Below are 227,561 nucleotides of genomic sequence, written 5' to 3'. Positions count from 1 at the left end.
GCGTGCGACACGGGGCTCGAAGGGTTGATCGGCAAGCGCGCGGAGTCGCGTTATCGCGGCGGCCGCTCGCCCGCCTGGATCAAGCTGAAATGCCGGCGGCGGCAGGAGTTCGTGATCGGCGGCTACACCGAGCCGGCGGGCAGCCGGCACGGCTTCGGCGCGCTGCTGCTCGGCGTGCATGCGCCGGACGCGGGCGGCAAGCGGTCACGCGGCACGCCGCCGTTGCGCTATGTCGGCCGCGTCGGCACCGGGTTCGACACGCGCCTGCTCGACCGGCTCGCGGCCATGCTGCGCAAGCACGAGCGCGACACGACGCCGTTCGACCCGCCGCCGCACGAACGGTCGCGCACGCGCGTGCACTGGGTCGAGCCGACGCTCGTCGCCGAATGCGAATTCGCGGAATGGACGGGCGACGGGATCGTGCGGCAGGCGTCGTTCATCGCGCTGCGCGAAGACAAGCCGGCGCGGCGGATCGTCCGCGAGGTGCCGCGCCATACCGAATCGGAGACGACGATGGACGAACCCCAGGCAGCGCATGGCAATCCGCATGCACCGCATACCGATACCGGGCACGACCGCCGGCCGCGCGCGCGAACGCATGCGTCCGCCGGCCGCGCGCCCGGCGAACCCGGCGTCGATCACGTCGACCGCGTGCGCATCACGCATCCCGATCGCGTGCTCGACCCGCGCAGCGGCACGCGCAAGATCGACCTCGCGCATTACTGGTCATGGGTCGCACCGTGGCTGCTCCCCGACCTGAAAGGCCGGCCCGTATCGCTCGTGCGCGCGCCGGGCGACATCGCCGGCGAACTGTTCTTCCAGAAGCATGCGGAACGCCGGGAAATCCCGTTCGTCAGGCAGCACGAGGGGCTTGATCCCGGCCACGGCCCGCTGCTGTCGATCGACAGCGTCGACGCGCTGCTCGGCGCCGCGCAGATGGGCACGATCGAGCTGCACACGTGGAACGCACACGCGTCGAACATCGAGCGGCCCGACCGGATCGTGTTCGACCTCGATCCCGATCCGGCGCTGCCGTGGCGCGCGATGATCGACGCCGCGCAGATCGTGCGCGGGCTGCTCGACGAACTGGGGCTCGTGTCGTTCTGCAAGACGAGCGGCGGCAAGGGGCTGCATGTCGTCGTGCCGCTCACGCGGCATGCGGGCTGGGACGACGTGAAGGACTTCTCCCGCGCGGTCGCGCAGCACGTCGCCGCTACGGTGCCCGAGCGCTTCACCGCGACGATGGGGCCGCGCCACCGGCGCGGCAGGATCTTCGTCGACTACCTGCGCAACGGCCGCGGCGCGAGCACGATCGCCGCGTACTCGCTGCGGGCGCGGCCCGGCATGGGCGTGTCGGTGCCGCTCGAATGGGACGAGGTGCCCGCTACGACGGGCGGCGCGCAATGGACGATCGACACGCTGCGCGAACGGCTCGACGCGCTGAAACGCGACCCGTGGGAAGGTTATGCGCACACGCGCCAGCGCATCACGGCGTCGATGCGTGCGCGGCTCGGGGCGCAAACGTGAACCCGTCAGCGCCGATGCTGCAGCCGGTGATACCAGTTCATCAGCGGCGTCGCGGAGATCCCGTGCGCGATCACCGAGGCCGATACGACGACCAGCACCGGCGCCGCCAGCGAGCGCACCGCGCCGGACGGCGCGTGCTCGATCGCGAACAGCAGGTAGTAGAACGAGCCGATCCCGCGAATGCCGAACCAGGCCATCAGCCGACGCTGCGCCTGCGTCGCACGCGAACCGGCGAGCGTGACCAGCACCGCCAGCGGCCGTACGACGACGAACAGCACGGCGGCCAGCGCGGCCGCCCCCCACGTGAGCAGCGGGCCCGGCAGCGTCGCGAGCACGCTGCCGACCATCGTCATCACGACGGCTTCCGCGATCCGTTCGAGTTCGATCGTGAAGCCGAGCACCGATTCGGCCATGAACGCGTGCGCCTTCTCCGGATGCTTCTCGGTGGCGACGACGTCTTCCGAATCGATCTGGCCGATCACTTCACGCGGCCTGCGGTCGCCGCTCGCACGGTGCTCGACGCGGCGCATCGCGACACCGGCCGCGAACGTCGCGACGAAGCCGAACGTGTGCGCGAGCTGCGCGGCGCCGAACGACAGCACGATCAGCGCGAGCGCGAAGAAGCCTTCGAGGCCGAGCGCCTGCGCGTGCCGCGTGCGCAGCCAGCCGATCAGTTTCGTCGTCGCCCAGCCGAGGGCGCCGCCGATCGCGGCCGCGCCCGCGATGCCCCACAGCGCGACGAGCGCGAACGCGCCGGACAGCGGCGCGAGCCCGTAGGTCGCGTCGCGCGTGCCGCACAGTGCGAGCCCCGCGAGCGCGAACGGCAAGGCGATGCCGTCGTTCAACCCGCCTTCGCCGGACAGCGCGAAGCGCACGAGATCGCGATCGCCCGGGTCGTGCACCTGCACGTCGTGCGCGAGCACGGGGTCGGTCGGTGCGAGGATCGCCGCGAGCAGCAGCGCCGGGCCCCAGCCGAGCCCGAGCGCGAGCACCGCGCACGCGGCGAGCAGCGGCACGGTGACGATCATCGCGAGCAAGCCGAGGCGGCACGGCACGAGCCACAGCCGGTCGGTCAGCGGCACGCGCAGCCGCAGCCCGATCGCGAACAGCGACACGAGCAGCGCGATTTCGACGATTTCACGCAGCAACGGCGCGTCGCGTTCGAGGTCGAGCTGCAGCAGGCCGGCGCCGGCCGGGCCGAGCGCGACGCCGAGCACGAGATAGATCATCGCGGTGCTGCACGGCAGGTGGCGCAGCGCCGACGTCGCGACGCCCATGCCCAGCAGTACCGCGCCGATGATCAGGTACCAGAGCGTCTCGTGCATGCGCGGGTTCGCGGCAGGCGGGGAAGGCGGACGCGCAACCCGTCAGGGCTTGCGGCCGAATGCCTCGCGCAGTTTGCGTTTCGCGCGTTCGAGCGTCGTGCGGCGCGTTTTCGGCAGGTTGCGGCCCGCGCGGTTCACGTAGAAGTTCAGCATCGACATCGCCGACTGGAACGGCGACGCCTTGCGGCGGCGGCTGTGTTCGGCCGAACGCTTCAGCGACGCGGCGATCGCCTCCGGATCGTCGGACTTGAAGATGTCGGGTTCGATGTCGAGCGCATCGCTGCGTTGCGTGACTTCGCCCGACCAGCGCTTGCGGTGTGCCGGATCGGCGCTGCGGGCGCGGCCGGGACGGCGCGTGAGGCGCTTGCCGTGTGCGTGGGAAGCAGAAGCGGAAGGCATGTGACGGGGCTCCGTATGGGGTCGAGGGATGGTCCTGCGGAGACGGGCGACGCAATCCGCGTGCCGCGCCGCGGGCGGGCGCGGACGTCGGCATGGGCATTGCTGGAACGGCGTTGCCGGAAGGCACGAGCAGGCATTTCCGTTACCGCATCATCACCACGGAGCACACGCCATGAAGCCGGCAACCGATCCGAAGCCGGTCGCGCGGCGCGATGACGGCGCGGTTTCCCGGGACGGGCGCGCGGCCACCACGCAGGAGGACATCATGCAATCGAATTCCCGGATTTGGCTGGAGAACGACGAGATCGACGGCGAGGCGGTCGACGTGGACGATCTCGACACGACGGTTCATGTCGACGTCGCGACGGGCAGGGTCATGTTCCACGCGGCGTGGGCGAATGCGCTCGAGGCGCCGCCCGAGGTGGCGCGGTATTCGGTCGTGCTCGCGCTCGACTGCGACACGATGGAGCATTACGCGGATCTCGACGACGGCGCACGCACGCGCGTGCATGCGATGCTGCACGAGGCCGTGCAGCAGACGCTCGATCAGTTGCCCGACACCGACGAATACCTGACGCTGACGATCGAACTGACCGACGCGATGCTCGATGCGGCGCGGCACCTGCAGTAATCGTTGCGGGCCGACGTGCCGCATTGGATTACATCCCGTTGAAATCTTTGCAGCCGGGCACGCGGCGACGTCGAACCGGGCCGGCCGGGCGCATGCGCGTGCCGGCCTCGATGCGATCGCGGGTCGTTCCCCGGCTGGTGCCGCGATGCGAACGGGTGCGACCCTGGACGTGCGTGTACGGCGGCCTCCCCGGCCGGCACGCCGATTGCTGCACGACCGATGCGGCGCGACGTGTGCCGCCCATCCGAAGGAGACGTTCATGAGCGGCAGGCTGGAGCATTGCAAGGTGGCCATCCTCGCGGTCGACGGATTCGAGGAAGCTGAACTCGTCGAGCCGCAGCGCGCGCTCGCCGCCGAGGGCGCGCAGGTCGACGTGATTTCGCAGAAGCGCGGCGAGATCCAGGGTTTCCGGCACGTCGACAAGGGCGAGCGCGTGAAGGTCGACCGCACGTTCGACGACGCGCGCGAAGGCGATTACGACGCGGTCGTGCTGCCTGGCGGCGTCGTGAACGGCGACGCGATCCGGATGCTGCCGGCCGCGCGCGAATTCGTGACGGCGGCCGTCGGCGCCGGCAAGCCGATCGCGGCGATCTGCCACGGCGGCTGGCTGCTCGTGTCGGCCGGGCTCGTGGAGGGCCGCACGATGACGAGCTGGCCGAGCCTGCAGGACGATATCCGTCATGCGGGCGGCAAGTGGGTCGACGAGGAGGTCGTGCGCGACGGCAACCTGATCACGAGCCGCAAGCCCGCCGACCTGCCCGCGTTCAATGGCGCGCTGGTCGAGCGCCTTGCGTCGCGGGGGGCGTAAGCCGATGCCGGCCGAATCCGCCCGTCGCGTGACGCTGACCGACACGCCGCCCGTGTTCGACGGAGCGGCGCTGCAGTTGAGTTTCATCGTCGACGTCGATGGCGTGCCGCAGACCTGCGCGATCACGGTCGAGGCGCTGGAGGATCATTTCGGCGCGCAGTCCGCGCTGGAGGCCGACCTGCGCGATGCGTTCGAACGCGGCCGCGCGCGCATCGAGGCCGCGTGCGCGGAGGTGCTGGCCGACGGCGGCGGGGCGGACGTGGTGCTGCATAGCGGTTATTTCCGTGCGCCGGGCGGTCGGGCGCGGGCCGGGCTGTTTGGTCCGGGGAAGTCCTGACCTCCGTCGCGCTTCCCGAAGCGTCATTTCGCGACGCATCCAGCCACCCGGCCATCCAGCCACCCGCATTACACGCCGTTGAAAACTTTGCCGCGCGCCGCAGGCGTTGCCCGGTGCCACATCGCGCCGCGCGCCGAGCGCGCGGTGCGGTTCGCATGGCGTCGACTGGCATGTTCCCTGCATGAATGGCCTGTTGCCGGCGCACGATTCGCGCCGCATGCCGATGCGACCCGTTCGTCGCATCGCACGTAGCCGCAGACGGGGAACGAGCATGCTGACCGCCCATGAATTTGCCGTGCTGTTCCTGGTGCATCACGCGCCGGAACAGATCCAGATCGACCGCGACGACGTCGTCGCCCTCGTCGAGCAACGCCTGATCGAGATGCAGCGCGACGACACGTCCGGCGAGCGTCGGCCCGTGTTGACGGCCGGCGGTCTGTCGGTCCTGAAGTGCGTGCAGCGGCATGACGGGGTCGCGACCGACGTGTCCGATCTGAGCGACCTGAACGACGCGTGATGCGCGGCGCCGCGCGGCATTCACCGCGCGATCGCGACGCCCGCGTTGACGGGTACGACAGGTGTCCGGCCGTCGAACGGCGGCGCGGGCAGGAAGCGGTCGATCACGCCGGCTTCGAACAGCAGGCAGTACGTCGATCCGCCGAACTGGAAGTAGCCGATCTCGTCGCCTTTGTCGACGCGCTGCCCCGGCACGACGTCGATCACGCACGACGACACGTCGCCCATCCCGACGAACACGGCCGCCACGGTGCCGATGCCGGGGTCGTCGCAGGAGAGCGCGACCACCGCGCGCGTGGCGACGGCCGTCGTGTAACCCTGCGAGTCGTTCAGCCCGGCCGGATCGGTGCCCTCCGCCTCCGCGACCGAGTAGTAGGTCCCGTCGACACGGTACGCGTGCGTGACGACGCCGCGCACCGGTGCATGCCAGCGATGGTAGTTGTACGCGCTCAGGTAGGCCTGGTAGATGTCGCCGCCGACGAAGCGTTCGGCGAGCGGCAGCCACGCGGGCGTGAAGAGGTCGCGCAACGAATACGGCTGTGCCTTGATCCAGAACGTGTCGCGCAGCTTCACCTTCGATTCGGTGTGGTACGGCGCGGCCTCGCATGCGCTGACGATCACGTGCGGATCGTCGGGTGCCCGACCGGGCGCGCGCCGTCGCGAAAGCGTCGCGTGAAGAAGTCGTTCCACGAGGCGAAGCCCAGGTGCGGCTGGTCGTCGCGATACTCGAACTGGGACAGCCCGAGGCGCCTGCACGCTGCGTCGCAGAACCAGCCGTCGGGCGCCGACGTGTCGAGATGCGTGCGCGAATGCGGGCCGCCGAGGAAGTCGCACCACACGTTCAGCACGCGCTTCAGGTGCGCGTTGACGGTCGCGTCGCGAAACACCGCATGGCCCGACGGCATGCACATCGGCCAGTCGAGGAACGCGTTGATCGGGCACACGATCAGGCTCGTTTCGCTGAAAGGGGGCGTATAGGTCATCAGGTGATCGAGCACCGTCATCAGCTCGCCGATCGACGCGTAGCCGAGCCGCAGGCCCGTGTCGAGCGCCTCGTCGATTGCGCGGGTCAGGCCCATGCGCAGGACGGCATGGTCGTCGAACAGCCGCGCGAGCGCCTGCACGGCCGGCGTGCGCAACCGGTCGCCGGCATGCGCGCGGGCTTCCGCCGCGATCCCTTCGCGGAACGCGGCCATGTGGGTTTCTTCGCGCGCCATCCATTCGCCGAGCCGATGGCGCGTGGCGGGCGGCGGGTTGCGGTCGGTCGGCATGGCTTCCTCCGGACGTTGGTTCGGCATGAACGTGATCAGCAAGATGCTTGCCCGGCGGCGGCACCGAAATTGCGGCGATCGTTCGTCCGTTTTTCATGACACGGGAGACGAAGATGAACGCGGCTTCGAATGCACGACAGGCGAACAAGACGAGCGAGACGAGCGCGACCGACGCGCGCCGCAGCGGCGATCCGCACACGGTGACGCCGACGCGCCCACGCGTGCGAGCGGCCAAGCCGGCGTCGCGCGACGCGCGTCGGCCGGCCGGGCGCGGCTTAGGTGACTCAAGCGGGACGGGCGGGACGAGCGGCTCAAGCGGGCCCGTGGCCGCGCACGACGGCGACGGGAAGGGCAACCCGCTATGGGAGGACGACGGTGGCGCAATGCCGCCGGAAGAGTGGTCGTGACGGGGCAATCGCGTTTGGGCACTTGCGCAAGATCGCCGACGTTCGGCCGATTCGATTGACGATCGCCGGTGTGCGAGGTACGACCCGCACCGGCAGGGCCGGGCAGCTTTCAATCGCCGGCACGCGTCGCCACGAGCACCGCAACAGGCAATCCCGCCAGGCAGCGGCGTAGCGCCAGCACCCCGTCGGGCGCATCGATCGCGTCCCGACCATTCAGCCAGTCGATCCAAGGCCCCGCGATTCCGCGCGGCAGCACGACCGCCGTATCGCCCCACTGCGCGGGCGCCACGCGCGGTATCCCGGGCGCTTCCCCGAGCAACCGGCTCGCGAGCCGCGTCGCGACGATCACCACGGTGGCGGCCGCGTCGCACCGCGCGAACGCCACCGCGTGTCGCCCAAGCGGGCCGCGCACGCGTAGCGGCACATACGCGCCGTCCGCGAACGTCGCCGGCCACCGTGCGCGCAGCGCGAGCATCCGCTCGATCAGCGCGCGTTTCACGCGTGCATCGGGCCAGGCCTGCAGATACGACGCGACCGGATCGTCGACCCGTTCGGCCGCCAGTGCGTCGAACGGCACGTCGCGCCGGTTGTCCGGATCGACGAGCGAGTGATCCCAGCACTCGGTCCCTTGATAGAGGTCGGGCACGCCGGGCGACGCGATCCGCAGCGCTGTCTGCGTCAGGCTGTTGACGATGCCGGCCGGTGCGATCCGCGCGACGAACGCTTGCAGCCGGTGCGCGAAATCGCCGGCGCCGCGCGGCGTCAGGATCGCGCGGACGAATGTTTCGCAGGCATGCTCGTAGTCCGGTTCGGGCGCCAGCCAGTCGCTGTGCCGCTTCGCTTCGCGCAATGCTTTCGTCTGCCACTGCGCGACGCGCGCGGCGAGTCCGGCGAGCCCGGCCGCATCGTCGGGCGCGAGTGCCGGCGGCCAGCAGCCGACGAGCGTCTGGTACAGCATCGCCTCCGCGGCCGGCCCCGGCGCCCACGCGAGATCGCGAGGCGCGCGGCCCCGGTGCGGCAGGTTCAGCGCGCTCCAGTCGAGCGATATCACGCGCCATGCGTCCGGGATCTCGCTGAGCACCGCGAGCCGTGCACGCGCGTCCTCGCCGCGCTTGTGGTCGTGCGTGGCTGTCGCGACGAGCCCATGCGGCACGGTGCGCGCGCGGCGCCGGTTGCGTGCGTGGAATGCGCCGCGCGACAGGCTGAAGTCGCCGGCATCGGCGCCGACCTCGTTGCGCGACAGCAGCCGGCCGTAGCGATAGTGGGCCGTATCCTCGACGCCTTTCGCGGCGAGCGGCGCGGTGAGCTGCGCGAACGCGACGCGCGCCGCGGCCAGCGCGTCGGCGTTCGCGCGCGGCACGCGTGCGGCCGGCAAGCCCAGCCACGCGGCGACGCGATCGAGCGCGAACCGGTCGGCCGGATCGACGGCCGCGCACGCGCTTTCGTACGCGTGCGCGAGCACGCGGCGGTCGGCATCGGCCGGCTCCTCGCGCGGAGCCGGATACATTCGGTACACGGGCAGCCGCACCGCCAGTTCGCCCAGCACGCGCCGAATCGCGATCAGGCTGAGGTCCCGCGTGGCGGGCGACGCGCGCGCGATCCCGTGCAGCAGCCGTGCGGCGCGCGCATGTTCGACGGCGAGCTGGCGCAACAGCACGCGCCGCTTGCCGTCGAGCGCTTCCTGCGCGAACGTGCGCGACGAGCCCGACACGGCCGCCCAGTGCGCGGCGAGCGGTTCGGCGCCGGCCGGGTCGTGTAGCAGCGCGCCGACGTCGTTCATGAAGTCGTAGCCGGTCGTGCCGGCGACGGCCCAGTCGGCGCGCAGCGATTCGCCCGGCGCAAGGATCTTCTCGACGACGACATACGGCGGCGCGCTGCGCTGCGCGGCCAGTCGTGCATGCAGCCGCCGGCAGTAGGCGCGCGGATCGGCGAGGCCGTCGACGTGATCGACGCGGATGCCGTCGACGAGCCCGGCCGCGTGCAGGCGCAACGGCAGCGCGTGAACGGCGTCGAACACCGCGTCGTCGTCGACGCGGACGGCCGCGAGCGTCGCGATGTCGAAGAAGCGCCGCCAGTTCAGCTCGTCGGCGGCCGTGCGCCACCACGCGAGCCGGTAATGCTGGCGTTCGAGCAGCCGGTGCAGGCTGGTACGCGAGCGCGCTACGCGCGGGTCGGCGCCGCGCAGCACCGCGTCGAGCGCGTGCGGGCCGTGCGCGGCCGCGTAATCGCGCAGCGCGGCATGCGCGGCGGCCAGCCGTGCGCTGTCGCGCGCCGGCGCGGCGTCGAAGCGTTCGGCGAGCGCGTTCAGGTCCGCGCGGTTCGCGAGGCGCAGGATGTCGGCATGGGTGGCGGCCGCCACGGGCAGCCGCCGTCCGGGGCACGCGATGAAGAAGCGGCCGCTGGCCGGGTCGGCGCCCAGCGTGATGTCGCCGGCTGCGAGCGCGTCGCCATAGGGCATGCCGAGACACGGCAGCAGCACCTTGCCGTCGAGTGCCGGATCGGGCGAGTGCCAGTCGATGTCGAAATGGCGCGCGTACGGGCTGGCGGGGCCCCATTCGAGCACGTCGTTCCACCAGCCGTTCGACGAGCCGCCGACGCCCATATGGTTCGGCACGATGTCGACGATCACGCCGAGGCCGCGCACGCGCAACGCGTCGACGAGCCGATTGAGACCTGCTTCGCCGCCGAGTTCGGGATTGAGCGTGCCGTAATCCACGGTGTCGTAGCCGTGCCGCGAGCCCGGTTCGGCGGTCGCGACCGGCGACAGGTACAGGTGGCTCACGCCGAGCCGCGCGAAGTAGTCGGCGTGCGAGGCCGCGTCGTCGAACGTGAAACCCGCATGAAGCTGCAACCGCAGCGTCGCGCGCGGCATCATGCGCCGCGCTCCCTCGAACGGCGCGCCTGCACGACGGCGGCGATGCGTTCGCGCACGTCGGCGTCGAACAGCGTGTCGATTGTGCGCGGCAGCCGTTGCCGCCAGTTCGGGTGCCCGCACGGCGGCCCCGGCAGGTTCGGCTGCGCGTCCAGCGCGAGCAGGTCCTCGAGCGGCACGATCGCGAGCGGCGACGGGCTGCGCGCGACGTACGCGAGGATCGCGCCGACCGGCGGGGCATCGGCCGGCGGGGCGGCGGCGCCGGCCGGTGCGCAGCCGGCCTGCTGCAGCGCGTGCCATAACGCCGCGCGTTCGGCGGCGCGTTCCGCGTGCGCGGCGGGAAGGCCCGGGGGAGCGTCGGGCGGCGCCGCGTTGCCGGCTTCCGGGCGCGGCGCGGTGTCGTGCCCGCGCGCCTGCACGATTTCGTCGGAATCGTGCGCACTGGCGTCGTCCGGCGCGGGAGCGGCCACGTCGTGCCTGTCCGGCTCGTCGTGCTGCGCGGCGACCTGGGCCGCGGCTTGCCGCCAGGCCAGGTCGACGCCGCGCCACCAGCCGGCCACGGTCGGCAAATCATGTGTCGACGTCGTCGCGATCGCGTCGCGGTCCCACTCGGACGGCTGCCGGAACGCGCCGCCCGCGTCGCGCTCGAACCACAGCACGCGCATGCCCGCGACTCCCTGCGCGCCGAGCCGTTCACGAAACCCGGCGGGCACCGTGCCGAGATCCTCGCCGATCGCGAGCGCGCGGTGGCGGGCCGCCTCGAGCGCGACGAGCCGCATCAGATCGTCGACCGGATAACGCAGGTACGCGCCGTCGCGCGGCGAGCCGCCGTCCGGCACGATCCACATCCGCGCGAAGCCGAGCACGTGATCGATGCGGATGCCGCCCGCGTGCGCGAACGCCGCGCGCAGCAGCTCGATGAACGGCACGAAGCCTTCCGCGCGCAGCGCGTCCGGCGTCCAGGTCGTCACGCCCCACGCCTGGCCGGCCGCGTTGAACAGGTCGGGCGGCGCGCCGAGCGACACGCCGCGCAGCAGCGTCGCGCCGTGCGCCCACGCGTCGCTGCCCGCGCGATCGGAGCCGACCGCGAGATCGGCGATCAGCCCGGTGGCCATGCCGGCACGGCGTGCCGCATGCTGCGCGTCGCCGAGCGCGCGCGCGGCGCACCATTGCAGGAACGTATGGAACGCGACCGTATCGGCATGCGTGTGCGCGAATGCGTCGACTTCCGCCGATGCCGGGTCGCGCCACGGCGCCGGCCACTGCCGCCAGTCCGCCCCGAGCCCGTGTTCGAGGCAGAACGCCTGCAGCGCATCGAAGCGCGCATGCGCGTCGAGCGCCGCGCCGCCCGTCGCGCGAAACCGCTGGAACGCGTCGCGCGACGGGGCGTCGTCGGCGCGCCACGCGTCGAAGCACGCGCGCAGGCGGCGCAGCTTCAGCGGCAGCACGTGCGGCCAGTCGATCAGCGGCGCATCGGCTGCCGCACCGGCTACGTGACGCACGGCCTCGGCGCCCGGCACCGCGTCGCAGTCGAGATACGCGACGTTGTGCCAGCGCCGCGACGACGGCGAATACGGGCTGTCGTGCGCGGGCAGCGCCGGATAGCCGGCGTGCGTCGGGCTGATCGCCACCGCCTGCGCGCCATGCCGCGCCGCGCGCGCGGCCAGCCGCGCGAGCGCGGTGTAGTCGCCCGCGCCGCCGTCGCCCGCGCGGCGCAGGCTGTAGAGCTGCGCCGCGATACCCCAGCGGCTGCCCGCATCCGCCGCACGCGTGTCGAACGGGTGCGTGCGCGGCGGTGCGATCGTCAGCCCGATGCGCCGGTCGCCGACGTCGAGCGCGTGGTAACCGGGCATCGCGAACGGCGGCAGCGCGCCGTGCGCATCCACGCGCCCGTCGATGTGTCCGCCCGCTTCGAGCGTGATCCGGAAGCGCGCGCCCGGTTGCGCGAGCGCGGCGGGCAGGGGCAGCGGCAGGCCCGCGTCGCCGGTCACGACGCGCGGCACCGCCGCATGTCCGCCGGCGAGCGCCGCCGCGCTGTCGACGCGCTGAGCCGCCGTGCCGCACGGCCAGCCCAGCGCATCGACGAGCGCGGCGAGCGCGCGATCGTCCACCCGCCGCGCGATGCCGCCGGCATCGGTCCAGTCGGCGTCCAGGCCGGCCGCGTGCGCGAGGGTCGAGATCGAAACGTCGGTCGTCATGATCGGCTCTGCCCGTTCGCGCGATGATGCCGCGCATCGTGATTGACCGCACCGTCCCGCCACGCGATGCATGCGCGTGGCGGCAGCTTCAGGTCGGTCAGCCGGTCGCGGGCGCGCGGCGGCGTCTCGAACACGATCTTGCCGACCGGCAGTTCGGGCAGTGCCGCGTCGAGCGAGCCGAGATTCAGCGCGATCGACAGCGTGCTGCCGTCGCCGAGGCGCCAGCGCGCGACGAGCGCCGAAGGCTCGCCGTCGCCCGCGAGCAGGTCGACGCCGAGTGCCCGCGCACCCGGCAGATGCGGCGTCACGAGCACCGCGCGCACCGTCAGCGCACTGCGGTAGAAGCGCTGCCACGCGGCCGCATCGGGCCAGTTGTCGTCCGGCGGATGGTGCGACGACGAACGGACGAACGTCGCGATGTCGTTCGGGTCGGGAATCAGGTCGCGATGCGCGGGATCGGCGAACGCGGGAAACGCCGCGAATTCGCGGCGCCGGCCTTCGCGCACCGCGTCGGCGAGCGCGCCGCGATAGTCGGTGAAGAACTGGAACGGCTGCGTGCTGCCGTCTTCCTCGCCCATGAACAGCAGCGGGATCGGCGGCGCGAGCAGCATCAGCGCGGTGGCCGCGCGCACCGCGTCGTCGTTCGCGAGCGCGCGCAGCCGCTCGCCGAACGCGCGGTTGCCGATCTGGTCGTGGTTCTGCAGGAACGCGACGAACGCGGTGGGCGGCAGGTGCGCGCTCGGCTCGCCGCGCGCGGCGCCGTCGTGCAGCGGCGACGGTTCGCCCTGGTACGCGAAACCTTCGCCGAGCGTGCGCGCGAAATGGCGCAGCGGCGCGTCGGCGTACGCGCGGTAGTAGCCGTCGCGCTCGCCGGTCAGCAGCACGTGCGCGCTGTTGTGGAAGTCGTCGTTCCACTGCGCATCGAAACCGCCGGGGCCGAGCAGGCTCGCCGTGTTGCGTTCGTTCTCGAGCACGAGATGAAGGTGGCGTGTGTCGCCCGCAACCGCCCGCACGCGGCGCGCGAGTTCGCGCAGCCACGCGTCGTCGCCGATCGCGTGCGCGGCGTCGATGCGCAGCCCGTCGAAACGGAATTCTTCGAGCCAGTACAGCGCATTCTCGATGAAGAACGCGCTCGTCTGCGGATGCGAAAAATCGATCGCGGGCCCCCACGCGGTCCGCCGGTCGTCGCGGAAGAAGGCGGGCGCGTAGCGCGGCAGCAGGTTGCCTTCGGGGCCGAAGTGGTTGTACACGACGTCGAGGAACACCTGCAGCTCGAGCCCGTGCGCGGTGTCGACGAGCGCCTTCAGTTCCTCGGGCCGCCCGTACGACGCATCGGGCGCGAACGGCAGCACGCCGTCGTAGCCCCAGTTGCGCGAACCGGGGAACGCGTTGACGGGCATCAGCTCGACGGCGGTCACGCCGAGCGCGGCAATGGCCGGCAGCCGCCGCTCGACGCTCGCGTAGCCGCCGCATGCGCCGACATGCAACTCGTACAGCACCGTCTCGTGCCACGGCCGGCCGCGCCATGCGCCGTCGCGCCAGCGATACGACGCCGGATCGACGACCTGGCTCGGGCCGTCCACGCCGCCGGGCTGGAAGCGCGACGCCGGGTCGGGCACGGTGAAACCGTCTTCGAGGCGGTAGCGATACAGCGCGCCCGGGCCGCACGGCGCGACCGTCTCGAACCAGCCGTCGCCGACGGGTGTCATCGGGATCGTGTGTTCGCTGTCGTCGTGCAGTTCGACGGCGGCCGTGCGGCTGGCGGGCGCCCAAAACCGGAAGCGTGTGCGTTCGGTGTCGACGCAGGTCGCGCCGAACGACGATTCGAACGCGTGCGTGCCGGTTGGACGATCGGAACGGGATGTCATGGCGGTCCTCAGGAGGGCGGGTCGGGCGGCACGGCGGCCACCGCGATCGCGGCTGCATGCGCGGCGACGTCGAGCCCGTCGGCCGGCCAGTTGCGCGGGCCGGCGTCGGGCGTGGCCGTGTCGACCAGCACGCGGTATTCGAGCACCGGCGCGGGCGGCGCGAACACGATCGTCTCGGACGACGCGTTCAGCATCACCAGCAGCGCCTCGGTGCGCCCGGTGCGGCCCGTGCCGACACGCCGCATCGTCAGCGCGCGGCGTTCGCGGTCCTGCCACGCGGGCACGGTCATCGCGGCGCCGCGCTCGTCGAACCAGTCGATCTCGGCCATGCCCGGTGCGGCGTCGCGGTCGCCCGACGGATAACCCGGCGCGGACATCACCGGATACATGCGCCGCAGCGCGGCGAGCCGCGACACGAAGCGCATCAGCGTCACGGCTTCGTCGCCGTGAGCGAGGTCCCAGTCGAGCCACGACAGCTCGTTATCCTGGCAATACGCGTTGTTGTTGCCGTGCTGCGTGCGGCCGAACTCGTCGCCGGCCACCAGCATCGGCGTGCCGAGCGCGGTGAACAGCGTCGCGAGCATCGAGCGCGCGACGCGCGCGCGCACCGCGCGGATCGCGGCATCGTCGGTGGGCCCTTCGGCGCCCCAGTTCGCGCTGCAGTTGTCGTCGCGGCCGTCGCGGTTGTCCTCGCCGTTCGCTTCGTTGTGTTTCGCCGAATACGAGACGAGATCGGCGAGCGTGAAGCCGTCGTGCGCGGTGACGAAATTGACCGATGCCCACGTATGGCGCCGCTGGTGGTTGAACAGGTCGGCCGACCCGGCGAGCCGCGCGGCGAGCTCCGGCCGCTGGCCCGCGTCGCCGCGCCAGAAGCGCCGCACGGTGTCGCGAAAGCGGTCGTTCCACTCGGCGAAACCGGGCGGATGGCGGCCGAGCTGGTAGCCGCCGGGGCCGAGGTCCCACGGCTCGGTGATCAGCTTGCGCTGCGCGAGCACCGGGTCCTGCCGCAGCGCGTCGAAGAAGCCCGCGCCGGGATCGAAGCCGTGCGCCTCGCGCCCGAGCGTCACGCCGAGGTCGAAGCGGAAGCCGTCGACGTTGAACGCAGTGGCCCAGTAGCGCAGCGAATCCATCACCATCTGCACCACGCGCGGATGCGACAGGTTCAGCGTGTTGCCACAGCCCGTCTCGTCGACATGAAAGCGCGGGTCGCCCGGCACGAGCCGGTAGTAGCTCGCGTTGTCGAGGCCGCGCCACGACAGCGTCGGGCCGAGCTCGTTGCCCTCGCACGTATGGTTGTAGACGACGTCGAGCACGACCTCGATGCCGGCCGCATGCAGCTGCCGGATCGCGATGCGCATCTCGTCGAGCCGCCGCGTCGCGAGATACGCGGGCTCCGGCGCGAAGAACGCGGCCGTGTCGTAGCCCCAGTAGTTGCGCAGCCCGCGGTTCACGAGCGCGCGCTGCTGCAGGAACGCGTGGACGGGCAGCAGCTCGACCGTCGTCACGCCGATCGACAGCAGGTGATCGATGAACGCGGGATGCGCGAACGCCGAGAACGTGCCGCGTTCGGGCGGGCGCAACCCGGCGCGGCGCATCGACGTGCCGCGCACGTGGGTCTCGTAGATCACCGTGTTGCGCCACGACACGCGCGGGCGCCGGTCGGTGCTCCAGTCGAACGCCTCGTCGACCACCACGCATTTCGGCATCGCGGGCGCCGAATCGCGGCGGTCCATCGACAGGTCCGCGCGATTCGAATGGACGCGATAGCCGAACAGCGCGTCCGACCAGCGGAACTGGCCGACCAGCTTGCGCGCGTACGGGTCGAGCAGCAGCTTGGTGGAATTGAAGCGATGGCCGTGCTGCGGCTGGTACGGGCCGTCCGCGCGAAAGCCGTACACGGTGCCCGGATGCGCGTTGGGCAGGTAGCCGTGCCACACCTCGTCGGTGCATTCGGGCAGGTCGAGGCGCGCGAGTTCCTTGCGGCCGGTCGGATCGAACACGCACAGCTGGATGCGCTGCGCGTGCGCGGAAAACACCGCGAAATTGGTTCCGAGGCCGTCCCAGGTCGCGCCGAGCGGATAGCTGCGGCCGGATTCGAGACGGGCGGGCAGGGCGGTCGGCATGGGGCGGATCTCCGTGTCGAGGGCGCGGGCAATCAGGCGGGGGTCAGCCACAGTGTCGCGAGCGGCGGAAGGCGCAGCAGTGCCGACCACGCCTCGCCGTGCGCGGGCACGGCCTCGGCCCACACGGCGCCGTCGTTGCCGGCGTTGGTGCCGCCGTACGGGGCGGCATCGGTGTTCAGCAGTTCGCGCCACTGCCCGGGGGCGGGCAGGCCGATGCGGTAGGCCGCGCGCGGCACCGGCGTGAAGTTGCAGACGGCGACCACGAGGTGCCCGGCGTCGTCGCGGCGCGCGAACGCGAACACGCTGTTGTCGCGGTCGTCGCCGATCAGCCAGGAGAAGCCGGCCGCGTGACAGTCGAGCGCATGCAGCGCCGGTTCCGCCGCGTACGTGCGGTTCAGGTCGCGCACGAGCCGCTGCACGCCGCGATGCGCGGGCGCGTCGAGCAGGTCCCAGTGCGGCGTCGCGTCGTGCGCGAACTCGGCCCATTGCGCGAATTCGCTGCCCATGAACAGCAGTTTCTTGCCGGGGTGGGCCCACATGAAGCCGAAGTACGCGCGCAGCGTCGCGAGCCGCTGCCACGCGTCGCCCGGCATCTTCGCGACGAGCGAGCCCTTGCCGTGCACGACCTCGTCGTGCGACAGCGGCAGCACGAAGCGCTCGGAGAACGCGTAGACGAGCCCGAACGTCATCCGGTCGTGGTGATAGCGGCGGTGCACCGGGTCTTCGCGCAGGTACGCGAGCGTGTCGTGCATCCACCCCATGTTCCACTTGAAGTCGAAGCCGAGCCCGCCGTCGCCGGTCGGCGCGGTGACGCCCGGCCACGCGGTCGATTCCTCCGCGACGGTGACGACGCCGGCCGGCGCGGCCGCACCGTGCAGCGTGTCGTTCAGCATGCGCAGGAACGCGACCGATTCGAGGTTCTCGCGGCCGCCGTGCACGTTCGGCACCCATTCGCCTTCCTTGCGCGAATAGTCGCGGTACAGCATCGACGCGACGGCGTCGACGCGGATGCCGTCGACGTGATACCGGCGCGCCCACGCGAGCGCCGACGCGGCGAGGAACGCGCCGACCTCCGTACGCCCGACGTTGAACACGCAGGTGTGCCAGTCGGGGTGCAAGCCTTCGCGCGGGTCGGCGTGCTCGTACAGCGCCGTGCCGTCGAACTGCGCCAGGCCATGCGGATCGTCGGGGAAATGCGCGGGAACCCAGTCGACGAGCACGCCGATGCCGGCCGCATGCGCGCGGTCGACGAAGCGCGCGAAGCCGTCGACCGGCCCGAAGCGCGCGGACGGCGCGAACTGCGCGAGCGGCTGGTAGCCCCACGACCCGCCGAACGGGTATTCGGCGATCGGCATGAACTCGATATGCGTGAAGCCCATGCCCCGCGCGTATGGAATCAGCCGCTCGGCGAGTTCGTCCCACGTCGCGCTGCGGTTCATCTCGTCGGGCACGCGTTGCCACGATTCCGGGTGCACCTCGTAGATCGACCACGGCACGCGGTAGCGGTCGGCACGCGGCCGCGCGTGCATCCAGCCGTCGTCGTGCCACGCGAACGCGTCGAGCGCGGCGACGTCGGCGACCACCGACGCCGTGCGCGGCGGCGCCTCGGTCGCGCGCGCACAGGGGTCGGCCTTGTGCGGCAGCACGCGCCCGTCGGCCGCGCGCAGCTCGTACTTGTAGCACTCGCCCGCGCCGATGCCCGGCACGAACAGCTCCCACACGCCCGACGGCTGCCGCAGCCGCATCGGATGGCGGCGGCCGTCCCATGCGTTGAAATCGCCGACCACCGACACGCGCTGCGCGTTCGGCGCCCAGACCGCGAAGCGCACGCCGTCGGTGTCGTCGATGCGCAGCGGCGTCGCGCCGAGGCAGTCGAGCACCGCGGCCGGATCGCCGGCCGACAGGCGCGCGAGCGTCGCGTCGTCGAGCAGCGTGCCGAACGCGTACGCATCGTCGATCACCTGCCGCGCGTCCGGCCAGTCGACCGCGAGCAGGTAGTGCGGGGCGCCGCCGTTGCGCGCGATCGTTCCCGCGAAGCAGCCGGCGCGATCGACGCAGTCGAGCGTGCCGAGTTCGTCGCCGTCGGGCGACAGCACGTGCACGCCGGTCGCGCCGGGCAGCAGCGCGCGCACGACGGTGCGGCCGGTCTGCCCGTGCGGGCCGAGGCACGCGAACGGATCGGGATGACGTCCGGCGAGCAGCGCGTCGATGTCGGACCGTTCGAACAGCGTATCGGTCATCGGGTGCCTCCGTCGTCGGATGCGCCGCCGTCGTCGAGCAGCCGTTCGACCAGCGCCGCGAGCCCGCCGACCGGCACGCTCAGCCAGTCGGGGCGGTTCGCCGCTTCGTAGCACAGCTCGTACGACGCCTTGTCGATCAGGAACAGCGCGAGCAGGCGGTCGGCGTAGCGCGGATCGACGAAGCGTGCGGGCGCGAGGTCGGCGGCCGCGCGATAGCAGTCGACGAAACGGTCGGCGGCGGCCTGCCCGAAGCGGTCGAACAGCGCACGCTTGCGGCCGGCCGCCTGCGGCGGCGCCTTCTCGATCGCGAACTGCGCGGTCGCGCTCACATACGACAGCGAGCGTAGCAGGCCCGCCACGTCGCGCAGCGGATGCGACTTCGCGCGGCGGCGCTCGAGCGGGCGCGCCGGCTCGCCTTCGAAGTCGATCAGCAGCGCGTCGCCCTGCACGTCGAGCACCTGCCCCAGATGGAAGTCGCCGTGAATCCGCATGCATTGTGCGTCGAGCGTGCGCGGCACGAGTGCGCCGAGGGCCCGCACGGCCGCGTCGCGCGACGCGAGCAGCGTGTCGGCCGCCGCGCGCATCGCGGGATCGAGCGCCTCGAGCCGCGTGTGCAGCACGTCGAGCGCCTGCTCGAACGACGCGATCGCGTCCGCGCACCAGCCGTCGACATGGCCGGGCGTCGCCCGCTCCGGCGCGAACGCGGGGTCGTCGGACGGCTGCGCGAGCGCGACGTGCAGCTGGCCGAGCCGCGTGCCGATGATGCCGGCGAACGCCGCGTAGCCGAGCAGCGCTTCGGGTTCCTCGTCCGCTTCGTCGGTTTCGTCGTTGTCCGCGGCCGGCAGCGCGAGTTCGTCCACCGCGCGGCGCAGGAAGTCGAACGAGCGCGTCCACGCGTCGCCCTGGTTGTCCGCGTAGCGCTGCAGGATCGCGACCGTGTGCGGCGTGCCGTCCGGGTCGACGTGCACGACTTCGCCGGCGAGCGTCGCGGTGTTCGGGTAGCCGATCCGCGTCAGGTAGCGGCTCATTTCCGCTTCCGGATGCACGCCGTGCGCGACCTTGCGCACCAGCTTCAGCACGATCGCGTCGCCGATCACGAGCGAGCTGTTGCTCTGCTCGGCCGCGAGCCAGCGCACTTCGGCGTCGTCGCCGGGGTCGAGCGCGGCGAGCGCGTCTTCCGGCATGAACGCGAGGCGGCCGCCGTCGGAGGTCGGCACCACGGCGCCGTCGCGCAGCTTGCGCAGCATCCCGCGTGCGAACGCCGGCAGCGCGAACGCGTCGGTCAGGTAGCCGATCGTGTGGCCGCGCCGCACGCGCGCGAGCGCGAGCTGCGTGAACAGCGGCTGCGAGGTCTCGCCGCCCCATGCGGCCGCGAGCGGCACGACGTAGCGTTCGACGTCGCGCTGCGCGCCCGCTTCGACCCAGGCCTCCGCATACTCGAACGGCTCGCCCGGCACCGGCGTGACGACGTTCAGCCTGGCTTCGCCGATCGTGCGATCCTTCGACGCGAACCAGCGCCGCCGCGCGAGCCACGACGGCAGCGCATCGTGCGCGAGCGTGTGCAGCTGCTCGAGGTTCGGCCGCGCCTCGCCGCGCCGCATCACGAGCGTCACGTATTCGGGCAGCGCTTCCGCGTGCGGCTGCCGCCACGACGGCTCGCGGCCATGTTCGGCGAGCACGAACCACAGGAAGCCGTACGGCGGGAAGGTGAGGAGATACGGGAGCTGGCCGATCGGCGGAAACGGGGAATCCGACGTCATCTCGATCGGTACGCGGCCCGCGAACCCGGACAGGTCGAGTTCGACGGCCTGCGACGCGCGCGACAGGTTCGCGACGCACAGCACCGGATCGTGGCCGTCCAGCTCGCGCAGGTACGCGAGCACCTTGCGGTTCTCCGGGCGCAGGAAGCGGATCGTGCCACGCCCGAACGCCTGCGACGCGCGGCGGGTCGACAGGATGCGGCGCGTCCAGTTCAGCAGCGAATGCGGGTCGCGCGTCTGCGCCTCGACGTTGACCGCGTCATAGCCGTACAGCGAGCCCATCACCGGCGGCAAGACGAGCAGTTCAGGGTCGGCGCGCGAGAAGCCGCCGTTGCGGTCCGACGACCACTGCATCGGCGTGCGCACGCCGTCGCGGTCGCCGAGATGGATGTTGTCGCCCATCCCGAGCTCGTCGCCGTAATAGATCACCGGCGTGCCGGGCATCGACAGCAGCAGCGAGTTGATCAGCTCGATGCGGCGCCGGTCGCGTTCCATCAGCGGCGCGAGCCGGCGCCGGATGCCGAGGTTCAGCCGCGCGCGCCGGTCGCTCGCGTAGGTCTGCCACAGCAGGTCGCGCTCGGAGTCGGTGACCATCTCGAGCGTCAGCTCGTCGTGGTTGCGCAGGAACACGGCCCACTGGTTGCTCGGCGCGAGCGCCGGCGTCTGCCGCATGATGTCGACGATCGGGAAGCGGTCCTCGCTCGCGATCGACATGTAGATGCGCGGCATCAGCGGGAAGTGGAACGCCATGTGGCATTCGTTCTCGTCGCCGAAATACTCCTGCACGTCCTCCGGCCACTGGTTCGCTTCGGCGAGCAGCATCCGGTTCGGGTACTCGGCGTCGATCGTCGCGCGGATCTGCTTCAGGATCGCGTGCGTCTCGGGGAGGTTCTCGTTGTTCGTGCCTTCGCGCTCGACCAGATACGGCACCGCGTCGAGCCGCAGCCCGTCGATGCCGAGGTCGAGCCAGAAGCGCATCACCTGCAGCACCTCGCGCACGACGGCCGGGTTGTCGAAGTTCAGGTCGGGCTGGTGCGAATAGAAGCGGTGCCAGTAGTACTGGCCCGCGAGCGGGTCGTGGGTCCAGTTCGACGTTTCCGTATCGAGGAAGATGATCCGCGTGCCCGCGTATTTCGTGTCGGTGTCGGACCACACGTAGTAGTCGCGGTGGTTCGAGCCCGGTTTCGCGCGGCGTGCGCGCTGAAACCACGGATGCTGGTCCGACGTGTGGTTGATCACCAGCTCGGTGATCACGCGGATGCCGCGCGCATGGGCTTCGCGGATGAAGCGCCGCACGTCGGCGAGCGTGCCGTAGTCGGGATGCACGTCGCGGTAGTCGGCGATGTCGTAGCCGTCGTCGCGGCGCGGCGACGGGTAGAACGGCAGCAGCCAGATCGTGTCGACGCCGAGTTCGGCGATGTAGTCGAGCTTCGCGATCAGGCCGGGGAAATCGCCGATGCCGTCGTTGTTCGAGTCATAGAACGACTTCACGTGCACCTGGTAGATGATCGCGTCCTTGTACCACAGCGGATCGTCCGCGCAGAGTGCCGGTGCGCGGCGGCGCGCGCGGCGCCGGCGCGGCGTGCCGGCCGGCTCGAGCGACGGGAACTGTGCGCGACGTACGTCGTCGAGGGAATCTTCGCGTTTCATCATCCATGGGCTCCCGAAATGGGCCGGGCGTCGCCCGGTTCGCGCGCCGCCGCCCGCGCGGCGCCTGGAGACGGCGTGAGCCGCCAGATCGCATACGGCCGCACGTGCGGATCGAGCGAGACGTACTGGCGATGCCCGCGCCAGGTTTCCGCGTGCGTGGCGTCCTGTTCGAGCGCGTCGAGCGGTTCGCCGTCGACGAGCCCGAAACCGCGCCACAGCGATGCGTCGAGCGTGAAGTTCGCGACCTGCGGATGCCACGGGTCGGTGCTGATCGCGACGGCGACCACGCTGTCGAACGCCGGCGTCGCCTTGACGAACACGAGCACCGCGTCGTTGTCCGCGTCGGCGAACGTGATGCCGAGATGCGTCTGCAGTGCCGGGTGAGCGCGCCGCGCGCGGTTCAGCCGCGCGATCTCGGCGCCGATGTGCGCGGCGCGGCGCCAGTCGCGCGCGCGCAGCTCGTACTTCTCCGCGTTCGCGTATTCCTCGCTGTCCGGCAGCGGCGCCGATTCGCCGAGCTCGAAGCCCGAGTACATGCCCCACGACCCGGCCAGCGTCGCCGCGAGCGCCGCGCGGATCACGAACTGCGTGCGCGGCGCGTTCTGCAGGTGGCGCGGGTTGATGTCGGGCGTGTTGACGAAGAAGTTCGGGCGGAAGAACTCGCGCGCGGGGCCGGCCGTCAGCTCGGTCAGGTAGTCGATGAATTCGCGCTTCGACTCGCGCCACGTGAAGTACGTGTACGACTGCGAGAAGCCGACTTTCGCGAGGCGATACATCATTCCCGGCCGCGTGAACGCCTCGGACAGGAACACGACGTCCGGATGCCGGCCGCGCACGTCGTCGATCATCCACGCCCAGAACGGCAGCGGCTTCGTGTGCGGGTTGTCGACGCGGAAGATCCGCACGCCCGCGTCGACCCAGAACAGGATCGCGTCGCGCAGCGCGAGCCACAGGTCGGGCAACGCATCGGGCGCGTAGAAATCGGGGTTCACGATGTCCTGGTAGCGCTTCGGCGGATTCTCCGCGAAGCGCAGCGAGCCGTCGGGCCGCCACGCGAACCAGCCCGGATGCGCGGCGAGCCACGGATGGTCGGGCGAGCACTGGATCGCGAAATCGAGCGCGATCTCGAGCCCGTGACCGCGCGCGGCGTCGACCAGCGCGCGGAACGATTCGAGCGTGCCGAGCTGCGGATGCACGGCCGTGTGGCCGCCGTCCGGCGAGCCGATCGCATACGGGCTGCCGACGTCGTCGGGGCCGGCCGTCAGGCTGTTGTTGCGGCCCTTGCGCGCGGTCGTGCCGATCGGGTGGATCGGCGGGAAATACAGCACGTCGAAACCCATGTCGCGGATGCGCGGCAGGTGCGCGATCACGTCGTCGAACGTGCCGTGCCGGTCCGGATCGTCGCTCGCCGAGCGCGGAAACATCTCGTACCAGCTCGAGAAGCGCGCTGCGCGGCGCTCGACGTCGACCGGGAAGGGTGTCGTGTGCGTGACGAACGGGCGGTAGCGCAGCGCCGCGAACGCATCGGCGAGCGGCGCCGCGCCGAGTTGCGCGAGCCGCGCGCCGGCCGGCGCATCCTTGAACCCGGCGGCCAGCTGTTCCATCCGCGCGAGCGCGCGCGCGTCGAGCGGATCGGCGAGCCTGAGCGCGGTCGCGAGCAGCAGCTGCGCTTCGCGCAGTTCGAGCGTTACGTCCTGGCCGGCCGCGTCTTTCTTCGCGACATCGTCGACGAGCGACGCCCAGTCGTCTCGCCACGCGATCACGCGAAACTCATGGCGGCCGAGCCGGTCGAGCGTGACGCGTGCGTGCCAGCCGTCGTTCGGTTCGGCTTCGAACGGGATTTCGCGCCAGTCGTCGTCGCCGGCGGCGCGCCACTGCAGCGCGGCCGCGAGATGCGCGTGCCCGTCGGTGAAGATCGATGCATGGACGACGAGCGTCTCGCCGATCACGCGCTTGACCGCGAAGCGGCCGCCGTCGACCGACGGCTCGACGTGCTCGATCGCGATCCGGTCGGCCGCGAGCGCGGCGGACAGCGCGCCGCGCTCGCGCGCGGCGTCGGCGCGTGTCGTGGCGGGCGGGGCCGGCCACGCATGCAGCAGCGCGTATGCGCCGGGTTCGAGCGTGAACGGTTCGAGCGCGGCGGGCGGATTGGCTTGCGCACCGTCGTGCGTGACGACCCGCGTGAAGCCGCCCGGCACGCCGGGCAGGATCGTCGCGGGGTCGACCGTTGCCGTCGCGTCGAGATCGGGATTCAGGGCGATCAGCAGCGCGGCTTCGTCGTGTTCGAGCGACGGCCCGATGCCGCGCAGCAGCGCGGTCGCCGCCGCGCCGGGCGCGCTCAGCTGCACGATCTCGCCGCGCGCGGCCGCGACGGGCGTGGCGCGGCGCCACGCGTTCGCATCGGCGATCGCGCCGGACAGGTCGAAGCGCGCGCGCTCGAACGCGGCGCGGTAGCGCGCTGCATCGGCGTCGCGCGCCATCAGCGGCACCGTGACGCCGCGTTCGAAGCCCATCGGCACGAGCCAGCCGGTGCCGACGGCCGCGGCCGTCCACAGCGCGCGGCGATAGGCGCGGGCGACGGTATCGTCCGGCGCGTCGGGCCAGTCGTCGGCGAGGCGCGCGCCGTCGAACGCGTCGGGAAACGCGATCGGCGAGCCGATGCGCCGCAGCAGCCGGTGTTCGTCGACGAACCACGGCGCGCGCAGGTCCCACCAGCGTACCGATGAAAACACCGCGTCGAACCCGGTGCCTTCGAGCTGCGCGAGCGCGTCCCGCGCATGGCCGGGCACGCCCGCGAGCACCGCGACGTCCGGGCGCGCCCGGCGCAGCGCCGCGCGCCAGCCGGGCCACCAGTCGGCCGGCAGATGATGCGGCGCGTCGACCAGGAAGCCGGCGGCACCCGCATCGGCGAATGCGCGGAGGTGCGCGCACCACCACGCGGAAAGCCGGTCGCGTACCGCGTCGCTGTCGAGGTTCGCGTGGGCGACGTCCAGCGCGTGCGCGGTGCCGCGCGGGTCGATCAGCGCGTCGTCGTGCGTGCGCTCGACGTACCAGTCCGGATGCTCGGCGCGCAGCGGGTTGTCGCGCGCGATGCGATCCGGCACGGCTTCGAGCAGCAGGCGCAGCCCGTGGCCGTGCGCGAGCTGGGCGAGCCGCGAGAAGGTTTCGAGTGCGCTTGCACGCGTCGCGAACGATTGGGCCGGACGCAGGAAATCGGCCACGTGGCGCGGAAAGCCGGCGACGCTCGCGGCCCAGAAGCCGCCGACCAGCACGTGATCGAAGCCCATGCCCGCGATGTGCGCGAATGTCTGCGGCCATGCGTCGAGCGGCCCGACGAGGCGGGCGTCGCAGAAATAGATATGCGGGGCGAAGGTCGGCGTGGAGTCCATGGCGTGGCGCGGGGCGGGTGGCGGCAGTCGATAGCGCCGATGTGCCGCAACCCGCGTGCCCGCCGGGCGGTGTCCCGCCGGGCAAGGCGCGTGCGGGAAGCCGGCCGGTGCCGGGACTGTCGTTTTTACATGAACGCCGGGTACATGCATGCACTTACATGCGCGGTATCGAGCGGATGTCCGTGCTGTCGCCCGTGCCGCGATCGTCGTCCGCGTCGGGCAGCGGCACGCCGGGGTCGTAGCGCACCACGGCGCCGTGTTCGATCCGGTGCGCGAACGGCGGCGGCGGGTCGATCTCGTCGCCGAAGCGCGCGCGGACGAACGCGCGCAGCAGCGCCACGCGTGCATCGCGGGCGTGCGCGCCGCAGGTCGACGGGCCGTCGGCGAAGGTGGCGTCGCATTCGACGTCGTCGCCGTGGCGGGTGATCCGCAGATCGTCGACGCGGTCGAGTACCGTGCCGGCGTCGGCCCACGATGTCGACGGCGTGAACGGGGCACCGAGGTGCCGGAACGCGTCGCAGGCGGCCGTCACGACGACGGTCGGCGTGACGGCGGTGAAGCGCAGCGTGTCTTCGTCGTCCACGCACAGTGCGCGGGCGCACCAGTAGTCGAGTGCCTGTCCGTCGAGGGCGTCGGTTCGCATGGGTGGGCTCCGTCCGGTCGAAACCGGCTCACCGCGCAAGCGACGTGCCCGCCGCGGGCTTCACGCGCATTCGCGCGACCGGCGGATAGTGGTCGGACGCATGCCGCGCGCGCACGCTGCGACGCACGGCCACGTCGGCCGGCCGCTCGCCCGGACGGGCCCGGGTCGGGGCCAGCGAGAACACCGGGCACACGGTCGGGAACGTGCGGGGCGCTGTCGGCCGTCGCGTCGGCGCGTCGGCGCGTGGCGAGTGTCGCGTGATCCCGCACGATCATCGCGCGTCGACGTCCCGGTCGCCGTCGATATGCTGCAGCAGCGCGTCGCAGCGTGCGCGCAGCGCCTGCAGTTCGGGCGAATCCGCATCGAGCCGCACGCGTTCGCCGCCGGCCGGATCGCCGTGCGCGACCGCGATGGCGTAGATGCCTTGCGCGATCGTCGTCGAGGCGTCCGCGATCTTGATTCGCTCGAGCCATCCGCATTCGGCGCGATGGCAGGCGAGCCATGCGCGCAGCGCGTCCACGAGCTGGCGGGTCGAGAGCCATGCGCCGGACCGCATGCGCGCGGCCAGCTGGCACGACACGAGATGGGAGAGCAGGTCGGCGCGGGTCACGCGAAGCTCCTTGACGCGGTATCGGGTTGACAGGTCCGTACGCAGGCGATGCTTTGCAGCGTTTCGCAGATGGCGGCGAATTCCGGTCCGCTGGTGCGCGAGAACGAAACCGAAATGTCGTCGGTGTCGGGATCGTCGTCCGACTGCTGGACGATGAACCGCTTCACGCGCACCCGGCCGGGGCCGAGCGCTTCGTGCAGCGTGCCGAGCGTCAGGCCGCCGCGCTCGACCACGAGCTGCAGCGTGCGTTGCTGGCGCTGCGCGATGAAGCGGCGCTCGAGCGGCTTCACGCCCGCGAGGATCGCGAGCACGATCGCCGTCGCGCCGACCGACGCAACCACCATGCCGCCGCCCGCGGCAAGGCCGACACCGGCCACCGCCCACAGGCTCGCGGCGGTCGTCAGCCCGCGCACGACTTCGCCGCGCAGCAGGATCGAGCCCGCGCCGAGAAAGCCGATGCCCGACACCACCTGCGCGGCGACCCGCGACGGGTCGAGCACGACGCCGTTTTGCCCGCGCACGTCTTCGAAGCCGAACGTCGACACCAGCATCACGAGCGCGGAGCCCACGCACACGAGCATGTGCGTGCGCAGCCCGGCGGCCCAGTTCAGGCGTTCGCGTTCGAGCCCTATCACGCTGCCGAGCAGCGCGGCCAGCAGCAGGCGTCCGAGAAGTTCGAGGTGGCCGATCATGATGGGAAATCCTTGCGGCCCGCGCGAGGCGGCCCGGAGCGGTCAAGACTGTCGATACCGGTCGATACGTAACGGGACGGGACGCAAGCCGCGTGCCGGCCGGGCACGGCGCGTGCGCACAAGGTTCGCCGCGCGCGCGGTGGTCACGCGGCGCGCATTTTTTGCATCGGAATCGCAGATAAGGACAGGAGGCCACCATGCAACATCAACAGGACGCACAGGTTCGCGACCCGTATCGCGGTCACGAAATCCTCGTCTGGGCCCGGCGCGACGAACGCGGCGCGTGGCGCGACGAGGTGCAGGTGTATGTCGGCGGCGCGCGCATCGAACTGATCGTGCCGGAGCCGGCCGGCCCCGAATGGCTGACCGAGGTCGACGCGCTGCGCGCGGGCGTCGAGCGGGGTCGGTACCTGATCGACAAGCGCGTGGATGACGACTGACCGGCTTGGCGGTTGCGGTGACGGGTGTTCATCGTTGCATGCGCGGCCCGCGTGGAAGGAACCGGTGAGCGATCCGCGCGCGCCCTTTATGTTTACCGCTACGACCCCGATCGAGACGTGCGGTCGTCCTTGCAGCGCTGCTGGATCGACGCGAGTCCTGACGATCGCATGCTGCTCGTCATGAAAATGACGCGATCAGTCGTTGCAGCAAAGGTATTCGCGCCGTCCACCCGTCCATCCTGGAAGGCGGCATGGCGACGAAGCGCAACGGAGACGACTTCGATTGGTCGTAGTAGAAAATATTGTCGTCGCCGTACTCTAGTTCCCGAGGGGCCGCATCGTTAATCGTGCGCACCGCGAAATACCGCTCCGCCAGCACATCCCCTGCCGGCCCTATCACTTGGAGCCGAATTTCGTCGCCGTCGCCAAACGAGCGACGTGCCCCACATAGCTCGATTTTGTATTTCTCGCCACCGAACTCTTTCGTTCCTCCGTTAAGAGCCCGAGTATAGCTTTCGCAACCCTCGTATGATTTCCGCAATGTAAGAGACAGAATCGCCAGCGCCAAAACGAGCGCGATCACGATTAAATTTTTTCTGGTGACCTGCATATTTCACCCAGGCTTAATTTAATGGGATTTGTCAATTTAAGATATCGTAATTCGGAATATGTCACAAAATCCTCTCCGCGATTATGCTTGATTCGCCAGTCGTTGTAGGTTTTGTTGAAAACAGGATAGTACACATCACACGACCTGAATTTCTTGACTAGACCTTTTCGCGTGTCGATCGGTTTATCCAGGAAATCATCGATCAGATACTTCCATTTGATTTTCGACTCAACCTCGATGGAGTTGCCAAGATTCGAATTGACGCCGCCTCGATACAGAAGCTCCCTGATTCTTCCTCCGTTCGTAATAACCATGGCATTCTTATTCCAGTGTCCCAGGTACTGGCTACTTGATGGCGACTTCTCGTCATTGAAGGAATAGCTATCTTTTATGTACGCATAGATATGTGTTATGGATGCGGTCAAGTCGATGCAGTAGGATTTGGTTTTTTCATGATTATCGTATTTGTAATATCTGTCTCCGGAAAACTCCGCACGCCCAATGGCGGCATAGATGTTGAAGTTCGCCAGAGCAGCCGTCAAATCTGTCGGTGCATACGGGAGACCTCCTGTCGTGTCGAAGCTGGACACGTTAACGAGCTGAAATTGCCATTTTCTGCAAAATTCGACGAGATTATCTTTGTCACCGACCGTCTGAAAATCGAAAGCTACCGAAGATGCGAATTTTTCTTTCACCACATGCCGCAGCATATCTCTCAACCTTGCTCTGGCATTTTCATTGTAGATATTTTTCGAGATAAGCTCGTCATACCGCTTTTTGACTTTCCCAAACTTGAGGGCCCAGTCAAGGGTGACGGTGGCATTGTCAAACGGCTGGTCCGTTTTGAAGCTGTTGTCCCAAACGTGCTTGGGGCCACTGAACCATCGTCTGGCGAGCCTGGCCGCAACAGGCCACTTCATTCGTTTCATCGCCTCAGGAACATCCAGCAGGTCGAAGGGAGGGGGATGCTCGCAATCTTCGGCGTCGGCTGGCTCGGACGACTTGCGAGGCGATGCTTGCGTGGGTGGAGGCGTCGTTGCTGGATCAGGCGCTTTCAGCGCCTCGGGTTTTGCTGGTTTGGACTCGGGAGGCTTGAGGGGCTTGGGTTCACCCGGAGCAAGCTTGTCCATGCAAACCCCGTGCGGTGTATTCAAGGGAACACACCCGCTGACGCCAGCGTATTCCTTCCACTTCGGCAATGAGAATGGGATCGATGATGTCTTGATTTCATAATGCGGCACTTTCTTTGCGTCCGGCATAGGGCTTCTGATAGTGATCTTTGAAATAGACGGGGAAAGAATTAATCCATACCCCAAAAAATCGAGCGGAAAAAAATGAAAACAACTGTCACATCATCCTGCGTACTAGACCGGCGTAAAGAAACGGACAGCCCTCGCAGGAGACGAACGGCAGCGCATTCCTGCTGCCTCAGCGTTTCCGCTTTGACTTGCTGATAGATGCAGGCGGCTCCTGTCAGCGTGTCGGCAACGCCTATTCGTTCATCGAAACTCGTCTAGTCTACCGGGATGCGGAATCGCGGCCACTGATGTCAGGGGAAGTGATCTTGTAATAGATCGGCGAATTAAATAATCGCGTCTACTCGCGAATCGCTAATTATGTTTCTCGCATGCGTGAAATTCACGGTTTCACAGATATTCGCGTGTGGTCATTATTTGTTGGCAAAAACGCGCAGGCGTCGCTCGCAGTGAGCGTTGATCCTGACGTTGTACGCATCACGCTCTTTGTGCCTACCGCGAAGCCCGACGTGAATGCCGGACAATTGTGCGCAATTGCTGCACCGCCCGTCGTGTAGCCCCGTTGTCAGCGCCGACAGGCCGGCCGACGCCTACGGCCGCGCCGCGATCTCGTCGAGATGCCACAGCAGATCGGCCGGATCGTCGTACACGCGCAGCGCGCCCGCGCGTTCCAGCTCGTTGCTGCCGTAACCGCCCGACAGCAGCCCGACGCCGAGCGAGCGGCAGCGGCTCGCGGCGAGCATGTCCCAGATGCTGTCGCCGACCACGACCGTGTGTTCGATCGGCACGTTCAGTTGCGCGGCGGCCGTCAGGAACAGGTCGGGGTCGGGCTTCGCGTACTTGACCTGGTCGCGCGTGACCACGACGTGCTTCGCCGGATCGACGCCGAGCGCCTCGAGATTGATGGCGGCCGTTTCCATCCGTCCGCTGGTCGCGATCGCCCAGCGGATGCCCGCCGCCGACAGCGCGGCGAGCAATTCGCGCGCGCCGGGCAGCGGCCGGACCTGCGCGCGCAGCCGCTGGTACGCGGCCGCATGCAGGCGGGCAAGGCGCTCGACGCGCTCGGCGTCGAGGTTGCCCGACGTCTCCCGCAGCAGCTGATTCAGGAACAGGCCGCCGCTCATGCCGATCTTGCGGTGGATGCGCCACACCGACAGTTCGATGCCTTCGGCATCGAGCGCCTCCTTCCACGCGAGCACGTGCTGATAGACGCTGTCGACGAGCGTGCCGTCGAGATCGAACAGAAATGACGTTTCAATGCGCATGTGAATCTCCTGGCTCGCCGGGGGCGAGCGGACAAAGGTCGAGCGAACGGGTCGTGAAAGCGTGCCGCACATTATCGGCGCAAGGCCATGTCATGACCATGTCCCGCGGCCACCCCGCGCCGCGCCGCGTCAGGCGCCGCTGGTACAATCGCGGCGATCGCCGGGCCGGGTTCTCCGCGCCGCGCGCCCCCAACCCTCGTCTCGTCGAATCCACGTATGGCAACACCGGACGCAGTCAGTTCCAGGCACTCGTGGTGGGGCGTACTGGCCCTGGCCCTCACCGCCTTCATTTTCAATACCACCGAATTCGTGCCCGTCGCGCTGCTCAGCGCGATCGGCGACAGCCTGCACATGCAGGCGACCGACGTCGGCCTGATGCTGACGATCTATGCGTGGGCGGTGGCCGTCGTGTCCCTGCCGCTGACGCTGGCCACGCGCCATGTCGAGCGCCGCAAGCTGCTGTCGGTGGCGTTGCTGGTGTTCATCGGCAGCCATGTCGTGACCGGCGTCGCGTGGAATTTCGCGGTGCTGATGGTCGGCCGGCTGGGCATCGCGTGCGCGCACGCGGTGTTCTGGTCGATTTCCGTGCCGCTGGCCGTGCGCCTCGCGCCGAGTGACCGGAAAAGCCGTGCGCTCAGCCTGCTGGCGATGGGCACGGCGATCGCGATGGTGGCCGGCATTCCGCTCGGGCGCGTGGTGGGCGAGACCTTCGGCTGGCGGGTCACGTTCCTGATCATCGCCGGCGCGGCGGCCGTCGCGTTGCTGCTGCTGCGCGCCACGTTGCCGGTATCGCCGAGCCAGGGCGCGGGGTCGCTCGGCAGCGTCGGCGTGTTCCTGCGCAGGCCCGCGCTGGTGGCGCTGTACGCGATCACCGTGCTCGTCGTGTCCGCGCACTTCACGTCGTACACGTACATCGAGCCCTTCGTCCAGAGCGTCAACCACGCGAGCAGCAGCCGGATCACGTATGTGCTGATCCTGTTCGGCATCGCCGGCATACCGGCGGCGATCTGCTTCAACCGCATCTATCCGCACCGTCCCGACGACTTCCTGCTCGGGTCGATCGTCGCGCTCGCGGGATGCCTGCTGATCCTGTTCCCGTGCGCGCTGAACATCGTCACGCTGTCCGTGCATACGCTGGTGTGGGGCGGGGCGATCGTCTGTTTCGGCCTGGCCATGCAGGCGTGGGTGCTGAAGCTGGCGCCGGAGGGAACCGACCTCGCGGTGTCGATCTTCTCGGGGCTGTACAACGTCGGCATCGGCGCGGGCGCGCTGATCGGCAACCATATCGCCGGCGACTTCGGGCTGCCGTGGGTCGGCACCTTCGGCGGCGTGGTCGGCGCGGTCGCGGTCGGGATCGCGTGGCTCGCGTTGCGACTTCACGCGAAACGGGCGGACGCGGAGCCGACAGCGGCCACCGGCGGGTAACGACGGCGGCCCGGCCCGGGGCATTTGCTTCCCGCACGAACAGGGATGGGCGAACCGACGGCGCGCAGGCAAGGCGGCAAGTCGCGTGCGCGTGGCGCGGTTGCCCTGCCACGGGGGGCCGCGCCCTTCGTCGCAAGACACGCGGAACGCCGGCAAATTGCGGCATCATGGTGCCGCCGCACCCGCACGCGGTGCCCGATATTCGACTGGAGACCCTGCATGCCGATAGCCCGGATTGAAACCCGCGACGCGATGGGCGACCCCGACGAGGTCTATCTGAACCCCGGCCACGTGCTGTGGATGTCGCTGCCGACCGCCGCGCAGCGGCGGCCGGGCGGGATGGCCATCCGCGTGGACGACCGCGTGAAGGGAGGTGCATTGCTGATGGCCGACCAGCCGCCGGCCGCCCGGCTCCTTCAGGAGCTCGGCCCGTTCGTGACGGTGACGCTGGCAAACCCGTCGTCCGACTATCCGGACGGTCTCGTGCATGTCCGCGCGCATGCGATCGTCAAGATCGCGACGGACGACCACGACAAGCCGCTCGCCGAGCGCACGCTCGGCTGGGTTCACGTCCGCGACGGTTCGGCGTTCAAGGTCAGGGATTACGCCGGCGTGGCCGCGTTATGGCAGGCGTCGGTCGCGGCGGCGTCATGAACCTGTCCGTCTCCGACATCACGCCGGAGGAACTCCGGCTGTTCGGCGACATCGTCGCCCGCCTGGAAGAACTGGGGCCGGTCGTCGACGTGCGGACGGTCGTGCTGCCCGAGATCACGCAGCTGATCCGCGCGGATTTCGCCGCGTCGTTCGATTGCGACGAACACACCGGCCTGTGGCGCAACGGGTTCGCGTACAACGTCGATCCGCTGCAGATCGCACGGTACGAAGCGTGGTTCCAGCATATCGACCCGGTCACGTCGCAACTGCGCGCGCGCCGCGTCGCGACCTGCGTCGACGAGGTGGTGAGCCGGCGCGAGCTGGAACGAACCGAGTTCTACAACGATTTCCTGCGCCGCGAAGGCATGCATCACGGCATCAACGTCTATGCGCTCGACGGTGCGACACACGTCGGCGACCTGCGCATCTGGCGCGTGCAAGGGCGGCCGGATTTCACCGAGCGCGACAAGCTGCTGCTGGACGGCATCGAGCCGTTTTTCCGGCGTGCGCTGCTGAGGCGGCGTCATGCGTGTACCGGGCTGACCGAACGCGAGAGCGACGTCGCGCGGCTCGTCGCCGCCGGTTATACCGACAAGGACGTCGCACGCACGCTCGGCATCGGGCTGTCGACGGTCCGCACGCATCTGCGGCGCGTGATGGCGAAGAAGGGCGTCGCCAACCGCGCGAGCCTGGCCGCCGCGCTGGCGTGACCGGCGGCACGCCGTCGGCCGGGGTCATCCATTGTGATGATGGCCGTCAAAATCGGCACACCCTACCTTGTAGCGATCCCCCGTGACGAGGAACGACGACGATGGCCACCCTGGAAACCCTGACGCTCACCGAAGCCCGGAACGCGATCCTGCGCCGGGCGTTCTCCTGTGTCGAGTACGCGTACGCGCTGATCGAGCGGCACGCACGCTGGCGCTACCTGAACGGTTTCACGTGCGTCGACGAGGCGCGGCTGCTCGCCGAAGCGGCCCGCTGCGACCGCGACCTCGCGACGTCGGCCACCCCGCACGCGCTGCTGGGCCTGCCGATCGCGATCAAGGACAACATCGACACCGCCTGCCTGCCGACCGGCAACGGCACGCTGGCGCTGCACAACCGCGTGCCGCCGCAGCACGCGCCGGTCGTGGCGCGGCTGCTCGCGCACGGGGCGCTGATCGCGGGCAAGGCCAACCTGCACGAGCTGGCATTCGGCGTGTCGGGCAACAACCGCGTCACGGGCGCGGTACGCAACCCGTACGATTTCAACCGGATTCCGGGCGGTAGCAGCAGCGGCTCGGGCGCGCTGGTCGGCGCGGGCGTGGTGCCCGCCGCGCTCGGAACGGACACCGGCGGCTCGGTCCGGATTCCGGCCGCGTTGTGCGGCGCCGTCGGCCTGCGGCCGACCGTGGGGCGTTACCCGTCGGGCGGCGTGGCGCCGATTTCGCGCACGCGCGACACCGTCGGCCCGATCGCGCGGTCGGTCGAGGACATCGCGCTGCTCGACGCGATCCTGTCCGGTTCCGGTGCGCCGACGTCGATGCCGGCGCGCAGCGCGTCGCGCCCCGTGCGCCTGGCCGTCCCGCGCACGACGTTCTGGCGCGGCCTCGCGCCGGACGTCGACGCGGTCGCGAATGCCGCGGTGGCGAAGCTGGAGCAGGCGGGATTCGAATGTGTCGACCTCGACCTGAACGACTATCCGGGGTTCTTCGACGACGAGCCGGCCGTCATCGCGATGTACGAATTCCGTTCGTCGATGCACGCGTACCTGGTCGAGAACGGCTACGAGCTGTCGGTCGACGACATCGTCGCGAACGTCGGGAGCCCGGACGTCGCGAAGATCGCCCGCCATGTCACCGGCCCCGACGGGATCGGCGAAGCGGCCTACCGCACCGCGCTCGACCGGCGGACGCGTTCGCGTGCCGCGTATCGGCAGTGCCTCGCCGACAGCGGCGCCGACGCGCTGGTCTTTCCGACGACGATCGCCACCGCGTGCCCGATCCCGGCGGGCGACACGATGATGCTCAACGGCGAAACCGCTTCGGTGTTCTCGACCTACATCCGCAATACCGAGCCGGGCAGCAATGCCGGCGTGCCGGGCATGACCGTCCCGGCCGGCCTGACGGCGGACGGGCTGCCGGTCGGCCTCGCACTCGACGGCGCGGCCGGCACCGATCGCGAACTCATCGCGGTCGCGCTGGAGGTCGAGCGGGTGCTCGGGCGACTGCCGGCGCCGGACGACGGGTTCGGGGTCGAGGGCCGGTTGGGGGGGTATCCGGGCTGACGCCATGCCGCCGCGCTGCCATGTTGCCGCGCCGTGGACGTGGACGTGGACGTGGACGTGGCGGCGGCTGAATCGCCGAAGCCGGCGGCGCTCGCCGCGAAACCGGCCGGCATGCACGACCGGCGGATTCCGCTGACGCCGAACGGCCGTGGATCGGCACCTTGGGCGGTGGGGGCGGCACGGTCGGGATCGTGTGGTTCACGTTGCGGCCGCACGAGAGGCGGGCGGGGGCGCAGGCGCCATCGCCGCACGCAGTATCAATGCGCGCCGGCGTTCGTGATTCCCGCTGCATCGAGCTGCCTGAGCTTCGCGTACAGCGTGGTGCGCGAGATGCCCAGTTGCCGCGCGGCGGCCGACACGTTGCCATCGTGCTCGTCGACCGCACGGCGGATCGCGTCGAGCGACTGCTCGTGCAGGCTCGCCTGCGGGCTGGCGGCCGGTGCGGTGCCGCACACGTCGGCGGCGTCGTCCAGCGCATCGGATTGCCGCCGCATCGTCGCCCGGTCGAGCGGTGCGCGCACGGCCCGCACCCAGACGTGGCTGCCGTCGTCGCGCGCGATCCGCTGCGGCGTATGCGCCGGTGTCAGCAAACGACGCTGCTGCGCGGGCGTCGCGCCGGGAAAGAGTTGCCGGAGATCGTGTGGTTCGATCGGCCCGGCAGGCGCGAGCTCGAGCATCTGCCGCGCGAGCCGGCTCGCCGCGCGCACGCGGCCCGCCGCGTCGAGTGCGACGACGCCCGCGAGCGGCGTGCCGAGCCAGCGCGGATCGTACTGCACCTGCAGCAGATGGCAGTCGCGCAGCATCGCATACAGCCGCTGCTCGGCGGACAGCGCCGCATGCCGGAACTGCTCGCGCAACTGCACGACGTTGCGCCGGCCGACGCCGGTGATGTCCAGCGCGCCGATCACTTCCCCGTCGAAACCGACCAGCGGCACCGCGAGACAGAACACGCGCGAGAATTCGTCGAGATAGTGCTGGGCGCCCGCGACGACCGCCTCGGTGCCGTCGTGAATCACGCAGCTCGGCGCGGTCGTGCCGATGTTCGGCTCGACGATCCGGCGCCCGGCGACGATCGGCGTCAGCAGCGTGTCGTCGCAATGCGGGCTGCGCCGCGCGTGGACGATCGTGCCGCGCGGATTGACGCAGAAGATCGTCCACTCGCTGCCGCCGAAAGCGGCCCACAGCTGCTCGATTTCCTGCGCGACGCAGCGGGTCAGCCGGCGGTCCGCGCGCGATTCGTCGAGTTCGCGCTGCATTTCGTAGCGGGCGGTTTGCCACGGCCGGAGCCCGGCGTCGCGCGAACGCAGCCACGAGCGCGCGACGCCGGCCGGCAACGCCGTTTCCGGCAGCGGTTCGCCCGCGGCGAAGCGGGCGCGGAGCCGGTCGAGGTCGACCGGCCGTGCAGGGGATTCGGGGGCTGTATTCACGCTGCGCTCCAGTTGGGTCGAAGGTTCGGGCCGGACGTGCCGGTCCGCGTGTCGCGCGAATGCGTAATATAGCCCGGCGCCCGCGGCGCGGTATTTTCGCGGCGGCTACGCCGCCGTACGAGGCCCATGCGCGCCCCCGGTCGCGATTTACCCCGCGACCGGGGGCGTGTCGCCGCTCAATGCGGCAAACGCAGGATCGGCTTGAGCGTGATGCCGCTGCTGCTGTCCTCCGCGGCCTGGTTGATCTGTTCGAGCGGATAGAACTTCACCAGCCGGTCGAACGGAAACCGCCCCTGGAGATGCAGCTGGACGAGCTGAGGAATGAACGTCTGCGGCACGCTGTCGCCTTCGACGATGCCGCGGATCGAACGGCCGCCGAGCAGCAGGTTGTTGACGTCGAATTCCGCCTTCGTCCCGAGCTTCGGCGCGCCGACCACGCCTATCGTGCCGCGCGAGCCGAGCGCTTCGATTCCCTGCGACAGCACGGCGGGCAGCCCGGTCGATTCGAGCGCGTAGTCGACCCCGCCGCCGGTGATCTGGCGGATCGCGTCGACGACATCGACTTCCTTGCTGTTGATCGTATGCGTTGCGCCCAGCTCCAGCGCCAGCGCGAGCCGCGACGGCACGATGTCGACGGCGATGATGGTCGTCGCGCCGGCGACGCGCGCGGCCATCACGGCGCTCATGCCGACCGCGCCCGCGCCGAAGCTTGCGAAGCTGCTGCCGGCACGTACGGCGAGTGAATTGATCACCGCGCCTGCGCCGGTCTGGATCCCGCAGCCGAGCGGCCCGAGCAGTTCGAGCGGGGCTTCCGGCGGCACCTTGATCGCGTTGTTCTCGCGTGCGAGCGCATAGCTGGCGAACGACGACTGCGCGAAGAAATGATCGTGCAGCGGCTGCCCGTGTTCGTCGCGGATCGCGGTCTGTCCGTCGGCGTCGGCGCCGCCGAAATTCAGCCCGAAGAAGTGCCGGCAATACGCGCCGTGGCCGCCGACACAGGACGGGCAGTGGCCGCACGCGCCGTAGGTGAGCACTACGTGATCGCCCACGGCGAGCGTCTTCACGTTCGGGCCGACCGCCTCGACCACGCCGGCGCCCTCGTGACCGAGCACGGCCGGCAGCGGTACCGGATAGTACTGGTCGCGCACGATCAGGTCGGTGTGGCACAGGCCCGTCGCGACGACGCGCACCCGCACCTCGTCGCCGCGCGGCGCGCGCAGGCGGGCGGATTCGATCGAGAAGGGCGCGCCGGCCGCGCGCGCGACGGCCGCGGTGACGGCGCGTGAATCGTTTTCCGTGTACATGTTCGGTCTCCTTGTCAAATCGGATACAGCGGCGCTTCACCCTTGATCGTCAGCCACTGCCACTGCGTGAACTCCTCCCAGTTGGCCGCGCCGCCGATGCTCGAGCCGTTGCCCGATGCGCCGACGCCGCCGAACGGGTTGATCACTTCGTCGTTGACCGTCTGGTCGTTGATGTGGAGCAGCCCGGTGTTCAGGCGCTCGCCGATCCGGAGTGCCCGGCCGACGTCGGCGGACAGGATCGCCGTCGACAGCCCGTATTCGGTGCGGTTCGCGAGCGCGATGGCGTCCTCGTCCGTATCGAACGGCACGACGACCGCGACCGGCCCGAAGATCTCCTCGTCGAACGCCGGGTTGCCCGGCGCGACGCCGCTCAGCACGGTCGGCTCGAAGAACAGGTCGCGATGGCCGCCGCCCGTTTCGACGCGCGCGCCCGCGCGACGGGCCGCGTCCACCAGGCTCGCCGCATGGTCGAGCTGTGCGGCATTGATCAGCGGCCCGAGGCCGACGTCCGCACTCGCGGGATCGCCGACGCGCAGGCTTCGCGCCTTCTCGACGAGCTTCGCGACGAAGCGGTCGTGAATGCCGCGCTGCACGAGCACGCGGCCGGTCGCCATGCAGATCTGGCCTTGATGCAGGTACGCCCCCCACGCGGTATTGGCGACGGCGCGCTCGAGGTCGGCGTCGTCGAGCACGATCAGCGAGTTCTTGCCGCCGAGCTCGAGCGAGACCTTCTTAAGGTGGCGGCCGGCCGCTTCGCCGACCTTGCGCCCCGCCGCGGTCGAACCGGTGAACTGGATCATCGCGATGTGCGGATCGGCAACCAGTGCGGAGCCGGCTGCGCCGTCGCCGGGCAGCACGTGTAGCACGCCTTCCGGCAGGCCGGCGAGCTCGAATACGCGGGCGATCGCGACGCCGCCGCACACGGCGGTACGCGGATCGGGCTTCAGCACGACCGCGTTGCCGAGCGCGAGCGCGGGCGCGACCGCGCGCATCGCGAGGTACAGCGGGAAGTTGAACGGCGAGATCACCCCGACCACGCCGCGAGGGCGGCGGCGCGCGAGCGACAGCCGGCCGGCCGCCGACGGCAGCACTTCGCCGGCCGCGCGCGACGGCAGCCCGGCTGCTTCGTGCAGCGCCTTGATCGTGACCGACGTTTCGAACGACGCCTTCGCGCGCGTCGAGCCGCTTTCGCGCACGAGCCAGTCGACGATCGCATCGAAGTGAGTTTCCGCGACGGCGGCCGCGCGGCGCAGGACCGCCGCGCGCTCGTCGTATGGCAGCGCGAACCATGCGGGCTGTGCGCGGTGCGCGGCGGCTGACGCTTCGGCCACCGCTGCGCCGTCCGCGACGCCGATGCGGCCGAGCGTGTTGCCGGTCGCGGGTTCGATCACGTCGGCCGCGTGCGCGCTGGCGTGCCAGCGTCCGTTGAAGGTTTTGCCGCGCCAGATGTCGGCGTCGAACAGTGCGGTATTGCTGCTGCTATCCATGTACGCTCCTGAGGAATTCGGATCGGCCGGATCGGGCCTTGCATCGTCCCGACCGGCATGCGCGCGAGGGTAGGCGGGCGCGGCGAAGCGGGGCTATCCGGATTTCTTCCCACCCGCGGAGGGCGCGTGGAATGGGGGCGTCTGCGAATTTGTGTGCGGAAACTGAACAGTCGTTGTGCGGGTTGGTGCCGCACGCCGTCTGGGGACTCGGCAGGTTATGGCAGGTGTAGTGCGACGTGCGCTGCGTCTGAAGGCTCGGCGCGCAAACCTGTGGGAAGACACCTGAGCTCACGCTTCGTCGGAGCGGTAGTTGGCGACCCGCAAGGGGGTCGTGTTTGCGCAAAACGGACATTCGAAGCATTCGCCACGAACGTTGCACCGCATAGCGGTGCCTATCCCGGTGCTAGCGCGTTAAAGCTTCCATGGTTTGGACAATACGGCCAAACTTGTCATTGCCCTCAAAGGCCGCACAGGTCCGTGCGTATACCTGTTCCTTCCCGTCATTCTTGGAAAAAAATACTTCCGCGCAATCGCAGCGTAAGGTTGCCACCTTTGCATGAGTCCGGGTATCGCTTAACGTCGCGACCCAGCAACTATCGGCACATCCACAGCTACCGTAGGCAAGTACTTGATGGCGCCGGTGCCAAGGCAACGGCTCGGTCCTCACGCCTTGCGCTCCAACCTTTGACAAGAATAAGAGCGCGAGCAAACACACGGCCGTGCGCGTTCTATTGCGGTTCATATCTATAACCATCGAGATTTGATTTTACTAATAGTGACCTGCGGCGGGATTTTGTAGCCACGCCCGATGAGTATCTTGGCCTCGGCGCGACTGCGGAATCATTCCCGATTAAATCGCTTCTCCCGCAGCGTGCCGTTGGAACCTTCAACGGAGTCGTTCTGCCAAGGGCGGCAAGAACGGACACAGCGTGTACGATCTGGTCTTCAAGAAAACCATCCAAGGAGAGAGGAATGAGTCCGGAACAGGCCCGAGCCGAAGAAACCCAGGCGATGGAGCGCATGGTGGCCGCCACGCTGCGCGTGCAGAGTACGTTCGCCTCGATGCAGAAGCAATTTCCGCCGCAAGGCAGCGGCGAGCCTTCGCCGTTCGCGCTGCAAACCTTTGATGCCGCCCTGCAGGAACTTGAAGACGCACAGGCCGCGTTCGATGCGCTGCTGAACGATCTGATCGACGGTAACCGCTAAAGGCTACGCCCTTATCTGCACCGATTGTCGACGATCTAAAAAGCTGTGTCGAACGGCCGCTTGTGGCCGACAGCGCCCGTCAGCCTCTGATGAACAACGGACATCGACAACGAACGTCGATACCCGCCTGCCCGATTCCTTCCGGTTGTTCGCGGAAACCGACGCCGAAGCTGAAGGCCGGGTGGCCAGCCCCACCATTTTTCCCGTCAGGAAAACCCTGATCGACTCGGCAGGCCGTCGGTTTCAGGCCGTTTTCCCGCCGCCGCAAGCCGCCGCAGTGCGCCCCCGTCCAAACCGTACCCCGCACCCGCACGACCGCGCCCCATCAAGCCTCTCAGCCCGCATACCTAGCCAAAACAGGTATGGCGCACCGCAGTATTCAGCGTGATGAGGGCGAATTCAATACCTGTCAGGTATCAAAAATCCCGCCTAAAAGTATTGGACGCTCCATCTGGCCGGGACGTATAAATCGCCTCAAGAACTTCACCCCCCACGGCGTGCCCCATGTCCTCCGTCACCATCGAACGTATCGAAACCCGCCTCGTCGACCTGCCGACGATCCGCCCGCACAAGCTGTCGGTGGCCACGATGCACGGCCAGACGCTGATGCTCGTGAAGGTGTTCTGCAGCGACGGTGTGACGGGCCTCGGCGAAGGCACGACGATCGCCGGCATGGCCTACGGCCCGGAAAGCCCCGAAGCGATGAAGCTCGCGATCGACGCGTACCTCGCACCGGCGATCGTCGGCCGCGATGCGACGCGCATCCAGACGTTGATGGCGTTCCTCGGCAAGCTCGCGAAGATCAATCACTTCGCGAAAAGCGCGCTCGAAACCGCGCTGCTCGACGCGCACGGCAAGCGGCTCGGCGTGCCGGTGAGCGAGCTGCTCGGCGGGCGCCGGCGCGATCGCCTGCCGGTCGCATGGACGCTCGCGTCGGGCGACACGGCCACCGACATCGCCGAGGCCGAGCGCATGCTCGACCAGCGCCGCCACAACGTGTTCAAGCTGAAGATCGGCGCAAAGGCGCCCGAGACGGATATCCGGCACGTGGCCGAGATCAAGAAGGCTGTCGGCGATCGCGCATCGGTGCGCGTCGACGTGAACATGGCGTGGAGCGAAACGCAGGCCGCGCGCGCGATTCCGGCGCTGGCCGATGCCGGCTGCGAACTGGTCGAGCAGCCGGTGGCCTCGGCCGCGGCGCTGGCGCGCCTGATGCGCCGCTTCCCGGTCGCGCTGATGGCCGACGAAATCCTGCAGGGCCCCGACAGCGCCTTCGAGATCGCGAAGCATCACGGCGCGGACGTGTTCGCGATCAAGATCGAACAGAGCGGCGGCCTGTTTGCCGCGCAGCGCGTGGCCGCGATCGCGGACGCGGCCGGCATCGAGCTGTACGGCGGCACGATGCTCGAAGGCGCGTTCAGCACGGTGGCGTCCGCGCACCTGTTCGCGAGTTTCGCGAACCTGCAGTGGGGCACCGAACTGTTCGGGCCGCTGCTGATCACCGAAGAGATCCTGACGCAGCCGCTCGATTACAGCGACTTCGAACTGACCGTGCCGGACGGCCCCGGTCTCGGCATCGAACTCGACGAGGACAAGATCAGGCGTTTCACCCGCGACGGACTCACCCGCGTCGCGCGGTAGCCCGAGTCAGGCACAGCCGTCATTCCCCCCAAATACACGTGGAGACACCATCATGAGCGTCAAAGTTTTCGAAACCCGGGAAGTGCAGGATCTGCTGAAGGCCGCGTCGAACGCGGGCGCGGACAACACGAAGGGCGGCAACGCGCGCACGCAGCAGGTCGTGCTGCGGCTGCTCGGCGACCTGTTCAAGGCGATCGACGATCTCGATATCACGCCCGACGAAGTGTGGGCGGGCGTGAACTACCTGAACAAGCTCGGCCAGGACGGCGAAGCGGCGCTGCTCGCGGCCGGCCTCGGCCTCGAGAAGTTTCTCGACATCCGGATGGACGCCGAGGACGAAGCGCTCGGCCTCGACGGCGGCACGCCGCGCACGATCGAAGGGCCGCTGTACGTCGCCGGCGCGCCGGTGCGCGACGGCGTCGCGAAGATCGACCTCGATGCGGACGACGGCGCGGGCCCGCTCGTGATCCACGGCACGGTCACCGGTGTCGACGGCAAGCCGGTGGCCGGCGCGGTGGTCGAGTGCTGGCATGCGAACTCGCACGGCTTCTACTCGCACTTCGACCCGACCGGCAAGCAGAGCGACTTCAACCTGCGCGGCGCGGTGAAGACGGGCGCCGACGGCAAGTACGAATTCCGCACGCTGATGCCGGTCGGCTACGGCTGCCCGCCGCAGGGCGCGACGCAGCAGCTGCTGGACAGCCTCGGCCGCCACGGCAACCGCCCGGCGCACGTGCACTTCTTCGTGACCAGCGACGGCCACCGCAAGCTGACGACCCAGTTCAACATCGACGGCGACCCGCTGATCTGGGATGACTTCGCGTATGCGACCCGCGAGGAGCTGATCCCGCCCGTCACCGGCAAGACCGGCGGCGCCGCGCTCGGCCTGAAGGCCGATGCGTACCAGGACATCGAGTTCAACTTCGTCCTGACGCCGCGCGTCGAGGGCAAGGACAACCAGATCGTCGAACGCCTGCGCGCTTCCGCCACGGCCTAACCGCCCGACGGCAGGGCGGCGCGCAGGCGCCGCCGCCGGCCGGGTTCCCGCGAGATTCAACCGATTACCGATGCGAGCGTGCTTGCAGGACGCGGCACGCGCATGGGAGGAGCCATCATGTCCGCCACGATCGACCAAGCCACCGACCTGGATCACCTGCTCGCCACCGCCGTGCAGGACGACAAGGAGGCCGGCGTATTCCGCTGCCGCCGCGACATCTTCACGAACGCCGAGCTGTACGAGCTCGAGATGAAGCACATCTTCGAAAGCAACTGGGTGTACCTGGCGCACGAAAGCCAGATTCCCGACAACAACGATTACTACACGACGTGGATCGGCCGCCAGCCGATCGTGATCACGCGCGACAAGACCGGCGAGCTGCACGCGGTCATCAATGCCTGCGCGCACAAGGGCGCGATGCTGTGCCGCCGCAAGCACGGCAACAAGGGCAGCTTCACGTGCCCGTTCCACGGCTGGACGTTCTCGAACACCGGCAAGCTGCTGAAGGTGAAGGACGAGAAGACGACGGAATACCCGGTGCAGTTCAACACGCACGGTTCGCACGACCTGAAGAAGGTGGCGCGCTTCGCGAACTATCGCGGCTTCCTGTTCGGCAGCCTCAGCGCCGACGTGCTGCCGCTCGAGGACTACCTCGGCGAGGCGCGCGTGATCATCGACCAGATCGTCGACCAGGCGCCGAACGGGCTCGAGGTGCTGCGCGGCAACTCGTCCTACATCTACGAAGGCAACTGGAAGATGCAGATGGAGAACGGCTGCGACGGCTACCACGTCAGTACCGTGCACTGGAACTACGCGGCGACGATGGGCCGCCGCAAGGAAGACGGCACCAAGGCCGTCGACGCGAACAGCTGGAGCAAGTCGGTCGCCGGCGTGTACGGCTTCGACAACGGCCACATCCTGCTGTGGACGCAGACGATGAACCCGGAAGTGCGGCCCGTGTACCAGCATCGCGATGAAATCAAGGCGCGCGTCGGCGACGTGCAGGCCGACTTCATCGTCAACCAGACGCGCAACCTGTGCGTGTACCCGAACGTGTTCCTGATGGACCAGTTCAGCACGCAGATCCGCGTGGTGCGGCCGCTCGGCGTCGACAAGACCGAAGTCAGCATCTTCTGCTTCGCGCCGAAGGGCGAGAGCGAGGCCGACCGCACGACCCGCATCCGCCAGTACGAGGATTTCTTCAACGTGACGGGCATGGGCACCGCCGACGATCTCGAGGAGTTTCGCGCGTGCCAGGCCGGTTATGCGGGCATCACGGCGATGTGGAACGACCTGTCGCGCGGCGCGCCGCTGTGGGTCGACGGGCCCGACGAGAACGCGAGGAAGATGGGGCTGAACCCGCGCATTTCCGGCGAGCGCAGCGAGGACGAAGGGCTGTTCGTGTGCCAGCACGAACACTGGGTGAACGTGATGCGCGATGCGCTGAAGAAGGAACGCGGGGAGGTGGCAGCATGAGCTTCGATTACCGGACTGTCTGCGCCGCGCTGTATCGCGAAGCGCGCCTGCTCGACGATCGCCAGTGGGACGAGTGGCTGACCTGCTACACGGAGGACGTCACGTACTGGATGCCCGCGTGGGACGACGACGACCGGCCGACCGACGATCCGCAAAGCCAGATCTCGCTGATGTATTACGCGGACCGCGGCGGCCTCGAGGATCGCGTGTTCCGGATCAAGACCGAACGCAGCGGCGCATCGACGCCCGAGCCGCGCACCAGCCACAACGTGACGAACGTCGAGGTGCTGGCCGAACGCGAGAACGAAGTGGACGTGCGCTACAACTTTCACACGCTGAACCACCGCTACCGCGTGACCGATCACTTCTTCGGCACGATGTTCGTCACGTTGCGCAAGGCGGGCGATGAACTGCTGATCTCGTACAAGAAGATCGTGCTGAAGAACGACTACATCCGGCAGGTGCTCGACGTCTATCACGTCTGACGCTGTTGTTTTGTCATGAAAGGAAGTGGAGGTGACACCATGTCCAGCTACAAGATTGCATTGAACTTCGAGGACGGGGTAACCCGCTTCATCGACTGCAAGGCCGGAGAGAAGGTTCTCGACGCGGCCTTCCGCGCGAAGATCAACCTGCCGATGGATTGCTCCGACGGCGTGTGCGGCACCTGCAAGTGCCGCGCCGAAAGCGGCCGCTACGATCTCGGCGACGACTACATCGACGACGCGCTCACCGAAGACGAAAAGGACGGCGGCCTCGTGCTGACCTGCCAGATGGTGCCGCAAAGCGATTGCGTGATCGCGGTGCCGACGTCGTCGGTCGCGTGCAAGACGGGCCAGAGCGGGTTCGCGGCCACGGTGACGAAGGTCGAGCAGCACAACGATGCGGCCGTCGTGCTCGAACTCGACGTCGGCGCGGCCGCGCCGGTGTTCCTGCCGGGCCAGTACGTGAACATCGACGTGCCGGCGAGCGGCCAGCACCGTTCGTATTCGTTCTCGTCGGCGCCGGCCGACGCGAAGGTCAGTTTCCTGATCAAGAAGATCCCCGGCGGCGTGATGAGCACGTGGCTCGAATCGGCGCAGCCCGGCGACACGCTGGAACTGCACGGGCCGCTCGGCAGCTTCTACCTGCGCGACGTGCAGCGGCCGCTGCTGTTCCTCGCGGGCGGCACGGGGCTCGCGCCGTTCCTGTCGATGCTCGAGGTGCTCGCGCGCAGCGGCTCGCAGCAGAAGGTGCACCTGATCTACGGCGTGACGCGCGATCTCGACCTCGTGCTCGTCGATGCGATCGAGGCGTATGCGGCGAAGCTGCCGAACTTCAGCTTCGCGACGGTCGTGGCCGACGCGGCGTCGAGCCATCCGCGCAAGGGCTGGGTCACGCAGCACATCCCGGCCGATGCGCTGAACGACGGCGACGTCGACGTGTATCTGTGCGGGCCGCCGCCGATGGTCGACGCGGTGCGCAAGTATTTCGACGACGAAGGCGTGAAGCCGAACAGCTTCCACTACGAGAAGTTCACCCCCAACGTCACGGCAAAGGCGGCATGATCATGCAACGATTCTCAGGCAAGGTCATCGTCGTCACGGGTGCCGCACAGGGCATCGGCCGCGGCGTCGCGCTGCGCGCGGCGGCCGAAGGCGGCAGGGTGCTGTTCGTCGATCGCGCGGATTTCGTCGCCGAGGTCGCGGCCGAAGCGACGGGTGGCGAGACGGCCGGGTTCGTCGCCGATCTCGAAACGTACGAAGGGGCGCATGCGGCGATCGCGCACGCGGTGCGGACGTTCGGCGGCATCGACATCCTGATCAACGGCGTGGGCGGCGCGATCCGCATGCGCCCGTTCGCCGAATTCGAGCCCGCGCAGATCGACGCGGAAATCCGCCGTTCGCTGATGCCGACGCTCTATACGTGTCACGCGGTGCTGCCGCACCTGCTCGCGCGCGGCGGCGGCACGATCGTCAACATCTCGTCGAACGCGACGCGGGGGATTCGCCGGGTGCCGTACTCGGCGGCGAAAGGCGGCGTCAACGCACTGACGTCGGCGCTCGCGATGGAATATGCGGAACACAACATCCGGGTCGTGGCCACCGCGCCGGGCGGCACCAGCGCACCGCCGCGCCGCGTGCCGCGCAATGCGGCCGGCGACAGCGAACAGGAACAGGCATGGATGGGCGAAGCCGTGCGTCAGGTCACGGAATCGACGTACCTCAAACGCTACGGCAGCCTCGACGAGCAGATCGCGCCGATCCTGTTCCTCGCATCCGACGAGGCGAGCTATATCACCGGCACGGTGCTGCCGGTCGCGGGAGGCGATACGGGTTGAGCCGCGCGTCGTCGCGCCGCCTGGCCCGTGTTCAGGATGTTCGTCGACAACCCATCCACCTATTCACCCACCAACCAACCGGCCGGCGCGAAGACGCCGGCCACGGAGACTTCCATGCGTGATCGCAAAGCCATCGTTCCGGCGGGAATGGAAGCGGTGTACGAGAAGATCGGCTATGCGCCCGGCCTGAAGGTCGGCGATACGCTGTACGTATCCGGCCAGATCGGCCGCGATGCGGCGATGCAGCTCGTCGAGGATCGTGAAGCACAGATCGTGCAGGCGTTCGAGAATCTGAAGCGGGTACTGGACGCGGCGGGTGCATCGTTCAGCGACGTGGTCGACCTGACGACCTTCCATACCGACATGCGCGACCTGCCGTTGTTCATGCAGGTGCGCGACCGCTACCTCGATGCGCACCCGAAGCCGGCATGGACGGCGGTCGGCGCGCACATGCTGGGCGGCGCGCCGGGCTATATCGTCGAGATCAAGGCGGTGGCCGTGTTGCCGGCGTGACGCGTGCGGGCGGGAGGCCGGCACGAGGCGACGTAGCGCACGCATCGAATCGACCCGACTCGCCGCGTGCCGGCACGGAACGAGAGACTTCGCGATCCACCGGGCAATCCTGACGAAATGCTTTCTCGCGACGTCGGGCGTGCGTCGTTGCGCCGCGGTCGGCGACAAGTCGCGCGAGTTCGTTTATGGTGCGAGGGAACGCAGCGTCATCTCTTTCCTTCCGTCGAGAATCCGCGATGAAATGCCTGCCACGCGCCGCCTTCGCCGCCCTCGCTTTCACCGTCGCGCAAGCCGCGTTCGCCCAGGCGCCCGCCACGGTGCGGCTCGAAGACATGACCTGGACCGAGCTGCGCGACAGCATCCGGGCCGGCAAGACCACCATCCTGATTCCGGTCGGCGCAACCGAGCAAAGCGGGCCGTACATCGCGCTGGGCAAGCACAATGCGCGGGTCGCGGTACTGTCCGAGCGGATCGCGCAAGGCCTCGGCAACGCAATCGTCGCACCCGTCATCGCCTATGTGCCCGAGGGCGGTTATGCGCCGCCGACGTCGCACATGCGCTTTCCCGGCACGATCACCGTGCCCGACGACGTCTTCGAAAAGACCCTCGAGTCCGCAGCCAACAGCTTTCGGGTCCATGGCTTCACGAACATCGTGTTCCTCGGCGACCACGGCGGTTACCAGAACGACATCCGGCAGTCGGTCGCGCGGCTGAACAAGTCGTGGGCCGGCACGGGCGCGCGCGCGTTCGTGCCGGCCGAGTATTACGGCACCAGTTCCGACGGTTACGACCGGATCCTGCGCGAGCACGGCGTGCCGGCCGCGGACATCGGCACGCACGCTGGGCTGGCCGATACGTCGTTGCTGCTGGCGGTCGCGCCGGGCATGGTCAGGGTCGACAAGCTGCGCAACGCCTCGAAGCCCGGCGCCGCTGACGGCGTCTACGGCGGCGATCCGCGTCATGCGAGCGTCGAACTCGGCCGGCTCGGCACCGACGCGATCGTGTCGCGCACCGTCGACGCGATCAGAAAGAACACCGCCGGCCGCTGACGCCGCCGCGCCATTGCGCCACCTTTGCCGTCGTTCCATTCCATCGAACCGGGACATCGTCATGCAACCGCGCCTTCGCCGTCACATCCGCTTCCCCCGTCCCGCGATCGTCGTCGCGGCTGCGCTGGCCGGCTTTTGCGCCCAGGGTGCGATCGCGGCGTCCGCCGTCGCGGCCGTACCCGGCATGCCGCCCGTGATCAACCCCGACAACCTGTACGGCGAGGCACGGGCCGGCCGCATGAGCGCGGCGGTGGCGGGCGCGCTGCCGCGCATCTATGTGCCGAACCTGCGATCGAACGACGTCTACGTGATCGACCCGGCCACGTACAAGGTCGTCGACCGGTTTGCCGTCGGCCGCGGCCCGCAGCACGTCGTGCCGGCATGGGACCTGCGGACGCTGTGGGTCGCCAACAATGCGGAAGAGCGCACTGACGGCAGCCTGACGCCGATCGATCCGAAGACGGGCAAGCCCGGCCCGGCAGTGAGCGTCGACGACCCGTACAACATGTATTTCACGCCTGACGGCAAGGAGGCGATCGTCGTGGCCGAGGCGCATGCGCGGCTCGACTTCCACGACCCGGGCACGATGGCGCTGAAATCGAGCCTAGAGGTGCCGCAATGCAAGGGCATCAACCATGCGGACTTTTCGATCGACGGCCGGTATGCGCTTTTCACGTGCGAGTTCGGCGGCAAGCTCGCGAAGATCGACCTGGTGAATCGCAAGGTGCTCGGCTACCTCGAACTCGACCGGAAAGGGATGCCGCAGGACATCCGCGTGTCGCCGGACGGCAAGGTGTTCTATGTCGCCGACATGATGGCGGACGGCATATACGTCGTCGACGGCGAGCGCTTCGCGAAGACTGGTTTCATCCCGACCGGCGTCGGTACGCACGGGCTGTATCCGAGCCGCGACGGCACGAATCTCTATATCGCGAATCGCGGCTCCAATCTCGTCCACGGGCCGCGCCACGGCAAGGGCAGCGTATCGGTGCTCGACTTCGCGACGCGCAAGGTGGTCGCGAACTGGCCGATCCCCGGCGGCGGCAGCCCCGACATGGGCAACGTCAGCGCGGACGGCAAGACGCTGTGGCTGTCGGGCCGCTTCGATGACGTCGTCTACGCGATCGACACCACGAGCGGCGCGGTTCGAGCGATTCCCGTCGGCATGGAGCCGCACGGCCTGACGGTGTGGCCGCAGCCGGGGCGCTATTCGCTGGGCCATACCGGCAACATGCGGTAGGGCGGCGGACGGTCAGGGCGCCCGTTCGTGCGTTCGCGTGTCACGACCGGCGGTGCATCACTCCCACGCGTGCTTGCTGAACTGATAGCCCTTGCAGCGGATCGTCTTGATGCGCTTCGGTTCCGTCAGGTCGTCGCACAGCTTGCGGCGCAGCTTGGAGATGCGGCCGTCGATCGAGCGGTCGAAGCCGTCGAACTCGATTCCGCGTAACAGCTGCGTCAGGTCTTCCCGGCTGACCACCTCGCCGGCGCGGCAGACGAGGGCCCACAGCAGGTCGAATTCGGTCGAGGTCAGGCGCGGCGCGCTGCCGTCGGGAAGGCGAATCTTGCGATCCGCCCGGTCGATCGAAAACTTGCCGAACTCGAATCGCTGCGGCGATGCCGGTGCGCCGTCGACCGGGCGCAAGCGCATCCGTCGCAGGTGGGCCTTGATCCGCGCGAGCAGGATGCGCGGCTCGACCGGCTTGCGGAGAAAGTCGTCCGCGCCGAATTCCAGGCCGAGCAACTCGTCGAACTGCTCGTTGCGGGCCGTCATCATGATGACGATGCCGTCGTACTGCATGCGTGCGTCGCGGCAGATCTCGAAGCCGTCCTTGCCCGGCAGGTTGATGTCGAGCAGCACCAGGTCGGGGCGGCGCGCGACGATCGTGGACACGGCGTCGGTGCCGTCGAACAGCGTGTCCACCTCGTACTGATGCATGCGCAGATAGTCTGCGATCAGCGAGGACAATGGGACGTCGTCTTCGACGAGCAGGATTCGGATGGGCATCGCTAAACGAGGGGGCGAAACGGGAAAGTGGCGAGCGCTCAGGCCCGTCCGAACATGGGGAAGCCGAAGAGACGCGCATGATACTGAGAAACATTCCGGCAGAATGTGGCGAAATCTGCATCGTTCGGTGAGCCTCGCCGCGGGCGGCGCGTCGCCGCGTTGCAGGAAGGCGAACGCACGAAGATGCGGCGTCGTGTTTAGTCGAACGACGCGATGTACGCGTCAACACGTTCGGAGCGGTATCCGGCGTGCAACCGGCTGAAATACCGGGCGGGATGTCGTTCGTGCGGAAACGTTTGCGAAAGCGCCGCGCATGCGGGTATCGCGCACGCTCGCCAGAGCAAAACCGGTAAAGATTGCTCTACATATCATTACAAAATATTACCTGCCGGGTGGCGTGCGGCCCGCCGTATCGCCGCGGGAGATTGCCTTCGCGCTACCGTCGGGTCGCCTTGCGCAACCGCGACACCTCCTGCTCCGACACCGGCGCCGCACGATTGCCTCACGCGCTGCGTACACCTGACCACCGATGGCGACGCGCGGGCGCGACCGTCGGGCACGCACGTTGCTCGGCTTTGGGCGGCGCCCGCCTGCGGGCGCGGAACCGCGTGCCGTTGCGCACGGCGGGCCCGCGCGTGCGCCGATATCGACATTCGTATCAGGGAGGCGCCATGCGTGAATCGAACGATCCATCCCGCGCCAGGACGGGCCCGGGCGGCCGGGCCACGACCGATCCCCGGGCCGTCACGGTCAGGCATCCCGTCACGCGCGCGTTCGAACACTTCGCGTCGCACGTGACCGTGTGGGCCGGCTCGCCGGTCGCGTTCGGCAGCGCGGTCGCCATCACGGCGCTGTGGCTCGTCACCGGCCCGCTCTTCCACTATTCGGATGCATGGCAGCTCGTCATCAATACCGGGACGACGATCGTCACGTTCCTGATGGTGTTCCTGCTGCAGCGAAACCAGAACCGCGACAGTGTCGCGATGCACCTGAAGCTCGACGAACTCGTGGCCGTCACGCACGCGGCGAGCGACCGGCTGATCGGGATCGAGGACGCGTCGGAGGAGGAGTTGCGCGCGATGGCGCAGACCTACCTCGACATGGCGAAGCGGGTGGCCGCCGGGGACGGTAATCCGGATGGCGATCGTGACCGCGAGCCGGCGGAGCCTTCGCCGGAATCCTGACGGACGTGACGCTGCACGGCTGGACGCGATCGGCTCGCGGCCGGCGGACGATTTTTCAACCGCTTGTCATTTCTGTCCATGCGGCGCGGCATGCAGCGCATTCGCGCGATGAGCGCATCGTGGCGTGCCGTCCGCTGCCGGGCGGAACGCGTGAAGCGGGCGGCATCCAGCACGCGCGTGCGGCCGAAGCGCTTCGATGCGATGTCCGGCAGCGGCGCTGCCGACGGTGTGCAGTCGAGCATGCTTCCGGCAAAAACGCTTGCGCAATTCCACTGTCTCGAACGCCGCCTGTGTGAGTCGAACCCCCGCCAGACAAGGTTACTCGACATTTCATTACAAACTATTACCGATGTCGCCGCGTATCGTTCCCTACAATTTCGCTTCCTGAGGCGCGCGCATGATGCGCCGCGATTTCGTCCGTCATGCGGACGGTGACAGGCAACTGACGGGAAGGCGACATGATGCCGTGGCAAGTCGTGCAGAGTCTCGAAGCGCTCACGAACGCGATCGAAGCCGCGGTGGCGCGGGCCGACTGGGCCGGGGCCGTCCGGGCCGCCGAGACGCGTTCGCGGTTCGTGCTTGCGCTGGCGCCCGATCAGCCGGACGAGGTCGTGTCGGCGCTCAGGAGAATGCAGGAGACCGATGTCCGGATCTCCATCGTCGCTCGCGACACGTTGCAGGCGCTCGTTGCCGAGAGCTGGGCGGCGTTGCACGAAACGCGGGCGGCGACGCATGCGTTGAAGGCCCGGCAGCGCGCGCTCGACGCGGACGCTGCGGCATCGCGATGCGCGCCCCGCGCCGACACGCGATTCGCGCTTCGTCATTGAGCGCGACGCTGATATCCGCTTTCTTGGGTGGCAGGATGAGATTCAGAAAACGTACCGCCTACGTCGATGCCACACGATGGTTCGTCGATGGCGACCATGACCGGGTGGCGCGGCGCCACGACACGTGGGCAGTCGCGACGCCGGAAGGCTGGCGTCCGGTGAAGCCGGGCGACTGGATTCTGCTCGACGAAAGCGGGAACTGCTGGCCGATGGACAACGGCCTCTTCCTGCGCTTTTACGAACCGGCCTTGGACTGACGTGACCGACGAACCACGCTCGCCTATCGGCGCTTGCGCGAAAACAGCAACGAATCGGCGTCGTTGAAGCGGATACGCTGCGGCTCGCCATAACCCGCCTTCTCCGCGACGCGAATCGACGCCACGTTGGTCGGCGCGATCACGCATACGCTGCGCTCGAACCGTTGCTGCCCGTCGAGCCATGCAAGCGCCGCCGCGAGCGCCTCGGTCGCGTAGCCCTTGCCGTGCGCCCACGTCGCGAGAGCCCAGCCGGCTTCCGGCACACCGCGAATCGACGGCTCGATGAGCCGGTGGAAATCGGCGAAGCCGAGGTCGCCGACATAACGGCCCGACGCCTTCTCTCGAATCGCCCAGTAGCCATAGCCCAGCAGCGGCCACAGCCCGCGATACGCGAGCATGCGCATCCACGAGTCGCGCGGCGCGGACGGCTCGCCGTTGAAGATGTGCTCGACGACCTTGGGCTCGGCCCACATCGTGGCGAGCGCATCGAAGTCGCCGAGCGGATGGCCTTCGAGGATGAGGCGCGGCGTGTCGAGAACGGGCGGGGAAGAGACAGGCGGCATCGTGGTTTCCGAGAAAGAAGGGGGAGCATGGGACGGCCGGGCCGTCGGCACGTCGACGCCGCGCTGGTCGGGGCCCGTTCACGCGCTCGCCGGCAGGTCGGGCGGCGGTGTGGGTCGGTGAGCGGCGGCGTGCGATCGGCGGTACGCGAGCGCGGCACGCTGCGAGCGGGCATGTCCATTTCGGCAAGACAGGGCGCGGGAATGATAGCAAAACCCTTGTCGCGGCGGGCGTCGCGTCCGGCGGCCGCGAGTGACGCCGGTGCATCGACGGCGTCGAACCGGAAACGTGCGCGATTGCAGCGGCTGGCCGCGCGATAATCGGACTTTCATGCGGCGCACGCCGCACTTCCGATGTGCGTTCACCCCTCGACATGACACTCGAATCCGACTGGCTGAGCCGCTTCATGGCGCTCGTCACGGTTACCGGGAAATTCGAAATCCGCTGCGCGTTCGGCGCGCCGTGGGCGGTCACGTATGAACGATCGCCTGCGTGCGAGATCCCGTATCACGTGGTGCTGCGTGGCCGCGCGATCCTCGAGAATCCCGACGACGGCTCCGTGCGCGAACTCGGCGGCGGCGATCTCGTGCTGTTGCCGCACGGCTCCCCGCATGTGCTCCACGACGGCAGCGGGTTGCCGCCGGTGCCGGCGGTCAAGCGGCCCGGCGGTCACGTCTTCATCGGCGAGAACGCGGGCACCGGCGAGCGGCTGGACATGCTGTGCGGACGTTTCGTGGTCGCGCCGCCGCACGACCGGCTGATCCGGCGCCACCTGCCGGCCGATCTCGTCGTGCGCGCGGTAGCGGACAGCCGCACGGCGGACGCGCTGGCCGCCACCGCGCGGCTGACCGCCCTCGTGGAGCTGATGCGCGCGGAATCGCTCGAGCAGCAACTCGGCGGTCTCGCGATCCTCGACGCGCTGTCGGCGGCGCTGTTCGCGCTCGCGCTGCGCGCGATCAGCGAATCGGGGCAGGCGCCGACCGGCCTGCTGGCGCTGGCCGGCCAACCACGTCTCGCGCCCGCGATCGTCGCGATGCTCGACGATCCGGCAAGGCCGTGGACGCTGCCCGAACTGGCCGCGCTGTGCAGCATGTCGCGCGCGACCTTCATGCGTCATTTCCAGTCGAAACTCGGGCACTCGGCCGCCGATCTGCTGACGGATATCCGGATGAGCCTCGCCGCGAATGCGCTGCGCCGGCCGTCGGCCAGCGCGGAGGCCGTGTCGGCCGACGTCGGTTATCAGTCGGTGGCTGCGTTTCGACGCGTGTTCACGCGCTGGGCGGGGATGACGCCAGGTGAATGGCGGCGCCAGTCGTTCGGTGGTCCGCGCGATGCGGCGGCATCGGACGACGGCGTGGCCGGCGATGCGGAGTAAATGCGAAGGAGGCGGCGCTTGCTGCGGTTCGATGCAATCGCAGACGGATCGGTCAGATGTCGGCGCACGGTTCGATGCCGGGCCCGTCGCTACGGTTGTCCGGCTCGACGAACAACTCGACGACAGCGCGGCACCTCGGTTTTTTCGATCCCCCAAGCAGCGCCGTGACCGTCATCCAGACGGCACGCCCGCCGCAGCAATGGAGCCGGCGACGGGCGCGATCGAAACGGCAGCGGCACCGCATGCCGTCCCGATGCTCTTGCAGCTGCGCGACTTACTTCACAGGCGGGAAATCGACGACCGTGTCGTTGATGCGGTTGAACGTGTTGGTGAAGATCGTCAGTGCGATCGCGAGCGAGATTTCCGCGAGTTGCGTGTCCGTGTAGCCGGCTTCGCGGATCGCCGCGAATTCGTCGTCGGTGATCGTGCCGCTCGTCTGTTGCAGGTTCAGCACGAAACGGATCAGTGCGTCGCGCTTCGCGTCGCCGGTGTTCGGCTCGCGCGAACGGATCGCGCGCAGTGCGTCGGCCGACAGGCCGGTCATCTTGCCGAGCAGGTTGTGCGCGGCGACGCAGTAGTCACACCCGGTATCGGCGCTGACGAGCAGCTTGATCGTTTCGAGATCCTGCCTGGTCAGCGTGCCGCCGGCGAGCACGCCTTCGGCGTCGAGCACGGCCGCGAGCGCGTTCGGCGCGAGATGGCCGACGGCGGCGAACAGGTTGGGGACAGTGCCACCGGCGACCTTGCGGACTTGTGCGTACACGTCGGCGGTTGCGCCGGTGGCGGTTTCGATGGCGGGGATGGAGATGCGGCTCATGACTGGCTCCTTGATCGGAAAGTTGACGCCCGTTCGTTCGGGGTGACTCCACTTTAGAAGCGCAGGGCGATCCTCATAAGGCGCAAAATCGCCATTGTGATGCTCAAAAGGATCAAGTCGATTCGCCGCCGCTGGCGGTCTACTTCCGGCTTTTCAGGAAGGTCCGCCCTTCGGCCGTGATCGACGCGCCGGAGCGGCCGTGCGCGGAATGGCTGACGAAGCCCGCGCTGACGAGTTCCCGCGCGATCGACCAGCCGAGCGCGGGCGCATCGCGCCCGTAGCGGACGTCGGCGAGGCGCTCGAGCGCCCAGATGGCGGAGGCCGACAGGTTCGGGGTGTTGGACGTGAAGTTGTCGCTCATCGCTTCTCGTGAAAAGGGGATTCGGGGTGGGCGGGATGCCGTGACGCCGGGTGGTGCGCAAATCAGCGCGCTTGCAGCACGGGCAGCAGCGCCTGCAGCGCCGCCTCCTCGTCGGGGCCGGTGGCCAGCACTTGCGCGGCCGCGCCGCCGTGCACCTGCAGCGCTGCGATGGCGGCGCTGTCCTTCGCGTTGCTGCTGATCCCGTTCGCGATCAGCAGGATGTCGCTTTCGAAGCCGCGCGCCGCGTCGACGGCTGCTTTTCGTGCGGCGCCGCCGCGGTTGCGGTTCCAGGCGGGGCCGATTTCAACGTACACGACGGTTGCCACGATGTCGGAAAGCCTCTGAACGGAGAATCGGTGTGCGGTGCCAGGCCGGCGGTGCGCCTGGCGCGCGTGAAACACGCTTTCCCGCGAAACCCGGAGCAGCCGTCGGCGAGGCCGGGGTGTGTGCATCCTGCTTGGATGTGCCGGCATTCTCGTGGAAACGGGTTGCAAATCCGGCGAACGGCGCGAAAGCGGTGATTATAATACAGCGGTCAAGATATGTGAATTGCATTATAATGCCGTGTGCGCCGACGGCGGTCCGCCGATCCGTCGGCGCGTGCCGTCAGGCCGGCCGGGCGACGCTGCCAGCGCGCCCGGCATTTTTATCGACGACCCAACTCCTCCTGAATGGAAGCTGCAATGAACGCCGCCCCCGCCTGCCCGCAATGCGCGATGGAAAACACTTACCCGGACGGCACGCTGACCGTATGCGCGGACTGCGGCCATGAATGGTCGGCCGGTGCCGGCGCCGAAACCGGTGACGAGCCGGCCGGCGACGTCGTCAAGGACGCGAACGGCAACGTGCTGTCGGATGGCGATTCGGTCGTGCTGATCAAGGACTTGCGCGTGAAGGGCTCGTCGATCACGCTGAAGATGGGTACCAAGGTCAAGAGCATCCGGCTCGTCGGCGGCGATCACGAGGTCGACTGCAAGACCGACATGGGCGGCTTCATGCTGAAAGCCTGCTACCTGAAGAAGGTCTGAGTGCACCCGCGCCAATCGACTGCTTGATCGACTGCCCACCATGGCCGAGGAACGATTTTCCTACGATGCGTTCGTCAGGTTCCTGGCGACGCCGCTGAACGACGGCCGACCTTTCGTGCTGGAGACGCAGCACGCACTTTCGCTCCATTTCGATCATATCGGCACGCAGAGCTTCATGTCGCTCCGGGATCCGGGCCGGCTCGAACTCGGCTATACACGCGTGATGATGGGCTTTCTGCTGCTGCAGCCGGAGCCTGCGCACATCTGCATGCTCGGGCTCGGCGGCGGTTCGTTGGCGAAGTACTGCTACCGGCACCTGCCCGGTGCGGCGATCGACGCGGTCGAGATCAACCCGGACGTGATCGCGCTGCGGGACGTATTCAGGATTCCTGCCGACGAGGGCCGGTTCACGGTGGTGTGCGCCGACGCCGCGGATCACCTGGAAAGGGCGGATGTCCGGACGGACGTGATCCTGCACGACGCGTTCGTCGCGGACGGCATGCGTGGCCGGTGCACGGGTGCGGCATTCCTCGCGGCATGCCGGGCGCGCCTGAGTGATACCGGCGTACTGGCGATCAACTTCATGGACGACGATCCGGCATTGCCGCAACATCTCGAGCAACTGCGAGCGGTGTTCGGTGCGTCGTATACGCTGGTGCCGTGCGGCGACGACAACAACTACATCGCATTTGCGTGGAAGGGCGGCCAGCGGCTGCCGTCACTCCGCATCCTGCTCGAACGCGCACTTGCGTGCACACAGGCCGGCGAGCTCAAGCTGGCGGCCACGGCGAGACGCATGAAGGCCGGGGAGTGCATCGAGCCGCAGCGGCTGGTGCAGCGTACGCAGCCTCCGGGGCGGTGGGAGATTGGCGCGTAAGTGGCGTCAAGCGGCGTCAAGCGCCGCCGCGTGCGCGGCCGCGCTTACTTCACGCGCTTGCCGAGCGCGCTCTTGGTCTTGTACGTCACGCCGTGACGGTCGAGATACTCGCGGATCAGTTGCCGCACGACTTGCGAAGGCGTGAGGTCCTGCTCTGCGCAGAGCATCTCGAATGCTTCCTTCTTCGCGGGATCGATCAGGACGGTCAGGCGGGCGGTCTTTGTTTCCATTGCGGGGCGAGGATGGTCGGTATGTTAATCAAATTATAATCGATGAGCCTTCGGCGCTACTACCGGGCACGCGGGGAAACGCGGCCGGGTGCGCGCTCAACGCTTGCTGCGGACCAACGCGAGCAGGTCGTCGATCACCGGTACGATCGCCAGCGTGACGAGCACCGCGGCGAGCGGCACGGTCGATACGTAGCCGACATGCTTGAAGCCGATTGCGCCGGCCAGGCCGCCGATGAAGAACGACGAAAGCATCGTTGCATGAATCCGCAGCTTCGAGCGGTTGGCGACCACCGCATGCGCGTCGACGTCGATCGCCGACCGGTTCCAGTAGAACAGCTTCCCGAGTTCGATGCCGAGGTCGGTCACGATGCCGGTCATGTGGGTGGTGCGGATCTCCGCGCCCGACAGCTTCGTGATCGTCGCGTTCTGAAGCCCCATGATGAAACACAGCAGCGTCACGGTCACCGGTACGAAGAAGGTTTCCCACAGCGCGAGATGGCTGCCGAGCAGCCCGAACAGAAGCAGCAGCGCGGCCTCGACCAGCAGCGGCAGCATGAACTGGCTGTGCAGGCCGCGACGGCGCCCCCAGTTGACGAGGATCGCCGAGCAGCTGGCACCGATCAGGAACGACCCCAGCGAGCTGATGCCGGCCAGCGCGAGCCGCACGTCGCCGAGCGCCGTCTGGTCGGCGATCGCCGATACGATGCCGCTCATGTGCGACGTGTATTGCTTGACCGCGAGGAAGCCGCCGGCATTGGCCGCGCCGGCGACGAACGCCAACGAAAACCCGAGCTGACGGTTTGCGTTCGCGCTGCGGTGTTTTCCCGTCAGGTTTCGAAAGTACTGCGCTGGCATGGTGGCTTCGCTCAATCGCCGCGGATCGCGGGCACGGACATGAAAGCCGGCGCCGGGCGGCAGGGCGGGAACGCCGCATGCGTACGGGCGCCGGGTCTCTTGAATCATGTGATGAACATGATAATGTCATTATCATACTCTGTCAGCCGTATGGGGCTGACAGTACAATGTCGTGCTGCGCGGACCGGCCGCGGCTTCGCTGCCGCATTGCCGTGCCGCCCGCATTCGCGATCACTTCTGCCCACCGTTTCATGACCCCGATCAAGTTCATCCTTCGCTACACTGCGATCCCGTTCACGGCCATCGTGGCCGTGGTGATCTGGACAGTCATACCATCGTCGAAAGAGATCGATGCGAGACAATATGCGGCGCTGTCGCGCGCGTACGCGAGTTTCCCGCTGCCGTTCCGGCGCGAGATCTCGGAAACGATGGACCACGGCCGGATCAACGACCGGCGCTACCAGGCGCTCGTGCGCGATTCGCTGGGCAACGGCGTCGCGCTGGACTGGCCGGCGTCGGGCGTCGGCGCGCTCGCCGACGAGCGGCAAAAACTGGCCGAACTGATTCAGGCCGATTCAGATCTTCAAGGGCATCACCAATGAAAACTCTGCTGGTTTCCGTGGCATTCGCGATGATCATCGCGAGCCTGATCTTCGCGCTGTATTTCATGAATCACGATCGCGGCAAGTCCAAGCGGATGGCATGGTCGCTCGCGGCACGCGTCGGGCTGTCGGTCACGCTGTTCCTGTCGCTGCTGATCGCTTACAAGCTGGGCTGGATCGAGCCGACGGGGTTGCCGATCGGCCGCTGAACGACGGGTGCCCCGTTGCAGCCGGGGCGTTCGCGGAAATTCGCGTTTTTCGAGGCGAGTGACGATGGGATTGCGTACGCGACGTAACGGGCGGAGGGATGGCCGGGTCGTTCAATCCGGCTGAAGGCAAAGGGGCGGCGGCACAACTGCGGCTCGAGCTTCGGGCATCGTGGATGCGTTACTGCCTGGGGTGCTTCATTTCCTCGGCTTCCATCGCGGCGAGTCGTTCCTCACGTGCGGATACGGACTCCATGGCTTCGTCGATCGAGGCCAATGCATATTCGCAGGCCAGTTTCACTTCTTCGACGGTAGCCTCCGGCGTCTGGTCGTCGCTTGGCGGAGGGGAAAGCATGTCTCCGAGCATCATCGCCAACTCAGGGGTGTCCCACGCTTCGCCCTTTTGCGCCTTTTTCTTTATATAGTGCCGGATTTCCGCGTCCTGCTCGGGCGAGAGTGGAAGGTGTCGAAACGTGTTGCCTGGGTTGGCGTCGATCATGATGGTGCTCCTGGGATTGCTCCCTGCAATGCGCGTGCACCCGGAAAAAGAGGGGGGCGAAGAAGGAGTCGGCTCCTATCTTCGGGAGCGTGAATCCTGAATGCGTTCGAGGCGGGCCAGGAGTTCGTCCACCTGGAGTGAGAGAACCTTGTTGCGCTCGGATTGCGTGCGGAGCTTGTTGAGCTTGACTCTCCAGTACGCTGGATCGTTGACGGTCGATCTGTTGATGAACGCGTGTTGCGCTTGCTCAAGCAGCCCGATTGATCGTCTGATATGGGCCAACTCCCGTTCCGCGTCGCAGTACCAGCTCATGTTTTTCGCCTTCTGATTATGGTTTTCATTTTGACTTGCTGCACGGCGAGCGCACGTGCGCTCGCTCGAAAGGCGATGCTGGAGTCAATTTCGGGCAGCACCACGGCTGCACGGCGTGACGAGCGTACTGATCATCCTTCTTGCGGCTGCGAGGCGGCCGGCTTGCCGCCTGCGTCGTCCGGCCACGGTAATTCACGCCGGGGGACGAGATGGCGACGCAAGCGGGCCCCCGGCCGGCACGGCGTGCACGATGTTCCTAGAACATTTTGCGGGGCGGCATCAGGCGCTTCGTCCGCAAGCGCTGCCTGGCAACGGCACTGGCCTTTTTCCGCTTGCGCTCCGTCGTGGGCTTTTCGTAGCTGGTGCGACTGCGCAACTCGCGAATCAACCCGGTCTTCTCGATACTGCGCCGGAATCGTCGCAGCGCGACATCGATTGGTTCGTTGATCTTCAGTGTGATGGTTGTCATGTAACTCCTGGTTGAAAACGGTCGACGGGAAAACTAGCCGAGTCGTGTCATGACGGTGCTTGCGATCTCGTCAGATTCGAATTCCGAATACCCGGCTCCGATTGAAAATGCGCGCACAGCCGCGAACATCTGCAGCTCCTGTTGATGACATAGCGCGGAACGGGTCATTCCTGCGGGCAGGACAGCGTCGCTCCGAGTGACCTTGCACCCTCTGATCAGGTCAAGAAGTTCGTCGACGATCATTTCGTCCTCCAAATTGCTGGAAAGTTACTTTGCCATCGTGAGTCGCGTCAGACGGCGCTCGAAAAGAAGCCCTGCTTTTCGCGATTTTCGTCGATGACACTTTCGGCATAGCGCAATGACGCACGACGTGCGTCACCGGCGGTATCGAACGGACTGTCGTCGAGAAGCCTGAAAGTCTGGCTCTGCGTCAGCGTATCGGTGGTGCCGCGAAGACAAATCTTGACCGCTGCGTCGAAGCCGGCATCGTAGTTATGCGGGTTGCCATCCAACGCAGGCACGTGTGGGTAAATCAGTGGATAGATCTCGAATCCACGGTAAATATGCATGCTCATCATGAACTCCTGGCGATCGATTGCGGCGACTCGCAAGGACGAGCGTATGCTGCCAGCATCGCCTGATGCATGGCGCGGCGGGTCGGTGTGAAAGGGACAAACGTTGCGAGCGAGGCGGTACGCGACGCAACACGGTGGCGAGTGGAGGGCGAGCGGGCAAACAGCAAACGGGCGCTCGAATGAAACCATCATACGCGCATCGTCGATCGGGTGTCCATCTTATTTCGACCGCGACGAGGCAACTGTCTCGACAACCAGTCGACGCCGACCATTCATGCCTTATACGGAAAACGACACCTCTCCCGATTCCGCGACATGGGGCAGGGGGGCATGCACCTGACGTTGCTTGCCGAAATTGTGACAGCCGTCGAATCGACAGGGAGCCCGCGTCTGGACGTCAGTGCGAAGGCGGCGTCAGTCGCCAGCCGATGCACGCCATTCCGTGATGCGCGCGGTGAGCCGGCGCGATTATTCGATTGGTGTTCCACGAAACGGGATTCGGCACGAAGCGCGCATGCACTCGCAGCCGGGCGTAGACAGAAAGGACGTTGTCACCGGCGAGGCTGCGCAAAGGCTTCTGCCAACTTTCGACAGGGCCGTCACGACGGGGACGCTCGTGGTCGCATGTTGTCCGGATCGCAAGTTTGATCTGACTATAGTAGTGTTGTGATAAGAAAACTTATCCCGATGATGTTGATCGGAATGAATCCCATCGGAGGATGGCAGCATCGATGGCGTGACTGAAACGGGTTCTGGGGCGCCAACAGAGGCGGTAGCGTGCCGGGCGATGACGCTAGCCGCCCGCCCCGCCCGTGATGTCATGTCGATAGGCACGAGGAGAGCAACCCACGATGCGCTTGAACGCATGTCCGAACGCGCTATCCGAGTCGTAGCCGAGCATTTGCGCGATTGCCGATATCGATGCGTTCGAGCGTCGCAGTTCCCGCATCGCGAGTTGCACGCGCCAGCGCAGTACGTACTCGAGCGGCCCGAATCCCAGCCGCCGCTTGAAGTGCAGCGCGAACGTCGAACGCGATACGTGGCAGCAGGTCGCGAGTTCGTCGACTGTCCAGCGTCGTGCGGGCTCCGCATGAATGGCGACAAGCGCCGTGCTCACCCGGGAGTCCGCGAACCCGGCAAGCCATCCGACATCGCTGTTCGCGCCGTCGTCCACGTAGCGGCGCAGGATCTCGACCAGCATCATGTGGCCGAGATGCCGAACCATCAGCGACGCCCCCGGCGATGGCTTGCCGAATTCATGTGCGAGCCGCTGCAGCGCCCAGCGCAACACCGCCGCCTGCTCGGAGTCGCCGCTCACGATCACCACGGGCGGCAGGCTGCCAAGCAGCAGCGGCATGCCTTCCTCGTACGAGAAGCGGCCGCCGATCAGAAAGCAGTTCGCCGGTTCGCCATAGTGCGCGATGCCGTGTTCGACGTTCCGGTACACGTCGGCGGCAGGGACCGGCGTAACCGATGGATCGCTCGCCAGTGAAAATGCCCGCGGCGATGCGAGCAGGAAGCAGTCTCCCGTGCGCAGCCGGATCGGCGCCCCGGCGCCGTCGACGGTCAGCCAGCAACTTCCCTCGACAACCGCATTGAACTTGATTCCCTCGGGCGGGGGAATGGCAACCGCCCACTGGCCGCCTGCTCTCAGGCCGGTGAAATACGAGTCGCGCGTTTCCAGCAGCGACAGCACTTCCGACAGGGGATCCACGTTCAAGCTCCGGACGATCTCGACGAAAAATCGGATTCTATTGCATTCACAGTCCGGGGGCGCCGCCGGAAAATGGCCTCGTGCAGTGACGCGACCGACAGGCGGGCGCGTGCTTCACGCATCGTTCCAGGAGCTTTCGATGACGAGCAGGCAACACCCCCTTCATTCCGGATTCGGCGCAGCATCGACGGCAAGCGACGTACTGGCCGATCTCGACCTTCGTGGCAAGACCGCCATCGTCACGGGCGGCCATTCTGGTCTCGGCCTGGAAACGACGCGCGCACTGGCGCAAGCCGGTGCGACCGTCTTCGTCGGCGCACGGCACGTCGATGCCGCGCGCGAAGCAACGCGCGGCATCGACGGTGTGGAGATTGCGGCACTCGACCTCGCCGATCTCGCGAGCGTGGCCACGTTCGTGGCGCGGTTCGTCGATGGGCGGCGCGACGTGGACATCGTCATCAACAGCGCGGGCATCATGGCGTGCCCGGAGACACGCGTCGGCGATGGCCGGGAAGCGCAGATGGTCGTCAATCATCTTGGCCATTACGCGCTCGTCAACGGGCTGTGGCCCGTGCTCGCGCATGGCGGCGGCGCCCGCGTGGTCGCGGTGTCGTCGCTCGGGCACCGGCTGTCGCCGATTCGTTGGGATGACGTCCAGTTCGCACACGGCTACGACAAATGGCTCGCGTATGCGCAGTCGAAGACCGCCAACGCGCTGTTCGCGGTGCAGCTCGACGCGCTGGGCGCCCCGTTCGGCGTCCGCGCCTATTCGCTGCATCCGGGCAAGATCGCGACGCCGCTGCAGCGTCATCTGACACGTGAAGAGATGATGGCGCAGGGCTGGGTGGACGAGCACGGTGTGCCGGTCGATCCGACTTTCAAGACGCCGGCCCAGGGTGCCGCAACCCAGGTATGGGCGGCAACGTCGCCGCGTCTTGCGGCGATCGGCGGTGTCTATTGCGAGGATTGCGACGTCGCGGTCGTCACGCAGGGAAACGAGGAATCCGGCGTGCGGCCGCATGCGATCGATCCGGATGAGGCGGCGCGTCTGTGGGCGTGGTCCGCGAAGGTGACCGGAATCGATGCCTTTGCGGCGAGCCGCTGACGCCCGAGCGCGTACGAAGGAGGGCACAGGCACCGGCGAAGACAGGGCATGCGGCCGGCGCGAGATCCGCGCGCGGCCACTTGGTCACGCGTCGCGCGAAGCGCGCGGCTCATCTCCGCGATCGGTATCGCGGAAAGCGAGTCGGGGTTCGAGGCAAGTGCATCGAAGGTTGATGCGAGTTGGCTGATCGCGAAGCTTGAGAGGGCGATTGATTCCAATCGAGAGGGGGCAGTTCACGGCGGCCGATTGCCGCCGAGAACACAGTGCATATATCAGGGGGCGGTAAGCAAGATCGGGCCGGTGGTCGCATCCGCCGTGTCAACTGGGTCAGGTTCCGACGCCACCGCGGTGCGCCGGCGCCCGATCGGGCGATCGCCCGTCGCGTATCCGTTCAAGTCGCCCGATCGCCTCAGCGTGGCCTCGAACACGAATCAATCCGCTGCTGGCTGCCGATCCGAAGTGGATCGAGTCGTCGCCGTACGCGAATCACATGGGTTCGACGTACTGTCGCGATTGAAACCGGAGAAGCGGCCCGGCATTGCCGGGCCGCGACGACGATTACCTTACTTCACGGGGGTGAGGACCGGCGCGCCTTTGTTCTTGATCAGGAACACGACGAATTTTGCCGGCTTCGTGCTGCTGGCATTCCGCCCGACCGTGTGGACGTCCTCCGGGCCTTCGTGGAACGTGTCGCCGGCGTGGAGCGTGACCTCCTTGCCGCCGTTCAGGCCCATCACGATGCTGCCGTCGAGCACGTAGACGAACGCGTGCGCGTCGTGACGATGAACGGGGTCGACGCTGCCGGGCGGATAGTCCACGACGATCATCTGGACTTCCTTGCCCGGATACTCGGGCAACGGCTCCGTGGTCAGCGGCGTGACCTTCGCTTGCGGTGCGGCGACGGCCGGCTGAACGGCCATCAGCAGCGACGATACCAGCGGCGCGAGTACGAGCATGATGCGTTTCATGTCGTCACTCCAGGTTGGCCTTGTCGAGCCCGAACATCTTGTCGAACGATCCCGGCGCGATGCGGAATGCGACATTCAGCCGGTTCCAGCTATTGATGGCGCCCACGAGGACGGTGAGATCCGACAATTCCTGCTCGGAATAGTGTTCCCGTACGCGTGCGTAGAGATCGTCCGGCACGCCATGCGCAGGGAGGCGGGTCAGTACCTCGGTCCATTCCAGCGCGGCGCGCTCGCGGGGTGAAAACAGCGTCGATTCGAGCCAGATCGCGACGTGATGCAGGCGCAATTCACGCTCGCCATGAATCTTTGCCATCTTGATGTGCATGTCGACGCAGAATGCGCAGCCGTTGAGCTGCGATGCCCGGATCTCGACGAGCTCGCGGACCGGCGCCTCGATCGTCGTCTTCTGAAACAAGCCGTCCAGCTCGATGAGCTTCCTGACCAGTTCCGGCGATTGCTGAAAGTAGTTGATACGTTGCGTCATGATCTGTTCTCCTGATCGGTTGAAGCGGTGCCATGGGCGCGTCGGATGGCGATTCGCCGCAGCACCTGCCCGGCAACCATCGTAATCGTGCGTCCCGGGAGCTAGTAGTGCCGGCAAGGTGCGCACTCTGTTGCCGCTTCCGAACCAATCGCCCATCATGCCGACACGGCGATGAAGCCGCATATGCCTTGTCGTGCCATCTTCGTATAAGGGCAGAGACGTTCCGTGTCGCGTACGAGACCTTCCGCGACGGGCAACTCGACACCCGGCATGCGGACGGTGACGTTGGCAACCAGCGCATATCCGCCATCTACCGGATCGCGGCCGAACGAGACTTCGACGGTGACGGCCGTCTCCCGGATATCGACCCTTGCGCGTTGCGCCAGCAGGCTCAGCGCGCCGTGAAAGCACGCGGCGTAACCGGCGGCAAAAAGCTGCTCGGGATTGGTGCCGCCGCCCGGGCCGCCCAGTTCGGCGGGCACGCGCAGATCGAGGACGAGACTGCCGTCGTCGGATTTCGCGACGCCCGATGCACGGCCGTGCCTGGATGTGCCGCCAGAGACCGTGACCGTGGTCGTGTAGAGCGGGGCGAATTCCTTCCCGCGGTATTTGTCGAGCAGTGTCAGCGGCGGAGGTTGCAACCTCTCGTTCTCCATATGCCTCCCGGTTGCCGGTATGGCCAACGCGAGCGGCTCTCGAACCTTGGGTATCGAGGCGATGCGTTGTTCTTCGAAGCGAATCAGCGCAACGGCGCAGCGCTTGCCTGCCAGTCAATCCCCACGAGTGCCATCCCGTCGATGGACCACACGTACTTGCATGCTAGGCAAAGACGAGCCGACGCACCAGATCGACTCGGGATGCATGGTGTTGCCCGGTCCGCACCAATGCAGTCGATGGAAGGGTAGGGCGTGCAGGGCGGCCAGACCCTGGTCCAGACACCGGGTCGTCCGATCAGATGTCACGCGTGCGCGGGATGACAACCGCCTGGCCGTGCAGTGTGCCGTCGGCGTCGAGCAGTTGCCACAGCGTGGCTTCCTCGATCATGAAGCGCTGGCCTGACTTGGTGACCCGCACGCCCTTGTAGCCCGCCTCGTAGCCGAGCCGCTGTACGCGTGCGAGGAATTGCTGCCGCTCCTCGCGATTCGGGGCTTCTGCTGAAAGCCGGGACGGCAGTCGGGTGATTTCATCCCAGCTGTACCCGAACCGGCGCTGCGCGGCCTTGTTGCCGTAAATGAAGACCGGGTCGGGATCGGTGTTGTGCGCGAGTACCGCGAACGGCGCACGCTCATAGAGCCATTCGGTAGCTTCGTCCACGGGCATGGCTTGAGGCACCAGGGGGCGGCCAAGCAGCCGGGCGTAGCTGTCGGCAAGGAGCTGATAGAACGCTGGATCGCGGTGGAGTGGAATCATCTGGGACATCTCGGCGGAGATCGTGGGGCTTGTCTGCGCGACTGCGAGGGTGCTTACGATACTGCATCTGCAGACGACTATTCCTGGTTAAATGATTTCCGCGACACGGACAATGACCAACGCCGCCGGAACGAGCGCCGCCTGAGCGCACAGCGTGCCGAGAACCCGCGCACCGGCGAGCGTCGTGATGGCCCGCCGGAAGCTGTTTTCCGATATCCGGCCTTCGATGACATCGTCGGTCATGACAGAAACCTGCGGGTCGATGACGACGGCCAGCACCACGGTCGCGAAGCCGTTGATGACGGACGACAGGTTCGCGCATGTCACCCTCAGGTCGGGTTTCAGGTAACCCGCATACAGCGACGCGAACACACCGACCGTCCAGATCGCCATGGCTGCCACGTTCAGCACGATGACTTTCCAGGACACGCCGGTGCTCGCGGTCAGTTGCGTGACGTTGTGGCGGGAAGGCAGTCGTGCGCCCACGCGAAGATAGTTGACGCCGGCGCGACTGCAGGCGTCCACCAGCAGCCGCGGAATCGAACGGTTCACCTGAAAGTGTTCGACGGCGCGGCTGAAATAACGCTGGAAAGTCGGGATCAGGAATGCGCCGGCAATGCTCGCCACGGTGGCGCTCAGCAGGAAGAGCCGAAAATCGGTGAGCAGCCCGCTGCCCATCCGATGCGCAATATCCATTTCGACCCGTTTCGCGATGAACGGCCCCTGAAAGGAGTTGGCCGTCCGGGAAACCAGCGCGATGATCCCGAACAAGGAAAACGACAGGGCGATCCGGCGCGTTCGAACGCCGGCGATCCGCACCGCATAGGCCAGTGTCGCGATCACATGGATGACGAATGTAAGCCCGCAAATGATCCAAAGCTGACTGTCCATGCTGTGACGGCGCGTGTGGCGGAGGCATGAGTGTACCCGAGCAAAGTACCGGCCCGGTTGTCGCGAGGCGCGCAGTCGCGGGAGCGCGAGGCCCGGTTCGCCGAGGATCGGGGCGGGGGACGCGCGAAGCCGGGGCAGCAAGAGTCGTGATGCCGATTCGGTCATCCGCCGCACGAGCCGGGCGATACGCGCTGCTTCGGCGCATGAAGGCGCCATGGCAGTCATTGCGTGAAAAGCTGCTGCCCGGCGGCGCCGATTGCCGTGTCGTTCATCGCGATCATCGGTTCCACGTCGAAGCCCGCGACACGCCATGCATCGATGCCGCCGGTGAGCGGCAATGCGAGCTTGACGCCGGACAGCCGCAGCTGCCTGGCCACCGACGCAGCAGACGCTTCGTGCGGACACGCGCAATAGATGACCAGCGTCCGGTTCGTTCCATAACGCTCCATGATCTGGCGGGGCTGGCGTCCATCGGCGATCAGCGCGCCCGGAATGACAAACGGATCGCGCGTTCTCCATTCGGCGGAGCGGATATCGATCACGGCCGGCCGCGGCTTGTTCGCGAGCAGCGCATGCAATTCGCCCGCGCTGATCCGCGCCTTCCCGAGCGCATTTGCCATCATCTGCCTGCGGCAGTAGCCATACAGAAAGTACAGCACCGGGGCGATGCCGATCACGACGAGCGCTTGCCAGCCGAGCCGGGCGACAGTCGCGAAGATCGCATCGATCTGCGACGCGAACAGCGTGCCGATGGCGAGGCCGATCGACGCCCACAGTGCAATGCCGGCGCAATCGTGCAGGACGAAGGCGCGCACCCGGACGGCCATCGCACCGCAGAGCGGAACGGCAACGAGCGAAAGGCCGGGTACGAACCGCGCAACGACGAGCACGCGAACGCCCCAGCGTCCGAAAAAGCGCTCGGTCGTCGTGACGCACGCTTCGCGCGACGGCGACAGGCCGCAGACGGTGTGAAGCGTGCGCTTGCCGTACCGTTTGCCTCCCTGGAACCAGACCAGATCGCCGAGCAGGCCGCCGACCACGGCGGCACCCAGTATCGTCAGGAAATGCAGCAGCGTCGACGACCCGACATGCGTGACGAGCGCGGCGCCCGCGCCTACCGTGATCAACGTCGGTATGGCCGGCAACGGGAGGCCGAGCGAAGACCCGAGCACGTTCAGGAATACGACCCATGTGCCGTACCGCGCGATCAATTCATGCGACATCATGATGCTCTCCTTGAGGCTGCCGCGTAGCCTGTTCCGAAGGCCGGCCGCGGCGCCGCCTGATCCGGTCTTGCAGGGCGGATACGTCGAGTCGGGGGCAGTACCGGCCGGGCCGCTCGTCACGCGATGCGGGCGCTTGAACGACCGCCTTGCTGCCCCGTGGCAGGTGTCGACGCGCGTTACCTGGCGACGGACGATTCCTGCTCCGGCGAATGTTGCCGTGCCGGCAACGCATCCTTGCCCGACCAGCCGGGTTCGTCGACGTCCTGCCGATAGCGGTGCACGTCCCGCGTGACGAAGCCGATTTCCCGGCTCGGAATCTCGAACCACTCCGGGTGGCCGAAGGTACGGCGAATATCCTCGAGGCCGCTTGCCCAATGCTCGCGCATCGTGTCCTTGCTGAACTCGTAGTCCTTGTAGTGCCCCTCGAACGTCTTGTTCTTGTAGATCAGGTGCACGACGTTCACGGCGCTGCCGTCCGCCGTTTTCTGCGCGTCGCGCAGCAGCGGGTGGGCAAGCCGAACGTGTTCGGGAATATGTTCGAGCAACGCCTTGATCATCTGGGCGTGCTTTTGGTTCTGCGACATGAACGCGGTGATGGCGCGCGTGCGGCTCGAATACTGAATGTCCTTGGTGCGCTCGCTGACGTCGAGAAAGTCGCCCGGCAGCTTGCCTCGCGCGCTCCACAGGTCGAGCTGGAACACGAGCGTGTCCTTGTGCTGGCTTTCCCGGATGATCTCGGTGAGCGGCGTGTTGGACACCAGGCCGCCGTCCCAGTAAAACTCGCCGTCGATCTCGACGGCGGGAAAGCCCGGCGGCAATGCGCCCGACGCGATGAAATGCTCCGGCGCCAGACGCATTTTCGAATTGTCGAAATAGACGAGATTGCCTGTTCGCACGTTGACCGCGCCGACGGAGACGCGAATGTTCCCGTCGTTGATGCGATCGAAGTTCGCGTACCTCAGAAGCGTGTCGCGCAAAGCCGACGTGTCGTAATAGCTGACCTGGTCGGGACGCTTCCTGCCGAATCCGCCGAAAGGCGCATGCATGCGCGGAGCGAAGAATCCGCCCTGGCCTTCGATCAGTGTGCGCGTGGCGGCCCATGCGCTCGACCACCTGCGCCCCACGTCTTCAAGCCCCGGCCAAGCCGACAGGTACGCGCCGACGTGCGAGAGCGGGTCGGTCGGCTGGCTGACGGTGTTCCAGAAGCCGCGCAACGCTTCCGTGCGATCGGCAGGCGCGTTGCCCGCGATGATCGCGGTATTCAGCGCGCCGATCGAGACGCCGGCGATTTGCGTCGGTTCCACGCCGACCTCGGCCATGCCTTCATAGACGCCGGCCTGGTATGCACCCAGGGCGCCGCCGCCCTGCAGCACGAGCCCGATTTCGTCATAGGCGGGGAGCTCGATCCGATGGGACTGCTTCAGCTTGTTTCGCTGGCTCGGTTGCATGGTGTTCTCCTTACTGCATGAACCAGCCGTGGCTGACCACGATCGATTGTCCGGTGAGTGCGTTCGACTCGAAGCCGGCCAGGAACGCAACCGTGTTCGCGACGTCGGCCACCGACGTGAATTCGCCGTCGACCGTTTCCTTCAACATCACGTCCTTGACGACCTGCTGTTCCGAGATGCCCAGGACTTTCGCCTGCTCGGGAATCTGCTTGTCGACCAGCGGGGTCCTGACGAAGCCCGGGCACACGACGTTCGCGCGGATGCCGCGCGCCCCGCCTTCTTTCGCGACGACGCGCGCGAGGCCGAGCAACCCGTGCTTCGCGGTCACATAGGCGGACTTCAGCGGCGACGCTTCGTGCGAATGCACCGAGCCCATGTAGATCACCGAGCCGCCCTTGTTCGACGCGTACATGTGCCGCAGCGCGGCGCGGGTCGTCAGGAATGCCCCGTCGAGGTGAATGGCCAGCATTTTCTTCCAGTCGGAGAACGTGTAGTCCTCGATCCGGTTGACGATCTGGATGCCCGCATTCGACACGAGCACGTCGATGCCGCCCAGCCGGTTCACGGTGTCGGCCACGCCCGCATCGACGGCTTCCTCGCTGGTGACGTCCATTGCGACCGCCGATGCTTTCCCGCCGCCGGCGACGATGTCGTCGGCGACCTGTCGTGCTGCCGCGAGATTGAGGTCGGCGATCACGACCGTCGCGCCGTCCGCCGCGAGCTTGCGCGCGCACATTTCGCCGATACCGCTTGCTGCGCCCGTTACGAGCGCGACCTTGTCATTCAGTGCCATATGTCCTCCGGGAGCTTACTGGTTGACCGCGAGCTTCAACGGCTCGGCGGGGGCGAGGTAGTCATGGGCGACTTCGCCGATATCGAGTGTGAGATTCGCAATGACGTGACGCGCGCCGATCACCTTGCGAACCGGCAGTTCGGCAACCGATGCGAGCGCATGCGGACGCAGCTCGAGCGCGGCGGGCCCCTCCCATGCGCCGATCACGTCGACGTCGCGCAGGAAGAAACGCACCAGTTCGCAGATGCGCGCCGAGCCGTCGACGTGCGGAATGACCTTGAGCAGATAGTTGGGCGTGTCGGCGAGCTTGCGGCGCTCCGCTGCCGTGTCGAGCGCGCGGTACTTGTAGCCCATCGTGCCGGTGGCGATGCGCTGCGTGCCGTAGTCGAGCGTGCCGAGCAGCGTGTCCTTGCCGTCGATGCAGAGCCTGGGCGAGGCCAGTTTCTTCGGAAATCCCCAGATCTCCCGTCCGGCTGCGATCGGGCCTTCGTCGTCGAGGTACATCGAGTGCGTGAAGTTGGCCCGGTTGCCGTCCGCATCCAGAACGGAGATCACCTGACCGCTTTCCGTGTAGTCGCCGAATCCCGACGAATCGGGCATGCGGATGAACTCGTAGTGAACGACGGCATGGTCGACCGTCAGCGGTGCCGGCACGGCGGCACGGAGGGCATCCAGGTCCGTCTCATACGAGATGATGAAGTACTCCCGATTGACGAAGCGGAAGGGCGGACGCGGATACGCCGGGTTGGGGACGGGCATCGCGAACGCTTTGCTGCGGATATCTTCTTCTGTCACGGATCGTTCCTCGGTAGGTGAGGTGCCGGGGGCACCCGTCGCGACGGCGTTTGCCGGCGCGACCAATGACGCGTGAAGACGCGACGCGGCGCAGATTCGCCGCGTGGTTTCGCGCGTTGTGCTTGCGGTGTCGTCCCTGTGCTCCGGAACGCATCGGGCAGCATGTACGGCCACCGTCAGCGCCAAGCGTAGGCGATGTGGTCGCGCGGCAGTAGCGCCGCGAAGGACCTCACCATGTTGTCTCGGCGACAACAATCGACGAAAGGAGGATTGCCCGGCAGGGCACGCGGTGCGGCCCGAACGACGGCATCGACGGCGGCACGTGCAGCGTGAATTCGTGCCGAGCGGCGTCGGAAAGGCGCTGAACGCCCTATAGCGCGATGATCGTGCGGCTCGACGATTCGCTTTCGTGTTCTCCGAGCATCGCCTTCAGGTCGCGTTCGATCGTGCTGCACAGCGTTGAAATGGGCACATCGTTCGCGCCGCCTTCAAACGGATTCTCGGTGCTTTCGCCTACCTGTTCGAGCGACGTATACATCCACGAAACGGCGACGCTGCACGGTACAACCAGCCATACCATGTTGCCGTGCATGAAGCCGCTCACGCTGTCGTTCAATCGATTGAATTCGTTCAGAAGACCGAACGGAAGCGAAAGGCAGAAGAACCGCACGAACAGCGAGCTGACGGTCGCGTACTGGCGCGGATAGGGGAAGTTCTTGAATCGCTCCGACCTCGACTGGAGATCGACGAAGTCCCCGATCGTCTTTTGAAGCTCCATGTAAAAACCCGAATTCAGCTGGCCGGCCAGGTAAAGCGTCTTGAGCGACGTACCTTGAAGGCTCAGCACGCATGTCGTGATGGAGGAGGACGACAGCGCCTGCGCCGTTTCCGCGGGAGACAGGTATTGGGGCAGCAGTTCCCTGATGTCCTTTTCCCATTCGGGAACACGATAGAAGCGGCGGTACTCCGCGTTGTAGCGTTTGGTCGTGCTTTCCCAGACCCGCGGGCGACGCAGGTCGTATCGCAGCGCGGTCAGCCAGGCGAGGTGGCGGTATACCAGCTTTCGGGCAACCTCTTCATCCGCGACGAAGTCGCGCGCAATTTGTCCCCAGCGGCGGCTCTTGCTCAGGATGCCGGTCCAGATTTCGAGCGCGTCCGCTGCACGGTTGTACGTCTGGACGTTCTTGAAGCCGACGATGAACGACGTCGCGGTGCCGAGGAGCACCACGATCGTCAGGGGGATCGACAGCCACGTGATCGAAAAGAACTTGTACAGCACGACCGGAACGGAACCGAAAATGAGCAGCTCGTAGATCTTCCAGCGCGTCCAGATCAGGAATTCCGATAGCTTGTACGATCTTCCGAGATGCATTTCATTTGCCTCATCGACGATTCAGGTGGGTGACGAAGGGGGGGCAGCAACGCACGAACTTCGCCGCACATCATGCCTGCGATCGATTCCGGTGACATGCGATCGATTGGTGCCGCAGAGGCAACATCGTGAGCACGGTTGCGGATCTACTGCACGCGGCAGCATCCCCCTACGATGATTTCGCGCGGCGGATGGCCGCGGTCGACATCAACCGAGGGCAATGATCATGTCGCAGAAAATCCTGATAGTGGGTGCCGGTTTTGCCGGCGTGTGGGGCGCACTGGGCGCGGCTCGCGTGCTGAACAGTGCCGGCGTCACGGGCAGTGACGTTGAAATCACGCTGGTTTCCCCGAAGCCGGAATTGCAGATCCGGCCGCGGTTGTACGAAAGCGGGCCGCAGCAAATGGCCGCGCCGCTGCTGCCGCTGCTCGATGCCGTCGGCGTGAAATTTATCGAGGGCAGTGTCGAGGAGATCGACGTTCGCGAGAAGACGGTCGGTGTTGCTTGCGCCGACGGCGAGAAGCGCCTGATCGCGTATGACCGGCTGTTGCTGACCAGCGGCAGCAAGCTGAGCAGGCCGCCGGTGCCGGGGCTCGCGGAACACGCGTTCTCCGTCGACTGCATCGAGGACGCGGTCGCACTCGACGCGCACTTCGCGGCGCTCGCGAAACTGCCGGAATCGCCGGCACGCAATACGGTCGCGGTGGTCGGCTGCGGCTTCACGGGTATCGAGGTCGCGACCGAGTTGCCCAAGCGATTGCGCGAGTGGTTTGGCCCGGATGCGAAGAGCCGAGTCGTCGTGATCGGCGCGCAGGACGACATCGGTCCCGATCTCGGGCCCAATCCTCGCCCGTACGTCGCTGAAGCCTTCGATTCGCTGGGCGTCGAAGCCGTGCTCGGTTCGCGTGTCGTGTCGATCGCGGCCGACGGTGTTCGCACCGCGTCGGGCACGCATATCGAGGCGATGACCGTGATCTGGGCGGGCGGAATGCGTGCCAGCCCGCTCGCGGCGCAAGTCTCGTCGCATCTCGATGCGCTCGGACGTGTCGCGGTCACGGCCGATCTTCGGGTCGCCGACGCACCGCACGTGTTCGTGGCGGGAGACGTGGCGCGGGCACGGTGCGACGACGACGGGCACGATGCATTGATGTCGTGTCAGCACGCGATCGTGATGGGGCAATTCGGCGGACACAACGTTGCCGCGGATCTGATCGGTGTGCCGACGCTGACGTACCGCCAGCCGTTCTATGCGACATGCGTCGACCTTGGCGAGTGGGGCGCTGTCTACTCGGAAGGCTGGGATCGGCAGATCAAACTGACGCACGCGGAAGGAAAGGCGCGCAAGCAGATGATCAACACGCAGTGGATCTACCCGCCGGCGCCGAATCGCGCCGACGCGCTGGCAGCGGGCAATCCGCTGGCATCGTTCGGCTGATCGGTCGGCGCCCCGCGCGTGTCACGAGATGCGCGGCGGGGCGTGCAGTCACGCGGCGGCGGCTGAAGGGTGTCGGCGAACAAGACGCCGCCGCGGCACGCAAGGCGTCGATTCAGTCGACGACGGTCATGATGTTGACGGTGCCTTGCCGCGCCATCTTTGCATACGGGCACAGGCGCTCGGCGGTGCGGACCATTTCCTCCGCGAGGCTGCGATCGACGCCAGGCATCCGCACCCGAACGTCGACGAGCAATGCAAAGCCACCGTCCATCGGGTCGCGGCCGAACGACACCTGCACTTCCACGGCCGTATCGGGGGCCTCCATTTCGGCGCGTTTCCCGAGCAGATTGAGCGCGCCGTGGAAGCACGCGGCGAACCCTGCCGCGAACAACTGCTCCGGATTGGTCCCGTTGCCGGGCCCGCCGAACTCGGCGGGCAGGCGCAGGTCGACCGCGAGATTGCCGTCGTCGGAGCGGGCCACGCCGGATGCGCGGCCGTGTCCCGTCTCACCGCCGGAAACGGTGACGGTCGTCGTGTAAAGGGGTTGAAAGTCACGGCCCCGATACCTGTCGAGGAGAGACAGCGAGGGGGCCTGCAGCTTCTTGTCATCCATGATGCTTGCTCGAGTTCAGCGACGCGCTTCGACGGTCGAAACGTCTTGCGAAGGGGGCTGCACGCCCCACGCGAATTGCGTCTGCCGCGAATGGTGGGTGTCGAGCGATCGTATGACGAATACGGCAATCGCCCGGTGCAGCCTGATTCCTGGTTCGTCCACGAAAGAACGACGTTTCCATGCTAGAGGCGTGCACATGGCGGCGGTATAGCCGTTCAGGGCGATTGTCTGTTTCCCGTCGGACACCAATCCGGAACCCGGCGCGACGGGCGCAGCCGCGAATTCGTGCGTCAGCGGTCCAGGCACGCGCGCAGCGTGTGCGCGTGACGGTGCGCTTCGGCCGCATCGACGATGTTCGCGAACCCGATGACGAGCCCGCGCGGCGTCTGCCGCGTGTGGCTGTTCGTATACCAGATCGAGAGCGGCAGGATCGCAAGGCCCGCTTCGCGGGCGCGCGCGGCGACGGCGACGTCGTCGACCGGCCCGTCGGGCCCGTCCGGGAACTGCACCGCGAACTGGATTCCGCCGGGCGGCAGCTCGACGATCAGCCGCTCGCCGAATGCCTGCCGCAATGCGTTCACGATCAGCGTGCGCCGCTCGCCGTACAACGCACGCATGCGCTTCAGGTGCCGGGCAAAGTGCCCCTGTTCGATGAAATCCGCCAGGGCGGCCTGCAGCAGGGTCGGCGAGCCGGCATTCATGCTGCATGCGACGCGATCGACACGCTCTACCGCGCGCTCGGGCACGACCGCGTAGGCGAGCCGCAAACCGGGATACATCGCCTTGCTGAAGGTACTGCAATAGATCACGTGATCCCGGCGGTCGAGACTCTTCAGCGCCTGCAGCGGGCGGCCGAGATAGCGAAACTCGCTGTCGTAGTCGTCCTCGACGATCCAGCCCGACGTCTTTTCCGCCCAGTCCAGCAGCGCGATGCGCCGGGCAAGCGACAGGGTGTGCCCGAGCGGGCTCTGATGCGACGGCGTCACCAGCGCGAAGCGCGCGTGCGCGTCGAGCTGCTTGCCGCGCTCGACGTCGATGCCCTCGGCGTCCACCGGTACCGGAACGAGCTGCACACCGGTCTCGGACAGGAAGGTGCGGGCCAGCAGGTAGCCGGGATCCTCGAACCATACGCGATCGTTCGGCCGCGCGAGGCTGCGCAGCACGAGTTCCAGCGTGGCGCGATAACCGCCGGTGATGAACACCTGTTCCGGCACGCAGGTGACGCCGCGCGACAAGCCGAGATAGGTGGCGATGTGCTCGCGTAGCGGCCGGTAGCCGGCCGGATTCGGGTAGCCGAGCAACGCGCGTTCGGCGCTGCGTGCACGTTGAGACACGAGCCGGTGCCACACCTTGCGCGGAAACGCGTCCAGTGCGGGGAGCCCCGGTTGCAACGGGCGCGGCTCGCCGCTCAGCGCGACCGCGATCGGCTGTGGGCGGCGCGGAGGCGGAAGCTCGCGCGACTTGCCCGGCATCCGGAGATGGGCGTCGTCGGGGCGCCATGCCTGCTCGTCGCCGCGCGCGGGCGTCGGCCGCGTCAGCGATTTCGGCAGGGACGGCGAGACGAACGTGCCGGCCGCGCCGCGCATTTGCAGATAGCCCTCGTCGACCAGGATCGTGTACGCCTGCTCGACGGTGCCGCGCGCCGTGTTCAGCTGCGTCGCGAGGCCGCGCAGCGCGGGCACGCGATCGCCGGGGCGCAGATGGCCCGCCGCGATCGCGGTTCTGAATCGCTCGCAGATCTGCAGGTAGATCGGCAACTGATGGTGCCGGTCGATTTCGATGGTCAGGGCGGGCGTTTGGGCGGGCATCACGGTCTCGTGGGCGACGGGAGCGGACGGCATGGACCAGTCCGATCGACGATTCTTGGCACTGATGGATAGGACATGATTCTTCCACAATTGCGCCATGCGATGCGACGGTCATGACCGTTTTCATCGGAGGCGGCGAGCGTCACACGCCGCGCGCGTTCCAGGAAAACCCTTTCGTCAGGAGATTTTGCGATGAAGATCGTTGTCATCGGTGGTTCGGGCCTGATCGGCTCACGCGTCGTCACGTTGCTCGGCGAGGCAGGGCACCAGGCGCTTGCGGCGTCGCCGCGCACCGGCGTCAATTCCATCACGGGCGAAGGCCTGACCGACGCATTGACGGACGCCGACGTCGTCGTGGACGTCGCGAACGCGCCGTCATGGGAACCGCAGGCGGTGCTGGATTTCTTCCGCACGTCGGCCCGCAATCTCGGCAAGGCCGAAGTGGCCGCAGGCGTGCGCCATCACGTCGCGCTGTCGATCGTCGGCTGCGACCGGATGCCGGAGAACGGCTATTTCGCGGCCAAGGTCGCGCAGGAACAGGCGATCGAGGCGGCCGGCGTGCCGTACACGATCGTGCGTGCCACGCAATTCATGGAGTTCATCGGCGGCATTGCGGATTCCGGCACCGAAGACGGGACCGTGCGCATCGGCGACGGACTGTTTCAGCCGATTGCCGCGGAAGACGTCGCGGCGCTGCTCGCGCAGATCGCGCTGGCCGGGCCGCTGAACGGCACGGTCGAGATCGCGGGCCCGGATCGCGCGCCGTTCGCGGAGATCGTCGCGCGCTACCTGAAGTCGGTCGGCGACACGCGTGCGGTGGTGACCGATCGCGAGGCCCGCTATTACGGCGGCCGCGTCGAGGAACGATCGCTCGTGCCGCTCGGGGCAGCGCGACTCGGCACCATCGGCCTGGACCGGTGGCTCGCAGGAAGCTGATTCGCGTGTCGAAGGTGGGGGGCAGGCGTACGCCTGCGACGGGCAATCGGGATGGGCGGGATGTCTGGGGGCAGCGGAAATGAATCGATCGGATACGTCGGAGCACGGCGTTCGTCGCGACTTGCCAGGGCGCGCCGACGCATTGTCGGCCAGCTTCGGTGCAAGCTACGCGGGCATCCTTGCGTTCGTCGCGGTGGCGAGCGAGGGGAGCTTTACCAAGGCCGCCGAACGTCTCGGCGTCGGTCGGCCGGCCGTGAGCCGCAACGTCCAGAAGCTGGAGGCGCAGTTGAGTACGCGGCTGTTCCAGCGGACCACGCGCATGACGGAACTGACCTGCGAAGGCCAGCGATTCTTCGAGAACTGCCACCAGGGCGTGGCGCAGATCGTCGAAGCCATGAACGACATGCTGGAACTGCGGGAGGGGCCGCCGCGCGGCCTCATCCGGATCAGCTCGGCGGTGGGTTTCGGCCGGAAGATCGTTGCGCCGCTGCTGGAAACGTTTGCGAAAGCCTACCCCGACATCGTCATCGATCTGCTGCTCGACGATCGGCCGGTCGATCTGGTATCCGAACGAATCGACGTGTCGTTCCGCAATGGACGCATCGAGGATTCGAGCATCATCGCCCGGCAACTGATCCCGATGCAGATGGCGCTCTGCGCGTCGCCGTCGTATGTGGCCGCGCACGGGCTTCCGCAGAGTCTGGAGGATCTGGGCCGGCACGAGTGCATCAACTTTCGTTTTGCGAGCGGCCGCATATTCGAATGGGAGTTCAACGTCGACGGCCGCGTGCAGAAATACCTGCCGAAGTCGCGGCTGACGTTCAACGACGCGGACCTGGTGCTGCGTGCGGTCCTGAACGGTTCGGGCATCGCGCAGATGGCGGGTTACCAGATCCGCGACCATATCGCTTCGAGCGAACTCGTCGTCGCGCTGGCGCAGCATGTGCCGGAAGATCGCGGCCACTATATCTGCTATCTCAGCCGGCAGCATCTTCCGACGCGCATTCGTATCTTCGTCGACTTCATGACCGAGCAGATACGCGCACTCGACCTGAACTGCATGACCCGGTTCAATCCGGATGTCGCGGTTGCGTCGCCGACCGGACTCGCGGCGTGACGAGCCTGTGAAGGGCATTCACCACGGGCCGGGGCCGGTTCGTCAGGCATCGGCCGCGGTGAGCGGACGGCACGCGACCCGTGCGCGGCCGCTTACCCGCGCCCCTGCCGCAGCGCGCGGCCCATCTCCGCGATCGGCATCGAGACGATCGAGTTCAGCAGGCGCATTTCCCCGGCGTCGGGGCGCGCGACCTCGCGCACTTCGTCGAGCGTCTGCGCGACGCTGCGATCGAGCGGTTCGAGAAAGCGCCGCAGCTCGTTTTCGGCTGCCTTCTCCCTGAGCCCGAGCGCGTGGCCGAACGCGACCAGCGCGCCCAGGTCGATGTCGGCGAAGCGCGCCGCCGCGCCGAGCGGCATCGTCAGCTCGCAGTGCGGCCAATGATCGCCGCGATGATCGGGCCGGTGCGTGGGCGTGTGATAGACGACCGTGCTGACGATGTCGTAAAACGGCGCGAGCCGGTAGCCGCGCGCGTCGACGAAGAACGACAGGTTCTTCAGGTGCGCGTCGCCGTTGCCGACCACCACGTTGAAGATCGTCCAGCGGAACACCGACAGGCGCGCCAGCGCGCGCGTGCTGGTCTGCCCGATCGCGCGGCCGAGTTCTTCCGCGTTCGCGCGCTGGTACTTGAAGCCGCGATCGTAGTTCAGCAACTGCATCGCATCGATCGTATGCAGCCGTGCGGCCGGCTCCGACGCGGTATCGCGGTCGAAACGGTCGATCACGTAGCATGCGGACGGCGCGCGCAGAAAGTGCACGTCGGGCACGTCGAGGCCCATCCGCTTCGCGAGCTTCATGCAGAAGAACTCGTTGATCGCCGAATGCGGATAGCCGGCGGCGCGCATGTCCGGTTTCAGCAGATGCATCGACGGTTCGCTGCCGACCGGCTCGAACAGCGTGTAGTCCGGCGCGTCGCCGCGCAGGATCAGCAGCAGCTTCTGCTGCGCGCCGGCCGCCGACATGCGCTTGGGCGCGGTGGCCGTCAGCGCTCGCTCGGGCATCGCCTGGATGCGGCGTTCGAGTTCGTCGAGCGGGAGCGGCTGCATGCTGCCGGCCGCTTCCTGTTCGCCTTGCGCGAGCAGCGTGAGCGCGCCGGCCGATTCGCGCCCGAAGTACGCGAGCAGGCCCCACGCGTCGGCGGCGTCGACCCTGGCCTCGCGCGCAAGCGACGTGCGCATGCCTTCTTCCGGCAGCAGGTTGTCGAAGAACCACTGGACCGGGCGATCGGTCGAGGTGTCGGTGAAGGTGCCGGCGCGCAGCGGGAAAGCGGGGGACAGCGGGTACGCGCGTGGCGATGCCGGCCACTGCGCGTCGTACGTGAACGACCAGACGCCTTTGTCGTCGGTCAGCGCGCCCATGCGCAACCCGTTCGCGGAGGCGATCAGCGTTCTACTCGCCATGGCGGCTCCTGCGGCGTTGCGCGGCCTTCAGCACGTTTGCCGCCGAAATCTCGATGGACGATTGCGCGAGCAGAGTGATGCCCAGTTCGCCGAGCAGCAGCAGGATCTTGCCGACCTGCGCGGTGGGTTTCCCGGCCTCCACCTGGCTGATGAATTTCGGCGAAAGCCCCGTGGCGTTCGCGAGTTCGTCCCGCGTAAATCCCTGCTGGAGCCGTGCCGCGCGGATAAGGTTGGCGAGTGCGCCGATCGTGCCGACGGGCAGGATCTCGTGCATGACGTCCTCCGTGCTTCGTATCTGATCGGGAACAGTATTGCACAACTCGTTGGCGCAGGCATCAATTCGTATCCGAACGGAAACGAATTGACCGTGCCGGCAACGGAATGCTCGTTTCGTTCCCGATCGGGAACCGGATGCGGCGAAATGACGACCGTCGACGTGTTCGTATCCGGGCGGATACGCGATGGATCGACCGAATGTCCCGAAGGAGGCCGGGGCAGCGCACGTCGCCATGGTTAGAATGACCGCCGCACGTCCGTTCATTCCGTGGCCCGTCACCGGGTCGACACGCGCCCATGACCTTGCAAGAACTCGAAAAACTGATGCGAAGCCTGTTCGAGGATGAGAGCCTCGACATCGTCCGTGACACCGGCTACAGCCTTTCCTTCGTCGTGCCCGGCAAGGTCCGGGACGTCAAGGCCGCGCTGCTCGCGCGCACCGACCCGGCCGGATGGGACGGTGAGGCAATCCACTGGTTCTACCGGTGCGACGACGAGGACTGGGCGCTGTATCTGCGCTCGGTTCCGCATTCGGTGTACTGCATCGCGACCGTGCAGTCGCTGCATGCGCGCCACATGCAGCAGTACGAGGATGCGGCGCGGGTCACGCCGGAGCAGCAGGCCATCTACGACGCCGAGGAGGCACAGCGCCGTGAGGAGGCGGAAGCGCGGCGGCGGCGCGACACGCGCAACGAGCCGCTTGCCCCGCTCGGCGGGCCGTTCCACAGCGATGGCGAACGCGTCTGGGCCCGCACCGGCAGCGGGCATCAGTATCGCGCGCTCAACAACTTCGATCTGGGCAGCTTCCGGCACCTGGTCGACCACTTTGCCGTCGATGCGTCGGGGCTGCGCTACTACGCGGGCGGCGCCGCGTTCAGCTACGACGATGCCGGCGAAGGGCTCGTTGCCGACGGCGATGCCGCCACGCTGGAACCCCTGGGCGGCGGCTGGTATCGCGATGCACGGCAGGCTTACCACGTCGAGCGCGACATCCACGATCCCGATCGCGGCCCATGCCGCCTGACCGTCGTCAAGGCCGACGTGGCCAGCCTGACGCATATCGGCGGCGCGTACGCGCGGGATGCGAAGCACCTGTTCTGCGCCGGTGTGCGCAAGCGCGGCATCGACGATCCGGCCGGCGTGGTGAGCCTCGGCTACCGGTATGCGCGGCTCGGCGCGCAGATCCTTTACGACGGCAAGATCGTGACGAAGCCGGGGCGCGTCGACGTCGAGACCGCGCGCGGCGTCTTTCACGACATGCTGATCGACGCCGACGGTCACGTGCTGTGGGGGAAGAACTACCGCAAGCCGTTGCCGGGAATCGACGCACGAAGCCTGCGCTTTCTGAACTGGGCCTTTGCGGTCGACGACCAGCGCGTGTACTACCGCACCAATACGAACCTGGCCGTGTGCGAGGGCGTCGACCGTGCGAGCGTGGAGGTCGTGCCGCCGATCCGCATCCGCGACAAGCACGGGCTGATCGACATCCGGTATCCGGAGGGCATCGTGCGCGTACCCGACCCGTCGACGGAATCGTGACGGTCGCCACGCACGACCGCGCCGCGCCGGGGTATCGCGCGATGGCGCGACGCTGCGATGTCGCTCGACCATTCCCGGCACACGCATAACAAAAGCTGAAATCGGCTTTTCACGCACACCGGGGGCGTCCCTATACTTTGCGGTGCCGTATGTGCGCCGGTTCGCGGATGCCGCGATCGCACCGCGCAGCGGCATTCCCGAACTTCTCGTACAAGGAACCGCAGAATGACCGCCCGTGATGCCGTCGATCCGCGCGACGCGTTGCGCGACGCGCTCGCCGCACTGCCCGATCTCGCGACCGCGATCGGGCAGGATGCCGCGCAACGCGAGGCGCGTCGCGAGTTGCCGTTCGACGGCTTCGCACGCTTCCGGCGCTCGGCGCTGGGTGTGCTGCGGATTCCGGTCGCGCGTGGCGGCCTCGGCGGCACGCTGGTCGACCTGTTCGACACGATCGCGACGCTGGCCGCCGCCGATTCGAATCTCGCGCACGCGCTGCGAATCCACTACGACCAGACCGAGACGCTGCGGCTGTCGCCGCGCACGCCGTTCAACGACGTGCAGCTCGAGCGGGCACTGGCCGGCGCGATCTTCGGCGGTGCGTCGACCGAGCGCGGCACGTCGCGGCCGGGCGAGAACACCACCGTGCTGCGCCGGGACGGCGAGCACTATCGCGTGACGGGGCGCAAATACTATTCGACCGGCACCGCGTTCGCCGATTTCGCGCGCATCAACGTGGAGAACGAGCAGGGCGACGCGGTCGCCGTGATCATTCCCGTCGCGCGCGACGGCGTGCAGGTGCTCGACGACTGGGACGGCATGGGCCAGCGCATGACCGCGAGCGGCAGCCTGCTGCTCGACGACGTGCAGGTGTTCGCGGACGAAGTGGCCCCGCGCGACGGCTCGACGCTCGTCGGCCGCCATTGCGGCGCGCTGCGCCAGCTGCATCTCGTCGCGACGGGCGCGGGCATCGTGCGCAACGTGGTTGCCGATGCGCGCCGTTACGTGCTCGCGCACGGCCGCCCGGTGCTGCACAGCCCGGCGCCGACCGCGCGCGACGATCACTTCATCCAGCAGGTCGTCGGCGAACTGTCCGCGCACAGTCACGCGATCGACGCGCTCGTGCGCGAAAACGCGCGGGCGCTCGACCGTTCCGCCGACGCGATCGAGGCCGGCGACGCCGATGCGGATGCACGCGTGCTCGACAGCGCGCTCGCAACCGCGCGTACGCAGCTCATCGTCAGCAAGCTCGCGCTGCACGCGGCCGAGCGGCTGTTCGAAGTCGGCGGGGCATCGGCGACGGCGCGCGAACACAACTTCGACCGGCACTGGCGCAACCTGCGCACGATCTTCAGCCACAACCCGCTGCTGCACAAGGCGCGCGTGATCGGCGACTACGACCTGAACGGCGTGACGACGCACCTCACCGAAGGCCGCGTGTTCTGACCCGGCCGTGTCGAAACGGTGAACGCCGCGGCGGGCGACACGTCCGCCGCCCGCGTCAGCGCCGCAAGCCGGCGTCGCGCAGCAGCGGCAGCACGCGCTCGCCGAAGAAGTCGAGATCGGGCTTGAAATCGTAGAAGCTCAACTGGATGCCGTCGATGCCTGCGCGGTGCAGCCGCACGATGGTGTCCGCCACTTCCTCCGGCGAACCCGTGATCGAGATGTTGCCGCCGATCGCGCGCGCGTCGGCCTGCGCGCGTTGTTCGAAGCCGCCTCGCCACGCATGCGCGTCGCTGTCGAAACGGTGGAAGCTGCCTTCGTCCGCATGCGCGACGATCGCGTCGCGATACGCGCGCGCTTCGGCTGCCGTTTCGCGGCAGATCACGAGCGGGTTGAGCAGCGTGCGGATCGTCCGGCCGCGCGCGGCGGCGGCCGCCTTCACGCGCGCGGTATGCGCGGGCAGGGCGTCGATCGCGCGTTCGGCGTCGGGGCCGGCCGGGCTCGTGACGAACACGATGTCCGAATAGCGCGCCGCGAACTCGATGCCCGCGTCGGAGCCGGTCGCGTTGATCAGCAGCGGGCGGCCGTAGCGTGGCTTCGGCGTGACGAACGCGCCGCCCAGCCGCCAGCCCGACAGCGCGGGCGTGTAGCTGAAATTGTCCGGTTGCGCCCACAACTGCTGCACCGCGTCGACGAATTCGGCGGCCATCTCGTAGCGCCGGTCGTGCTCGATCCGGTTCCAGCCGAACATCTCGTGCTCGATGGCGCGATGACCGGTCACGACGTTGATGCCCCAGCGCCCGCGCGAGATGTGATCGAGCGTCGCGGTGAACTTCGCGAAATGCAGCGGATGCCACGGCCCGTACAGCACATGGCTCGTCGCGACCAGGATGATCCGCTCGGTGCGCGCGGTCAGCGCGGCCAGCGTCATGAACGAGTCGAGCGCGTGGCCGTCGAACACGCCGCCGTAACCGCCTTTCGGCAGCCATTGCGACAGCGCGAACACGAGATCGAAGCCGAGCGCTTCCGCGCGCGCGACCAGCTCGGCGTTGTAGTCGAACGTCCAGTCGGTCGTGCGCGGCAGCGTCGACGCGCTCCAGCCGCCGGCCTGGATCGGCAGGAACAGCCCGAGCATCAGCGGCTGTGCGAGCACGCGCGACACGGGGCTGTCGGGGAAGTCCGCCGGCGAGCGGACGTCGACGAACGGTGACGTCGCAACCGGAGCGGCGACGGAGGGGGCGCTCATGATGGCTTCCTTGCGGGTTGGGCACGCACCGCGCGACAACGGCGGGTACGTGCGGCGGCGAATCGCCCGGGTGCGATGCCCGATGCGCCGGCGTGCCGACGCAGTGCCGCACGCCGGCTGCTGCGCGGCACGCGGGGAGGGAGTCGGTCATCGTCGAACGCGTATCGCGCCTGCGGGCAGCGCACGGGAAACGCACATTCTCGGCAACCGGGCACGGCGCGGCAAACAACAATTCCCGCTTTGCTTATCGCACCACACCCGCTGCGCACGCCGTCAGAACTTCACGCGCAGCCCGCTGACGAGCGCGACCTGGCGGTTCGTCGACGACGCGCTGCCGATGTTCGAGATCGCCGCGATCCTGCGATAACCGCCCGCCGTCGCCGTGCTCGCATCGCCGGCCGCGAGCTGGTAGATGCCCGACACGTAGATATCGGTACGCTTCGACAGCGCATAGTCGAACCCGAGCGTGAACTGGTGCCAGCGCGGCTTCAGCGTCTGGCCGCCGGTGCCCGGCAGGCCGCTCGCGCGCCCGTCGGTGAACGTATAGACGCCGATCAGCGTAGCCGCCGGCGTGATCTGGTAACGCGCGTTCACGTCGTAGTTGTTGAACTTGCGCGACGAGCCGTCGAGATAGTTGAGCTGCGTGTGGCTCCACGCGAAGCCGAGCGTCGCGCGGCCGAGCGCGTAGTTCGCGCCCGCCACGCCGATCTGCTGCTTGAGCACACCGCCGTTCAGCCCGTAGAAGAACGCGCCGCTGTAGTCGTTGCCGGTGGTCGAGGTCGCGCCGCCCACCGCGCCGGTCGTATTCGACGTCGCATTCGGGTGATTGAGTCGCACGTAACCGCCGCCGACCGACAGCGGCCCGTTCACGTAGTTCGCCGACACGCCCCACGCATTGTTGTTCGAGAAGCCGGTGCCGGCGCCGCCGTTCGCCTGGTTGCTGAACGCATAGAGCAGGTCGGCCGTGAAGCCGGCGATCGTGTCGCTGCGGAACTTCACCGCGTTGTTCAGGCGGAAGCTCTGGTTCATGTTGTCGTTGTCGCCCACGTGCGTGGCCGGCGACCAGAAGCCGGACCCCGAGTACTGCGCGACGAGATCGGTGATCGGCTCGTACTGGCGGCCGAAGGTCAGCGTGCCGATGCCGGACTTGGCCAGGCCCACGTACGCGGAACGGCCGAACAGCCGGCCGCCCTGGCCGAGCCCGCCGTCGCTCGGCCGGAACCCGCTTTCGAGCGTGAAGACCGCCTGCAGGCCGCCACCGAGATCTTCCACGCCTTTCAGGCCCCAGCGGCTGCCGCTCAGCTTGCCGCTCGTCTGCTGGATGTTGCTCGCGCCGCCCTGGTTGTTCGTATAGGCGAAACCGGCATCGACGACGCCGTACAACGTGACCGAACTCTGCGCATGCGCGCTGACCGAACCGATCGAAACCAAACCCAGGACTATCGTTTTTTTGATCATGACTTTCCTCTGTTTTTATGAGTAAGACTGTAAGGAGCACGATGCTATTGACGCGGGTTGAACCGGCGAACGGTCGATCCGTGGTTTGTAAATCGCTGCGCGGCCGATTTGTAATGTGCATTGCTGCAAGTCCGGCATGTGCGTCGCGATCGCGTCCGGCACCCCTGCTGCGGCGAACGCATCGCTCGAACGGCGAACGTCGGGCGCCGGCTACCCGCGGCCGCCGTCATATCGATCGATGAAATGGTTCGATATCCGCAATGTCCGCGATGCAACGGGCGATGCATTTACGCAACGGCCGTCTGTGCGGCGCACGATCGATGCGCTATGCGCGCCGGCATATCGATTTCTCAAAACGTTGGTAGGGCGGTGCGACGCGCAACGGTAGAGTCGGGCATCCGGCCGCGGGCCGGCCTGCTCCGGGACCATGACGGCGCCGACGTGCGCATGCGTCCCGGCTGAACAACGAACACGGGAGCCGTTTGACATGAGTCGCGATGTACTGTTTTTGCTGGAACCGGGTTTTGCCGACCCGAAGCATCCGGGCCAGCGTTTCGTCTGTCCGCACGGTTTGTCGATCGAGGGGCTGCTGGCGAGCGCGCCCGAGCATGCCGGCCGCATCGACGTGAAGCGCGTCGGCTTCGAGCGGCCGCGCCACGCGGTGATCGAGGCGCTCGACGATGCGCACCAGGGCTTGCCGGTCCTCGTGCTCGGTCGCGACCAGCCGGCGCCGGACGACGCGCAGACGCTCGGCGACGTGCGGTTCGTCACCGACGCGCGCCGCATCCTCGAGCTGCTGGCCGAGCGCCACGGGTTCCCGGTGCTGCATTGATGCAGCCGCGCAGGCTTCCGCTCAATTCGCAACCGATCGACAGGAGGATTCGATGGCGTCAACGTCGGCGGCGCGCCGCCGCCTGATTCTTGCCGGCGCCGCGGCCGTGGCGGCGCCGTTCGCCGCAAAGGCCGCGTTCGCCACGCCGGCCGTCAACGCCGATCTCGCCGGCACGACGTTGCGCGTCGCGACCTACAAGGGCGGCTGGCGCGCACTGCTGCAGGCGGCCGGCCTCGGCGACACACCGTACCGGATCGACTGGCGCGAGCTGAACAACGGCGTGCTGCACATCGAGGCGCTCAATGCAGATGCGCTCGATATCGGTTCGGGCAGCGAAATTCCGGCCGTGTTCGCCGCGCGCCAGAAGGCCAGCGTCCGGCTCATCACCCGCGTGCGCGAAGACCTGAACAACCAGGTCACGCTCGCACGCAAGGACACGCCGATCCGCAGCATCGCGGACCTGAAGGGCAAGCGCGTCGGCTACGTGCGCGCGACGACGTCGCACTACTTCCTGTATCGCCAGCTTACGGAAGCTGGCCTGGGCTTCGACGACATCCAGCCGATCAACCACCTGTCGCCGACCGACGGGTTGTCGGCCTACGATCGCGGCGACATCGACGCGTGGGCGATCTACGGCTACAACGGCCAGCTCGCGCGCAATCGTTACGGGGCGCGCGTGCTGAAGACGGGGAAGGGTTATCTGTCGGGCAATTTCCCGGTGTACGCGAACCCGCGCACGCTCGACGATGCGCGCCGTCGTGCGGCGACGGGCGATCTGCTGCTGCGGTTCCGGCGCGCGTATGCGTGGGCGAACGGGCATTTCGGCGACTACGCGCGGGTGCAGAACCAGGAGACGCGCGTGCCGGTGGCCGATCTCGTCGCGATGTTCGACCAGCGCAGCGAAGACTATGCGTTGCTGCCGGTGACGCCCGACGTGGTGGCGCAGCATCAGCAGGTCGCGGATGTGTTCGCGCGGATCGGCGTGCTCGACGGGCCGGCGAATGTCGCGCCGTTGTGGGATACGTCGTTCAACACGCTGGTGGCATCGGCGTGACGCGATGCGCCGGGAAGACTTGCTCGTGAGCCGGCGGCTTCAGGCCCGACGCAGGTTTCGTCGGGCGCGCCGGCTCGGCGGGATCAGGCGAACGTCGTCGCGACCATGATGCCGAACACGAGCCCGAGCGCGATCCCGCAGAGCCGGCCGTAGATCGACGCACGCACGTTGTCGTCGAGCACGAACGGCGAGCGCTTGTGCTTCCATACCGTGCTGAATGCGACCGGGCGGGTCAGCAGCGCAATGCAGGCGAGCAGCACCGGCGTGGCGATCAGCATCGCGATGCGCTGCCCGTTCCAGTCGACGCCGTGCATGGCGAGCGACACCAGCGCGGCGAGCGGCACCTCGACGCACAGGCCCAGCAACGAGCCGTTGACGAATGAATCTCCCGGGGTTTGGAACATGATCGGTCGTAGCGTCCGGATGAAATCGGCGCCGCGTTCGGGCACCTGAAAAATGAAAGCCACGGCCGGAGTCCAGGGTCGGTCAACCGTGATCGGCGTCAGTCGAGATGACGGCCGGATGTTAAGGCAAATTGCCGGCCGGTTGTCGGTCATTCAAGCTATTTAACAAATGTTCCGGATCGCGACGCATTTTCAGGTCGCGCGGGAATATCGCGCCGTGGTAAAAATCGAGCATCCATTTTCCGGCGAACGGCCCCGGCGAACGGGCCGCCGCCGAATGGATATCGCTCGCAATCGTATGACGATAACGGGTATTCGACTGCCTTCCGATAATCGGCGTCGCGTGTAAAGGAACACCGGCAGCCAGACCGATCGGAACGACGGACTGACCAATCTCATCACACGCATGAACACGTCCGACAACAACGAGACCGACCGCCATCAACTCGTCGCGTTCGCGATCGACGACAACGCGCAGGCCTGGTACGAAATGGTCATCCCGTTCATCGTCTCGCTGCGCGCGACGGACTACCGGGGGCGCATCGGCGTCATCGGCTACGGGTTGTCCGACGAGAAGCAGCAGCGGCTGCGCGCGAACGGGATCGAGGTGTACGCGGCGGCGGGCGTCGGCGACCTTGCCTGGGACCGCTACATCTCCGCGGCCGCGATCTTCGACACCGATCCGGCGTTGCAGACGCTCGCGCTCTACGATGCCGACATCTGGTTCCCGGGGCCGCGGTTCGACATCTTCGACGTCGTGCCGCACGACGACGCCCTTCACGTCGCGCCGGATGCGCACTTCTGCGCGTTCGTGATGACGCCGCTCATCGGCGAACGGCGCGACGCGCTGATCCACCAGTGCGTGCAGGACGTGCTCGAGCGGCTGGGGCAGCCGCTACAGGCGGGGCTCGTGGTCGGCGGCCGCGAGCCCTGGGCGCGATTCGCGCGGTTTGTCCGCGAACAGGCCGGCAGGATCGGCCGGGACTTCGCGGCGATCTACGGGCTGGACACGACCTTCCTGCATCTGTGGGGCGGCCGCGGCCACGTGCGGCTCGTGGGCTGCGAGCAGAATTTCGTCACGAAATGGGGGCTGCACGAGCGGCACGATTTCGACGCGGTCCGCATCGTGCTCGAGCATCAGGGCAAACCGATCCGTGGCCTGCACATGACGGGCGACGTGCGCTTCCTGAATCACTGGCGCTACCTGGCGCGTCATGCCGAGCATGCGATCGCGCTCGGGCAGGCGTTCGCGCTGGCGCCCGAAGCCGGCAAGCGCGCGCAGCCGGCCGATCCCGGCCTGCTTCAGCCCGAACGCTTCGTCGCGAGCGGGTTGTCGGTGCTGGCCGCGCACGAGGACGTACTGGCGAACGTGCCGCGTCTGGCCGCGGGGCCGTCGTTCCGCAACCCGCAGGGCCATGCACTGAATGCGTGGGCGGCGCACACGGTCGAATTCGCGGTGACGCGCGACCGGATGGTGCTGGACATCTGGCTGTCGCATCTGAGCGGCCAGCCTGCGGCGCCGGGCTTGCAACTGGAGCACAACGGCGCGACGGTCGCGCTGCTGGCGCCGCATAAGTTCAGCGTCGCGACGCAGCAGGGCGATCGGGTGGTGCTGCGCGCGCTGACGCTGCCGGGGCAGGCGTGTCATACCGCGTGGGATATCGTCGTGCGCCACGCGTGACGGCCCGGCCCGCATGCGCGATCGACCGGAGCGGCGCGCACCGCCGGACGGTCACGCGCGCCCCATGATCCGCGTACCGAGCGAGATGCCGAGGTCGGACAGCGCTGCGTTGGTCGCGAGCTGACGGCTTTCCCAGCCCGCCAGCGCGGCGTCGAACGCGGGGCCGTGCACGACGCCGCGCAGCGCCTCGGCGAGCCCGACCGCATTCTCCGCCGCTTTCGCGACGCCCGCGGCCGTATGCGGCCGCACGAGGCAGGCCGCGTCGCCGAGCAGCACCGCGCGGCCGAACGCCATGCGCTCGACCGAGAGATCGAGGATCGCCTGCGCGAACGGCGCCTGCGTCGCGTCGACGAGCGCGGCGAGCGTGGGCGCCAGCATCCGGCGGCCCGCGTCCACGAGTTCGAGCCGGTTGTCGTCGCGCATCGCGCCGGGCGGCAGCGAACCGTCGCGCTGCGTGCCGTCCCGCTCGAGAAACAGCGACGGCAGGCTCGCCGGTGCGAGCCGCCGGTACCAGACCCAGTTCACGCGCCGCTTGCCCGGCTCGATCGCGCCGTCGCGGCCGGGGACCAGATAGGTGAGGAACAGGTGCGCGTCGCCTTGCTGGAACGTGAAGCGGTCGCGCAGCACGTCGAGCACCGGGGCCGGCAGCAAGTGCTCGTCGACGAGCCCGCGCCACGCGACATAACCCGCATACGCGGGCCGCGCATCGGGCAGCAGTTGCGCGCGCACGTTCGAGCGGCCGCCGTCGGCGCCGACCAGCAGGTCGGCCGGCTCGACCCGGCCGTCCGCGAAGTGCGCGATCACGCGGTCGCCCTCCTGCTCGAAGCGCTCGAACGACACGCCGCCGTGCACGACGCCGGCGGGCAGCGCGCGCTTCAGCGCCGTGTAGATCACGTTCCACGCGGTCTGCGTCTGCGGCATGGTCAGGCGCTGCACGATCCGGTCGTGCTCGTCGAGATAGATCCGGTCACCCGAATCGACACCCGCATCGTGCGGCACGGGCACGCCGCCGAACGCGAACGCGCGTTCGATCGGCGCTTGCAGCACGATGCCGCCGCCGCGGCTGTCGAGCTCGTTCGGCGATTGCTCGAAGACCTTGACGCGCCAGCCGGCCGCCCGCAGTGAGGTGGCGGTGAACAGCCCGCCCACCGATCCGCCGATCACGACCGCCAGCGGGCCCGAAACGTCGCTCATGCTGCCAGCCTCCCGATGGTTCGTTGCGCGCGCATCGAATCAGCCTTCCCAGTGCTGCAGGAAGTCGAGCAGCAGCGCGTTCACGCGCTCCGGCTGCTCCTCTTGCGGCAGGTGCCCGCACTGTGCGATCGGCTCGGCGCGCAGGTCCGTCGCCATGCTTTCCCACACGGATTTCATGTCGAACATCTTGCCGACCGCGTAGAAATCCTCGCCCCAGAGCGCCATCGTCGGGCACGCGATCTTGACGTCCGCGTCGACGAGATCCTGCTGCACGTCCTCGGCGTTCGCGCGATAGTCGGCCAGCGCGCCGCGCACGGCGCCCGGGCGCCGGTACGCGCGCACGTAGGTGTCGAACGCGTCGCCGGAGATCGCGTGCGGGTTGTAGCACCAGTCGGAGAAGAAGTGGCTGAGCCACTCGGCTTCCTTGCCGGCGATCAGCGCCTCGGGCAGATCCGGCACCTGGTGGAACAGGAAGAACCAGTACGCGCGCGCCGTTTGCGCGGTCATGTTCTGCGCGACGATGCGCGTCGGCACGTTGTCCATCACGACGAGCCGGTCGACGCGCTCGGGGAAGTCCTTCGCGAAACGCGTCGCGACGCGCGCGCCGCGGTCGTGCCCGACGAGCGCGATGCGGCCGATGCCGAGCGCGTCGAGCAGCCCGGCGACGTCGCGCGCCATGTTGCGCTTGTCGTAACCGGCGGCCGGCTTGTCGGTTTCGCCGTAACCGCGCAGGTCGGGCGCAATCACGCGGTAGCGCTGCGCGAGCGCGGGAATCTGGAAGCGCCACGCGAAGCTGGTCTCGGGGAAGCCGTGCAGCAGCACGACGGCAGGCCCGCTGCCGGCGTCGATGTAGTGCTGGCGGATGCCGTTCGCGGTGACGGTGTGATGGGTGATCGAGGGCATGGAGAGGGTCATGGGTCGGTCGCTGTTCGGTTCGGCCCGCGCGAAACCGGCGCGGCCGCAAATGCCTTTCGAGAATAGGCGAATCGTGCGGCGCGCCGGATAAATTGTTCTGAATTCGCGTGATTGCGCGCACGGCCGGAACCGGCTTGCCTGGTCACGGGCCGGCCGTGGCAGGCGGTTGCCGATCCCCGTGTGATTCGCTCGGCCGGTGGCGTCCCGTCGCGTGCGGGCCTGACGAAGAGGCACGAACGTGAACATGCCGGACGACGATGCGACCGTCGTCGTCCGGCATGCCTGCCATCCGTGTCAGCCGCGCCGGCGCCGCCGCGCGGGTGCGTCCGACGTGAGCTGCTTCAGCGCGGCGGGCGTGCCGTGCAGGAACGCGTCGATCAGCCGTTCGATCTCGGTGTCGAGATCGTCGGGCACCGGCAGGCCGTAGACCCACTTGCGCACGCCGAAATAGAAGATGCTCGCGTGCAGGCTCCAGACCAGCTCGACTTCCGCATTGCGCTGGGCCTCGGTGGTGGGCGTCGCGATGTCGTATTCGTGCCGCAGCTCGCGCAGCACCGGCAGGAACACGCGTTCGCGCAGCCGCGACAGGTAACGCGTGTTGAACCCCTCGCGGCTGAGCCCCGCGAAGATGAACGTGCGGATCCATTCGCGCCGCAGGATGGTTTGCGCATAGTCGCGATAAAACGCGACGAGCCGCTCCTGCAGCGACACCGTGCGGTCGCCGATCAGTTTTTCCCAGTCGGGGTTCCACGTGTAGATCTCGTCGTACACGCGGTCGATCAGCGCTTCCTTGCTCGGGAAGTAGCGGTACAGCAGCGGCTGGGTGACGCCGATCTGCCGCGCGAGCTCGCGGGTGCTGCCGGAAAAGCCGTGCGTCGCGAAGTGCTCGATCGCCTTCTCGACGATCTGCCGCTCGCGCGCTTCCGGCGCGAGCCGGCGGCCCGGCGTGACGGCGTTGCCGTCGGCGTCCGTCCCGCGCTCGCGGGCCGGCGTGCTGCGTTTTCTTTCGGTCATGCATCGGCTCCCGATGGTGCGCCTGCGTTAACTATCGATCGAAAAATAGCACGATTGACGCGCCGCATGCCGTGCGCGGCGGGGCTTTCGGCGCGCTGCAGGGCCGGTGCGGGGCGCAAACCGCGTCGTGCCGGCCCGGCTCCCCGGCCACGCGAGCCCGCCGCCGATTCAGAAAAATTCAGGCGGCCGCCATGACATTAAGGTCAGCCTTCACTAGTCTGGCTTCCGAACCGCCGCACGGGCCGGATGCCAGTCGGCAAGCCGGGCCGGTCGGCGCAACCGGAGCGGAACATGCGTTATCAGATCTCGCCGGGCGCCGGCGCCACCATCCAGGAAACCGGGTCATGCCGTCGCAGCCGGTAACCGCGGGCGCCGTGCCCGACCGCGTGCGCGGCGAGGACGTGTTTCTCGCGTCGATCGCGGGATATGTCGACACGCTCGGCTTCGTCGCGCTGTTCGGCCTGTTCACCGCGCACGTCACCGGCAACTTCATCCTGATCGGCTCGGGCCTGGCCGGCGTCGGGCAAGGGCTCGCGATCAAGTGGCTCGCGTTTCCGTCCTTCATCGCGGGCATCGTCGTCGCGCGCGTGCTCGACCACCGGATGCGCCAGCTGGGCCACGGCGTGCGTGCGCGTTCGCTGTATGCGCTGCAGGCCGTGCTGCTGGCCGGCTTCATGCTGGCCGGCGTGATGGCCTCGCCGATCGCCGATGCCGACGCGCCGAGGACGATCCTGTGCGGTCTCCTCGGCGCCGCGGCGATGGGCGTCCAGAACGCGCACGCGCGGTTGACGGCCCGCTCGGTCGTCGCCAACACGGTGATGACGGGCAACGTCACGCAGGCGGTGATCGATGCATTCGACTGGCTGGTGCCGCTCGCCGCGCCGGCCGAACGCGAAGCCGCGCGCGTGCGGCTGCGGCGCACGCTGCCGCCGGTCGCGGGCTTCGCGCTCGGCGCCGGCGCGGGTGCGATGGCCTATCTGTTCGCGGCGTTCTGGGCGCTCGCGCTGCCGCTCGCGGTGCTGTGCTTCCTCGCCTATCAATCCGGTCGGCCCGACGAGCGGCCGACGTCACGCTGAATGCGCGCGCGGCATGTGGCCGCGCGTGCCACTTTCAAGGAGAACCCGATGATCGCACTGAAATTGCAACAGGCATGGCGGCTGACGGCCGCGTCGGCGGCCGTGCTCGGCGCATTGCTGGCCACCGCGCCGGCCCATGCCGACGAGACGCGCCTGCTCGAGACGACGTCCGCGAAGGTGCCGGCTGTCGCGGTCGGCCCGCAGTACGACACGACGCACGTGTGCGTCGCGCCGGAGGATTTCGACCGCTTCACCGACAGCTTCGTCGCGACGTTCGGCGGCAGCAAGTCGAAGCAGGGCGTGTTCCAGGTCACGCCGACGCCGAGCCAGACGATGTCGCAGCTCGTGTTCACGCCGGCCGGCACGATCTCGGTGTTCGGCTTCAAGACGCCGATCCCCTATCCGTTCTGCGAGGAGCGTACCGGCTACCTCGTCACCGACATGGACGTCGCGATGAAATCGGCGCGCGCGCACGGCGCGGACGTCGTCGTCGACACGTTCCCTGACCCGATCGGCCGCGACGCGATCATCCGCTGGCCGGGCGGCGTGAACATGCAGCTCTACTGGCACACGCAAGCGCCGAAATACGACCCGCTGCAGACGGTGCCGGAAAACCGCGTGTACGTGTCGCCGGAAAGCGCGAGCAAGCTGGTGCACGACTTCGTCGCGTTCTCGCGCGGCAAGGTGGTGTCCGACGTGCGCAAGGCGCCGGGCATCGAGATCGGCCGGCCGAACGATACGTATCGCCGCATCCGCATCGAATCGGGTTTCGGCAAGATGACCGTGCTCGCCACCGACGGCCATCTGCCTTACCCGTTCGGCCGCGAGATGACCGGCTATGAAGTGCCGGACCTGGCCGCGACGCTGAAGCAGGCGCAGGCCGCGGGCGTGACCGTGCTGGTGCCGACGTTCACGTCGGACGGGCGCGATGCGGCGCTCGTGCAGTTCCCGGGCGGCTACGTCGCCGAGATCCACGCGCGGTCGAAGTGATGGAGCGCGGGTCGATGGGGCGCGCCTGGCGCCGCGTGCTGCCGGCCGCCGTGCTGGCGGGCGGCGTCGCGGGCTATGCGGGTACGGCGGCCGGGGCCGAGGATGCCGCTTCGGCGGCTTCGACAGCTTCGACAGCTTCGCCGGCCCCGGCCGCCGGCACGACGTGTACCGCGAAGCGGCCCACGGTGCTGTTCAACCGCTGGCAGGAGGACTGGTCGGTGCTCGCGAACCCGTGCGTGCCGCGCCAGCCGGGCGATGCGCTGAAGTACATCCCGCTCGGCGGCGACCCGTCGACCTACCTGTCGCTCGGCGCGAACCTGCGCGAGCGCTTCGAGCTGAACAACGCGCCGCTGTTCGGGCTCGGCGCCGCGCACGACGACAACTACGTGATCCAGCGTGCGACGGTGCATGCGGACCTGCGTTACGCCGGGCATTTCCAGGCATTCGTCCAGTTCGTCGATGCGCGGCCGTTCGGCAAGGACACGGTGTCGCCCGTCGACAAGGATCAGTTCGACATCGAGCAGGCGTTCGTCGCGTATGTCGACCAGATCGGCGGCGGCACGTTCAAGGCGCGGATCGGCCGGCAGGAGATGGCGTACGACCTGCAGCGGTTCGTGTCGGTGCGCGACGGCCCGAACGTGCGCCAGGCGTTCGACGCGCTGTGGGCGGATTACGAAATCGGCAAGTGGCGGCTGATCGGCTATGTGACGCGCCCGGTGCAGTATCGCAACGACGCGGCGTTCGACGACGTGTCGAACCGGCACCTGCGGTTCGACGGCGTGCGTGTCGAGCGCACCAACACGGGCCCCGGCGACCTGTCGGCGTACTGGTCGCGTTATACGCGCGACAACGCGCGCTATGTCGCGGGGGCCGGCACCGAGCGGCGCGACGTGTTCGACATGCGCTACGCGGGCAAGTCCAGCGGGTTCGACTGGGACGTCGAGGCGATGCTCCAGACCGGGCACATCGGCCAGGACACGATCGGCGCGTGGGCATTCGGCGCGCTGGGCGGCTACACGTTCGCGAAGACGCCGGGCACGCCGCGCGTCGGCATCCAGGTCGACGGCGCATCGGGCGACAAGCATCCCGGCGACGGACGCATGGGCACCTTCAACCCGCTGTTCCCGAACGGTTATTACTTCACGCTCGCGGGCTACACCGGCTACAGCAACCTGATTCACGTGAAGCCGTCGCTGACGTTCAAGCCGTCGAGCAGCGTGACGGTGCTGACCGCGGTCGGTTTCCAGTGGCGCGAGACGACGGCCGACGCGATCTACGGGCAGGGGATGTCGGCGGTGCCCGGCACGGCCGGCAAGGGCGGTTCGTACACGGGGATGTATGCGCAGGCCCGCGTGGACTGGCTCGTCAATCCGAACATGGCGCTGGCCGTCGAGGCCGTGCACTTCCAGATCGCCGACTCGATCCGCGCGCTCGGCGCGCGCAATGCCGACTACGTAGGCGTCGAAGCGAAGTTCGGCTGGTAGCGCGGCGCCGCGCGTCGCGCGGCACGCCGCCGGACGGCTCAGTGCGGCGCGCGCACCAGCGTTTCGACGAAATCGATGAACGCGGTCACGCGTTTCGAGCCGCGCTGCGTCGGCAGGTAGAGCGCGGTGACGACCGAGCGGGCCGTGCCGGGCGTCACGTCGTATTGCTCGAAGAGCCGGCGCAGGCGGCCCGACTGGACGTCGGCCTCGACCAGCCAGTCGGGCAGCAGCGCGATGCCGGCGCCGTCGAGCGCCGCATCGCGAAGCACTTCGCTGTGGTTCGATTTCAGGCGCCCGGTAACGCGCACCTGCGCCGTGCCGTGCGCGTCGACGAACGACCACGCCTGCTGGTCGCCGCCGAAGTGAAAGCGCAGGCACGCGTGATCGACGAGCTCGCCCGGCTCGGCCGGCGTGCCGTGCGCGGCGAGGTAGTCGTGGCTCGCGACGACGTAGCGGTGGAACGTGCCGAGCGTCCGCGCGACGACTTCGGCGGACGGCGCCGCTTCGCCGAGCCGGATCGCGACGTCGATGCGGCCCGCGACGAGATCGACGCGTTCGTCGGTGAGCTGCAGGTCGAGATCGAGCTTCGGGTGGCGCGCGAGGAACGCCGCGACGTGCGGCGCGATGCGGCGCACGCCGTACGCGACCGGCACCGACACGCGCAGCGGCCCGGACGGCTCGTCGCCGCGATCGGACACCAGCGCGTCGGCTTCCGCGAGTTCCTCGAGCAGCTGCTTCGCGCGTGCGTAGTACATGGCACCCGCGTCGGACAGCGTGACCTGGCGCGTCGTGCGGTTCAGCAGCACGGTGCCGAGCGACGCCTCGAGCGCATCCACCGCGCGTACCACCGACGATGCCGCGAGGTCGAGGCGGCGCCCCGCGCTCGAGAAACCGCCGGCTTCCGCTACTTCGACGAACGCGCGCAGCGCGGAGAATTTGTCCATGTCGTGCTCTTCGAGTCTTTGTGCCTTTGTGCAGGCCGCAACGATGCGTTGCGTGCCGTTCGCATTCTATCGCCGGCGCGCAAGCGTTATCTTCCGGACTGCAATGTACAGGAGATGACGATGAAACCCGTCGAAGTAACCGTGACCTACGACCTGATCTGCCCGTGGTGCTGGATCGCGGAGCACCGGCTCGCGGAGGCGATCGAAGCAGCCGGCCTGGCCGGCGCCGTGAACGTGCGGTTCGTGCCGTTCGAACTGAACCCGACGATGCCGGCCGGCGGCATCGACCGCAAGGCGTACCGGAGCGCGAAGTTCGGCAGCTGGGCGCGTTCGCAGGCGCTCGACGCGCATGTGGCCGACGCCGGCCGCGCGGCGGGCCTCGTGTTCGACCACGCACGGATCGCGCGCACGCCGAACACGCGGCTCGCGCACCGGCTCGTCTGGTTCGCGCAGCAGCACGGCAGCGCGGTCGCGCTCGTCGATGCGCTGTTTGCCGCGTATTTCCGCGACGGCCGCGATATCGGCGATGCGGACGTGCTGGTCGAGATCGCGGCCGGCGCCGGCCTGGCCGGCGATGCGGTGCGTGCATTCCTCGCATCCGGCGAAGGGCTCGACGCGGTGGTCGCGCTCGAGGAGGCGGCGGTGCGCGACGGCATCGCGTCGGTGCCGTCGACGCGCATCGGGTCGACGGTCGTCAGCGGCGCGCAGCCGGCCGACGTGTTTCGCGCCGCATTGCTCGACGCGCAGCGCGCGCGGGATCGGGCCGCGTAAGCCGGGCCGGCGCCGGCGGGTGCCGGCTTTCAGAACGATTCATGTCGCGCTCAGGATTATTGCGAAACCGGCCGGTAAGCTCGGTGTCGCGCGCCTGACCGGCCGGGCCGGCACCGCGCGCGATATCTCGATACGCAACCGGGGAGCGGACATGAAGAACCTGAACTGGCGTACCGGCGGCATGCTGGTCATCGCGTGGTGCTTCGGCATCCTCGCATCGGCCGCGTGTGCGGCCGGACCGGGCGGCGCGGATCAGGCGCCCGGCTTCTATCGGCAGCAGCTCGGCAGCCTGCGGATCGTCGCGCTGTCCGACGGCACGCATCCGTTTCCGGTCGATACGGTGTTCCGCGGCATCTCGAAGGACGACATCCGGCGCGATCTCGACCGCGCGTTTCTCGAGCCGCCCGTGCAGGGCTCGATCAACGCGTTCCTCGTCGATACCGGCACGAAGCGGATCCTCGTCGATTCGGGGGCCGGCGTGCTGTACGGCGATTGCTGCGGCAAGCTGCTCGCGAACCTGCGTGCGGCCGGTTATGCGCCGGAGCAGATCGACGAGGTGCTGCTCACGCACCTGCACAAGGATCATGTCGGCGGCATCGTGACGAACGGCAGGATGACCTTCCCGAACGCGGTGGTGCGCGTGAACGAGATCGAAGCGAACTACTGGCTCGATCCGGACAACAAGGCACAGGCGCCGGCGTTCCTCGCGTCGTTCTTCGATGCGGCTGCCGCGTCGGTCGCGCCGTACGTCGCGGCGGGCCGCTTCAAGACGTTTCGCGGCGAAGCGACGCTCGCGCCCGGCATTCGCGCGGTGCCGATGCCTGGCCATACGCCGGGCCATACCGCGTACCTGATCGAGAGCGGCGACGCCGGGCTGCTCGCGTGGGGCGACATCGTGCACGTCGCGGCGATCCAGCTGCAGGATCCGGACGCGACGGTCCAGTACGACAGCGATGCGGACGCGGCGCGCCGCACCCGGCGCGATACGCTGAAGCGCGTCGCGGACAAGCGTTACCTCGTCGGCGCCGCGCACATCGCGTTTCCCGGGTTCGGGCATTTGCGCAGGGACGGGGAGCAGTACGACTGGGTGCCGGTCAATTACGACGCGACGCCGCTCCGGTGAGCGACGGGCGATGCGCGCCGTGCCGTGCCGTGTCGTGCAGTGAGGTGCGGGGCACGCGCGTAGCGGTGGCGCGCGGCCGCGTCAGCGCGTCAGTTCGCGCCGCCAGGCGCCGGGCGGATGGCCGACGATGCGCGCGAACACGCGGTTCAGGTGGCTCTGGTCCGCGAAGCCGCAGGCGGCCGCGATTTCCGCGAGCGACATGTCGGTCGTCTCGATCAGTTGCCGCGCGCGGATCACGCGCTGTTCGAGCAGCCATTGATGCGGCGTGCGCCCCGTCGTGCGCGAGAACGCACGGATGAAATAGCCGCGCGACAGATCGCACTCGCGCGCGACTTCCTCGATCGACACGCCGAGATCGGCCTTCTCCATCAGCAGCTCTTTCGCGAGCGCCGTCTTCGCCGGCGACAGCAGGCCCTTGTGCTGCAGGTCGCGCGCGTCCGCGTTGCCGTACTGGCGCGCGAGATGCGCGCCGATCGCGAGCCCCATCTGCTCGACGAACAGCGCGTTCAGCACGCCGGGCTCGTCGAGGCTGTCGGCCACCGCGTGCGCGAGATGGCCCAGCACCTCGTCCTGTACGTCGGGCGCGCAGGTCAGGCCGCCGATTTCGGTGCCGTCGTGCTCGCGGCCGAGGCCGTCGAGATACGCGTGCGACAGCTCGACCAGCAGGAAGTCGAACTTGCCGTACAGGTCGGCACGAAAATTCCGGGAGAAGTCGCGAATGTAGATCGAGTTGTGCTGGAACCGCCGCTCGGAGCGGGATTGGCCGGTGCCGCCGTAGATCGTGCGCCGGTGTCCGCCGTTGAGCGACACGCCGATCAGGAAGCCGCGATCGCTGGCCGCCATCTCGATGCGCTCGAAGTGCTCGTCGCGCATGCATTTGCGATGGAGCGTGAGCCCGCCGACCGGGCGTTCGATGTCCTTGGACAGCAGGCTCGACAGGCAGCCGAGCGTGTCTTTCGGCCGTGCGGCCGGGGACGCGACGAGGGAATCTGGCATGGCGGAACAATCCTTCGATGGGGGGCGGCGCGCGAACATATTTACGCGAAGTTTAAACGGTGCACTCGACCGGCCCAAGTTAACTTGAATAAATGTCCACTTGCTGACGAAATGCTTGCCAGCGGCCCGACCCGCGCCGCGCCGGCCTCGACGGGCACGCGAGCGCGCCGCCATGGCCAACGCGGGGCCGATGCCACCCCATTTTCGTTCGGCGCGGCGCCCGCCCGCGGGCGCGCCGGTGTGCGGGAGGCCAGCGCATTTTCCTTCAAGATTTTTGTTAATTCCGTGTTTACACTCAGTCCACATTTTGAGACTTTGCGCCCGGCCGGCAGCGCTGGACGGGTGTGCATTCCCGCCCTGGTGAACGGCCGTGTTCACATGGCGGTCATCGTGGGGAACCTGGAGGCGGCCATGATCCAGATCGGGACGTTGTCGGTGGATTTCGAGCAGCGTGACATTCGCCACCACGGCGCGTCGCTGCGTATCGGCGCACGCGCGCTTGACATACTTGAAGTGCTGCATCGCGCCAACGGTTCCGTCGTGTCGAAGGACGACATCATGGATGCCGTGTGGCCGGGCCTGATCGTCGAGGAAAACCGGTTGCAGGTTCACGTCGCGACGCTGCGCAAGGCGCTGGGCGCGGACCGCGACCTGATCAAGACGGTGCCGGGCCGCGGCTACCTGCTGATCGCGCCTCCCGCCGTCGCGCACGAGGCCGCGCCGCGCACGGCCGCGTTGCCGGCCGATCCCGTCGCGGCGGCCCGCCCGGTTTCGCTCGTCGGGCGTCAGGCTGAGATCGGACAGATCGTCGACATGATCGAGCGCGCACCGGTCGTCACGCTCGTCGGGGCGGGCGGCATCGGCAAGACGAGCCTGGCCGGCCGCGTCGCCCACGAGCTGCGCGAGCGGTCCGGCGAACGCGTGCTGTTCGTCGCGCTCGCGAGCGCCGCGACGCGCGACGACGTGCTGCTCGCGATCGCCGCGGAACTCGGCCTCGAGACCGACGGCGTGCCGGGCATCGACCGGATCGCCGGAGCGTTCGCCGCGTCGCCGGCCCTGATCGTGCTCGACAACGCGGAACACGTCGTCGATCTGGTGGCCGATCTCGTCGATACGCTGACGTCGCGCGCGCCGTCGCTGCGCGTGCTCGCGACGAGCCGCGAACCCCTGCATATCTCGGCCGAAGCCGTGTTTCGCGTGAGCCCGCTGGCGGTGCCGGACAGCGACGCGCCGCTCGACGAAATCGTGCGTCATTCGGCCGTCGAGCTGTTCCTCGCGCGGATCCGCGCCGCCACGCCCGACTGCGCGGTCGATGCGGCCGGCATCAGGCTGATCGGCGACATCTGCCGGCGCCTGGACGGGCTGCCGCTCGCGATCGAGCTGGCTGCCGCGCGCGTCGCGACGCTCGGGCTCGAGGCCGTCGCCGCGCGTCTGGACGACCGGCTGAACCTGCTGACCGGCGGGCTGCGCTCGGCGCTGCCGCGCCACCAGACGTTGCGGGCGACGTTCGACTGGAGCTACGTGCTGCTGGATGCGGCCGCGCGCTCGCTGTTTCGCCGCATGGGGTGCTTCATCGGCCCGTTCACGTTCGATGCCGCGCGCGAGGTCGCGATGGATCCCGGGATGTCGGCCGCCGAGACGATCGCGGTGCTCGGCGAACTGGTCGCGAAGTCGCTGGTGACCGTCGAGTTCCACGGCGCGCACGCGCGTTACCGGTTGACGGAATCGACGCGCGCGTACGCGCTCGAGAAACTGCGCAACGAAGGCGAATTCGACCTCGTCGCCGAGCGTCATGCGTGCTACGAGCGCGAGCAGGGGGAGGCGCGGATGCAGGCGCCGGCGCCGGCCGCGGATCTCGCGAGCCCGCGTGTCGCCGCGGACGCACCGGCGCCGGCGCCGCGCGAGCCCGTCGCGGTCGAGCCGCGAGGGCACGAAGCGGACGCACTGGCGCTCGCGTTGCTGGAACCGGCGCGGATGCGCGAATGCGCGCATCCGGCGCGGCGGGCGCTCGACGCGATCGAGGCCGCTGGAACCGGCGATACCGGCGGCATCGACGCGGCACGCGAGCTGCGCCTGCGCGCCGCTTACGCGACGGCGCTGCTGCATACCGACGGCGATACGCACGCGGCGGCCGCGATGTGGGACCGGACGCTCGTGCTCGCGGGCCGGATCGGCGACGAGGCGTTCGACGCGTGCGCGCTGGTCGGGCTGTGGAACACGATGCTGACGCGCTCCGACATCCACGAATCGCTGCGCTACGCGACGCGCTTCGAGCGCGCGGCCGAACGGCGCGGCGACCGGCCGCAGCGGCTGCTGGCGAACGCGATGGTCGCGACGTCGCTGCATTACTTCGGCGAACACGCGCAGGCCCGCGAGCGGCTGGAGGCCGCGACCGCCGGGCTGGCCGTGGCCGGCGAGCCGTCCTGCGCGGAAGCCGCGCTCGGGGTCGACGTCGCGACGCTCGGCCGCACGATGCTGATGCGGCTCGTCTGGATGCAGGGCGATCCGGAATACGCGATGCGGCTGGCCGCGCAGGCGGTCGAATCCGCGCGCCGCACCGGGTCGGGGCTGGCGCTGTGCGTCGTGCTCGGCGCGGCGGCCGTGCCGATCGCGCTGCGCTACGGCGATCACGACGTGATTTCCGACTATCTCGGTACGCTGCGCTCGACCGCGGAGGCGAACGGGTTCGACATCTGGCTCAGCCACGCGGAAGGCCTCGCCGGGCAGTTCGACATGCAGGCCGGGCATCCCGGCGCCGGTCTCGCGCGGCTCGAACCCGCGCTGCGGCGCATCGAGGCGAGCGGGTTCCGGCGCCTGCTCGCGCCGCTGGTCGTCGCGTACGCGGAAGGGCTGACGCGCACCGGCCGCGCGGCCGAGGCATGCGCGAAACTCGACGCGACGCTCGCGCGCTGCCGCGCGCACGGCGAGCACCTGTTCGTGCCGGAACTGCTGCGCGTCCGGGGGCTCGCGATGCTCGAGCAGGCCCGCACCGCGGAGCCCGATGCCGCGCTCGCGTACGAAGTCGAAGGGCACCGGCATCTGCTGACCGGGATCCATACCGCGAACGGGCAAGGCGCCGCGATGTGGGCGCTGCGCGGCACGCTCGATCTCGCCGATCACCTGATCGAGCGCGGGCGGACGGGCCAGGCGTCGTCGCTGGTGGCGAACCTGTCGGGGCATTTCGATCCGCAATCGCGCGCGTTCGACGTGCGCCGGCTCGCGCGCCTGCAGAACTTCGTGCGCCCGGAGCCGGCGCTGCCGGCGGGCCGGTCGCGCATGCGGCACGAGGCGGCGGATGCGATGCAGCAGGTGGCGTAACGGCATGCCCGGTTCGCGCAGGACGACACCGCGCCATCGCGCCGCGGCCCGTCGGTCCGATCGTTCAATGTTCAAGGGGGAGTGGATGGTCCGTGTATCGTCGAACCGGAGGCAGGCGGCATGCGGCCGCGTGCCGGCTCACGGCGCAAGCGGAGGGCCTGACGGTGCTTAGGGCGACGGCATCCGCCGCGGCGGCGGACCTCATCGTATGCAACGGCAAGATCGCGACGCAGGACGACCGGCAGTCGTTCGTGACCGCGCTCGCCGTGAAGGACGGCCGGATCCTCGCGGCCGGCAGCGGGCACGACGTGATGCGGCATGCGCATGCCGGCACGCAGTGCATCGACCTGAACGGCCGCACCGTGATCCCGGGGCTGAACGATTCGCACCTGCACATGATCCGCGGCGGCCTGAACTTCAACCTGGAACTGCGCTGGGACGGCGTGCCGACGCTGGCCGACGCGCTCGCGATGCTGCGTCGCCAGGTGCTGCGCACGCCCGCGCCGCACTGGGTGCGCGTGGTCGGCGGCTGGACCGAATTCCAGTTCGCCGAAAAGCGCGGGCCGACGGCGGCCGAACTGAACGAGATCGCGCCCGACACGCCGGTCTTCATCATGCACCTGGGCGACAGCGCGCTGCTGAACGCGGCCGCGCTGCGCGCGATCGGCTACGGCCGCGACACGTCGAACCCGCCCGGCGGCGAGATCCAGCGCGATCGCCTCGGCCGGCCGACCGGCCTGCTGATCGCGCGCCCGGACATGGCCGTGCTGCACGAGGCGCTCGAACGGGCCCCGAAGCTCGGCCACGACGACCAGATGAATTCGATGCGGCATTTCATGCGCGAGCTGAACCGGCTCGGCGTGACGAGCGCGATCGACGCGGGCGGCGATTTCCAGGCCTTTCCGGACGACTACGGCGCGATCCTGGCACTCGCGCGGCGCGGCGAAATGACCGTGCGCGTCGCGTACAGCCTGTTCGTGCAGCATGCGGGGCGGGAGCTCGACGACTACGCGCGCTGGGTGACGCTCGCGAAACCCGGCGACGGCGACGCGTTCCTGCGGATGAACGGCGCCGGCGAGCTGCTGGTGTATTCGGCCGCCGATTTCGGCAATTTTCTCGAACCGCGCCCCGATCTGCCGGCGGCGCTGGAGGCCGAACTGGCCGCGGTGGTGCGGCTGCTGGTGCGGCACCGCTGGCCGTTCCGGCTGCATGCGACCTACGACGAATCGATCGGCCGCTTCCTGAACGTGCTCGAAGCCGTGAACCGCGAGACACCGTTCGACGGCCTGCGCTGGTTCTTCGATCACTGCGAGACGATCACCGATGCGAACATCGCGCGCATCGCCGCGCTCGGCGGCGGCGTGACGGTCCAGCACCGGATGGCGTTCCAGGGCGAGTACTTCATCGCGCGTTACGGCGCGCAAGCCGCGATGCGCACGCCGCCGATCCGCGCGATGCTGGCGGCCGGGCTGCCGGTCGGCGCGGGCACCGATGCAACGCGCATCGCGAGCTACAACCCGTTCGTGTCGCTGTACTGGATGGTGTCGGGGCGCACGGTCGGCGGCACGGCGCTGTATCCGGAGCGCAACCGGCTCGGCCGGATGGAAGCGCTGCGCTGCTATACGGTCGGCAGCGCGTGGTTTTCCGGCGAGGACGACTGCAAGGGCGCGCTGGTGCCCGGCCACTACGCCGATTTCGCGGTGCTGACGGACGACTACTTCACGATCGACGAAGCGCGGATCACGTCGCTGTCGTCGGTGCTGACGGTCGTCGGCGGCAGGATCGTGCATGCGGACGACGAGTTCGCGTCGCTCGCACCGCCGCCGCCGGCGGTCAGCCCCGCGTGGTCGCCGGTCGCCGAATTCGGCGGCGCCGGCCGGCGTCGTTCGGCCGAGTCGGCTTCGCTGCGCGCCGCGTCCGGCGCGGGCCTGCCGGCGGCCGGTGCCGCGCGCGGGCTCGGGCGCGCGTTCGTGCAGCGCCTGCATGCGGCCGCGATGGAAACCGCCGAGCAGTGCGAAGCATCGGGTTACCCCGGTTTCGCGTATTAGGCCGACGCCGTACCGGCAGCCAGCGTGCCCGCGCCGGCTGCGTCGGCGCGGGCCGCGCGAGGCATGGACAATTTTCCGCCCCCGGCGAGGGGCAGAAGGAGACGAGATGAGTTCTGCGCACACGTGCGCGTCGGCCGACGACGAAGTCGCCGGTGTCCGCATTCCGCGGACGCCGATGGCGATCGAAGCGGCCGAAGCAGCCCGCGCGTCGCTGCCGCGGGCGATCACCGGGCATGCGAGCCGGGTGTTCGTGCTTGCGTCGCTGGCCGCGCAGCGTGCCGGCGAGACCTGCGATGCCGATGCGCTTTACGTGGCCGCGATGTACGCGAACATGGGACTGAGCACCGCGTATGGCCGCTCGGCCGCGCGCTACGAGCTCGACAGCGCCGATGCCGCCGATACGTTCCTGCTGCGCCACCAGACGTCGCAGCGCCTGCGTGACGACGTGTGGCACGCGATCGCGCTGCATACGACGCCCGGCGTGGCCGCGCGCGTGTCGCCGCTCGCGCGCGTGCTGGCGGCCGCCGTCTCGACCGACCTGATGGCCACCGATTTCGACGCGTATTCGGCCGACGAGCGGCGCGCGCTGCTCACCGCCTACCCGCGCGGCGAAGGCTTCGGCGACGCGTTCCTCGATGCGGTCGCGCGCGGCGTCGCGCACCGGCCGGCGTCGACGTTCGGCACGTGGAGCGCCGACGTGCTCGAACGCGCCGATCCGGATTTCCACCGGCTGAATTTCTGCGGGCGCGTGCTCGGCGCGCGCTGGCAGGACGCCTGACGGCGTCCTGCGGGTTCCGGCTGGTTCGGGCGGCGTGAGCCGGGTGCACAGGCGCTCGCGCGCCTGCGCACCCGGGCACTTACGCACTCACGCCCGCCGCATCGTGACGCGCATAGTCGACGTAGCCCGCGCGGTCGCCGCCGTACCAGCCGACCGCCTTCGGCGCGGCGAGCGGTGCGTTCGCCGCGAGGCGTTCGACCAGATCGGGGTTCGCGATGTACGCACGCGCGAACGCGACGAGATCGGCGTCGCCCGCGTCGATCAGCGCATTCGCGGCATCCGGCGCGATGCCGCCGTTGACGATCAGCGTGCCGCCGAAATGCTTGCGCGTGTTCACGACGATGCGCGGCAGGTCGGGCTCGCCGCTCCAGCCGTTGGTGTCCGCCGCGTGCACATAGGCGACGCCGGCTTCGTCGAGCATGCGGCCGACGTACGCGTACGTCGTATCCGGATCCGCGTCACGCACGTTGTTGTATTTCGCGTACGGCGAGATGCGCACGCCCACGCGGCTGAGCGGCATCACGGCGCCGACGGCGTCGACGATCTCCTCGAGAAAGCGCGCGCGGTTCGCGACCGAGCCGCCGTATCGGTCGTCGCGGCGGTTCAGCGTCGACGACAGGAACTGGTGCGGCAGGTAGCCGTTGGCCGCGTGGATCTCGACGCCGTCGAAGCCGGCCGCCATCGCGCGTACGGCCGCGTCGCGGAATTCGTCGACCGTGTCGGCCACCTCGTCCGTCGTCATCGCGCGCGACGGCGTCGCGTGAATCTTCGTGTAATAGCCGTTCTGCAACTGCGCCCACACCTGCAACTGCTCGAGATCGTCGTTGACGCCGGACGGCGACAGCGGCGCGTCGCCGCCGAGCAGCGTCAGCGAGCTCACGCGGCCGCCGTGCCACAACTGCGCGAAGATCCGGCCGCCGTTCGCATGCACGGCGTCGGTGACCTGCTTCCAGCCGGCCGCCTGCTCGTCGGTGACGAGCCCCGGCGTCAGTTCGAACGAGGCGGACGCCGGGCTGACGTTGGTCGCCTCGGTGACGATCAGGCCGGCGGACGCGCGCTGCGCGTAGTACTCGGCCATCAGTTCGGTCGGCTGGCCGCGCGACGGCGCGCGCGAGCGCGTCATCGGCCCCATCACGACACGGTTGGGAAGCGGCAGGCCGCGCAGGTCGTAGTGGCTGAGCAGGGAAGACATGATGGATTCCTTTTTGCGTGAGGCAGGGCGGCGCCGCGTGTCGCGTGGTGGCGACCGGTCGGGCGGCGGGCCCTGTGGAAAGTTCGGAAAAGAAAGACGGGGGTAACGTGCCGGCAGCGTTCCGGCGCGCGAGCGGCCAGGAGGGCGCCGCGCGTGAACCGGTGCCGGCGCCGGTTCAGGACTGGGCGTGGCGTCGTGCGTGCGGACGCCCGATCGCGAGGTAGTGGGCGAGCGCGACGACCGGGAACGCGCCGGCCACCGCGGCCACGAGCGGCCAGCCGCCGTGTTCGTACAGCGGGCTCGCGAGCGCGGAGCCGATCGCGCCGCCGACGAAGATGCTCGTCATGTACAGCGCGTTCAGCCGGTTGCGGCTTGCCGCGTGCAGCGCATAGATCTCGCGCTGGCCGAGCACCATGTTCATCTGCACCGCGAAGTCGAGCACGATGCCGGTGACGACGAGGCCGTACAGGCCGGCGCCGTGGATCAGCGCGACCGCGTACGACAGCGCGCCGGCGACCAGCGCGATCAGCGTCGCCCGCACGCCGTGGCCGGCATCGGCGAGGCGGCCGGCGACCGGGGCCGACGTCGCGCCGATCGCCCCGACCAGCGCGAACAGGCCGATGGCCGATTGCGACAGCCCGTAGTGGCGCGTGAGCTCGACCGGCACGGCGGTCCAGAACAGGCTGAACGACGCGAACATCAGGCCCTGGTAGAACGCGCGATGGCGCAGCACCGGCATCGTGCGGACCAGGTGCAGCAGCGAGCCGATCAGCTCGAAATAGGTCGCGCGATGATCGGGCTGGCGCGACGGGATCGTCAGCGCGAGCACGGCGGTCACGAGCGTCATCAGCACCGCGGCGGCCGCGAACACGAAGCGCCAGCCGAACGCGTCGGCCACCACGCTCGACAGCGGGCGCGCGAGCAGGATGCCGAGCAGCAGCCCGCCCATGATCGTGCCGACCACGCGGCCGCGCGAATGATCGGGCGCGAGGTGCGCGGCGAGCGGCACCAGGATCTGCACCGCGACCGAGCTGAAGCCGATCAGCAGCGAGATCGCGAGGAACAGCCCGGGCGTCTGCACGACGGCGGCCGCCGCGAGGCTCGCGATCGACACGACGGCCGTGACGATCATCAGCTTGCGGTTCTCGAGCAGGTCGCCGAGCGGCACGATGAAGAACAGGCCGAACGCATAGCCGATCTGCGTCAGCGACACGATCAGGCTCGCGGTTGCGCCGGACATGTGCAGGCTGGGCGCGATGAGTTCGGTGATCGGCTGCGCGTAGTACAGGTTCGCGACGATCGCGCCGCAACTGAACGCGAACAGCAGGATGAGGCCCTGCGTGAGCTTGGCTGCGTGCCCGTGGGCCGCGAGCGGGGTGGATTCTGCTGACATGGTCGACTCCTTCGAAAGAGATGTCGGGTGCCCGGTCGTCGGGCGGGCGTGATGGGATACGGGTGTTCGGTTGTTCCGGTGTTCGCCGCGGTGAAACGCAAGCCGCCGCATTGCCGTCAAGGTTATTGATCGAGCGATAACAAGAGAATACGGCCGGCGCGCAATCGAGCTTTGCGTGCCACGCAAAGGGGTCGGAGCGTGTGCGGATTCATGTGAGGGGGGCGAGGCCGAGACCGGTCGCGAGCCGCATGCCGGCGAGGGCGAGGGCGGCCGCTGCGATGCGGCGCGTGCGCGAACGCGGGGTCGAGGACATCGAAAACGTCCTGGACGGACGGGCCGGCGGTCGCGATCGTCATGTCGAGCCTCTCGAAACGGGCCTCCGGCGCGGATATCGCGGATCGCAAGGCCCCTGAGAGCAGTCTGGATCGGGCGGACTGAATAGTCCTAAACCGCGTCTTAATTCACTTGATCGATGCGGGGTGCGCGCGGGCGCGGCCGCGCGGTTTCAGCGACGGGCATCGACGGCGGGCGTCAGCGGCGCTGCCCCTGCAGCGTCGGAATCTGCGCGAACAGCCCGGCGAGCCAGTCGACGAACACCTTGAGCTTGACGGGCGTATGCCGGTTGGGCGGATACAGGATCGAGATCGGCCGCGGCGGCGTGTTGAAATCGGTCAGCACCTCGCGCAGGCGCCCCGATTGCAGGTACGGCTCGACCAGGTACAGCGAGGTCTTGATCAGGCCGATGCCGGCGAGGCCGCATGCGATGTAGGTGTCGGCATCGTTGACCGCGACGGTGCCGCACATCTGCATGATGCGCGTTTCGCCGTCGACCACGTAGTCCCACGGCCGCGGCCGGCCCGTATCGGCCGACATGTGGCTGACCGCGATGTGCTGCGTGAGATCGTCGACGGTTTCGGGCGCGCCGCAGCGCTCGAGATACGCGGGCGCCGCGCACGTGCAGGTGGTCAGGCTGCCGATCCGTTTCGCGACCAGCCCCGAGTCGTCGAGCGCGCCGATGCGCACGACGCAATCGACGCCTTCGCCGACGAGGTCGATCTGCCGGTCGGTCACGCCGAGTTCGACCGAGATGCCCGGATGCGCGGCGAGAAACTCGGGCAGCGCGGGCACCATGATCTGCTTGGCCATCGCCGGCGGCAGGTTCACCTTCAGGCGGCCGCGCGGCACGTTGCGCGCCTGCGAGACGGCCGCCTCCATGTCGTCGATCTCGCGCAGCACGCCGACGCAGCGCTCGTAGTAGGCCTGTCCGTCCTCGGTCAGCGAGATCCGGCGGGTGGTGCGGTTCAGCAGCCGGCAGCCGAGATGCTGTTCGAGCGTGCTCAGCAGCGCGGAGACGCGCGGCGTCGTCAGCCCGGTCGTGTCGGACGCGCGCGTGAAGCTGCCCGTTTCGACGATGCGCGTGAACACGCGCATCGAAAGCAAGGTATCCATCGTTCGGAACTCTCCAGCCTGTTCGTTGCCTGCGCCGGTGCATGCCGGCGCGGCTTTTATGTCGAGGTACCGCCGCTACGCGTCGATGCGCTTCCTGAGCCCGTCGCCCGCGAACGGCATTTCGCGCATCCGCTGGCCCGTCGCATCGAAAATCGCGTTGGCCAGCGCGCCCGCGGTCGGCCCCATCGACGCCTCGGCCGCGCCGAGGAACGGCGCGCCCGGGCGGTTGATCAGGTGCACCTTGATGCTTTGCGGTGCCGTGCCGAAACGCAGGATCGGGTAGCTGCTCCAGTCGAAGCTGCGGATGCGCTGCGTATCGTATTTCAGCGCCTCGTACAGTGTCCAGCTCGCGGCCTGCACGATGCCGCCTTCGATCTGGTTGCGGATGCCGTCCGGCGACACGACCTGGCCCGCGTCGACGGCCACTTCCGCGCGCTCGAGCGTCACGTGGCCCGTTTCCGGCACGACCGTGATCTCGACCGCCATCGCGACGTAGGCCATCAGGTTCTTGTATTTGCCGAACGCGAAACCAACGCCGCGATTGCGTTCGCGCGGCGGCCGGGGCCAGCCGAATTTCGTCGCGGCGAGCTTGATCACCTGGCTCGCGCGGTGATCCTGCAAGTGCCGCAGCCGGAATTCGACCGGATCGACGCCGGCGGCGTGCGCGAGCTCGTCCATGAAGCTCTCGATCGCCCACACGTTGGTGTGCGCGCCGAGCGAGCGCATCGCCGAGGTCTGCAGCGGCATCGTCGGCGAGAAGTTGTTGACGATGTGCATGGTCGGCAGTGCGTACAGCGGGATCGCGTTGCGATCGCCGCCGCCCTCGGGCTGCAGCATCGGCGTCGACGGCGCGGGCACGAACGGCGGCTCGAGCATCCGCGCGGGCAGCAGCCGGCCCGCATTGACGATCCGTTCGTTGTGCGAGCTGCTCCACAGCGCGTAGTTCCAGTCGACGATATGGCCGCTCGCGTCGAGCGACGCGCTGAGCTCGGTGACCATCGCGGGCGTGAAGTGGTCCCACGTATGTTCCTGCTCGCGCATCCATTGCACGCGGATCGCCTTGCCGGGCAGCGCCGCCGCGATCAGTGCCGCGTGCGCGGCCACGTCGTCCGCACCGTTGTGCCCGTAGCAGCCGGAACCCTCGGTGTGGATGCAGCGCACGCTCGCCTTCGGCATCGACAGCATCTCGGCGAGCGCGTCGCGCAGCGGATACACGCCCTGCGAGTGGGTCCACACGGTCAGCATGCCGTTCTCGAGATGCGCGACCGAGCACGACGGCCCGATCGAGCCGTGCAGCAGGTAGTTCTTCAGGAACGTCGCGGACAGCGTCTTCGTGGCCGGCGCGGTGTTGCCCTTCGTGTTCGCGATCTCGATGCGCTGCGTCGCGATCCGCTTCAGGTCCTGATGCACGGTGCCGCGCTCGGGCAGCACGCGGCCGGGTGACCAGCGGCTGCCGGCGGCCAGCGCGCGCTGCGCGACGACCGCCTGCCATTCGCCCTGCGCGACGACCGCGAGCATGCTGCCGTTGCGCACGATCCGCACCACGCCCGGCATCTTCAGGATCGCGGCTTCGTCGAACGACAGCAGCTTCGCGTCGTACACGGGCGGCATCACGACACGCGCGTGCAGCATGCCGGGCAGCTCCATGTCCTGCACGTAGCTGACGCCGCCCGTGACCTTGTTCGGAATGTCCACGCGCGGCAGCGACGTGCCGATCACCGAGAACGTGGCCGGCGGCTTCAGCGGCGACGTCGGCGTCGCGTTGCGGTGCAGGTCGACCGTGCGCACCGCGTCGCCGTAGCGCATCGTGCGGCCGTCCGGCGCCTTGATCACCGCGTCGGCGACGGTGAGCGTGCGCGCCTCGACGCCGAACTGTTTCGCCGCGCCGTCGACCAGCAGCCCGCGCACCTGCGCGGCCGCGTTCAGCAATGCGGAGCCGCTGTCGGCCATCGTGTGGCTGCCGGCCGTCAGGCCCTCGTCCGGCGACGCGCCGGTGTCGGCGGTCAGGAACGTGATCAGCGAGGGCTTCATGTTCAGCTCCTCGGCCGCCACCTGCAGCAGCGCGGTTCGCACGCCGGTGCCGAGCTCGACCTTGCCGGTGAACACGGTGACCTTGCCGTCGGGCGTGATCTTGATCCACGCGTCCAGCAGCGGGTTGGTCTTCAGGCTACCGGCCAGCGTTTCGGTCGCCTTGGCGACGTGGACGGCGGCGCCTTCGTCCGCGATCACGAGCTGCGCGGCGGCACGCGTGACCGGCGCGAGGCTGAACGCGACGAAGAGCGCGCCGGAAACCATGAAGTGCCGGCGGCTTTCGTCGATGTCGTCGGGTGGGTTCATCAGAGTCCCTTGCTGATCATGACGGGCGCGGCGGCCGGCTCCGGGTCGGGCAGGCCGGCGACCTGGCGGATCGCCGCCAGGATCCGCATGTGCGTGCCGCAGCGGCACAGGTTCGGTTCCATCTGGGTGCGCAGTTCGTGTTCGGTGGGTTTCGGGTTGCGCTCGAGCAGCGCCTGCGCGCGCATGATCATGCCCGCGATGCAATACCCGCACTGCGCGGCCTGGTGATCGATGAACGCCTGCTGCAGCTTGCCCGGATGCCCGGCGGTGCCGAGGCTTTCGAGGGTCCGCACGCGGCGCTCGCCGAGCGCGGACACCGGAATCAGGCACGAGAACATCGGCTTGTCGTCGACGATCACGGTGCATGCGCCGCATTGCCCGAGGCCGCAGCCGAACTTCGCGCCGTGCAGGTGCAGGTCGTTGCGCAGCGCGTACAGCAGCGGCGTGGACGGATCGATGTCGAGCGTGTGCCGCACGCCGTTGACGGTGAGGGTGATCATCGCGCGCTGTCCTCCTTTCTGAGCTTCGCGGCCAGGGTGTCGACGCCGCTCCACGCGGGACGATCGGAATACGTTTCCCGCAGGTACGCGGCGAGGTCCGAGATCTGCGCGTCGTCGTACTGGTCGATGAACGACGGCATGTAGTTCAGCGTGTCTTCGCCGTGCCAGCCGATCCCGTTGAACATCATCTGGATCGCGTTGCGCGGCGTATCGGCGGCGACGGCCGTGCTGAACGCGAGCGTCGGCCGCTCGCCGATCGACTGCATCGGCGCTGCCGGCCCGTGGCACTGCGCGCACGACGCCTGGAACAGCACCGCGCCGCGCTGGCCGGCGGGCGTCGTCGGGCCGTGTCCGGCACCGGCGGTCGCGGGCCGGGCGGCCGCCGGCTTCTGGATCGACAGGATGTACGCGGCGATCGCCTCGACGTCCTCCTGCGGCACGGTCGCGAGATCGCGCGTGACGGGCAGCATCGGGCCGGCCGCCGCGCCGTGCTCGCTCGCGCGGCCGGTGCGCAGGTAGGTGACGAGCTGCGCCTGCGTCCACGGCTTGACCGCGCTGCCGAGCGCATTGAGCGGCGGCGCCTCCCAGCCGTCGACGATGCCGCCGTCGAACGCCTTGCCGGCCTGTTCGCCGCCGATCGCATTGAGCGGCGAATGGCACGACGCGCAGTGCCCGAGGCCGTCGACGAGCAGCTTGCCGCGATTCCATTGCGCGGATTGCGACGGGTCGGGCCGGTACGCGCCTTCGCGCAGGAACAGCACGTTCCAGAACGCGACCAGCGGCCGGAAGTTCAGCGGGAAGATCAGGTCGTTCGGCGGCGTTTTCGTCCGCACCGGTTCGCGGGTCATCAGGTACGCATAGGCGGCCGTGATGTCGTCGTCGGACATCCGCGTGAAGTGGATGTACGGAAATGCCGGGTAGAGCGGATGGCCGTCGCGGGCGATCCCGCTGCGCAGCGCGCGTGCGAACGCGTCGCGCGACCAGCGGCCGATGCCGGTGTCGGCATCCGGCGTGATGTTGGTCGCGTAGATCGTGCCGAACGGCGTTGCGAGCGGCAGCCCGCCGGCGAACGGCTTGCCGTCGTTCGCGGTGTGGCACACGACGCAATCGCCGAGCGCGACCACGCGCGCGCCGGCGCGAACGAGTTGCGGATCGAACGATGCGCGGGCGGGCGGATCGATCGGCGCGATCGACGGCTTGACCATGATGCCGATCGCGACCGCCAGGCCGACGACCGCGATGCCGGCCGCGCCGAACCAGAGTCGTTTGTGCTTCATGCGCGCTCCACGCGAACCGGTTCGCCGGCGATCATTCGAGCGGCGGGGCAATGGCGCGGATGCCGGCCGCGCGCGACGGCGCGGTTTCGGCTGCCGCGGCACGCGGGGCAGGATGGAAGGTCGGGCTCGCGCGTGCCGGCGGCGGTCGTTCCGGTCGGCGCGGCCGGATGACGGCGGCGCATCGCCGGGCGATCCGGCCATGGCGAGGCGGCCCGGTGGCAGCGGTTCGCGGCGGAGATCATGTCGTTGCTCCAGGTATGGGGAGGCCGCGCGGGCAATGGCGCAATCGCGTCATCGTGTGCGAGGCGGATGATGGAGGGCAGTCTACGTGGGCGTCGGCGGCATTTCCTGAAACGGCGCTGAAACGTTCTGAACCCCGCCGCGACGCGGCCCGGCGCGGGCGCCGCCGCGTCAGCGCGGCGTGCCGAGGCCGAACGCCGCGGCCAGCTGCGGGCCCTTCTCGAGCAGCGACGTCACTTCGTCGCGCCGTCGCGCCGACCATTGCGCGAGACGCGCGACGACGTCGGTCGCGTCCGCCGGCAGCGCTTCGGCGAGCGACACCGCATCGCTCGCGGCCTTCGACGTGCCCGATGCGGTATGCGGGCGCACGGTGCACGCCGCATCGCCGATCAGCGCGACGCGGCCATCGACGAACGCGGGGCTCAACGCGTCGAAGATCGCCTGGTTGAACGGCATGCGCGTCGCGTGCACCAGTTGCGCGAGCAGGGCCGGCAGGCGTTCGCCGGCGAGTTGCCGCAGCGTCGCGACGACGTCGTCGGCGAGCTGCCCCGGATGCACGGACGCGTGATGGACGTGGCCGGCCCGATCGGTCAGGTGGTGACGCAGCGCTTCGCGATCGGCTTCGTTGCGATACCACAGCCAGTTGAAGCGGCGCGTGCCCGGCGCGAGCGAGCCGTCGAGCGCGGGAATCAGGAACGCCATGAACAGCTCGCCCGGCGCCTTGTGCAGCGTCATGTTCTCGACCAGCGGCGCGATCGACGCGGCGTCGAAATCCGCTTCGTCGACGATCCCGCGCCACGCGAGGTAACCGGCGAACGACGGCGCGTAACCGGGAAAGAGCTGCGCGCGCAGGGTCGAGCCGGCCCCGTCGGCGGCGATCAGCACGTCCGCGTGGAGGCGCTCGTCGCCGAGGTGGACGTCGACGCCGTCCGCGTCCTGGTCGAAGCCGGTGACCGTGCGGCCGTACCGGATGCGCCCGTGCGGCAGCGTTTCGCACAGCGAGCGGTAGACGGCGTCCCACGACGAAAACGGCAGCATCTCGGGCTCGTCGCGCGTGACGATGCCGTCGCGATCGATCCAGCGCCGCCGGTGTGTCGGCACGCTGATCGCGTGGCGGCAATGCCGGCCATGCTGTTCGAGAAACGCCATCATCCGGCGCAACACGGCCACGCCGCCGCCCTGGCCGCGCAGCGGCGACGGCGAGCGTTCGCAGACCGTCACGTCGTGTCCGACGCAGTCGAGCGTCAGCGTGGCCGCGAGACCGGCGATCGATCCGCCTGCAATGACTATCTTCATCGTGGGTGACTCCGGTGTGCGGCCGATGGCGTGCGCCGTCGGCCAGGCGTCGTGATGCACGGCGCCGCGCGCCTGCGGCCACGGCTGCTGCGGATTTTGCCATGTCCGGCCGCGGGCTGCGCCGACGGTGCAAGCGCGGCGCGCCGGCCTGCTAGATCCGCAGCAGCTTGCCCGCATTGCCGCCGAGGATCATCGCGCGCTGCCGCGCGCTCAGGTCGACACGGTCGAGAAAGCGCACCGGCTGCTCGTAGCCCATGTCGAAACAGTAGTCGCTGCCGAGCACGAGCCGGTCCACGCCGACGTTCTCGATCAGGAAGTTCAGCACGGGACCCGAATGCGACACCGTGTCATAGCTGAAGCGCCGCAGGTAGCTGCTGGGCTTCTGCGCGAGCCGGCGCGTTTCGGGCCGCACGGTCCAGCCCGCGTCGAGGCGCCCGACGAGGATCGGCAGCGCGCCGCCCGCATGCGGCAACGTGATTTCCAGCGTCGGGTAGCGGTCGAGCACGCCGCCGAGGATCAGGTGCGAGCCCGCGATCGCGGTATCGAACGGGTTGCCGAGCAGGTTGCTGAGGTAGAAATCGCCGAGCCGCGCGCCGCCGACCGTCTGCTGCGGATGCAGGAACACCGGCAGGCCCAGCTGCTCGATGCGGGCGAACACGGGCGCGAACAGCGGATCGTCGAGATCGCGGTTGTCGATGTTGGTGCCCATGTACACGCCGCGCACGCCCGGCAATTGCACGGCGCGTTCGAGTTCGTCGATCGCGTCGGCCGCGTTCAGCATCGGCAGCGTCGCGAGCACGACGAAGCGCGTCGGGTGCCGCTGGTAGACGCGCGACGCCGATGCATTCCAGTCGCGCGCGAGCTTCGCGTTGAACGGCCGGTCGCCCCAGTAAGCCATCGGCACGCTGAGCGACAGCGCCTGCACGTCGACGCCGGACGCATCCATGTCCTTGAGCCGCGCGTCGATGTCGATGAACTTCATCGGCAGCGGGCCGAGGCCGCCGGCGGGCGTGCGGAACGTGAACGATGTGTCGTCGCACACGAACGAGCCGCCGAAGCGCTTGCCTTCGCCGCCGACCAGGTCGCAGAAGCTCTCCGGGTAGTAATGCGCGTGGATGTCGATCGAGCGCGGCCGGTGCGGCGGCAACGCGGCCGGGGTGTCGGCGCTGCCGGCGGCCGGCGCGGACTGTCCGGCGACGGCGGTGCCCGCGAACGCGGCAAGCGCGCCGAGCAGGCGGCGGCGTCCCGGCGACGGGCAGCAGGTGCAATTCAGCATGGTGTCTCTCATGGTGTATCGAGGGTGCGTGACGTGCGGCTCAGCCGCGTTGCGTGATGGTCGTGGTGGTGCCCGCCGTGAGGCCCATCTCGCACGCGACGAGTTGCGTGTCGAACTGCGCGCGCTCGCGTTGCGCACGCGCCGAGCGATCGGTGACGGAGAACAGGACGACGCCGGCGAAGGCCGCCGCCATCGAGAACAGCGCCGGGTATTCGTACGGATAGACCGCGTGCGCATGGCCCAGTACCTGGACCCACACGGTCGGGCTCAGCACGGTGAGCGTCACCGCGGTGGCGAGCCCGAGCAGGCCGCCCAACACCGCGCCGCGCGTCGTCAGCCCGCGCCAGTAGATCGAGAGCAGCAGCACCGGGAAATTCGAGCTGGCCGCGATCGAAAACGTGAGGCTGACGATGAACGCGATGTTCTGCTTCTCGAACGCGATGCCGAGCAGGATCGCGAGCACGCCGAGCACGACGGTCGTGGCGCGCGCCACGCGCATTTCGTCCCGGTCGGACGCCTGCCCGCGCCGCAGCACGTTCGCGTAGAGGTCGTGCGAGATCGCCGACGAACCCGCGAGCGTGAGCCCGGCGACCACGGCCAGGATGGTCGAGAACGCGACCGCGCAGATGAAGCCGAGGAACACGTTGCCGCCGACCGCGTGCGCGAGGTGGATCGCCACCATGTTCGCGCCGCCGGCGATCGCGCCGGACGCGTCGTGGTACTGCGGGTCCGACGCGACGAGCGCGATGGTGCCGAAGCCGATGACGACGATCAGCACGTAGCCGGCGCCGACGATCCCGGTTGCGTAGAGGATGCTCTTGCGGGCCGCCTTGACGTCGCCGACCGTGAAGAATCGCATCAGGATGTGCGGCAGGCCCGCGGTGCCGAAGATCAGCGCGAGGCCGAGTGACACGGCCGAGACCGGATCGGACACCAGCCCGCCGGGGCGCATGATCGCCGCGTGTTTCGGGTGAACGAGAATCGCCTGCGCGAACAGCGCGTCGAGACTGAAGCCGCAACGGCTCAGCACCATGATCGCCATGAACGCCGCGCCGGCGAGCAGCAGCACGGCCTTGATGATCTGGATCCAGGTGGTGGCCAGCATCCCGCCGAAGAACACGTAGACGACCATCAGCACGCCGACGATCAGCACCGCGACCGTGTAGTTCAGGCCGAACAGCAGCTCGACCAGCTTGCCCGCGCCGACCATCTGCGACACGAGATACAGCAGCACGATGACGATCGAGCTCGACGCCGCGAACGCGCGGATCGGCCGTTGCCGCAGGCGATACGACACGACGTCGGCGAGCGTGTACTTGCCGAGGTTGCGCAGCGGCTCGGCGATCAGGAACAGGATGATCGGCCAGCTCGCGAGAAACCCGACCGAATAGATCAGCCCGTCGTAGCCGCTCGCGAACACCAGCGCGGAGATGCCGAGCAGCGACGCGGCCGACATGTAGTCGCCGGCGATCGCCCAGCCGTTCTGGAACGCGGTGATCTTGCCGCCCGCCGCGTAGTGGTCGGCCACGCTGTGGTTCTTGCGCGCGGCCCAGCGCGTGATGAAGAGCGTCGACGCGACGAACACGACGAACATGCCGATCGCGACCGGATTGTGCCCGTGCGCGAGCGCGGCGGGGCCGGCCGCGAACGCCGGTGCACAGCTGCAAGCGGTGAGCAGTGCGGGGAGCAGGCGTTTCATGATGCGTCTCCGTGGCGAAGGGCCGCGACGACCGTGTCGTGCACCGCATTGGCGCGGAACACGTAAAACGCGACCAGCGCGAACGTTGCGACGAACATGCCGAACCCGACCGGGATGCCCCACGGGGTCGGCCGGCCCGGCACGATCGGCGCGCCCAGCAGCGTCGGCGAAAACGCCAGCGTCAGGATGAACGCGAAATAGAGGGCGAGCATGACGAACGTCAGCGACCAGGCGAACAGCCTTCTGCGCCGGACGTGCTCGCGAAAGCGGGCATCGCGCAGCAGCGGATGCGTGGCATGTGACGGTGCGGCCGGTTCGGGTGCGGTGCCGGCGGTAGCCGAAAGCGGGTGGTTCACGGTGTCTCCTTCTCGTCTGGAATGGCCTGGCCTGGCATGGCATGGCTTGGCTTGGCTTGGCGACGGGCGCCGCGCGTGTCGCGCACGGCGCCCGTGCGTGCTCAGAAATGCGGCGGAACGGCGGTTTCCCGCATCACGACTTCCGGCGTGCGATAGCGCTCGGCCATTTCGCGCTCGGTGTCGTTCTTCAGTTGCGCCTGCATGTAGGCGCCGAGGTGACGCGCGTGCTCCACGATCGCCGCGCCGAATGCCGTGCGCGTCTCGCTGTATTCGCACAGCGCGTCGAGCGTGTCGGCGCGCGTGGCGAGTGCCGTGACGAGCGCAAGGGCATCGCCGGCGGCCTTCGTGACACCCATCCCGCAATGCGGCCGCGCGACGAACGCGGCGTCGCCGAGCAGCGCGATCCGGCCGAACGCCATGTTCGGCACTTCGAGGTCGTAGATCGGCTGGAACAGCGGCTGCGTCGCGCGCGCGACGACCTCGGCGAACTGCGGCGCCAGCAGCGCGTGGGCGGCGTCTTCCATGTCGTCGAGCACCTCGCGCCGGATCAGCGTCGGCGGAATGCCGCCCGCCCACAGCTTGCCGGTCGCGTCGGTCAGCAGGTTCGGCAGGTCGGTGTCCTCGCGGGTCGCGCGATACCACACGAAGTTGTAGCGGCGCTCGCCCGGCTTCGTGCTGTTGCCCTGGCCGGCGACCGGATAACCGAGGATCTGTTCGTGCGGCGGCAGGCCGAACGCGAAATTCCCGAACAGCGTCGCGTGGGTGGACTCCGACAGCCCGGGTTCGTCGACCAGCCCGCGCCACGCGACGTAGCCCGCATATTGCAGCCGCGCGTCCGGCAGGAATTTCTCGCGGATCGCCGAGCGGAAGCCGTCGGCCGCGATGACGAGGTCGGCGTGCACGACCGAGCCGTCGGCGAGCGTGACCGACGCGTGCCCGGGGCCGTCCGCGACGTCGGTGACGACCGCGCCCGCGCGGTAATGCTGGTCGGGCAGCGCCGCGCGCAGCACGTGGTACATCTTGCTCCACGCGGTGAGCGTCTGCGGCATCCGGCGTTCCGATACGACGGTGCCGTCGCGGCCCAGCGTGATCCGCGACTCGACCTTCACGCCGATCGATGCGTCGATGCGCACGCCCGCGGCGCGCATCACGTCGAACAGTTCGGGGTGCGTGACGATCCCGGCGCCGCGGCCCGACAGCGCGTCGGGCACCCGTTCGAACACGTCCACGTCCCAGCCGTTGCGCAGCAGGAGATTCGCGGCGAACAGGCCGCCCAGCGAGCCGCCGACGATCGCGGCCTTGCGTTTGGTCGAAGTGCCGTGGTTCATGTCAGTCTCCGTGTGCTTGCGAGTCGCCGGCCGGTACCGCGGCGGGCAGTGTCAGCCCCGCGACTTCGGCGGCGGGGAAGTTGAGTTCGATCGTCACGCCGGACGGGTCCTCGATGAACACCTGGTGCAGCCCGAGGCTCGGCACGGTGCGATCGCGCCACGCGACGTGTTCGGCGCGCAGCGTGTCCCACATCGCCTCGACGCCGGTCGCGAGGAATGCGATGTGGTCGACCGTGCCGGTGCCCGACGCCGGCAGCGCCTTGTCGCCGAGATAGGCCGCGAGCCCGTCCGGGTTGGCCGGGTCGACGCCGATGATGTGGACCGTGCCGTAATCGCTTTCGTCGCCGCCCTTGTAGAGCCATGCGCCGGGAAAGTCGAACGGCGGCCGGTAGCCGCGCTTGAAGCCGAGCACACGTTCGTAGAACCGGCACGATCGCTCGAGATCGAGCGTGCGGATCGAGTAGTGCGCGAGTCTGGATACCGTCATGACGAACCTCTTGTTTATCGATAGATAAGTTATCGTTCGATAAATACTAGTCGAAAAAAGCGGCGAGAAGAAGCCGCGATCGAACCGTGTATACCCTCGGTCGAAAACGGTGCCGGACAGAGGTGCGCGGCGGGTTACGGCGTGATTTCGCCGGCCATCACGTCGTCCGCATAGCACCAGACCCAGCGCTCGCCGGGCTCGATCGAACGGGCGAGCGGGTGCGTCGTTTCATGAAAATGCCGGCTGGCGTGACGGTTCGGCGACGAGTCGCAACAGCCGACATGCCCGCAGCTCAGGCACAGGCGCAAATGCACCCATCGGCTGCCGGACTTCACGCATTCCTCGCAGTAGTCCTTGTCGGTGTTCAGGATGCGCGCTTCACCGAGATGGGTGCAGGTCGTGGCCATCTGTCGCTCCGATGCCGGCGCCGGGGGGCGCTCGCAGCGCGGCCGGCGCGAAGCTGCGAGCGGGGGGAACCCGATTCATTGTGGACGGCGCGCATCGCGCGCGAACCTTAATTCTTATGAAATGCGGCGGCCGCGGCGGCGATGACGACGTACAGTCACGCGTACGGCCGGCGCGGGAGCCGGCCGGGATCCGACACGCGGTCACCGGGAGACGCTCATGGCGCAGTCGCAGCATGTCAAGGTCATCGGCCTGCCTCACAGCAAGGAGGCCTACGCGATCCGCGACTTCCTGAAGCGCGGCGTGGTCGAGTACGAATGGTGCGAGCTGACGTCCGACACCGATTGCGTGCGCGAGCTGGGCATCGCGCCGCTGCGCGACGTCCGGCTGCCGGTGGTCGTGTTTCCGGACGGCACGTGCATCTACCAGCCGACGCTGCCGGAGATCGCCGCGAAGCTCGGCTGGGTCTCCCGGCCGCGCTTCATCGAGTACGACGTCTCGATTTACGGCGCCGGCCCGGCCGGCCTGTCGGCGGCCGTCTATGCGGCGTCCGAGGGGCTGCGGGCCGTCGTGATCGAACGCGACGCGATCGGCGGGCAGGCGGGCACGAGTTCGCTGATCGAGAACTACATGGGCTTTCCGGACGGCATCCCGGGCGCCGAGCTGGCGGAACGCGCGCGCCAGCAGGCGGTGAAGTTCGGCGTCGAGTTGCTGATGATGCGCGAGGGCGTGCATGCGACGTTCGTCGACGGCAAGATCCGCGTCGACATGGCCGACGGCTCGATCCTGACCGCACGCTCGAACATCTGCGCGACGGGGATCGAATACCGCAGTCTCGGCCTGCCCGACGAATCGAAGTTTCTCAACGCGGGCCTGTACTACGGCGCGGGATCGAGCGAAGCGCCGATGTGCGAGGGCAAGCACGTGTTCATCGTCGGCGGCGGCAATTCGGCCGGGCAGGCCGTGATGAACTTCGCGCGGCACGCGCGCGAAGTCACGATGATCGTCCGGGGTGCGTCGCTCGCGGCGACGCTGTCGCGCTACCTGATCGACCGGATCGAGCGCATGCCGAACGTGACGGTGCGCTACGGCACGACCGTCGACGCGCTGCAGGGCGACGGCCGGCTCGAGGCGATCGTGCTGCGCACGGAAGACGGCGCGCGCGACGTGCTGCCGGCCACGCACCTGTTCGTCTGCATCGGCGGCGCGCCGAACACCGAATGGGCGCGCGACACCGACATCATCCGCAATCCGGGCGGCTACCTGGTGACGGGCAGCGACCTGTACGACTGCCCGGACTTCGCGCGCGTGTGGCCGCTCGAGCGCCGGCCGTACTACCTGGAAACCAGCGTGCCCGGCTCGTTCGCGGCGGGCGACGTCCGTTCGGGGTCGGTCAAGCGGGTGGCGTCGGCGGTCGGCGAAGGCGCGATGGCCGTCACGTTCGTGCACCGGTTCCTCGGCGAGGACGCGCACCGGCCGAGCGGAACCTGAATCGCGCGGCGCGGGTGACGGCCCGCGCCGGTCGCTTGCGTCAGCCCGCCGTCGACACCGGCAGCCGGAACGTCAGCACGGACCCGCCGTCGCCGCGCGGCGCGGCTTCGAGCGTGCCGCCGTGCGCTTCGACGATCGAGCGGCAGATCGCGAGGCCCATCCCCATGCCGTTCGATTTCGTCGTGAAGAACGCGTCGAAGATCCGGTTCGCGATCCCGGCGTCGATGCCCGCGCCGCGGTCGGCAATGGAGACGGTCGCGTAGCCGTCGCCGGCCTGCGACGCGATGTCGAGTTCGCGTGATGCCGCCTGCCCGTCCATCGCGTCGAGCGCGTTGGTGACCAGGTTCAGGATCACCTGCTGGATCTGCGTGCGATCGGCCATCACGCGGATCGCGGCGCAATGCAGGTCGACGCGCAGCGCGACCTGCTTCGCGTCGATTTCGGTCGCGGTGAGGTGCAGCATGTCGCGGATCAGGTCGTCGATCGCGAGCGGCGCGAGCGCGGGCGGCGTCTGGCGGGCGAGCGAGCGCAGCGCGCGCACGATGTCGGCCGCGCGGACGCCGGACGCGCGGATGTCGTCGAGGCTCGCGAGCGCCTCGTCGAGATCGGGCGGGGTGCCGCGCAGCCAGCGCATGCCCGCGCCGGCGCTCGACACGATGCTCGTCAGCGGCTGGTTGATCTCGTGCGCGATCGACGCGGCCAGCTCGCCCATCACGGTCATGTGCGCGGTGCGCGCGAGCTCGGTGCGCGCATGCCGCAGCGCGGCCTCGGTTTCGAGCCGGCGCGCGTTTTCGTCGATCAGTTCCGCGTACAGCCGCGCGGACTCCAGCGCGTTGGCCGCCTGCGGCGCGAGCATTTCGAGCATCGCGATGCGGCGCGGCGAAAACACGCCGTTGCTCAGCGCATTCTCCAGGTACAGCACGCCGATCAGCACACCCTGCTTCAGCAGCGGCAGGCAGAACAGCGAACGCGTGGGGTGCGCGCGCAGGCTGTCGACGTGGTCGGGCAGGCCCTCGCGCTGCGCGTTCGCGAGCACGACCGGCTTGCGGGTGCGCGCGACGGTGTTCAGGATCGACAGCGGGACATCGTGCTCGGTGGGTTCGCTGCGTGCGATCTCGACGACCACGTCGCTGTCGACGATCCGCGCGGCGGCCTCGATCGTCAGCCGGTCGTTGCGGGCGAGCAGCAGCAGGCCGTAGCCGGCGCCTGCGTACACGATCATGTTGCGCATCAGCGTCTGGATCAGGCGCTCCAGCACGATTTCCTCGGATAACGAATGGGATGCGCGCATCGCGAGCGCGAAATCGAGGTCTTCGCGCGCGGGCACGGCCGCGCCGCCCGGCGGCGGCTCCATCACGAGGAACGTGTGCTGCGCTTCCAGCGCCTGCGCCTTGCCGGTCGCGCCCCAGCGCCGGTAGCACGCATGCGCGAGCCGCCACTGATGGCGCGCCGGGCCGGTGAGCCCGAGCGACATCGCGTGGCGCGCGGCCAGTTCGTGCGCAAGCGCCTGTTCGTGCACGAAACCCCGTTCCGCGGCGAGGCTGGCCGACGCGTCGTACTGCTGCATCGCCGCGACGTGGTCGCCGCGCACGCGCGCGAATTCGGCGTCGATCAGCGCGAGCTTGTTTCGGAACGTCGCCGGATTCCGCTCGCTCCAGCCGGCGAAGCGTGCGCGCTGCGGCGCGAAGCGTTCGAGCAGCGGCCCGGGCGGTGTCGCGCCGCCGTCGGCCGCGATGCCGGCGAGCACGCTGAACAGGTGGAAATCGGACGTCATGATGTGCGCGGGCGTCGACCACGCGCTTGCCGCGGCCGCGTCGAGCGACGCGCGTGCCGCGGGTGCATCGCCGAAGATGAACGCCGCCTGGCCCGCAAGGACGTCGGTCCAGAACTGCAGGACCGACATCGGCGTTTTCGTCGACACGCGCATGCGCCACGTGCCGACCGGCCGGTCGTAGCCGAACTGCAGCGCGTCGACGAATTCCGACTGGGTGGACACGAGGTCGACGATGTCGTCGTAGCGCGCGCCGCGCGCGATCGCGAGCAACGGATCGATCTCGTCGCGAATCGCCGGCAGCGCTTCGCCCATCGACAGCAGGTCGCTGACGATGTGGTTGCAGCTGTAGCACATCCAGCGCAGCTCGGCGCTCGCATTGCCGGCCGCTTTCGCTTCGCGTGCGCGCTCGAGCGCGTACGACAGCGGCTGGGTCCATACGCTCACCTGGTCGAGCGCGATCAGCGTCGCCGAGCGGTAACGCTCGAAGCCGTGGCGATCGACCAGCGCGAGCGCGACCTTCGCGAATTCGAAGCCGTCTTCATACGCGCCGTGATGCTCGGCGATGCTCACGCCGTACCACGCGAGCCCCTGCACCGATGCGGCGGTGACGCCGTGCTGCAGCGTCAGCCGGACCATCGTCGCGAAATGCAGCAGCGGCAGCCCGCCGCTCGGATAGAACATCGCGGCTTCGAGCGCGGTCAGCAGGGCCATCGTCGCTTCGACGCGCATGTCCGTCATCACGGGCAGCCCGACCAGATCGCCGATCGCACGGCCGGCGAGCGCGTCGCGCACGGCGTCGCCGGCCGCCGCGAGATCGGCGGCGGTCGGCGCGGCCGGCAGCGTCACACCAAGCAGCGCCAGCCCCTGGAGCGCGACGTCGACCGCCTGCCGGTAGCGCGACTCGACCGTGAGCTGCGCGGCCTTCAGCCGGTGGGCCTCGGCGCGGTCGGCCGGCGTGCGCGTGCGCGCCATCAGTTCGTCGATCGTGCTCGATGCCTGCGCGGTGGCGCCGGTCGCGAGCAGCAGGCCGCCGCGCAGCATGCCGATGCGGCTCGCGAGACCGTAATGCTGCACCCACGCGTGCGGGCCGAGCAGCGTCTGCGCGCACGCGAGAAACGACAGCGCGCGATCGCGCGCGGCGACCGTGGCCGCCGCTTCCGCGGCTGCGACCAGCGCGTTCGCGAAGGCGAGCGCGAGCGTGCGGTCGAGCGGCGCGGTGCGCGCCTGCTCGATCTGGGCGGCCAGTTCCAGCAGCGCTTCGGTCGCCCGGGCACCCGGGCGCGCCAGCATCGCAGCGGCGATCCGGGCGTGGCACTGCGCGCGCTCCGCCCGCCCGGCGAGCGCGTGAACGGACTCGATGACGCGGTCGTGCACGCAACGCCAGCGGTCATCGGCGTGCGACGCGAGGCCGGCCTGGCGCACGGGGTCCATCCAGAACGCGAGTTCGGCGCGCGTCTTGCCGGCGGCGGCACACAACAGCGCGACGTCGGCATCGGTGCCGATGCAGGCCAGCAGCGACAGCAGCGTTCTGGATTCATGCGGCAGCCGCTGGATGCGGACGGCAAGCAGGCTCACGACATTCTCGGCGAGGTGGTGCGCGTCGAGGTCGGCCGGCTGCCACTGCCATGTCCCCCGCACCGGGTCGTAGGCGAGCAGTTGCTCGTCGATCAGCGTGCGCACGAACTGCTGTACGTAGAACGGGTTGCCGCCGGTCCGCCGCGTCACGATGTCGCCGAGCGCGGACAGCCGGTCCGGCGCTTCTCCGAGCAGGCCGGCCAGCATGTGCGTGACGCCGGGCGCGTCGAGCGGCGCCAGTGTCAGCGCCGACACGCGCGCGGGGGCGAGCTGCTGCAGGAAGCGGCGGAACGCCGGCGGGTGATCGTGCTGCGACCCGCTGCGATAACCGGCGACGATGCAGACGTGGGGCGGCGGATCGAGCGCGACCGACGCGAGGAACGCGAGCGTCGCGTCGTCGGCCCACTGGACGTCATCGAGCGTCATCACCAGCGGCTCGGCCGGTGTCGCGAAGGCGCGGAACGCGTTCACGACGATCCGGCACAGATGAAACTCCGGGATCGCGTCGGTATGGCCGAACGCGACGGGCTCGACATCGAGCAGCCACGCGATCTCCGGAAAGATGCGGGACAGCAGGCTGGCCTGGGCGCCGATGCACGCGCGCAGCCGTGCGACGATCGCGGCGATTTCGTCGTCGCGCCGGGCGAGCACGCTGCCGAACAGCGCGCGCAGCGCCGCCAGCACCGGCGCGTAGGGCCGGGCCGGCTGGAATTGGTCGACCTTCGCCGACGTGCACCAGGCCGTACGCGATGTCGCGCGCGACGCGCGCATGAAGTCCTCGGTCAGCGCGGTCTTGCCAACGCCGGGCGGCCCGTCCACCATGACGATGGCCGCCTCGCCGGTCTGCAGGACCGCGGCCAGCGCGGCCGCGAGCCGGCGGGATTCGGCTTCCCGGCCGACCAGCCGGTCGGGCGTGCGCAAACCGGCGAGCGGATCGCTGCCGCCGAGCGCGAACGGCTCGACCCGGCCGGCTGCCAGCCAGTCGCGCCGGATGCGTTCGAGATCGTGCTGTACCGCGTCGCAGGACGGGTAGCGCTCGGCCGGCTCCTTCGCGATCAGCTTCAGCAGCAGGTCGCTCAGGATCGCGGGCAGGTCGTTGCGCAGCCCCGTGGCCGGCGACGGCTGCATCGCGACGTGCGCGTGCACCCATTCGGACGTCGACGCCGCCTTGTACGGGAGTGCGCCCGTCAGCAGGCGGAACAGCGTGATGCCGAGCGCATACAGGTCGGAGCGCTCGTCGATGTCCGCCCCCTCGGAGACTTCGGGGGCCGCATACGCGGCGAATTCCGCGCGCAGCGGCTCCGCCGCGGCGTGTTCCGTCCGACGATTTCGCGCATGCGCGAACGCACGCAGCATGACCGTGCCGTCGGGCAGGGCGACGAAACTGGCCGGTTGCAGGTCGCCGTGCAGCCAGCCGAGCCGATGCAGTGCGCCGAGCGTGCGCACCGCGTGGATCGCCGTGTCGAGAAACGCGTCGAGCGGCAGCTGCGCGTCGGCGAGCGTGTCGAACGTGCGCCCGTCGACACGCGGAAAGACGAGCACCGGGCCGTCCGCCGCGCGGATCAGCGCGGCCGGCAGCAGCGCCCATGCCGGATCCAGCACGCCGTTCAATGCGTACTCGCGCTCGAATTGCCGGCAGCGCCCGTCGGATTCCCAGCCGGTCCGGCACGCGGACCACACGCGTCCGGTGTCGGCATCGGTCAGGTCGAAGCACAGCACGTCGTCTGCGCGGACTGCGTTCGACAGGCGGGCGCGTGCCAGCCAGTCGGCATCCATTCGGTTCGTGTCGTCGGGCTTACGCAAGGGTTGGTTCACGATGAGGGCAGGCTGGATGGAACGGGACGCAACGGCATGTCGGCAGGCAGCGGCCGGGCACGATCGCACGCGCGGCATGCCCGGGCATTGTCCGACAGCCCGCGGAAATCTGCAGTACCCCCTCCCGGGGTTGCCGGCGCGCGGGTAGCGTCCCACTAAACCAATAGATAATGGCCGGCACGCGCGCGACCCCATACGATAGGGTCATGCCTGCCGGCCCGCATCGATGCGACCGGACGGGCGGAACAGGGGGTGTCGCCTCGCTGGGCGGCGCACGATGCGGAGCAGCATAAGGCGGGTGCGGATCATGTATACGTTCGGGCGGGTGACGGTTTCCCTTGAGTGCCGCGAAGTCTGCGTCGACGGGCAGCCCCGGTATATCGGTGCCCGGGCGTTCGAGATTCTCGAGCTGCTGGTGAAGGCGGCCGGCAAGCTCGTGTCGAAGGACGAGATCATGGAGGCCGTGTGGCCGGACACGATCGTCGTCGAGAACAACATCCAGGTGCACATCTCGACGCTGCGCAAGCTGTTCGGCGGCAAGCACGGCTGGATCCGGACCGAGTCGGGCCGCGGCTACCGGCTCGCGCCGCCGGTCGATGCCACCCATGCGGCCCATGCCGGCCGCCTGCCGGACGCGCTCGAGCCGGTGCGCGGCGTCCGCACGGGTGCCGCACCGCGCAAGTGTCCGCTGATCGGCCGCGAGCCGGAAGCGGCCGAGCTGCACGCGCTGCTCGAACGCGAGGCGTTCGTCACGCTGGTCGGCCCCGGTGGCGTCGGCAAGACGCATCTTGCGCTGGAGGTCGCCGCCGCGTGGTCGGCCGTGCGCGGCATCGAGATGGTCCGGATCGACCTGGCCGGCTGGCCGGGAGGCGCGACGCTGGAGTCCGCGGTGCTGGGCGCGCTCGGCCTGCCGGGCGGCCCGGCCGCCGGGCAGGCGGACGTCGTGCGCGCGATCGGCGGGCAGCGCGTGATGCTGGTGTTCGACAACGCGGAGCAGCATGTCGGCGAACTGGCGGACCTGTGCGAAGCGATCGCCGACGAGAATGCCGGCGCGATCCTCGTCGTGACCAGCCGCGAGCCGCTGCGGGTCGCCGGCGAGCGCGTGTATCGTGTCGGGCCGCTGCCCGTGCCGCCGGCCGGCGCGACCGAAGGCGAGATCGTCGCGTGCGGGGCCGTCCGCATGTTCCTGGCGCGGGCGCGCGCGATGGGCACCGACGTGCCCGCGGATGCGAGGACGCTGGACGCGATCGCGACCGTCTGCCGGCGCCTGAGCGGCCTGCCGCTCGCGCTCGAACTCGGCGCGGCACGCGTCGCGCTGCTCGGGATCCAGGGGCTGGCCGCCGATCTCGACAAGTCGGTGCTGTCGTTGTCCGGCGGCCTGCGGACCGCCCATCCGCGCCAGCAGACGCTGCGGGCCACGATCGAGTGGAGCTACCGGCTGCTCGACGACGCGGAACGCACCGTGCTGTGCCGCCTCGCGGTGTTTCCGGATGCGTTCCCGCTTGACGCGGCGTGCGCGCTCGCCGCGTGCGACGAACTGGGCGGCGCACGCGTGCTCGACTGTCTCGTCAGTCTCGCGTCGAAATCGTTGCTGGTCGTTCATTCGGTCGGGCTGTCGAAGCGTTATTCGCTGCTCGAGGTCGTGCGCGCGTACGCGCTCGAGAAGCTGGCGGAATCGGGGGAAGCGGGCCGCGTGCATGCGCGGTGCGCGTCGTTCACCGCCGCCGAACGCGCGGATTCGCGTCCGCCGGCGCCGGCCGCGCCCGCGCAGCCGCGGCTGGCCGCGGCGCCGTGGGCATGACGCACGGATCGCGGGGGCGGGGCGACGCCCGTCGACGCGGCCCCGCGTTGCATCACGCTGTACTGGATTGACACAATTTTCAGGTTCTCATTTCATGGCCATTGTTTGCATCATCGATGACGATGCGTCGGTCCGTAAGAGTCTCGCCAGCCTGCTGAAATCGGCTGGCCATACTGCATTGCCGTTTGCGTCGGGCGAGGAATTCCTGGCGGCCGATGCGCCGGCCGGCGCGATTTGCGTGCTGGTCGACCTGAAGATGAAAGGGATGAGCGGGCTCGACGTCCAGCGTCAGCTGATTCAGCGCAACGCGACGCTGCCGGTCATCTTCATGTCGGCGCACGGCGACGACGAATCGATCCGCCGCGCGCTGGCGCAAGGCGCGATCGCGTTCCTGCGCAAGCCGTTTCCGTCAGACGACATGCTCAACCTGATCGACCAGGTCGCATCCGGCACGCCGCCCGCGTGAACGGCGCTCCACCGGCCGGCCGCGCCGTCCGACGCGTGGCGGTTCCGCCCGGCATTTTGTTAGTTTATCATTTGATAATGAAGCGGATGCCTACACAGGGAATGCAATGGCGAGTACGCCGGACATGACGTCGAGCGGCAACGGCGGCGCGGGAGAACCCGCGCCGATCGTCTATGTGGTCGACGACGACGAAACGTTGCGGCGCGCGTTGAGCGCGCTGTTGCGTTCGGCAGGATTTCGCGTGGAGACCTTCGCGTCGTCGCGTGCGTTTCTCGCGTTCGAGCGGCCCGACGTGCCGAGCTGCCTGATCCTCGACGTGCGGCTCGCCGACGAGAGCGGGCTGGCCGTCCAGGAGGCGGCGGTGCGCGCGGGCCTGAACGTGCCGATCCTGTTCATGACGGGTTACGGCGACGTGGCCACGACGGTCAAGGCGATGAAGGGCGGCGCGCTCGATTTCCTGACCAAGCCGTTCGACGACGAGGCGATGCTCGATGCCGTCGGCCGCGCGCTGGAGCGCGACCGCACGCTTCACGCGGTGCGCGGCGCCTATGCGTCGTTGACGCCGCGCGAGCGCGAAGTGATGAGCCAGGTCGTCGCGGGCCTGATGAACAAGCAGATTGCCGCGAATCTCGGCCTTCAGGAAATCACGGTGAAGGTGCATCGGGCCCAGGTGATGAAGAAGATGCGGGTGCGCACGCTGCCGGATCTCGTGCGGCAGGCCGATGCGCTGGGCGTGCGCCCGGCCGGCGCGCGCGACTGAGCGCGCGGGGCCGGCCTGGCGGCGCAACGGTGCGGGTTTCGGCGTGGCGTGGCGTGCCGCGACGATGACGAAGGTGCTCATGCGGCCACCGTGTTGCCAGCGACCGTGGCTTGCGTGACCGCACGCACGTCGTGTTGCACGGCCGGCCGCGCGGCGGGCGCATCGTCGAACGCGGCAACGAGATGGTCGGCGAGTGCACGGATGCGCGCGGGCAGGTTGCGGCGCGAGTGATAGAGCAGCGATGCATCGAGATCGCCGACCTGCCAGTCGGGCAGCAGGCGAACGAGCGCGCCGTCGCGCTCGAGCGGCCGGGCAAGATGCTCGGGCAGCACCGCGAAACCGGTGCCGCGGGCCGTCGCGAGAATCAGCGTGTCGAGGCAGTTCGAGCTGATCGCGCCGGCAAGACGGATCTCGGCGATCGCGCCGCTGCGCCGATGCCGCAGCGGCCATGGCGACCCGGCGGCACCCGTCTTGCCACCGTGCGGGCCCATGCGCTCGAGCGCCTGCGGCGTGAGCCCCTCGCCGCAGGAGGCGCGATACCGCGGGCTTGCGTACAGGCCCATCGGGATGCGCCCGAGGCGCCGCTCGACGCACGTGAGGCTCGACGTGCGTGAGGTGACGATCGACAGGTCCGTCGCGCCGTTCAACGCCGCGCTCGGATGATCGGTCCAGTCGATCCGGACCCGTACGAGCGGATGTTGCCGGTTGAAATCGGCGAGCGCCGGCACCAGCCGGTCGGCGCCGAACAGGTTCGACACCTCGATCGATATCTCGCCCTGCATCTCGCTTGCGTTGGCGTGACAGCAGACGGAAAGGTGCTCGTATTGCTCCAGCAGCGCGAGCGCCTGTTCGAGCACGTCGTGGCCGACGCGGGTCAGCGTCACCTTGCGCGTCGTGCGGTGAAACAGCAGCACGCCGAGCGACGTTTCGAGGCACTGGATCGAGCGGCTGACGCAGGGAACGCCGAGCCCGTGAAGCTCGGCGGCTTTCGTGAAGCTGCCGTGCTCGGCAACCGTCTTGAATATCTCGAGCGTTTTCAGGCGATCCATGACGGGTCTCGCTCCGGTGAATTCGATACGCTCAATGTAGGCAGTGCGTCGGCACCGGGCAACACAAAAAACGTTAGGTAAGCTTAAGAGCAACTTGAAAATTCGTGAGGCCGCCAGAATGACCGGTCGGCCGCACGGCGGGTATCTTTCAAAGCCGGTCGTCGCGTTGCGCGACGTTTTGCGGTGCGACGGAGGGCGGCGTCCACCCGCCGCCCAGCGCGCGCACCAGATCGACCGTCGCAATCGCGAGCGCCTGGCGGCTGTGGATCAACTGGCGTTGCGCGTTCAATGCGTCGCGGTCCGCGTCGATGACCTCGAGATAGCTGACGTAGCCATGTGCGTAGCGGCTCAGCGACAGCCGCGCGGCCGCTTCGGTCGAGCGCGCCGCGCTGTCGTAACGCACGATCCGCTCGTTCTGCGCGGCGATGTCGTTGAGCGCGTCCTGCACCTCGCGCAGCGCGCCCAGCGCGGTCGCTCGATAGTTCGCGTCGGCGAGTGCCGTGCCGGCCGTCGCGGCGGCTACCGCGGCGTTGCGCTTGCCGCCGTCGAACAGCGTTTCGGCCACGCTCGCCCCGAGGCCCCACAGTGAACTGTTGCGCTCGAGAAACGAGCCGAGGTCGCGGCTCGCGAACCCGCCCTGGGCCGTCAGCGTCAGCGTCGGCAGCCATGCGGTGCGGGCAACGCCGGTTTCGAGCGATGCCGCGTCGACACGGCGTGCCGCCGCGTAGACGTCCGGCCGCTGCGCGAGCAGCACGGACGGCAGGCCGGGCGGTACCGCCGGCACGCGAATCGCGGCGGCGGTCGGCGCGACCGTGAAGCCGGTCGGCGACACGCCGGTCAGCACCGCGAGTGCATCGACGAGGTTTTCGCGCAGCCGCCGGCTGTCCGCGAGATCGGCGCGCGCGGTATCGAGATCGGCCGCCGCGCGCAGCGCGTCGAGATCGCTTGCCGCGCCGGCCCGCACGCGCGCGGCGATCACGTCGAGCGCGGTGCGGCGCAGCTCGATCGCGCGGGCGAGCGTCGCCAGATCCTCCTCGACGAAATGCAGCGTCAGGTAGTCGCTCGCGACCTCGGTCGCGACGCGCAGCCGCACGGCCGCGCGATCGGCGTCGGCCTGCAGCACGTTCTGCCTGCCGATTTCCGCGTCGCCGCGCAGGCGGCCCCACAGATCGACTTCATAGCTCGCGTTGAACGGCACCGACCAGTTGTGCATCAGGCGCTTCGGCAACGCATTGTCGACCGTGCCGGACACACGCGAACGGTTGAACGACGGATCGACGCCGACAGTGGGTGAAAGCGTGGCTTCGCGCACGCCGAGCAGCGCCTGCGCCTGGTCGACGCGTGCGGCGGCCGCGCGGATGTCGAAGTTGCCGGCGAGCGCCGCATCGACGAGCGCGACGAGCGGCGCATCGCCGAACGACGCGGTCCATCCCGCGAGCGACGGGGCCGGTTCGCCGGGCGCATCCGCATGGCGGAACCGGTCGGTGCCGACCGGGACGGGCGCGAGCGGCTGCGGCGCGATCGTGCAGGCGCCCAGCAGGCCGGCGGCGAGCAGCGCGACGAGGCGGCTCATGGCTGTTCCCGGCCGGCTTGCAGCGTGACGACGACCGACAGGCCGGGCCGGATGCGCGGCTCGGTCGACGCCTGCCCGTCGAGCAGGATCTTGACCGGCACCCGCTGCGTGACCTTCGTGAAGTTGCCGGTCGCGTTGTCGGGCGGCAACAGCGCGAACTGCCCGCCGGTCGCGGGCGACAGGCTGTCGACGTGCCCGTTGAAGGTCAGGTCCGGCAGCGCGTCGAAACGCAGCCGCACGGCATCGCCGGCGCGCACGTGCTTGAGCTGCGTTTCGCGGAAGTTCGCGACGACCCACGGGTGCGGTTCGACCAGCGTGAGCAGCGCCTGGCCCGGCGCGACGTGCTCGCCGGTCTCGACGGTCTTCTTCCCGACGCGGCCGTCCGTCGGCGCGACGACGGTCGTGTACTGCAGCTGCAACTCCGCATCGCGCAAGTCGGCGTCGCCCTGGTGCGACACGGCGTCGGCCGCCTGCCATGCGGCCTGCGCGCTGCGCTGCTGCGCTTGCGCCGCATCGATGCGGGCACGCGCGGACTTGCGCGCCGCGTTGGCCGCATCGAATTCCTGTTGCGACAACCCGCGCGGCGTCTCGCGGGTCAGCTCGCGCGCCCGTGCGTAGTCGAGTTCGGCCTTCTCGGCGTCGGCGTGCGCGGACACGAGCGTCGCGTCGGCCTGCTCGACCAGCGCCTTCGCGCGCATCGCATCGGCGCGCGCCTGCGCGACGCGCGCACGCTGCAGCGCGACGCGCACGTCGAAATCGCGCGGGTCGAGCCGCACGAGCGGGTCGCCCGCATGCACGAACTGGTTGTCGTCTACCAGCACGCGCTCGACGGTACCGGCCACGCGCGGCGAGATCACGTGCAGGTGGCCCGTCACGTACGCGTCGTCGGTGCCGCGTTCATGCGCATCGTATTCGTAGACCAGCAGCGCGACGAGCCCCAACGCGGCGCCGGCGATCAGGACGATCGGCCATTTGCGCGAGCGTGCGGGGGAGGCGGGCGGCGGGTTCGACGCGTTCGTCGGGTTCGTGCTCACAATCGGGTAACTCCATCGAACGGACAGGTTTCTTCACATCGCGCTATGCTTGCGCGAGCCTCAAATACGGGAGCCGCACGACGATGAATACCACGTTCGCCCCCGGTGGCGCGACACCGGGGCCGGCCGCACCGGCCACCGACATACCGACGTTTCGTTCCATCGCCGCGATCGCGGCCGTGCTGCTCGGCGCGATCATCTCGACGCTGACCTCGCGCATCACGTCGCTCGGGCTCGCCGACGTACGCGGCGCGCTCGGCGTCGGCTTCGACGAGGGCGCGTGGATCAACACCGCGTTCACCGCGTCGCAGATGTTCGTCGGGCCGCTCGCGATCGCGGCGGCCTTCGTGTTCGGCACGCGCCGCGTGCTGCTGGCGGGCGCCGCGGTATTCCTGGTCGTCGAAAGCATGCTGCCGCTGTGCACCGACTTCGGCACGTTCATCGCACTGCAGAGCGTAGCCGGTTTCGCGTCCGGCGTGTTCGTGCCGTTGACCGTCGGGTTCGTCGTCCGCACGCTGCCGCCGCGGCTCATTCCGTTCGGCATCGCCGCGTATGCGATGAACCTCGAGATGTCGCTGAACCTGTCGGCGACGCTCGAAGGGTGGTACAGCGAACACCTGAGCTGGCGCTGGCTGTTCTGGCAGAACGCGCTGCTGACCGTGCCGTTCATCGTGTGCCTGATGCTGTCGCTGTCCAACGAACCGGTCAAGCGCTTCGCGTCCGGTATCGACACGCGCGGCATGGTGCTCGGCGCCGGCGGGTTCGCGTGCCTGTGCGTCGCGCTCGACCAGGGCGAACGGCTGTTCTGGTTCCAGTCGCCGCTGATCGTCACGTTGCTGTGTGTCGGCATCGTGATGGTGGCCGCGTTCCTGATCCACGAGCTGGCGTCGCGCAGCGCCGGGCTCGATCTCGGCTACCTCGCGCGGCCCAACATCGCGTGGCTGATCGTGCTGGTCGGCCTCGTGCGCTTCACCGTGCTCAATACGAGCTTCATTCCGTCGGCGTTTCTCGCGAGCACCTACGGGCTGCGCCCGCTGCAGATCGGCGACACGCTGCGCTGGATCGCGATCCCGCAGCTGCTGTTCGCGCCATGCGTCGCATGGCTGCTGCAACGCGTCGATCCGCGCCGGCTGATCGTCACCGGCTTCGTGATGGTGGCGTTCGCGTTCGCACTCGGCGCGCGCCTCACGCCCGTGTGGGCCGAACCCGATTTCATCCCGTCGCAACTGCTGCAGGCATTGGGCCAGACGATGGCGCTCACGTCGGTGATCTTCTTTTTCGGCAAGCACGTGACGGCCGAGCACGCGCTGACGTTCGGCGCGGTCGTGCAGACGACGCGCCTGCTGAGCGGGCAGCTCGGCACGACGTCGATCGCGGTGATCCAGCGCATCATGGAGGCTACCCATTCGAATCTCGTCGGTCTGCATGTCACGCTGTCGGATCCGCAAACGCTGGAGCGGCTGCGGGCCGGCGCGGCGTCGCTGGTCGCGCACGGCGCGACCTTCGCGGCCGGCGACCAGGCGACTTACGCGCTGCTCGACCGGGCGGTTCGCGTCCAGGCGACCACGCTCGCGCTGGCCGACAACTTCCGGGTGGCGATGTCGTTCGCGATCGCGGGTGCGTTGATCGGCTTGCTGCTCAGGCCGGCGCGCACGCCGTGAGCGCCCGCCGCCGCGGCGGCGATCCTGGCGACGGCGCATGCGGCATGCGGAATCGCGTCGGCCTGAAAATTCCTGAAAAATGCTGAAGGGCGCGCCGGCGTGACGGTGTGACGGCCGGGCGCGCCGTGTCGCGCGGCTTACGCCTTCAGGAACGCGAGCAGTTCGGCGTTGATCCGTGCGGCATCGACGACGCACATGCCGTGCGAGCCGCCCGGGATCACCTTGAGTTCCGCGTGCTTCACGATCTTCGCGGACAGCCGGGCCGAATCGTCGATCGGCACGATCTGGTCGTCGTCGCCGTGCAGGATCAGCGTCGGCACGTCGATCTTCTTCAGGTCTTCCGTGTAGTCGACCTCGGAGAATTCCTTCACGCACAGGTACTGGCCGTGCACGCCACCCATCATGCCCTGCGCCCAGAACGCATCGATCGTGCCTTGCGACACCTTTGCCTGCGGCCGGTTGAAGCCGAAGAACGGCACCGCGAGATCCTTGTAGAACTGCGAGCGGTTTTCCGCGACGTTCTTGCGGATCCCGTCGAACACGTCCATCGGCAGGCCGCCGGGATTGGTCGCCGACTTCACCATCTGCGGCGGTACGGCGCCGATCAGCACGGCCTTCGCGACGCGCTTCGTGCCGTGCCGGCCGATGTAGTGTGCGACTTCACCGCCGCCGGTGGAGTGGCCGACGAGCGTGGCTTCGTGCAGGTCGAGCGCGTTCATCAGCGCGGCGAGATCGTCGGCATACGTGTCCATGTCGTTGCCCTGCGACGGCTGGCTCGAGCGGCCGTGACCGCGGCGGTCGTGCGCGATCACACGGAAGCCGTGCTGCACGAGGAACAGCATCTGCGAATCCCACGCGTCGGCGCACAGCGGCCAGCCGTGCGAGAACACGACCGGACGGCCGCTGCCCCAGTCCTTGTAGTAAATCTGGGTACCGTCTTTCGTGGTGATCGTATTCATCGTATGGGCTCCTGGATGGGTGGAAGCGGCATGCTTGGGGGCAGCCGCGGCGGCTGCCGGCAGCGCGGCGGCTGCAACGGCGGTCGCGCCGGCGAGCAGCATGTCTCGGCGGCGTGCCGAGGGAACGGCGTCGGTATCTGCGGGACGCATGAAGTCTCCTTGAACGTGCGGTACAACGATGCCGCGTTGGATGGTGGGTTCGGATCTGCCCGCAGGCGGCAATCCAGCGGGCAGCCGGCGTGCGTTCGAGCGGCCGCGCGCAGGCCGGCGCGCGAACGTCGTGAACGAAAGCCGACAGGAGCCTATCCCGCGGCCATGCGGGCTGTACTGAAATCGCGCTGAATTTTCGTGAAGCCGTATGTGGTGCACGCCGCGCGACGCGTGCGCGCACCGGCCAGAAAAATTAAGTCTCGCATCAAGACTCTTCAGCGGCGGCCCGCTATCGTCAGTGTCAGGTCATCCCGTCGCGGGCCGGTGCCGGCTCGCGCGGCGGATGACGATCGCGTAGCGGGCGGGTGCAAGGCATCCGGCCCGCCTCACCTGCCTGGATCTGCCATGGACGCATTCGATCGCTGGGAGCACGTGATGACGCTGCTCGACCCGTCGCCGGCCGCACGCCATTGCGCGCCGTCGCTTGTGCGCGACCCGGACACCGCGCGCCGCCGCCATTGCAACGACGCATCGGCCGCGTCGAGCGGCGGCGTGCGCCGTCGTTGCGCGATCATCGCCGCCGAGCGGCAGACCGATTCGTCGGTCCTGGTGTCGTGGAGCGACCCGACGCGCTGCCGCTACGACGAGCAGCGCTGGATCAGCGCGAAGTCGCGCGCACTCGCGCGCTGCGCGCTGACCGGCACGACGATTCGTCCCGGCGACGCGATCTACAAGCCGCAATGGCGCGGGGCCAAGCGTCCCGCGAACTACCGGGAAGTGATCCTCGCGTCCGAGATGGACCGGTTCATCGGCCGGCTGTCCCGGTCGTGACGGCGGACGCGGTACCCCGTCCGCCGGCCGACGCCGGCGCGCGCTGCTTTTTCACCACTGAGGAATCCGTATGAGCACGTTCACGACCCGCGACGGCGTGTCGATTCACTACAAGGACTGGGGCGCCGGGCGCCCGGTCGTGTTCATTCACGGCTGGCCGCTGAACGCGGATATGTGGGACGTCCAGATGCATCACCTCGCGTCGAACGGCCTGCGCGGCATCGCCTACGACCGGCGCGGCTTCGGCCGCTCCGGCCAGCCGTGGACGGGATACGACTACGACACGCTGGCGGACGATCTCGCGACGCTGATCGACACGCTCGGGCTGCACGACGTGACGCTCGTCGGCTTCTCGATGGGCGGCGGCGAGGTGGCCCGCTACATCGGCCGGCACGGCACGCGGCACATCGCGAAAGCCGTGCTGATCGGCTCGGTGACGCCGCTGGTCGCGCGGCGCGACGATCATCCGGACGGTGTCGACGTCGCCGTGTTCGACGGGATTCGCGCGGGCATCGTGGCCGATCGCGCGGCGTTCTACGAGCAATTCTGGCCGCTGTTCACCGGGTCGAACCGGGCCGCTTCGACGATCTCGCGCGCCGCGCTCGACTGGACGTCGTTCATGGCGCTGCAGGCCGGGTTGAAGGGGACGCTCGACTGCGTCGGCGCGTTTTCCGAAACCGATTTCCGTGCGGATCTCGACAAGTTCGACGTGCCGACGCTCGTGATTCACGGCGACGACGACCAGACGGCACCGCTCGCGCTCACGGGCGCCGTCACGGCGCGGCGCGTGCCGCACGCGACGCTGAGCATCTACGAGGGCGGCCCGCACGCGTTGTACCTGACGCACGCGCAACGCCTGAACGACGAACTGCTGGCGTTCGCGCGCGCATGATCCGGCGGTGGCGGCGGTGACGCGGCCGCACGGGCCCGGCCGGACGGCCGGCTCACTCCGCCCATTTCGACCCGAGCACCAGCCCGCAGAAATTCGTCCGACGATAGTCCGGGTCGCAACGCTCGAGCACGTCGGCGGACACGTTGCCGAACGCGGCGGCGGGGCGATGCGCGGTGCCCGCGGCGAGCGCTTCGAGAAACAGGTCCTTGAAGCAAGGGCCGCGCGGCCATGCGTGCACGATCGCGTCGCGTTCGGACAGGCTCACCTCGTCGAAGTGATGCGCGAAGAGGTCGGTCTCGACGCCGGCGCCGAGCAACGCCGTCAACGGCGTCATGTACGGGTGGATCCCGAACGTCGCATGCAGCGCGATCGCGCGCCAGACCTCCGCCGCGTCGTCGTCGGCGACGCCGTATCCTCGGAGGAATGCGTGCGCCGCATTCGCGCCGTCGATCTCGAAGCGCCGGCGCGAATGCCGGTAGCGCTCCGTCAAGCCGAAGTGATGGAACAGCGCGGCGACGTACAGCAGCTCGGCGTTGAACGCGATGCCGCGACGCAGCCCGATGATCGATGCAAACGCGAACACGCGCATCGCGTGCCGGAACAGCAGTTCCGGTTCGCACGCGCGTACGGTGTCGGCGGCGTCCCGTGCGAGCGGGGCGTCGGGAATCCTGATGCCGGCGATACGGTTGCCCATGGTCGTGTTCCTCGCGGCGTGGTGAAAGTCGCTCGACGCTGGCGCCATCGACCCATCGTTGCGCGCCGCGCCGCTGAATGTCCTGAGCGGCGCCTGAATCGTTATGAACGGAAAATCCGACCGACCGCCGCCCGCGAAATCGGTTACACCGCGTCCGGCATGTCTTTTTTACCCGGTCTTATCCGCAAATCAGGCGTGCGGTTATATTTAATTGATGAGTCGAAGAAGTTAATTCCGGCAAATCGCAGGTTTTATCCTACGAAACAGATTCATGGATGAATCACTGTTTCGCGTGCAGTGAGCGCGGGATGCCGCACCGCACTGGGGCAGCGGCGCCCGCACGCGGAGACGCCGGGGAAATCGTGGTTTTCATCGATTCAAAAAATTTGCTCAATAGCTTCTGATAATTTGAATCATCTCAAGAGGCAAATGCCGTAGCATGAGCGTCCAATCGATGTCATTTTTGACAGGGCATCGATGCACGCTATCGATTGAAAATTCTCATGATCCGAATTGGAACGCTACACGTATTTCTTGACAGGCGTGAAATTCGCTCGAACGGCAAACTGCTGCGTATCGGCAGTCGCGCATTCGAAATTCTCGAACTCCTGATTCGGGCGAACGGCGCCCTGGTCTCGAAAGACGAGATCATGCAGCGCGTGTGGCCGCACACGGTCGTGGAGGAAAACAACCTGCAGGTGCACGTCGCCGCGTTGCGCAAGGCGCTCGCCGACGATCGCAACCTGATCGTGACGGTGCCGGGGCGCGGCTATCGGCTGGTCGGCGGCCGGGCCGAGGTCGCGGCCCCCGTGCGCGCTGTGACATCGCGGCTGACGGCCGCGCCGACCGCGCTCGTCGGCCGCGAGCAGACCGTCGCCGAGGTGCTGGCGGCGCTCGACACCGCGCGCGTCGTGACGCTGGTCGGGGCGGGCGGCATCGGCAAGACGCGGGTTGCGCTCGAAGCGGCCATGCGCGCCGAAGCCAGTTTTCCGGACGGCGCCGCGTTCGTGTCGCTGGCCACGGTCGCCTGTCCGCAATTCGTGCCCGACGCACTGGCGGCGGCGTTCGGCATCGCGCAGTCCGCCGGATCGCTGACCCTCGAGGCGGTGCTGGCCAGCGTCGCGAACCGCCGGATGTTGCTGGTGCTGGACAATTGCGAGCATCTGCTCGACGCGGCCGCGCGGATCGCGAGCGCGCTGACCGAATCCGACGCCGGCTTGCGCGTCCTCGCGACCAGCCGCGAGGCGCTGCGTATCCAGGGCGAGCGGCTGTGTCCGATCCCGCCGCTCGAGGTGCCGCGCGAAGGTGCCGACGATGCCGAAACGCTGGGCGCGAGCGCGGTGCAGCTGTTCTCGGCGCGTGTGCAGGCCGCCGATCCGCGTTTCCCGCTCGACGAACGCAGCGTGTCGCTGATGGCATCGGTGTGCAGGCGCCTCGACGGCCTGCCGCTCGCGATCGAACTGGCCGCGGCCCGCGCGGCCGTGCTCGGCATCGACGTGCTGGCCGCGCATCTCGACGATCATTTCCGGTTGCTGACCGGCGGGTTTCGCACGGCGTTGCCGCGTCATCAGACGCTGCAGGCGATGTACGACTGGAGCTACCGCCTGCTCGGCGATGCGGAGCGTCTGCTGTTGCGATGGCTCGGCGTATTCCGCGACACCTTCTCGATCGACGCGGTGCGGGAGATCGTCGGGGCCACGCGGCTGGCCGATGCGGACCTGCTCGACACGATCGCCGGCCTCTTGTCGAAGTCGCTGCTGAGTCTCGAAAACGCGCACGGCGCACCGCGTTACCGTCTGCTGACGACGACGCGTGCATACGCGTTGCAGCAGCTCGAGAACAACGGCGAATGCGCGGCCGCCGCCCGCGCTCACGCGAACTACTTCCACGCGCTGTTCCGGCTCGCGCCGGTCGACGACGGCGGGCCGCTCGCCGAATCGCGGCTCGACGTGATCCGGCGCGAGCTCGGCAACCTGCGCGCGGCGCTCGACTGGGCGTTTTCGCCGAACGGCGATGCGGAGATCGGCATCGCGCTGGCGGCCGTGGCGGTGCCGTGCCTGTTCGACCTGTCGCTGGTCGACGAATGTCGCGAACGCGCGCGCGCGGCGCTCGATTCGATGCGCGACATGGACGAGACGCGCACGCGCGACGACGCGCGCGTGCGTCTGCTGGCCGCGTATGCCCATACCGCCGGGTCGACGCAGGTCGCGCACGACGCGTGGTCGGAAGTGCACGCGCTCGGGTTCGACACGGGCGAGAGCGAGCTGCCGCCGCGCGAATCGTAGCGGCGCGCGGCCGTCGCGGCTTCAGAACGTTTCAGGCTGAACACATGACCGGGCCGGCCGGTGCGTCTACATTGATCGGACGCACGGATCGTCGGCGATACGCGGGCAGGCGGGCACGCCACCGGCTCGCGCTGCGGCGACGCGCGGTCGCGACGCCGCTGAACGCCGGCGCGGGGCGGCGGTCGCCACACGTGCGGCCGCGGCGGCTTCGCGCGTCATCGAACGACTACCGCATGAAACCTGTCCAGTCCGACCTTTCGCGCCACGATTCACCGCCCGCGGCCACACGCCGGATCGGGCCGTGGGCGATGTGCGCGCGCGGGTTCCGCTCGCGACGTGTGTCACGCTTTTCGCCCGCTCCATCATGCTGAATCTTTCCGCCACGGTCGCTTACGGCGCACCGATCGTCATTGCCGATCTCGTCGCATGGCGGTTGCTCGGGCCCGGCCGTTCGACGGCGAAAGCGATAGGGCGCTGCGCGTCGTTCGCCGCGCTGACCTATGTACTGTTCGCGACCGGCGTGAGCCCGCTCGCGGTGCCGCCGTCGCCCGACCGGCTCGACCGGCTGGCGATCCAGGTGATCGGGGTCGCGTGGTGGCTGCAGTGCGCGCTCGTGTTCAGCCTGATGCTCGACCATCTGCTGCTGCCGCGCGCGTGGCGCACCCAACGGCTGTTTCACGACATCGCCGCCGGCGCCGTGTTCGGCGCGGCCGCGGTGGCCGCGCTCGGCTATGTGCTGGGCCTGCCGCTGAGCGGGCTGGTCGCGACGTCGGGCGCGGTGGCCGTGATCCTCGGGCTGGCCGTCCAGAACACGCTGAACGACGTGTTCTCCGGCCTCGTGCTGAATACCACCCAGCCGTTTCGGCTCGGCGATACGGTGGCCATCGGCGAGCTGGAAGGGCGGATCGTCGAAAGCAACTGGCGCGCGACCAAGCTGATCGACGGCCTCGGCAACCTGGTCGTCGTGCCGAACAGCACGGCGGCGAAGACGACGATCGTCAACCTGAGCGAGCCCGAGAACGTGCACGGCGTGACATTGACGATCGAGATCGATCCGGAAGTGCGGCCGGCCATCGTCGTCGATGCGCTCGACCGCGCCGCCGCCAGCTCGCTGGACGTGCTGCCCCGTCCCGCACCGGTTTCGGTCGTCAAGGCGTTCCGTACCAATTCCGTCGAATACGAACTCGTCTGCTACGTCGACGCGCTGCAGAAGAAGATCGCCGTGCGCAACCAGCTCTACGACCTGGCCCACCGGCATCTGGCCGCCGCGGACATCGCGTTGCGCCCGCTGGGCGGGACGGCCGCGACGCACCGGCCGGTGTCGCGCGGGCAACGGCTGCTGCGCGCGGTCGAACTCTTCCGGCAGCTCGGCGACGACGATCTGGCGGTGCTCGCCGATGCGCTCGCGTCACGCGTGTTCCACAAAGGGGACGTGATCTATGCATCGAATGCCGATACGCGCCTGCTGACGATCGTCGGGGCCGGTGTCGCGTCGGTGTTCGTGCCGGGCGCGGCGGGGGACATCGAGGTCAGGCGGATGGCGCCGGGCGACGCGATCGGCCAGTCCGTCGTGCTGGCCGGCACGCAACTGCATGCGAGCGTCCATGCGGTGACGACGGTGACGGCGTTTCAGCTGAGCAGCGGCGACCTGTCGCCGCTGATCGCGCGCAAGCCCGAGCTCGGGCGGCTGATGTGCGAATCGCTGTCCGAACACATCGCGACCGAGGAGAAGATGATGATCCCGCCGGCCGCGAGTGCGCATGCGTCGTTCAAACTGATCGAGTGGCTCGAGAAGGAGATGAAGCGCCTGCACGATTCGTTCGGCTGATGCGGGGCGGTTGCCTGCGACCGGGGCGCGAACGCGGGCCGCGGGCGGCGGCATCAGACGAGCGCGGTAAACCGGTCGACGAGATCGGGTTGATCGAGCTGGTCGACCCACCAGTGCAGCGCGCGTCCGGCTTCGTCGCCGCGCCACGCGAGATAGCACTGCGTCGTGTCGCGCATGCCGGTCACCTCGCGTGCGACGAGCTTGCCCTGCTCGATCGCGCGTGCCGCGATGCAATCCGGGAGCGTGCCCACCGCGAGCCCTTCGCACTGCGCGGCCAGTTTCGCGGCGAGGGTGGGGACCGCGAGATACGGCTGTCCGGCATCGATCGCGACCGAGCGCGGCTGCAGCTCGCGCGATGTATCGCTGATCACGGCGCCGCGATACTCGACGACGGACGCCATCGACAGCGGTTCGGGCAATGCCGCGAGCGGATGGGTGGGGGCGACGGCGAACACGTGCCGGAGCGAGCCGATCGGCCGCGCGACGATGTCCGGCAGTTCCGGCGGCTCGCCCGCCGCGCCGACGACGAGATCCGCGCGCCGCGAAATCAGCGCATCCCAGGTGCCGCCGAGGACTTCGGTGGACAGGCGCAGCCGCGTGTCCATCTCGAGCCCGTAGAACGCATGCACGTACGGCCACAATGCCTCGAAGGGCAGGATCTCGTCGATGCAGATGCGCACCTCGGTTTCCCAGCCTTGCTGCGCGCGCTGCGCTTTCAGTTCGAGCTGCTCGGCCGCATACAGGAGCCGGCGGCCTTCCTCGACGACCACGCGCCCCGCGTGCGTGAGCTTCGCGCGGCGTCCGCTGCGGTCGAACAGCGCGACGCCGAGATCGCTTTCGAGCTTTTGCACGAGATAGGTCAGCGCGGACGGTACGCGGTGCAGCAACTCGGCGGCCTCGGCGAACGTGCCGGTGCGGTCGATCGCGTCCAGTGCCTCGAGCGCTTCGAATGACAGCTTCATGATGAATTCCACGGGGGCATCGGGCTGTCATGTTATCGCCAAGCACGCCCGGCTCCAACACGATTCACGACAATTCAGCCGCGTACGCGATCGGAGCGCCCTCGATCGGCGCGCATCAGGCCGGCGTCGACGGCCCTTTCTTCGCGGCGGCCCGGGTGGCCTGCGCACCGGGCAGCGTGCCGAACATGTGCTGGCCGCACTTCGCGTCGCTCCACGCGGTTTTCAGCTGGATCCCGGACAGCACGCGGCGTGCGACCGGCAGGATCTGTTCGCCGGCGAGGATGCCCAGCAGGCCGGCCAATGCGACGGTGGGCGGCGCCGGCGATGCAACCCCGATCAGCGCGTAGACGACGCCCGCGAGGATGCCGGCCAATAACGATGCAATATAGGACGTCATGATTCGAATAAGGGAAATGACAACCGTGTGAAAAATACGGATAAATACCGATCGGTCGATGATCGGAAAATCAATTTGGAGCGTAGCAGGTCTGCTCCGGAGGCGCGTATTTAATTCGGCGGTTTTAAGATCTTTTAAGGCCTGAATTTAGGGTTTTTATTAATCAAATCGATTAATTGGCGCTACGATGAATTCGCGTGTTGAATGACACCGGCTGGTAGGCGAACCTCCCGTCACAGCGCAGTGGGCGCCTCCCGGTTGGCCGGTGAGGCTGGCTCTCTCTTTTCCCGCGTCAAAGGATATGACCGCCATGAGCAATCCGAAACTTGAAGTACTCACTCCCCACAACAGCCAGATCATCTTCATCGATCAGCAGCCGCAGATGGCGTTCGGCGTGCAGTCGATCGACCGCCAGGTACTGAAGAACAACGTCGTCGGGCTCGCGAAGGCCGCGAAGGTGTTCAACATCCCGACCACGATCACGACGGTCGAGAGCGACAGCTTCTCGGGTTACACCTACCCCGAACTGCTCGACGTGTTCCCGAACCAGAAGACGCTCGAACGCACGTCGATGAACTCGTGGGACGACCAGAAGGTGCGCGACGCGCTGGCCGCAAACGGCCGCAAGAAGGTGGTCGTGTCGGGCCTGTGGACGGAGGTCTGCAACACGACGTTCGCGCTCTGCGCGATGCTCGAAGGCGACTACGAGATCTACATGGTCGCCGATGCGTCGGGCGGCACGTCGAAGGACGCGCACGACTTCGCGATGCAGCGGATGGTGCAGGCCGGCGTCGTGCCGGTGACCTGGCAGCAGGTGCTGCTCGAATGGCAGCGCGACTGGGCGCACCGCGAGACCTATGACGCTGTGATGGCGATCGCGAAGGAACACTCGGGCGCGTACGGGATGGGTGTCGACTACGCGTACACGATGGTCCACAAGGCTGCACCGCGCACGGCGACGCCGCACGAGTCGATTCCGCCGGTTCCGGCGAAGTAATTGCGGGCAGTTGCGACTGCCCGTGCCGATGCCGCGTGTTCTGCACGAATACGCGCCATCGGCTCCATGAAAATCGCGGGCGGCTGCCGTGACTGCCTCACGGATGTCGCCCGCGCCTGTTTTCCAGGACGTAAAGCCTGCATTTCAACCTGACCGGGACATTGATCGTATGGAACCTTATCTGGTTTCCCTTGGCGCGGGTTTGCTGATCGGCGTGATCTACAGCGCGATCAAGGTCCGTTCTCCGGCACCGCCGCTGATTGCCCTTGTCGGGTTGCTCGGCATGGTGATCGGCGTGCAGGCCATTCCCGCCGTCAAACAGCTTTTTGGCTTCTGATCGATACGAGGTGACGCACATGACCGCAACCGAGTCCCAACCGGATCTGATCCTTCACAACGGAAGGTTCACGACCCTCGACCGCGCGAACCCCGTCGCGACCGCCGTCGCAATCAAGGACGGCCGCTTCGTCGCGGTCGGCCACGACGCGGACGTGATGCCGCTCGCGGGCCGCGCGACGAAGGTCGTCGATCTCGAGGGCCGCGGCGCGCTGCCGGGCCTGATCGACAACCACTGCCACGTGATTCGCGGCGGCCTGAACTACAACATGGAACTGCGTTGGGACGGCGTGCCGTCGCTCGCGGTTGCAATGGACATGCTCAAGCGGCAGGTGGCGATCACGCCCGCGCCGCAATGGGTGCGCGTGGTCGGCGGCTTCACCGAGCACCAGTTCGCCGAGAAGCGCCTGCCGACGATCGACGAACTCAACGCGGCCGCGCCCGATACGCCGGTGTTCATCCTGCACCTGTACGATCGCGCGCTGCTGAACGCGGCCGCGCTGCGCGTGGTCGGCTACACGAAGGACACGCCGGAGCCGCCGGGCGGCACGATCCTGCGCGATGCCGCGGGCAACCCGACCGGGCTGCTGCTCGCGAACCCGAACGCGACGATCCTGTACGCGACGCTCGCGAAGGGGCCCAAGCTGCCGTTCGAATACCAGTACAACTCGACGCGCCACTTCATGCGCGAACTGAACCGTCTCGGCGTGACCGGCGTGATCGACGCGGGCGGCGGTTCGCAAAACTATCCGGACGACTACGAGGTGATCCGCAAGCTGCACGACGCGGGCGAGATGACGATCCGGATCGCGTACAACCTGTTCACGCAGAAGCCGAACGCCGAGAAGGAAGACTTCGTGAACTGGACGAAGAGCACGAAGTATCACGATGGCACCGACTACTTCCGCAACAACGGCGCGGGCGAAATGCTGGTGTTCTCGGCGGCCGACTTCGAGGACTTCCGCGTCGCGCGTCCGGACCTGCCGGCGCAGATGGAAGACGATCTCGAGGGCGTCGTGCGCGTGCTCGCACAGAACCGCTGGCCGTGGCGCATGCATGCGACGTATGACGAAACGATCAGCCGCGCGCTCGACGTGTTCGAGAAGGTGAACAAGGACATCCCGCTCGAAGGGCTGAACTGGTTCTTCGATCACGCGGAAACCATCACCGAAAAGTCGATGGATCGTATCGCGGCGCTGGGCGGCGGCATCGCGGTGCAGCACCGGATGGCGTACCAGGGCGAATACTTCGTCGAGCGTTACGGCGCGCAGGCGGCCGAAGCGACGCCGCCGGTCGCGAAGATGCTGTCGAAGGGCCTCAAGGTGTCGGCCGGCACCGACGCGACGCGCGTGGCGTCGTACAACCCGTGGGTGTCGCTGTCCTGGCTCGTGACGGGCAAGACGATCGGCGGGCTGCGCATGTATCCGCAGCGCAACCTGCTCGATCGCGAGACCGCGCTGCGCATGTGGACCGAATACGTGACGTGGTTCTCGAACGAGGTCGGCAAGAAAGGGCGGATCGCGGTCGGGCAGTTGGCCGACGTGGTCGTGCCGGATCGCGACTTCTTCGCGTGCGCGGAGGACGACATCGCGGGCACGACCGCGTTGCTGACGGTGGTCGGCGGCCGGATCGTGTGGGGCGCGGGCCCGTTCGCGTCGCATGACGCGCCGATTCCGCCCGCGATGCCGGACTGGTCGCCGGTGCGCGAGTACGGCGGCTACGGCGGCTGGGGCGCGACGCAGCGCAGCGGCGCACCGCTGCAACGCGCGGCGGCCGCCGCGATGTGCGGCTGCGCGAATGCGTGCAACGTGCACCAGCATGCGCACGCGAGCGCGTGGGGCAGCGCATTGCCGACGTCGGACACGAAGGGCTTCTGGGGCGCGTTCGGCTGTTCCTGCTGGGCGGTCTGACATGGTGACGACAACCGGCCGGTACAGCCCCGCGTGGATCCGTGCGCTGCTCGCGCAGCCGTGGATCGGCGCGCTGGTTCGACTTGCACTCGTGTCCGCCTTTCTGATCGGCGGGATCAACAAGGCGATGCACTTCGACGCAGCAATCGCGGAGCAGGCGCATTTCGGTTTGCACCCGCCCGCGTTGTGGGCTGCACTGGCGGTCGTCGTCGAGATCGGCGGCTCGCTGTGCATCGTGTTTCGCCGCTTCACGTGGCTCGGCGCCGGCAGCCTCGGCATGCTGACGCTCGTCGCGATGGCGGTGGCGAACGACTTCTGGAACCAGACGGGCGCTGCGCATTTCATGGCGCTCAACAGCTTCTTCGAGCATCTCGGGCTGATCGCGGCACTCGTCCTCGTCACGATGCTCGGCGACGTGCGAAGCGGGGAAGGGGACGGACGAAGCTGATCGTCTGCTGTCCAGACGATTGCAGCAGGAAGGAGCGGCGATCACGAAGCACGTTCGCTCGACATGCCCGGCGCCGATGTGGGCGGGCGGTTTCCGCGCCGCACGCACGGCGTTCGCGGCGTGGCCGAAACCCTTCGTCGTACCGGCGCCGACGCTCGCGGTCGGGCCGCATGACGACACGGCGCACGTGCACGCGGCGCCCGCCCGAGGAATTCGACCGTTTCACCGACAGCATCGTCGCCACGTACGGCGGCAGCAAGTCGAAGCGGGGGCGTTTTCCAGGTGACGCCGACGTATGGTCAGACCATTTCCCGGCTCGCCTTCGCGCCGTGCCGCGCGATTTCGGCACTTGCCAATATGTGGGAAACGTCGTGCATCCGGCACTGACGTCAGCAACGGGGCACGCCCCCACCCGAACACCGGCCTATCGGCCGCACTGATCCCATTGCAGGCTGCGCAGCGGCCACGATCCAGGTCTGCCTTCCTGATGACCGACAGCGCAAGCGGCGCCACGGTTCATCGACCCCGGCTAAACCCGCGCCCGAAACAATCGATCGAGCATGAACCGGCGTTCCGGTCAGCGCTCCGATTTGCGCGAGGTCGAGTTGCCCGCCGCCGCATGTCGCGCGGCAAGCGTCGACTGATCGAATTCAAAATTTGTCTAGTCATCCTGGCGATTTGTCCATTCATCCTGCACCAAATCCGTGCCGGAATTCCCCGCAAAGAGGCGCGTCAGAGCCCCGTATTTAGGGGATTTCCCGCGTTTACGCGGTTTTTTTTGATCAACGCTTGTCCGGCCGTTTTTCTTCTTGCATGCTTGTATAGACAAATTCCTGAGGCGTCTTGCAGACCGAAGGGATGACGAACTTCAACGCAAGGAGAAATCTCGTGAACGGCAAGCGCATCAAGTGGGCAATCAGGACGATCGGCGCGATCGCGGCGGCTGCGGCAACCCTCGCCGCGCCGGTGCAGGCAAAGGAATGGAAGACTGTGACGGTCGCGCTCGAAGGCGGCTACGCGCCGTGGAACCTCACGCTGCCGGGCGGCAAGCTCGGCGGCTTCGAACCGGAACTGCTCGCCAACGTGTGCGAGCGGATCAAGGTCCAGTGCAACATGGTCGCGCAGGACTGGGACGGGATGATTCCTGGCCTGCAGGCCGGCAAGTTCGACATCCTGATGGATGCGATCTCGATCACGCCGGAGCGCGAGAAGATCCTGCTGTTCTCGCGTCCGTATGCAGCCACGCCCGCGACGTTCGCCGTCACCGATACGAAGATCCTGCCGAAGGCCGCGCCCGGCGCGCCGATCGTCAAGCTGACCGGCGACGCGAATGCGGACAAGGCAACCGTCGATGCGCTGCGCAAGCAGTTGAAGGGCAAGACGATCGGCATCCAGTCGGGCACCGTCTATACGAAGTTCATCAACGACGGCTTCAAGGACATCGCGTCGATCCGCGTATACAAGACGTCGCCCGAGCGCGATCTCGACCTCGTCGCCGGTCGCATCGACGCATCGTTCGACGACGTCACGTACTACGCGGCGAACACCGGGAAGAAGGAGAACGCGTCGATCGTGCTCGCGGGCCCGAAGCTCGGCGGCCCGATCTGGGGGCCGGGCGAGGGCCTCGCGTTCCGCAAGCAGGATGCCGACCTGAAGACGAAGTTCGATGCGGCGATCGGCGCGGCACTCGCGGACGGCACCGTGAAGAAACTCGCCGACAAGTGGTTCAAGACCGACGTCACGCCGTAAGTACACGCGTGGCCGCCGCTGCATGAGCGACCCGACGGTCGCGCAGCGGCGCGCATCCTGCCGATCCACTCAACGCTTGCCGGGAGGCACGCATGGCCATCCTTGAAATGCTGGGCTTCGGAACCGAAGGCTGGGGCGGCGTCCTGCTGCTCGCAGCGCTGATGACGATCGCGCTGACGCTCGCCGCGCTCGCGGTCGGTGCCGTGATCGGCGCCGGCATCGCAGCCGCGAAACTGTCGCGCCACCGCAGCGCGCGCGTGTTCGGCGACCTCTACACGACGGTGTTTCGCGGCGTGCCCGAACTGCTCGTGATCTACCTGTTCTATTTCGGCGGCTCGACGCTCGTCACGACCGTCGGCCAGTGGTTCGGCGCGGAAGGTTTCATCGGCGTGCCGCCGTTCGTGATCGGCGCGCTGGCGGTCGGAATGATCTCGGGCGCGTACCAGGCCGAGGTGTATCGCGCGGCCGTGCTGGCCGTGTCGAAGGGCGAGCTCGAAGCGGCGCGCTCGATCGGCATGCCGCGAAGCATGGTGCTGCGCCGCATCCTGATTCCGCAGGTGCTGCGTTTCGCGCTGCCCGGCATCGGCAACGTGTGGCAACTGAGCCTCAAGGATTCCGCGCTGATCTCGGTCACCGGGCTCGCCGAGCTGCTGCGCACCAGCCAGATCGCCGCGAACTCGACGCACCAGTATTTCGTGTTCTTCGTCGCGGGCGGGGCGCTCTATCTCGTGATGACGGGCCTGTCGAACCGCGTGTTCAACCGGGCGGAAGCGATTGTCGGCCGCTCGTTCCGCCGCAATTTCGCACGCAACTGACGGAGCGATCGCATGTCCATCGATTTCGACTTTCTCCTCGACACGCTGCGCCAGCTGCTCGCGGCCGTGCCGACCACGCTCGGCCTGTTCTTCGCATCGCTCGTGCTCGGCGGCCTGCTGTCGCTCGTCATCGTCACGATGCGCGTGTCGCCGCACTGGCTGCCGAACCGCTTCGCGCGTGCGTACATCCTCGTGTTTCGCGGCTCGCCGCTGCTGATCCAGATGTTCCTCGTGTACTACGGGCTCGGCCAGTTCGGCGTGATCCGCGAGAGCTTCATGTGGCCGCTGCTGCGCGAACCGTATGTGTGCGCGGTGCTGTCCCTCGCGCTGTGCACGGCCGGCTATACGGCCGAAATCCTGCGCGGCGGCTTGATGGCCGTGCCGGTCGGGCAGATCGAGGCCGGTTATTCGATCGGCCTCTCGGGCTTCGCGCTGCTGCGTCGCGTGATCGGCCCGATCGCGCTGCGCCAGTGCCTGCCCGCGTATTCGACCGAAGCCGTGCTGCTCGTCAAGTCGACCGCGCTGGCGAGCCTCGTCACCGTGTGGGAAGTGACGGGCGTCGCGCAGCAGATCATTCAACAGACCTACCGGACGACCGAGGTGTTCGTGTGCGCGGCCCTCATCTACCTGGGCCTGAACTTCATTGTCGTGCGCGTGCTCGGCGCGCTCGAATGGCGGCTGTCGGGCCACCTGCGCGCGCCGAAGCAGACCGGCGCGCCGGCCGCGGCCGCGCGCGACGCCCGGCGCGTCGCGTCCTGAGCGCATCCATCCTTCCAGGAGAATCCGATGAACACCGCTGCTCCCGTTGCCCTGTCGGTCAGGAACATCCACAAGTCGTTCGGCGATCATCACGTGCTGAAGGGCATTTCGCTCGACGCGCACGAAGGCGACGTGATCTCGATCCTCGGCGCGAGCGGCTCGGGCAAGAGCACGTTCCTGCGCTGCCTGAACCTGCTCGAAACGCCCGACGACGGCACTGTCGCGCTCGCCGGCGAGGAACTGAAGATGAAGCGCGCGCGCGACGGCAAGCTGCAGCCGGGCGACCGGCGCCAGGTCGACCGGATCCGCTCGCAGCTCGGGATGGTGTTCCAGAACTTCAACCTGTGGTCGCACATGACGGTGCTCGACAACCTCGTCGAAGGTCCGCTGCGCGTGCAGAAGCGCAGTCGCGCCGAAGCGGTCGAGGAAGCCGAGGCGCTCCTCGCGCGCGTCGGCCTCGCGGACAAGCGCGGCTACTATCCGGCGCACCTGTCCGGCGGCCAGCAGCAGCGCGTCGCGATCGCCCGTGCGCTCGCGATGCATCCGAAGGTGATGCTGTTCGACGAACCGACGTCGGCGCTCGATCCGGAACTGGTCGGCGAGGTGCTGCGCGTGATGCGTTCGCTCGCCGAGGAAGGGCGCACGATGCTGGTCGTCACGCATGAAATGGGTTTCGCACGGCACGTGTCGAATCGCGTGATGTTCCTGCATCAGGGCGAGGTCGACTCCGACGGCACGCCCGGCGACCTGTTCGGCGGCCAGTGCTCGGAGCGCTTCCGGCAGTTCGTGTCGAGCCATCACGACCGCGCCGCGAACTGAGGCCATCATGACCGTATTCCGTTCGGCAAGGCCGCTCGACTGGCGGCAGATCGCGGAGGTGGCCGCCGGCGAACCGCTGGCGCTCACGGACGAAGCGCGCGTGCGTGTCGCCGTGGCACGCGAGCTCGTCGATGAAATCGTCGCGCGCGGCATCCGCGCGTACGGCGTCAACACCGGCGTCGGCGCGCTGTGCAACGTGATCGTGTCGCCGGCGCAGCAGAGCACGCTGTCGCGCAACATCCTGATGAGCCACGCGGTCGGCGTCGGCGCGCCGCTCGGCGCGGCGGAAACGCGCGCGATCATCGCGGCGGCGATCAACAATTACGCGCACGGGCATTCCGGCGTGCGCGCCGATGTCGTCGACCAGCTCGTCGCGCTGCTTGAACACGATTGCCTGCCGGAGGTGCCGGCGCACGGGTCGGTCGGGTATCTGACACATATGGCGCACGTCGCGCTCGTCTGCATCGGTCACGGCCATGCGCGCCACCGCGGCGAGCGGATGCGCGGCGACGAAGCGTTGCGCCGCATCGGCCGCGAGCCGCTGGTGCTCGGTGCGAAGGAGGGGCTGAGCCTCGTCAACGGCACGCCGTGCGTGACGGGGCTGGCCGCGCTCGCGCTCGCCCGCGCGGAGCGGCTGCTCGACTGGGCCGACTGGGTCGCGGCGATGAGCTTCGAGAACCTCGGCGGGCAGCTGGCCTCCTTCGATCCGGCATCGCTCGCGCTACGCGTTTCGCCCGGCATCGGGCAGGTCGGCGCACGGCTGCGCGCGCTGCTCGCCGACAGCGGGATGCTCGGCGCGGCGAGCGGCCGGCATACGCAGGATCCGCTCAGCCTGCGCACGATTCCGCATGTGCACGGCGCGGCACGCGACGTATTCGCCGTGACGGCGGAAGTGGTCGATCGCGAACTGGCGTCCGTCACCGACAACCCGATCGTCGCCGGCACGCGCGACGAACCGGCCGTCCATTCGCAGGCGCATGCGGTCGGCGCCGGCATTGCGCTCGCGATGGACAGCCTCGCGGCCGCGATGGCACAGGTCGCGGCGATCGCCGAACGGCGTCTCGACCGTCTCGTCAATCCGCTCGTCAGCGGGCTGCCGGCGTTTCTCGCGACGCCGGGCGGCACGTGTTCCGGCTTCATGATCGCGCAGTACACGGCAGTCGCCCTCGTCGCGCAGAACCAGCGGCTCGCGGCGCCCGCGAGCCTCGACGGCGGCATCACGTCGGGGCTGCAGGAAGATCACCTGTGCCATGCGACGCCGGCGGCGCTGAAGGCGCTCGACATCATCGAGAACACGACGCGCGTGCTCGCGATCGAGATGCTGGCGGCCGCGCAGGCGTACGATCTGCAGGCGAACGGCGCGGCGCGGGCCGCGCCCACCGATACGTTGTGGCGGCACGTGCGCGAACGCGTGCCCGCGTACCAGGACGACCGGCCGCTCGCGGACGACATCGCGATCGCGACCGGCATCGTCGCAGGGATGCCGCCGCCGGTGCTGTGACGTCGGGCGACGGGGGGCGGTGGCGGGTTATCTGGATATCTAACAATCATTCGGGCGAGGGCGCATGAACCATACGGAACGACACCTTTCCGCCGGGCTGGCGGTCGCGTCGGGCGACGACGTGCCGGCGCGCGCGCTGCCGGCCTACCAGCAGATCAAGCGCTACGTCGTCGAGCGGATCGCGAAAGGCGACTGGAAACCCGGCGGGGCGATTCCGACCGAAGCCGAACTGGTCAAGGAGTTCGGCGTCGCGCGGATGACGGTGTCGCGTGCACTGCGCGAGCTGACCGCCGAGCGCGTGCTGACCCGCATCCAGGGCGCGGGCACGTTCGTCGAACGGCGGCATTACGAATCGACGGTGCTGGAGATCCGCAACATCGCGGACGAGATCGCGGAGCGCGGCCATCGGCATAGCGGGCGCGTGCTGCTGCTCGAAAGCAGCGACGATACGGAGGCGATCGAAGCGCTCGGGCTGCGCTCGGGGCCGGTGTTTCATTCGCGTATCGTGCATTACGAGGACGACGAGCCGATCCAGTTCGAGGATCGCTACGTGAACCCGGCGCTGTTTCCCGCGTATCTGGAACAGGACTTCACGGTCGAGACGCCGAATCACTATATGGTGCGGCTCGCGCCGATCCAGCGCGCGGAGTTCCGGATCTATGCGCAGAAGCCCGATGCGCAGGTGCGCCGGCACCTGGTGATGGAAATCGGCGAGCCGTGCTTGTTGCTCCGGCGGCGGACCTGGGTCGGTGAACAGGTCGCGACGTCGGTGCGGTTGTGGCATCCGGCGTCGCGGTTTCATTTGGCGGGGAGGGTGTAGGGGGCGGCCGGGGTTAGCCGGAAAGTGTGCCGGTTACCAAACCGTATCGTTGGCAGACTCACGCGGCAACCCGCTGAACCGCGGGCGATCCGGAACGACCGTCACCTTTCTGTTTGTCGATGTCGAGGCCGACGGTACGCCCGCGGTTTCGCGAACCTGCGTCAGCGCATGCCGCCACTGGCGACGATGTGCTCGCCCGTCAGCCACTTTGCGTCGTCGGAAGCGAGGAAAACCGCAATCGATGCGACGTCGTCCGGTCTGCCCACGCGCCCGAGTGGCGTCTGGCTGACCGCCGAATGCTCGAACTCCGATCCGATCACCCCGGCGCTTTGCGCGCCTTCGGTCACGATCACGCCCGGATTGATCGTGTTCACGCGAATTCCTCGTGGCCCGAGTTCACGTGCGAGTGCGCCAGTGATGGAATCCACCGCGCCTTTCGTGCCGCTGTAGACGGCGGTCGTCGCCGGTGTGAGCGTCGAGACGACCGAGCTGACATTGATGATGCTGGCGCCTTCGCCGAGGTGCTGGACGGCGGCCTGTGTCGTGAGCAGGACCCCGAGCACGTTGATGTCGAACTGCCTGCGGTATTGCGCTTCCGCGAATGCTTCGATCGGCGCGAACTCGTAGACGCCCGAGTTGTTGACGAGGATGTCGAGGCGGCCGTACGTTTCGATCGCCGCATCGACGATGCCTTTCGCGTCGGCCGCCTTCGACACGTCGCCGCCCACGGCAACGGCTTTCCCACCGGCCGTGGTGATGGCGGACACGACGTCGTCCGCGCCGGCCTTGCTGCTTGCGTAGTTCACGACGACCGACGCGCCCTCTGCCGCGAGCGCCTTGGCGATGGCGGCGCCGATACCCTTCGACGCACCGGTTACAACGGCCACTTTCCCTGCAAGCTTGCCCATGATGTTCACCTCAGTGTGAATGATTCCGTTGATGGACACCGGCCTGCCGTCTCGCACGATGCGATCGCCGGTGTTTTCTGCCTATGCGGACCTGCATGCGGTCGCGATCGGTTGGCGCGGCGCGACTGGCCGGGCATCGATGCGCGGGACACGGCATCGTCAACCCGGCCATGCCGAATTGCGGATGACGGAACAGAAGTCTCCCCGATGGAAATGAGGCTCCTTGTCGGCGATCACGTCGGCTTTCACGTTGCCGAACGTGGTCTCCGGTTTGTGCTTGATGCCGTTGTAGAACGCCTGAATGATCTCTTCCTTGAAGTGCGGCGGGCGCGGATGCGCATGCGTGACGGCTTCGCGTTCCTCGTGCGAGAACGCGTGGTACGAAAGTCCGAGCACATCCATCTCGACCCCGGCGGTCACCAGTGCGACAACCGGGTGCATATGGCGCGGAATGCCGGGCGTGGTATGCAGCGCAATGGCCGTCCAGACGAGATCGATGTCGGCCGCGGTGATGCCCCGGCCCGAGAGAAACTCGCGGGCCGCATTGGCTCCGTCGACTTCGAAGCGCTCGGTGGCGCTGCTGTACGCGCCGGTGAGGCCGATGTCATGGAACATGGCGCCCGCGTACAACAGTTCCGGATCGAATTTCAGGCCGCGGCGCGCGCCCTCCAGGGCGCCGAACAAATAGACGCGGCTCGAATGATGAAAGAGCAGCGGGGTGGACGTGTCGCGCACGAACTCGGTAATTTCCCGCGCAAGCTGACTGTCGGGCACGGCGACATCCTGAATGACCTGCGACATGACGGTTCTCCATCGAAATGTGAGCGGACGCTGGCGTCGTGGCGGACGCCGCACGCGAATGGCCGGCTACTTCGTCGCAGTCGTTGCCCCGATTCTTGCCAGCGCCTCGCGAACGCCCGCGCCGTACTCGGGGTCGGCCTTCGCGCAATTGAGGATGTGGCGCTCCTGGATATGCGCGTGGACGGAGGCCATCTGGCGAGCGGTGTTATCGAACAGCAAGTGTTGTTGCGCCTGGCTCATCAGGCGAAACAGATTCCCGGGCTGCGCGAAGTGATCGACGTCCACGCGGTGGTCCCAATGTGCGGCGTCGCCTTCGATCCGCAGCGGCGGCTCGTGAAGATCGGGCCGCACTTCCCACTCGCCGGAACTATTCGGGTAGTAGGACGGTGTGCCGCCGAGGTTGTCGTCGGTGCGCATGGCGCCATCGCGATGGTAGCTGTGGAAGGGGCACTTCGGCGCATTGACGGGAATGTGATTGAAGTTCACGCCCAGCCGATAACGTTGCGTGTCGCCATAAGAGAACAGCCGCGCCTGCAGCATCTTGTCCGGCGAAAAGCCGATGCCGGGCACGACGTTCGCGGGCGAAAACGCCGCCTGCTCGACCTCGGCGAAGTAGTTGCCCGGGTTGCGGTTCAATTCGAGCACGCCTGCCTCGATCAACGGGAAATCGCTTTTCGGCCAGACCTTGGTCAGGTCGAACGGGTTGAACGGCAGTGCCCTGGCCTCGTCGTCGTTCATCACCTGAATGAAGAGAGTCCAGCGCGGGAAGTCGCCGCGTTCGATGCTTTCGTAAAGGTCGCGGCCATGCGTTTCGCGATCCTTGCCCACGAGCTGTTCGGCTTCGCCGTCGGTCAGATTCGCGATGCCTTGCTGCGTACGGAAGTGGAATTTCACCCACGTCCGCCGATTGTCGGCATCGACGAGGCTGAACGTATGGCTACCGAATCCATGCATGTGGCGATAGCTGCGCGGTATGCCCCTGTCGCTCATGACGATCGTGACCTGGTGAAGCGCTTCCGGCAGGAGCGTCCAGAAGTCCCAGTTGCTGTTTGCGCTGCGCAGTCCCGTGCGCGGGTCGCGCTTGATCGCGTGGTTGAGATCGGGAAAACGCAGCGGGTCACGGAAAAAGAACACGGGCGTGTTGTTGCCCACGATGTCCCAGTTCCCTTCTTCCGTATAGAACTTCACCGCGAAGCCGCGGATGTCGCGCTCGGCATCCGCGGCGCCGCGCTCGCCGGCGACGGTCGAAAAGCGCATGAATACCGGCGTTGCCTTGCCGATTTCCGAAAAGAGTTTCGCCTTGGTGTAGCGCGTGATGTCGTGCGTCACCGTGAATACGCCGTGCGCGCCCGATCCTTTGGCGTGCATGCGTCGTTCGGGAATGACCTCGCGGTCGAAGTGCGCGAGTTTCTCGATCAGCCAGATATCCTGCAGCAGCGCGGGACCGCGCGGGCCGGCCGTTTCGATGTTCAGATTGTCGGCAACGGGTGCACCCGTTGCGTGATCAAGACGCGTAGACGTATCGCGATTCTTCATGCGTCGACTCCAGGAGGGTTGGGCGGACCGGCGCAGCGCCATGCCGTTCCGGGCTGGCGGCCGCGCGAGGCTTGACGGGCAAATCAACGTGCTATCTCGGCAGGTGCGCCGAAATGAAACGGCCGGACCGCGATGGCCACCCGTTCAACGAGTGACGAGCCGCGGAGGCATCGACGAGTCGATGTGAGAGAAGCGTACCTGCGGGGTGACCGCGCGATCTTGTATAAAACAACGATTCGTTGGACGATTCGCGGGCGACCGTCGAATACCGGGGGGGGGCAGTGGCTGAATTCGGATCAGGAGGCGGCGGATCGAGCTGACACACATGCGCCGCCCGTGACGTTTGCACCTGTCCGGTGCTATCGGTTCCGCTGCGCCCAGTCTTTCGGCCCGCATCCCTCGAGACGCGAGAACACGCGCGAAAAATGACTCTGGTCGAAAAATCCGCAGTCCGATGCGATGCTGGCCAGGCTCGCATCGGTTTCCCGCAACAGCGATTTCGCGCGCTCGATACGGCGCTTGAGCAGCCACTGATGGGGCGTGCTGCCGGTGGTCTGCTTGAAGGCTTCGCCGAAGTAGCTGGTGGAGAGATTGCACTCGCGTGCGAGATCGGCGATCGACGGATTGTCGTGCAGGTGGGACGCGAAATAATCCTCGATGCGCCGCATCTGCCAAGGAGCGATTCCGGAGCGGCGTGGCCGGAGCACCGGATCGGCTCGGCCATAGCGTGTGACGACGTGTTCGCAAAACGCCAGCGCGAGGTAATCGATGAACAACGCACTCGTCAGGTCGGGCTGCTGCAGGACCGTCTGCAGCGTATGCGACAGACTGAACAGCACCGGGTCGCTGGCGCCGAGATGCGGCTGCACGAGTCCTCCTATGCGCCGGCGCCGCTTTTGATCGGTGAACTCCTCGATCGCACCCTGGGCCAGATAGAGCCGCATGGTATCGAACGGCATGTCGAGACGGCGCGTCGGGCTCGCGCGCAGGTCGAGCAGATAACAGCTGCCAGGACTGCACGATGCGGAAGCATCGAGGTTGCCGCTTGAATAACGGAGGCCGGGATCGGGGCCGAGTATCAGCGGCATCTGGAAGACGAAGGCTTCCTCCGGTTGCGGCGTGAGCGAGCGCCCCGGTTGAGGCCGCGGGTTGATCAACCGGGTGAACGAGATCGGTTGCCCGTGGGAGAAAACGCCGGCCCTTACGGTGGGCGCGTCTCGCAGGAGAAACCGTCTGGCGAGCGTGTCGTCTGCAACGGGTTGCCCGAAATCGACAGGATCCTTGTCGTTCATTCATCGCGCCCTGGAGTGCGCCCGGTCGGGCGTGGTGTGCCTTTACCCGACGGCGTGTTCAAACGAAATCTGGCCCAATTTAGCGCAATTCGATGACGGCCGCGCGATGGGTGTTGTGACGCGCGAGACGCTGTCCGATTGCGGGCGCGACGCGCACCGCAAATGGCTCGTTTCGCACTCGCGCGAACCCGGAAAGTGCGCGGGTTTCGTTGCGCGCGCCAATGCTGGGCGGCTTCGTCAGCGTGAAGTCAGCGACGTCTGCCCGACGTGCGATGCCGGATCCCAGCCGCCGCCGAGTGCCTTGAACGTCGAGATCGCCGCACGCGCGGATTCCGTTTGTGCTTGCGCACGCGCGTCGGCGGCCTGGAGCAGCGTCTCGTTGGCGTGCAATACGTCGATGAAACTCGCCGCACCGCTGCGGTACGCGGTCATCGACGCATCCTTGGCGCGGGAAAACGACGACTCGGCATGCGACAGCGTGGCCGCCTGCGCCTGTCGGTTCACCAATGACGAGAGCGAGTTTTCGACGTCCTCGGACGCGCGGAGCACGGCCTGCCGATAGGCCGCGAGCGCTTGCGCGTCGGCGCCTTTCGCCGCTTCGACATCGGCGCCGATGCGCACGAAATCGAACAGGCGCCAGCGCAGCCCGACGAGGCCGGCCGCCTGGTTGGCGCCGCCCGAGAACAACGTGCCGGTGGCGGCGGAGGTCGCGCTGCCGAGGAAGGCGTTCAGCGAGACCGTCGGGTAGTACTCGCCGATCGCGGCGCCAATGCGCGCATTGGCCGCAGCGAGGTGACGTTCGGCGGCGATCAGGTCGGGACGTCTTTGCAGCAGATCGGCCGGCGTGCCCATTTCCGCGAGCGACGGCGCAACGGGGATCAGGGACGGCGGGCTCAGCTCCGCGCGGTGCGTGCCGGGAGGGGAGCCGAGCATCACATCGAGGGCGTTCGACGCTGCATCGAGCGCCGCAAGCAGGACGGGCACGCCGGCCTGAACCTGGTCGAGCGCACCCTGCGCCTGCTGAACCTGATAGTCGGCCGCCGCGCCTTTCGAATACAGGAGTTTCACGTCCGAGAGCAGCGCCTGCTGCGTCTGCACCTGCCGGGTCGCGATGTCCAGACGGGCCTGGAGCCCCCGGATCGTGACGTAGATGTCCGCGGTCTGGGCCGCGACGGCAAGGCGGGTGGCGACTGCCGCCGCCTGCGTCGCCGAGTAATCGGCGAGCGCGGCTTCACGCTGACGGCGCAGACCGCCGAAGATGTCGATCTCCCAACCGGCCTCCAGGTTGGTTTCGTACTCGGTGCCCCAGCGCGAGTAACCCGGCGTGGCATTGAGCAATTGTCCCAGCGGCGTGTCGACGGACTGATAGGCGCGTGCGGCCGACGCGGAAACCGAGGCCGACGGAAGAAGCGCCGCGTTGGCCGTGCCGAGGCGCGCACGCGCCTGAGTAATTTGCGCAACGGCCTGGGCCAGGTCCAGGTTCTGCGCCAGCGCCCGCGAAACGTAACGCGTGAGCAGCGGGTCGTTGAAGCTTTCCCACCACGCGGGCAGATCGGCAACCGGAGCCTTTGCCGTGCCGGCGGGCGGCTGGGTCATGTAGTGCTGCGCCAGCGGCGCATCCGGGCGGTGGTAGTCGGGACCCACGGCGCACGCCGAGAGGGCGGCGACGCTGGTCAGGAGAACAAGTGAACGGTGCAGGGGCATGATCATTTCGGGAGCGCAACGGTGAGCGGATGTTGTGACCAATATACAATATGGTCACGCGTTGTCAACTCGCGAGTGAGGGGCTAAGCTTGAGACATGAACAAACCGACTCCCTCCGCCTCCCCGTCCCGCGGCCCCTCGGACCACGAAGTTCGCGCCCAGATCGTCGACGCCGCAACGGAATACTTCAGCCGCTACGGCTACGAAAAGACCACCGTTTCCGACCTTGCGAAGGAAATCGGGTTTTCAAAAGCCTATATCTACAAATTCTTCGATTCCAAACAGGCGATCGGTCAAGTCATCTGCGCGAATCGCCTCGCCGCGATGATCACCGCCGTCAGGGAAAACATCGACGGCGTACACAGTGCGACGGAAAAATTTCGCCGTATGTTCAAGACCTTGCTTTCATCCGGAAGCGACCTCTTCTTCCAGGATCGCAAGCTGTACGACATCGCCGCCGTGTCGGCCGCATCACCCTGGCCATCGGTCCAGGGTTATGAGGACCAGATCCGGCAACTCGTCGCCGAGATCCTGCGGCTCGGGCGCGAAACCGGCGAATTCGAACGCAAGACCCCGCAGGACGAGGCGGTGAACGCGATCTTCCTGGTGATGAAACCCTATTTCAATCCGCTGCTGCTCCAGTACAACCTCGAGGGTGCGGAAGAGGCGACGACCCAACTTGCGAACCTGGTACTCAGAAGTCTCGCTCCATGAATCTCGTTGTGACTGTTGACTGAATTGGTCACCGGTATCAGAATGAGGGCTCCTGTTCTTTGCGAGAGGGGACCTCATGTTCCGGCGCCATCATTTTGTCTACACATTGGGCGTGGCTTCGCTTGCGCTCGCGGCATGCGGCGAGCATCCGGCCGCTGATCCGCGTACCGAGGCGCCACTTGTGCGTACGAGCGCCGTTCACGGCGCGGCGGGAGCGAGCCGATCGTTTTCGGGTGTCGTGGGCGCCCGCGTTCAGAGCGATCTCGGTTTCCGGGTTCAGGGCAAGGTCATCGAGCGGCTGGTCGACGCGGGCCAGACGGTCAAGCGCGGCCAGCCGCTGATGCGCATCGATCCGATCGATCTGGGGCTGCAGGCCCGTGCACAGCAGAAGCTCGTGGATGCCGCGCAGGCGCGCGCGACGCAGACGGCCGCTGACGAGGCGCGCTATCGGGATCTCGTCGCGGCAGGCGCGGTTTCGGCATCGACCTATGACCAGCTCAAGGCGGCCGCGGACTCCGCCAAGGCCCAGCTCGTCGCGGCGCAGGCGCAGGCCGTGCTCGCCAACAATGCGTCCGGATACGCCGTCGTCATGGCGGACGCCGACGGCGTGGTGGTCGAGACGCTGGCGGAGCCCGGCCAGGTCGTCGCGCCGGGACAAATCGTCGTGCGGCTCGCGCATGCCGGCCCCCGCGAAGCCGTCGTCCAGCTTCCCGAGACGCTGCGTCCCGCATCCGGCTCGATTGCCGAGGCGACGCTGTACGGCGCGGCCCAGAAGCCTGTTCCCGCCGTCCTGCGTCAGCTCTCCGACTCCGCCGATCGGCTGACACGGACCTACGAGGCGCGGTACGTCCTCCAGGGCGCGCTGTCGAATGCGCCGCTCGGCGCGACCGTGACGCTCGATCTCGCCGGCGATGCCGGCCACGCACCCGCCGGCATGGTGGTCCCGGTCGGCGCCGTGTTCGATCCGGGCACGGGCACCGGCGTCTGGACGGTCGACCGGGCCCAGTCGCGCGTGACCTGGCGCAAGGTGCGTGTCACCGCATTGAGCGACGACAGTGCGACGGTAACGGGCGACCTTCGCGACGGCGACCAGGTCGTCGCGCTCGGTGCCCAGTTGTTGCACGACGGAGAGCATGTGCGTCTCGCCAACGACAAGATGATCGCGGCATCCGTCTCCGCGCAAGGAGCGGCGCAATGAGCGGTTTCAACTTGTCGGCGCTCGCGGTGCGGGAGCGCTCGGTCACGCTGTTTCTGATCATCCTGATCTCGATCGCCGGCGTGGTTGCCTTCCTGAAACTGGGGCGGGCCGAAGATCCGCCCTTTACCGTCAAGTCGATGACGGTCATTACGGCATGGCCCGGCGCGACCGCACAGGAAATGCAGGACCAGGTGGCCGAGCCGCTCGAAAAGCGCATGCAGGAACTGCGCTGGTACGACCGGACGGAGACCTATACGCGTCCGGGGTTGGCCTTCACCACGGTGACCTTGCTCGACAGTACGCCGCCCGCGGACGTGCCCGAGGAGTTCTATCAGGCGCGCAAGAAGCTGCATGACGAAGCGGGCAACCTGCCGCCCGGCGTAATCGGCCCGCTCGTCAACGATGAGTACTCCGACGTAACGTTCGCGCTTTTCGCGCTCAAGGCAAAAGGCGAGCCGCAACGAGTGCTGGTGCGCGACGCCGAGGGATTGCGCCAGCGGCTTCTTCATGTGCCGGGCGTCAAGAAGGTGAACATCATCGGCGAGCAGGCGGAACGGATCTATGTCTCGTTTTCGCACGACCGGCTCGCGACACTCGGCGTGACGCCCCAGGAGATCTTTGCCGCGTTGAACAACCAGAACGTTCTGACGCCGGCCGGTTCGATCGATACGGCGGGCGCGCAGGTCTTCATTCGTGTCGAAGGCGCGTTCGACAAGCTGCAGACCATTCGTGACACGCCGATCGTCGTTCAGGGCCGCACGTTGAAGCTCTCCGACGTGGCGACCGTCGAACGCGGGTACGAAGACCCGGCCACGTTCCAGATTCGCAACAACGGCGAACCGGCGTTGCTGCTCGGCGTCGTGATGCGGGACGGCTGGAACGGGCTCAACCTCGGCAACGCGCTCGACGCGGAGGTCGCATCGATCAATGCCGGGATGCCGCTGGGCATGAGCCTCACGAAGGTGACCGACCAGGCCGTCAATATCCATTCGGCCGTCGACGAATTCATGGTCAAGTTCTTCGTCGCGCTGCTCGTGGTGATGGTCGTGAGCTTCGCGAGCATGGGATGGCGCGTCGGCATCGTCGTGTCGGCGGCAGTGCCGCTGACGCTCGCGGGGGTCTTCGTCGTGATGGCCGCCACGGGCAAGAGCTTCGACCGCATCACGCTCGGTTCGCTGATTCTCGCGCTGGGCCTGCTCGTCGACGACGCGATCATCGCCATCGAAATGATGGTCGTGAAAATGGAGGAGGGCTACAACCGCGTCCAGGCGTCGGCTTACGCGTGGAGCCATACGGCCGCGCCGATGCTGTCGGGCACGCTGGTCACGGCGGTCGGCTTCATGCCGAACGGCTTCGCGCGCTCGACGGCCGGCGAATACACGAGCAACATGTTCTGGATCGTCGGCATCGCGCTGATCACGTCGTGGGTCGTGGCCGTCGTCTTCACACCGTACCTCGGCGTCAAGCTGTTACCCGACATTGCCGTGATCGAAGGCGGCCACGAAGCGATCTACAACACGCGGAGCTACCAGCGCTTTCGCCGTTTCCTCGGACGCGTGATCGGACGCAAGTGGATGGTCGCCGGGATCGTGGTGGCATCGTTCGTGGTTGCCGTGATGGGCATGGGACTGGTGAAGAAGCAGTTCTTCCCGACGTCCGATCGCCCGGAAGTGCTCGTCGAAGTGCAGATGCCCTATGGGACGTCGATCGAGCAGACCGCGTCGGCAACGGAAAAGGTCGAGGCGTGGCTCGCGAAGCAGCCGGAAGCGCAGATCGTGACCTCATACATCGGGCAGGGCGCGCCGCGCTTTTATCTGGCCATGTCTCCGGAGTTGCCGGATTCGTCCTTCTCGAAGATCGTGATCCGCACGAGCGATGAGCACCAGCGGGAAGCGCTCAAATTCCGTCTGCGCAAGGTCGTCGCCGAAGGATTGGTGCCCGGGGCGCAGGTTCGCGTCACGCAGCTGGTGTTCGGCCCTTACTCGCCTTACCCCGTTGCGTTCAGGGTCATGGGCCCGGACGCGGGGACGTTGCGCACCATCGCCGCGCAGGTCGAGCGGACCATGAAGGCCAGCCCGATGATGCGAACGGTGAACGCCGACTGGGGGCCGCGTGTTCCCACCGTGCATTTCACGCTCGATCAAAATCGTCTCGGGTCGTTCGGGCTGACGTCCAGCTCGGTCGCGCAGCAACTGCAATTCCTGCTGACCGGAATTCCCGTCACGCACGTGCGCGAGGACATTCGTTCGGTGGAGCTGGTCGCGCGTTCGGCGGGAGACACCCGGCTCGACCCGCAACGGATCGAGGGATTCACGCTGATCGGTAACGCAGGGCAGCGGGTGCCGCTCTCGCAGGTCGGCAAGGTCGACATCCGCATGGAGGATCCGATCCTGCGCCGTCGCGATCGAACGCCGACGATTACCGTGCGTGGCGATATCGCCGAAGGATTGCAACCGCCCGACGTGTCGACCGCGATGCTCGCGCAATTGCAGCCCATCATCGCGAAGCTGCCGGGCGGCTACCGGATCGAGGAGGCCGGCTCCATCGAGGAGGCCAACAAGGCGACCAATGCGCTCGCGCCGCTGTTCCCGATCATGATTGCGCTGACGCTGCTCATCATCATTTTCCAGACGCGCTCGATTGCCGCGACCATGATGGTGTTCGCGACCAGTCCGCTGGGTTTGATCGGCGTGGTGCCGACACTCCTGCTGTTCAATCAGCCCTTCGGCATCAACGCATTGGTGGGGCTCATTGCGCTCTCCGGCATCCTGATGCGCAACACGCTGATCCTGATCGGCCAGATCGAAGAGAACACGCGTGCGGGCATGGCGCCGTTCGATGCGGTAGTGGAGGCCACCCTGCAGCGCTCGAGGCCCGTGATCCTGACTGCGGTTGCCGCGATGCTTGCGTTCATTCCGCTGACCCATTCCGTGTTCTGGGGCACGCTGGCTTATACGCTGATCGGAGGAACTTTCGCCGGAACGATACTGACGTTGGTGTTTCTGCCAGCTATGTACTCGATCTGGTTCAAGATCCAGCCCGGGGCAGAGGAAAGCCACTCTGCGCTCGAACCCAGCGCCAGCGTGACTTCGTAGACATGTGCGCTCCGGGCGATGATGGTCTCGCCCGGGGGCAACGGCGCAAATGACAATGCCCGCTGGGGCGCCGGGCTTCTTCGGCAAGAGCGAGGATCCCGGCAAGCTGACGCATGCGGTCCGCGTTGTGGCAGAGGGCTTTCCTTGCTTCAGCGCGGAACTGGCCGCGCAAATGGACTCAAGTGCCACGCCCAACCCGCGCGTGACCAATACGAAGGTGGCGAACAGGGATGCTGCGCTGATATCTCGCCGACGTGTCGGTGTCCGACATCGCGTCCAAGTTCTCCCGCAGCCCGAGCACGATTAGCGCGCAAATGCAATCGGCTTTTCGAAACTGGGCATTCGGAGCGATGCTGATCTGTTTGCGTCTCGAAAAAACATGTTTGGACGGGTGTTCTTCAAATTTTACATAATGCTGATGATCATTTTTTGATTGTGTAGTGGCTAGATTGAAATGTCCGCTTTTCGACCCATCGTAAGCTGATCGGCCGCTGGGAATCCAGCGCCGGAGGCTGCGATGGCTGGAACGGATCACGATGACGATGCGCGAGCTGGACAGGTTTAAGGTCATCCAGGACGTCGCGGACCGCAAAAAAGTCATGCTGATTCCATGATGGCCGTGCCGCGGCCATGGGCATCGAATTTGATTCGATAATCCGTGCGATTTTCGGGCATCGCGAAATATTCGCAAAACTCGGTGTTAGGGGTACTCTTGATCTCCGTGCAATTTTCCGGTTAGAGCGATCTGGACTGCATGCGGGGTTGCGCCCCGCCGCCTCTAAATATTTGTTTAAAATCAAATGGTTGCTGTCTGTTTTTCAAGCCAGCGGGCTACAGACATACCATCCAACCAACGAGTAACAAGAAATGAAGGCGCGGAAAAGGGCGTGTGGGTCGCCCGCAAGGTGATGCACCGTCATCGCAACGCTTGTCGGCTCGGTTGCCGACGCGAACGAGGCGAATTTCGTAGCAACAGTCGCCTGGCGCGTCAACGGCATCGTCTCGGTGACGAACCAGTTGCTATTCGACGATCAGCCTTTGTGAGGTGAACGCGGCCACTATCTTCTTGCAACGATATGTTCATGGCGGTCATCAATCGATGCTATGTGAGGATCCACGGCCGACCTCGAATGAGAGGGGGACTCACCCCTGCCGCGACCAACCCCGCGTTGTAATGTGATGAAGCAATTTCCGCCTCCTGCCCACGGTGGAGTATTCGCAACAGTCTCATCATCAAATCGTGTGGGGTTACCCCCCGCTCTAGCAATGTTCGGGCGATCTGCGCAAGGCGTCGCGGGGGAGTGAATACGAGCTAGCGATCACGCTGCTGTCTTGAGCGCAGGCGCCGGCGCGGCGCCCGCCGCGTCATACCCGGCAATCGCAAGCGCGAGCACGGGATTCAGGCTGTCAACCATCGCACTGGGGATCAGGATCGTCGCGCCGCGTTCCTTCGTCGTTTCGTAGATGATGTTCATCGCTCGCAACTGAAGCGCACCTGGATGATTTTCGTAGACCTGCGCCGCTTCGACGAACTTGGTCGCGATCTCGGCCTCCGCCGAGCCGAGGATCACCCGTGCCTGCTTTTCGCGCTCGGCTTGCGCCTGGCGCGACATCGAATCCTGCAGCGCGACTGGGATCGCAACATCGCGGGTCTCGACCGAGCGGACGGTCACGCCCCAATCCACGGTCTTTCTGCCGATCTCGTCGCGCAGGTGCATGTCGGCCGCCTTGCGATCCGACAACAAGGCAGCCAGCATCGATGCCCCGATCATTTCCCGCAGCGAGGTTTGCGCAACGCGGTCGATTGCTTGCCGGTAGTCGGTGATGGCGAGCGCGGCTTTCTGCGCGTCATGGACGTGCCAGAAAATCACGGCGTCGACGTTGACGGGCACGGTGTCCTTGGTCAGCGCTTGTTCGGCGTTGAAGGCGGTGGTTTGAATGCGTTCGTCGATGATCGCGACAACATTGTCCAGGATTGGAATGATCATGAAAAAACCGGCACCCTTGACGCTTTGCAGCTTGCCAATCCGCAGGATCACGAACTTCTCCCAGACGTTGGCGACCCGCACGGACAGTGCGATCAGGACCGCGACGATGAAAAGGGGGGCCGCAAGATACAGGTGGCCCCACGCGCCGATGGCGAATGCCGCGAGGACGAACGCGGCAGATAACACGAGTGTGATGGGATTCATGGTGACGCTCCGTTTCGGTGACGACAACCTGGCGCATGAGCGATGAGGCGCACTGCATCTCGGGTCGTCTTGGGCGTTCTGGCAACAGGGGCAGAAGCCCTGATGCGAGCGTGCGCCCTATCGCCATGCCGATCGGTACGGTGCCGTACCTCGATCGCGCGCGCTGCGCTTGCGTGACCGGATAGCGAAATATCGGGCGATCCGGTGTGTGAACGACGTGCAGCGCACCACGAAACGCTTCCCGGAGACTGTTCTTCAGCGTACCGACTCGACGAGCCTGCGCGATGCACGATGACGTTCGTCACGTTCTTCAGCCGGGAGCGGTTCATGAAATATCCGATCTACATCACGCAGCATGGGCAGCCCCGCTATCGCGGCGCGCTTCCGGATTTCCCCGAGGTCGGTGTGGAGGGCGACTCGTATGGCGAGCTGCAAGCGGCCGCCGAGCAACGGGTCATGGCCCGCTACGACCGCTCCGCGCGTCTCGTTCCGCCACCGACCACGGACATGTCGGTATTGCAGGCGTCGGAAGTTGATGCCGGGGACGGGATCTGGCGGTTCATCGATCTGGACCTGAGCCGGATGACGTCGAGTTCGGTGCGCATCGAGCTGTGCTTGCCAAAGCGCATCGTGCACGACATCGATCGGACGGCGAACGCGCTGCATACGACTCGCGATGCCTTCGTGTCGCTGGCGTGCGAGAACGCAGCCGTCCGATCCGCGCAGCACGGAGCGTTGCGGTGCGAACCCATCGCGAAATCGCTGTCGGAAGCGGCCTGACGGCCCGGGTGTGCCGGGCATGAAGCCGCTGCGGATGGTGCGGCGATGGGGGAGGAAGCGCCTTGAAGATTCACGTTGCGCGTGTGTCGCGACGCCGGACATCGCCATGGAGCAATGCCCGGCCGATTCGCGAGGAGTTCTTCGGCGAGGAGCGACTGGCGCAGCATGCGGGCAGCCTGGCTCGCGCGCAGAAGGTGCTGCCCGGTGTGGCAGCGGGCCCGTCGCTCGCCACGCGGCTGAAGGACAACGCGGATCATCTGCTGAAGGCCTACCGGAACACGGCGGCCGCAGACGCACGCGGCGAAGAAATCACGCCTGCGGCGGAGTGGTTGCTCGACAACTACTATCTTGTCGCGGAACAGGTGCGGCAGATCCGGGATGATCTCTCCCCGCGTTATTACCGGCAACTGCCCAAACTCGGCAACGGCCCGTTCGCCGGTTATCCGCGCGTGTTCGAGATCAACTGGGCCTTCGTCGCCCATACCGACAGCCGTTTCGATCCCGATGCGCTATGTCGTTTCATGCTTGCCTATCAGGCCGTGGAACCGTTGACGATCGGCGAACTGTGGGCGGTGGCGATCACGCTGCGGATCGTGCTGATCGAGAACCTGCGACGGCTCGCGGATCAGATCATCGACGACCGGCGCGCGAGACTCGACGCCGACGCGCTCGCGGATCGCCTGCTCGGCGAGGGCGGCCAGGCGCGGGTCGCGGCGGAGCCGCTCGTCGCCAATTACGAGCAGGCCGTATTGCACGATGCGTTCGCGGTGCAGCTGATTCAGCGGCTGCACGATCCCGATCCGGCCGTCGCGCCGGCACTGGCGTGGCTGCATCGGCACCTGGCGGCGCGCGGCGCGACGCCGGACCAGATTGTCGCGTCCGTCAACCATCAGCAGGGCGCCGCCAGCCTGACCGTGCGCAACGTGATCACCAGCATGCGGCTGATTTCGGAGGTGGACTGGACCGATCTGTTCGAGCGCATCAGCCTGGTCGATCAGGTACTGCGCAGCCACCCAGGCTTCGCGGAGATGGATTTCCCCACGCGCAACCTGTATCGCGACGCGGTTGAAGCGCTGGCCCGCGGCGCACCCGTCAGCGAGCTCGAGATTGCCCGCCGCGTCGTCGCCGATGCGGCGGCGCAGGGTGCAGGCTGCGGGCCGGCCGCCGAGACGGATCCCGGTTACTACCTGCTGGCGAACGGCCGCGCCGCGCTCGAAGCGGAGATCGGCTATCGGCCGCCCGTCGCGTTGTGGCTGCGGCGCCTGACACGCCACGCCGGTCTCGGCGGTTATCTCGGCCGGATCGGGCTGATCGTCGCGCTGCTGCTGGCGGGCATGCTGGCGTGGCTCACGCGTGTCGAACCGCCCGGTCACTGGCTGATCTGGCTCGGCGTCGCCGGCCTGCTACCCGCGCTGGATGCCGCGGTCGCGCTCGTCAATCGCGGCGTGATGCGCGATGTCGGCGCGAAGATCCTGCCCGGCCTCGCATTGCTCGACGGCATTCCGCCGGACCTGCGCACGATGGTCGCCGTGCCGGTGCTGCTGACAACGGAAGCTGTGCTCGGCGAGCAGATCGAGCAACTGGAAATTCATCATCTGGCGAGCCCCAACGGCGCGCTTTACTTCGCTTTGCTCTCCGACTGGATGGACGCGTCCACGCCACACGCCGACAGCGACGACAGGTTGCTGGCATCCGCGACGGAGGGCATCGACCGGTTGAATCGCCTTTATCCGGCTGCGCCGGGCGAAGGCGAGCGCTTCCTGCTGCTGCACCGCAAGCGCGTATGGAACGACGGCGAACGGTGCTGGATGGGCTGGGAGCGCAAGCGCGGCAAGCTGCACGAGCTGAATCGATTGCTGCGCGGCGCATCGGACACGACGTTCATCGCGGCGGCCGGCCGGACGCCGCACGTGCCGCCGGACGTGCGCTACGTGATCACGCTCGATGCCGATACGCGGTTGCTGCGCGATACCGTGCGCCGCCTGGTCGGCAAGATGGCGCATCCGCTCAACCGGCCGGTATTCGATTCGGCGAGCCGGCGCATCGTCGGCGGCTACGGCGTCCTTCAGCCGCGCGTCACGTCCTCGCTCGCGAGCGGCGACGAGGGTTCGCTGTTCCAGCGCGTGTCGTCGAGCGCGCACGGCATCGATCCTTACGTGTCAGCCGTATCGGATGTCTATCAGGATCTGTTCGACGAAGGATCCTATGCGGGCAAGGGCATCTACGACGTCGACGCGTTCGAGGCGGTGCTCGCCGGTCGCGTGCCGGAGAACGCGGTGCTCAGTCACGATCTGTTCGAAGGTATTTTCGCGCGGGCCGGACTGGCGTCGGATATCGAGGTTGTCGAAGCGTCGCCGTCCCGCTACGACGTCGCCGCGAGCCGCCTGCACCGATGGGCGCGCGGCGACTGGCAGCTCCTGCCCTGGTTGCTGTTCGGCCACGAACCGTTGACGGCGGTCGGCCGCTGGAAGATGCTGGACAACCTGCGCCGCACACTCACGGCGCCCGCCATGCTGGTCGCGCTACTGGCCGGATGGATGCTGCCGCTCCCCGTATCGCTCGCCTGGAGCGCCTTCGTGCTGGTGACGATCGCGCTGCCGTTCCTGTTGCCTGTATTGAGCGGGCTGGTGCCGCGCTGGCGGCGCACGCACGTGAAGATGACCACGCGCAGCGTGCTCCATGCATGGTCGATGGAGTTGCGGTTCGCGTTGACGCGGTTCGGCCTGTCGATCGTCATGTTGCCGCAGCAGGCGTGGTCGATGGGCGACGCGATCGCGCGTACGCTGTTTCGTGTGGCGATCAGCCGTCGCCATCTGCTCGAATGGACCACGGCGGCCGCAGCGGGTGCGCGCGACCGGCGGACCCTCGCGCCCACCTATCTGCAAATGCGCGGCGGCGTGACGCTCGCGCTGCTTGTCGCGGCTGCCAGTCTGATGGCGGGCTGGCGCTTCGATCGTCATACGGGCTGGCTGGCCGTGCCGTTCGTACTCGTCTGGCTTGCCGCGCCGGCGATCGCGTATTGGCTGAGCCGCGCACCACGGTCGGCGGGCGAGCTGCCGGTGGCCCCGCACGATGCGCGTCAACTGCGGCGCGACGCGCGCCGGACCTGGCGTTATTTCGAGACGTTCGTGACGGCGGACGATCAGATGCTGCCGCTGGACAATTTCCAGGAGGACCCGAAGCCCGTCGTCGCGCACCGGACTTCGCCCACCAATATAGGGCTGTATCTGTTGTCCGCCGTCAGCGCCCGCGAGTTCGGCTGGCTCGGCACGCTGGACGCGGTGGCGCGGCTGGAGGCGACCCTCGCGACGATGCGGCTGATGTCGCGCCATCGCGGCCATTTCTATAACTGGTACGACACGCGGGATCTGCGGCCCCTCGAGCCGAGGTATGTGTCGTCGGTCGACAGCGGCAATCTCGCCGGCCACCTGATCGCGCTCGGCAACGCTTGCCGCGCGTGGGCGAATCAGCCCGCCGGCGTGGGGCGGCAAGCCGCGTATGAAGGAATCGGCGATACGCTCGCGCTGCTGCGCGGCGCCGTGTGCCGGGAGGGCGACGCGCGGACGGCCCTGCATGGCGAATTCGAGCGGGCCGCGACCGAGCTGGAGGAAACGCTCGCCGCGCAGACCGGGGAGGGCGGCGCACCGGACGGTCGCGCCGCGCCGGAATGGTCCGCGATCACGATCCTCGCCGCGACAGTCGCCGATGTCGCGCGCGCGCTGATGGACGAGGTCGGCCGGGTGCGGGGCGGCGACGTCGACGATGTGCTGTTTTGGGCGCAGGCGCTGGAGCACGCGGTGCAGGGGCATGGTCGCGATGCGACGCGCACGCCGGACGAAGCGGACGTGTTGAACAAGCGTTTGCAGGTGCTGGCCGATACCGCGTTGCAGATGGCCTATGCGATGGAGTTCGGCTTTCTGCTCGACCCGGTGCGCAATCTGCTGTCGATCGGTTACGCGGTGGCCGACGGACGGCTCGATCCGGGCAACTACGATCTGCTGGCATCGGAGGCGCGCCTCGCGAGTTTCGTCGCGATCGCGAAGGGTGATGTCCCGGCGCGGCACTGGTTCCGGCTCGGCCGCCTGGCGACGCCGATCGGGCACGGCGCGGCGCTGATCTCGTGGTCGGGATCGATGTTCGAATACCTGATGCCGTCGCTCGTGATGCGTGCGCCGGACAGCAGCCTGCTCGCGCGCACCAATCACCTGGTGGTGCGTCGCCAGATCGCCTACGGCGACGGGCTGCACCTGCCGTGGGGCATGTCCGAATCGGCGTACAACACGCGCGACATCGAGCTGACCTATCAGTATTCGAGCTTCGGCGTGCCGGAGTTGGGGCTCAAGCGCGATCTCGACCAGAACCTGGTGGTCGCGCCCTATGCGACCGCGCTCGCGGCGATGGTCGCGCCGGACGCCGCCGCGCGCAACTTCGAGCGGCTGCGTGCAGCCGGCGCGTGCGGGCGCTTCGGCTTCTACGAAGCGCTCGACTACACGCCCGCGCGCGTGCCGGAAGGCATGCCAGTTGCGATCGTGCGGGCATTCATGGCGCATCACCAGGGCATGTCGATCGTGTCGATCGCCAATGCGCTGCTGGGCGGGCGCATTCGCGCCTTCTTCCATGGCGAGCCGGCCGTGCGCGCCACCGAGCTGCTGTTGCAAGAACGGGTGCCGGGCCGGGTCGCGGCAGGGCGGCCGCGGATCGACGCGAGCCCCGCCGGCAGGATGCATGGCGTCGACGCCGGCGTTGCACGGCGCCTGCTGTCGGCGGACGATCCCGCGCCCGTCACGCATCTGCTGTCCAACGGCCGCTACGCCGTGATGCTCACGGCCGCAGGCTCCGGCTACAGCCGCCGCGACGATCTGGCCGTCACGCGCTGGCGGGAAGACGCGACGCGCGACGATTGGGGTAGCTATCTGTATCTGCGCGACGCCGAGAGCGGCGAGGTCTGGTCGGCCACGTGGCAACCCACCGGCGTGGTGCCGGACAGCTACGAAGTGACGTTCACCGAAGATCGCGCCGAGTTCGTGCGCCGCGACGGCACCTTGACGACGTCGCTTGAGGTAGTGGTATCCGCCGAGGACGATGCGGAAGTGCGGCGGGTGTCGGTGGCCAATACCGGCTCCCGGCCACGCGTGATCGAATTCACGTCCTACGCGGAAATCGTGCTCGCTCCGCCCGCCGCCGATCATGCCCATCCCGCATTCTCGAAACTGTTCATCGAAACCGAGTACGTGCCTGTGTCCGGCGCGATTCTGGCGACGCGGCGCAAGCGCGCGCCGAACGAGGCGGAAGTTTGGGCCGCGCATCTGGCCGTGACCTCCGGCGAAACCGTCGGCGCGGAAGAATTCGACACCGATCGATTGCGCGTCATCGGACGCGGGCGCAGCGTTCGCCTGCCGCTTGCGCTGACCGAACAGCGTGCGCTGGGCGCTTGCGAAGGCGCGGTACTGGACGCGGCGTTCACGCTGCGGCAGCGGCTGCGCATCGAGCCGGGCGCGAAGGCGAGCATCGTCTATTGGACCATCGTAGCGGATTCGCGCGCGCAGCTGCTCGACCTGGTCGACAAGCATCGCGACGGCGAATCGTTCGCGCGGGCGGCGATGCTCGCGTGGACCCAGGCGCAGGTGCAGCTGCGGCATAGCGCGGTGAGCCTCGACGAGGCCGCGTTGTTCCAGCAACTGGCCGGATACATGCTCTACAGCGATGCGTCGATGCGGCCGGGGTCCGCCGCGCTGCTGCGCCATGCGGCGGCGGTGTCGGCGGCGGGCGGCGTGGGCGCGTCGCCGCTATGGACGCATGGCGTATCGGGCGATCTGCCGATCCTGCTGGTGCGGATCGACGACATCGAGCACATCGCGATGGTGCGGCAGCTGATCCGCGCGCACGAGTACTGGCGGATGAAGCGGCTCGAGGTCGATCTGGTCATCATCAACGAGCGCGCGGCGTCGTACGTGCAGGATTTGCAGGCGGCGCTCGAGGGGCTGGTGCGGACCCGGCAGCCGCCGGACGAAGCCGGGCGCGGCAGTATTTTCGTGCTGCGCGAGGATCTGATGGCGGCGGCGGCGCGCGCGCTGTTTCCGGCGGTCGCGCGCGCCGTGCTCGCCGCGCGCAACGGCCGGCTGGTGGACCAGTTGCGGCGCCTCGCGGGTTCACCGCTGCCCACGCGACCGGATCCCGCGCGCGCGCCGCTGCCGCCGCCCACGATTGCGCCGCCGAAGGGCGCGCAGGCCGGCGCCGGTCTCGAGTACTTCAACGGAATCGGCGGTTTCGCGCGTGGCGGCCGCGAATACGTCGTGATCCTGCAGCCCGGTCAATGCACGCCGATGCCGTGGGTCAACGTCGTCGCGAATCCCTTGTGCGGCTTCCTGACGTCGGCGGAGGGGGGCGGCTATACCTGGGTGACGAACAGCCGCGAGCATCCGCTGACGCCGTGGTCGAACGACCCGGTCACCGATCCGCCGAGCGAAGTGTTCTACATCCGCGACGACGAGACCGGCGTGCGCTGGGGGCCGCAAGCGGCCTCGATCGGCGACGACGCGCCGGGCGCGACCGCTTTCGTGGCGAGTCATGGCCAGGGCTACAGCCGGTTTGCGCATTCCGCCGCCGACGTCGCTGTCGAGTTGTTGCAGTTCGTGCCCCTGGCCGATCCTGTCAAGATTTCCCGCCTGACCTTGCGCAACCTGTCCGACCGGACTCGCCGGCTGTCCGTCGCAACCTATGCGGAGTGGGCGCTGGGTGCGTCGCGCAGCGTCGCGGCGCCGCACACCGCGAGCGAGATCGATCAGCCGACCGGAGCGCTGTTTGCCCGCAACGACTGGAGTCAGGTGTATCGCGGCAGGGTGGCGTTCGCCGATTTATGCGGCCTGCAAACCTCGTGGAGCGCGGACCGGCGCGAGTTCATTGGCCGCAATGGCGTCCTGAGCGATCCCGCCGGTTTTCCGGGCAGGGCCGGCGCGTCGCCGTTGTCGGGCCGCGTCGGCGCTGGGCTCGACCCGTGTGCCGCGTTGCAGACCACGGTCGATCTCGAACCCGGCGGCAGCGTCGAAATCGTCTTGCTGCTCGGCGAAGGTGCCGATGCGGCAACGGCACGACAGTTGATCGCGCATTACCGTCAGGCGGATCTCGACACGATATTCGCCGCCGTGACGGCGTTCTGGGACGAGATGCTCGGCGCCGTTCAGGTCGAAACGCCTGATCGCGCGATGGACCTGATGCTGAACCGCTGGCTGTTGTACCAGACGCTGTCTTGCCGGATCTGGGCGCGTGCGGGCTTCTATCAGGCGAGCGGCGCGTACGGCTTTCGCGACCAGCTGCAGGACGGTATGGCGCTCGCGGCCGTCCGTCCGGCCCTGACGCGCGAGCATTTGCTGCGGGCGGCGGCGCGCCAGTTTCCGGAGGGCGACATGCAGCACTGGTGGCTGCCGGAAAGCGGCAGCGGCGTACGCACGCGAATCTCTGACGATCGCGTCTGGCTCGCCCATGCGGTCGCGCACTACGTCGACGTCAGCGGCGACCGCGCGATTCTCGATGTATCGATTCCGTTCATCGACGGACGACCGCTGGCCGCCGACGAGCAGGACGCGTTCTTCATCCCGCGCATCTCAGAGACGAGCGCGTCGCTGTTCGAGCATTGCGTGCGCGGGCTGGAGTCCTGTCTGGCGCATTTCGGCGAGCATGATCTGCCTCTGATCGGCACGGGCGACTGGAACGACGGCATGAACCGGGTCGGCGAAGCCGGGCGGGGTGAAAGTGTCTGGCTCGGGTGGTTTCTGCATGCGACGCTCACGGCGTTCGCCCCGCTCGCCGCGGCGCGCGGCTCGGCCGACCTGGCGGCGCGCTGGTCGACGCGTGCCGCCGCGTTGCGCGATGCGCTTGCCGATGCGGGATGGGACGGCGCATGGTATCGGCGCGGCTACTTCGACGACGGTACGCCGCTCGGCTCGGCCGGCAACGCCGAATGCTCGATCGACGCGATCGCGCAGTCGTGGAGCGTGCTGTCGCGCGCGGCGGACCCGATGCGCGCCGCGCAGGCAATGGACGCGCTGGAAGCGCAGTTGATCCGCCGCGACGATGGCCTGGCCCTGCTGTTCGCACCGCCGTTCGATCGTTCGTCGGTCGATCCCGGTTATATCAAGGGCTATCCGCCGGGCATCCGGGAGAACGGCGGCCAGTACACGCATGCGGCCACGTGGTCGGTGCTCGCGTTCGCGCAAATGGGCGACGGCGATCGCGCCGCGAATCTGTTCGCGCTGCTCAATCCGGTCAATCGCAGCCGCACGCGCAGCGGGGCGAATCGCTATCGGGTCGAGCCGTACGTGGTCGCGGCCGACGTATATTCCGTCGCGCCGCATGTCGGCCGCGGCGGCTGGACGTGGTACACCGGCTCGGCCGGCTGGCTCTATCGCGCGGGCGTCGAAGGCGTGCTCGGTCTGCGCTGGCATGGCGACATTCTGTCCATTCAACCGTGCATCCCGCTGTCCTGGCCGGGCTTTAGGGCCACGCTGCGTCACGGCGCGTCGCACTACGACATCGTCGTCGAGAATCCGGGCGGCGCCAGCGGCGGCGTGTCCCGCCTCGTGGTCGATGGCGTGCGGCTCGCCGCCGGCGAAGCGGCGGTGCGGCTCGTGGACGACGGTCGCCGCCACAGCGTGGTCGTGACGCTGGGGGCGGCGCAAGCGGTGTTTCAGTGACGCGGCAGATCGGCATCCGCGCCGGTACGTTAGCGGACCGACTGCGCGCGATCGACCGGCCATCATGAACCGATGTCCCGAATTTCATCGAGACGTCAGCGCATGGGCTTCCGTGCGTCGTGCCGGATCGGACGGCGCCGCGGCAACCCAAGGAGATGATCATGAGAAAGCTACATTCCGTGGCAGTCGAGATGGCGATAGTCACCATGACGATTGCCGTGCTGGCAGGTTGCGGTGGGATGTCTCACCGTGGAACGGACACCGTGATCGGGGCGGGTGTCGGCGGCGTCGCCGGCGCGGTACTGACGGGCGGCAGTGCATTGGGCACGGTGGGCGGCGCGGCCGTCGGCGGGGTGGTCGGCAATCAGGTCGGGAAATAGATCGGGCGTTTTCGGAAGACCCGGTACATGGGCAATTGGGACAGCATGGACATCGACTGGCTGAGAAACGTGTTCGGCAGGCATCCGTGTTATGTCGATGGCGGGACGCAGCCCAGGCAGTACCTACTTTTGCGACAGCAGCCGGTCGCTTTCCTTCTTGACTACCATGTAGCATTCGCACACGCGCCGCTCGAGGGCGCTGCGATCGACGACTTCAATCAATCCGCGCGAATAACGGATGATGCCTTCTTCCTGAAGCCGTTTTGCGGTTTCCGTCACACTGGCTCTGCGCACGCCGAGCATGTCGGCAATCAGTTCCTGCGTCATCCGCACGTTGCGCGAATCCAGCCGGTCAAGGCTCAGCAGCAGCCAACGGCAGAATTGCTGCGCGATCGAGTGATGGCGATTGCACACGGCCGTCTGCGCCATCTGGGTGATGAGCGCCTGCGTGTAGCGCAGAAACACGCGCTGCAATGCACCGCCGCGCGCGAATTCCTCTTTCACGATCTGTCCGCTCAGGCGGAACGCTTCGCCCGCGCTCTGGACGATGGCCCGGTTCGGCATCGTCTCACCGCCCATGAACAGCGCGACGCCAAGCAGCCCGTCGCGTCCGACCACGGCAATTTCCGCGGACGAACCGTTTTCCATCACGTACAGCATCGAAATGATCGCAGTCGTCGGCAGGTAGACGTGGCTCAGGTGATCGCCCGGTTCATACACTACATGCCCGAGCGGCAGCGCGACCCACGACAGATGGGGCTCGATGCGCTTGCGCTCGTCCATGGGCAATTCGCCGAGAAGATTGTTCGCTACTACGGGCGAGTCGGCCGCGTCGTCCCGCTCTGCGGGCACGACGCCTACTCCCGATCGGATTCGGTCGATGCGCGCAAGAAGCTTTGCATGCTGTGCTGCCTGTGTTTCCCGGTTTTTCTCGGGCAGCAAGCTCGACAGCGACGTACGCAACGTGTCGTGACCCAGTGCATCGAGGATCTTGATCTTGGTCAGGATGCCGAGATCGCTTTTGCCGGTGCGCCATGCCGAGATTTGCGCGCGCGTAAGCCCAAGGCTGTCGGCCAGTTGCGCATCGCTGCCGAACTGCCCCTCGCGCTTCAGTTCGTCGAACAGCTTGCTCCAATCAAATCGCATCGATCGATAGTTAAGTTTGGTGTCAAATTGATTTGACACCACGCCTGGTCGATGAAAAAATACGATGAGCGTTGGTATGTCAAATCCTAGAGACACTTATAGCATAGGCGCCTTCCGTCGTGAAACAGCGTCCGTGCTTCGGGCATTCACGCCGCGCTCGTGCGTTTCACGAGATCCGCATGAGTGATCGCCCGTCTTACATCCGTCTTCCTCCTTCGTTGTCCGACAGTGTTCTCGTCGTTGTGCCACCTTCCGTGGGCGATGACGAATTTGCCGCTCACCAGATCGAATTCATCCAGCGCGTTTTCAGTTATAGCGCTTATCTGCGCGAGCATGCGCGTGAGACGCCCGTCTCCGATTCCTTCCTCATTGCATTCGTTAGCCTGCTCGAGGCGATCGATGCAAATGCCCCCGAGGATGCTCGCCGATGCGCGCGGCAACTGCAGCAAATTCTCCGGATGCTCGTCGATGAGCCCGACGGCAGCCCACCTGAACCGGCTGCACCGCCCGCAATCTGTTGACCGGCTATTCCACGCCGCGCGGCCGCGTGCTGCGCTCGGCGGCAAATCCCGGGCACGGTAGCGGACAGAAGAATTGTTCGCACGATACTAGACTGCTCAAGCACTCAGACGGATCGATCGGCATACCGATTGATGATGATTAAGCCATCCATCGAAGGGTGGCTAAGCGATTGCTGGGGGAGCGGCGACATGAATATCGAAGCACTGGCTGCCCGACTGGCGCAGACGTTCGGTCCGCAGAGTCTGGCCGGACTGGCGCTCGCCGAATTGAAGCGCTGTCGGGCGAATGGCGAGCGTGCGGCCCTCATTCTGGAAAAGGGCACATTTGCCGTTGTGCACGACAGACTCAATCCCGACGATTTGCCCACTACCGTCAGGAAGCCAGCATTCGATTGCAGGGATCGCGTGGATGGCGGTAGCGGCAGACGCCTGCGATACCTCGCGCATTCGAACGGTTACGTCATCGTGTGCTGGACCGAGGGCACGCCTTTCGTTGTAAACGAACGGCACTGGCTTGTGATGAGGGTCTGCTCGCATCGCCATCGGATGTCGCCGGCGTGATCCCCGACCAGGCCGTGCTGCCGCTAGTCGCCACGAAAAGCCGCATCCTCGCCGGCGCGAGCCTCGCGACGTTCGACGCGGAAATCGTGGCGGGGCTTTCGATCGAGACCGTCCGCCTGTGGGCGTCGCTTCCCCGCATGCAGATCGCCGTCCGGAATGACTCCGGGGTTCCCTATCGCATGATCGCCGTCGAATCGATGCGCCAGTGGCACTGCTTGATCCAGTGGTTCCAGGATAACCGGTTCGCGGATGAACTTTCCGGCCGTTGCTTTTCCAGAAACAAATTCGACGCCATCTTCCGCAAGTTAGTGTGACCGGCGCGTCTAGCGGGCAGGGCATCCGTACGATGCCGCCTTCAATCGAACTTGAAAAGGCAATCTTTCTCGATCACTTTACCGCCCTTCATCAAGATGCTTCGCGGAAAATCGTGGAGGGCTTGAGGGCGATTGCGTAATCTGACGCCTGACCTTAAAGGGAGCGGGAAAGATAATTACTCGACCCTAGGCACTTCAGGCGCCGGGTTGCTGGGCGAGTTATTGGTTAAAGCGTGGGGAATGGCCGATCCGATTGGCCGGTGAGTGCTGTGGGTTGGGGGGGATGGATGGCTCGCGCGACACGTTTCGAACCTGCATCGAACAGTTGCCTGAAGGCATCGCCGCGCGCATCGAAACGGTCACCATCGACATGACTACGGCCTATGAGTTGGGGATCAAGGCACAGTGCCCGCAAGCAGAAATCATCATTGATCTGTATCGCGTCGCGGCAAAGTTCTACCGCAAGCCGGCCTGGGCGAAAAAGGCTTGGGAGGCAATGATTCGAACAGGCTCGGGAAAGCGGGATGGCCGCCCTGCAAAAGTTCGCCGGACGTTTGCAGGGCTACTGGCATGGAATCGTGACCCGAACGGAACAGCGCGGATCAAGGCCATTGCCGAATTCTTGATCCGCCTGTGCCAGTAGGCCCAATGCCGGAACGTCGGCGACGTAGCCTGCGGGACGCGCGCACGACAACGCGGAGCGCGAATGTCATGCTCCGCCTGTGTCGGGAGCAACGCCGTATCATGATCACAGTGCGTGCTCAATTCGGCGGATAGGCCATGCCCCAGCGCTTTCTCGAATCGGCGATCCGTTGCTTCGCGGTCCGCAATCGTTCTTGCTCGGTCGGGCACGTATGCGTCGGCACTTCGGGCGCGGCGGGCATACCGTCGTCGGTTGCATTGTCCTGCTCCTATTTACGGCGTTGCTGCCCGACAGCGTCGTCTTTCTGCTTGCGGTCGTTCATCTGCCTGCTCCCGTGAATTCGCCTTGCGCGGGCGTATCGGCATCGACGACGCACGCGTGTCGAATACAGGATGACCGGGCCGGACGAAGAAGTCGGTACGATGCCGCGCAGTGTCGGCCAGCGCCGTTGCTGACGGATTCCTAGAGCCGCTTCAGGTCAGGAAGCAGGCGATCGAATTCGCGTTTGACCACGCTGTAGCATTCGCACACACGCTTTTCGAGCCCGGGTCGGTCCAGCACCTCGATATGGCCGTAGTTGTAGCGGATGAGGCCAGCGTCCTGCAGTTTCAATGCCGCTTCCGTCACGCCCGACCTGCGCACGCCCAGCATGTTGGCGATCAGCTCCTGCGTCATGCGCAACTGGTTCGATGGCAGACGGTCGAGGCTGAGCAGCAGCCAGCGACACAGCTGCTGATCGATCGAGTGATGACGGTTGCATACCGCGGTCTGCGCCATCTGCGTGATGAGCGCCTGCGTATAGCGCAACAACAGACGCTGCATCGAGTTGCCGCGCCGGAATTCTTCTTTCAGGACGCTCGCGTCGAGCCGGTAGGCCTGCCCAGCGCTTTGCACGACGGCGCGACTCGGCGTCGTTTCACCACCCATGAACAGCGACACGCCGATCATGCCCTCATGCCCGACGATCGCGATTTCCGCAGACGAGCCATCCTCCATCACGTACAGCAGCGACACGATCGTCGTGGTCGGAAAATAGACGTGATGAAGCTGGCCGCCCGATTCGTACAGCACTTTCCCGAGCGGCATGTCGACGATCGTCAGGTTCGGGATGATGCGTGCAAGCTCGTTCTCCGGCAGTGCGGCAAGCAGGTGATTTTCAGTGATGGGGGGGATGTCTGGCATGCGTGGTTCCTAGGCTCGCATCTGGCGCGATGGCGTTGTCTGGTCGCTTCGAGCGCAGCGGGGAGTGAGCGGGATTCACTATCGTATCTCGTCGTTCGCAGCTTGACGGTACGGTAGCTGAAAATAAGCCCGATTTCCGGACGAGCCAGGGACGGCCGTGATCGGCAAGGCTCAGGGAGCTGTTCGTCGCGCGATGTCGACTACAAGGAAGTCAGGTCAACGCCGGCTTTGGCGCCGGGCGCGGTGCAAGCGGCGCTTCCGTGAGACGGTCGGCCGGCATCCAGTCCGGTACGTTAGCGGACGGACTTCGCGCGATTTACCCCCCATCGTGATTCGACGTCTCGAATTTCATCGGGACGTCAGCCCAGGGGGTTCCGCGCGCCGTGCGGGATCGGACAGCGTAGCGGCGACCCGAGGAGATGATCATGAGAAAGCTACATTCCGTGCCGGTCGGGACGGCGATAGTCACCATAACGATGATCGTACTGGCGGGTTGCGGCGACATGTCCCACCGCGGAACGGATACCGTGATCGGGGCGGGTGTCGGCGGCGTCGCCGGTGCGGTCCTGACGGGCGGCAGTGCGTTGGGCACCGTTGGCGGTGCCGCCGTCGGAAGGGTTGTCGGCAATCAGGTCGGGAAATAGGAGGCTCGTCGAAGGGCAGGGAATCGGCACGCGCACGCGTCGTCACGGCGAAGCGTGCGCGGATACCAGTGTGGCGCGGAGTGCGAACGGAATGTCGGCATTTCTTCTGAACGGCGAACTGAGGCTGTCCTGGTTGCAGCTTGCGTGGGTCGTGTTCGTGCTCACGCATGTCACCATCATCAGCGTGACCGTGTACCTGCACCGCTGCCAGGCGCACCGGGCGCTGGATCTGCACCCGTGCATCAGTCACTTCTTCCGGTTCTGGCTGTGGTTGACGACCGGCATGCTGACCTCGCAATGGGTCGCGGTGCATCGCAAGCATCACGCGCGGAGCGAGACCCCGGACGATCCGCATAGCCCGCGAACCCGCGGCCTCGCGACCGTGCTGCTGCGCGGCGCGGAACTGTACCGTGCGGAAGTGCGGAACGAGGAAACGGCGCGCAGATACGGATCGGGGACGCCGGACGACTGGCTCGAACGCCACGTCTATGCCCGCTATCCGAATCTCGGCGTCGGGCTGCTGGTCGTGATCGACGTCGGGCTGTTCGGGTTGCCCGGCGTGGCGGCGTGGGCGATCCAGATGATATGGATTCCGTTCTGGGCCGGTGGCGTGATCAATGGCTTAGGCCATTTCAGCGGCTATCGGAATTTCGCGACACCCGATGCGAGTACCAACCTTTTCCCGCTGGGCATCCTGATCGGCGGCGAAGAGCTGCACAACAATCATCACGCGTACGTGACGTCCGCCAGGCTGTCGAATCGCTGGTTCGAGTTCGATATCGGCTGGGCGTACATCCGCCTGCTGGCGGCATTGCGGCTGGCGACCGTTCGGCGAGTCGCAACGCAGCCGCGCCTGCTCCCGGTCAAGGCAGTCGCCGACGACGCGACGCTGCAAGCGGTCATCCGCAACCGGCATGCGGTGATGGCCGCCTTTGCGCGCACGCTCGAGTCCGCCTGCCGGCGGGAACTGCGCCGCGTCGAGGACATGAGTCGAGACGACAAGCGCGCGTTCGCGCTCGGCATGAAACACTGGCTGCGCCAGGCCTGGGGCCATCGGAACAAGCCCGACCTGCGCGTGCTGACGAGCCCCAATGCCAACCGGCGAATACGCGTGTATGTGGATATGTACGACGCGTTGCTCGAGCTATGGACGTGGCCACACGCGTCGCACGAGCAATTGCTGGCTCAGTTACAGGATTGGTGCCGCTGCGCGGAGCAGAGCGGCATCGACGCGATCGCCGAATTCTCGATACACCTGCGCCGGTATGCGTGATCCCGGGCCGCCCGCGACCTGCGGTGCGGGACCGGTGTGCCACGGCGCGTGGCGCATCCGTCGCTCATCTCGCCCGATTGTCGGGGCGCAAATAACGCCACTTGCTCGCATTGGAGTTGATGCCGGCATCCTGACGGATGCGCTTTTCGGCGCGTTCGACATCGGCACGCGCGAGATCGTCCCGCTGTTTTTTCCGGGTCGCGTCATCGCGCCGGTCGATCGATGTGCTTGAGTAATATTTCATGGATCGCTCCTGAGTGAGATGTGCTCGCGTCGCGAGACGCCGCATCGAGTCCGATGCGGCGGATGGATCAGATCGCCGTAGGGGCGATTCTGCCGTCGACGATGTCCTTGCCGAATTGCATCGCCAGATCGAGGGCGAGCGCCGCCGTTTGCGGAGCGCCATGCTCGAAAATGGTCGAGTAACGCGGCGCCGTTGCCGAGGTCGACGGAATCGTGTCGATGCGTACGATTGAACCGAAACGTTTCGGACCGGGGGCGTGGGGATCGCCGAACGGCGGGAAAAGCATTTGTGAATAGACGCGGAGTTCACGGCCGCGATATTCGAGAGTGGGAATGGTCATGATGTGCTCCTGACAGAGCGACCGTTGGCGCCGAAGGATTCGAGGGCGCCGATGCCTTGACAACGAACCGGCAGGTCTCTGTAGTGTGCGCGTTCAAAACCGGTTGCGCAATAAAAATATCGGATACCGAATCATATTGTCGATTCAGGTTGATCATCTGGCGTCAGCGAGGTGCCGCAAAACCTGCGTCCAAATAGTCGATACCGTACAGACCCGCGCGTGTCGCTCGGTTCAACATGAAGTCAATACCGAGGAGGCCGCCATGTGCATCCCACTTTCACCCGAGGTTGTCGAGACCCTCAAATCGCTTGATCGGATTCCCGATTCACAAGCCGATATTCCACGCGTCATAGCCGATGAACTGTTGACTCACGGGCTTGCATACGAGTCGCGCACCGGCGGTTCGATCAACATGACCGCCGCAGGCCGGCTGTGGCTGAATCGGTGCGCCGATTAGCGCGCACGCGTCGACCGGGTTTTTCCTGTACAACGATCCATGGACCCATGAGGCAACGATGAAAATCCAATCTACACGATGGTTTACGCTGGACCAATATGCGCCTGTGCGCGACGGATGGTATGAGGTTCGACTGGTGAGCGGAGACACGGCGTTTGCGAAGTTCGGCGACGGCGAATGGACGGAAAAGCCGATGCTCACCTTTACGCGCTGGCGAGGCTTGTGTTCCGATCCGGCCAAGTCGAGCGACCAGGAGACGCTTGCAGCGGATGCGACCGCAGGTGCGACCGCGGCGAAAGGTGTCCGGGACGCGTGGGACACGTTCTTTCCCGGCGTGGGAGACGCGCAGCACAAGCCGCTTGCCGACGTGCACAGCGACCACCCTCGACGCATTGCGATATCTTGAAGGTCGGTCGGGAAGCGGGTAGCGCCGGATGTTGCCTGCACGCGCCGTCAACATCCGGTGAATTCGCGTCACGTTGCCCGATCGCGCGGTGCGATAGAACCGAACCGTTCGCGTGAGCATCCTACGGCCGCTTCCTGAGTTGCTCCTTCGCGTCACCGAATGACGCTTGCGTCTTTCCGATGACCTGTTCGACCTTGCCCTGCATCCTGGTCGATCGATTTCCCATGATTCTGCCGACCATTTCCTTCAGTTTGCCCTTCGCTTCCGCGATGCGGCCTCTCATCTGATCCCTGTTCATCATCTTGCTCCTTGACATGGATCGCATGTTTCACCGGTACGAAATCCTGAACCATCGAAGCGTCGTACTGGTGCTTCGGCGCGCGACAATCAGGATGCCGGAATACAGGTTGAGCGCGTTCGTGACGGAAGTCGGTACGATGCCGTACGTGAACCGGCACCGCCACGCGAGTAGGTGTATGCGGGCGGCTCCCGGGTCGATCGCTGCGAAGGGTGGTTGTCTGTTTTTACATGCTTGGTACGCTTTCGTACCGCATTCACGTTCGCCAGTGTGTAGCGTCGGGGATATCCACGAACTGCCTGAGGCGAATCATGCAGCGAAAAACACTTACATGAGGTACGCAGGGATCGCGTCTTGCTATCTGCGTCGTGGTGCAGGGATGCACGACGACCGGCACATCCGACGCGAGCGGCCGCCAGATCGACGAATGCCACATCACCGCCGCCGGCGTCGGCTCGCTCCTTGCGCGCTCTTGCGCGACCGCCAAGAGCCCGCGTGTCGCCTGGGTCAAGTCGCTGTAACGAGCATCGGAGGCAGCGCGGATTCGTATCCATCTGTCGTTTTCAATCTTGCGGAGGGCATATGCACATCCTCACGAGCGCAGGCCCACTGGTTTCGCTGATCGCCGGCATTCTGATTCTCGTCGTGCCGCGGCTGTTGAATTACATCGTTGCGATCTACCTGATCGTCATCGGGTTGCTCGGTTTGTTCGGAGGGCATCTCCACTGAACCGGGTCCCGTCACCCGAAAAAGCAGGTGACGAACTTCGCAGCTGGTACCCACGATCGTCGGCTCGTCGGTGTCGACAGGTCGATCCGTCGCGCGGTGCCGTGCGTCCGGTACGTCGCCGGACATACTCCACGCCCGCGTCCGCCTACCTTGATATCGAAAGAGTCGATGCACGTCCCGAACCGGGTGCATCGCGCACGAGCCCTGCATGAAGAAGCAGGACGACTTCCGTCCGGGTAACTCCGGCATTCGAGAGGCGACCCCGCGAATTTCGACGCGACCGGCGACGAACGGCGCGTGCGCGCGTCGACGTGGAATCGCTCGGGAGCGTTTCGACGGAAACATCGGTTCGATTGCATTCGGCGAGGCCAACGATGCGGACGCATCGCGGCATGACTGGCCGGATTGATTGAAGAGAGACGGCATGTCACTGGGACTACTTCTACTGATCGTTGCCGTGCTGCTGATGGTCGGGATGATCCCGACCTGGCGCTACAGCAACGGCTGGGGTTATGGTCCAAGCGGATTGCTGGGCTTGGTATTGGTCGTGTTACTCATACTGATGCGGCTGGGCAGGCTGTGACGCGGGACATCATCGACGCTGCAAGTTCATGGAAGGACTGTCGCCCGGCACCTTGAGTGTCGGGTGTGGCATCGCGCCAAACCGTTCAACCAGCCCACGCATCGCGTCACTACGCCCGTCCTGGGTCTCACGCATAACGACGCATCAGCGGCGCAGCTGAAATACCGTGCAGCACGATTGACACGGCGATGATGGCCAGTACCCACGGAACCATCGGCAACAGTTGCGCGCGCGGCTCTTGCTCGATGGCCAGCATCAGGTAATACAGGGAACCCACGCCGCGAATGCCGAACCAGCTGATCAGCCGGTGCTGGTGGTGCGACGCCCGGGAGCCGATCAGCGCAAGCTGGGTGGCGGCCGGCCGGATGACGAACAGCAGTGTCGCGACCACGGCCGCGCCCGCCCAGGTGAGCATGTCAGCCCAATACCGTGAGACGAGCGCGCCGATCAGCAGGATCAGGACGGCTTCGACGATGTGTTCAAGCTCGATTGTGAATCCCATGACCGATTCCGCGACGAAGGCATGGGCTTTGTCGGGATCGGTGGCGGTGGCTTCGACATCCTCGCTGTTCACGACGCCGACCGTCTCCTTCGACGTCTTCTGGCCGCTCGTTCGATGTTCGACGCGCCGCATCGCGACGCCCGCCGCGAACACGGCCAGGAACCCGTAGCCATGAATGGCGAGCGCCACACCGTACGACAGCATGATCAGGCCGAGCGCGAAGAACCCTTCGAGGCCGAGCGCCTGGCTGTGACGGCTGCGCAGGAATGCGACGAGCCGGGCCGTGACGAAGCCGAGCAGCCAGCCTGCGCCCGCACCGGACGCGATACCCCATGCAATGCCGCCGACCATGCTCCAGTGAAGCGCCGACGTCGTGCCGGAACCGCACAAAAGCATGCCGAGTACCGCGCACGGGTAGGCCGTGCCGTCGTTGATCCCACCTTCGGCGGACAACGAAAAACGTACCAGCTCGACGTCACCCGCGTCGCGCACGCCGACGTCATGAGCGAGCACGGGGTCGGTCGGCGCGATCATCGCGCCGAGAAGTACCGCGACACCGAGATTCAAATTCAGCACCAGCACGCCGAGCGCGGCGATCGACGCCACGGTGAAGATCATTGCGACGACGCCGAGCCGCAGCGGCAGCATCCAGCGGGGATCGGCGGGCGGGACACGCAGCCTCAGGCCGATCGCGAACAGCGAGATCAGCAAGCCGATTTCGGCAGCAATGCGCAAGTTCGTGACGTCGTCCGGCAATTTCAGCGACAGGAAGCCGGTGCCGGCCGGTCCGACCAGAAAGCCGATCCCGAGATACACCATGGCCGCACTCAGCGGCAGGCGCTTAAGCGACGATCCGATGAGTCCCATGAAAATCAGCAGGGCTCCGAAGATGAGGCATCCGATCGTTTCGGTCACTTTGCATACCTCGCATGGATCACGTTGTGCTCGCCGCGTGTCGGCCGCAGGTCGCCATGCGGCGTCGTGGAGGGTGGTGCGCGGCACGCACGGGACGGCTCGCGCCGGACGGGGCGCCGATGCCCCCCGCGCCCGTCGCACAGTATCGCGCCGGGCGCCTGCATTGCGGCCGTCGCTGCCGGGAAGTGCCCCGCGCGCATGCGATGTACGGTAGCGGGCAGAGCGGCGCAGTGCTTCGGCATAGACTGTCCGCCGTTCCTCACGACAACCGGAGCATTGCCATGGCCCACACAGCAATCGAGGAAGACCTCCGTTCACTCGAACGACTCATTGCACGCGTCGCCCCCGGTGAGCCTGCGCCATGGGCACTCTGGCGAATTAGGCTGGAATCGATTCTCGAACACGGCAGTCCGACGCCATCTGAACGCATGCATTTCGTCAGCATCATCGCCCTTATTCTCATGCTCGAGCGCCGAGCCGGCAAGCCCGCCACCGCTTGAGCATGGCGGGTGGCGGAATGGGCGGCGCTTCGCGCGTTCGGTTGGTTGTGGAAGGTCCCGGCGCCCGCCGTCCGCCACGCGCATGCCGGCAGTCACGGCCCGTGCGCGAACGAGAATGCGCCAGTGCCTCATACAGGAGAGCGGAGCGGATCACGTGGCGCATCGTGCCCGATGCCCAGTCGATGGTCGACGCGGTACTCGAAGCCGGTATGTGCCATGCCAGCTGCGGCCCGAACGGTTGATACGCGTACGGGCCGTCCACGGATCAGGCGAGCAGTTTCAGTGCGTGGTCGCAGACGTTCTCGACCGTGAAGCCGAAATCTCGCATCAGCTCGGCGCCCGGCGCCGACGCGCCGAAACCCGCGATGCCGAGTACGTCGCCACGATCGCCGACATAGCGGTGCCAGCCTTGTGACACACCCGCTTCGATCGCCAGCCGCGCGCCGACCGACTTCGGCAGCACGGCGTCCTGATATGGCTGGGGCTGAGCGTCGAATAATCTCCAACAGGGCAGCGACACCACCCGAACCGCTACGCCGCGCGCGAGCAATTCGACTTGTGCCGCCAGCGCGAGCGTGACTTCCGAGCCCGTCGCGATCAGGATCAGCGTGGGGTGGCCATCGGGGGCATCGGCCAAGACGTAGCCGCCACGCCGCAAGCCCTCGGCCGGCGCGAACCGGAGGCGATCGATGGTCGGCACGTCCTGGCGGGTCAGTACCAGCGCAGTCGGTCGCTCCCGCGCTTCGAGCGCCACACGCCACGCGACGGCGGTTTCATTGGCATCGGCCGGTCGAATCACCAGCAGGCCCGGGACCGCACGCAGTCCGGCAAGCTGCTCCATCGGCTGATGTGTCGCACCGTCCTCGCCGACGGCGAGACTGTCGTGCGTGAACACGTAGATCACCTGCAGACGCATCAATGCGGCGAGCCGGATCGGCGGACGCATGTAGTCGGAAAAGATCAGAAAGGTCGCGCCGAATGGCCGGATGCCGCCGTGGGCCGCCAAGCCGTTCAGGATCGCGCCCATCGCATGCTCGCGCACGCCGAAATGCAGATTGCGGCCGCTACGGCTCCAGCCGCCGCCGTCGGACCCTTGTCGGTCGAGCGCGTTCACGCCGGCGGCCTCGAAATCGCCGAGCCCGATTAGCGCGGTGAAGGTGGAGGGGTTTAGGTCGGCGGAGCCGCCGACCAGCGACGGGACGCGGGAGGCGAGGGCGTTCAACACCTTGCCGGATGCGACCCGCGTCGCCATGCCTTTCGGATCGGCCGGAAAGACCGGGATATCGCGGTCCCAACCGTCGGGCAGCTTGCCGTGCACAGTGTTCAGCAGCATCCGAGCCAGCTCGGGGAACGCGCGCGTATAGGCCTCGAACCGCGCGTTCCACTGCTCTTCCCGTACTCGCCCCTCCGCCAGCGCCCGGCGAAAATGCGCGAGCGCCGGTGGGGGAATATGAAACGCGGGATCGGGCGGCCAGCCGAGGTTGTGCTTGGTCAGGCGCACCTCGGCATCGCCGAGTGGCGATCCGTGAGCCTGGTACGTGTCTTGCCGGTTGGGCGAGCCATAGCCGAGATGCGTGCGCACGAGGATCAACGACGGACGTCGCTGCTCGGCGCGTGCGTTGACCAGCGCCGCATCGATGGCGGCCAGGTCGTTGCCGTCTTCGACCGTTTCGGTATGCCAGCCGTAGGCGTCGAACCGTTGTGCGCGATCTTCGGTGAAGGTGATCGCGGTGCCGGCGGACAGCGTGACGCGATTATCGTCGTACAGGCAGATCAGCTTGCCGAGCTGGAGATGGCCGGCAAGCGATGCCGCTTCCGCCGCGACGCCTTCCATCAGGTCGCCGTCGCTGACGAGTGCGTAGGTGCGGTGATCCACGATCTCGAAGCCGGGACGGTTGTAGCACGCGGCGAGCTGCGTTTCCGCCATCGCCATGCCGACGGCGTTGGCGAAACCCTGGCCGAGCGGGCCGGTCGTCGTCTCGACACCCGGAGTGAGGCCGCGCTCCGGATGGCCGGGCGTGAGGCTGCCCGATTGCCGGAAGCGGCCGATCTGATCGAGCGGCAGGTCGTAGCCGGTGAGGTGGAGCAGGCTGTACAACAGCATCGATCCATGTCCGGCCGACAGGATGAAGCGATCGCGATCGAACCATGCCGGATTGGCCGGGTGATGCTTGAGATGACGCATCCATAGCGCATAGGCCATCGGCGCGGCGCCGAGCGGCAGGCCTGGATGGCCGCTCGCCGCTTTCTGCACGGCATCGATCGACAGGAAGCGCAGCGTATTGATGCAGAGCGCATCGAGTGCCGCCCCTTGGATTGACGGGAAATCGGTTGAGGTCATGCAACTGCTCCTTGGCGTTCGGTCACGCAACATCCCAAACGGGATGGTGGTCGCGTTGACGGCCCGTCGTCCGCGTTATCGGTCTCGGGGCCAGTAGCCGTGCTTGCCGTAGAATTCGTGCAACTCGATTTCGTAGCTTCGATGCACGAGCTGCGAGTCGTCGTAGGGAGGGCTGCGGCGGATCGCGTCGCGCGTGAGCGTGGCCGACACCGTTTCCGTATGCCATTCCACCTGGTCAAGCCAGTGCGTCGCGATCAGGACTTCCTTGCCGGTCGACCACCAGCTCGACGTGTCGATCGCCAGATAGCGGATCACCCAGGCTTCATCGTCGTAAATGAAGTCGGACACGTGACCGATATGTCCGTCCGTGGCTTCGAGCCGATATCCGTCGACCTCGCCGGTGCTGCGCAAATGCGTATCCGCCGGCGCACTGGCCGGCGCGCCGTGCGAGAACAGCGGGTCGCCGGCATCGAGATCCTGCGACGGTCCGGCCGGATCGAAAGCCGGGTAAGCACCCATCCCCCAAAGGTTCGGGCCGCCCCAGTAAGTCGGGTAGTTGTAGTAACGCAGGTACTCGATCTCGTGCTGGCGCGATACCGGCTTGTGCGTGTCCAGATTCGGGCTGTCTCTCACCTGCTCTTGCGACAGACTGACATATAGCGTGCGGAATTCGGGATGTGTTACGGAATATGGCGAGATTAGAACCCGTCTGTCGTGCAGCCAGTCGCCCGTCTCGACGACGAGGTAGCGAATACACCAGTTGTCGTCGTCGAAGTAGGCCTGGTTAATGTGCCCGATATCGCCGTCCTTCGCTCGAACCGTGTCTCCGTGCAACCTTCGGATGCTTCGCAACATGATGTCCTCGTCAGAGCGATGCCCGGCACTTCGGTGATCCGGCTGACCTGCCTGCCGTGCAGTGGTATCCAGCCGTTCGCCCGCCGATGCGGAGCGATGCCTGCCAAGCGCGTCCCCTCGGGTGGCCGGCATGATTGAGACGCTACACGCGACGAATGCCCGATGCGGTACGAAACCGTACAATGCGCGCACGGGCGCGAACCGCCCCTCCCGGCATGTCGCGACACCTCCTCGCCAGCTTCGTCATCAGGATCACGAAGCAGTGAGGATCGCCACATCCACGTGCCGCCAGGTGTACCCGTCCGCCGGACTGGATTCGTACGTCAACGCAGCCGCAGCGGGATGAACAGCGAGACGCCGGGCGCCGGTGCCGGCTCGTAAACCATCGGAGGCGCGGCATAAGCGTCATCCTCGCCATCGTAATAGCCGTCGCCTCCATGCCGGTGATGGTCGTAGTAGCGACCGCCCTGATGCGTCATGCGCGCGTGATTGCCCTTGTCCCAGCCGTGATTCATTCTCTCCGCATGCAACTGCGGTGCAACGACAAGGCAGCCGAACGCAACGATCATGCCGACGAGCCGCGTGCCTGATCTCGGCGCCACCGTGTTTCGACGTGCGTGTCCGGCAGAAACGTCCATCATGTTCTCCCGTGTACGATCCGCAATCTGCCGGTCAGCGGCTGTCATCGACAGTCGGTATCGGCAGAAGGTCCGGAACTATTGCTCCTTGATCAGGTGGCGACCGTTGCCACGGAAAATCGCATTCGCGTTCTGCTTTTACGTATCGGACATCTTGTCGTAAAGCGGCTGAAACGCCGTGGTCAGCTTTTTGACGCCATCTGCGTGCACGTTGGTGACTTCGCCATAGGAATGAAGATCGCCCATCGCGCTCATGTCGTTCGCGTGATCGCTACGTGCCTTCCTGAGCGATTCCATCGCGTTCGCGTTGTCGCGCATCACCTGCGCCACCGGCTGCCACAGCGATTCCTGGCCAGGCGTGATGCCAAGCCGCTGGTGCAGGCTGTTGATGCGCCCGTCGATCGACCTTTGCGCCGCCACGGGCATGATGTGGGGCGGTGCTTGATCCGGTGCGGAGCCGCGGGCATTCGAGAGTGAGGGGAAGACGGCCGCGCCGAGGGCGACTGTCGCCGCCACGGAGAACTCGCCGGCAATCTGTCGGGGGAGAGCGAGAAGAGCGAGTGTCGTGGCGGATCCTGGTGAAAAATTGGGAAGAAGTCGACGTACCGCGACGCATCCGGTCGGCGGCGAATTTCGGCCCGGTAGCCCAGCTATACGCGGGATGCGCGGGCTCAGTCTGTCCGATGCCGGACGGTTTGCCGGTGTACGTGGCCGTTTCGCGATGTCCGGCGGATCACGCTCGCACCGGGCGGAATATTCCAATCGGGCCTATGCTGGCATCGTGACCGGAGGCGTTTCACGCTGGTGGGCCAGATGAATCCGGCCCGATCCGACCATCAACTCCACGGAGGCGGTTATGCGCAGCAGGTATCGAGAGCAGCATACGAACGGTGGCAAGAGCGAGCGCAATGTCGACGAGGCGGTGGAGGGGACGTTCCCCGCCAGCGATCCGCCGTCGATCGGTGGTGTCACGAGGATGATCTCCCGCCCGGCCCATCGAAAGCATCACCGGAAGTCGTTGCACATCAAGCACCGCTAGCGCAGGGGCAGCGCCCTGCGAGACTACGAAGGATCGAGTCGTCGCCGGTATTCGGCGATATCGATAAGCGTGGCGGAATCGGTCGGAGCGTCGGCGAGCCAATATTCCCGAGGTGCTCGGGTACGGAACCGTACCGACTTCCAATGCCGGTGCGCGCAGCGTTTCCTCGTGCGTCGAGTGCCGCTTTCGATGTCGAGGCCGTGTACGAGACGGATATTCCCGGAACTTGTCCAAGGAGGACATCATGAGGATGCTCCACACCCCCGACCGATCCGGGGATGACGGCAACGGGGGCAAGCTCGTCGAACGCGATGCTGGCGATGAACCCGGTCATATGGTGACGACCGCCGATGTCCTGAGGGGCAGCAAGATCATCGCGTCGGACGGTGAGGATATCGGCAACGTGTTCGACATCGTGCTCGATTTGCACCACGGCAAAATTGCCTACGCGGTAGCGTCCAGCGGCGGCATGGGCGAGATGCTTTGTGCCATTCCGTGGAGTGCGATGAAATACGATGTCGGTGACAAATGTTTCCACCTGGACGTGACCGCCGCGCATGTCAAAAGTACCCCTGGCTTCGACGACGAGCATTGGCCGGTGATGACGCAATCGCAGTGGGGATTGTCGCTTCACCAGTACTACAACCGGGCGCCGTACTGGGTCGTCGGATGAGGCGAGGTTGGCGGCAAGGTGTCGATCGGCCGCTTCCGGGCCTTCTCGGACATCGAGGGCAGTTGCGGGAAAGGCCGGCACGATGCGGCTCAGTAGCGGCTAGAGTCGCTTCAGATCGGGAAGCAGGCGGTCGAATTCGCGTTTGACCACCGCATAGCATTCGCACACGCGCTTTTCGAGCCCGGGTCGGTCCAGCACTTGGATATGGCCGTAGTTGTAGCGGATGAGGCCCGCGTCCTGCAGCTTCAAAGCAGCCTCCGTCACGCCCGACCGCCGCACGCCCAGCATGTTGGCGATCAGTTCCTGCGTCATGCGCAACTGGTTCGAAGGCAGGCGGTCGAGGCTGAGCAGCAGCCAGCGGCACAGCTGCTGATCGATCGAGTGATGACGGTTGCATACCGCGGTCTGCGCCATCTGCGTGATGAGCGCCTGCGTATAGCGCAACAACAGACGCTGCATCGAGTTGCCGCGCCGGAATTCTTCTTTCAGGACGCTCGCGTCGAGCCGGTAGGCCTGCCCAGCGCTTTGCACGACGGCGCGACTCGGCGTCGTTTCGCCGCCCATGAACAGCGACACGCCAATCATGCCCTCATGCCCGACGATCGCGATTTCCGCAGACGAGCCGTCCTCCATCACGTACAGCAGCGACACGATCGACGTGGTCGGAAAATAGACGTGATGAAGCTGGCCGCCCGACTCGTACAGCACCTTTCCCAACGGCATGTCGACGAGCGTCAGGTAAGCGGCGAGGTGAGCGCGTTCGTTTTCCGGCAGCGCGGCAAGCAGGTGATTTTCGGTGATGGGCGGGTTGTCCTGCATGCGTGGCTCCTGCGCTCGCGCTCGGGCGACGATGAAGAATCCAGCCATTAGGGGCGCAGTGGGAATCGGCGGGAGAGGCCAATCCTCACACTTTACCGATCCGACGACCGGACGGGATGGCGGCAGCAATATGCCCCTTTTCTCGATGAGTTCGGGAGACCGTTCGAGCGGGAATCCTGCATCAAAAATTATAGTGCCGGCACATGTCTCATCAAGGTGGGCGCAATCACGCGCACTCGATACGGAACCGATATTTCACGGAGCAGTTGACGGGAAATCGATCGCGGTCGGCAGGCCTGAGCGGTGTCGACCGCGGAAGGATGAGCCGCGATGAAGCGCGCGCGCGTCCGCTCCGTTTCCGGACAGGTGCCACACGAGCACGGTTACGCGCCGTTCAGGCGAGTCGAATTCAGATCCGCCGCCGCGTCCTCAGGGCGCCGCGTCTGCCGGCTCACGCTGAGCACTACAGTGTCTTCAGCTTCGAGATCTTCGTTCCTTCAAGCGTCACACCCGCCATCAACCCGCTGTTCGTCAGCACGAATGCTTCGATCGGCGCGGTCGCGGTGATGGTGTCGACATTGCCGTTCGCACCAACTTCAGGACTGCAACTGATGCGTCGCCGCCTGCCGACCAGCCTTCGCTGCTACGGAACCGATTAAGCGCGTCCTCGGTCATGAACAGGAAAATGATGGCTTTCGATTGTGCGCCGATCTGCAGCCCGATCGAGCCGGTCGTGGTGCTGTAGTACCCGACGGTGCTGCCGGCCACGCGCAGCGAGCCTTCACCGTACTGACCGCCGATCCAGAAGCCGGCCGCGATGACCGACGGGAACACCAGCACGCCACGCGCCTTGCCGACAAGTTCATGTAAGCCGTTGGCGCTGGAGTAAAGACGTGCGAGGGTCGAGTCGACACCCGCATCGATGGTGTGGCGTTTGTCGGTCTGGTGGCCGCTGGCGTCGGATGTTCCGGTCATCGTGCAACCTGAAACCGCGAGGGGAAACAGCCAGGATCGATCCCGGCGTACCCCATAGAAACGTTCGTCGTAGCATCATCGTCTCCTGATTGCTGCTCGAGCTTCCGAGGCTATGCCAGGACGGCCACGGATGCGGTACGACAGCGTACAAAAACGCGACATCCGCGTTGTCCCGCGTCGCGTTCGCGGCACGTGCATCGTGTGTGGGGTGAATGGCGGTCGATGCCGCGCAACCGGTACGTCTCTGCAAGCGTCCTTCACCGTACAGACACGCAATCTAGTTGACGGGACGATGTCCCCTGCAACCATCCGTTCGTTCGTGCGTGACTTGTTCACGCACATCGGCATGGTTCACGTCAGCGGTGAATGATTCCGTCATTCGTCTCCGGTCGATCAAACGAAGCAACGTGCCTGGATGCGACCGGCAAGGAGAGCAACATGCGTGCGTCTGTCTATGTCTGTCTTGCGGCTATTGCGACCGTGCTTGCCGGATGCTTTTGGGTACCTGGTGACGGCTATCGCGGCGATCGAAACGGGGGGTATGGCGGTGCGTATGGCGGAAATCACGAAAGCGGATGGAATCGAGGCGCCACTTCGCGCGACCACGTGAATCATTCCGGGCGTTCCGATGACCAGGGGCCGCATGGGGCAGGGCAACGGGAGGGATGGTAGGTCAGGGCAGCGAGCATCACATGAAAACAGCGTCCTTCCGGTGCGCTTCATCATGACCGATGCCGCGGCTTGGCAACGCACACGTCGCCGTGTCGAAGTTCGCCTTTCATATCCCGTTGTACGGCGATTCTCCCAAACAGATCGATCGGAAGAAACGACCGGCAGTCGCCATGGATGGCCGGGCCGCGTCGTTCGCCATTCGATCGCGTCGTTTCGCGAAGCTGGCGCCCCGGATACCCCATTGCTCACGTCCTGCCAGACTCGAGCAGGTTCTTCAGCGCCGCCATTTGTTCCTTCTGCATGTTCAGCAATTCAGTCCATTGCTCCTCGCGCAACCCGTCCAATTTTTCATGGAGCAACATGATCTCGAGTTCGGCCTTCAGATTGATTTCGTAATCGTGTTCGGCAGAGACCCGGTCCTTGTATGACTGCCGGTTCTGCGCCATCAGGATAATGGGTGCCTGGATAGCTGCCAGCATCGAGAGAAACAGGTTGAGCAGGATATACGGGTAAGGATCGAAGGCCTTGCTGTACGTTGCCAGAATCAGCGAATTCAGACTGACCCAGGCGACCATGACGACGACAAAGCACGTGATGAATATCCACGACCCGCCGAAGGCGGCAACGGCATCCGCTGCGCGCTGGCCGCGCGTTGCCGCTGCATCCAGTTCTTTCGTGGGGTCTCTCGCGATGTGCTTTCGCTCCGAGATGAGATGTGCAACATTCTTCGTGCGCTCGTCCAATGATTCATAGGGGACGCCAAAGAATTTTTCGGCAAGCTCCGCAGGTTTACGCATGTTGCTCTCCGCGCGCGGTCGCACAATCAGAACAGAATAGAACCGCAGTCAGGTCATTGCAAAAGGCTGGTTGCTCGGCAACCGCGAAGCAACGAAACCGAAACGGCCCGAACAGCGGCCTCTCCCGGTTTCGTTGCCATCCGACCAAGTGGACAAACTCCCGCGCGATCCCGCACCCTACCGGAACCGGAGCAGTATGAACGGGCTGACGCCTGGCGCCGACTGCGGCGCATAAACCACGGGTGAGAGCGAAGTCCGAGCGTGGCCGACAGCCAGGAACAAATTGCGATAGAAACGGGAACAGCTTTACGGAAAAGAGCGGCAGCGGCTCGCGGATTCCATTTGAATAATTTTAATTTAACATAAGCTAAACTAGCGATCTTTTGGGGTCGCAAGGAAATACCGCAACGTGAGCGCCGCGGCTCGTTTTCGTTCCGACACCATTCTTAGGCGACCGACACCTGCAGCCGCCATCCCGACTTTCCCCGTAGCACCTCATTTTTTGCCTCGCTACGCTTGGCCGCTCTCGTCATTGATGCGGAGTCGCTGATGGACCACTGGCGATTGGCTTATCTCGGGATCCGGCAGGTGCCGCGCGAGCTGAGCGAGTTCGAGCTCGCCACATTCTTCACGTTCTCCAAGCGGGAGCGTGTTGCCATTGATTCAAGACGCACCGATCTCTTTCGACTCGCGGTCGCATTGCACATCGGTTTTCTTCGCATGACCGGTCGGCCGCTCGGCTCGTACAAGCAGATTCCCACGGTTCTCTGGCGACATCTTGGACGACAGCTGAATGTGAAGCCGCCAGACCTTGGCACGTTACGTTCCCTTTACGATCGCAACCTCAAGACCTTATCCGACCACCAGCGCTTTGCTCGGGATGCCATCAATTTTCGAGCCGTCGCGGAACATCAACGTCGGTATGTCATCCGTTGGCTCAAAGAACAACTCACCGGCCGCCCCGAACGCGGCCAGTTGACGAACGATCTCAAACGTTGGTTCTACGACCATCGCATCGTGATACCACCGGAGCGCATGCTCAGGCAGTTTGTCGTCCAGGCCGTACGCGACATTGAGGGACAACTGCATGGCGCGCTCGAGCATGCCGTCGGTATGGAAAAACTCGAGAGTTGGGCGAGAGTACTGGCTCAGCCCCATGGAGAACATTCAAGTCTCCAGCGATGGCTGTGGGCCGTCCCGCTGCGCAACTCGACCCATCAGATGAGCGAGATCCTCGACAAAGTCAATTTGCTCACGATGCACGAGGTGGCAACGCGTTTTCCGGTTGAATGCAACGATGCCATGGTGCGCCACTACGCCCGCCGTTGTGCAAGTCGCCCGCCATCGATCAGCAAGCGAATCGAACCCCAAAGCCGACGAATCGAAGCCGCCTGCTTCATGCGGTATTCCCTCTGTGTTGCGACTGATCAGGTACTCGAGATGCTCCGGCGATGGGCACTGAAGGTTGTCAACGACACGTCACGTGAAGTGGATGCGATGCGGATGAAGGCCGCGGATCAACTCCGCGAGTTCGCGCTTGCCGTCAAAGCACTTGCCAATGATGAAACCCTCTCGCGCGAACAGCTCGGGGAGAAGCTTTGTCTGCTTGCAGACGATGTTTTGCAACCGCATCCCACCAGCCGTCGGAGCCAGATACGGCAGTGCTTGGTCCGAAAGCGGTACTACGCCCGTAACCTTTTGAATCGGATCGTGCAGCTGCCGTTCGAGGCCGAGGGCGCTCATCCTGTAGTCGATGCTCTCTCGTTACTACGTGCGCTATATCGACGTCGCGCTTATCTCCTGCCCGACGGGGTCAATATCAGGCTTGGGCGCGCGTGGCGCGAGGCGATCGATGGTTACGATCGGCTGCGGGCCATGGTTGCTTTCGAGTGGGCCACCCTCTTTGCGCTCCGTGTCGCCCTGCGCAACGGCTCGGTTTTCATCGACCACAGCTTCTCGTTCAGAAGTCAGTCGCATATGCTGATCTCGGCCGAGCAGTGGAAGGCGAAGCGGAACAATCACTATGGACACCTCGGCCTGCCCCAAGACCCGAACGAATTTCTCGGACCAATCCTTGAACAGCTCGAACAGCGCCTCGCACTACTCGATGATGCCGTGGTCAATGGTTCGATCCGAGTTGATACTGCTGTCCACCTCGACCCGATGGCTGCGCAGGATCCAGACCCACAAGCCGATCAACTTCGCCGTCAGATCTTCGAAGCTCATCCGCCAGGCCAATTTCCCGAGATCATCCTCGAGATCGATAGTGCGACACGCTTCAGTTGGACCCTGCTTGGACGCGAGCCGCGGTCGCGCACCGAGTTACTGATGGTGTATTCGGCGATCCTGGCTCACGGCACATCGCTGACGGCTGCTGATATTTCTCGGATGGTCCCGGAAGTGTCAACTGAGGCGATTCGTCAAATGATGAAGCGTCTCGCGGACGAACGAATGCTGCGTACAGCGGCCGACGCCGTCCTTGAATTCATGCACGAACACCCGATCGCCGCCCACTGGGGGCGAGCCGATCTAGCATCGTCCGACATGATGTCGCTGGAGACAACCCGGACGATTTGGCGAGCGCGTGCGGATCCACGTCGCCGGACTGCATCCATCGGGATGTACACGCATGTGCTGGATCGTTGGGGCATTTTCTACGACCAGCCAATCATCCTGAATGAGCGACAAGCAGGCGCAGCAATCGAGGGCGTCGTCCGGCAAAGCGCCACCAAGGACATAGCTCAACTCGCCGTCGATACCCACGGTTACACCGATTTCGCGATGAGCGTGTCCCGGGCACTTGGCTTTGATTTATGCCCTCGCCTGTCACACCTTCGTGACCGACGTCTTCACGTGCCTCGCAGTCAGGTTGTGCCGGCGCGGCTCGCAGGGGTCACGGATCGGGACGTCCGACTCGGCCTCATCGTTGACGTGTGGGACGAATTCGTGAGGATCGCCGCATCGATTCGCTCTGGCCAATGCACGGCTGTCGAAGCGATTGCGAGATTCGGATCTGCTGCTCGCGGGCAGGCTGTGTACGATGGCGGCGTTCACATCGGCCGCTTATTCAGAAGCATTTTTTTGATCGACTACTTCACCAATGCCTCTTTCCGGTCGGAGTTGCAACATGCCCTAAATCGGGGAGAAGCGGTGCATACCGTGCAACGCGCAATTCACATCGGTCGCATTCCGGTGGAGCTAGCTCGGCGCCAGGAATCGCTCGCGGCAGTGTCATCGGCGTTGACCCTGCTCTCGAACATCTTGATGGCCTGGAACACCACCCATATGCAACGAGCCCTGGAGAACATCGAAGCTAGCCGGGGGCAGCCGATCGCGACCGAGCAACTCCGGCGAATCGCCCCAACTCATATCGAGGGCATCAACTTGCGCGGAACCTTCAATTTTCCCGTGTCGCTGTATGCAAAGCGGATTTTGCCGAGCATCGCGGCCGACAACCCCATTTCGTCAACCAGTCGGAGCGCCTAACGACGGGGTGTACTGGTACCGCCGGTCAAGGGACCGCTCATCGTCAATGCGATCACGTCTGGAGATGCCCTCTGCTTCGTTAGCAAAGGGTAGACACTAACCCATTGTTTTGTCGGAATAAATATTTAGGGCCGCAAGGCAAGGCCTTGCCAGGCCTAAAGGCGCCTAACCGGAAAAACGCATGGAAATCAAAGGCGCCCCTGTTAATGCGTAGCCCGCGGTGTTTACCGCAAGCATGCATCTGCTATCCGGCTGACGTCATTTTTTCATGACAGGGAACGCGGGTTCCCGGAAAGATGTATCGGGTCGGTCGATTATTCTGGATTTCGTGTTCGATCAGCGCGATTGCTTCTAAAAATCGCTTGAAAATCGACGACGGCTCATCCGCTGATCGAGCAGTTGGCTGCGGCAAATTGTTGCATTGTTCGAATTCCCGCTTCACCCGATCGGCCGCAGCATCTGTTACTGCGCGGTTCCCGCCATTTGTCACGGCGATAGTTCGCGCGATCGCAATAACGAATGCAATCGTGAATGCACGGTTCGCATGCGGCAAAGTTTTAGCCCATGACCAGTTCCTGATCACGACGGCGATCGATTATCCTATTCAGGATCCGCCACGCGCACGATCCGCAATCGAGATGCGCGAAACCCTCGTGGACAAACCCGCCCGCGCTCGCTCGCCTGCCGCTGCATGCTACTCTCGCAACCGGCACCGGCCAGGACAGTACAGTGGTGCGCGACCAGTGAACATTGTGGATTCACGCATCATGTACTCGATCTTGCCCGCGTTCGTCTCTGCGCTGTTTCTCGGGTTCGGCCTCTACGTGCTGGCCACCAAGGGCCTCACGCGGGTATCCGTCCCGTTCGTCTTGATGTGCGCGGCGACCTTCGTCTGGCAGGGAACATGGGCCTTCCTGTTCCAGACGACCGACGCGGACGTCGCCAACTTGCTGGTCAAGGCAGGTTATCTGTTCATCCTTTTCCTGCCGACGACCTTCTATCATTTCGTGACGGAGATCGTGTCGCGTCGGGACGAGCGGCCGTTCATGTTCGCCTCCTACGGCCTCTGCGTGCTGCTGGCCATATTGCTGGTCACGGGCAATGGGGTCGTCGATGGATTCCGCCTGCATTTCTTCGGCCCGTATCCCAAGGCGGGCCCACTGCATCCGCTGCACGTCGTGCAGACCGTCCTCCTGGTCGGCCGCAGCGGCTGGCTCCTGATCGAGGCACGACGACAGACGCGCGCGCGGGATGTCCGGCAACTGCTCACGCAATGTCTCGTCAGCCTGGGCCTCTACTCGCTCGCGGCCACCGACTACGCGGTGAACTACGGCGTCGAGTTCTATCCGGTGGGGGTACTGTTCATTGCGATGAGTCTCGGGATTCTCGCGACGTCGATCGTCCGCTATGGCCTGATGGGCCCCTATCTCCTGGCCGCGACGGTCGCGCACGAAGTGGCCACGCCGCTGGCGGCGATCGGCCTGCATGCGGACGAGCTGCGCAACGTCCTGCCGGCGCTGCTGCGCGGGTATCGGCTGGCGGTGGAGCACCGGTTGTGCGCCGACAGCTTGTATCCGGGGCAGCTGGACCGGCTGCCGACGCTCGCATCGTCGATCCGGCGCCAGGTCGACACCACGAGTACCGTGGTCGAAATGTCCCTGGCGTCCTTTACGCTGGACCGCCTCGATCGCCACGGCTTCGCGGCCTATCCGATACGGGCCTGTGTCGACGCCGCGGTGGATCGCTTTCCCTTCCGTCCGGGGGAACGCGACCGCGTGTCGGTCGGCGCGATCGATCCGGACCTCCGGTTCTCCGGAACCGACTCGCTCGTGATCTTCGTCATCTTCAACCTGCTGAAAAACGCCCTGTATGCGATCGACGCAAGCGGCCGTGGGCAGATCGAGATCGACGCTCATCGCAGCAACGGTTACTGCGTGGTGCGTTTCAGCGACACGGGCCCGGGCATCGCTCCCGAGGTGCTCCCTCAAATCTTCGACGCCTTCTTCTCGACCAAGTCGCACGGGTGCGGCGCCGGCATGGGCTTGAGCTTCTGTCGTCGCGCATGCGAAGCGCTCGGCGGCGCCATCGCGTGTGAATCCATCCCCGGCGTGCGGACCACGTTCACGATTCGGCTGCCGGAGCCCGGTTCGCCGGCGGACCAGGCATTGCGCGATCCACCGGCGCCCACCCGGCACTATCGCATCGGGTAAGGCAGTCTCACCTTCAGTTCGCGGCGGACGGCAGGATCAGTTCATACGCCTTGACGCGCTCGATGATGCCCGCCGGAAACCGGCTGATCCGCTTGTCTGGACCGGCAAACACGATCTGCTGGTACCCCAGCGACACCTGTCGCCCGTCGACGTAGAAGCGAAACAGCAGATACGCCGAACACTGCCGAACCTCGAACGTATTGAGGAAGCAGTCGACCCGCTGGAACGGAAACGTCTCCTGGACGTATTCCTGATGCGCGCGCTTCGTCACGAACGACCCGCCGGCCGCCAGCAGGTTGTTGTGGATGCATTCGTGAAACCAGCGTTCACGGCACACGCCCTGCCATTCGAAGTAGCGTGCGAAATAGGTATTCATGAAGGCATTGGAATCCTTGAGGTAAATGTCGACCACGTGGTGGAAGGTTTTTTCGGACTGATGTGCCGTTTCGTTGGAAAGGACGTGAAGAATCGCGTCTTGCGTCAACATGGATAACTCCTTGAATCGCTACTGGCGGTAGCGGCGCATTCCTTCAACGAGAAGGAATGGCCAGATTCTCGCCGTGCAATTCTGTTGAGCGCTTCGGTCAATACATGCCAAATTAGTGGTTGACAAATGGTTGATGTAAATCCCACTTTCGCCGGATAATTGGCGCGGTCATGCAACGCGGCCGTCATTTGTGGAAACGCGTCTCCGTTATCGAATCTTTTTCTGCTGATTTATCGACACTCGTATGCAAACCTTCGTCAGGCAGCCGGTGCTCTATCCCGTGTCCGTGGTGTTTGTCGACGACAATCCGGATTTCCTGCAGGCGCTGCGGGGCGCATTTCCGGACGAACACCTGAACCGCTTTTTTACACAACCCCGGGTGGCGCTCGACTTCGTGTCGTCGCGTGACGTGGAGATGCCGCCAACGGCCGCGGACTATTTCGGTGCGGAGAAAAAAGGCGGCAATGCGATCGGCGAGGATGCGCTCACCGATCCCGCCCGATTCGAGGCGGTGGGCGCGGTGGTCGTGGACTTTTCAATGCCGGAGGTCGACGGCATCCAGCTTCTTTCCTCCATCCGCAACGCAAACTGCATGAAAATCCTGCTCACCGGCGTTGCCGACGAGCGCGAGGCGGTGGACGCGTTCAACGCGGGACTGATCGATTGCTTTCTGAAGAAAACCGACGTCGAGATGCCACGCAAGCTGGCAACCGTGCTGGACAACGCGAAGCGCAAGCACTGCGCGGCTCGCGGGCACATCAGCCTGCATGAAGCAGGGTCGACCTACCGCGATCCGAGGATCGTCAAACTGATCGACGAGGTGGCCGCGCGGGAAGGCATCGTCGAATACTACTGGCGCCCCAATCAGGACGCGGTGCTGATGTTCGACGCCGCGGGCGCGCCGAGTGTATTTCTCGCCTGGAACGAAGAGGATTGGTCGTTTCACTGCGATATCGTGGCCGACGCGAACGGTCCGGCGGAATTGCGCCAAGGCATGGAGGCGCGCAGCATCATGCCGCTGTTCTGGCCATCGCAGGCCTATCGGCCCGGCCTCGCCGACGTCAAATGCGCGGCGCCCCTGCCCGTTCCGGGATGGAACGGCACGTTTTACAGCTGGACCCGTCTGGACGATACGGCCACCGAACACGAGCTGCCCACGTTGGCGAAATGGCGTCACGCTTGAGGGATCATCTGCCTGTCTTCAATCAGGTGGTGCTGTCGTCGAGCCGGCAAGAACTCGATTTGAAGCAATCCCTGTCAATGTTGACAGTTATCGGCGGCACGGACTTTTGTTTCAATAGCGCCCTATTCCGAGGGCCACCCACTATTCCAATCAGGCGGCACATTCATTCAGGGCAGGTATCAGAATTGCGGAAGGGCCATTCAGCAAGCGACTGATACCGCTGAGTATTGTTTCAGGTGCCGCGTGGTAAGCCTTGGCGGATCTGGTTCGATCTACGCCGATAAAACGCAGCAAAATCAAGGCTCCCTGATATCCCCGCGCGACCTCGATGGGGCGGCGGCACGTTTCCGGCCGGCGCCCATCGCGGTCGATCGTGATCCCGTGACGCGCGTATCGCCGCGCGGCGCTTGCCCGGCGAGACCGGGTGAATTCTGCCCCAGACATTTCGATGTGCTCGATCTGCGCGTGCGTATTGCACGTGTCGTCGCCCGCGAGAACGTGATCCGCTCAGGACCTGCTGTATGAGGGCGATTTCTGATCCAGAATGTCGTCGAACGCCCCTTCCGATACCGAGACGAAGGACTCGAAATGCAGATCGTCTGCGCGTCCAAACGCTCAATAACGGGTTCGTTCCTTATAAATTCTTCTGAAACCAGTTCATATTTGATTACGGCCGAAAACCCGGCGACGGCGGAGCCGTATCCGGTGCGGGTGTATGACGCAGCCCGAGCACGTCGAGATATGTGTCAAGCGAGCGTTGTGCAGATTCGGCAACCAGTCGCGTAATGTCGCCGTAATCGCCACTAACACACGCTTTGTCGAGCGCGTCGTAGTAGGCAAGCCGATCCTCTTTGCGGATGATCGCGGGCGGATAGCCTGCCTTCATCAACTCGAAGTTGAGCAGCAGCCGCCCCGTCCGCCCGTTGCCATCAATGAACGGATGGATCTTCACGAATCGCGTGTGCAGTTCCGCCGCCCGCTCGACCGGATGCCTGTCTCCGGCCGCCTCATACCAGTCGATCAGCGCGGCCATTTCAGCAGGCAGATGCATGAAATCCGGCGGGGTTGTACTCGCACCCGCGATCACCACGTTTTCGCGGCGATACCGGCCCGCTTCTTCAGCATCGATGCCCTTCAACACGAGACTGTGGATGTTGCGAATCTGCCATTCCGACAGTGCCTCCGCTTTCGCCACGATGTCCTCGACATAGACGATCGCGTCACGATGGTTTGTCGCCTCGAAGTGCTCGCGAAGGGATTTTCCGCCGACCGTGATGCCTTCGAGCACCACCTTGGTTTCTCGCAGCGTCAGCGTGTTGCCCTCGATCGCGTTCGAGTGATACGTCCACTCGAGAAACAACTTTTCGCGCAGCGAGGCAACGGTGTGCTGTGGCAGCGGACGCGCGGCGTCGAGTGTCGCCTTGTCGGCGTCGATCGTGTTCAGCAGCGCGGAAGTTTGATTCGGCATTTGCTTCTCAAGGCGAGGTTCACTATTCGTCAGTATATATCCCCAATGGGGACAATCAAGCGGGTTTCCGCATTTGCTGCCACTGCAGGATTTCCAGCACGTATGATCGGCCCATATCGGGCATGGTGCGCGAGTCTGGCGAGTCTGCCGGCAGAAGCCACTTGTCCAGCGTCCGCACGGCAATGCTCAAGCGCGCGGCAAACTCCGCTCGCGTCATACCCAGTCGATCCATCGCTACGCGCAGCAGTTCCTGCTGGGGAAGTGCTGCGAGATCTTCCTTCGTAGTCATGCGTCAATTCAACGGTCAAAGTCACTTCCGGACTTATATCCCCAACGGGGATGACAATCAAGCATCAGCGAAATATCCGTCGAGATCGGCCATCGCCTTGCGCCTCGCCTTCTTCGAAATCTTGAGATATGGAGCGAAATGATCAAGATGGATGTGGCCGAGAAGTGACTGCACCGTTTCGATTGAGTGACGCTGTGCAATAAGGCGATTCGCGAAGGTCCGGCATCTTGGGTGGCTTGAAATCCCTCGACCGAAACCAGCGGCGCGGTACAGTCCGGTTACATCGTGCTGAAGGCTGTCCACCGCGAGATGTTTGAACGTTTCGCCGTCGTCGTTGACGGGACGCTTCACGTTCAACTCGTGGCGTGTACGCTTGTACGTCAAGATGAGCGGCACGGCAGGCATAGTCCCCGCCACTTGCTCCGGTCGGGCGTCGTTACTTTGCTGCGCTTCCGGCGCCATTCGATGTATCGGTTCATGGTCGCGACGGTTTTCGGGTGACTCAGGGAGACGCATTGGTGATCACACCTCGAAGGCCCACTTCCTCGCAGCGCCCACCGCCATCGCACGACATGGCCGATTTTCGGTGGATCCTCGGGCAGCGTTAGAATAGCGCCCCTTCTCATGGGAGACGAAAATGTCCTGGTTCGTTTACGAAGTACCCGAATACCACGAAGACGCTGCGCGCATCGAGCCCTTCAGCGACCTGCGCAACCGTGTGTTGAAAGTCGGTGACCCGGCCATGGCTGAAGAACTGGAAAGCGTTCGCGAGAACGCCGCGGCGACCGCCGACACGCCCGAGCGCCCCCTGCGGACTCCGGAAAATCCGCACGTCTTTCCGATTCCTTACGCCGAATCCATGATCCTGGTCGGGTTCATCTTCGATCTGAAACGCGAATTCCGGCAACTGGTCGTGTCGCCCGTGGAGATGCCCTGGCTGAAAGACGCGTAAGAGGCGGTCGGAACGGAAGCGCGACCTCGCGCTCGCGTGCGCGCTACCCGTTGACGTTTGGTCAGGCCCGGCACTCACTCGCGGAAGAAACCGGTGCCGGCGTCGGGCATCGACGCAGGAGCGAACGTCGGCGGCAACGCGAAGGCGCGACAGACGCAAGGTGCCTGCGATCGGCGGTTCTCTACAACAACGACAACTGAGCCGGCATGCTTGTGCGACCTGCCTGATCGCTTTCGTTTACCGCCAAGTCCTGCCGGTCCGTTGACTGCGCATCGCCGTCGTCCTGTCGATATTTCCGCGCCCAATCGACGCCAAGCACATCAGATGAGAACACAACGCCGGGCGCAATCTGAACAAGCTGGCTCATGTGCGGATTTTCCTAAGCAGTCTGAACGTCGAAGTGTGCGGCTGCATAGCGTGCACTGCAGTTCCACACTTCGACGCCGTCACGGGTAAAGGTAGCCCATCCGTCCTTGACGATCACCTCTGCACCGGGAAAGACGTCACCATATCCATTTGCCGTGGCCGCGAAAACCGTTCGCTCGCGACACGTCGCCCAGTATTTCCCGTTTTCCAGGGTTAGCGGCTTTGTGCTCAATCGTCGACTCGACTCATTGTTTGATCAAAAAAACGATCGCGGCTCTTTGCTCCCGCAATCCATTGAGGCGCCCTGTCAGGGGCATGAGCAAGGTAAGCGCAATTCCCTATCATAAGCCGTGACGTCATGACATCTCTTGTTATCGGCCCGGTATTGACCCTACCCTTTCCCGTCGCTTGTATTCACGGTCGCTAACCGGCCGTAGCCATCGGAACCGGGAGCGAATCGCCCATCAATTCCGCAGGCGCCTGCTTCGCGCCCGGCCCTCGGCTTTCGACCGGCACGCTAGATCCGTCGGACATACCGCTCCGAAACGACCGAGCGTTGCTGGATCCATGCGACGGCAAGCTCCAGCGCTTCGTCGCGTGCCTCCTGGGCGTTGGCGAAATCGCCATCGACGCCGAGCGTGCGTGTCTCGCCAGCCCGGTCGGTGACAATGGCCGCCGCCGCGTAGCGGCTGTTTCCGGTGGCGGTTACCACCGGCCGGACCTCGCAGCCGTGATACTCCATGACGTTGTCCGTTTGCATATGACACCTCCTGCAGCGTGTTGCACCCGAAGCGAGCCCGGCGATGCGGGATCTTTACGTGCTTGCCCTAGCCGATATCGATCGAGCGACTGGCGGACTGCACCGGTTCCGATTTCGGCACGGTCAACGTGAGTACACCGTTATCAAACTTTGCCAGGGTGTGGTCGGGATCGGCGTTTTCCGGCATCGGGATCGTGCGCACGAAGCTTCCATGGGCGCGCTCCAGCCGGTAGCAGCCGTTTTCCTCGCTGCGCACATCCTGCTTATTCTCTCCACGCAGCACGATTGCTCCATCCTCGACGCTCAACTTCAGATCTTCGCGCTCCATTCCGGGCAGTTCGGCGGTCACGCGCAGCACCTGCCCCTCATCGACGACGTCGATGCGCGGCTGGAAGCGCGACGAGCTGAAGTCGCCAAACCAGCGTTCGAGCGCGCCACCGCCTGCAAACGGGTCGTGAAAGAACGCCTCCATTGCACGCCACGGGTCACGTGAGAACAATCGCGGGATGTCGGGCCACGAAGCCCGCCACTGTTCGCCTGTCGGCGTGCTTTCCGCGCCTTCCGCATTGGACTTGCGGGCAGTTCCGCGAAGGAACTTGAAGGGGTTCCACTTTTTCAAATCGGTATTCATGGCGTCCTCCGATTCAGCTTCAATCTGATTTCACCGCGTACTCGACCGCATCGCGCCGCGCTTCGCCCGCGCTTGTCCAGCGTTTGCTGAAACGCGGCAGATGCCGGTCGGCCAACACCTCATCGTTCCGTTCGATTCGGACCATCCGGACGATAGCGATGTAGCCGTCCAGTGCGGACAGGCGGGTCACGATCGGTCGCACGGGAATAGCGCGGAGATCGATCACGTGTCCTTTCCAGGACTCCTGCATAACATCAGACACCCGCCCCCCGCTGCTCCTGGTCCGCGCAGGCGGCAGCGCGATCGCTGCCGCCCTGGTTGCCGACCTGCCGTTGCCGAAGGATCAGCTGGTCCTGACTTCAACGCGCCGTGGGCGCGCCTCGTCGCGGCGCGGGATTGTCAGCTTCAGCACCCCGTCGTGAAGGCTCGCCTCGATCCTTGACGTATCGAAGTCCGGTGACAGCGTGAACGTCCGGGCGAAATGCGGTTCGCGGACCTCGGCATGCTGCAGCCGCAGATTTGCCGGTGTCGGCACCGCCGCCTCGGCCTCGATCGAGAGGCTGTTGTCGTGAACCTTGACGTCCAGCTTGTCCCTCGTCACGCCGGGCAGATCCGCCCATAGCGTGACGACCTGGCTGTCCTCGTATATGTCGACGGCCGGGACGAGCGTGATCCGGCGCTTGGGCTGTTCCGTGTCGCGACGTGCCACGGTGGACGGGCCGCGTTCGGCCAGTTGGGTCGTGTCATTCATGATCGGCTCCTCGGATTACCGGATAGTGATGGCGCGCGGCTTGGACGATTCGCGCCTGCCGACACTGATCGACAGACAGCCATTTTCGTAGCGCGCCTGGACCTTGTCGGGATCGGCGGTGTCGGGCAGCTCGATGACGCGCCTGAAGGCGCCGGCAAAGCGCTCCTGCGCATACGTACGCGTCTCGCTGCCAGTGCCGGGCTGTGTCGATTTGCGTTCGCCGCTGATGGTCAGCAAGCCCTTGTCGATCGATACGTCGAGTTCGGCGGCGTTGATGCCCGGGGCGAAGGCGACGATCTCGATCGACTCGTCGGTCGCACCGATATTGATCTGAGGAAACGCGCCAAGCCGGCCAGCGCGGATGCTGGACGGAAAGCCGCCGAGGAGTTGCGCCATCTGCTGCTGCAGGCGGTCGAACTCGCTGAAGAGGTCGGTTCCGAAGTAAAGATCGCTCATGATCGTATCCTCCTTGAATGCAGCCGGGAGGCGAACGGGCCTACGCGCTCCAGTTCGCCTGCCAGACTGTCGGCAAACAAATCGAAACACGCAGCGCGCGGGATCCAGAGGCCCGCGCATCTGCCTGAGCGAAACCTAAGATAGGCACTCCGCGAAAAATTTCAAGGTGCGTCGGCAGATTTTTGCACTTGAAATTCCGGTGCTGGAACCTATCATCGCAGCGGCTTGGAACTGCATGCGGAGGACGCCATGGAATTCGACACGGACTGGCTTACGCTGGGCAGGCATCGTATCCGGCTGCGCTCGACGAAGGGCTTTCCGACCGAGACGATGCGCACTGTGACCGAGGTCGTCAGGCTCGCGATCGACAACAACATGAGCGCGCGGGCGCGACTCGTCGAGGTCGTCTGCCGGCACGAACAGACCTACGACGTGCTGGTCGGCACGACGATGGCGGAGGACAAGGTTTGTGCACCGCAACTTGAAGCCGCGGTTGCGGTTGTGCTGGGCCTGTTGCCCGACCAGATCAACATCACGGTCACCCCGGTCACGCAAAAGGAGGTCGATCTGCACTTTGGCGTGTACGAGCGGATGCTGTCGGAGAAGCTGAGTACGGCCCCGCCGACCCGCTGACCGATCGGTCCAGCGCTCGGCCATGCGTCGACGGGGTCGTGACCGACATTCAGCTCGGCCAGGCCGGCAGCACCGTGCACTTGCTGTTGTTGCCGTAGCTTAACCAGCGGGTCGCGGTGAAAGGACGTATTACCTGGCCGGATTCCGGAACCCGGTTTGCACCGACGCCGGACTTCGCATTTCCGGTCGGCTGCCCCGGCGGGAACGCTTCCAGGGCGCATGCACTACCGTGCGCGGCGTCCATTTCATCCGCATCATCGCCTCCGATCCGGATCATGCGACCGATGACATGCGAGTCGTCCGATGCACGGATGAATGGCGCTGCTGATCGGCCGGCGTCGCGTGTACGCCATGGCCCCTGAAATACGCCGGCGTGCCGACCACCGCCATCTCCAGTGACGGCGTGATGGAGACGGCAATCATGTGCGGCGCGAGGCTCTCGCCGATCCGGATGCCGACATCGCATCCGTCCGCCCCGATGTTGGCCAGGCTGTCGTCCATGACCGGTTCGAGGCCGAGCGCGGAAAAACGCGTGCCGCACTCCTTCAGATGCGGCTCGATCAGGGTCTTGGCCGCGACGCGGGCGGCCAAGACCAGACGCGCCAGACCTGTGCCGTCGGCTACGACTACCTACGTGGACGGAGCCCGAACACGTCGCCTCCGGCACGCGCCCGACCGCGCCCGTGCCGATCGCCCGGCCGTTCCCCTTCCCGGTCTACTCGACGTTGTCCGACACGTCCGTCATCCGGATCATGTGCGGCTTCACACCGTCGTCGTCATCGGCAGGCACGGCCTCCTTCGGATGAATCAGCGCTTCGAGCCGCGCCTTCGTCGCGACGAACGCCGGCGAATTGACCTGAGAATAATCGCGCGGCCGTGGCACCGGCACCTCGATCAACTCCTGCACCGCCCCCGGATTCGCCTTGAGAACGAGAATGCGATCCGCCAGGAAAATCGCCTCGTCGAGATCGTGCGTGATGAACAGGATCGTCACGTCGATATTGCGCCAGATGTCGAGCAGATGCGTCTGCATCCGCGCGCGCGTCTGCGCGTCGAGCGCACCGAACGGCTCGTCCATCAGCAGGATGCGCGGGCGGTTCGCCAGCGCACGGGCGATCGCCACGCGCTGCTTCATCCCGCCGGACAACTGGTGCGGATACACGTCGGCGAAGCGCGTCAGCCCGACGAGATCGAGCCACTGCAGCGCTTCGCGTTCGGCCTCGCCGCTGCTGCTCCCGTTCATCCGGAGACCGAACATCACGTTCTTCTTCACGGTGAGCCACGGAAACAGCGTATAGCCCTGGAACACCATCCCGCGATCGGCGCCCGGCCCCTGCACGGGCTTGCCGTCCAGCAGCACTTCGCCGCTTGTCTGCGCTTCGAGCCCCGCCAGGATGCGGATCAGCGTCGACTTGCCGCAACCGGACGGGCCGATCACGCACACGAATTCGCGGCGGTGCGTACGGAAGCTGATGTCGTCGAGCGCGACGCACTCGCCCTGCGGCGTCGCGAAGCGCTTGCCGACGTGGCGCACGTCGAGTATCACGTCGCGGGTTTTCAGTCGTGCGAAGCGCTCGCGCACCGCGTCGGACTGCATCAGGTACTCGGGAACGGCTTGCGGATTCTGCATGATGCCCTCTGCGGAAATCGGTTGACGGTTGCGAATCGAAGGGCATCACGCTTTCAGCGTGCGGTCCCACGGAAACAGCTTGCGGCCGAGCACCCCGAGCACGATGTCGGTCCCGAGGCCGATGACCCCGATCATCAGGATCGCCGCATACACGTTGTCGAAATGCTGGTAGCGCGCCTGCTGGCTGATGTACCACGTGATGCCCGAACTCGTGCCGACGAGTTCGGCAACGATCAGGTAAGTCCACGCCCAGCCGAGCAGGATCCGCTGGTCGCGATACAGGTCCGGCAGCACACCGGGAATCACGACGTGGGTGAGCAGCTTGAGCTTCTTCGTGCCGAGCGTCATCGCGGCCTCGAACAGCCCGTATTCGAGCTTGCGTGTCGTGTTCGCGATGATCAGCACCTGCTGGAACAGCGTCCCGATCACGATGATCGCGATCTTCGGTGCGTCGTAGATGCCCAGGATCGCGACCATCAGCGCGCCGAAGGCCGGCGCGGGCAGGTAGCGGAAGAACTCCAGGAACGGCTCCTGAAGTCTCGCGAGCGCGCTGAAGGTGCCGCAGACGATGCCGAGCGGCACACCGATCGCGGACGAGATCACGAAGCCCCAGAAAATGATCCGGATGCTGTGCCACAGGCTCTCGTGCAGCCATACGCCGTCGCGGGATGCGGGCGGGGTCGTGAATGCGGTGTAGAACGCGCGCAACACCTGATGCGGCGCGGGCAGGTAGACCGGATTCGCGCGCACGCCCTCCGGCACGGCCGCATGCATCTCCCGTGCATGCGCGAGCTCGTCGTCGAAGACGTCGCGATCGATCTGCATGCCGGTCTGGAAATAGTCGACGCTTCCCGGATTCGTGATGCGCATCTGCGGATGCCAGACGAACGGCACATAGCTGATCAGGCACCAGACGGCGAACGGCAGCAGGAAGGACGCCAGGCCGAGCGTCCATTTGCCGCGCGTCGTCAGTTCGCGGCGCACGGCCAGCCATCCGGTCGTGTTGCGGGTCATTGACATGGGGATCTCCGTATCGTTTCGGGTGCCGGTCGCGCGGTGCCCATGGCATCGCGCGACCGGACGTTCATTGCGAGGCGCTGCTCGCGGCATGTGCGCGGTAAGCCCGCCAGCCGCCGAAGCGCGTGATGTCCGTCGCCTCGTCGAGCGCCGCGCTTTCGCACAGGAAGCCCTGCACGCGCGACCCGTCGGCGAGCGTCAGCGTGCCGATGCCGAGCGGCGCCGCAATGCCCGCGACGAAGCTGCCGTACGCGTCGACCGGCATCTCCCAGATCTCGACCGCGATCGGCGCACCGCCGTCCGGCACGCGCACGAGCCCCGGCTTGGCGACGCTGCCGCCGGATGCCGCGCCGGACAGCGCGTAGAGACGGTACGTGGCCGCCGTCGTCGTCGCCGCGACGAAACGCGCGCGTCGTTGCGTGAGCTGCCCGTTCAACGGCTCGCCTCGCAGATGCGCACCGACGACGGCCACGCGCACGACGCCGGTGGATTCCGTCGGCGCCGCGTCCGCCGTTGCAGCGTCCCCGGCCTCACGGACAGCCTGATCGCCGTCGACCCACGCCTGCGCGAGATCGAGCAGCCGCGCATCGTCGTGCGCGCGGCCGACGAACGTGATCCCGAACGGCAACCCCGCGTGCGACCCGGTCTTGCAGACGCCGGCAGGCACCGCGATCGCCGACAGGTCGAGCAGGTTGACGAAGTTCGTGTAGTAGCCGAAGCGCGAATTGATGCCGATCGGATCGGCTTCGAGCGCGTCCACGGTCGCGGTCGTGGCCGAGGTCGGCATCACGATCGCGTCGAGCCCGGCCCATGCGCGGCCCGCCTCGACGCGCAGCGTCGCGAGCCGGTCGAACGCGGCGAACGCGTCGGCCGCGCTGAAGCGCGACGCGCCGCCGACGATCGTGCGAATCACCGGATGGAGCGCATCGGGCTCCCGCGCGGCGAATGCGCCGAGTGCGGCAAGCCGCTCGGCAACCCACGGGCCCTCGTAGAGCAGCCGCGCGGCGGCCAGGAACGGGCTGAAATCGATCTCGACGATCCGCGCGCCCGTCGCCCGCAGGCGTTCGAGCGCCGCCTCCCAGGCCGCACGATACGATTCGTCGCCGAAGAATTCGAGCTGATCGGCACGCGGTACGCCGAAACCCCACTGGCCGAGCGAACGCCCCCGGTCGACATCCGGCAGCGGCTGCCATGCGCGCCCGTAGGGATCGCCTTCGGTCACGCCCTGCGCGACGGCGAACACCGACCGTGCGTCGGCCGGCGAGTGCGCGAACACCGACACGCAATCGAGCGACCGGCAAGCCGGCACGACGCCGAGCGTACTCAGCACGCCGCGGGTCGGCTTGAGTCCGACGAGCCCGTGAAACGCTGCCGGCACGCGCCCGGAACCGGCCGTGTCGGTACCCAGCGAGAACGCCGCGACGCTGAGCGCGACCGCCACCGCCGACCCCGAACTCGATCCGCCCGACGCATAGCGCGGATCGAGCGCATTGCGGCACGCGCCGTACGGCGAGCGCTGCCCCGACAGCCCGGTCGCGAACTGATCGAGATTGGTCTTGCCGACCGGAATCGCGCCGGCCGCGATCAATCGCTCGACGACGGGCGCGCTGCGATCCGGCGTGTACGCATAGGCCGGACAGGCCGCCGTCGTCGGAATGCCGGCGAGGTCGATGTTGTCCTTGATCGCGAACGGCACGCCGTAGAGCGGCAGCGACGCGATGTCGCGCCCGGCCAGCGCGTCTGCGTAGGTCGTCATCTCGGCGTGCGTCAGCGGCCGGATCCACGCATGATGCGGATCGCCCGCGTCGAAATGCGCGGCGATCGCGTCGACGAGCGCGTGCGGCGTCAGGGTGCCCGCCTCGTAGCGCGCGCGCAGCGCGGCGATCGAGCCCGGCCCGGGCAGCGGCGAACGTTGTGTCGTGCTCATGCCACCTCCTCGGCGGCGCCGGTCTTCTGCACCATCAGCCGCTGGCCGGCCACGACCGCCGCGCCCGGCGCGCAATCGATTGTCTCGATCGTGCCGTCTTCCATTGCCGTCACCGCCACCTCCATCTTCATCGATTCGACGATCGCGACGACCTGCCCTTCGGTCACGCGCTCGCCGGGTTCGACCAGCACCTTCCACACGCTGCCCGACACGTCCGCGGCAATCGCGCGCTGCGTATCGTCGAGCGCGGTCGTTTCCCGCGCCGCCTGCGCGTCGCCCTGCTCCGCTTCGCCGACGTACTCCGCGTGCCCGGCCGCCCGCCACCGCTCGCGCTCGGCTTCGAACGCGGTTTGCTGCGCGGCCTTGAACGTCGCGATCGACTCCGCCTCGTCGCGCAGGAAGCGGTTGTACGCGCCCAGGTCGAACACGGATTCCTCGATCTTCAGCGACGCGCGGCCCGCGATGAAATCCGCGCGCAGCGCAGCCAGCTCGGCCTCGCTGACTTCGTAGAAGCGGATCTCGTCGAAGAAGCGCAGCAGCCACGGTTTGCCGGCTTCGAACTCCCGCGTGGTGCGGTGACGGTTCCACATCTGGACGGTACGGCCGACGAACTGGTAGCCGCCGGGCCCTTCCATGCCGTACACGCACAGATACGCGCCGCCGATGCCGACCGCGTTCTCGGGTGTCCAGGTGCGCGCGGGGTTGTATTTGGTCGTCACGAGCCGGTGCCGCGGATCGATCGGCGTCGCGACCGGCGCACCGAGGTAAACATCGCCGAGCCCCATCACCAGATAACGCGCGTCGAACACGATGCGCTTCACGTCGTCGATGCTCGCCAGCCCGTTGATCCGCCGGATGAACTCGATATTGCTCGGACACCATGGCGCATCGGGCCGCACCGACTGCATGTAGCGCTCGATCGCGACGCGCGTCGACGGGTCGTCCCACGACAGCGGCAAGTGCACGATGCGGTTCGGCACGCGCATGTCGGCCACGTCGGAGAGTTCCCGCTCCGCAGTCTGCAGATGCGCGAGCAGTGCATCGAGCGGCAGCACGCGTGCATCGAACTGCACCTGAAGCGAGCGGATGCCCGGTGTCAGGTCGAGCATGCCGGGCAACCGGTGCGCGTCGAGCCAGCACATGAGGGCGTGCACGCGAAAACGCAGGTTCAGGTCGAGCACGAGCGGCCCGTATTCGACCAGCACGTTGCGGTCGCCCGAGCGCCGGTAGACGACACCGATGCCGCCGCCCGCCGACGGATCGCGATGCAGCACGCATTCGCCGGGCGTAGCGGAGGCAGCAGTGGCGACGTCGCGCGTCGGTTGCGCGACCGCAGCAGCCGGCTTCCCGGCCGACGCGGCCGCGCGCACGAACTGCACGGTATCGCCCGGCCGTAACTGCCCGAGCTTCCACAGCTCGTCGCGCACGACCGTCACCGGGCACACGAAGCCGCCGAGGCTCGGGCCGTCCGGGCCGAGGATCACCGGCATGTCGCCGGTGAAATCGACCGCGCCGATCGCATACGCGTTGTCGTGGATGTTCGACGGATGCAGGCCGGCCTCGCCGCCGTCCGCGCGTGCCCATTGCGGTTTCGGTCCGAGCAGCCGGACGCCGGTGCGGCTCGAGTTGTAGTGGACCGTCCACTGCGTGCCGTAGAGCATCGCGATGTCGTCCGGCGTGAAGAAGTCCGGCGCGCCGTGCGGCCCGTCCAGCACACCGAGCGTCCACGCATGCGTCAAGGCGGGAATGTCGTCGTCGGCCAGCGTCGCGCCGGCATCGCCGCGCCCCGCGTCCGCGTGCAGATGCAGCACGTCGCCCTTGCGCAGCGCGCGCCCCGCGTGACCGCCGAACTGGCCGAGCGTGAAGGTCGCCTTGCTGCCGAGATAGTCGGGCACCTGCAGCCCGCCTTTCACGGCCAGGCACGCGCGCACGCCCGCGCCCGTCACGCCGCCGAGCTTCAGTACCGCGCCCGGTCGAGCGCGCAGCACCTGCCAGAACGGCGCGGGCTCGCCGTCGAGCGTTGCCGCGAGCGGCGCACCGCCGAGCACGAACAGCGTCGCGGTGTTGAAGCGCAGCGTCGCGCCGACCATCGTGAATTCCAGCCCGGCCGCGTCGCGTGCGTTGCCGAGCAGCGCGTTGGCGAGATCGAACGCGCGATCGTCCATCGGACCGGACGGCGGCACGCCGACGCTCCAGTAACCGATGCGCCCGGGCGTCTGCTGCACGGTGGTCTGCACGCCGCTGTCGAGCACGTCGATCGTGTGCGGCGCGAATGCGAAGCGCGACAGGAACGCCGTCGTCGGCGCGCCGCGCGCGAACGTGTCCGAGCCGGCAATCGCGCGCAGGTAGTCGAGGTTGGTTTCGATCCCGTACAGCTCGGTCCGCGCCAGCGCGGCCTGCAGTGCCGCCAGCGCGTCGAGGCGCGTATCGCCGCGCACGATCAGCTTCGCGAGCAACGGATCGTAATGTGCGCTGACCTCGGTGCCCGCGTCGATCCAGCCGTCGACGCGCACGTCGTCCGGAAAGGCGACATGCGTGAGCACGCCGGCACTCGGCTGGAACTGCTTGTGCGGATCTTCCGCATAGAGCCGCACCTGGATGCTCGCGCCGCGCGGCGCGACGGTGAGCGTGTCGAGCGGCGGCAGGTCGCCTTCGGCCTGCAGGATCATCCATTCCACGAGATCGATGCCGGTGACTGCTTCGGTCACGCAATGTTCGACCTGCAACCGCGTGTTCACTTCCAGGAAATAGAAGCGGCGCGCGTTCGCGTCGAACACGAACTCGACCGTGCCGGCCGACGCGTAGCCGACCGCGCGGGCGAGCCGCACCGCGCTCGCGTGCAGCGTGTCGCGCTCGGCATCGGTCAGGTCCGGCGCGGGTGTCTCCTCGATCACCTTCTGGTTACGGCGCTGCACGGAGCAATCGCGTTCGCCGAGCGCGATCGCGCCGCCGCGGCCATCACCGAAGATCTGCACTTCGATATGCCGCGCGTGCTCGACGAATTTCTCGAGATACACGCCCGCATGCGCGAAGTTCGCGTTGCCGAGCCGCACGACGGATTCGAAGGCCGCCTCGAGCTGCGCGGCGTCACGGCACAACGACATGCCGATCCCGCCACCGCCGGCCGTACTCTTCAGCATCACCGGATAGCCGATCGCATCGGCTTCGGCGAGCGCCGTCGCCACGTCGTCGAGCAGGCCCGTGCCCGGCAGCAGCGCGACACCCTGAGCGGCCGCGAGCGCGCGCGCGGTGTGCTTGAGGCCGAACGCGCGCATCTGGTCGCCGCGCGGCCCGATGAAGCGCACGCCGGCCGCTTCGCATGCATCGGCGAAACCGGCATGCTCGGACAGGAAGCCGTAGCCGGGATGCACGGCCTGCGCGCCCGTCTCGCGCGCGGCTGCGAGGATCGCCGCGACGTTCAGGTAGCTCTCCGCCGCCGGCGCGGGGCCGACCCGCACGGCTTCGTCGGCGAGCGTCACGTGCCGCGCGTCGCGGTCGGCGTCCGAGTAGATCGCGACCGACGCGATGCCGAGCCGCTTCAGCGTCCGGATCACGCGGCACGCGATTTCGCCGCGGTTCGCAACGAGGACTTTGGCGAATCTCATTCGGCCTCCCACACGGTGAGACGCACGGGCGTCGGGTTGTAGCCGTTGCACGGGTTGTTCAGCTGCGGGCAGTTCGAGATCAGCACGGTGACGTCCATCTCCGCGCGCATCTCGACGTACTTGCCGGGCGCGGAAATGCCGTCCTCGAACGTCAGCCCGCCGAGCGGTGTGACGGGTACGTTCATGAAGAAGTTGACGTTGCCGACGAGGTCACGCTTGGTGAGCCGCGCGCCCGTGCCGCACGTGCAGTGCGCGATTGCATTGAGGAAGCTGTCGCGGCAGTTGTGCATGTGCCGCTTGTCGAGCGCATAGCGCACCGTGTTGCTCTCGGCCGCGCATGCGCCGCCGAGCGTGTCGTGACGTCCGCACGTATCGGCGACGATCGTCGCCATCGCGTTGCCCCGGCTCGACAGCAGCACACTGCCGGCGCTCAGGTACAGGTTGCGCTGCGCGCGGATCGTGTCCTGCGCGCTGTAACGCTCCTCGGGGTCGTCGGACCGGTAGAACAGCGTGTCGACGGCCTGGTTGCCTTCGAGGTCGAGGATACGGAAGACCTGCCCGCGCTTCAGGTCGTGCAGCCACGGTTCGCCCGCGTTCAGCGTGATGTCGTGGATCGCGTCGCGCGGGTCGAGGCGGCTTTCGATGATCGGCATGGTGCGGCTCCTTACGCGAACAGGCGGTCGGTGTTGGTGAAGCCGCGCATGTTCTCGGCGCACGCGCGCCGGCACGGATCGTCTTCGGGTGCGGCGGCGTCCGCCGGATACGCGCGGTACGCGATCAGCTTCACCGGCTTCGGCGCATAGTCCGCACGCGGATCGAGCGGATGCGGCGCGGTCGAGAATGCCGCGAGCGTGTTCATCTCGAAGCGCAGGTCGACGGCACTGCCGGCCGTCGAATGGCCGGGGACGAAATCGAGCGTGCCGTCGTCCCCCGTCTCGAGCTTGCTGAAGAAATTGACGTTCGCGGCGAGGTCGCGCGCCGACAGCCCGTATTTCGCGAGTTCGAGCACGAGGCTGTCGCGGCCGTTGCGGATCATCGCGTTGCGATCGGCCTGGTACGTCGTCGTGCCGTACTTGTGTGCGAACAGGCGCGCATCGCCGACGCCGCCGAGCGGGTCGTGCCAGCCGAGCGTGTCGGCCGTGATCGACGCGATCACGCGCCCCATGTCCGTGTACAGCGCATGGCCGCGCGTGAGATGCGCGGTGTGCTGCGCCTTCAGCGTATCGGCCATGTTGTAGCGTTCGAGCGGGTCTTCCTGGCGATGAAATACGGCGGACAGGTTCGCGCCGCCTTCGACATCGACGATGCGCAAGGCGAGGCCGCGGCGCAGGATGCCGGACCAGTGGGTCCCGGCGGGAATCAGCGTTTCCCACGCGACGTGCGGGGGTGGGGCGAGGACGGCTTGGGGGCTCGGCGACATGGCGGCTCCGTGGTCGGTTGGATAAAAGGCGTGAGAGGGCGACCGAACGACATCGCGACCTCCCGGGCTTTTATCCCTCCGTGGAGCCTCGCCGCTGCCTCGTATCGAGGCGAAGGCAAGACCGGATTGCTCTCGGACCAGGCATCGTGCGGCGCGAACGCCGCATGACCGGAACCCTAGCGATCCTGAAGATGATGCAAATTGCTTCGCACCTCTCGGGCAACGATCAAGCGAGTTGCGTGCCAGCCTCGACGAAACGGCTGCACAACGCGGTGCGGCGGCCCGCGCGTGCGCCGCGTGCACGACATGCCGGCGGCCCCGTGCCCTCGCGGCGGGCGTGCCGCGCACCAGGCGAACGCGATCCCGCACCGGCGCAGTGCGTGTCGCATGCGCATGCACGGCACGATCCGCAGTGGCATGGGCATTGCATCGATGGCGGCACCTACACTCGACATCCGACCGCTCATGAACAAGCTCGACCTGCTCCGGCGCGCGCTGACAGCCCTCTTCTCCGCCCGCTTCATCGAACTGCAACGCGCCGCTCGCCGCCGCTGAGCCGCCCTCGTCGCACGTCGTTGGCACGGTTCTCGCTCGGCATGACGCCGAGAGGTGCGGCGGCGTCGCATCTTAGGGATGCTAGGGTTCCGGTTCATCGAACGTCTGGTCCGAGAGCAGCCCGGCACGGGTTCGTCCGATCGCGAGAGCGGACGCGCACGCGCTACACGGCGGGACAAAAGCCCGGGAGACTGGCGATGGCAACGGCCATCGCGCCTCTCCGTGGCCGCTTCGTTCGTTCCGCATCCGCAGGAACCGGCTACGCAGCCGGACCGTGCTCCTGCACGGTCCGTATCGACGATCCCGATCCCGGTCTCCTGGAGAAACACGATGAACCGTCCCGCCTCGGCACTCCGCCGCCTGCTGTCCTTCCGTTCCGCCCGTCGTGCATTGGGTGCCGCCGCCACGGCCGCGGCGCTGCTCGCGGCGCCCGCCGTTCACGCGGCGGCGCCGCTGAAGATCGGCTACAGCGACTGGCCCGGCTGGGTCGCGTTCCAGGTCGCGCTCGACAAGGGCTGGTTCAAGGAGGCCGGCGTCGACGTCGATTTCGAATGGTTCGATTACTCGGCGTCGCTCGACGCGTTTTCCGCGGGCAAGCTCGACGCGGTCGCGGCAACCAACGGCGATGCCCTCGTGACGGGCGCATCCGGCGCGAAGAACGTGATGATCCTGCTGACCGACTATTCCGCCGGTAACGACATGATCATCGCGAAGCCGCCGCTGCGCAGCGTCGAGGGGCTGAAGGGCAAGAAGGTCGGCGTCGAGCTCGGCCTCGTCGATCACCTGTTGCTCGAAACCGCGCTGCAGAAGCACGGATTGAAGGATGGCGACGTGACGCTGGTCAATGCGAAGACCAACGAACTGCCGCAGGTGCTCGGCTCGTCGACCGATGTCGCCGCCGTCGCCGCATGGCAGCCGAACGCGAACGAGGCGTTGAAGCGCGCACCGGGCGCACGCGCGATCTTCACGTCGGCCGACGCGCCGGGGCTGATCTACGATGCGATCACGGTCGCGCCCGCGAGCCTCGCCGCGCGCCGGGCAGACTGGGCCAAGGTGATCAAGGTCTGGTACCGCTGCGTCGCGTACATCAATGACCCGAAGACGCAGGCTGATGCGGTCAGGATCATGTCCGCGCGCGTCGGGCTCACGCCGGAGCAATACCTCCCGCTGCTGAAAGGCACGCACCTGCTCGACGAAGCCGCCGCGAAGCATGCGTTCCGCAAGGGCGACGGTCTCGATTCGATCTACGGCTCGACGCGCAACGCGAATGCGTTCAACGTGCGCAACGGCGTGTACAAGCAGTCGCAGAACGTCGATGCGTATATCGATCCGCGATTCGGGATGTCGAACTGACCGTTGCGTGCGGTCGGACCTTTGACGGCGCTGTCAGGCTGGCGAGGCGCCTCCCCGGTTCATCGAGCACGGGGAGGCGCATTTTCGAGGATGTCGAGGCATGCGTCACCAGTCAGCGGTGCTTGCGCAGCTGATCGCGCGCTTCACCGGTCGCGTGTTCGGCAATCCGAAGATGATCGACGATTCGATCGGGATCCCGTGACTTTTACCGCCACGAAATCCCCCTTTCCCAAGCCCGCCTCTTTTCCATCATTGCGCTCATTCTCCTCGATCGTTTCTCAAACAAAAATTGATTGATTTGGCGAAACCGCATTCGCATACTGCGCAAGCTTCGTTCGCAATGCGTTGTCGTTGTCCTGAATCGGTCCCGACGCGCTGTGCCAGCGGCAAGCGGGATCGATATCGCGCGGTTTCCACTCTCTCGATGGAGAAACGTCATGGGCGTTACCGTCATTCCCCGGCTGCTCGGCCTGAAGGACGAGAAGAAGATTGCCACCACCGTTGGTGAAGCCCGGTTGAGCGGGATCAACTACCGGCATCCCGATTCCGCGCTGGTGTCCTATCCGGTCGCCGCCGCCGCGCCGTTGGGTACGCTGCCCGCCGGCAACTACAGGATCGCCATCGTCGGCGGCGGAGCAGGCGGCATCGCCGCACTCTACGAACTGGGCCGGCTCGCGGCGACGCTGCCGGCAGGAAGCGGCATCGACGTGCAGATCTACGAAGCCGATCCCGATTCGTTTCTTCATGACCGGCCGGGAATCAAGGCGATCAAGGTACGCGGGCTCAAGGCCGGAAGAGTGTCGGCGGCGCTCGTTCACAACGGCGATCCCGCCAGCGGCGACACCATTTACGAAGTAGGCGCGATGCGCTTTCCGGAAATCGCCGGATTGACCTGGCATTATGCGTCCGCCGCATTCGGGGACGCGGCACCGATCAAGGTATTTCCGAATCCGGGCAAGGTGCCGACCGAATTCGTGTTCGGCAATCGGGTCGATCGTTATGTCGGGAGCGATCCGAAAGACTGGGAAGATCCGGATTCGCCGACGTTGAAGGTACTGGGCGTCGTTGCCGGCGGGCTGGTGGGCAACCCGCAAGGCGAGAATGTCGCGATGTATCCGATCGCCAATGTGGATCCGGCCAAGATCGCGGCGATCCTGAATGCGGCTACGCCGCCGGCCGATGCCCTCGAGCGGATTCAGACGAAGTACTGGCCCGAGTTCATCGCGCAATACGATGGCCTGACGCTCGGCGCGGCCGTCCGCGAGATCGTGACGGTTGCGTTCGAGAAGGGAACGCTGCCGCCGGTCGACGGTGTGCTCGACGTCGATGAATCGATCAGCTACTACGTCGAACTGTTCGGCCGCTTCGGCTTCGGCACCGGCGGCTTCAAGCCGCTGTACAACATCTCGCTGGTCGAGATGATGCGGCTGATCCTCTGGGACTATTCGAACGAATACACGCTGCCGGTCACGGAAAACGTCGAGTTCATCCGGAATCTGTTCCTCAAGGCCCAGGACGTCGGCGCCGGCAAGCTGGCCGTCCAGGTTCGTCAGGAACGCGTCGCGAACGCCTGTCATTCCGGCACCGCGTCGGCGCGCGCACAACTGCTGTCATACGACAGCCATAACGCCGTCCATTCCGAAGCCTACGATTTCGTGATCCTCGCCGTCCCGCACGATCAGTTGACGCCGATCGTCAGCCGCAGCGGCTTCGAACATGCCGCCAGCCAGAATCTGGGGGACGCGGGCCTGGGCCTCGAAACGCATACGTACAACCAGGTCTATCCGCCGCTGCTGCTGAGCGATAGCAGCGCCGCCGCAAACGCCCGGATCGTCACGGCGATCGGCCAGCTTCACATGGCGCGCTCGTCGAAGGTGTTCGCCACCGTCAAGACCGCC

Annotated in this window: 205 protein-coding genes, 4 pseudogenes and 2 riboswitches (2 of these 211 only partly in view); of the genes and pseudogenes, 93 read left to right on the top strand and 116 right to left on the bottom strand. The window is 67.0% G+C overall.

What is annotated here, in order from left to right:
• On the top strand, positions 1-1,527 hold the 3' portion of the coding sequence (gene ligD / locus APZ15_RS36520) for a DNA ligase D (protein WP_027792530.1). 1,254 nt of this gene lie to the left of the window's left edge; only the last 1,527 of its 2,781 coding nucleotides appear in the window; its start codon lies off the left edge, out of view; its stop codon occupies positions 1,525-1,527.
• A gap of 5 nt (positions 1,528-1,532) precedes the next feature.
• Here ligD and APZ15_RS36515 read toward each other — a convergent pair whose 3' ends face one another.
• The gene (locus tag APZ15_RS36515) at positions 1,533-2,852 is read right to left on the bottom strand and encodes a cation:proton antiporter domain-containing protein (protein WP_027792531.1); all 1,320 of its coding nucleotides are present in this window, start codon (positions 2,850-2,852) and stop codon (positions 1,533-1,535) included.
• 42 nt (positions 2,853-2,894) lie between these two features.
• On the bottom strand, positions 2,895-3,251 hold the full coding sequence (locus APZ15_RS36510; protein WP_027792532.1) for a DUF3175 domain-containing protein: 357 nt from the start codon (positions 3,249-3,251) through the stop codon (positions 2,895-2,897).
• Positions 3,252-3,516: 265 nt separating this feature from the next.
• On the opposite strand from APZ15_RS36510, the gene APZ15_RS36505 reads away from it, so the two are divergent.
• The 4 genes from APZ15_RS36505 (at position 3,517) to APZ15_RS36490 (ending at position 5,544) form a co-directional block, all read left to right on the top strand.
• Positions 3,517-3,882: a hypothetical protein gene (locus APZ15_RS36505; RefSeq protein ID WP_027792533.1), complete on the top strand. Its 366-nt coding sequence runs from the start codon at positions 3,517-3,519 to the stop codon at positions 3,880-3,882.
• Between the two features lie 259 nt (positions 3,883-4,141).
• Positions 4,142-4,690, top strand: a complete 549-nt coding sequence (locus APZ15_RS36500) for a type 1 glutamine amidotransferase domain-containing protein (protein WP_027792535.1) — start codon at positions 4,142-4,144, stop codon at positions 4,688-4,690.
• A gap of 4 nt (positions 4,691-4,694) precedes the next feature.
• On the top strand, positions 4,695-5,027 hold the full coding sequence (locus tag APZ15_RS36495; RefSeq protein ID WP_027792536.1) for a DUF1488 family protein: 333 nt from the start codon (positions 4,695-4,697) through the stop codon (positions 5,025-5,027).
• A 271-nt stretch (positions 5,028-5,298) separates the two neighbouring features.
• On the top strand, positions 5,299-5,544 hold the full coding sequence (locus tag APZ15_RS36490; protein WP_027792537.1) for a hypothetical protein: 246 nt from the start codon (positions 5,299-5,301) through the stop codon (positions 5,542-5,544).
• 20 nt (positions 5,545-5,564) lie between these two features.
• On the opposite strand, the pseudogene APZ15_RS36485 reads toward APZ15_RS36490, so the two are convergent.
• Positions 5,565-6,814, bottom strand: a pseudogene (locus tag APZ15_RS36485) (phosphatidylserine decarboxylase family protein).
• 113 nt (positions 6,815-6,927) lie between these two features.
• Here APZ15_RS36485 and APZ15_RS36480 point away from each other — a divergent pair.
• Complete coding sequence (locus APZ15_RS36480) at positions 6,928-7,221, top strand: hypothetical protein (protein WP_088611313.1); 294 nt, start codon at positions 6,928-6,930, stop codon at positions 7,219-7,221.
• 109 nt (positions 7,222-7,330) lie between these two features.
• On the opposite strand, the gene treY is transcribed toward APZ15_RS36480, so the two are convergent.
• The 11 genes and pseudogenes from treY to APZ15_RS36430 form a co-directional block, all read right to left on the bottom strand.
• Positions 7,331-10,096: a malto-oligosyltrehalose synthase gene (treY, locus tag APZ15_RS36475; protein ID WP_027792539.1), complete on the bottom strand. Its 2,766-nt coding sequence runs from the start codon at positions 10,094-10,096 to the stop codon at positions 7,331-7,333.
• Positions 10,093-12,291, bottom strand: a complete 2,199-nt coding sequence (gene malQ / locus APZ15_RS36470; protein ID WP_049096623.1) for a 4-alpha-glucanotransferase — start codon at positions 12,289-12,291, stop codon at positions 10,093-10,095. The genes treY and malQ overlap by 4 nt, the downstream gene beginning before the upstream one ends.
• Complete coding sequence (gene treZ / locus APZ15_RS36465; protein ID WP_027792541.1) at positions 12,288-14,159, bottom strand: malto-oligosyltrehalose trehalohydrolase; 1,872 nt, start codon at positions 14,157-14,159, stop codon at positions 12,288-12,290. The genes malQ and treZ overlap by 4 nt, the downstream gene beginning before the upstream one ends.
• 8 nt (positions 14,160-14,167) lie before the next feature.
• Entirely contained in the window at positions 14,168-16,282 is a 2,115-nt protein-coding gene (glgX, locus tag APZ15_RS36460) for a glycogen debranching protein GlgX (protein ID WP_027792542.1), read from the bottom strand.
• 32 nt (positions 16,283-16,314) lie between these two features.
• The gene (gene glgB / locus APZ15_RS36455) at positions 16,315-18,522 is read right to left on the bottom strand and encodes a 1,4-alpha-glucan branching protein GlgB (protein WP_027792543.1); all 2,208 of its coding nucleotides are present in this window, start codon (positions 18,520-18,522) and stop codon (positions 16,315-16,317) included.
• Positions 18,519-21,932, bottom strand: coding sequence for a maltose alpha-D-glucosyltransferase (gene treS, locus APZ15_RS36450; RefSeq protein ID WP_027792544.1), 3,414 nt, complete (start codon positions 21,930-21,932; stop codon positions 18,519-18,521). Before treS ends, glgB begins: the two co-directional genes overlap by 4 nt.
• Entirely contained in the window at positions 21,932-25,321 is a 3,390-nt protein-coding gene (locus tag APZ15_RS36445; protein ID WP_049096625.1) for a maltotransferase domain-containing protein, read from the bottom strand. The genes treS and APZ15_RS36445 overlap by 1 nt, the downstream gene beginning before the upstream one ends.
• A 154-nt stretch (positions 25,322-25,475) precedes the next feature.
• A complete protein-coding gene (locus APZ15_RS36440) occupies positions 25,476-25,964 on the bottom strand; it encodes a phage protein NinX family protein (protein ID WP_027792545.1) in 489 nt (162 codons plus the stop codon).
• Positions 25,965-25,992: 28 nt separating this feature from the next.
• Positions 25,993-26,190, bottom strand: a pseudogene (locus tag APZ15_RS40425) (endonuclease/exonuclease/phosphatase family protein); the annotation flags it as partial.
• Positions 26,191-26,235: 45 nt separating this feature from the next.
• Positions 26,236-26,574 carry a hypothetical protein gene (locus APZ15_RS36435; RefSeq protein WP_027792546.1) on the bottom strand — a complete coding sequence of 113 codons (339 nt, stop codon included), beginning with the start codon at positions 26,572-26,574 and terminating at the stop codon, positions 26,236-26,238.
• Positions 26,571-27,266 carry an MgtC/SapB family protein gene (locus APZ15_RS36430; RefSeq protein WP_027792547.1) on the bottom strand — a complete coding sequence of 232 codons (696 nt, stop codon included), beginning with the start codon at positions 27,264-27,266 and terminating at the stop codon, positions 26,571-26,573. The genes APZ15_RS36435 and APZ15_RS36430 overlap by 4 nt, the downstream gene beginning before the upstream one ends.
• A gap of 197 nt (positions 27,267-27,463) precedes the next feature.
• Between APZ15_RS36430 and APZ15_RS36425 the strand changes: the two genes are divergently transcribed.
• Positions 27,464-27,706: a DUF6566 family protein gene (locus tag APZ15_RS36425; RefSeq protein ID WP_027792548.1), complete on the top strand. Its 243-nt coding sequence runs from the start codon at positions 27,464-27,466 to the stop codon at positions 27,704-27,706.
• Positions 27,707-27,884: 178 nt separating this feature from the next.
• Here the strand turns inward: APZ15_RS36425 and APZ15_RS36420 are convergent, their stop codons facing one another.
• The 3 genes from APZ15_RS36420 to APZ15_RS36415 form a co-directional block, all read right to left on the bottom strand.
• Positions 27,885-28,289 carry a hypothetical protein gene (locus APZ15_RS36420; protein WP_080981938.1) on the bottom strand — a complete coding sequence of 135 codons (405 nt, stop codon included), beginning with the start codon at positions 28,287-28,289 and terminating at the stop codon, positions 27,885-27,887.
• Positions 28,290-28,291: 2 nt separating this feature from the next.
• Positions 28,292-29,575, bottom strand: a complete 1,284-nt coding sequence (locus APZ15_RS40420; protein ID WP_080981939.1) for a DUF6402 family protein — start codon at positions 29,573-29,575, stop codon at positions 28,292-28,294.
• A 587-nt stretch (positions 29,576-30,162) separates the two neighbouring features.
• A complete protein-coding gene (locus tag APZ15_RS36415; protein WP_027792549.1) occupies positions 30,163-30,837 on the bottom strand; it encodes an HAD family hydrolase in 675 nt (224 codons plus the stop codon).
• 216 nt (positions 30,838-31,053) lie between these two features.
• Here APZ15_RS36415 and APZ15_RS36410 point away from each other — a divergent pair, with 216 nt between their 5' ends.
• The 4 genes from APZ15_RS36410 to iaaH all read left to right on the top strand — a co-directional run bounded on the left by APZ15_RS36410 (position 31,054) and on the right by iaaH (position 35,185).
• Positions 31,054-32,262, top strand: a complete 1,209-nt coding sequence (locus APZ15_RS36410) for a sugar transporter (protein WP_027792550.1) — start codon at positions 31,054-31,056, stop codon at positions 32,260-32,262.
• 219 nt (positions 32,263-32,481) lie between these two features.
• Positions 32,482-32,916, top strand: coding sequence for a hypothetical protein (locus tag APZ15_RS36405; protein WP_136470644.1), 435 nt, complete (start codon positions 32,482-32,484; stop codon positions 32,914-32,916).
• The gene (locus APZ15_RS36400) at positions 32,913-33,626 is read left to right on the top strand and encodes a helix-turn-helix transcriptional regulator (protein ID WP_027792552.1); all 714 of its coding nucleotides are present in this window, start codon (positions 32,913-32,915) and stop codon (positions 33,624-33,626) included. Before APZ15_RS36405 ends, APZ15_RS36400 begins: the two co-directional genes overlap by 4 nt.
• Before the next feature lie 101 nt (positions 33,627-33,727).
• Positions 33,728-35,185: an indoleacetamide hydrolase gene (gene iaaH / locus APZ15_RS36395; protein WP_049096627.1), complete on the top strand. Its 1,458-nt coding sequence runs from the start codon at positions 33,728-33,730 to the stop codon at positions 35,183-35,185.
• 257 nt (positions 35,186-35,442) lie between these two features.
• On the opposite strand, the gene APZ15_RS36390 is transcribed toward iaaH, so the two are convergent.
• The 3 genes from APZ15_RS36390 to APZ15_RS36380 all read right to left on the bottom strand — a co-directional run bounded on the left by APZ15_RS36390 (position 35,443) and on the right by APZ15_RS36380 (position 39,403).
• On the bottom strand, positions 35,443-36,612 hold the full coding sequence (locus APZ15_RS36390; RefSeq protein ID WP_226153341.1) for a helix-turn-helix domain-containing protein: 1,170 nt from the start codon (positions 36,610-36,612) through the stop codon (positions 35,443-35,445).
• Between the two features lie 176 nt (positions 36,613-36,788).
• Positions 36,789-37,916, bottom strand: a complete 1,128-nt coding sequence (locus APZ15_RS36385) for an NAD(P)-dependent alcohol dehydrogenase (RefSeq protein ID WP_027792554.1) — start codon at positions 37,914-37,916, stop codon at positions 36,789-36,791.
• A 14-nt stretch (positions 37,917-37,930) separates the two neighbouring features.
• Entirely contained in the window at positions 37,931-39,403 is a 1,473-nt protein-coding gene (locus APZ15_RS36380; protein WP_027792555.1) for a benzaldehyde dehydrogenase, read from the bottom strand.
• 972 nt (positions 39,404-40,375) lie between these two features.
• Between APZ15_RS36380 and APZ15_RS36375 the strand changes: the two genes are divergently transcribed.
• From APZ15_RS36375 to APZ15_RS36330, 10 genes are all read left to right on the top strand, one after another.
• Positions 40,376-40,609: a hypothetical protein gene (locus APZ15_RS36375; RefSeq protein ID WP_009691834.1), complete on the top strand. Its 234-nt coding sequence runs from the start codon at positions 40,376-40,378 to the stop codon at positions 40,607-40,609.
• A gap of 504 nt (positions 40,610-41,113) precedes the next feature.
• Positions 41,114-42,250, top strand: coding sequence for a muconate/chloromuconate family cycloisomerase (locus APZ15_RS36370; RefSeq protein ID WP_027792556.1), 1,137 nt, complete (start codon positions 41,114-41,116; stop codon positions 42,248-42,250).
• A 52-nt stretch (positions 42,251-42,302) separates the two neighbouring features.
• Positions 42,303-43,247: a catechol 1,2-dioxygenase gene (catA, locus tag APZ15_RS36365; RefSeq protein ID WP_027792557.1), complete on the top strand. Its 945-nt coding sequence runs from the start codon at positions 42,303-42,305 to the stop codon at positions 43,245-43,247.
• A 117-nt stretch (positions 43,248-43,364) separates the two neighbouring features.
• Positions 43,365-44,723, top strand: coding sequence for a Rieske 2Fe-2S domain-containing protein (locus tag APZ15_RS36360; RefSeq protein ID WP_027792558.1), 1,359 nt, complete (start codon positions 43,365-43,367; stop codon positions 44,721-44,723).
• Entirely contained in the window at positions 44,720-45,208 is a 489-nt protein-coding gene (gene benB, locus APZ15_RS36355; protein WP_027792559.1) for a benzoate 1,2-dioxygenase small subunit, read from the top strand. The genes APZ15_RS36360 and benB overlap by 4 nt, the downstream gene beginning before the upstream one ends.
• A 39-nt stretch (positions 45,209-45,247) precedes the next feature.
• Positions 45,248-46,270 carry a benzoate 1,2-dioxygenase electron transfer component BenC gene (benC, locus tag APZ15_RS36350; RefSeq protein ID WP_027792560.1) on the top strand — a complete coding sequence of 341 codons (1,023 nt, stop codon included), beginning with the start codon at positions 45,248-45,250 and terminating at the stop codon, positions 46,268-46,270.
• The gene (benD, locus tag APZ15_RS36345) at positions 46,267-47,043 is read left to right on the top strand and encodes a benzoate diol dehydrogenase BenD (protein WP_027792561.1); all 777 of its coding nucleotides are present in this window, start codon (positions 46,267-46,269) and stop codon (positions 47,041-47,043) included. The genes benC and benD overlap by 4 nt, the downstream gene beginning before the upstream one ends.
• Before the next feature lie 114 nt (positions 47,044-47,157).
• Positions 47,158-47,556, top strand: a complete 399-nt coding sequence (locus APZ15_RS36340) for a RidA family protein (RefSeq protein ID WP_027792562.1) — start codon at positions 47,158-47,160, stop codon at positions 47,554-47,556.
• A 236-nt stretch (positions 47,557-47,792) separates the two neighbouring features.
• On the top strand, positions 47,793-48,605 hold the full coding sequence (locus APZ15_RS36335) for a creatininase family protein (RefSeq protein WP_027792563.1): 813 nt from the start codon (positions 47,793-47,795) through the stop codon (positions 48,603-48,605).
• Positions 48,606-48,666: 61 nt separating this feature from the next.
• A complete protein-coding gene (locus APZ15_RS36330; RefSeq protein ID WP_027792564.1) occupies positions 48,667-49,845 on the top strand; it encodes a YncE family protein in 1,179 nt (392 codons plus the stop codon).
• A gap of 57 nt (positions 49,846-49,902) precedes the next feature.
• Here the strand turns inward: APZ15_RS36330 and APZ15_RS36325 are convergent, their stop codons facing one another.
• Positions 49,903-50,613: a response regulator gene (locus APZ15_RS36325; RefSeq protein WP_027792565.1), complete on the bottom strand. Its 711-nt coding sequence runs from the start codon at positions 50,611-50,613 to the stop codon at positions 49,903-49,905.
• A gap of 671 nt (positions 50,614-51,284) precedes the next feature.
• Here APZ15_RS36325 and APZ15_RS36320 point away from each other — a divergent pair.
• From APZ15_RS36320 to APZ15_RS36310, 4 genes are all read left to right on the top strand, one after another.
• Positions 51,285-51,797, top strand: coding sequence for a low affinity iron permease family protein (locus APZ15_RS36320; protein WP_027792566.1), 513 nt, complete (start codon positions 51,285-51,287; stop codon positions 51,795-51,797).
• 63 nt (positions 51,798-51,860) lie between these two features.
• Entirely contained in the window at positions 51,861-52,232 is a 372-nt protein-coding gene (locus APZ15_RS41550; protein ID WP_138143359.1) for a hypothetical protein, read from the top strand.
• A gap of 23 nt (positions 52,233-52,255) precedes the next feature.
• Positions 52,256-52,624: a hypothetical protein gene (locus APZ15_RS36315; RefSeq protein ID WP_049097754.1), complete on the top strand. Its 369-nt coding sequence runs from the start codon at positions 52,256-52,258 to the stop codon at positions 52,622-52,624.
• Positions 52,621-52,881 carry a hypothetical protein gene (locus APZ15_RS36310; RefSeq protein WP_226113495.1) on the top strand — a complete coding sequence of 87 codons (261 nt, stop codon included), beginning with the start codon at positions 52,621-52,623 and terminating at the stop codon, positions 52,879-52,881. The genes APZ15_RS36315 and APZ15_RS36310 overlap by 4 nt, the downstream gene beginning before the upstream one ends.
• A gap of 23 nt (positions 52,882-52,904) precedes the next feature.
• Here the strand turns inward: APZ15_RS36310 and APZ15_RS36305 are convergent, their stop codons facing one another.
• Positions 52,905-53,444, bottom strand: coding sequence for a GNAT family N-acetyltransferase (locus APZ15_RS36305; RefSeq protein WP_027792568.1), 540 nt, complete (start codon positions 53,442-53,444; stop codon positions 52,905-52,907).
• A 371-nt stretch (positions 53,445-53,815) separates the two neighbouring features.
• On the opposite strand from APZ15_RS36305, the gene APZ15_RS36300 reads away from it, so the two are divergent.
• Positions 53,816-54,817 carry a cupin domain-containing protein gene (locus APZ15_RS36300; RefSeq protein ID WP_027792569.1) on the top strand — a complete coding sequence of 334 codons (1,002 nt, stop codon included), beginning with the start codon at positions 53,816-53,818 and terminating at the stop codon, positions 54,815-54,817.
• A gap of 274 nt (positions 54,818-55,091) precedes the next feature.
• Here APZ15_RS36300 and APZ15_RS36295 read toward each other — a convergent pair whose 3' ends face one another.
• The 3 genes from APZ15_RS36295 to APZ15_RS36285 all read right to left on the bottom strand — a co-directional run bounded on the left by APZ15_RS36295 (position 55,092) and on the right by APZ15_RS36285 (position 56,309).
• Positions 55,092-55,634 (bottom strand): carboxymuconolactone decarboxylase family protein, encoded by a 543-nt coding sequence (locus APZ15_RS36295; protein ID WP_027792570.1) that lies wholly within the window; start codon positions 55,632-55,634, stop codon positions 55,092-55,094.
• A gap of 139 nt (positions 55,635-55,773) precedes the next feature.
• The gene (locus APZ15_RS36290) at positions 55,774-55,995 is read right to left on the bottom strand and encodes a hypothetical protein (RefSeq protein WP_021158205.1); all 222 of its coding nucleotides are present in this window, start codon (positions 55,993-55,995) and stop codon (positions 55,774-55,776) included.
• 62 nt (positions 55,996-56,057) lie between these two features.
• The gene (locus tag APZ15_RS36285) at positions 56,058-56,309 is read right to left on the bottom strand and encodes an HPr family phosphocarrier protein (RefSeq protein ID WP_080982047.1); all 252 of its coding nucleotides are present in this window, start codon (positions 56,307-56,309) and stop codon (positions 56,058-56,060) included.
• Positions 56,310-56,678: 369 nt separating this feature from the next.
• On the opposite strand from APZ15_RS36285, the gene APZ15_RS36280 reads away from it, so the two are divergent.
• The gene (locus APZ15_RS36280; RefSeq protein ID WP_021158207.1) at positions 56,679-57,023 is read left to right on the top strand and encodes a zinc ribbon domain-containing protein YjdM; all 345 of its coding nucleotides are present in this window, start codon (positions 56,679-56,681) and stop codon (positions 57,021-57,023) included.
• A 40-nt stretch (positions 57,024-57,063) separates the two neighbouring features.
• Complete coding sequence (locus APZ15_RS36275) at positions 57,064-57,900, top strand: class I SAM-dependent methyltransferase (RefSeq protein ID WP_027792572.1); 837 nt, start codon at positions 57,064-57,066, stop codon at positions 57,898-57,900.
• Positions 57,901-57,944: 44 nt separating this feature from the next.
• Here APZ15_RS36275 and APZ15_RS36270 read toward each other — a convergent pair whose 3' ends face one another.
• On the bottom strand, positions 57,945-58,130 hold the full coding sequence (locus APZ15_RS36270) for a ribbon-helix-helix protein, CopG family (protein ID WP_021158209.1): 186 nt from the start codon (positions 58,128-58,130) through the stop codon (positions 57,945-57,947).
• A gap of 96 nt (positions 58,131-58,226) precedes the next feature.
• A complete protein-coding gene (locus APZ15_RS36265; protein ID WP_027792573.1) occupies positions 58,227-58,985 on the bottom strand; it encodes a YoaK family protein in 759 nt (252 codons plus the stop codon).
• A gap of 251 nt (positions 58,986-59,236) precedes the next feature.
• Here APZ15_RS36265 and APZ15_RS36260 point away from each other — a divergent pair, with 251 nt between their 5' ends.
• Positions 59,237-59,587: a hypothetical protein gene (locus tag APZ15_RS36260; protein WP_027792574.1), complete on the top strand. Its 351-nt coding sequence runs from the start codon at positions 59,237-59,239 to the stop codon at positions 59,585-59,587.
• Positions 59,584-59,796 carry a twin transmembrane helix small protein gene (locus APZ15_RS36255; protein WP_006489184.1) on the top strand — a complete coding sequence of 71 codons (213 nt, stop codon included), beginning with the start codon at positions 59,584-59,586 and terminating at the stop codon, positions 59,794-59,796. Before APZ15_RS36260 ends, APZ15_RS36255 begins: the two co-directional genes overlap by 4 nt.
• 178 nt (positions 59,797-59,974) lie before the next feature.
• On the opposite strand, the gene APZ15_RS36250 is transcribed toward APZ15_RS36255, so the two are convergent.
• From APZ15_RS36250 to APZ15_RS36225, 6 genes are all read right to left on the bottom strand, one after another.
• Positions 59,975-60,292 (bottom strand): hypothetical protein, encoded by a 318-nt coding sequence (locus APZ15_RS36250; RefSeq protein WP_027792575.1) that lies wholly within the window; start codon positions 60,290-60,292, stop codon positions 59,975-59,977.
• A 75-nt stretch (positions 60,293-60,367) separates the two neighbouring features.
• Positions 60,368-60,604 carry a hypothetical protein gene (locus APZ15_RS36245; protein ID WP_027792576.1) on the bottom strand — a complete coding sequence of 79 codons (237 nt, stop codon included), beginning with the start codon at positions 60,602-60,604 and terminating at the stop codon, positions 60,368-60,370.
• 256 nt (positions 60,605-60,860) lie between these two features.
• Positions 60,861-61,073, bottom strand: coding sequence for a 30S ribosomal protein S21 (rpsU, locus tag APZ15_RS36240; RefSeq protein ID WP_021158214.1), 213 nt, complete (start codon positions 61,071-61,073; stop codon positions 60,861-60,863).
• A gap of 33 nt (positions 61,074-61,106) precedes the next feature.
• Positions 61,107-61,316 carry a hypothetical protein gene (locus APZ15_RS36235; protein WP_027792577.1) on the bottom strand — a complete coding sequence of 70 codons (210 nt, stop codon included), beginning with the start codon at positions 61,314-61,316 and terminating at the stop codon, positions 61,107-61,109.
• A gap of 47 nt (positions 61,317-61,363) precedes the next feature.
• Positions 61,364-61,648 (bottom strand): hypothetical protein, encoded by a 285-nt coding sequence (locus APZ15_RS36230; protein ID WP_027792578.1) that lies wholly within the window; start codon positions 61,646-61,648, stop codon positions 61,364-61,366.
• A gap of 793 nt (positions 61,649-62,441) precedes the next feature.
• Positions 62,442-63,362, bottom strand: coding sequence for an AraC family transcriptional regulator (locus tag APZ15_RS36225; protein WP_027792579.1), 921 nt, complete (start codon positions 63,360-63,362; stop codon positions 62,442-62,444).
• A gap of 139 nt (positions 63,363-63,501) precedes the next feature.
• On the opposite strand from APZ15_RS36225, the gene APZ15_RS36220 reads away from it, so the two are divergent.
• Positions 63,502-64,467 carry an SDR family NAD(P)-dependent oxidoreductase gene (locus APZ15_RS36220; protein WP_027792580.1) on the top strand — a complete coding sequence of 322 codons (966 nt, stop codon included), beginning with the start codon at positions 63,502-63,504 and terminating at the stop codon, positions 64,465-64,467.
• Between the two features lie 563 nt (positions 64,468-65,030).
• Here the strand turns inward: APZ15_RS36220 and APZ15_RS36215 are convergent.
• The 10 genes from APZ15_RS36215 to APZ15_RS36170 all read right to left on the bottom strand — a co-directional run bounded on the left by APZ15_RS36215 (position 65,031) and on the right by APZ15_RS36170 (position 73,854).
• The gene (locus APZ15_RS36215; protein WP_027792581.1) at positions 65,031-65,435 is read right to left on the bottom strand and encodes a cupin domain-containing protein; all 405 of its coding nucleotides are present in this window, start codon (positions 65,433-65,435) and stop codon (positions 65,031-65,033) included.
• 4 nt (positions 65,436-65,439) lie between these two features.
• On the bottom strand, positions 65,440-65,919 hold the full coding sequence (locus APZ15_RS36210; protein ID WP_027792582.1) for a carboxymuconolactone decarboxylase family protein: 480 nt from the start codon (positions 65,917-65,919) through the stop codon (positions 65,440-65,442).
• A 155-nt stretch (positions 65,920-66,074) separates the two neighbouring features.
• Positions 66,075-66,575, bottom strand: a complete 501-nt coding sequence (locus tag APZ15_RS36205) for an Ohr family peroxiredoxin (protein ID WP_027792583.1) — start codon at positions 66,573-66,575, stop codon at positions 66,075-66,077.
• 295 nt (positions 66,576-66,870) lie between these two features.
• Positions 66,871-67,329 carry an MEKHLA domain-containing protein gene (locus APZ15_RS36200; RefSeq protein ID WP_027792584.1) on the bottom strand — a complete coding sequence of 153 codons (459 nt, stop codon included), beginning with the start codon at positions 67,327-67,329 and terminating at the stop codon, positions 66,871-66,873.
• An 87-nt stretch (positions 67,330-67,416) separates the two neighbouring features.
• Entirely contained in the window at positions 67,417-68,220 is an 804-nt protein-coding gene (locus tag APZ15_RS36195) for a lipid II flippase Amj family protein (protein WP_027792585.1), read from the bottom strand.
• Between the two features lie 221 nt (positions 68,221-68,441).
• Positions 68,442-69,446, bottom strand: a complete 1,005-nt coding sequence (locus tag APZ15_RS36190; RefSeq protein WP_027792586.1) for a VTT domain-containing protein — start codon at positions 69,444-69,446, stop codon at positions 68,442-68,444.
• A 176-nt stretch (positions 69,447-69,622) separates the two neighbouring features.
• Positions 69,623-70,894 carry a DUF3734 domain-containing protein gene (locus APZ15_RS36185; RefSeq protein ID WP_027792587.1) on the bottom strand — a complete coding sequence of 424 codons (1,272 nt, stop codon included), beginning with the start codon at positions 70,892-70,894 and terminating at the stop codon, positions 69,623-69,625.
• A gap of 10 nt (positions 70,895-70,904) precedes the next feature.
• Positions 70,905-71,687: a 3-hydroxybutyrate dehydrogenase gene (locus tag APZ15_RS36180; RefSeq protein ID WP_027792588.1), complete on the bottom strand. Its 783-nt coding sequence runs from the start codon at positions 71,685-71,687 to the stop codon at positions 70,905-70,907.
• A 15-nt stretch (positions 71,688-71,702) separates the two neighbouring features.
• Positions 71,703-72,482, bottom strand: coding sequence for an acetoacetate decarboxylase (locus APZ15_RS36175; RefSeq protein ID WP_027792589.1), 780 nt, complete (start codon positions 72,480-72,482; stop codon positions 71,703-71,705).
• Positions 72,483-72,852: 370 nt separating this feature from the next.
• Positions 72,853-73,854, bottom strand: coding sequence for a bestrophin family protein (locus tag APZ15_RS36170; protein WP_027792590.1), 1,002 nt, complete (start codon positions 73,852-73,854; stop codon positions 72,853-72,855).
• A gap of 226 nt (positions 73,855-74,080) precedes the next feature.
• On the opposite strand from APZ15_RS36170, the gene APZ15_RS36165 reads away from it, so the two are divergent.
• On the top strand, positions 74,081-75,289 hold the full coding sequence (locus APZ15_RS36165; RefSeq protein ID WP_027792591.1) for an NAD(P)/FAD-dependent oxidoreductase: 1,209 nt from the start codon (positions 74,081-74,083) through the stop codon (positions 75,287-75,289).
• Between the two features lie 112 nt (positions 75,290-75,401).
• Here the strand turns inward: APZ15_RS36165 and APZ15_RS36160 are convergent, their stop codons facing one another.
• Both APZ15_RS36160 and pdxR read right to left on the bottom strand, forming a co-directional pair.
• Positions 75,402-75,902: an Ohr family peroxiredoxin gene (locus APZ15_RS36160; protein WP_027792592.1), complete on the bottom strand. Its 501-nt coding sequence runs from the start codon at positions 75,900-75,902 to the stop codon at positions 75,402-75,404.
• 290 nt (positions 75,903-76,192) lie between these two features.
• On the bottom strand, positions 76,193-77,710 hold the full coding sequence (gene pdxR, locus APZ15_RS36155; RefSeq protein WP_027792593.1) for a MocR-like pyridoxine biosynthesis transcription factor PdxR: 1,518 nt from the start codon (positions 77,708-77,710) through the stop codon (positions 76,193-76,195).
• A 192-nt stretch (positions 77,711-77,902) separates the two neighbouring features.
• On the opposite strand from pdxR, the gene APZ15_RS36150 reads away from it, so the two are divergent.
• Complete coding sequence (locus APZ15_RS36150) at positions 77,903-78,646, top strand: SDR family oxidoreductase (protein WP_027792594.1); 744 nt, start codon at positions 77,903-77,905, stop codon at positions 78,644-78,646.
• A gap of 79 nt (positions 78,647-78,725) precedes the next feature.
• A complete protein-coding gene (locus APZ15_RS36145) occupies positions 78,726-79,763 on the top strand; it encodes a LysR family transcriptional regulator (protein ID WP_027792595.1) in 1,038 nt (345 codons plus the stop codon).
• A 92-nt stretch (positions 79,764-79,855) separates the two neighbouring features.
• Here APZ15_RS36145 and APZ15_RS36140 read toward each other — a convergent pair whose 3' ends face one another.
• Both APZ15_RS36140 and APZ15_RS36135 read right to left on the bottom strand, forming a co-directional pair.
• A complete protein-coding gene (locus tag APZ15_RS36140; RefSeq protein ID WP_027792596.1) occupies positions 79,856-81,160 on the bottom strand; it encodes a HipA domain-containing protein in 1,305 nt (434 codons plus the stop codon).
• Entirely contained in the window at positions 81,150-81,434 is a 285-nt protein-coding gene (locus tag APZ15_RS36135; RefSeq protein WP_021158233.1) for a helix-turn-helix domain-containing protein, read from the bottom strand. The genes APZ15_RS36140 and APZ15_RS36135 overlap by 11 nt, the downstream gene beginning before the upstream one ends.
• A gap of 299 nt (positions 81,435-81,733) precedes the next feature.
• On the opposite strand from APZ15_RS36135, the gene APZ15_RS36130 reads away from it, so the two are divergent.
• Positions 81,734-82,975: a DKNYY domain-containing protein gene (locus tag APZ15_RS36130; protein ID WP_027792597.1), complete on the top strand. Its 1,242-nt coding sequence runs from the start codon at positions 81,734-81,736 to the stop codon at positions 82,973-82,975.
• Positions 82,976-83,200: 225 nt separating this feature from the next.
• Positions 83,201-84,418: an acyl-CoA dehydrogenase family protein gene (locus APZ15_RS36125; RefSeq protein ID WP_027792598.1), complete on the top strand. Its 1,218-nt coding sequence runs from the start codon at positions 83,201-83,203 to the stop codon at positions 84,416-84,418.
• Between the two features lie 55 nt (positions 84,419-84,473).
• Here the strand turns inward: APZ15_RS36125 and APZ15_RS36120 are convergent, their stop codons facing one another.
• Together APZ15_RS36120 and APZ15_RS36115 are read right to left on the bottom strand one after the other, a co-directional pair.
• A complete protein-coding gene (locus APZ15_RS36120) occupies positions 84,474-85,661 on the bottom strand; it encodes an LLM class flavin-dependent oxidoreductase (RefSeq protein WP_027792599.1) in 1,188 nt (395 codons plus the stop codon).
• Positions 85,662-85,934: 273 nt separating this feature from the next.
• Complete coding sequence (locus APZ15_RS36115) at positions 85,935-87,119, bottom strand: porin (RefSeq protein ID WP_027792600.1); 1,185 nt, start codon at positions 87,117-87,119, stop codon at positions 85,935-85,937.
• A 487-nt stretch (positions 87,120-87,606) separates the two neighbouring features.
• On the opposite strand from APZ15_RS36115, the gene APZ15_RS36105 reads away from it, so the two are divergent.
• Positions 87,607-87,951, top strand: coding sequence for a DUF3088 domain-containing protein (locus APZ15_RS36105; protein WP_027792602.1), 345 nt, complete (start codon positions 87,607-87,609; stop codon positions 87,949-87,951).
• Positions 87,952-88,003: 52 nt separating this feature from the next.
• Positions 88,004-89,005: an ABC transporter substrate-binding protein gene (locus APZ15_RS36100; RefSeq protein ID WP_027792603.1), complete on the top strand. Its 1,002-nt coding sequence runs from the start codon at positions 88,004-88,006 to the stop codon at positions 89,003-89,005.
• 83 nt (positions 89,006-89,088) lie between these two features.
• Here APZ15_RS36100 and APZ15_RS36095 read toward each other — a convergent pair whose 3' ends face one another.
• A complete protein-coding gene (locus APZ15_RS36095; RefSeq protein ID WP_027792604.1) occupies positions 89,089-89,409 on the bottom strand; it encodes a hypothetical protein in 321 nt (106 codons plus the stop codon).
• A 121-nt stretch (positions 89,410-89,530) separates the two neighbouring features.
• Positions 89,531-89,851: a hypothetical protein gene (locus tag APZ15_RS41545; RefSeq protein WP_138143358.1), complete on the bottom strand. Its 321-nt coding sequence runs from the start codon at positions 89,849-89,851 to the stop codon at positions 89,531-89,533.
• Here APZ15_RS41545 and APZ15_RS36090 point away from each other — a divergent pair.
• Positions 89,816-91,090 (top strand): hypothetical protein, encoded by a 1,275-nt coding sequence (locus tag APZ15_RS36090; RefSeq protein ID WP_027792605.1) that lies wholly within the window; start codon positions 89,816-89,818, stop codon positions 91,088-91,090. The genes APZ15_RS41545 and APZ15_RS36090 overlap by 36 nt on opposite strands.
• 51 nt (positions 91,091-91,141) lie before the next feature.
• Here the strand turns inward: APZ15_RS36090 and APZ15_RS36085 are convergent, their stop codons facing one another.
• The 3 genes from APZ15_RS36085 to APZ15_RS36075 all read right to left on the bottom strand — a co-directional run bounded on the left by APZ15_RS36085 (position 91,142) and on the right by APZ15_RS36075 (position 94,213).
• Positions 91,142-92,284: an FAD binding domain-containing protein gene (locus APZ15_RS36085; protein ID WP_027792606.1), complete on the bottom strand. Its 1,143-nt coding sequence runs from the start codon at positions 92,282-92,284 to the stop codon at positions 91,142-91,144.
• Between the two features lie 39 nt (positions 92,285-92,323).
• Positions 92,324-93,199: an alpha/beta fold hydrolase gene (locus tag APZ15_RS36080; protein ID WP_027792607.1), complete on the bottom strand. Its 876-nt coding sequence runs from the start codon at positions 93,197-93,199 to the stop codon at positions 92,324-92,326.
• A 294-nt stretch (positions 93,200-93,493) separates the two neighbouring features.
• A complete protein-coding gene (locus tag APZ15_RS36075; RefSeq protein WP_027792608.1) occupies positions 93,494-94,213 on the bottom strand; it encodes a TetR/AcrR family transcriptional regulator in 720 nt (239 codons plus the stop codon).
• A 344-nt stretch (positions 94,214-94,557) separates the two neighbouring features.
• On the opposite strand from APZ15_RS36075, the gene APZ15_RS36070 reads away from it, so the two are divergent.
• From APZ15_RS36070 to APZ15_RS36060, 3 genes are read left to right on the top strand one after another with little or no spacing between them, the layout of a single operon-like run.
• Positions 94,558-95,289 (top strand): YoaK family protein, encoded by a 732-nt coding sequence (locus APZ15_RS36070; RefSeq protein WP_027792609.1) that lies wholly within the window; start codon positions 94,558-94,560, stop codon positions 95,287-95,289.
• Positions 95,290-95,337: 48 nt separating this feature from the next.
• Positions 95,338-96,279: a glyoxalase gene (locus tag APZ15_RS36065; RefSeq protein WP_027792610.1), complete on the top strand. Its 942-nt coding sequence runs from the start codon at positions 95,338-95,340 to the stop codon at positions 96,277-96,279.
• A gap of 14 nt (positions 96,280-96,293) precedes the next feature.
• Entirely contained in the window at positions 96,294-97,763 is a 1,470-nt protein-coding gene (locus tag APZ15_RS36060) for an alginate export family protein (RefSeq protein WP_027792611.1), read from the top strand.
• Positions 97,764-97,801: 38 nt separating this feature from the next.
• Here the strand turns inward: APZ15_RS36060 and APZ15_RS36055 are convergent, their stop codons facing one another.
• Entirely contained in the window at positions 97,802-98,707 is a 906-nt protein-coding gene (locus APZ15_RS36055; protein WP_027792612.1) for a LysR family transcriptional regulator, read from the bottom strand.
• A 120-nt stretch (positions 98,708-98,827) separates the two neighbouring features.
• On the opposite strand from APZ15_RS36055, the gene APZ15_RS36050 reads away from it, so the two are divergent.
• A complete protein-coding gene (locus APZ15_RS36050) occupies positions 98,828-99,478 on the top strand; it encodes a DsbA family oxidoreductase (RefSeq protein ID WP_027792613.1) in 651 nt (216 codons plus the stop codon).
• Between the two features lie 151 nt (positions 99,479-99,629).
• A complete protein-coding gene (locus tag APZ15_RS36045; protein ID WP_027792614.1) occupies positions 99,630-100,601 on the top strand; it encodes an MBL fold metallo-hydrolase in 972 nt (323 codons plus the stop codon).
• An 81-nt stretch (positions 100,602-100,682) separates the two neighbouring features.
• Here the strand turns inward: APZ15_RS36045 and APZ15_RS36040 are convergent, their stop codons facing one another.
• Positions 100,683-101,597 (bottom strand): helix-turn-helix domain-containing protein, encoded by a 915-nt coding sequence (locus tag APZ15_RS36040; RefSeq protein WP_027792615.1) that lies wholly within the window; start codon positions 101,595-101,597, stop codon positions 100,683-100,685.
• A gap of 411 nt (positions 101,598-102,008) precedes the next feature.
• On the opposite strand from APZ15_RS36040, the gene APZ15_RS36035 reads away from it, so the two are divergent.
• From APZ15_RS36035 to APZ15_RS36025, 3 genes are all read left to right on the top strand, one after another.
• Positions 102,009-104,915 (top strand): ATP-binding protein, encoded by a 2,907-nt coding sequence (locus tag APZ15_RS36035; RefSeq protein WP_027792616.1) that lies wholly within the window; start codon positions 102,009-102,011, stop codon positions 104,913-104,915.
• A 164-nt stretch (positions 104,916-105,079) separates the two neighbouring features.
• On the top strand, positions 105,080-106,963 hold the full coding sequence (locus APZ15_RS36030) for an amidohydrolase (protein WP_027792617.1): 1,884 nt from the start codon (positions 105,080-105,082) through the stop codon (positions 106,961-106,963).
• A 106-nt stretch (positions 106,964-107,069) separates the two neighbouring features.
• On the top strand, positions 107,070-107,741 hold the full coding sequence (locus APZ15_RS36025) for an HD domain-containing protein (protein WP_027792618.1): 672 nt from the start codon (positions 107,070-107,072) through the stop codon (positions 107,739-107,741).
• 79 nt (positions 107,742-107,820) lie between these two features.
• Here APZ15_RS36025 and APZ15_RS36020 read toward each other — a convergent pair whose 3' ends face one another.
• The 14 genes from APZ15_RS36020 to APZ15_RS35960 all read right to left on the bottom strand — a co-directional run bounded on the left by APZ15_RS36020 (position 107,821) and on the right by APZ15_RS35960 (position 122,978).
• Positions 107,821-108,933: an alkene reductase gene (locus APZ15_RS36020; protein WP_027792619.1), complete on the bottom strand. Its 1,113-nt coding sequence runs from the start codon at positions 108,931-108,933 to the stop codon at positions 107,821-107,823.
• Between the two features lie 175 nt (positions 108,934-109,108).
• Positions 109,109-110,326, bottom strand: a complete 1,218-nt coding sequence (locus tag APZ15_RS36015) for an MFS transporter (RefSeq protein ID WP_027792620.1) — start codon at positions 110,324-110,326, stop codon at positions 109,109-109,111.
• A 531-nt stretch (positions 110,327-110,857) separates the two neighbouring features.
• Positions 110,858-111,775, bottom strand: a complete 918-nt coding sequence (locus tag APZ15_RS36010) for a LysR family transcriptional regulator (protein WP_027792621.1) — start codon at positions 111,773-111,775, stop codon at positions 110,858-110,860.
• Positions 111,776-111,850: 75 nt separating this feature from the next.
• The gene (locus APZ15_RS36005) at positions 111,851-114,112 is read right to left on the bottom strand and encodes a xanthine dehydrogenase family protein molybdopterin-binding subunit (protein ID WP_027792622.1); all 2,262 of its coding nucleotides are present in this window, start codon (positions 114,110-114,112) and stop codon (positions 111,851-111,853) included.
• Positions 114,112-114,612: a (2Fe-2S)-binding protein gene (locus APZ15_RS36000; RefSeq protein WP_027792623.1), complete on the bottom strand. Its 501-nt coding sequence runs from the start codon at positions 114,610-114,612 to the stop codon at positions 114,112-114,114. The genes APZ15_RS36005 and APZ15_RS36000 overlap by 1 nt, the downstream gene beginning before the upstream one ends.
• Positions 114,609-115,889, bottom strand: a complete 1,281-nt coding sequence (locus tag APZ15_RS35995) for a cytochrome c (protein WP_027792624.1) — start codon at positions 115,887-115,889, stop codon at positions 114,609-114,611. Before APZ15_RS35995 ends, APZ15_RS36000 begins: the two co-directional genes overlap by 4 nt.
• Positions 115,886-116,131: a hypothetical protein gene (locus APZ15_RS41540; RefSeq protein WP_134319422.1), complete on the bottom strand. Its 246-nt coding sequence runs from the start codon at positions 116,129-116,131 to the stop codon at positions 115,886-115,888. Before APZ15_RS41540 ends, APZ15_RS35995 begins: the two co-directional genes overlap by 4 nt.
• A gap of 169 nt (positions 116,132-116,300) precedes the next feature.
• Positions 116,301-117,425, bottom strand: coding sequence for an FAD binding domain-containing protein (locus APZ15_RS35990; RefSeq protein WP_027792625.1), 1,125 nt, complete (start codon positions 117,423-117,425; stop codon positions 116,301-116,303).
• Between the two features lie 151 nt (positions 117,426-117,576).
• Positions 117,577-118,713: an amidohydrolase family protein gene (locus APZ15_RS35985; RefSeq protein WP_226153354.1), complete on the bottom strand. Its 1,137-nt coding sequence runs from the start codon at positions 118,711-118,713 to the stop codon at positions 117,577-117,579.
• A 28-nt stretch (positions 118,714-118,741) separates the two neighbouring features.
• Entirely contained in the window at positions 118,742-120,400 is a 1,659-nt protein-coding gene (locus APZ15_RS35980) for a cation acetate symporter (RefSeq protein WP_027792627.1), read from the bottom strand.
• Positions 120,397-120,756, bottom strand: a complete 360-nt coding sequence (locus tag APZ15_RS35975) for a DUF485 domain-containing protein (protein ID WP_027792628.1) — start codon at positions 120,754-120,756, stop codon at positions 120,397-120,399. Before APZ15_RS35975 ends, APZ15_RS35980 begins: the two co-directional genes overlap by 4 nt.
• A 101-nt stretch (positions 120,757-120,857) precedes the next feature.
• Positions 120,858-122,084, bottom strand: coding sequence for an FAD binding domain-containing protein (locus APZ15_RS35970; protein WP_027792629.1), 1,227 nt, complete (start codon positions 122,082-122,084; stop codon positions 120,858-120,860).
• Between the two features lies 1 nt (position 122,085).
• Entirely contained in the window at positions 122,086-122,571 is a 486-nt protein-coding gene (locus tag APZ15_RS35965) for a VOC family protein (RefSeq protein ID WP_034196219.1), read from the bottom strand.
• Between the two features lie 134 nt (positions 122,572-122,705).
• On the bottom strand, positions 122,706-122,978 hold the full coding sequence (locus APZ15_RS35960; RefSeq protein ID WP_027792630.1) for a ubiquitin carboxyl-terminal hydrolase 14: 273 nt from the start codon (positions 122,976-122,978) through the stop codon (positions 122,706-122,708).
• Between the two features lie 217 nt (positions 122,979-123,195).
• Here APZ15_RS35960 and APZ15_RS35955 point away from each other — a divergent pair, with 217 nt between their 5' ends.
• Positions 123,196-124,467: an NAD(P)/FAD-dependent oxidoreductase gene (locus tag APZ15_RS35955; RefSeq protein ID WP_027792631.1), complete on the top strand. Its 1,272-nt coding sequence runs from the start codon at positions 123,196-123,198 to the stop codon at positions 124,465-124,467.
• 40 nt (positions 124,468-124,507) lie between these two features.
• Here APZ15_RS35955 and APZ15_RS35950 read toward each other — a convergent pair whose 3' ends face one another.
• Complete coding sequence (locus tag APZ15_RS35950; protein WP_051363323.1) at positions 124,508-129,592, bottom strand: trifunctional serine/threonine-protein kinase/ATP-binding protein/sensor histidine kinase; 5,085 nt, start codon at positions 129,590-129,592, stop codon at positions 124,508-124,510.
• A gap of 364 nt (positions 129,593-129,956) precedes the next feature.
• Between APZ15_RS35950 and APZ15_RS35945 the strand changes: the two genes are divergently transcribed.
• The 3 genes from APZ15_RS35945 (at position 129,957) to APZ15_RS35935 (ending at position 132,658) form a co-directional block, all read left to right on the top strand.
• The gene (locus APZ15_RS35945) at positions 129,957-131,432 is read left to right on the top strand and encodes an ATP-binding protein (protein WP_158605811.1); all 1,476 of its coding nucleotides are present in this window, start codon (positions 129,957-129,959) and stop codon (positions 131,430-131,432) included.
• Positions 131,433-131,526: 94 nt separating this feature from the next.
• Positions 131,527-131,898, top strand: a complete 372-nt coding sequence (locus tag APZ15_RS35940) for a response regulator transcription factor (protein ID WP_027792632.1) — start codon at positions 131,527-131,529, stop codon at positions 131,896-131,898.
• 106 nt (positions 131,899-132,004) lie between these two features.
• The gene (locus APZ15_RS35935; protein ID WP_027792633.1) at positions 132,005-132,658 is read left to right on the top strand and encodes a response regulator transcription factor; all 654 of its coding nucleotides are present in this window, start codon (positions 132,005-132,007) and stop codon (positions 132,656-132,658) included.
• 77 nt (positions 132,659-132,735) lie between these two features.
• On the opposite strand, the gene APZ15_RS35930 is transcribed toward APZ15_RS35935, so the two are convergent.
• The 3 genes from APZ15_RS35930 to APZ15_RS35920 all read right to left on the bottom strand — a co-directional run bounded on the left by APZ15_RS35930 (position 132,736) and on the right by APZ15_RS35920 (position 136,314).
• Complete coding sequence (locus APZ15_RS35930) at positions 132,736-133,707, bottom strand: LysR family transcriptional regulator (RefSeq protein ID WP_027792634.1); 972 nt, start codon at positions 133,705-133,707, stop codon at positions 132,736-132,738.
• Positions 133,708-133,855: 148 nt separating this feature from the next.
• On the bottom strand, positions 133,856-135,280 hold the full coding sequence (locus tag APZ15_RS35925) for an efflux transporter outer membrane subunit (protein ID WP_034196220.1): 1,425 nt from the start codon (positions 135,278-135,280) through the stop codon (positions 133,856-133,858).
• Positions 135,277-136,314 (bottom strand): HlyD family secretion protein, encoded by a 1,038-nt coding sequence (locus tag APZ15_RS35920; RefSeq protein WP_088611308.1) that lies wholly within the window; start codon positions 136,312-136,314, stop codon positions 135,277-135,279. The genes APZ15_RS35925 and APZ15_RS35920 overlap by 4 nt, the downstream gene beginning before the upstream one ends.
• Positions 136,315-136,397: 83 nt before the next feature.
• Here APZ15_RS35920 and APZ15_RS35915 point away from each other — a divergent pair, with 83 nt between their 5' ends.
• Entirely contained in the window at positions 136,398-137,975 is a 1,578-nt protein-coding gene (locus APZ15_RS35915; protein ID WP_027792636.1) for an MFS transporter, read from the top strand.
• Between the two features lie 137 nt (positions 137,976-138,112).
• Here the strand turns inward: APZ15_RS35915 and APZ15_RS35910 are convergent, their stop codons facing one another.
• Positions 138,113-138,934, bottom strand: a complete 822-nt coding sequence (locus APZ15_RS35910; RefSeq protein WP_027792637.1) for an alpha/beta fold hydrolase — start codon at positions 138,932-138,934, stop codon at positions 138,113-138,115.
• 555 nt (positions 138,935-139,489) lie between these two features.
• On the opposite strand from APZ15_RS35910, the gene APZ15_RS35905 reads away from it, so the two are divergent.
• Both APZ15_RS35905 and APZ15_RS35900 read left to right on the top strand, forming a co-directional pair.
• Complete coding sequence (locus APZ15_RS35905; RefSeq protein WP_027792638.1) at positions 139,490-139,915, top strand: DUF3331 domain-containing protein; 426 nt, start codon at positions 139,490-139,492, stop codon at positions 139,913-139,915.
• A gap of 70 nt (positions 139,916-139,985) precedes the next feature.
• Positions 139,986-140,807 carry an alpha/beta fold hydrolase gene (locus tag APZ15_RS35900; RefSeq protein ID WP_027792639.1) on the top strand — a complete coding sequence of 274 codons (822 nt, stop codon included), beginning with the start codon at positions 139,986-139,988 and terminating at the stop codon, positions 140,805-140,807.
• A 52-nt stretch (positions 140,808-140,859) separates the two neighbouring features.
• Here APZ15_RS35900 and APZ15_RS35895 read toward each other — a convergent pair whose 3' ends face one another.
• A complete protein-coding gene (locus APZ15_RS35895) occupies positions 140,860-141,501 on the bottom strand; it encodes an HD domain-containing protein (RefSeq protein WP_027792640.1) in 642 nt (213 codons plus the stop codon).
• Positions 141,502-142,004: 503 nt separating this feature from the next.
• Between APZ15_RS35895 and APZ15_RS35890 the strand changes: the two genes are divergently transcribed.
• Both APZ15_RS35890 and APZ15_RS35885 read left to right on the top strand, forming a co-directional pair.
• Positions 142,005-143,786: an ATP-binding protein gene (locus tag APZ15_RS35890; RefSeq protein WP_027792641.1), complete on the top strand. Its 1,782-nt coding sequence runs from the start codon at positions 142,005-142,007 to the stop codon at positions 143,784-143,786.
• Between the two features lie 364 nt (positions 143,787-144,150).
• A complete protein-coding gene (locus APZ15_RS35885; RefSeq protein ID WP_027792642.1) occupies positions 144,151-145,614 on the top strand; it encodes a mechanosensitive ion channel family protein in 1,464 nt (487 codons plus the stop codon).
• Between the two features lie 53 nt (positions 145,615-145,667).
• Here the strand turns inward: APZ15_RS35885 and APZ15_RS35880 are convergent, their stop codons facing one another.
• Both APZ15_RS35880 and APZ15_RS35875 read right to left on the bottom strand, forming a co-directional pair.
• Positions 145,668-146,576 (bottom strand): LysR family transcriptional regulator, encoded by a 909-nt coding sequence (locus tag APZ15_RS35880; RefSeq protein ID WP_027792643.1) that lies wholly within the window; start codon positions 146,574-146,576, stop codon positions 145,668-145,670.
• 115 nt (positions 146,577-146,691) lie between these two features.
• Complete coding sequence (locus APZ15_RS35875; RefSeq protein ID WP_027792644.1) at positions 146,692-146,973, bottom strand: XapX domain-containing protein; 282 nt, start codon at positions 146,971-146,973, stop codon at positions 146,692-146,694.
• A gap of 310 nt (positions 146,974-147,283) precedes the next feature.
• On the opposite strand from APZ15_RS35875, the gene APZ15_RS35870 reads away from it, so the two are divergent.
• The 10 genes from APZ15_RS35870 (at position 147,284) to hutC (ending at position 157,127) form a co-directional block, all read left to right on the top strand.
• A complete protein-coding gene (locus APZ15_RS35870; protein ID WP_027792645.1) occupies positions 147,284-147,970 on the top strand; it encodes a hydrolase in 687 nt (228 codons plus the stop codon).
• A gap of 169 nt (positions 147,971-148,139) precedes the next feature.
• Complete coding sequence (locus APZ15_RS35865; RefSeq protein WP_009692709.1) at positions 148,140-148,307, top strand: DUF1427 family protein; 168 nt, start codon at positions 148,140-148,142, stop codon at positions 148,305-148,307.
• Between the two features lie 19 nt (positions 148,308-148,326).
• Positions 148,327-150,216 carry an amidohydrolase gene (locus APZ15_RS35860; protein ID WP_057056494.1) on the top strand — a complete coding sequence of 630 codons (1,890 nt, stop codon included), beginning with the start codon at positions 148,327-148,329 and terminating at the stop codon, positions 150,214-150,216.
• A 1-nt stretch (position 150,217) separates the two neighbouring features.
• The gene (locus tag APZ15_RS35855) at positions 150,218-150,664 is read left to right on the top strand and encodes a DoxX family protein (protein WP_027792647.1); all 447 of its coding nucleotides are present in this window, start codon (positions 150,218-150,220) and stop codon (positions 150,662-150,664) included.
• A gap of 858 nt (positions 150,665-151,522) precedes the next feature.
• Positions 151,523-152,413 carry a transporter substrate-binding domain-containing protein gene (locus tag APZ15_RS35850; RefSeq protein WP_217445044.1) on the top strand — a complete coding sequence of 297 codons (891 nt, stop codon included), beginning with the start codon at positions 151,523-151,525 and terminating at the stop codon, positions 152,411-152,413.
• Positions 152,414-152,505: 92 nt separating this feature from the next.
• Entirely contained in the window at positions 152,506-153,228 is a 723-nt protein-coding gene (locus APZ15_RS35845; RefSeq protein ID WP_027792649.1) for an ABC transporter permease, read from the top strand.
• A gap of 12 nt (positions 153,229-153,240) precedes the next feature.
• The gene (locus tag APZ15_RS35840; RefSeq protein ID WP_027792650.1) at positions 153,241-153,987 is read left to right on the top strand and encodes an ABC transporter permease; all 747 of its coding nucleotides are present in this window, start codon (positions 153,241-153,243) and stop codon (positions 153,985-153,987) included.
• A 27-nt stretch (positions 153,988-154,014) separates the two neighbouring features.
• Complete coding sequence (locus tag APZ15_RS35835) at positions 154,015-154,806, top strand: ABC transporter ATP-binding protein (protein WP_021158296.1); 792 nt, start codon at positions 154,015-154,017, stop codon at positions 154,804-154,806.
• A 7-nt stretch (positions 154,807-154,813) separates the two neighbouring features.
• Positions 154,814-156,307, top strand: a complete 1,494-nt coding sequence (locus APZ15_RS35830) for an HAL/PAL/TAL family ammonia-lyase (protein WP_027792651.1) — start codon at positions 154,814-154,816, stop codon at positions 156,305-156,307.
• A 64-nt stretch (positions 156,308-156,371) separates the two neighbouring features.
• Entirely contained in the window at positions 156,372-157,127 is a 756-nt protein-coding gene (hutC, locus tag APZ15_RS35825) for a histidine utilization repressor (RefSeq protein WP_027792652.1), read from the top strand.
• A gap of 161 nt (positions 157,128-157,288) precedes the next feature.
• Here hutC and APZ15_RS35820 read toward each other — a convergent pair whose 3' ends face one another.
• From APZ15_RS35820 to APZ15_RS35800, 5 genes are all read right to left on the bottom strand, one after another.
• Positions 157,289-158,035 carry a glucose 1-dehydrogenase gene (locus APZ15_RS35820; protein WP_027792653.1) on the bottom strand — a complete coding sequence of 249 codons (747 nt, stop codon included), beginning with the start codon at positions 158,033-158,035 and terminating at the stop codon, positions 157,289-157,291.
• 159 nt (positions 158,036-158,194) lie between these two features.
• Positions 158,195-158,836 carry an HD domain-containing protein gene (locus APZ15_RS35815; protein WP_027792654.1) on the bottom strand — a complete coding sequence of 214 codons (642 nt, stop codon included), beginning with the start codon at positions 158,834-158,836 and terminating at the stop codon, positions 158,195-158,197.
• A gap of 66 nt (positions 158,837-158,902) precedes the next feature.
• Positions 158,903-160,372, bottom strand: coding sequence for a catalase (locus tag APZ15_RS35810; protein WP_027792655.1), 1,470 nt, complete (start codon positions 160,370-160,372; stop codon positions 158,903-158,905).
• Positions 160,373-160,731: 359 nt separating this feature from the next.
• Positions 160,732-161,664: a helix-turn-helix domain-containing protein gene (locus tag APZ15_RS35805; protein WP_080981934.1), complete on the bottom strand. Its 933-nt coding sequence runs from the start codon at positions 161,662-161,664 to the stop codon at positions 160,732-160,734.
• Between the two features lie 237 nt (positions 161,665-161,901).
• Positions 161,902-163,368, bottom strand: coding sequence for an efflux transporter outer membrane subunit (locus APZ15_RS35800; protein ID WP_027792656.1), 1,467 nt, complete (start codon positions 163,366-163,368; stop codon positions 161,902-161,904).
• Between the two features lie 96 nt (positions 163,369-163,464).
• Here APZ15_RS35800 and APZ15_RS35795 point away from each other — a divergent pair, with 96 nt between their 5' ends.
• From APZ15_RS35795 to APZ15_RS35785, 3 genes are all read left to right on the top strand, one after another.
• Positions 163,465-164,082: a TetR/AcrR family transcriptional regulator gene (locus tag APZ15_RS35795; protein ID WP_027792657.1), complete on the top strand. Its 618-nt coding sequence runs from the start codon at positions 163,465-163,467 to the stop codon at positions 164,080-164,082.
• A 76-nt stretch (positions 164,083-164,158) separates the two neighbouring features.
• Entirely contained in the window at positions 164,159-165,280 is a 1,122-nt protein-coding gene (locus tag APZ15_RS35790) for an efflux RND transporter periplasmic adaptor subunit (RefSeq protein ID WP_049096552.1), read from the top strand.
• On the top strand, positions 165,277-168,375 hold the full coding sequence (locus tag APZ15_RS35785) for an efflux RND transporter permease subunit (protein ID WP_027792659.1): 3,099 nt from the start codon (positions 165,277-165,279) through the stop codon (positions 168,373-168,375). Before APZ15_RS35790 ends, APZ15_RS35785 begins: the two co-directional genes overlap by 4 nt.
• Positions 168,376-168,553: 178 nt before the next feature.
• On the opposite strand, the gene APZ15_RS42580 is transcribed toward APZ15_RS35785, so the two are convergent.
• Positions 168,554-168,946 carry a hypothetical protein gene (locus APZ15_RS42580; protein WP_155253154.1) on the bottom strand — a complete coding sequence of 131 codons (393 nt, stop codon included), beginning with the start codon at positions 168,944-168,946 and terminating at the stop codon, positions 168,554-168,556.
• Between the two features lie 748 nt (positions 168,947-169,694).
• Positions 169,695-170,567 carry a slipin family protein gene (locus APZ15_RS35780; protein ID WP_027792660.1) on the bottom strand — a complete coding sequence of 291 codons (873 nt, stop codon included), beginning with the start codon at positions 170,565-170,567 and terminating at the stop codon, positions 169,695-169,697.
• Between the two features lie 327 nt (positions 170,568-170,894).
• Here APZ15_RS35780 and APZ15_RS35775 point away from each other — a divergent pair, with 327 nt between their 5' ends.
• The 3 genes from APZ15_RS35775 to APZ15_RS35765 all read left to right on the top strand — a co-directional run bounded on the left by APZ15_RS35775 (position 170,895) and on the right by APZ15_RS35765 (position 180,417).
• Positions 170,895-171,347: a type II toxin-antitoxin system HicB family antitoxin gene (locus tag APZ15_RS35775; protein WP_027792661.1), complete on the top strand. Its 453-nt coding sequence runs from the start codon at positions 170,895-170,897 to the stop codon at positions 171,345-171,347.
• Between the two features lie 62 nt (positions 171,348-171,409).
• Positions 171,410-180,037: a glycoside hydrolase family 94 protein gene (locus APZ15_RS35770; RefSeq protein ID WP_027792662.1), complete on the top strand. Its 8,628-nt coding sequence runs from the start codon at positions 171,410-171,412 to the stop codon at positions 180,035-180,037.
• 161 nt (positions 180,038-180,198) lie between these two features.
• Positions 180,199-180,417 (top strand): glycine zipper 2TM domain-containing protein, encoded by a 219-nt coding sequence (locus tag APZ15_RS35765; RefSeq protein ID WP_027792663.1) that lies wholly within the window; start codon positions 180,199-180,201, stop codon positions 180,415-180,417.
• A gap of 123 nt (positions 180,418-180,540) precedes the next feature.
• Here APZ15_RS35765 and APZ15_RS42045 read toward each other — a convergent pair whose 3' ends face one another.
• Positions 180,541-181,602 carry a helix-turn-helix domain-containing protein gene (locus APZ15_RS42045; protein ID WP_226153370.1) on the bottom strand — a complete coding sequence of 354 codons (1,062 nt, stop codon included), beginning with the start codon at positions 181,600-181,602 and terminating at the stop codon, positions 180,541-180,543.
• Between the two features lie 140 nt (positions 181,603-181,742).
• Between APZ15_RS42045 and APZ15_RS41530 the strand changes: the two genes are divergently transcribed.
• From APZ15_RS41530 to APZ15_RS35740, 4 genes and pseudogenes are all read left to right on the top strand, one after another.
• Positions 181,743-182,084 carry a hypothetical protein gene (locus APZ15_RS41530; protein WP_155253155.1) on the top strand — a complete coding sequence of 114 codons (342 nt, stop codon included), beginning with the start codon at positions 181,743-181,745 and terminating at the stop codon, positions 182,082-182,084.
• A gap of 189 nt (positions 182,085-182,273) precedes the next feature.
• On the top strand, positions 182,274-182,645 hold the full coding sequence (locus APZ15_RS41955) for a hypothetical protein (protein ID WP_127479540.1): 372 nt from the start codon (positions 182,274-182,276) through the stop codon (positions 182,643-182,645).
• The gene (locus APZ15_RS35745; RefSeq protein ID WP_226153369.1) at positions 182,642-182,959 is read left to right on the top strand and encodes a hypothetical protein; all 318 of its coding nucleotides are present in this window, start codon (positions 182,642-182,644) and stop codon (positions 182,957-182,959) included. The genes APZ15_RS41955 and APZ15_RS35745 overlap by 4 nt, the downstream gene beginning before the upstream one ends.
• A 240-nt stretch (positions 182,960-183,199) precedes the next feature.
• Positions 183,200-183,546: pseudogene (locus tag APZ15_RS35740) on the top strand (transposase); the annotation flags it as partial.
• Positions 183,547-184,064: 518 nt separating this feature from the next.
• Here the strand turns inward: APZ15_RS35740 and APZ15_RS35735 are convergent.
• On the bottom strand, positions 184,065-184,784 hold the full coding sequence (locus tag APZ15_RS35735; protein WP_011548853.1) for a Crp/Fnr family transcriptional regulator: 720 nt from the start codon (positions 184,782-184,784) through the stop codon (positions 184,065-184,067).
• A 419-nt stretch (positions 184,785-185,203) separates the two neighbouring features.
• Between APZ15_RS35735 and APZ15_RS35730 the strand changes: the two genes are divergently transcribed.
• Both APZ15_RS35730 and APZ15_RS35725 read left to right on the top strand, forming a co-directional pair.
• Positions 185,204-185,428, top strand: coding sequence for a glycine zipper 2TM domain-containing protein (locus APZ15_RS35730; RefSeq protein ID WP_172535139.1), 225 nt, complete (start codon positions 185,204-185,206; stop codon positions 185,426-185,428).
• 91 nt (positions 185,429-185,519) lie between these two features.
• Positions 185,520-186,701 (top strand): DesA family fatty acid desaturase, encoded by a 1,182-nt coding sequence (locus APZ15_RS35725; RefSeq protein ID WP_027792669.1) that lies wholly within the window; start codon positions 185,520-185,522, stop codon positions 186,699-186,701.
• A 64-nt stretch (positions 186,702-186,765) separates the two neighbouring features.
• Here APZ15_RS35725 and APZ15_RS35720 read toward each other — a convergent pair whose 3' ends face one another.
• Positions 186,766-186,945 (bottom strand): hypothetical protein, encoded by a 180-nt coding sequence (locus tag APZ15_RS35720; protein WP_006413543.1) that lies wholly within the window; start codon positions 186,943-186,945, stop codon positions 186,766-186,768.
• Positions 186,946-187,012: 67 nt separating this feature from the next.
• Positions 187,013-187,285 (bottom strand): hypothetical protein, encoded by a 273-nt coding sequence (locus tag APZ15_RS35715; RefSeq protein ID WP_006413577.1) that lies wholly within the window; start codon positions 187,283-187,285, stop codon positions 187,013-187,015.
• A gap of 262 nt (positions 187,286-187,547) precedes the next feature.
• Here APZ15_RS35715 and APZ15_RS40400 point away from each other — a divergent pair, with 262 nt between their 5' ends.
• A complete protein-coding gene (locus APZ15_RS40400) occupies positions 187,548-187,742 on the top strand; it encodes a hypothetical protein (RefSeq protein WP_034196223.1) in 195 nt (64 codons plus the stop codon).
• A 58-nt stretch (positions 187,743-187,800) separates the two neighbouring features.
• Positions 187,801-188,148, top strand: coding sequence for a hypothetical protein (locus APZ15_RS35710; RefSeq protein WP_027792670.1), 348 nt, complete (start codon positions 187,801-187,803; stop codon positions 188,146-188,148).
• Positions 188,149-188,269: 121 nt separating this feature from the next.
• Here the strand turns inward: APZ15_RS35710 and APZ15_RS35705 are convergent, their stop codons facing one another.
• A complete protein-coding gene (locus tag APZ15_RS35705; protein ID WP_027792671.1) occupies positions 188,270-188,446 on the bottom strand; it encodes a CsbD family protein in 177 nt (58 codons plus the stop codon).
• Between the two features lie 582 nt (positions 188,447-189,028).
• On the opposite strand from APZ15_RS35705, the gene APZ15_RS40395 reads away from it, so the two are divergent.
• The 3 genes from APZ15_RS40395 to APZ15_RS40390 all read left to right on the top strand — a co-directional run bounded on the left by APZ15_RS40395 (position 189,029) and on the right by APZ15_RS40390 (position 189,758).
• Positions 189,029-189,175, top strand: a complete 147-nt coding sequence (locus APZ15_RS40395) for a DUF3096 domain-containing protein (RefSeq protein ID WP_006413561.1) — start codon at positions 189,029-189,031, stop codon at positions 189,173-189,175.
• Positions 189,176-189,383: 208 nt separating this feature from the next.
• Positions 189,384-189,584, top strand: a complete 201-nt coding sequence (locus APZ15_RS41525; RefSeq protein ID WP_006413579.1) for a hypothetical protein — start codon at positions 189,384-189,386, stop codon at positions 189,582-189,584.
• 15 nt (positions 189,585-189,599) lie between these two features.
• The gene (locus tag APZ15_RS40390; RefSeq protein ID WP_006413600.1) at positions 189,600-189,758 is read left to right on the top strand and encodes a DUF3309 family protein; all 159 of its coding nucleotides are present in this window, start codon (positions 189,600-189,602) and stop codon (positions 189,756-189,758) included.
• Positions 189,759-189,885: 127 nt separating this feature from the next.
• Here the strand turns inward: APZ15_RS40390 and APZ15_RS35700 are convergent, their stop codons facing one another.
• A complete protein-coding gene (locus APZ15_RS35700; RefSeq protein WP_027792672.1) occupies positions 189,886-191,175 on the bottom strand; it encodes a cation:proton antiporter in 1,290 nt (429 codons plus the stop codon).
• Positions 191,176-191,456: 281 nt separating this feature from the next.
• Here APZ15_RS35700 and APZ15_RS40385 point away from each other — a divergent pair, with 281 nt between their 5' ends.
• Positions 191,457-191,675, top strand: coding sequence for a hypothetical protein (locus APZ15_RS40385; protein WP_079999368.1), 219 nt, complete (start codon positions 191,457-191,459; stop codon positions 191,673-191,675).
• Between the two features lie 265 nt (positions 191,676-191,940).
• On the opposite strand, the gene tkt is transcribed toward APZ15_RS40385, so the two are convergent.
• The 4 genes from tkt to APZ15_RS35680 all read right to left on the bottom strand — a co-directional run bounded on the left by tkt (position 191,941) and on the right by APZ15_RS35680 (position 196,025).
• On the bottom strand, positions 191,941-194,016 hold the full coding sequence (tkt, locus tag APZ15_RS35695; protein ID WP_011548861.1) for a transketolase: 2,076 nt from the start codon (positions 194,014-194,016) through the stop codon (positions 191,941-191,943).
• Positions 194,017-194,091: 75 nt separating this feature from the next.
• Positions 194,092-194,871: a PRC-barrel domain-containing protein gene (locus APZ15_RS35690; RefSeq protein ID WP_011694893.1), complete on the bottom strand. Its 780-nt coding sequence runs from the start codon at positions 194,869-194,871 to the stop codon at positions 194,092-194,094.
• A 323-nt stretch (positions 194,872-195,194) separates the two neighbouring features.
• Positions 195,195-195,557, bottom strand: coding sequence for a hypothetical protein (locus APZ15_RS35685; RefSeq protein WP_226153368.1), 363 nt, complete (start codon positions 195,555-195,557; stop codon positions 195,195-195,197).
• Positions 195,558-195,647: 90 nt separating this feature from the next.
• Positions 195,648-196,025 (bottom strand): Spy/CpxP family protein refolding chaperone, encoded by a 378-nt coding sequence (locus APZ15_RS35680; RefSeq protein ID WP_011548864.1) that lies wholly within the window; start codon positions 196,023-196,025, stop codon positions 195,648-195,650.
• 340 nt (positions 196,026-196,365) lie between these two features.
• On the opposite strand from APZ15_RS35680, the gene APZ15_RS42645 reads away from it, so the two are divergent.
• Together APZ15_RS42645 and APZ15_RS35670 are read left to right on the top strand one after the other, a co-directional pair.
• Positions 196,366-196,548 carry a hypothetical protein gene (locus tag APZ15_RS42645; RefSeq protein ID WP_011548865.1) on the top strand — a complete coding sequence of 61 codons (183 nt, stop codon included), beginning with the start codon at positions 196,366-196,368 and terminating at the stop codon, positions 196,546-196,548.
• 244 nt (positions 196,549-196,792) lie between these two features.
• The gene (locus tag APZ15_RS35670) at positions 196,793-197,221 is read left to right on the top strand and encodes a PRC-barrel domain-containing protein (protein ID WP_027792673.1); all 429 of its coding nucleotides are present in this window, start codon (positions 196,793-196,795) and stop codon (positions 197,219-197,221) included.
• A gap of 99 nt (positions 197,222-197,320) precedes the next feature.
• On the opposite strand, the gene APZ15_RS35665 is transcribed toward APZ15_RS35670, so the two are convergent.
• The 3 genes and pseudogenes from APZ15_RS35665 to APZ15_RS35655 form a co-directional block, all read right to left on the bottom strand.
• A complete protein-coding gene (locus APZ15_RS35665) occupies positions 197,321-198,040 on the bottom strand; it encodes a Crp/Fnr family transcriptional regulator (protein WP_027792674.1) in 720 nt (239 codons plus the stop codon).
• 463 nt (positions 198,041-198,503) lie between these two features.
• Positions 198,504-199,091 (bottom strand): annotated as a pseudogene (locus APZ15_RS35660) (BPSL1445 family SYLF domain-containing lipoprotein).
• A gap of 841 nt (positions 199,092-199,932) precedes the next feature.
• Positions 199,933-200,484 carry a DUF1003 domain-containing protein gene (locus APZ15_RS35655; protein WP_027792675.1) on the bottom strand — a complete coding sequence of 184 codons (552 nt, stop codon included), beginning with the start codon at positions 200,482-200,484 and terminating at the stop codon, positions 199,933-199,935.
• 549 nt (positions 200,485-201,033) lie between these two features.
• On the opposite strand from APZ15_RS35655, the gene APZ15_RS35650 reads away from it, so the two are divergent.
• Entirely contained in the window at positions 201,034-203,970 is a 2,937-nt protein-coding gene (locus APZ15_RS35650; protein WP_027792676.1) for a Tn3 family transposase, read from the top strand.
• Between the two features lie 244 nt (positions 203,971-204,214).
• Here the strand turns inward: APZ15_RS35650 and APZ15_RS41520 are convergent, their stop codons facing one another.
• Positions 204,215-204,553, bottom strand: coding sequence for a hypothetical protein (locus APZ15_RS41520; RefSeq protein ID WP_138143357.1), 339 nt, complete (start codon positions 204,551-204,553; stop codon positions 204,215-204,217).
• Between the two features lie 184 nt (positions 204,554-204,737).
• Here APZ15_RS41520 and APZ15_RS35645 point away from each other — a divergent pair, with 184 nt between their 5' ends.
• On the top strand, positions 204,738-206,180 hold the full coding sequence (locus APZ15_RS35645) for a sensor histidine kinase (RefSeq protein WP_027792677.1): 1,443 nt from the start codon (positions 204,738-204,740) through the stop codon (positions 206,178-206,180).
• Between the two features lie 13 nt (positions 206,181-206,193).
• On the opposite strand, the gene APZ15_RS35640 is transcribed toward APZ15_RS35645, so the two are convergent.
• Positions 206,194-206,667, bottom strand: a complete 474-nt coding sequence (locus APZ15_RS35640; RefSeq protein WP_021158078.1) for an acyl-CoA thioesterase — start codon at positions 206,665-206,667, stop codon at positions 206,194-206,196.
• Between the two features lie 244 nt (positions 206,668-206,911).
• On the opposite strand from APZ15_RS35640, the gene APZ15_RS35635 reads away from it, so the two are divergent.
• Positions 206,912-207,850, top strand: coding sequence for a response regulator (locus APZ15_RS35635; RefSeq protein ID WP_027792678.1), 939 nt, complete (start codon positions 206,912-206,914; stop codon positions 207,848-207,850).
• Positions 207,851-208,517: 667 nt separating this feature from the next.
• On the opposite strand, the gene APZ15_RS35630 is transcribed toward APZ15_RS35635, so the two are convergent.
• The 3 genes from APZ15_RS35630 to APZ15_RS35620 are packed head-to-tail and all read right to left on the bottom strand — an operon-like array spanning position 208,518 to position 210,069.
• On the bottom strand, positions 208,518-209,318 hold the full coding sequence (locus APZ15_RS35630; protein WP_027792679.1) for a Fic family protein: 801 nt from the start codon (positions 209,316-209,318) through the stop codon (positions 208,518-208,520).
• A gap of 55 nt (positions 209,319-209,373) precedes the next feature.
• A complete protein-coding gene (locus APZ15_RS35625) occupies positions 209,374-209,607 on the bottom strand; it encodes a hypothetical protein (RefSeq protein ID WP_027792680.1) in 234 nt (77 codons plus the stop codon).
• 57 nt (positions 209,608-209,664) lie between these two features.
• Entirely contained in the window at positions 209,665-210,069 is a 405-nt protein-coding gene (locus APZ15_RS35620) for a site-specific integrase (RefSeq protein WP_049097128.1), read from the bottom strand.
• A gap of 175 nt (positions 210,070-210,244) precedes the next feature.
• On the opposite strand from APZ15_RS35620, the gene APZ15_RS35615 reads away from it, so the two are divergent.
• Positions 210,245-210,559 (top strand): hypothetical protein, encoded by a 315-nt coding sequence (locus APZ15_RS35615; RefSeq protein WP_027792681.1) that lies wholly within the window; start codon positions 210,245-210,247, stop codon positions 210,557-210,559.
• 181 nt (positions 210,560-210,740) lie between these two features.
• Here APZ15_RS35615 and APZ15_RS35610 read toward each other — a convergent pair whose 3' ends face one another.
• The 6 genes from APZ15_RS35610 to APZ15_RS35585 all read right to left on the bottom strand — a co-directional run bounded on the left by APZ15_RS35610 (position 210,741) and on the right by APZ15_RS35585 (position 213,523).
• Complete coding sequence (locus APZ15_RS35610) at positions 210,741-210,926, bottom strand: hypothetical protein (protein ID WP_027792682.1); 186 nt, start codon at positions 210,924-210,926, stop codon at positions 210,741-210,743.
• 516 nt (positions 210,927-211,442) lie between these two features.
• On the bottom strand, positions 211,443-211,685 hold the full coding sequence (locus APZ15_RS35605) for a hypothetical protein (RefSeq protein ID WP_027792683.1): 243 nt from the start codon (positions 211,683-211,685) through the stop codon (positions 211,443-211,445).
• A gap of 67 nt (positions 211,686-211,752) precedes the next feature.
• Positions 211,753-212,316 carry an Hsp20/alpha crystallin family protein gene (locus APZ15_RS35600; RefSeq protein WP_027792684.1) on the bottom strand — a complete coding sequence of 188 codons (564 nt, stop codon included), beginning with the start codon at positions 212,314-212,316 and terminating at the stop codon, positions 211,753-211,755.
• 19 nt (positions 212,317-212,335) lie between these two features.
• Positions 212,336-212,542: a hypothetical protein gene (locus APZ15_RS35595; protein ID WP_226128582.1), complete on the bottom strand. Its 207-nt coding sequence runs from the start codon at positions 212,540-212,542 to the stop codon at positions 212,336-212,338.
• Between the two features lie 117 nt (positions 212,543-212,659).
• The gene (locus tag APZ15_RS35590) at positions 212,660-213,067 is read right to left on the bottom strand and encodes an Hsp20/alpha crystallin family protein (RefSeq protein WP_027792686.1); all 408 of its coding nucleotides are present in this window, start codon (positions 213,065-213,067) and stop codon (positions 212,660-212,662) included.
• 15 nt (positions 213,068-213,082) lie between these two features.
• Positions 213,083-213,523, bottom strand: a complete 441-nt coding sequence (locus tag APZ15_RS35585; RefSeq protein ID WP_027792687.1) for an Hsp20/alpha crystallin family protein — start codon at positions 213,521-213,523, stop codon at positions 213,083-213,085.
• A 249-nt stretch (positions 213,524-213,772) separates the two neighbouring features.
• Between APZ15_RS35585 and APZ15_RS35580 the strand changes: the two genes are divergently transcribed.
• Entirely contained in the window at positions 213,773-214,156 is a 384-nt protein-coding gene (locus tag APZ15_RS35580; RefSeq protein ID WP_021158088.1) for a hypothetical protein, read from the top strand.
• A 273-nt stretch (positions 214,157-214,429) separates the two neighbouring features.
• Here APZ15_RS35580 and APZ15_RS35575 read toward each other — a convergent pair whose 3' ends face one another.
• The 7 genes from APZ15_RS35575 to APZ15_RS35545 all read right to left on the bottom strand — a co-directional run bounded on the left by APZ15_RS35575 (position 214,430) and on the right by APZ15_RS35545 (position 223,755).
• Positions 214,430-214,747 carry a type 2 periplasmic-binding domain-containing protein gene (locus APZ15_RS35575; RefSeq protein ID WP_027792688.1) on the bottom strand — a complete coding sequence of 106 codons (318 nt, stop codon included), beginning with the start codon at positions 214,745-214,747 and terminating at the stop codon, positions 214,430-214,432.
• Between the two features lie 124 nt (positions 214,748-214,871).
• Entirely contained in the window at positions 214,872-215,786 is a 915-nt protein-coding gene (locus APZ15_RS35570; RefSeq protein ID WP_021158111.1) for an ABC transporter ATP-binding protein, read from the bottom strand.
• A gap of 45 nt (positions 215,787-215,831) precedes the next feature.
• Positions 215,832-216,806 (bottom strand): ABC transporter permease, encoded by a 975-nt coding sequence (locus tag APZ15_RS35565; protein ID WP_027792689.1) that lies wholly within the window; start codon positions 216,804-216,806, stop codon positions 215,832-215,834.
• Between the two features lie 64 nt (positions 216,807-216,870).
• Positions 216,871-218,730: an allophanate hydrolase gene (gene atzF, locus APZ15_RS35560; protein WP_027792690.1), complete on the bottom strand. Its 1,860-nt coding sequence runs from the start codon at positions 218,728-218,730 to the stop codon at positions 216,871-216,873.
• Entirely contained in the window at positions 218,727-222,335 is a 3,609-nt protein-coding gene (uca, locus tag APZ15_RS35555; RefSeq protein ID WP_027792691.1) for an urea carboxylase, read from the bottom strand. Before uca ends, atzF begins: the two co-directional genes overlap by 4 nt.
• Positions 222,332-222,988, bottom strand: a complete 657-nt coding sequence (locus tag APZ15_RS35550) for an urea amidolyase associated protein UAAP2 (RefSeq protein ID WP_027792692.1) — start codon at positions 222,986-222,988, stop codon at positions 222,332-222,334. The genes uca and APZ15_RS35550 overlap by 4 nt, the downstream gene beginning before the upstream one ends.
• 11 nt (positions 222,989-222,999) lie before the next feature.
• Complete coding sequence (locus tag APZ15_RS35545) at positions 223,000-223,755, bottom strand: urea amidolyase associated protein UAAP1 (RefSeq protein ID WP_027792693.1); 756 nt, start codon at positions 223,753-223,755, stop codon at positions 223,000-223,002.
• A gap of 57 nt (positions 223,756-223,812) precedes the next feature.
• Positions 223,813-223,946: riboswitch (guanidine-I (ykkC/yxkD leader) on the bottom strand.
• A 434-nt stretch (positions 223,947-224,380) separates the two neighbouring features.
• A riboswitch (guanidine-I (ykkC/yxkD leader) is annotated at positions 224,381-224,502 on the top strand.
• Between the two features lie 138 nt (positions 224,503-224,640).
• On the opposite strand from APZ15_RS35545, the gene APZ15_RS35540 reads away from it, so the two are divergent.
• On the top strand, positions 224,641-225,663 hold the full coding sequence (locus APZ15_RS35540; RefSeq protein ID WP_027792694.1) for an ABC transporter substrate-binding protein: 1,023 nt from the start codon (positions 224,641-224,643) through the stop codon (positions 225,661-225,663).
• A gap of 437 nt (positions 225,664-226,100) precedes the next feature.
• Positions 226,101-227,561: the 5' portion of a flavin monoamine oxidase family protein gene (locus APZ15_RS35535; RefSeq protein ID WP_027792695.1), read on the top strand. Its footprint extends 684 nt past the window's final position; the window shows 1,461 of its 2,145 coding nt (coding positions 1-1,461); it begins with the start codon at positions 226,101-226,103; the stop codon falls past the right edge of the window.

Source organism: Burkholderia cepacia ATCC 25416 (genome assembly GCF_001411495.1).
Lineage (GTDB): Bacteria > Pseudomonadota > Gammaproteobacteria > Burkholderiales > Burkholderiaceae > Burkholderia > Burkholderia cepacia.
This window is presented reverse-complemented; position numbering and strand designations above follow the sequence as displayed.

Bases quoted from the DNA above. Each gene is read 5' to 3' on its own strand.
- APZ15_RS36515 (WP_027792531.1), bottom strand. From the start codon at position 2,852: ATGCACGAGACGCTCTGGTACCTGATCATCGGCGCGGTACTGCTGGGC.
- APZ15_RS36510 (WP_027792532.1), bottom strand. From the start codon at position 3,251: ATGCCTTCCGCTTCTGCTTCCCACGCACACGGCAAGCGCCTCACGCGC.
- APZ15_RS36505 (WP_027792533.1), top strand. From the start codon at position 3,517: ATGCAATCGAATTCCCGGATTTGGCTGGAGAACGACGAGATCGACGGC.
- APZ15_RS36500 (WP_027792535.1), top strand. From the start codon at position 4,142: ATGAGCGGCAGGCTGGAGCATTGCAAGGTGGCCATCCTCGCGGTCGAC.
- APZ15_RS36495 (WP_027792536.1), top strand. From the start codon at position 4,695: ATGCCGGCCGAATCCGCCCGTCGCGTGACGCTGACCGACACGCCGCCC.
- APZ15_RS36490 (WP_027792537.1), top strand. From the start codon at position 5,299: ATGCTGACCGCCCATGAATTTGCCGTGCTGTTCCTGGTGCATCACGCG.
- APZ15_RS36480 (WP_088611313.1), top strand. From the start codon at position 6,928: ATGAACGCGGCTTCGAATGCACGACAGGCGAACAAGACGAGCGAGACG.
- treY (WP_027792539.1), bottom strand. From the start codon at position 10,096: ATGATGCCGCGCGCGACGCTGCGGTTGCAGCTTCATGCGGGTTTCACG.
- malQ (WP_049096623.1), bottom strand. From the start codon at position 12,291: ATGACGACCGACGTTTCGATCTCGACCCTCGCGCACGCGGCCGGCCTG.
- treZ (WP_027792541.1), bottom strand. From the start codon at position 14,159: ATGACATCCCGTTCCGATCGTCCAACCGGCACGCACGCGTTCGAATCG.
- glgX (WP_027792542.1), bottom strand. From the start codon at position 16,282: ATGCCGACCGCCCTGCCCGCCCGTCTCGAATCCGGCCGCAGCTATCCG.
- glgB (WP_027792543.1), bottom strand. From the start codon at position 18,522: ATGACCGATACGCTGTTCGAACGGTCCGACATCGACGCGCTGCTCGCC.
- treS (WP_027792544.1), bottom strand. From the start codon at position 21,932: ATGAAACGCGAAGATTCCCTCGACGACGTACGTCGCGCACAGTTCCCG.
- APZ15_RS36445 (WP_049096625.1), bottom strand. From the start codon at position 25,321: ATGGACTCCACGCCGACCTTCGCCCCGCATATCTATTTCTGCGACGCC.
- APZ15_RS36440 (WP_027792545.1), bottom strand. From the start codon at position 25,964: ATGCGAACCGACGCCCTCGACGGACAGGCACTCGACTACTGGTGCGCC.
- APZ15_RS36430 (WP_027792547.1), bottom strand. From the start codon at position 27,266: ATGATCGGCCACCTCGAACTTCTCGGACGCCTGCTGCTGGCCGCGCTG.
- APZ15_RS36425 (WP_027792548.1), top strand. From the start codon at position 27,464: ATGCAACATCAACAGGACGCACAGGTTCGCGACCCGTATCGCGGTCAC.
- APZ15_RS40420 (WP_080981939.1), bottom strand. From the start codon at position 29,575: ATGCCGGACGCAAAGAAAGTGCCGCATTATGAAATCAAGACATCATCG.
- APZ15_RS36415 (WP_027792549.1), bottom strand. From the start codon at position 30,837: ATGCGCATTGAAACGTCATTTCTGTTCGATCTCGACGGCACGCTCGTC.
- APZ15_RS36410 (WP_027792550.1), top strand. From the start codon at position 31,054: ATGGCAACACCGGACGCAGTCAGTTCCAGGCACTCGTGGTGGGGCGTA.
- APZ15_RS36405 (WP_136470644.1), top strand. From the start codon at position 32,482: ATGCCGATAGCCCGGATTGAAACCCGCGACGCGATGGGCGACCCCGAC.
- APZ15_RS36400 (WP_027792552.1), top strand. From the start codon at position 32,913: ATGAACCTGTCCGTCTCCGACATCACGCCGGAGGAACTCCGGCTGTTC.
- iaaH (WP_049096627.1), top strand. From the start codon at position 33,728: ATGGCCACCCTGGAAACCCTGACGCTCACCGAAGCCCGGAACGCGATC.
- APZ15_RS36385 (WP_027792554.1), bottom strand. From the start codon at position 37,916: ATGTACACGGAAAACGATTCACGCGCCGTCACCGCGGCCGTCGCGCGC.
- APZ15_RS36380 (WP_027792555.1), bottom strand. From the start codon at position 39,403: ATGGATAGCAGCAGCAATACCGCACTGTTCGACGCCGACATCTGGCGC.
- APZ15_RS36375 (WP_009691834.1), top strand. From the start codon at position 40,376: ATGAGTCCGGAACAGGCCCGAGCCGAAGAAACCCAGGCGATGGAGCGC.
- APZ15_RS36370 (WP_027792556.1), top strand. From the start codon at position 41,114: ATGTCCTCCGTCACCATCGAACGTATCGAAACCCGCCTCGTCGACCTG.
- catA (WP_027792557.1), top strand. From the start codon at position 42,303: ATGAGCGTCAAAGTTTTCGAAACCCGGGAAGTGCAGGATCTGCTGAAG.
- APZ15_RS36360 (WP_027792558.1), top strand. From the start codon at position 43,365: ATGTCCGCCACGATCGACCAAGCCACCGACCTGGATCACCTGCTCGCC.
- benB (WP_027792559.1), top strand. From the start codon at position 44,720: ATGAGCTTCGATTACCGGACTGTCTGCGCCGCGCTGTATCGCGAAGCG.
- benC (WP_027792560.1), top strand. From the start codon at position 45,248: ATGTCCAGCTACAAGATTGCATTGAACTTCGAGGACGGGGTAACCCGC.
- benD (WP_027792561.1), top strand. From the start codon at position 46,267: ATGATCATGCAACGATTCTCAGGCAAGGTCATCGTCGTCACGGGTGCC.
- APZ15_RS36340 (WP_027792562.1), top strand. From the start codon at position 47,158: ATGCGTGATCGCAAAGCCATCGTTCCGGCGGGAATGGAAGCGGTGTAC.
- APZ15_RS36335 (WP_027792563.1), top strand. From the start codon at position 47,793: ATGAAATGCCTGCCACGCGCCGCCTTCGCCGCCCTCGCTTTCACCGTC.
- APZ15_RS36330 (WP_027792564.1), top strand. From the start codon at position 48,667: ATGCAACCGCGCCTTCGCCGTCACATCCGCTTCCCCCGTCCCGCGATC.
- APZ15_RS36325 (WP_027792565.1), bottom strand. From the start codon at position 50,613: ATGCCCATCCGAATCCTGCTCGTCGAAGACGACGTCCCATTGTCCTCG.
- APZ15_RS36320 (WP_027792566.1), top strand. From the start codon at position 51,285: ATGCGTGAATCGAACGATCCATCCCGCGCCAGGACGGGCCCGGGCGGC.
- APZ15_RS36315 (WP_049097754.1), top strand. From the start codon at position 52,256: ATGATGCCGTGGCAAGTCGTGCAGAGTCTCGAAGCGCTCACGAACGCG.
- APZ15_RS36305 (WP_027792568.1), bottom strand. From the start codon at position 53,444: ATGCCGCCTGTCTCTTCCCCGCCCGTTCTCGACACGCCGCGCCTCATC.
- APZ15_RS36300 (WP_027792569.1), top strand. From the start codon at position 53,816: ATGACACTCGAATCCGACTGGCTGAGCCGCTTCATGGCGCTCGTCACG.
- APZ15_RS36295 (WP_027792570.1), bottom strand. From the start codon at position 55,634: ATGAGCCGCATCTCCATCCCCGCCATCGAAACCGCCACCGGCGCAACC.
- APZ15_RS36290 (WP_021158205.1), bottom strand. From the start codon at position 55,995: ATGAGCGACAACTTCACGTCCAACACCCCGAACCTGTCGGCCTCCGCC.
- APZ15_RS36280 (WP_021158207.1), top strand. From the start codon at position 56,679: ATGAACGCCGCCCCCGCCTGCCCGCAATGCGCGATGGAAAACACTTAC.
- APZ15_RS36275 (WP_027792572.1), top strand. From the start codon at position 57,064: ATGGCCGAGGAACGATTTTCCTACGATGCGTTCGTCAGGTTCCTGGCG.
- APZ15_RS36270 (WP_021158209.1), bottom strand. From the start codon at position 58,130: ATGGAAACAAAGACCGCCCGCCTGACCGTCCTGATCGATCCCGCGAAG.
- APZ15_RS36265 (WP_027792573.1), bottom strand. From the start codon at position 58,985: ATGCCAGCGCAGTACTTTCGAAACCTGACGGGAAAACACCGCAGCGCG.
- APZ15_RS36260 (WP_027792574.1), top strand. From the start codon at position 59,237: ATGACCCCGATCAAGTTCATCCTTCGCTACACTGCGATCCCGTTCACG.
- APZ15_RS36255 (WP_006489184.1), top strand. From the start codon at position 59,584: ATGAAAACTCTGCTGGTTTCCGTGGCATTCGCGATGATCATCGCGAGC.
- APZ15_RS36250 (WP_027792575.1), bottom strand. From the start codon at position 60,292: ATGATCGACGCCAACCCAGGCAACACGTTTCGACACCTTCCACTCTCG.
- APZ15_RS36245 (WP_027792576.1), bottom strand. From the start codon at position 60,604: ATGAGCTGGTACTGCGACGCGGAACGGGAGTTGGCCCATATCAGACGA.
- rpsU (WP_021158214.1), bottom strand. From the start codon at position 61,073: ATGACAACCATCACACTGAAGATCAACGAACCAATCGATGTCGCGCTG.
- APZ15_RS36235 (WP_027792577.1), bottom strand. From the start codon at position 61,316: ATGATCGTCGACGAACTTCTTGACCTGATCAGAGGGTGCAAGGTCACT.
- APZ15_RS36230 (WP_027792578.1), bottom strand. From the start codon at position 61,648: ATGAGCATGCATATTTACCGTGGATTCGAGATCTATCCACTGATTTAC.
- APZ15_RS36220 (WP_027792580.1), top strand. From the start codon at position 63,502: ATGACGAGCAGGCAACACCCCCTTCATTCCGGATTCGGCGCAGCATCG.
- APZ15_RS36215 (WP_027792581.1), bottom strand. From the start codon at position 65,435: ATGAAACGCATCATGCTCGTACTCGCGCCGCTGGTATCGTCGCTGCTG.
- APZ15_RS36210 (WP_027792582.1), bottom strand. From the start codon at position 65,919: ATGACGCAACGTATCAACTACTTTCAGCAATCGCCGGAACTGGTCAGG.
- APZ15_RS36205 (WP_027792583.1), bottom strand. From the start codon at position 66,575: ATGGAGAACGAGAGGTTGCAACCTCCGCCGCTGACACTGCTCGACAAA.
- APZ15_RS36200 (WP_027792584.1), bottom strand. From the start codon at position 67,329: ATGATTCCACTCCACCGCGATCCAGCGTTCTATCAGCTCCTTGCCGAC.
- APZ15_RS36195 (WP_027792585.1), bottom strand. From the start codon at position 68,220: ATGGACAGTCAGCTTTGGATCATTTGCGGGCTTACATTCGTCATCCAT.
- APZ15_RS36190 (WP_027792586.1), bottom strand. From the start codon at position 69,446: ATGATGTCGCATGAATTGATCGCGCGGTACGGCACATGGGTCGTATTC.
- APZ15_RS36185 (WP_027792587.1), bottom strand. From the start codon at position 70,894: ATGCAACCGAGCCAGCGAAACAAGCTGAAGCAGTCCCATCGGATCGAG.
- APZ15_RS36180 (WP_027792588.1), bottom strand. From the start codon at position 71,687: ATGGCACTGAATGACAAGGTCGCGCTCGTAACGGGCGCAGCAAGCGGT.
- APZ15_RS36170 (WP_027792590.1), bottom strand. From the start codon at position 73,854: ATGCATCTCGGAAGATCGTACAAGCTATCGGAATTCCTGATCTGGACG.
- APZ15_RS36165 (WP_027792591.1), top strand. From the start codon at position 74,081: ATGTCGCAGAAAATCCTGATAGTGGGTGCCGGTTTTGCCGGCGTGTGG.
- APZ15_RS36160 (WP_027792592.1), bottom strand. From the start codon at position 75,902: ATGGATGACAAGAAGCTGCAGGCCCCCTCGCTGTCTCTCCTCGACAGG.
- pdxR (WP_027792593.1), bottom strand. From the start codon at position 77,710: ATGCCCGCCCAAACGCCCGCCCTGACCATCGAAATCGACCGGCACCAT.
- APZ15_RS36150 (WP_027792594.1), top strand. From the start codon at position 77,903: ATGAAGATCGTTGTCATCGGTGGTTCGGGCCTGATCGGCTCACGCGTC.
- APZ15_RS36145 (WP_027792595.1), top strand. From the start codon at position 78,726: ATGAATCGATCGGATACGTCGGAGCACGGCGTTCGTCGCGACTTGCCA.
- APZ15_RS36140 (WP_027792596.1), bottom strand. From the start codon at position 81,160: ATGGCGAGTAGAACGCTGATCGCCTCCGCGAACGGGTTGCGCATGGGC.
- APZ15_RS36135 (WP_021158233.1), bottom strand. From the start codon at position 81,434: ATGCACGAGATCCTGCCCGTCGGCACGATCGGCGCACTCGCCAACCTT.
- APZ15_RS36130 (WP_027792597.1), top strand. From the start codon at position 81,734: ATGACCTTGCAAGAACTCGAAAAACTGATGCGAAGCCTGTTCGAGGAT.
- APZ15_RS36125 (WP_027792598.1), top strand. From the start codon at position 83,201: ATGACCGCCCGTGATGCCGTCGATCCGCGCGACGCGTTGCGCGACGCG.
- APZ15_RS36120 (WP_027792599.1), bottom strand. From the start codon at position 85,661: ATGAGCGCCCCCTCCGTCGCCGCTCCGGTTGCGACGTCACCGTTCGTC.
- APZ15_RS36115 (WP_027792600.1), bottom strand. From the start codon at position 87,119: ATGATCAAAAAAACGATAGTCCTGGGTTTGGTTTCGATCGGTTCGGTC.
- APZ15_RS36105 (WP_027792602.1), top strand. From the start codon at position 87,607: ATGAGTCGCGATGTACTGTTTTTGCTGGAACCGGGTTTTGCCGACCCG.
- APZ15_RS36100 (WP_027792603.1), top strand. From the start codon at position 88,004: ATGGCGTCAACGTCGGCGGCGCGCCGCCGCCTGATTCTTGCCGGCGCC.
- APZ15_RS36095 (WP_027792604.1), bottom strand. From the start codon at position 89,409: ATGTTCCAAACCCCGGGAGATTCATTCGTCAACGGCTCGTTGCTGGGC.
- APZ15_RS36090 (WP_027792605.1), top strand. From the start codon at position 89,816: ATGAACACGTCCGACAACAACGAGACCGACCGCCATCAACTCGTCGCG.
- APZ15_RS41545 (WP_138143358.1), bottom strand. From the start codon at position 89,851: ATGGCGGTCGGTCTCGTTGTTGTCGGACGTGTTCATGCGTGTGATGAG.
- APZ15_RS36085 (WP_027792606.1), bottom strand. From the start codon at position 92,284: ATGAGCGACGTTTCGGGCCCGCTGGCGGTCGTGATCGGCGGATCGGTG.
- APZ15_RS36080 (WP_027792607.1), bottom strand. From the start codon at position 93,199: ATGACCCTCTCCATGCCCTCGATCACCCATCACACCGTCACCGCGAAC.
- APZ15_RS36075 (WP_027792608.1), bottom strand. From the start codon at position 94,213: ATGACCGAAAGAAAACGCAGCACGCCGGCCCGCGAGCGCGGGACGGAC.
- APZ15_RS36070 (WP_027792609.1), top strand. From the start codon at position 94,558: ATGCCGTCGCAGCCGGTAACCGCGGGCGCCGTGCCCGACCGCGTGCGC.
- APZ15_RS36065 (WP_027792610.1), top strand. From the start codon at position 95,338: ATGATCGCACTGAAATTGCAACAGGCATGGCGGCTGACGGCCGCGTCG.
- APZ15_RS36060 (WP_027792611.1), top strand. From the start codon at position 96,294: ATGGGGCGCGCCTGGCGCCGCGTGCTGCCGGCCGCCGTGCTGGCGGGC.
- APZ15_RS36055 (WP_027792612.1), bottom strand. From the start codon at position 98,707: ATGGACAAATTCTCCGCGCTGCGCGCGTTCGTCGAAGTAGCGGAAGCC.
- APZ15_RS36050 (WP_027792613.1), top strand. From the start codon at position 98,828: ATGAAACCCGTCGAAGTAACCGTGACCTACGACCTGATCTGCCCGTGG.
- APZ15_RS36045 (WP_027792614.1), top strand. From the start codon at position 99,630: ATGAAGAACCTGAACTGGCGTACCGGCGGCATGCTGGTCATCGCGTGG.
- APZ15_RS36040 (WP_027792615.1), bottom strand. From the start codon at position 101,597: ATGCCAGATTCCCTCGTCGCGTCCCCGGCCGCACGGCCGAAAGACACG.
- APZ15_RS36035 (WP_027792616.1), top strand. From the start codon at position 102,009: ATGATCCAGATCGGGACGTTGTCGGTGGATTTCGAGCAGCGTGACATT.
- APZ15_RS36025 (WP_027792618.1), top strand. From the start codon at position 107,070: ATGAGTTCTGCGCACACGTGCGCGTCGGCCGACGACGAAGTCGCCGGT.
- APZ15_RS36020 (WP_027792619.1), bottom strand. From the start codon at position 108,933: ATGTCTTCCCTGCTCAGCCACTACGACCTGCGCGGCCTGCCGCTTCCC.
- APZ15_RS36015 (WP_027792620.1), bottom strand. From the start codon at position 110,326: ATGTCAGCAGAATCCACCCCGCTCGCGGCCCACGGGCACGCAGCCAAG.
- APZ15_RS36010 (WP_027792621.1), bottom strand. From the start codon at position 111,775: ATGGATACCTTGCTTTCGATGCGCGTGTTCACGCGCATCGTCGAAACG.
- APZ15_RS36005 (WP_027792622.1), bottom strand. From the start codon at position 114,112: ATGAACCCACCCGACGACATCGACGAAAGCCGCCGGCACTTCATGGTT.
- APZ15_RS36000 (WP_027792623.1), bottom strand. From the start codon at position 114,612: ATGATCACCCTCACCGTCAACGGCGTGCGGCACACGCTCGACATCGAT.
- APZ15_RS35995 (WP_027792624.1), bottom strand. From the start codon at position 115,889: ATGAAGCACAAACGACTCTGGTTCGGCGCGGCCGGCATCGCGGTCGTC.
- APZ15_RS41540 (WP_134319422.1), bottom strand. From the start codon at position 116,131: ATGATCTCCGCCGCGAACCGCTGCCACCGGGCCGCCTCGCCATGGCCG.
- APZ15_RS35990 (WP_027792625.1), bottom strand. From the start codon at position 117,425: ATGAAGATAGTCATTGCAGGCGGATCGATCGCCGGTCTCGCGGCCACG.
- APZ15_RS35985 (WP_226153354.1), bottom strand. From the start codon at position 118,713: ATGAGAGACACCATGCTGAATTGCACCTGCTGCCCGTCGCCGGGACGC.
- APZ15_RS35980 (WP_027792627.1), bottom strand. From the start codon at position 120,400: ATGAAACGCCTGCTCCCCGCACTGCTCACCGCTTGCAGCTGTGCACCG.
- APZ15_RS35970 (WP_027792629.1), bottom strand. From the start codon at position 122,084: ATGAACCACGGCACTTCGACCAAACGCAAGGCCGCGATCGTCGGCGGC.
- APZ15_RS35965 (WP_034196219.1), bottom strand. From the start codon at position 122,571: ATGACGGTATCCAGACTCGCGCACTACTCGATCCGCACGCTCGATCTC.
- APZ15_RS35960 (WP_027792630.1), bottom strand. From the start codon at position 122,978: ATGGCCACGACCTGCACCCATCTCGGTGAAGCGCGCATCCTGAACACC.
- APZ15_RS35955 (WP_027792631.1), top strand. From the start codon at position 123,196: ATGGCGCAGTCGCAGCATGTCAAGGTCATCGGCCTGCCTCACAGCAAG.
- APZ15_RS35950 (WP_051363323.1), bottom strand. From the start codon at position 129,592: ATGGATGCCGACTGGCTGGCACGCGCCCGCCTGTCGAACGCAGTCCGC.
- APZ15_RS35940 (WP_027792632.1), top strand. From the start codon at position 131,527: ATGGCCATTGTTTGCATCATCGATGACGATGCGTCGGTCCGTAAGAGT.
- APZ15_RS35935 (WP_027792633.1), top strand. From the start codon at position 132,005: ATGGCGAGTACGCCGGACATGACGTCGAGCGGCAACGGCGGCGCGGGA.
- APZ15_RS35930 (WP_027792634.1), bottom strand. From the start codon at position 133,707: ATGGATCGCCTGAAAACGCTCGAGATATTCAAGACGGTTGCCGAGCAC.
- APZ15_RS35925 (WP_034196220.1), bottom strand. From the start codon at position 135,280: ATGAGCCGCCTCGTCGCGCTGCTCGCCGCCGGCCTGCTGGGCGCCTGC.
- APZ15_RS35915 (WP_027792636.1), top strand. From the start codon at position 136,398: ATGAATACCACGTTCGCCCCCGGTGGCGCGACACCGGGGCCGGCCGCA.
- APZ15_RS35910 (WP_027792637.1), bottom strand. From the start codon at position 138,934: ATGAATACGATCACCACGAAAGACGGTACCCAGATTTACTACAAGGAC.
- APZ15_RS35905 (WP_027792638.1), top strand. From the start codon at position 139,490: ATGGACGCATTCGATCGCTGGGAGCACGTGATGACGCTGCTCGACCCG.
- APZ15_RS35900 (WP_027792639.1), top strand. From the start codon at position 139,986: ATGAGCACGTTCACGACCCGCGACGGCGTGTCGATTCACTACAAGGAC.
- APZ15_RS35895 (WP_027792640.1), bottom strand. From the start codon at position 141,501: ATGGGCAACCGTATCGCCGGCATCAGGATTCCCGACGCCCCGCTCGCA.
- APZ15_RS35890 (WP_027792641.1), top strand. From the start codon at position 142,005: ATGATCCGAATTGGAACGCTACACGTATTTCTTGACAGGCGTGAAATT.
- APZ15_RS35885 (WP_027792642.1), top strand. From the start codon at position 144,151: ATGCTGAATCTTTCCGCCACGGTCGCTTACGGCGCACCGATCGTCATT.
- APZ15_RS35880 (WP_027792643.1), bottom strand. From the start codon at position 146,576: ATGAAGCTGTCATTCGAAGCGCTCGAGGCACTGGACGCGATCGACCGC.
- APZ15_RS35875 (WP_027792644.1), bottom strand. From the start codon at position 146,973: ATGACGTCCTATATTGCATCGTTATTGGCCGGCATCCTCGCGGGCGTC.
- APZ15_RS35870 (WP_027792645.1), top strand. From the start codon at position 147,284: ATGAGCAATCCGAAACTTGAAGTACTCACTCCCCACAACAGCCAGATC.
- APZ15_RS35865 (WP_009692709.1), top strand. From the start codon at position 148,140: ATGGAACCTTATCTGGTTTCCCTTGGCGCGGGTTTGCTGATCGGCGTG.
- APZ15_RS35860 (WP_057056494.1), top strand. From the start codon at position 148,327: ATGACCGCAACCGAGTCCCAACCGGATCTGATCCTTCACAACGGAAGG.
- APZ15_RS35855 (WP_027792647.1), top strand. From the start codon at position 150,218: ATGGTGACGACAACCGGCCGGTACAGCCCCGCGTGGATCCGTGCGCTG.
- APZ15_RS35850 (WP_217445044.1), top strand. From the start codon at position 151,523: ATGACGAACTTCAACGCAAGGAGAAATCTCGTGAACGGCAAGCGCATC.
- APZ15_RS35845 (WP_027792649.1), top strand. From the start codon at position 152,506: ATGGCCATCCTTGAAATGCTGGGCTTCGGAACCGAAGGCTGGGGCGGC.
- APZ15_RS35840 (WP_027792650.1), top strand. From the start codon at position 153,241: ATGTCCATCGATTTCGACTTTCTCCTCGACACGCTGCGCCAGCTGCTC.
- APZ15_RS35835 (WP_021158296.1), top strand. From the start codon at position 154,015: ATGAACACCGCTGCTCCCGTTGCCCTGTCGGTCAGGAACATCCACAAG.
- APZ15_RS35830 (WP_027792651.1), top strand. From the start codon at position 154,814: ATGACCGTATTCCGTTCGGCAAGGCCGCTCGACTGGCGGCAGATCGCG.
- hutC (WP_027792652.1), top strand. From the start codon at position 156,372: ATGAACCATACGGAACGACACCTTTCCGCCGGGCTGGCGGTCGCGTCG.
- APZ15_RS35820 (WP_027792653.1), bottom strand. From the start codon at position 158,035: ATGGGCAAGCTTGCAGGGAAAGTGGCCGTTGTAACCGGTGCGTCGAAG.
- APZ15_RS35815 (WP_027792654.1), bottom strand. From the start codon at position 158,836: ATGTCGCAGGTCATTCAGGATGTCGCCGTGCCCGACAGTCAGCTTGCG.
- APZ15_RS35810 (WP_027792655.1), bottom strand. From the start codon at position 160,372: ATGAAGAATCGCGATACGTCTACGCGTCTTGATCACGCAACGGGTGCA.
- APZ15_RS35805 (WP_080981934.1), bottom strand. From the start codon at position 161,664: ATGAACGACAAGGATCCTGTCGATTTCGGGCAACCCGTTGCAGACGAC.
- APZ15_RS35800 (WP_027792656.1), bottom strand. From the start codon at position 163,368: ATGCCCCTGCACCGTTCACTTGTTCTCCTGACCAGCGTCGCCGCCCTC.
- APZ15_RS35795 (WP_027792657.1), top strand. From the start codon at position 163,465: ATGAACAAACCGACTCCCTCCGCCTCCCCGTCCCGCGGCCCCTCGGAC.
- APZ15_RS35790 (WP_049096552.1), top strand. From the start codon at position 164,159: ATGTTCCGGCGCCATCATTTTGTCTACACATTGGGCGTGGCTTCGCTT.
- APZ15_RS35785 (WP_027792659.1), top strand. From the start codon at position 165,277: ATGAGCGGTTTCAACTTGTCGGCGCTCGCGGTGCGGGAGCGCTCGGTC.
- APZ15_RS42580 (WP_155253154.1), bottom strand. From the start codon at position 168,946: ATGACCTTAAACCTGTCCAGCTCGCGCATCGTCATCGTGATCCGTTCC.
- APZ15_RS35780 (WP_027792660.1), bottom strand. From the start codon at position 170,567: ATGAATCCCATCACACTCGTGTTATCTGCCGCGTTCGTCCTCGCGGCA.
- APZ15_RS35775 (WP_027792661.1), top strand. From the start codon at position 170,895: ATGAAATATCCGATCTACATCACGCAGCATGGGCAGCCCCGCTATCGC.
- APZ15_RS35765 (WP_027792663.1), top strand. From the start codon at position 180,199: ATGAGAAAGCTACATTCCGTGGCAGTCGAGATGGCGATAGTCACCATG.
- APZ15_RS41530 (WP_155253155.1), top strand. From the start codon at position 181,743: ATGAGTGATCGCCCGTCTTACATCCGTCTTCCTCCTTCGTTGTCCGAC.
- APZ15_RS41955 (WP_127479540.1), top strand. From the start codon at position 182,274: ATGAATATCGAAGCACTGGCTGCCCGACTGGCGCAGACGTTCGGTCCG.
- APZ15_RS35735 (WP_011548853.1), bottom strand. From the start codon at position 184,784: ATGCCAGACATCCCCCCCATCACTGAAAATCACCTGCTTGCCGCACTG.
- APZ15_RS35730 (WP_172535139.1), top strand. From the start codon at position 185,204: ATGATCATGAGAAAGCTACATTCCGTGCCGGTCGGGACGGCGATAGTC.
- APZ15_RS35725 (WP_027792669.1), top strand. From the start codon at position 185,520: ATGTCGGCATTTCTTCTGAACGGCGAACTGAGGCTGTCCTGGTTGCAG.
- APZ15_RS35720 (WP_006413543.1), bottom strand. From the start codon at position 186,945: ATGAAATATTACTCAAGCACATCGATCGACCGGCGCGATGACGCGACC.
- APZ15_RS35715 (WP_006413577.1), bottom strand. From the start codon at position 187,285: ATGACCATTCCCACTCTCGAATATCGCGGCCGTGAACTCCGCGTCTAT.
- APZ15_RS40400 (WP_034196223.1), top strand. From the start codon at position 187,548: ATGTGCATCCCACTTTCACCCGAGGTTGTCGAGACCCTCAAATCGCTT.
- APZ15_RS35710 (WP_027792670.1), top strand. From the start codon at position 187,801: ATGAAAATCCAATCTACACGATGGTTTACGCTGGACCAATATGCGCCT.
- APZ15_RS35705 (WP_027792671.1), bottom strand. From the start codon at position 188,446: ATGAACAGGGATCAGATGAGAGGCCGCATCGCGGAAGCGAAGGGCAAA.
- APZ15_RS40395 (WP_006413561.1), top strand. From the start codon at position 189,029: ATGCACATCCTCACGAGCGCAGGCCCACTGGTTTCGCTGATCGCCGGC.
- APZ15_RS41525 (WP_006413579.1), top strand. From the start codon at position 189,384: ATGAAGAAGCAGGACGACTTCCGTCCGGGTAACTCCGGCATTCGAGAG.
- APZ15_RS40390 (WP_006413600.1), top strand. From the start codon at position 189,600: ATGTCACTGGGACTACTTCTACTGATCGTTGCCGTGCTGCTGATGGTC.
- APZ15_RS40385 (WP_079999368.1), top strand. From the start codon at position 191,457: ATGGCCCACACAGCAATCGAGGAAGACCTCCGTTCACTCGAACGACTC.
- tkt (WP_011548861.1), bottom strand. From the start codon at position 194,016: ATGACCTCAACCGATTTCCCGTCAATCCAAGGGGCGGCACTCGATGCG.
- APZ15_RS35690 (WP_011694893.1), bottom strand. From the start codon at position 194,871: ATGTTGCGAAGCATCCGAAGGTTGCACGGAGACACGGTTCGAGCGAAG.
- APZ15_RS35685 (WP_226153368.1), bottom strand. From the start codon at position 195,557: ATGACAGCCGCTGACCGGCAGATTGCGGATCGTACACGGGAGAACATG.
- APZ15_RS42645 (WP_011548865.1), top strand. From the start codon at position 196,366: ATGCGCAGCAGGTATCGAGAGCAGCATACGAACGGTGGCAAGAGCGAG.
- APZ15_RS35670 (WP_027792673.1), top strand. From the start codon at position 196,793: ATGAGGATGCTCCACACCCCCGACCGATCCGGGGATGACGGCAACGGG.
- APZ15_RS35665 (WP_027792674.1), bottom strand. From the start codon at position 198,040: ATGCAGGACAACCCGCCCATCACCGAAAATCACCTGCTTGCCGCGCTG.
- APZ15_RS35655 (WP_027792675.1), bottom strand. From the start codon at position 200,484: ATGCGTAAACCTGCGGAGCTTGCCGAAAAATTCTTTGGCGTCCCCTAT.
- APZ15_RS35650 (WP_027792676.1), top strand. From the start codon at position 201,034: ATGGACCACTGGCGATTGGCTTATCTCGGGATCCGGCAGGTGCCGCGC.
- APZ15_RS35645 (WP_027792677.1), top strand. From the start codon at position 204,738: ATGTACTCGATCTTGCCCGCGTTCGTCTCTGCGCTGTTTCTCGGGTTC.
- APZ15_RS35640 (WP_021158078.1), bottom strand. From the start codon at position 206,667: ATGTTGACGCAAGACGCGATTCTTCACGTCCTTTCCAACGAAACGGCA.
- APZ15_RS35635 (WP_027792678.1), top strand. From the start codon at position 206,912: ATGCAAACCTTCGTCAGGCAGCCGGTGCTCTATCCCGTGTCCGTGGTG.
- APZ15_RS35630 (WP_027792679.1), bottom strand. From the start codon at position 209,318: ATGCCGAATCAAACTTCCGCGCTGCTGAACACGATCGACGCCGACAAG.
- APZ15_RS35625 (WP_027792680.1), bottom strand. From the start codon at position 209,607: ATGACTACGAAGGAAGATCTCGCAGCACTTCCCCAGCAGGAACTGCTG.
- APZ15_RS35620 (WP_049097128.1), bottom strand. From the start codon at position 210,069: ATGGCGCCGGAAGCGCAGCAAAGTAACGACGCCCGACCGGAGCAAGTG.
- APZ15_RS35615 (WP_027792681.1), top strand. From the start codon at position 210,245: ATGTCCTGGTTCGTTTACGAAGTACCCGAATACCACGAAGACGCTGCG.
- APZ15_RS35610 (WP_027792682.1), bottom strand. From the start codon at position 210,926: ATGAGCCAGCTTGTTCAGATTGCGCCCGGCGTTGTGTTCTCATCTGAT.
- APZ15_RS35605 (WP_027792683.1), bottom strand. From the start codon at position 211,685: ATGCAAACGGACAACGTCATGGAGTATCACGGCTGCGAGGTCCGGCCG.
- APZ15_RS35600 (WP_027792684.1), bottom strand. From the start codon at position 212,316: ATGAATACCGATTTGAAAAAGTGGAACCCCTTCAAGTTCCTTCGCGGA.
- APZ15_RS35590 (WP_027792686.1), bottom strand. From the start codon at position 213,067: ATGAATGACACGACCCAACTGGCCGAACGCGGCCCGTCCACCGTGGCA.
- APZ15_RS35585 (WP_027792687.1), bottom strand. From the start codon at position 213,523: ATGAGCGATCTTTACTTCGGAACCGACCTCTTCAGCGAGTTCGACCGC.
- APZ15_RS35580 (WP_021158088.1), top strand. From the start codon at position 213,773: ATGGAATTCGACACGGACTGGCTTACGCTGGGCAGGCATCGTATCCGG.
- APZ15_RS35570 (WP_021158111.1), bottom strand. From the start codon at position 215,786: ATGCAGAATCCGCAAGCCGTTCCCGAGTACCTGATGCAGTCCGACGCG.
- APZ15_RS35565 (WP_027792689.1), bottom strand. From the start codon at position 216,806: ATGTCAATGACCCGCAACACGACCGGATGGCTGGCCGTGCGCCGCGAA.
- atzF (WP_027792690.1), bottom strand. From the start codon at position 218,730: ATGAGCACGACACAACGTTCGCCGCTGCCCGGGCCGGGCTCGATCGCC.
- uca (WP_027792691.1), bottom strand. From the start codon at position 222,335: ATGAGATTCGCCAAAGTCCTCGTTGCGAACCGCGGCGAAATCGCGTGC.
- APZ15_RS35550 (WP_027792692.1), bottom strand. From the start codon at position 222,988: ATGCCGATCATCGAAAGCCGCCTCGACCCGCGCGACGCGATCCACGAC.
- APZ15_RS35545 (WP_027792693.1), bottom strand. From the start codon at position 223,755: ATGTCGCCGAGCCCCCAAGCCGTCCTCGCCCCACCCCCGCACGTCGCG.
- APZ15_RS35540 (WP_027792694.1), top strand. From the start codon at position 224,641: ATGAACCGTCCCGCCTCGGCACTCCGCCGCCTGCTGTCCTTCCGTTCC.